Here is a 176,379-nt window from a genome sequence, read left to right as displayed (position 1 = left end):
CCCCCTCAAGATGAGATTTCCCATTACGCAAGTAAGTAAGATCCCTCAAAGATGATGAGGTGGATAGGTCTGGTGTGGAAGCATGGCGACATGTGGAGCTGACAGATACTAATCGATCGAGGACTTAACCTAAAAAGCGGAGACGACCGTTTTGATGCGACAAGCATAAGACGAATCGACGAAGTGGCGTTCTTTGCCACGTAGACGAGTTGACTTATGATCTCGAGCATCAGGGAGTCGGAGCTGGATTGCAGCAAACGCACAAGTTAGAGAAACGCAGGATTGTCTTAAGTTTCAATGTTGGTTTTATCTAGTTTTGAGTGATTAATTAAAAAATCTTTTAAAAAGAAATTGAAATTAACGCTTGCATTTACAACTTGAGTATGGTATAATAATTCTTGTGTTGTGAAAACGTCTGGTGATGATGGCGAAGAGGTCACACCCGTTCCCATACCGAACACGGAAGTTAAGTTCTTCAGCGCCGATGGTAGTAGGGGGCTTCCCCCTGTGAGAGTAGGACGTCGCTAGGCTTTCACTACTAAGTGAAAATCCTTTAATAGTTTATCTATTCCGCAGTAGCTCAGTGGTAGAGCAATCGGCTGTTAACCGATCGGTCGTAGGTTCGAGTCCTACCTGCGGAGCCATAATGGAGAGCTGTCCGAGTGGCCGAAGGAGCACGATTGGAAATCGTGTAGACGGTTAACGCTGTCTCAAGGGTTCAAATCCCTTGCTCTCCGCCAGTTAACTTCTCTATTATAACTAGTATGGCCCCTTGGTCAAGCGGTTAAGACACCGCCCTTTCACGGCGGTAACACGGGTTCGAATCCCGTAGGGGTCACCATTTATATTCTTATGAATAAGATATGCCAGCAACACATAGTATTGTGGAGGATTAGCTCAGCTGGGAGAGCATCTGCCTTACAAGCAGAGGGTCGGCGGTTCGAGCCCGTCATCCTCCACCATTATATCTTAATAATAGTATTATCGCGGGGTGGAGCAGTGGTAGCTCGTCGGGCTCATAACCCGAAGGTCACAGGTTCAAATCCTGTCCCCGCAACCAAATGGTCCCGTGGTGTAGCGGTTAACATGCCTGCCTGTCACGCAGGAGATCGCCGGTTCGATCCCGGTCGGGACCGCCATTTTCTTTAAAATCATATGGCTCAGTAGCTCAGTCGGTAGAGCAAAGGACTGAAAATCCTTGTGTCGGCGGTTCGATTCCGTCCTGAGCCATCTTATATGCCGGTGTAGCTCAATTGGTAGAGCAACTGACTTGTAATCAGTAGGTTGAGGGTTCAATTCCTTTCGCCGGCACCATGAAATTCCCTTTGGTGGGGTAGCGAAGTGGCTAAACGCGGCGGACTGTAAATCCGCTCCCTCCGGGTTCGGCGGTTCGAATCCGTCCCCCACCACCATTTTTACAGGGGCATAGTTTAACGGTAGAATAGAGGTCTCCAAAACCTTTGGTGTGGGTTCGATTCCTACTGCCCCTGCCATTTATCTTACTTGTCTCTTGAAGTGCTACATTCTTATTATGGCGGTTGTGGCGAAGTGGTTAACGCACCGGATTGTGATTCCGGCACTCGGGGGTTCAATTCCCCTCAGCCGCCCCTTTTTATTTTTTGGGGTATAGCCAAGCGGTAAGGCAACGGACTTTGACTCCGTCACTCGTTGGTTCGAATCCAGCTACCCCAGTTATTAGCGGAAGTAGTTCAGTGGTAGAATACGACCTTGCCAAGGTCGGGGTCGCGGGTTCGAATCCCGTCTTCCGCTCCACTTATTCTACGGCGGCATAGCCAAGCGGTAAGGCACGGGTCTGCAACACCCTTACCACCGGTTCGATTCCGGTTGCCGCCTCCATTACTTGGTTTCCGTTTTATTTATTTTTAAAGTTTGCCCGAGTGGTGGAATGGCAGACACGTCGCACTCAAAATGCGATGCCGTAAGGCGTGCCGGTTCAAGTCCGGCCTCGGGTATCTCAGAAAAGGACAACTTCGGTTGTTCTTTTTTTGTTTTTACTATTATTTTATTTGGCCTGATCTTGCATACAAAAAAACCCGCTTTGAGAATATATGACGGGTTTCGATTATCGCATTAATGAAATTGTGATTGCTGTTCAAGAATTAGATTTCTCATGAGGTGTTAAGTCAGTAACCTCGATAGCAGGTGTGTCACGATCTAGAATGCTTGCTGTTGCCTCTCCTCCATTGATGCTGGTAAACATGGTACCACACGCAGTTGCTAACCTTTGTGCTTCTTCTACATCCATGTCAGGTCGAAGGAACAATACGTGAAGTATTTCTGTTGTCTCTTCCGTGATTGCACTCCGAACAGAGTCCACGTAGGGGCTGCCGAATGGACTGTATCCATCCTTCAGAATTAAAATGTTATGTAATGAATTGAATCTACCGTTTAATCCGTCGTAACCATCTTCAGCGTGTCCCGTCGTCACACGGATATCACCAAAAAGTGTTTCACAATTATACATGCCAGATGGAATTCCATATTGTAGACTGAACAAGGTATTCAAGTCGATTGCACTTGAATGGCTTTTCAGATAATCTTGTTTACTGACACGTCGATATAATGCTTCAGCAGAAGGACGATAACGACTAGGATCTGCACCAAGTGCTTTCCAAACCTTGCGCCATTCGCGGATCCCATCAATTTCATTAAACGTGCGTTCCTCAAGTTCAAAGAAGAGTTGTTCTTGAAATAACTGAAGTCTTCCTTTTAGCATTTGAGGGGAATCGGACACAGTTGTCCTGTTATAATGGATGATGGCTACTTTAAACTCAGGAACTTCATCAAATATTGCAGGTTCTATATGAAATTTCATAAAATCACCCTGTTCCTATTTTTTCTCAAGTTTATCATAAGGGAGGTGGCAGATGGTGAATATCGCTCAGTTGAAACAAGACTTGGTTGCCTATGCATCGGAAATAGGTATAGATAAAATAGGATTTACAACAGCAGCTCCGTTTTTAGAATTGAAAAACCGATTGAGACGGCAACAGGAGCTTGGTTATCAATCAGGATTTGAAGAAAGTGATGTTCAAAAAAGAACAGAGCCTACGTTGCTATTAGATCGTGCAGAGAGTATCATTTCCATAGCGGTTGCCTATCCTTCAAAGATGACTGATGCTCCTAAAGGGAAAAAAGGAGAGCGACGTGGGATGTTTTGCCGAGCCTCGTGGGGAACCGACTATCATACTGTCTTACGTGAGAAGTTAGCTTTATTGGAAGCTTTTCTGCATGAGCGATCATCTGAAGTAAAAACGCGTTCGATGGTGGATACGGGAGAACTCGCAGATCGTGCAGTTGCAGAACGTGCAGGTATCGGATGGTCTGCGAAAAATTGTTCTATAATTACTCCAGAGTTTGGCTCGTATGTCTATCTAGGTGAAATGATTACAAATTTACCTTTTGAACCTGATGTGCCGATGGAGGATCAATGTGGGGATTGCACTCTGTGTCTGGATGCATGTCCAACAGGAGCCTTAATACAAGGAGGACAATTGAATGCGCAGCGTTGTATCGCCTTTTTGACACAAACAAAGCAGCCCATTCCTGAAGAATTCCGTAAAGAGGTGGGGAATCGTATCTATGGGTGTGATACGTGCCAAACCGTATGTCCAAAAAATAAGCGGAAATATAATTTAGAGCAAGAATCATTCGTACCTGAGGCAGAGCTCGTAAAGCCTCTTCTTCAACCAATTTTAAAGTTATCTAATCGGCAATTTAAAGAGACTTTTGGTCATATGTCGGGTTCTTGGAGAGGTAAAAATCCTATACAGCGAAATGCGATCTTAGCGTTAGCCCATTTTAAAGAAGAAACAGCAATACCAGAATTAGTGAATCTACTTGAAACAGATCCACGTCCTATGATTCGCAATACGTGCGCATGGGCTATAGGGGAAATAGGGACCGAAACTGGACGCCAAGCACTTGAACAAGTATTGGAAACAGAAACAGATGATTCGGTAATTGAAGAAATTAAAAAAGCAGTCATGAAGATGACTGTAATTGAATAGAAGGAAGTGGAATTATGCCAATACACGTAGCGCTATTTGAACCGCTTATTCCTGCCAACACTGGCAATATCGCAAGAACTTGTGCAGGCACTGGAGCAAAATTACATTTAATAGAACCCCTCGGCTTTTCAACCGATGATAAAATGTTGAAACGGGCAGGTCTGGATTATTGGGAGCATGTTGATATTACGTATCATGGTGGAATTAATCAATTGTTTGAAAAATTCCCTGAAGGAATTTTTTATTTCATCACCAAATTCGGGACACAAACATACTCCGATTTCAATTTTTCAAATGTCGATCAAGATATCTTCTTTGTATTTGGGAAAGAAACTACAGGGTTGCCTTCTGAAGTTACAGAAGCTCATTTAGATACATGTCTTCGCATTCCTATGAATGAACATATACGATCATTGAACCTTTCCAATACTGCAGCGATACTTGTATATGAAGCGTTGCGTCAACAAGGTTACCCAGGATTACACTAAAAAAGGATGCAGCTCCAATGAGCTGCATCCTTTTTGCTGTGTTATTTTTTCACTTTGCCTGGCTTGTCAGCATAACCGCCTGTGAAGATTGCGGAAAGGAATGCGAAGCAGACGCCCATGATTAGAATTAGTCTCATCAGATACCCTCCTGTTGAATCAGTTGTACTAACCATCATTATACCGGAAGAGCGACAAAAAGGAAATGACTCACGTTAAATTATGTGACATGTGCTGACAAATCCTCCAGCGTATTCGTTTTCTGTATTCACAACGAATGGTACTATTGAGATACGAAATAAGAGAAAACGAAGGAGTGGAACTTACATGTCAGCTATCTATACAGAAACGAAACAACTTGCGAACGGAGTACATATGCCAAAGTTTGGATTGGGCGTCTATAAAATGACAGACACCAAGCAAACGGTTGAAGCGATTACTTATGCATTGGAGCACGGATATCGTGCGATAGATACAGCATCGATTTATGAAAATGAGACAGAAACAGGAGAGGCGATCCGTGCTTCAGGAATTTCTCGCGATGAGCTTTTCATTACATCTAAAGTATGGAACACAGACCAAGGGTACGATCAAACCCTACGTGCGTTTGAATCTTCCTTAAAAAAGTTAGAGCTCGACTATTTGGACTTATATTTGACACATTGGCCGGTTAGCGAAACGTTTGTGGATACGTACCATGCAATTGAACGATTGTATGAAGAAAAACTAATTCGAGTACCAGGTGTCTCCAATCACCATATCCACCATCTCGAAAAACTGTCTGTTACTGCGAACATTGCGCCAATGGTTAACCAGGTTGAGTTACATCCTTTGCTAACTCAAGTCCCTTTGCGTACCTACTGTTCTCAACAGAATATTGCAGTCACGTCTTGGTCACCACTTGCACGTGGTAAGCTTTTGGATAACGCTGTTTTAGGCGAAATCGGAAAAAGTCATCATAAGACTGCAGCACAAGTAATCATTCGCTGGCATCTACAAAACGATTTGATCGTCATCCCTAAATCGGTTACACCAGAGCGGATTTTGGAAAATAGCCAAATCGGGGATTTTAGATTGTCGGAGGAAGAAATGAAAATGATTGATCAGCTAAACCGTGACGAACGAACGGGTACAGATCCAGATACAATCGGATAAATAAAAAAGCGGCATGGGGGGAACTCCCTATGCCGCTTTCGCTATTCATTAAACAGTAATCACAACTTTTTGCCCTGTAAATGGATGAATGAAAGAAGTTTCTACAGCGGTTAAACGATACGTACCGTCTGGAAGAGCCGCAGCTTCATACAAGTTATCTCCAACTACTGGATGGCCTAAGTGAGCCATATGAACACGGATTTGGTGTGTACGTCCTGTGTCGAGGGTCGCTTCAATCATCGTCGTGTGTTCTTTTCGCTCAATCACTTTGAAATGAGTTACAGCAGATTGACCAGACATTGAAATCCTGCGACGCGTTGGGTGATGTCGATCACGACCAATCGGCATATTGACGCTGCCTCTCATCCGCTTCAATCTGCCTTCCACTTCAGCATGGTAGAGTCGGGTAATCTCGTTGGAAGCAATCATTCGGTCGAACATGGCTTTGGCCATTGGATGTTTTGCAACAATGACAACTCCAGACGTGCCTTTATCAAGACGTTGAATATGCTCTGCGTACGTACCGCCTGAGGCTTGTACATGGGCAATTACGGCATTCATCATCGTTGCTTCACGGCTAGTCCCATCAGGATGAACGGCAATACCATTAGGTTTGAAAACAGCCATGAAGTGATCATCTTCTGTAAGAACTTTCACACCTGGTACATCTAATGGTGCGTATTCAGAGTGGGCTTCAGGTAACTGAAATGTTAACTCAGTTCCTGCTACTAGCGGCGTGCGCCATACTACAGGAACACCTTCGGAATCCGTTACGGCATTCGCCATCCGCAACTCGTGGATATTTTTCTTACCAGCTTGCCAGTCATCACGCAATAATTGTTCAAGTGTACCGTCAGAGTCTTTCACTGTGTACGTAAATGATGTCATGAATTCTTCCTCTTTTCTGTTGCTTACTTTCCGTAATACTCATTGAAGAATGCATGGATATTTTCTTCTGGCTGCAATCCAACAAGTCGGCCGACTTCTTTTCCATTCTCATACTGGACAAGAGCTGGCCACGCTTCAATACCATATTTCTCTTTTACTTCTTCACCATACTCGAGCATATTGTACTGATTGATTTTCACGCCTTCTTCTTTTGCAATCGGCATGAGAACAGGGGTCATTTCCATACAGTAGTGACATTCGGGGTGGAAATAGTACACAGTAGTTGGTTCACCAGATTCAATTTTCTTAAATGTTGCATCCGGCAGTGTAATGCTGTCGTAGTTTTCGTTGCCAATCAAGTCGATGGTAGACGGGTCTAAATCGTCTGTTCCATAAGGATTGTCAGCTAACTTCGATTTGTTTGAAGCTGTGGTCAATGCGATGATCGCAACAAAAAACACCACGATAATTCCGCCGATTATCAATAATTTCTTCATGGATTATTTCGTCTCCTTCAACTGTTTTAACATGATAACACTTGCAATGAATATGAGAGCAAATGCAACGAATGACATAAATGGGATGGTGATAAAACCTAAATAATTTACGTATTGTGCTGTGCAAGGTACATCTCCACATGTACCTGCATGTTCATGAAAGAAGCTCAGCTTTTGTGTTGAATAATGATAAGCAGACAAGCAAGCTCCGAGGAGGCTGAATGTAGCAGTTGTCAGCGCAATACGTCCATTTTTCTGGATAAGTGCAATACCTGCAATTAGAACTATTGGATACATTAAGATACGCTGGTACCAGCAATATAGGCATGGTGTGTATCCTTTTACTTCTGAATAATATAAGGAGCCCAAAGTTGCGACTAACGCAACGGTCCATATCAGGAGTAACAAATTTTCCAAACGCTTATTCATTTCGTGTTCTCCTCTCAGCGATTTCAATTCCTAATTATAGAGGGAAACCAACTTTTTTGCTAACGTTGGGCATAAACATTAAAAAATAGGGTATTCAAGGTAGAGAGGTGATTTGTGTTGAGTGAAGAATTTGATTTATCATCATTTGGAATAAGTATGGTTGTTCGACAAATGGAAATGTCGGACATCCCTGAAATATTAGCGATGCAGGAAGCCTGTTTCCCGGGTATGGATCCTTGGGAAACGGAACATTTAGAAAGTCATATGACTGTATTTCCAGAAGGGCAGTTTGTGGCGGAACTGGATGGACAAATAATTGGTTCATGCTCTAGTTTGATTGTAAATTTTGCAGAATATGATGATCGCCATACATGGGACGACATTTCTGATAATGGCTACATAACAAACCATAATCCTGAAGGATACAATCTTTATGGAATTGAAGTAATGGTTCATCCGGAATTTAGACGTATGAAGGTCGGCGAACGACTTTATGAGGCACGAAAAGAGCTTGCTCGTGAAATGAATTTGAAGTCCATCATAATCGGTGGGCGAATTCCGAACTACCATAAGCACTCAGATGAGATGTCGCCTAGAGAGTATGTCAATTCGGTTGCAAAACATAGAATCTATGATCCGGTGTTAACGTTTCAGCTGATGAATGACTTCACACTGATGCGTATCAATCCGAACTATTTGCCTGATGACAAGGCATCCAAGCGCTATGCAACGCTTATGGAATGGAATAATATCGATTACAAAGCCCTTTCAAAACGTCATTATAAAACGAGTTATCCCGTGCGTATTTGTGTCGTTCAATACTTGATGCGCAAAATATCTTGCTTTGACGAACTAGCTTCGCAAGTGGAATACTTTGTGAATATCGCTGCAGATGCAAACTCGGATTTTGTGGTGTTTCCAGAGATTTTCACAACTCAGCTCATGTCCTTCTTAGACGAGCGCTCTGCCAGTCAATCTGTGCGTAAAATCTCTGAGTATACAGAGGAATACATTGAACTATTCAATAGCCTGTCGGTTCGTTATAACGTCAATATTATTGGTGGGTCTCACTTTGTAGAGGAAGAGAATGAGGAGATTTACAATATCTCTTATCTCTTTAGAAGAGACGGATCAATCGATAAGCAATACAAAATCCATATTACACCGAACGAAAAGAAATATTGGGGAATCAGTGCAGGAGATTCAGTCCGTGTTTTTGACACAGACTGTGGAAAGATTGCCATTCAAGTTTGCTATGATATTGAATTTCCTGAACTTGCTCGAATCGCCACTGAAAAAGGGGCAAATATCATTTTTACGCCGTTCTGTACAGAAGATCGTCAAGGTTATTTGAGAGTACGTTACTGTGCGCAGGCCCGTGCTGTCGAAAACCAAATTTATACAGTCATTTCGGGTACAGTTGGAAACTTGCCGCAGGCAGTTAACATGGATATTCAATATGCCCAATCTGCAATTTTCGCCCCTTCGGACTTTGAATTTGCTAGAGATGGAATTGTAGGAGAAGCGAACGCAAACTTAGAAACTGTGCTTATCGGAGACGTGGACTTAGAGGTATTGAAGCGACAACGTCAAGATGGTACAGTAAAGCAGTTGAAGGATCGCCGTAGAGATATCTACAAGGTAGAGTACTTCCAAAAAAATGTAGAGCAATAAAAAAGAGACGATTCCTTTAAGGAGTCGTCTCTTTTTATTACACCATTTCTTCTTCCATGTCCGCTTCTTCATCTTCGAGCTTCTCAGCTTCTAGATAGAGGATGTGGTGGCCTTCAACATCTTTAACGGAAAATTCATAGCCTTGTTCTATAATTTTTTCTCCGGGGATGGCTTCAAAGCGTTGAGACATGAACCATCCACCAATCGTATCAATATCCTCTTCATCGAGGTCGATGCCAAGCGTATCATTGACATTGTCCAAGAGCATTTTTGCATCGAGGATGAAATGCCCTTCGCCAACTACCTGAACGTCCGGTAACTCGTCTTGGTCGAATTCATCTTGTATTTCGCCAACGATTTCTTCAAGGATATCTTCAATGGTAACCAATCCGGAAGTTCCACCATATTCATCCATGAGAATCGCCATATGAATACGTTCCCGTTGGATTTTTAACAGCAAGTCTCCAATTGCCATTGTTTCAATGACGCGGATGATAGGCTGCATATAAGCAGTGACTGGTAAGTCCCCGTTTTTCGGGTTCTTAATGTACGCTGTGAGCAAATGCTTCATATTGACGAGACCGATGACATGATCTTTGTCACCATCGATGACAGGGTAACGAGTGAATTGCTCAATCCCAGGCATGTTGAAGATTTCAGCAGAAGTCATTTCCTTTTCAATGGTCATCATTTCCGTTCGAGGAACCATAATTTCTTTTGCAATCCGATCATCGAATTCAAATATTTTGTTCACATATTTGTATTCAGATTGATTGATTTCCCCGCTTTTCAAGCTGTCGGACAAAATCATTCGCAATTCTTCTTCTGTATGGGCTACATCTGCTTCATGGATTGGTCGAAAGCCGAACAATCGGGTCACTAGCCTTGCTGAGCCATTTAAAATCTTAATGAATGGATACATCGTGCGATAAAAGATGATAAGTGGTTTCGCAAGTGCTAGTGTTAACGTTTCTGCTTTCTGAATCGCTACCGTTTTGGGAGCAAGCTCACCAATGACAACATGAAGGAATGTCACGACAATAAGCGCGATAGAAAAAGAAAGGAAGACTGTCATGCTAGTTGATAACTGCAAATAAGCAAACAGAGGCTCAAGCATTAACGCAACGGTCGGTTCTCCAAGCATACCGAGTCCAAGTGCGGTAATCGTAATTCCGAGCTGACAGGCAGACAAGTATTCATCAAGATTATCTACAACTCGTTTAGCATTTATTGCTTTTTTGTTGCCTGCTAAAGCTAGCTGATCGATTCGTGTCATTCTGACTTTCACTATTGCAAACTCAGCTGCAACAAAAAATGCAGTGAGGGCGATCAAGGCAGCAAATGCTGCCAAGCGTATGGGAATATCCAAATGGGTGCTTTGTTTCATGCCAGTGAAGGGGGAAACAAAGCGTACACCTCCTGTGATTTAAAATTAGGTAGTTGATTTTATCATAAATGGTTAATGGGAGAAATACAATGATTTTTCCTTGAGATTCGCTTGTAAGAACCTATTAAATTTTCTAAAGATTTAAAGAAAAGTGTTGACAATGTTGAAAAAAGCATGCTAATCTAAAATTATTCGAAAATCGAAAGGAAAAGGAGGGCTTGACATGAACAAACGTGTAGTGCACAAAATCACTCAACTTCAAGCTTGGCCCTTCGCACCGCGATTATAGTAGATTGAATCTAAAATCGTTAGGTTACAGGGCACCGTTCCCTATTCAGACGCACGTCTCTGAATAAGGAGCGTGTGTCTTTTTATGTTCACTAAAATTAGGTGTTTTCACGCAAAGCGTGTTGCATATACAACTAACTGGAAAGGGGAGCTATAGATGTGATGAACGAAACGATCCAACCTATCAAATTGCTTAAAAAGGAGTCTGCTGAAGGCGGCTAGCCGAAGTTGCTCCAAGAAAGGTCGTAGAAAAGTATGTTTTCGGTTTTAGGAAAATTAAGTTGGTTTTTTAAGGAAAATAAGAAGCGTTATACCATTGCTCTCCTATTATTAATCATGTCAAGTATCTTGGGGATTATCCCGCCGTGGATTATTGGAAAAGCAATCGATGGAATCCACATGAATACCATGAACGCTCAATTGCTCTGGACATATATCGGCATCATGTTACTCATTATCGTGATTGGCTATATTGGTGACTATGTCTGGCAATACCAACTCTTTGGTGGAGCTAATGTCATTGAACGGAAATTACGTGGCAATTTGATGCGTCATTTTTTAAAGATGACGCCCTCATTCTATCAACGGAACAAAACAGGGGACTTAATGGCACGATCGACGAATGATTTGCAGGCTATCTCTGAAACAGCAGGCTTTGGAATCATGACGTTGATCGACTCCACAGTTTACTTATTCACCCTAATTGTCATGATGGGGTTCCTCGTATCGTGGAAGTTGACACTCGCAGCAATTTTACCATTACCAATTTTAGCTTATTTAATGCAAGTGCTTGGAAAACGGATTCACCTGAAATTCGTAACCGCGCAAAAGGCGTTTGGTGATTTAAATGATGACGTTTTGGAAGCTGTGGCGGGCGTTCGAGTAGTACGCGCTTATGTACAGGAACGTGCTGAAGAGCAACGCTTTCAAGAAGCAACAGAGGACGTCTATCGTAAAAATATGGAAGTTGAACGAATTGACGCATTGTTCACTCCTATTTCAAAAATCATGACCTCCCTCTCGTATATGATTGGTCTCGGTTATGGAGCCTATCTAGTTTCAATTGGGGAGATGTCATTAGGCGGGCTAGTCACATTCAACGTCTATCTTGGCATGATTGTTTGGCCGATGTTTGCAATTGGTGAACTCATCAACGTCATGCAACGTGGGAATGCGTCACTCGATCGTGTTCAAGAAACATTGAATGCAGTTGAGGATGTTAGAGATCCATCGATGCCTGTGCAGATGAACCGTCCTGGAGTGATCGGTTTTGAAGACGTCAGTTTTGCATATCCGATGTCGGAACGTAAAAATTTGGATCAAATCCGTGTGAAACTATTAGCAGGTCAAACACTAGGCATTGTTGGGAAAACCGGCAGTGGAAAAACGACGTTTGTCAAGCAGTTATTGCGTGAATATCCTTCAGGAGAAGGAATGCTTTCATTTGACGGGAATCGTTTGGATGATATGACAAAAGAACAAGTTCGTAACTGGATTGGTTATGTGCCGCAGGATCATGTGTTATTTTCACGTTCGGTTCGCGACAATATCTTATTCGGTAAGCCGGATGCAGATGATCATGATATTGCAGAAGCGATTCGTCTTGCGCATTTCGAAAAGGATTTGGAACTATTGCCTGAGGGGTTACAAACCCTTGTTGGCGAAAAGGGAGTCGCTCTTTCTGGAGGACAAAAACAGCGGATTTCTATCGCTCGTGCTATTGTGAAAAATCCAGAGATTCTAGTCTTGGATGACTCATTATCCGCGGTAGATGCTAAAACAGAGACAAGAATCATTGAGAACATCCAAAACGAGCGTAGTGGAAAAACAACAATCATCACGACGCACCGCTTGTCAGCAATTCAGCATGCGGATTGGATTATTGTCCTTGAGGATGGCCATGTGACGGAAGAAGGAAATCATGAAGACTTGCTCTCGATGAACGGCTGGTACAAGGAACAGTATGATCGCCAGCAGATCGGAGGGGGAGAATGATGACGACAGGTAAACGATTAGTAAATTATGCACTGCAATTCAAAGGCTATTTCATTGGCGGCATGGCGCTCCTTGCAATAGCGGTTGGGGCAGATTTACTTGGTCCGATTATTGCAAAACAAATTATCGATAATCACATAGCTGGTGCAACAACAGGTGGGATTGACTTTGAACCAATTGCTAAACTTCTTGCAATCTTTTTCAGCCTAGCAGTTGTCACGGCGATCTTCCGCTATGGCCAGTATTTGCTTTTGCAGGCGACAGCGAATCGCATTGTCCAGAAAATGAGAAATGAACTATATCAACATATTCAGACGTTGCCAATCAGTTATTTTGATAACTTGCCTGCAGGTAAAGTTGTGGCACGGGTAACGAATGATACTGAAGCAATCCGTAATTTGTATGTAACGGTTGTGTCCCAATTTGCAATTAGTGGCATGTACATCATTGGAATCTATATCGCATTATTCAGTTTGGATCCGAAAATGGGAGCGATTTTGCTCTTTGTCTTGCCATTACTTTATATCTGGATGATTCTTTATCGGAAATTTGCTTCCAAAGTCAATCACGTCATACGCGCAAAAGTCAGTGACATGAATGGAATGATCAATGAATCCATTAACGGGATGACGATTATCCAGGCATTTGGACGCGAGAAACAAATGGAAGACGAATTTGAAGAACTGAATACGACGCATTATGACTACCAGACGAAGTTACTGAAAGTGGAAGCGGCAACTTCCCATAACTTAGTCAATGCGATACGTTCGATGACGTTCGTTATTTTCATTTGGTATTTCGCAGGAGCTTCAATTACAACAGAAAGCGCTGTATCCGTAGGTTTGTTGTACGCATTTGTTGACTACATTACACGTCTGTTTAACCCGGTAACAGGTATCGTGAATCAGTTCGCAAGACTCGAGCACTCTTTAGTTGCTGCCGAGCGGGTGTTCCAGCTGATGGATCGGTCTGGAGAACCTGTGAGTGACGAACGAATGGAACGATACGAGGGAAATGTGACATTTGAAAATGTATGGTTTGCATACAAAGAAAAAGAGTACGTTCTTAAGGACATCAAGTTCGAAGCAAAGCGTGGGGAAACTGTCGCACTCGTTGGTCATACAGGCTCAGGGAAAAGTTCCATCATGAACCTACTGTTCCGTTTCTATGATCCGGTTAAAGGCAAGATTTTAATTGATGGTCATGATATTACTTCCTTACCACGCCAGACGATCCGCAATCATATGGGGATCGTACTGCAAGATCCTTATTTGTTCACCGGAACTGTTGAATCGAACATCAGTCTTGGCGATGAACGAATCACCAGGGAAAAAGTGCGTGAATCACTGGAAGCAGTTGGTGGAGAACGAGTTCTCGAGCATTTGCCTAAAGGAATTGAAGAACCTGTAGTTGAAAAAGGAAGCACGCTCTCTAGTGGACAACGACAGCTCATCTCTTTTGCGCGGGCACTCGCATTCGACCCTGCAATTTTAATATTGGATGAAGCCACGTCCAATATTGATACGGAGACGGAGGAAATTATCCAACATGCGATGGACGTATTGAAAAAAGGACGTACGACGTTCATCATTGCCCACAGACTTTCAACCATTAAAAACGCAGACAAGATTCTAGTGTTAGATCGTGGTGAAATCGTTGAATGTGGAACGCATGACGAATTAGTGCAGCTCGATGGTCAATATGCTCAAATGTATAAGTTACAATCCGGGATATCCGTTTCAAGTTAAGAAAGTCGAAGCCACTGAGCTTCGACTTTTTTGATGGGCTTTTGGAAGAGTCTACATAATAGAAGGGAAATGAGCATAATGGGGAGTGAACCGGAAACTTACAAGCGAATCTCGGCAATGGGACGACGGAAATCGGCATTTCCATCCATTGAATCGGGAGTTTGACGGAAAGAATCGGTAGGAATGAAAAATGAACTTTAGCACAACTTTGTGCCATTTGTTTCGTAATTCGAAAAAAGATTGCGGACCTACTCGAAAAACCATATATTTAGAGTATCGAATATTTCGGATAGGAAAGTAGGTCATCTCTTGAACCTAATTCATGATTGGAGAAATACAATTTTATTGTATAATCGAAACGTAAAATTCTTTTTGTTCGCTAATGTCTTTATTCAAATCGGGCTTGGCGCTTTTATGGTTATGTATAACTTGTATATTCGTGAACTTGGCATGCCTGAAACTGTAAATGGAAAAGTGATTTCCATGACTGCACTAGCAACAGCTATCATGCTCGTTCCTGCTGGGTTTTTAAGCGACAAGTTTGGTCGGAAGTGGATGATTACAGGGGGAGCGGCCATTACAGTCGTCACTTTGTTTTGGAGAAGTGCAACAGTAATGGAGGAGCCCATTATATTTGTATCCTCCCTCACAGGAGTTTTCATGGCCTTTGTGCAAGTTTCTGGTATTCCATTCCTTGCTGAAAACTCAGCTCCGTCTGAAAGAGTCAAATTATTCAGCATCCAGTTTGCGCTCACTACTGTGTTTCAGGTGATTGGAAGTCTTGCAGGGGGTTTGTTAGCGGATGGGTTGCAACTGTTCTTCAATATGGGGGCTGTGGATGCAATCCGATGGTCGCTATACATCGGCGCCGGGGTATTTGCGCTAGGGCTTCCACCCTTGTTCGCCTTGAAAGACAAACCTGCCACTCCAGTACAAGTACGTGAAACAACTGCGAAGGAAATTGAAGTAACTTTGAAGGATCCTATGGACACAAGTTTTAAAAAGAACTTCATTCTCATTCTTCACTTTTCGTTCGCAGGATTGTTGATTGGAATCGGTTCCGGCCTCGTTGTTCCATATTTGAACTTGTATTTTGCCAATCGATTCAGTGCTTCCAACTCATATATAGGACTGATCCTATCGCTCGGATCTGCTATGACTGCAGTGGCTGTGCTTATAGGTCCTGTCCTTGTAAAAAAGGTGGGTAAAGTGAAAGCACTTATTCTTTTTCAATTGCTTTCAATCCCATTCTTATTACTTACAGGATTTACAAATTCATTAATGTTAGCGTCTGTTGGGTTTTTACTCCGGCAAGCGCTTATGAACGCGGGGAATCCGATACAAAGTGCTGTTGCGATGGAACTCGTCTCAGATAAGTATAGGGGACTCGCAAACTCGATGAACCAAACCGTTTTCCAACTAGGTTGGGCGTCCATGGCCCCAATTGCAACTGGACTCGTAGTAGCACGCGGTTTTTATTGGGGCTATGCCATCGCATTTAGTATTACAGCAGCGCTCTATGTGATTTCTTCGATTTATTACTATGTAGTGATTGGCAAACAAAAACTATCTGAGGACTAATTATGGTGGACACATTATTTAACATTCGTTAGCTAAAAGATTATCGTTGCTTGTAGTGGAAGGCTCGACTCCTGTGGGTATAGCATGAGCCTTGAGACCCCGCAGGAAGCAAAGCGACCGAGGAGGCTCAAGCCATGCCCGCCGGAAAGCGAGTCCTGTAACGAAAAGCAAAGGTTGAATGGAGTTCCTTTATTAATTCTTCTAAATAAATTTTATAATCCCCCTTGACTCGAGGTAAGAAAGCATCCGCCTGAAACGAAAGTCACCTCCGTTATATGGCTGATTTAATGAGAAAGAGGCTAGTCAAAAAGGTAGCAAATACCTTTTTGACTAACCTCTTACTATAGGTCATTATTAATCAGACCGCTACATGCGCTTAGGTTGTGTTTCCTTCCAAGCGTTTTGTTCATCAGTCATACGGCTTTTATCTTCAAATACATTTTCTGTTTTCTGGTTTTCTACTTGCAGTTGCTGCTTTTCTTTTTCCAACTGCTCAGGTGTTTTTTCCTTCATATACAGTCCCTCCAAAATTCGTTCATACAGAGAGTCTGTGCAAAAAAGAGATCGTTATTCATACACGTGAAAGGTCATAAGTTCGTGTACCATTTTTTTTACGGATTCTTCATCATTCGGTGCGGAGTTTGTCCACTTAATGGTTCCGTCAGGCATATAATCACCTGTAAATCGCTCAGAACCTAGCTGAAATGAAAACGTCCATCCAGGAAGTTGCCCGCCCTCAAACATGGGCCGTACTCGAAAATGCTGCAACATAACAATTCCCCCTTTCATGATTCAATTCACCTCTGCATATAGTTAAAGTAAACTATATAGGAGGGCGAGACGTGTTTGTCTCAAAACTAAAGCAAGCCATAGAAGATGAATACAAAGCCTATTTTTTTTACAAGTCTCTGCATGACCAATTAAAAGAACCGATGTGGAAAGATTTTGTACGCCATGCATATGAAGACGAGAAAAGTCATTACGAAATGTTTCAACAGCTCCATTATATGCTGACGGGTTCGTTTGTGCCTAATCCGAAACGTCCGATACCTTGTTATGATGCCAAACAGTGTGTGCAAAAAGCGCTTGTCGATGAATTGGAAGACATTGAAACGTATAAGGAAATGCTGTTGACCATTCCAATTGAAGAGGCATATAATCCTCTGTTCATCGCACTTCATGATGAAATGGAGCATGCAATCCGAATGTCCACAATCTACAATGCACTCTCTTGAACTGACAAAAACCACCCTTCGAAAAAATGCGGAAGGTGGTTTTTGTATGTATATGATGCTAAATGAATTCCTGAGGCCAATCAGAAATGCAAAGTTTGAGAGACAGCGTACTGTCAAAATGTCATTCGACAGAGTATCGATGGAGAGAGAAAAGTTCGTTACTAAAAGCCCTGTAAGAATTTCAGTTTCCATGATAAAAGTTATGTCGATAGGACAACTATAGCACTAAATTGGAGATGTGTAAATATGTTGCCTTGTAGTAATTAATGGGAAAATTAGAACTAATTTTTATTGTTTATAAAGAGGCTTTACTAAGCCATTCTTTGAAGTAAGACGTCGCTTCAAGCATCCTAGGACCGTACCAAAACATCTCCCCATCTATAGGTAAAATCGTAGCATGGGGCAACATTTCTTGAAATTCAGGAACATGTTTCTCTTTAAAGGGATAGGGTTCAGAAGCTAAAAGTACCAAGTCTGGATTGGCATACTTAAAATCATGAGTCGTAAGTTCTGGGTATCTTCCAGGTAATACACGGATTGGATTGGAAAAACCGAGTGTTTCAAGTAATGAATCGATATAGGTAGTACGGCCAGCTGCCATATAAGGCTTTTTCCAAATGACATACATCGCACTACCTGTGGTTAGCCCTTGTAGAGAATGGAACCCTTTTTGAATTTCAGCTATTAAGCTTTGGGCTTCCTTACGCCGATCGGTTACATCTCCCATGTCCTCAATCATCGTATACGCCTCTTCCACGCATTGTACTTCCGCTACGTAAACTGGGAGGTGGTGTTCAAGCGCTTCAACGATTTCTTTCGTATTTTCTTCTTTCTCGGCGATGATCAGGTCGGGCTTCAATTGTAAAATGGCATCTAGTTTTATATCCTTCGTACCAGCAACGGCCTTTACATCCAATACTGCTGGAGAGGGATGAATGCAAAAGCGGGTTCTTCCCACAATTTCCTCTTGTAAATCTAGTGCAAATAACGTGTCTGTAATGCCAGGACAAAGGGAAATGATTCGTTTCGGTGGATAGGTGTAAGTGACGGATCTTCCGAGTGCGTCGTGTACAGTTCGTTCCATAAAATCATCCTTTCTATCTTAGAAGCGCTTCTCTACTGTTCATCATACTGGATTTTCACATCAAATTCAGCCGATGGTTATACAGGACCGACAGCCTAATTAGTTGGTCAACCATCGTGTTCTGTTATAAGATGAAAGAAATCCAACAGGAAAAGGTGAAGCGATTGGAATTTTTATGGATTCTTTTGTTCATGGGACTCATCGGAGCAGTAATTGGAGGCTTCACGAACCACTTGGCTATCAAGATGTTATTTCGACCTCACGAAGCAAAATATATCGGCAGTTGGCGGGTTCCATTTACTCCCGGACTTATCCCGAAACGACGAGATGAACTTGCCGTACAGTTAGGACGAACTGTAACAAATTATTTACTGACACCAGATACATTTCGTAAGCGGCTATTGACACCTGAAATGGCAGCCAAAGCAGAACAATTCGTTCAAAGTCGATTGGAGAAAGAAGTCTTTAAATCGGATCGAACGATTGCAGAATGGCTTGAACTTGCAGGGGTTTCTGATTTGGATCTTGTTTTAGAGCAAAAAACTACTACGCTTATTGACACTCGTCTTAAGACAGCAAAACATGCAATTTTATCGGGAACTGTAGAAGAAAAGGTTCCAGAAAAATGGCTGTTGGAAGCAGAAACACATATTCCGACAGTGACTTCATATGTGTTGAATAGAGCGGACCAGTTCGTGGATTCGTATGAAGGGAAAGTGATGTTTCAGCGATTAATAGCAGATTTCCTGGAGTCAAAAGGGACACTAGGCGGAATGGTCAATATGTTTTTCGGGGACTCGAACTCGCTCGTTGAAAAGGTCCAACGGGAAGCAAAGAAATTTATCGCTGCACCTGGGACCACACAACTTATTGAGACGATGCTCACAAAAGAATGGGCAAAATTAAAGCAGAGACCTATGGAAGAGTTAGTAGGCGGATTTGACTGGGATGGGCTTAGCATCACGTTGCGGAACTACTTGCTCAAGGAATTGGATGTTTCAAATCGACTTGCGCAGCCGATTCACTATTACTGGTCTACTGGTGCTTCGTGGACTGCCACAAACTTAACACCTAAAGTCATCGAGTTTGCATTCACACAAGCTGAGATTCAATTGGAACAATCCTTAAAAAAGTTGAAGCTAGACCAAATTGTGAAAGAACAAGTAGACACATTCCCGGTTTCTGTACTTGAGGATCTTGTATTAGGGATTTCAAAACGTGAGTTTAAAATGATAACCGTCCTTGGCGCACTATTAGGTGGTATGATTGGAATTGTGCAAGGACTCATTGTATACTTTACAAATCTTACTTAGGGGGAATTTTACATGGCAGTCAATATTTATGATGACATTAATAAGTTGGAAACATCTCTTCGCACGACAGATGAATTTTTAGCGGTTAAAGAGGCGATTGAAAATGTCAAAGCGGACCCTGAAGCACTGGAAATGTTCCGCAATTTCCGTGAAATTCAAGTGACGTTGCAGCAGAAACAAATGGCCGGAGAAGAAATTTTGCCAGACGAACTGGAGCATGCTCAAAAGACTGCTCAACTTTCACAACAAAATCCGAAAATCATGTCCATGTTAGAAGCTGAAATGAGATTGAGCGGAGTCATCGAAGAAATCAACCGGATTTTGATGAAACCTGTTCAAGAATTATACGAGACAATGAATTGACACCAAAACCAGCCCAATGTGGCTGGTTTTTTCTTTTCGTGATTTGCTATACTGAGTATCACAGACAATCGGATCATTTAGATCCATGAGAAAGTTGGGCTAGCTATGCAAACGATCGCACTACATGGCGATTTTAAAGAGGACTGGGTAAGGATGTTCATCCACCTTTCCAATCTGTTTTTCGAAGAAACAAAAATTGTTAAAAAAGATGAAATGGGAGAGCTCAATCTGCACTTCCAAGAGAGGCAAGAAGGAGACAGACTCATTGTAACAGCAGAGCTTACGGTTCAAGGAAAAACTTATCATGCAGAATTCGCAGAAAGCGCTGAAGGCGGGAATGAGAAAGAACAGAACCGACAATGGAAACGGCTCTACTCACATGTCTTATTGGAAGTTCTGGAATCCTTCACAGGCATGGTGCAAGAGTGGGGGATATTGACGGGGATTCGTCCGACGAAGCTGTACCATAAGTATCGACAGGAAGGTCATAACGCGCGTGATGTAAAGCAATTGTTAATGGATAAACACCGTGTGTCCGAACGAAAAGTGAACTTGCTCGAGACCATCACCGACATTCAATTGAAAGCTGTACCGGATCTTTACAAAGTTCAAGAAGAAGTGAGCATCTATATCGGAATTCCGTTTTGTCCGACAAAGTGTGCCTATTGTACGTTTCCTGCATACGCAATCCATCGAAAAAGCGGTCGTGTAGAGACATTTTTAGATGGGCTACATGAAGAAATTCGACAACTTGGAGAATGGCTTACTGAACGGAATGTCAAAGTGACGACAATCTATTTTGGCGGTGGTACCCCAACTTCGATTGAAGCGGAAGAAATGGATGCCCTGTATCAAGTTATGATCGACTCCTTCCCGTTCATGAAACAAGTACGGGAAGTAACGGTGGAAGCAGGACGACCGGATACGATTACTCCTGCTAAAATCGAGGTTCTAAAAAAGTTTGGTATCGACAGGATTAGTGTGAATCCTCAATCGTATACAGACGAAACGTTGAAGGCGATTGGTCGACATCATACAGTACAAGAAACCATCGACAAATTTAAGCTGTCTCGTTCCATGGGGATGAACAACATTAACATGGATCTTATCATCGGTTTACCAAACGAAGGTATTGAAGAGTTCAATCATTCCCTTCAGGAAACCGAAAAGCTTCAGCCTGAATCGTTAACAATCCACACGCTATCGTTTAAACGTGCTTCTGAAATGACACGGAACAAAAAGAAATACGAAGTGGCTGATCGCCCGACGGCTGAGCAAATGATGAAGCTTGGCGAACAGTGGACAGAAGCAAACGGATATGTCCCCTATTATCTATATCGCCAGAAAAACATACTTGGGAATCTGGAGAACGTAGGGTATTCAAAACCAGGCGAAGAAAGCATCTATAATATTATGATCATGGAAGAAGTACAGTCCATTATCGGTATTGGGTGCGGTGCTTCTAGTAAGTTCCGAGATCCTAAAACTGGTCGGATCACTCAATTCCACAACCCAAAAGACCCAGCAGCCTATATTTTGTCATACCAAGAATCGATTGAAAAAAAGTTAGAGTTGCTGGATGAAATCTTTCCACAACCCGTTTCAAAATAAAGGACTTTACCTCTTTACCTCGAATTAGATAATGAATGACTGTTCATTTTTATTGCTAGTCAATTCAAAAAGGGAAAAGGGGAATTATCATGTATCAAACAATAGAACTTGCAAAAGATAACCGGATTGCGACGCTTACACTAAATCGTCCGAGTTCGATGAATGCGATGGACGATGTGATGATGAGGGAATTAGCGGACGCTTTTGAAGAGTTACAGTCTGATCATGGAATACAGGTAGTACTCATCAAAGGAGCAGGTCGAACGTTTTCAGCAGGTGGAGATATTAAAAAAATGATTGATCCCGAGTCACCGATGGATATGGGTGATGTCATGCAGCACATCACACGCCTTGCGAAGACGCTTTACTTGCTGCCACAAATCACAATCGCTGCCATTCACGGTTCTGCTGCTGGACTTGGTTTCAGTCTAGCACTTGGCTGCGACATTCTCGTTGCTGAGGAAGACAGTAAACTGGCAATGAACTTTATCGGAATCGGTCTCGTGCCAGATGGCGGAGGACATTTCTTCTTAAAAGAACGTATTGGTACCACAAATGCGAAGAAAATGATTTGGGGTGGAGAGGTCATCGATGGGAAGACAGCAAAAGCAGCAGGTCTTGTCGATGAACTGATTCCAAAAGGACAAGCGGAAATGGCCGCAACTCAGCTTGCCAATGGCTTGCTCAGATCACCGATTTCTGCAATGATTGCCTCTAAAAGAATTTTGCATGAAAGTAAGCGCACAGAGCTTGAGCAAGTGCTTCAGTTGGAAAGTGAATCTCAAGTGGCGATGCGAAACACGGCAGATCATTTAGAAGGCATTCGTGCATTTGTGGAAAAACGACAACCCGTCTTCTCAGGGAACTAATGAAACAAAACCGGCATCTTACGTAGAAGACTGCCGGTTTTACTTTTGCGTAAAACTCTTGTAAAAGGTTTCAATATGTAGAAATAGGGAACTAATATCAATGTTTGTATATATTTAAGTCAGTGAAGGAGGCAGTAGCATGTCTAATGACCAAGTTAGTCCTAAAGTGAAACAGTTTATGATAGACAATAGGGATAATTTCGAGCGAGAACTTTTAATGCAGGCGGCAACCGTCAATGATAGAATTGAAGAAATTCTTCGTATCGGTAATATTGACTTAATCGAAAATGCTCATAAACTAGTTGCCTTTGTCATTGAAGCAAAGAAAGAGGAACTGGAGTCTTTTGCTAAAGTCGAAGGGGTTGCGTGGGCGAGACATGCTTTAACACTTGCGTTCAAACTGGAATGGGTTTCCGCAATTCGTCGTACGTTATGGGACTTTATACAAGAGTACATACAAGCGAAAACAATAAAGTTTAAATTGAATGAATTCTTTGCGCTTGAAAAGAAGATAAATTCACGATTAGATCATTTTTTAAATGAATTTTTCATTAGCTATTCATCCTACAAAGATCAGGAAATTAAAGCTCAAAAGAATCTTGTGGAAAACTTGTCCGTTCCGATTATCCCCATTACTCCAACAACCAGTATTTTGCCGCTAATTGGAATGCTCGACTATTATAGAACGACAGTCATCCAAGAAAAAGTATTGAATGAAATTAGTATTCATCACATACAAACGCTCATACTCGATTTATCGGGAATATCAGATATGGAACATGAAGTTATAGATAATTTAAGTAAAGTCATTGAAAGCACTAAACTGATGGGCTGTCAGACAGTCATCACGGGACTCCGGCCGGATGTCGTCCGAAAAATGGCGACGCTCGGTATTCGATTAGATGGTGACACCAAAACACTTGGTACACTGCAGCGGGCTATTAAAAACTATCTATGAATTAGCAAAAGACGCTTATCCGCGGTCAAAGCGGGCAAGCGTCTTTTGTTTGTATTTATTTACAGTATCCCGCCATTGAAAGTAGCCTTTTTCAATGGAGCGAATGAGCAGTTCAGCTGTCGCAATGTTCGTTGCAAGTGGAATGCCATATACGTCACAAAGACGTAACAGTGCACTGACATCTGGCTCATGAGGTTGTGCAGTCAATGGATCTCTGAAAAAAAGAATGAGATCTAACTCTCCAGTGGCAATCATTGCCCCAATTTGCTGATCTCCACCAAGTGGTCCAGAATTCATACGATTTACTTGTAGGTTAGTTTCTTCCATAATTCTTTTTCCGGTAGTACCCGTAGCGTAAAGTGTATAGTTTTCAAATATCGATTCATAGGCAATCGTGAAATTTACCATCTCGTCTTTTTTTTCATCGTGGGCAATTAAAGCAATTTTCATGGAATGCGCCTCCTAACTGATTGTTTACAGAATAGCACATTGTATCGAATAACGCTTTAAACATGAAACAACAATAATTTACCTGCAGGTGAAGCGAGACGATGGGTTTGATCGAGCAAGTTTTGCTCTTCCAGTAACGATTGCCCTTTCACTTTCGCTGCTTCATCTGTATCTGCAGTAAAGGTTTCATCTGCAATCATTTTTCCGTTTTTTTCATACGCCGTCAATTTATACGTCCTCACAATCATCCACTCCTATCCTTTTTCTCTAGTATACACGTTTCCTACCATAAATGAATAGTGATTCATTACTGAAGGAATGCCTAGTTCAACGAATAGAGATTAGGTTGCATACTAAAGTGATGGTTAAGACAGTGCGAGTTTAAAGTAATCACTTTTAGATACACACTGTCTTTTCTAACTACCACGCAAATAGAATGTAAATGTTGCTTGACATTCATTAGTTAGTAAAGTACGCTTTACGTAAAGGTACCTTTACTACGGAATGATATCCCTTTTATTACTTATAGATTGGGAAGAGAGGGGACCCCTTGAGTGAAAAACTTGATAAGAGAGATCCGAATGGAAATGGGTCTAACGCAAGATGAACTTTCTGAAAGTTTGGAAGTATCTCGTCAGACGATTATCTCTTTAGAAAAAGGTAGGTACAATCCATCGCTTATCTTAGCGTTTAAGATTTCTAAGTTGTTCAATCGCCCCATAGAAAAGATTTTTAATCCAGATGAAACGGAAGAACAGTAGAAAGGGGGGAGTTGAGTGGATTGGTTTTCAACCGCTTCTGGTTTCATTGTAGGTTTCGGAGTCGTTTCAATTATTGCTTTGATTTATTGGCGAAAAGGTAAAAAAAGTCGATTATTTGATGAACGATATGAAAAAGTTCATGTTAAAGCAAGAACGGTATCATGGATTACTTTCATTGGACTGTCTTATCTCCTCTCAATAGTAGCTTTAATCGTAGAGGGATGGACGCTCGCATCTATGTTATTAGCAAGTTTGTATGCTGTTGGAATCACTACCTATTTTGTAGCAGTTCTTATCTATAACAGAAAACTATAAGATAAGTAGTGAAATAGTCAGAGGGATTGCGAAAAATTGAAACGAATCGGGTTCGTTAATCGTAATCTTTAATATAGAGAAATAAGGGGGAGTATAACCATGGCATTACAAATTGAACACGTGACAAAGCGATTCGGTGATTTCACAGCTGTGAATGACCTTTCGTTAACAGTTGGAGAAGGAGCGATGTATGGTTTTTTAGGGGCGAACGGTGCAGGCAAAACAACGACATTTCGAATGATTCTCGGACTGCTGACACCGAACGAAGGAACTATTACTTGGAATGGAAAACCAATCTCTTATACGACGAGCCCTCATATTGGCTATCTACCTGAGGAGCGCGGACTTTATCCAAAAATGAAAGTCGAAGAACAATTGCTCTTTTTAGCGGAGCTCCGAGGCATGAAACGTTCCGATGCAAAGCGGGAAATTGGCGGTTGGCTCGATCGTTTTGAAGTGCCGCAGTATTTGAACAAAAAAGTAGAGGAACTGTCAAAAGGGAATCAGCAGAAAATCCAAGTGATTGCAGCTCTTTTACATAAGCCGAAACTAATTATTTTGGATGAACCTTTCTCTGGCCTAGACCCGGTAAACGTTGAAATGTTAAAAAAGGCGATTCTGGATATTAGAAATAGCGGAGCAACAATTGTTTTTTCCAGTCATCGGATGGATCATGTTGAAGAATTGTGTGAGCAATTCAGCATAATTGACCACGGAAAGCAAATTGTCAGTGGGACATTGAAAGAAGTGAAACGCTCATTGGGGAAACAAAATGTGCGAATCCGTTCAGATTATAAACTGGATGCACTTGCTGGGCTTCCAGGCGTGAACTCTGTAAAGCCGACGATCGAAGGAGCAGTCTATCAAGTGGATTCTGACGAAACGGCAGAGCTACTTCTGACGGAGGCATTAAAGGCTGGACCTGTCCGTCAATTTGAAATCGAAGAACCGACACTTCAAGATATCTTCATTGCAAAGGTGGGGAAGGAACATGCGTGAATTCTGGATCATATTTAAACAAGCATTTATGACGAAAGCGAAAACGAAGTCATTTGTCATAACAACAGTACTAGTGGTAGCGGGAATCTTTTTACTCTCGAACTTACCAAGAATTCTCGATTCAATTGATGGGATTGGTGGCGACGAGCCCACAACACTGAAAGTGATCGACGCAAGTGGGCAACTTAAGGATCCACTCGCAGCAGTCCTCCAATCGAACGAGTCCGATATTACGGTAGAGGCGACAGAGGAAAGTGAAAAAGAGCTTGAGAAACAAGTACGTTCAGAAGACATTGACTCGTTTTTAACACTCTCTTTGGATGAAACCAACACAATCCAGGCGAAGTATACGACTCTCAGTAGCATAGAAACGAGTCTGCCGGAAACGTTGCGTAATGCACTGCAAACCGTACAGGCAGGAGTCAAAGCGGATGAACTTTCCTTGTCCAGTGAACAAGTAGATTCTCTTTTTACACAAGTAAACTTTGAAAAGAATAATATTTCTGCTTCAGCAAAATCTGAAGATGAGTTGAATCAGGCACGTATCTTAGTGTATGTCCTCATGTTTGTCATCTATTTTGCTGTCATCCTTTACTCAGGAATGATTGCAACCGAAGTCGCAACGGAAAAATCATCCCGCGTGATGGAAATTCTGATCTCCAGTGTATCTCCAGTAAAGCATATGTTTGCTAAAGTACTCGGTATCGGAACACTAGGTATTGTTCAGATCTTGCTTTACGGAATTGCAGGCTTCATCGCTTTTAAAACTTCTCCCTCAGAAGCAACAGAGGGAATCGGCAGCTTCTTTAACGTTACAGACATTAATCCGATGACACTTGTATATGCAGTTGTGTTCTTCTTACTCGGATACTTCTTATACGCAACGCTAGCAGCTCTTTTAGGCTCTCTCGTAAGCCGAACGGAAGACGTCCAGCAAATGATTATGCCGATGACGCTTATGATTGTTGCAGCATTCATATTAGCTGCTTCAGGGTTAGGGAATCCTGAACTCGTTTATTTGAAGTACGCATCATTCTTCCCATTCTTCACACCGCTAGTGATGTTTTTACGCGTAGGCATGCTGGATCTACCGATGTGGGAACCCCTACTTGCGATTGTAATTATGCTTGTGACCATCTTTGTACTGGGATGGTTCGGAGCGCGTGTCTATCGTGGAGGCGTTCTAATGTACGGTCCATCTCGATCATTGAAGGATATTAAGAAAGCCATTCAGTTAGGAAAAGAATAAGACAATATGAATAATTGTATGCTCAAGCAGAGGAAGGTACGAATCCTCTGCTTTTTTGTGAAGTTTTTGCAAACGAAAACTCTTGATTGCTGTCGCGCAGTAACGGAAAATATGGTAAAATTAGAACAAATATTCGTTTTGGGAGGTGTCTACTATTCATGATTAAATTCCTACATACTGCGGACTTACATTTAGACAGTCCATTTAAAGGAATTACGGACATGCCGATATCTCGACTGACGGAACTTCGTGAAAGTACATTTGCAGCCTATGAAAAACTCATCCAGTATGCGGAGAAGACCAAACCGGATTTTGTTCTCATTGTAGGCGATATTTATGACGGTGAAGATCGGAGTTTGCGCGCACAAATGAGATTTGTCAAAGGACTCGAGCGTTTGCAGCAAGCTAGTATTCCGGTATTCATTTCCTATGGAAACCATGATCATCTGGGAGGTAAGTGGACACGATTTCAATTACCGGATAACGTGACAGTATTTGGTCCGGAAGTGGAAACTTCAGAACTTGTTGTCAGGGGGCTAAATATTCGGATCCATGGGTTCAGCTATAAGGAGCGTCACATTAAAGAAGCGATGATCGGACACTACCCGAAAGCGAATCGTGAACCAGGCACAGTTGACATTGGCATGCTTCATGGCAGTATCGCAGGGGAAGAAACGCATGCCGTCTATGCCCCATTTACAAAAGAAGCATTGATAGAAAAAGGCTATCATTATTGGGCGCTTGGACATATTCATAAACGGCAACTTTTACATAATGGACCCCCAATCGTCTATCCGGGAAACTTACAAGGACGACATCGCAACGAACAGGGAGTGAAAGGGTTTTACGAAGTGGAACTTGAGGAGAATGTTTCCTCACTCAACTTCGTTCCGACATCGGTTCTCGTGTTTGATGAAATCGAGATCGATTGTACGGAAATGGGGCTTGCCAATGAGTGGTTGACTGCCTGTCAGAATGCTGCAACTGAAGTCGTTGAGCGGAATGGCGCGAGTATGTTAAGTGTCAGAAACGTTCACATTGGCTCCGAGGCATCACAGCTATTCAGCGGTTCATCAGACGAAGAATGGCTAGAAGTTCTACGTGAATCAGCGGATCGTAATGCCTGGTTCTCTGAGCTCTTCTTTGAGTCGAAGCAAAAGAGTACGCTGTTGCCAGATTCTCCACTCGTTAGATCCGTGAAAGAGCAGATGGACAATTGGGATGAAGACGATTGGAAAACGGTGTTGCAAGACGTTTATCAGCATGCGCGCTCCGGACCCTATTTGTCTCCATTATCCAATGATATGAAAGAGGAATTGAGCAGAGAAGCAGGAAAACTCATTTCAAATGAGCTCTCGACATGGAAATAGAGGTGACGAGTAATGAAAATTGAGCGGTTAACAATCTATGGATTTGGCCGCCACAGCAATGTGACGATCGAGCTAGGGGATGGAGTCACTGTAATATACGGAGAGAATGAAGCAGGAAAAACGACGATCTACCAATTCATCCTGCAAGTATTGTTTGGATTTCCACCTAAAAACAACGCGTTGTTGCGCTATGAACCCAAAACCGGTTCAAGCTATGGTGGGAAAATTGTGATCAACGATAAAAAGTATGGTGTAGTTGAAGTCGAACGGATTCGTGGGAAATCTGCTGGAGACGTAACTGTACGCTTCGAAAATGGTACGACTGGCGGGCAAGCAGAACTTAACGATCTTTTACGTCAGTATGATCGTGCAGCCTTTGAGTCGGTCTTTTCGTTTTCCTTGTTTCAACTACAAGGTTTGGAGCAAATGGATTCCGATGAGCTAAGCCGTACATTACTATCGTCCGGTACAACCGGAATCGATTCGTTGCTTCAATTAGAAAAAAAGCTAGAGAAAGAAAAGGCGGAGCTGTTTAAAAAATCGGGCAAAAATCCTCAGATGAACGTACTTTTAAAGGAACTCCGTGAGTTAGAAGAGACACTGAAAACACAAAGAGCAAAAGTGGATGAATACGAACCCGCCGTGATTCGACTGGAAGAAGTGGAGAGGCAACTAATCGTGGAAAGGAGTAAGATGCAGAACTGCCAAGCAGAGTCAAAAAAGCTTGAGAGCGCTCTCTTACGTATCCCGATTATTGCAAACAGAAATCGGTTGCTTACTGAAATTCAGGAACTCGGTCAGAATGAGTTTCCTCCGAACGGCATACGTGATCAAGAAATGTTGGAAAGTAAAAAACTTGAAGCAGAAGCGATTCACACAAGGGCTTCATTTCAATTTCAAAATGTGAAGGATAAGCTGGAAAAAGAGGGGCAAAAAGATCGGGAAGTAGCAGTTGAAGCATTACTTGCGAAAGAATCGGATTGGCAAGTACTGCAACAGGAGCTTGTAAGCGCTAAGTCAGACATTATCCGGTTAACATCGGAGCGACAGCGACTACTTGGTTTACTCGGTGCATCAGAGTCTTCTGCAGTAGAGGCTCTTGTACAACTAGATAGTTCGTTCACTCAGGAGCAACGCTTTCAGGAATTAGTGGAATATGTAAAACGCGCAGAACGTGCTGTTCAATCCACTCAGTTGGAACTGCAACGTACCGAAGAGCTGAAGCGAAGAACTGTTCAGCAACTGGATAGACTGAACGCTGATGCGCCAACTCCTGAGGAACAAGCACAAGCAGCAAAGTGGCCGTCAGTACGAGCGCGTCTTTCTGAAGCGAAAGCGTACGTGTCTTTTGCTAGAAAAGAACAGGAACCATCATCTAAAGCAATGATATGGATCTTGCTCGCTGCGGCGATAGTAGTGGCTGGCTATGGGGTATTGCAGCAACAGTGGATCATCGCTGTACTAGGCGTAATTATTGCAGCAGTTAGTGGGTATGGGCTAATGCAAAAGCAGCAAGCTCCTTCGCAATCAGATGAACGCATGAAAGAAATGAGTGCACTTGTAAAAGCTTATGAAGGAAAAGAAGTGGCCTTTGAAGAACTGTGCAAGAGGACGAATGATTTTATCCGACAAGCAGAGCAGTTGAACCTGACAATTGATGGTCATGCGATGGACATAGATTCCCTTAGAAACAATTTAGCATCCCAGACTCAAGAAGAAATGAATGCCCGTAGACAGCTTACAGAAGAACTTCTCGTTTGTAGCTTGCCTGCTTCAACGGGAATTGAAGTGATTCCTGAGTTGTTCCGTTTGGTACGTCAGTTGCAAGAAACGGATAGATTCTTAGTGGAGCGATTGAATGATCGTCAGGAAACCTATGAAAAGGTTGAGCAACATCTTGAGTCTGCACGCACAGTGCTGGAGCGTGAAGTTCCAGAAGCAGACCTGTATACTTTAATTAGGCAAGAAGCACGAAAACTGCGTGATGCCTCCCTCTCAGCCGAAAATTATAAGCGTCAAGTGAAGGAACTATCAAGAACGCTGGAAGAGAAACAGCTTGAACTGCAGGCGTATCGAGAACAAGAGCAACAATTATTCGAGCTGGCAGGCGTTTCTGACAAACAATCATTCTACGATGCATATGATCGTTGGCAACATGTTCAAACTTTACAACTAAGTTTAAACGGATTGGATGATCAGTTGAAGACGCTTCATCATGCGGAGGAGTTTGGTGATGATGAAGGATGGATCCAACAACAACTTACCCTATCGGAAGAGCAGTTGTTAGCTGCAGAGCGTGCAATTTCGGAGTTGACAGAAGAACGTGCTGCTTTACTGCATAAAACGAAAGCACTTCTATCTGACGATGCCCATCTGCATACACAACAGCTTTATGAAAACAAAAAAGCGGAATTCAACTCCCTGGCAAAATCTTGGTCCAGTCGGCAAGTAGCGGCTGAAGCGATTCGTCAAACGATGGGAGAGTTGAAAGAGAAGAAGTTACCTGCCGTACTAACGCGTGCCAATGAGATGTATCATCATCTAACAGCTGGACAGTATGCGCAATTAGAGATTCATCCAGACGGACAGTTTCAAGCAATGCGCAAAGATGGTCAATCGTTTGCGATTGCGGAGTTGAGTCAAGCAACGAAAGAACAAGCGTATTTAGCGCTTCGACTATCGCTTGCGAGTGAGTTAGAGAATCAAGCTCCGTTTCCAATTATTATGGATGATCCGTTTGTCCATTTTGATGCAAAACGGCTTTCCTACATGACTGAACTCATAGCGAAATTGGCGTCAAATCATCAATTTATCGTATTTACATGCCATGAGACGCTAGCTCCTCAGTGGCCAGAAGCAAAAATTATTAATGTTTCCGAAATTGGAAACTCACCTAAAGGAGTTGCATTATGAAAAAACTATTAGATCATAAAGTAGGAGAACCGGTAGACTTATTTTTGTTCGTCAAACAATCCACAAAGGGTGTCACTCAGCAAGGTAGTCCATTCATGTCACTTGTACTACAAGACAAAAGTGGGGACCTGGAAGCAAAGCTTTGGGATACGGGAGAAGAGCAAGAGCGATTGTACCCTGCAGCTGCCATCGTACGCGTAGGAGGGGAAGTTCACGAGTATCGTGGGAAAAACCAGCTACGCATTAAGAGCATTCGCCCTGCGAAAGCTGATGAAGGGATTACAATGTCCGATCTCGTGCCTTCTGCTGAAAAAAGTAAAGAGGAATTGATGGATGAGTTAATGCAATTCTTCTTCGAGATGAAGAACCCCCAGATTCAACGGATTACCCGTCATTTGATCAAAAAGCATCAAGAAGCATTCATGATGTATCCTGCGGCAACACGGAATCACCACGATTATGTATCAGGATTACTCGATCATGTGGTTTCCATGTTGAAGCTAGCCAAAGCGGTGGCGGATCTGTATCCAACCTTGAACAAGGACTTATTGTACTCAGGTGTGATTTTGCATGATATCGGGAAAGTCATCGAATTATCCGGACCAGTTGCAGCTCATTACACAGTAGAAGGAAATTTGCTTGGACATATTAGCATCATGGTAACGGAAATTTCGAAAGCTGCTGATGAACTAGATGTATCAGGAGAAGAAGTGATGTTGCTGCAGCACATGGTGCTCTCCCATCACGGAAAAGAAGAGTGGGGCAGCCCGAAACGTCCTATGTTACCGGAAGCAGAAATGCTGCACTACATTGATAATATCGATGCCAAAATGAACATGCTGAACCGAGCGATGAGTAAAACTGAGCCAGGAGAGTTCTCAGAACGCATTTTCCCATTGGAGAACCGTTCATTCTACAAGCCAACATTTGAATGAAAACGATGAAAAGGAGCTTCCGCGGAAGCTCCTTTTTTGTTGTGGGGAAGCGTGTTGATGAATCTTTGAACGATCGGGTAGCCGTGTGGAACGAGCGGGTTGAGCGGAGAAACGGTCGGGTTGAGCCGAGAAAAGGTCGGGTAGCCCGGGAGAACGAGCGGGTAGTCCGTGGAAACGATCGGGTTGAGCCGAGAAACGATCGGGTAGCCCGTGGGAACGAGCGGGTGCAGTGGAGAAACGATCGGGTAGCCCGTGGGAACGATCGGGTTGAGCGGAGAAAAGGTCGGGTAGCCCGTGTGGAACGATCGGGTTGAGCGGAGAAACGATCGGGTAGTCCGTGGGAACGAGCGGGTTGAGCGGAGAAAAGGTCGGGTAGCCGGGGAGAACGATCGGGTGTGGTGGAGAAACGATCGGGTAGTCTGTGGGAACGAGCGGGTTGAGCGGAGAAACGATCGGGTAGCCGTGTGGAACGAGCGGGTTGAGTGGAGAAACGATCGGGTAGCCCGTGGGAACGAGCGGGTGCAGTGGAGAAACGGTCGGGTAGCCGGGGAGAACGATCGGGTTGAGCCGAGAAACGGTCGGGTAGCCGGGGAGAACGATCGGGTGCAGTGGAGAAACGGTCGGGTAGCCGGGGGGAACGAGGCGGTTGAGCGGAGAAACGATCGGGTAGTCCGTGGGAACGAGCGGGTTCAACCGAGAAACGAGCGGGTAGCCGTGCAGAACGATGGGGTTCAGTCGAACAACAATCGGGTTGCCACGGAAATCCTAACTCATCCACTTATCAATCCCTAAATGCGCAGCGAAGCGAAGCATACCAATTAGGTTCGGTTTTGAATGAGGGAAAAGATGGATTGGTCGCGAGCTTGGATACGAATTGGAGAGGAGGCTTGCCGCGGGACGGGAGGGGTCTATCGTGAAACGAGGAAGGCATATCAATCATGAAAAGTGAACTTTACTTACAAAAACTGCTCATTAATCTTGACACCCTCTATCAAAAAAAGCTGCATGACCCGTCAGAACCTCTGACAGGACATGCAGCATATTCAAAATTACTTCTCTTCGCCTTCAGTGTCAGCCGGCTCATCTGCACCGTCTTCTTTAGCTTCAGGCTTGCTTTGGTTAAACATATCCATTGCAGATTTCAAGTCTTTGTCTTTCACTTTTACGTCTGCATCTTTCATGAGCTTCGATACTTTGTCTACGATTGTGCTTGTATCGGCTTTGGCAAGTTTCAACTCTTGCTTCGCCTTTTCTTTGTCTGCTTTAGAAGGTTCTTTGTCATCAGCTTTACGCTTATCTTCTAACTTGATGATGTGGAATCCGTACTCAGATTGAACAGGTTCGCTGATTGTGCCTTTTTCCATTTCTACAGCAGCATCCCAGAATTCTGGAACCATTTTACCTTCACCAAACCATCCAAGCTCGCCACCAGACTCGTCAGCGCCTTCTTCAGTAGAGTATTCTTTAGCTAGTTTCGCGAAATCTTCACCAGCATCAGCTTTCTTCTTCACTTCTTTAGCCTTCTCTTCATCTGCAACCAAGATGTGGCTAGCTTTTAATTCTGTATTTTTTTGCTCTAAATATTTGTTAAGTTCATCGTCGCTTACTTTAATACCATCTGTAAGCGCAGCTTCTTGCAATTTGTTGAGCTTAATCGCTTTTTTGAAACCGTCTGCTGTTTGACCCTGTTGTGCGAGGTACTGATCGAAGTTGTCGCCAAGCTGTTTTTTGACATCATCGTATTCTGCCTGCACATCTTTGTCGGATACATCATATTTTGAATCGAGGACCTTTTCAATAACCATCATTTGCAGTGCTTGCTCACCAACAGAATCTTTCATCTCTTGGTAAAATTCACTCTTTGTTATATTTCCATCTTTGGATGTAACGATTGCTTCATCATCGGAAGCATTCCCTGAGCAAGCCGAGAGTGCAAGAACAGATGCTGCCAACGTGAACGATAGTACTGTTTTTTTCATAGTTTAGATACTCCTCTGTAAAAGTAATTAACAAGTGTCACTATAACATACAAACGAATCGAGTACAAAAAGGTTCCCACTATAATCGCCCAAACATTGAAAAGGGGTTCGCATAAGATACAAAAGAAGAGAGGGGGTGCTTCGATGAGTGGATATGCTGGAGGTACTGGAGCAGGATCTGGATTCGCACTGTTGGTTGTCCTGTTCATTCTATTGATCATTGTAGGCGCGGCTTACCTGTACTAAAACATGAAAAAAGTCCATCCCAATTACGGGGTGGACTTTTCGCTAGTTAGACCTTCAAAAAGACTTCAACGTAAAGCGACAACATTAAAATAGTAATCAGTACATTTACGGTTGCATATATTTTATTTTGCTTTTCTTCAGGAATTTCTCGTGATTCGCAGAGCGCGAACGTCATTTTGTTGATTTGGAACAAGTAGAATAGTGAAAAGAGAACAGTTATTATTAAAATCACGTGCATACCCCCTTTGGACATCTCATTCCATCATAGCAGACTGAGCAGAGATATGGGAATTATTTATCCTCACCAGATACGAGTTTTAATTGACTTGGCGTCGCTGTGAGGTGACCATTTTCTTCTTCAAAAGTCTGGCCAAGACTTTCAAATCCTTTTTCGAAAATTTCCATGAAATCATCTCCATACACATTACGGATGACGGACATGACTTCCAAAAACTCCGGGAACTTTCCATAAAGATTTTTTATCGGAAGTGACCCATCTAAGATTGAATGATCAGTGACAAAGTAATTTTCGGTCATTTCTTTAATTAAGTCTTCGCCTTTCTCTGTGACGAGGACATATGTATTCCGTCGGTCATCTTCCTTTTTGAAAAACTCTAAATACCCTCGTTGCTCCAGTTTTTTGGAAAAGTTGAATGCGGTAGATACATGCATGACTCCGAACTTTGCGATATCTGAGATGGTAGCTCCTTGTAGATGATATGCAATCCAAAGTATGTGATGTTCGTTAATATTCAAATCATAAGGTTTTATCCATTGTTGCCAGTCTTTTTCTACAGCTTTCCACAACGCTTTGGACATCTGCGCAAGACGTTGAGTGTAAATCATTGCTTCCTTAAAGGAATACTCTTGTTCGGACATGCAAGCACCTACTTTCAATTTTCTATAGATGTTTTCATTATAGCAGGAAAGCAACAAATAAAAAAGTTAGAATTGAAAAAATAATTGAAATCGTTTCAAATGCTACAAGACAATAAAAAAAACATCCCCAAAGTGAGGATGCTTTTCGAGTCTTATCAATTATTTTGTTGGGCAGCAACAGACCGTTCAAGTTCTTCAATTGCAGATTGGATTTCTAGAATTTCGCTCTCTAACCGGTTTCGCGATCCTTCATCCGCAGTGCGCCAACCGCCTACAGAATCTTTGACCCCTTCAATCGCAGGTTGAACATTTTCGTTAGCAAAATCAGAAACAGATTCTTTTAACTCGTTGACTCTACCTTTCACGTCTTTCAGCTTTGCCTTGATATCGGCAGATGCTGTTGCGACGGAAGTTCTCATTGCACTTCCGGACTGTGGAGTTGAGTAAAGAACTGTAATGGCAGCGGCAACTGACCCAACAGCCAGTCCTGCTAAAAATGTAGATGTTTTCATTTAAAGCTCACTCCTTCCTAGTTGGTTCATTTCCTTGTGATGATTAGTTAAAACATGATTGAATTTTAAATGGTACGTTACACGTTAGTTTGGAGAGTGTTTTTTATGTCTCCAGCAAGTTGTTGAATCCGTTCACTTGGGAACTCTTCAGTTTTCTGATCCCATGTTGGACGATACCCATCGGTTTCGTCGTATCTTGGGACGAAATGCAGATGGAAGTGGAAAACTGCTTGGCCGGCTGCTGCCCCGTTATTTTGGACAAGGTTCATACCCGCGGGTTTAAACGTATCCTTAATGGCGTTTGCAATTTTAGGAGCAACTGCAAACAGATGAGAAGCCTCATCAGAAGTCAGGTCATACACATTTTCCCTATGATTTTTAGGAATGAGGAGGACATGCCCTTTTGTTACTGGCATAATGTCCATGAAAGCAATTACGTGTTCATCTTCATACAAAATTTCTCCAGGGAGTTCCCCGGCTATGATTTTACAGAAAATACAAGAGGACATTTGTACACTTCCTTTCATGAATGTCATTAGTGTAGCATATTTTCAGATAATCGGCATGAGCTGGACAAGGCATTGTTGTTTCATATTTGGTAAACTAGAAGAAGAATGGAGGATGACGCATGGCAATACTTGACTTGAAAGACGTAACAGGCGGTTATTCAAGGAAACCTGTTCTACATGAAGTATCATTTAACATTCAAAAAGGTGAATTAGTCGGGCTGATTGGACTAAATGGAGCCGGGAAAAGTACAACCATCAAACACATTATTGGGTTGATGAATCCCCAAGGAGGGACCATTGAAATTAATGGTGTCACGTTTGATGAGAATGCTGAAATGTATCGGAAGTCATTTAGTTATATTCCAGAAACACCAATTTTGTATGAAGAACTGACATTACGTGAGCATTTAGAACTTACTGCAATGGCGTACGGAATACCACAAGACATTTTTGAAGCAAGATCAGCGGCGTTACTGAAAGAGTTCCGAATGGAAAAACGTTTAAAATGGTATCCTTCTCACTTTTCGAAAGGAATGCGTCAAAAGGTTATGATTATGTGTGCATTTCTTGCTGAACCTGCACTCTATATTATTGATGAACCCTTTGTGGGACTGGATCCGCTAGGCATTCGCTCATTGCTTGCTCAACTCACACAGAGAACAGAAAATGGAGCATCCGTTTTGATGTCGACGCACGTTTTGTCGACCGCTGAAAAACATTGTGATCGAATCATCCTCTTGCACGAAGGCAGCGTGCGGGCACACGGAACGATGGATGATTTGCGAAAAGCATTCGGACGACCGGATGCATCACTCGATGACTTATACATTGCGATGACAGAGGAAGCTGATTATGAACAGCTTACGTGAAGTATGGGGGGGCCGTTTCGGTAAATATTTGATGGAGTTGCAACGCTATTTGCAATATGTGTTTACAGGACATTTGGCAATCGTGTTGCTGTTTTCGATAGGGGCAGCCGGCTATTCCTATAGTGAATGGTTAAAAGATGTACCGCCTGACTTACCTGCGGCACGATTTATCGCACTATTGCTAGCAGCTGCAACGTTTATAGCGACACCAGTGACGCTTCTGAAACCTGCTGATGCTGTCTATTTACTGCCACTTGAAAAAGAATTACCCACGTATACGAGCCGAGCGCTAAGTTGGACATTCTTTTCAAAATTACCGTTACCTATCATTGTTTTCATCGTCGCGCTTCCGATGCTAAGTGCTTATGAAATAGGAAGTAAACCGATATTTGGCTTATTATTTCTATTAATCATTGCTACTCTATGGGCAAGTGTGCGAACTGAGTTTCTTTATCGGAAAGCTAACGAAGGACAAGGAGTATGGCGGGATCGCTTCATCCGTTTTGTGCTGAACGCACTTATGTTTTATGCAGTGCTCTCTAACCAGTGGATTATCCTGGTTGTAATTGCAATTGCCTATGTGCTCTATGGTACTTTGTGGATGAAAAAAGCGAACGCACAACCATTTCCATATAATCATTTCATAGAACTCGAGCAAAATCGGATGATGAGTTTTTATCGATTTGCCAACTACTTTACTGAAGTCCCTCATTTAAAGGGGTCGGTAAGTAAGCGATCATGGCTCGGTCTATTTATGCCGGATGCAAATGTTGAACGTACAGATGCACAAAGCTTTTTGCTGCGTCGCACATTTATCCGTACGGACGAATCATTTTGGCTTTGGCTACGGCTAACCGTACTATCAATTTTAGGCGTGTTGTTCATTCCATTCCCAGTTGTGGCATTCATCTTCATTGGGGCACTAGCCTTTGCTTCGGCAATTCAGACGTTGCAAACACTTCGTGGTGGCGATGAATTTCGAATGGATTTGTTATTCCCGAACACTGAAGAGGCACGTCCAAAAGAAATTTTCCGATTGACGGAGCGGGTTCAATGGTTGCAAGCGGGACTGATTGTAATTGCAAGTTTACTCATGCATGGTCTGTCAGTAACTCCTTTTGTAATGGGGGCAATTGTGCTAATCATTTCAGAAGCAACGATTCGATTATCAAATAACAAAGAAGAAGAGTAGGAATATTCGAATAAGTACTTGCAAAATAGAGGTTAAATTAGTTACAATAATTAAAAGGGTTCCGAGGTGAGAGAGATGGAGAATAATTATTCATATGCTGAGTTCCTAAAGGCTGTGGGAAAGAATAGTTCCTCAATGCAAGCGGAAAAAATGCTGAATGACATCTACATCGATTTGTTTCTGAATCATATCCACCGTGAACAAACTCGAACACGTTTGTTGGAAGAGATTGATGCGGCCTTGGATCGTAATGATAAACCTACTTTTATGCAACTGACTAATTCGTTACGTAAATTAGACGAAAAAGAGTAATTCTAAACTGTGCGCAATCGCGTACAGTTTTTTTATGAGAAAAAACGTACGTTCGCTTTTTGCTTTGGTATGGAAAGGGAATGTGATAAAATAGACAGTAGAGGAATACTAGGGAGTGACGTTCAGTGACAAATACATTTAGCATACAAGCCCCATATACGCCGCAAGGAGATCAGCCGACTGCCATCAAAGAGTTGGTTGCTGGTATTGAAAACGGTGAAAAGCACCAAACCTTATTAGGGGCAACGGGTACAGGTAAGACATTTACGGTTTCCAACGTCGTAACGGAAGTGAATAAACCGACCTTGGTCATTGCCCATAACAAAACGCTTGCGGGTCAACTTTACAGTGAATTCAAAGAGTTCTTCCCTGATAACGCAGTTGAATACTTTGTAAGTTTTTATGACTACTATCAGCCGGAAGCTTATGTCCCACAAACAGATACGTATATTGAAAAAGACTCCAGTATAAACGATGAAATCGATAAATTACGTCACTCCGCGACAGCATCACTCTTTGAGCGAAGAGATGTCTTAATTGTTGCCTCCGTCTCATGTATTTATGGCCTAGGATCACCAGAAGAATATGGTTCCCATATGATTTCACTACGTCCAGGACTCGAGATTGACAGGAATCAGCTGTTACGTAAATTCGTGGATAACTTATATGAGCGCAATGATGTAAGTTTCACACGCGGTACGTTTCGTGTTCGAGGGGATGTCGTGGAAATCTTCCCTGCATCTCAAGACGAACGATGTATCCGTATTGAATTTTTCGGAGATGAAATCGAACGATTACGTGAAGTGGATGCATTGACAGGCGAAGTGCTAGGTGAACGAGAACACGTAGCGATTTTCCCAAATTCCCACTTCGTCACAGGTGAAGCAAAAATGGTGAAAGCGATTGAACGAATAGAAATAGAATTGGAAGAACAACTGAAAATACTTCGAGAGAATGACAAACTTCTTGAAGCACAGCGTCTTGAACAACGAACACGTTACGATTTAGAAATGATGAGAGAGATGGGCTTCTGTTCTGGAATTGAAAACTATTCTCGTCATCTATCCTTACGTGACGCTGGGGAAACTCCCTATACGTTGCTTGACTACTTCCCACATGATTTCCTCATAGTGGCGGATGAGAGCCACGTAACACTCCCTCAAATCCGTGGTATGTACAACGGGGACCAAGCGAGGAAGAAGGTTCTAGTTGAACACGGATTCCGACTTCCTTCCGCATTGGACAACCGTCCACTTATGTTTGAGGAATTTGAAAAGCACGTTAACCAAGCAATTTATGTTTCTGCAACACCGGGACCTTATGAAATCGAACATACGCCAAAAATGGTTGAACAGATCATTCGTCCGACCGGTTTGCTCGATCCCATTATTGAAATCCGTCCAATTGAAGGGCAAATTGACGATTTACTGGATGAAATCAATGAACGGGCAAAAAGAAACGAACGAGTGCTGGTTACAACGCTCACGAAAAAAATGTCTGAAGACTTGACGGATTACTTGAAAGAAGCTGGCGTGAAAGTAAACTACCTTCACTCCGAAGTCAAAACCTTAGAGCGAATAGAAATCATCCGAGAGTTAAGACTTGGTGTATACGATGTTTTAGTAGGCATTAACTTATTGCGAGAAGGACTCGATATTCCAGAGGTGTCACTCGTGACAATACTGGATGCAGATAAAGAAGGATTCCTACGTTCAGAACGGGCACTCATTCAAACAATTGGACGTGCTGCGCGAAACTCTGAAGGAAGGGTCATTATGTATGCTGACCGCTACACGGATTCCATGAACAAAGCAATCGAAGAAACACAGCGGCGGAGAGAAATACAGATGGCTTATAACGAAGAACACAATATTACGCCGAAAACGATTCAAAAGGGAATTCGTGATGTCATCCGAGCGACACAAGCTTCTGAAGACTCGATCTCATTTGTGGATAAAGTAACTGAAGGTAAGAAGTTAACAAAAGAAGAGAAAACAACTTTACTTGCATCACTAGAAAAAGAAATGAAAGAATCGGCGAAAGCGCTCGACTTTGAACGTGCCGCTGAACTTCGCGATACAATATTGGAATTGAAAGCGGAAAGGTGAGAAGTCATGAAAAATACTGAAATCTATATTCAAGGTGCGCGAGCGCACAACCTGAAAAACATAGACGTAACTATCCCAAGGGATCAGTTAGTCGTCATGACAGGTCTTTCTGGATCTGGGAAATCATCACTCGCTTTTGATACGATTTATGCAGAAGGGCAACGCAGATATGTAGAATCTCTCTCCTCTTATGCTCGGCAATTTCTTGGGCAAATGGACAAACCGGACGTAGATCTGATAGAAGGCCTGTCGCCAGCCATTTCGATAGACCAAAAAACGACGAGTAGAAATCCACGTTCCACAGTTGGTACTGTTACAGAAATATACGACTATTTAAGATTGCTTTACGCACGTGTTGGAAAGCCAATTTGTCCAAATCACGGGATTGAAATCACCTCACAAACAGTTGAGCAAATGACAGACCGTGTCCTTGAATTGGAAGAACGGACACGTATCCAAATATTAGCACCTATCATTTCGGGTCGAAAAGGAACCCACGTGAAGTTACTTGAAGACCTGAAAAAACAAGGGTATGTCCGTGTTCGAGTTGATGGCGAAACATTCGATCTGGATGACAATATCGAGTTGAATAAGAACAAAAAACATAACATAGAAGTCGTTGTTGACCGAGTCGTTATTAAAGAAGGAATTGCTGGCCGACTCAGTGATTCACTTGAAGCAGCTCTTCGTCTTTCGGAAGGAACTGCACTGGTCGATGTAATCGATGGGGAAGAACTACTATTTAGTGAGCACCATGCGTGTCCGATTTGTGGGTTCTCAATAGGGGAACTTGAACCGAGAATGTTCTCGTTCAACAGCCCATTTGGTGCATGCCCCGATTGCGATGGGCTCGGGATGAAATTAGAAGTGGATCCAGATTTAGTCATCCCAGATCCTTCACTATCCTTAAAAGAAGATGCGATAGTTCCTTGGATACCGACAAGTTCACAATACTATCCAGAATTGCTGAAGACAGTTGCGCAACATTACGAAATTTCGATGGACTGTCCTGTTAGCGAATTAGCTTCAGATGATTTGAATAAAATTCTGTACGGTTCGAAAGAAGAAAAAATACGCTTTAAATATACAAACGAGTTCGGTCAGACCCGCGACAATACCATTTACTTTGAAGGGGTTTTGTCTAACATCGAGCGCCGTTTCAAAGAGACTTCTTCGGATTATGTTCGTGAACAGATGGAGAAGTATATGGCGCAACGGCCATGCCCAACTTGCAACGGATATCGATTGAAACAGGAGTCGCTCGCTGTGAAGGTGGCTGATATCCACATTGGTCAAGTGACGGAAAAATCGATTGTCGAAGCTCAGTCGTTTTTCGATAATCTTCAGCTTTCAGAAAAGGATGCGAAAATTGCTGAACTGATTCTTCGGGAAATTAATGAGAGACTCGGTTTTCTTGTTAATGTAGGACTCGACTATTTGACGTTATCTCGCGCAGCGGGAACTCTTTCTGGTGGAGAAGCCCAAAGAATCCGGCTTGCGACTCAAATAGGCTCCCGCCTAACGGGCGTTCTTTACATCTTGGATGAGCCTTCTATTGGCCTTCATCAAAGAGACAATGATAGGCTAATCAGCACATTGAAAAGCATGAGGGATATCGGGAACACCCTAATTGTCGTGGAGCATGATGAAGACACAATGATGGAAGCTGATTACTTAATCGATATCGGTCCAGGAGCAGGTGTGGCGGGAGGCAAAATCGTCTCTGCTGGAACGCCGGAAGAAGTAATGGCAGATCCGAACTCATTGACTGGACAGTATTTGAGTGGGAAGCGATACATCGCTTTGCCGACTGAACGACGGAAATCAGATGGTAGAAAAGTGATCATAAAAGGTGCTTCTGAAAACAATCTAAAAAAAGTGAATGTCGATTTCCCACTTGGTCAGTTCATTGCAGTCACGGGTGTTTCCGGATCAGGGAAGAGTACACTTATCAACAATGTCCTTTATAAAATACTGGCACAAAAATTGAATCGTTCAAAACAACGTCCGGGTGCGTATAAAAGCGTTGAAGGATTGGAAGAATTAGAAAAGGTTATTGAAATCGACCAATCTCCAATTGGACGAACACCTCGTTCGAACCCAGCTACTTATACGGGTGTATTCGACGACGTAAGAGATGTTTTCGCCATGACAAACGAAGCGAAAGTACGTGGCTACAAAAAAGGAAGATTTAGTTTCAATGTAAAGGGTGGACGATGTGAAGCATGTCGAGGAGATGGGATTCTGAAAATCGAGATGCATTTTCTACCGGATGTCTACGTACCTTGTGATGTGTGTCATGGGAAACGATATAACCGTGAAACGCTTGAAGTGACGTATAAAGGGAAAAACATTGCGGATGTCCTAGAAATGACAGCGGAAACTGCCACTGAGTTCTTTGAAAATATCCCTAAAATTCAACGGAAACTCCAAACAATAGTTGACGTTGGCCTTGGGTATGTTCAATTAGGGCAACCTGCGACAACGCTTTCTGGTGGTGAAGCGCAACGTGTAAAACTTGCTTCGGAACTTCACAAACGATCTAATGGGAAGTCCTTCTACATTTTGGATGAACCGACTACGGGACTTCACGTACATGATATCGCGAAACTCCTTAAAGTTTTGGAACGACTTGTTGACTCTGGAAATACGGTGTTAGTCATAGAACATAATCTAGATGTCATAAAGACCGTGGATCATATTATTGACCTTGGACCTGAAGGTGGCGACAAAGGTGGACAAATTATCGCTACTGGTACACCTGAAAAAGTCGCTGAAAATAAGCAATCTTATACTGGCATGTACTTGAAACCTATCTTGGAACGGGATCGAGGACGTATGGAGGAACGACTGGAAAAGGCTGAAAATCCAGTGACATGAAACTTTTTGTGTTGCGAACCGTATAGATAAGCAAATCATATGCACCATCATTCCACTTAGGAGGCGAAAGAAATGCAAAACGAAAGAAAACGCATTTTAACTATGCTTGAAAATGGAACGATTTCAACGGACGAGGCTTTGACACTATTAGAAGCATTATCTCAAAGTGAACCTCCAAAGAAGACAGCTGGTTTTGAACCTGCTAAAACACAAGATCATGCACAGCATGAACCAAACGAAGACCCTTTTTCAACGTCAGGAAAAGAGGAACCGACTAAAGGGAAAGGCCAGTCTTCAAAATCTGGTTGGTCAGGTACTTCTGCCGAGGAATTCATGGAAGACGTTCGAAAGGATTTAACGAATGTCGGTGACCAGTTTATGCAATTCATGCAAAGTGCGGTTCAAAAAGTGAAGCAGTTCGATATGGAAAATCCGTTTGGCTCTTCAACGACGTTTGAACATAAAATGCAAAAAGAAGTAAAAGAGTTGGAAGAACTCATCGTGGATATCGATAACGGTAAGCTATCGATTGTCCCAGGTGAAGGAAACGAAATTTCAGCAGTTTTTTCTGTGAAGACCTTCACGTCAAGTTCCGAAGAAGATGCAAAGAAGGATTTCTTGGAAAAGCTTATTTGTGTAGCTGACGAGCAATCACTTAGAATTTCAAGTAATTCTAAAACGGTACAAGTAAATACAGTCCTCACCGTTCCTAAAAAAACGTATCGTAAGATTTCAGTACGATTGTTGAATGGTGGTTTCGATCTCCGTAATCTTGAAGCCGATGTACTGCGCGTTAAGACAGCTAACGGAAAAGTTAATCTCAGCTACGTCAAAGCGGGCGAAGTGGACATTGAAACCCTGAACGGTGAAATTCGTTTGCTCAGTATTGAAAGTAATCAGCTGGAGACGCAGACATTGAACGGGCTCATTTATATCGATGGGAAAGTAAAAGATACACAAGCTCGTACACTTAACGGATCCATCTCAGTGACAACTTCCCATGAATGTCCTGAAAAAATTGATGTGAAGAGTGTTGGTGGAAATATTGAGTTGTATGTCCCTAGCTCACTATCGTTAGTAGGTAGCATTACGTCAACTATCGGTAGCCTAAACCTAAAACTGCCGGATGTTGAGAATACGTCCAATCAAGATCAGCTTTTACATCGTTCTATGAACTTTAAGAAGGATGTACAAGATTCACCTGCTACGCTCCATTTGTTTGCAGAATCTAAAACAGGTTCTGTGATGGTTTGCTATTCACCTGATAACAAAGAATAATGAATAGAGTTGGCCTTCTCTCTTACTCATCGAGGGAAGGCTTTTTAATTCATGGTTAACAATTTTTTAGACTAGCAGAGTGATTGATGCGAAATACCGTTCAAAATCCTTTGTACAATGGTAGAATGATGCATAGATGACATTTGAAGATGGAGGTGGCGATCAGATGGGTGAAGTCTCGGTTAAAGATATTAAAGAACGGTTTGACTTGGAATTGCTTGCGGGAGCTAGTGGAATCGACAGAACAATTGAGTTAAGTGACATATCCCGTCCAGGACTTGAGATGGCAGGCTATTTTGATTTCTATACACGCACACGCATCCAACTGTTAGGGAAGACGGAAATTTCGTTTTTTGAATTGCTACCTGAAGAACTTCGCGTTGAACGGATGGATATGTTATGCACACCGGATACACCGGCATTCGTTTTGGCACATGGTGTGACATTGCCAGTGGAGCTTGAAATTGCTGCTGAAAGAATGGGGATCTCTGTTCTTGGTGCTGATATACCAACGACCAGACTTTCAGGCATGTTGACAAATTTCATTGCAGGTCGCTTGGCACCGATGAAAACCCTTCACGGTGTTTTAGTGGATGTCTATGGGATTGGTGTGTTAATCACAGGTAAAAGTGGTGTCGGTAAAAGTGAGACAGCTCTTGAACTTGTTAAACGTGGACATCGACTCATTGCTGATGATTCAGTTGAAATCCGTGAAGTGGCTAAAAATATTTTAATTGGAAGTCCGCCCCCTTTGCTTCGGCATATGTTGGAAATCCGAGGAGTGGGTATCATTGATATCATGACCTTATTTGGTGCAAGTTCGGTAAAAGATGATAAGCGGATTGTTCTCGTTATTGACTTGGAACTATGGGATCCAGAGAAAATGTATGATCGTCTAGGTGTCGATGAAGACAAATTGAAGATCATGGATTCTGAAGTGACAAAGCTCGTTGTACCGGTTCGTCCTGGTAGGAATCTATCGGTTATCATCGAAGTGGCTGCAATGGATTATCGACTCAAATCGTTAGGCATTAATGCAGCTGAAGAATTTACAAACAAGCTGGATGCAGTGATTAGTCAAAAGGCCACTGCGGCAGAAGAAAAGGGGATTCATCGGTAAATGAATACATTATTAGCGATCGATCCAGTTGCGTTTTCATTCGGTACTTTTGAAGTGCGTTGGTATGGAATACTAATTGCAACGGGAATTATTTTAGCGTTTTTGCTTGTTCAAAAAGAAATGGTAAAACAAAAGATGCATCCAGACTTCTTGACGGATATGCTCATTTGGGCGGTTCCAATCTCCATTATTTCTGCAAGAATTTACTATGTCATCTTTTCTTGGGAGTTCTATAAAGATCATCCTGGAGATATTATTAAAATTTGGGAAGGTGGCATCGCCATACACGGTGCTCTGATTGGAGCGATTATTACTGCGGCGATCTTCACTAAAAAACGTGGCGTTTCTTTCTGGAAAGTAGCCGATATCACTGCACCTGGTCTACTCATTGGCCAAATAATTGGGCGTTGGGGCAATTTCATGAACCAAGAAGCACATGGCGGTCCTGTGTCTCAGTCATTCCTTGAAAACAACATCATTCCTGATTGGATTATGAATCAGATGACAATTGATGGGATCACCTATCATCCTACATTTTTGTATGAATCCATCTGGAATCTCGTGGGTCTTGCGATTATCCTATTGTTAAGAAGAGTCAACTTAAAACGTGGCGAAATCTTCTTCTTCTATATCATCTGGTATTCAGTGGGACGTTTCTTCATCGAAGGAATGAGAACGGATAGCCTGTATGGAGGGGACCTCCGTGCAGCACAAGTCGTATCTATTTTGGGAGTGCTCATTGCACTTGGGCTACTTATCTACCGCAGGTTCATCATGAAAACGGATGTGAGGTATAATGACAAATAATGATAATACGGCAACGCTCAAGAATGGATTAGGAGCGGGATTAAAAACAACTTGGTCACTGGGGAAAATTATTTTCCCCATCACGATTCTTGTAGTGATTTTACAACATACTCCAATATTGCCTTGGATCGTTAAGCTGATATCTCCATTTATGAATCTTTTTGGATTGAGCGGAGAAGCGGCCATTCCACTAGTCCTCGGGAATGCATTGAACTTGTACGCCGGAATCGCCGGAATCTTATCACTCGACTTGACGGTGAAAGAAGTATTTATCATCGCGATGATGCTCAGTTTTTCACACAACTTGTTCATCGAAACAGGGGTTGCGTTGAAAGTGGGGGTTAAGTTGTGGATTGTCTTGGTCGTCCGTTTCGGTTTAGCGGCAGTTTCCGGCATTGTCATTAACCTCGTTTGGCGAGGCGGTGGTGAAATCGCGAAATATGGGATTGCTCCTGAAACAGCTATCGTTCCGGACGGCTGGTTGGAAATTTTCATATTAGGTCTACAAAAAGCATCTTACGGAGTCTTGCAACTCGCACTCATTGTCATTCCGCTGATGCTCGTTGTCCAATTCTTGAAAGACCGAAATTACTTAGAGAAGTTCTCCTCTAAATTTTCACCGGTCACCAAACTGATTGGTGTACAACCGAATGCTTCGTTAACGTTAGTGGCGGGACTTGTCATAGGTTTAGCATATGGTGCAGGTGTAATGATCCAGGCCGTTCAAGAAGACGGTGTGAGTAAGCGGGATGCTACACTCTCGTTCATATTCCTTGTCGCATGTCACGCTGTCGTCGAAGATACTTTATTGTTCATCCCATTAGGTATCGCGGTCTGGCCATTGCTTCTGATCCGTGTTATCACCGCATTCGTACTGACAATTGCAGTGGCTTTTTTCTGGAGACAAAAGCTGAACGAGAAACTGGAGAAGGAGGCTACTGTTTTCAATGGATAAGCCAATTACAACGATACTGTTCGATTTGGACGGTACGTTACTTGATACGAACGAACTGATTATGCAATCATTTGAACAATTACTCGGCAGACATTATCCGGGGAAATATACTAGGATAGATATTTTGCCTTTTTTAGGTCCTACTTTGACAGAGACATTTAATGGGATGGACCCTTCGAAGACAGAAGGAATGATTCAGGAATATCGTGAATGGAACCTAGCGAACCATGACCGATTGGTGGATGAGTTTGATGGAGTTACGGAAGTATTGACCCAATTAGCAAACAGCGGAATCCGAATGGCAATTGTGTCGACGAAAAGAAATGAAATGGTCCATAAAGGGTTAGATTTAATTGGCATCACGCACTTATTTGAAACTATAGTTGGATTAGACGACGTACAACGCCCCAAACCAGATCCTGAACCGCTTTTACTTGCAATGGACAGATTGAATGTTGTAAAAGAAGAAGTCCTAATGGTGGGCGATAACTTTCACGACATTGAAGGCGGGAAAAATGCAGGGGTCCGCACAGCTGCTGTCGCTTGGTCTGCAAAAGGACCTGAATTTCTTTCGACTTTTAACCCAGACTATATGTTGAACCACATTTCGGATCTCTATGAACTTGTAGGTGTGAAGGGCAAATGAGAAAGACGGAGCGTTTTCGTGTAAAGGGAGAAGGAAACTCACTTTGGAACTTGTACAAATCGGTATCATTTTTTAAAGTCATGAAAAACTTTATTGTCATACAGATTGCTCGCTATACACCGTCATTCAAAGTGAAGAACTGGTTATATCGAACATTTCTGCGGATGGAGGTCGGCCAGCAAACCGCGTTTGCTCTAATGGTCTTTCCGGATGTGATGTTTCCTGAACGCATTCGGGTTGGTAGAAATTCCATTATCGGGTTTAACTCCACTATCCTTGCACATGAATACTTAATAGATGAGTATCGAATTGGGGACGTGGTAATTGGTGACGAAGTTATGATCGGTGCAAACTCCACGATTTTACCAGGCGTTACGATAGGCGATGGAGCTGTAGTTTCTGCCGCATCATTGGTGAATAAAGATATCCCGGCGGGGGCATTTGCTGGAGGGAACCCTGTTCGTATTATTTACACAGCTGATCAGGTTGCAGAACGGAACGAAAACAAACTTAAGGTTTAAGATTGTACAAAAGAGTTATGGTATACTGTAGACATATTGCAAGAAGGAGCGTTTCCCTCGTTCCTTCTTGTTTTTTATCGGAGGAATCTGTTTGGATAAAAACGAGCAAAACAAAAACAATAATATTATTTCATTTGTCCCAGACGGCGATTTTTATTATGAACGAGCCCTTGCGGAAATCCAGAAAGAACAATTTTCGGAAGCCTTGAAATATTTGAAACGAGCGGTAGACCTGAATCCTGATGATCATCAAATTGTTATGCAATATGGAATTATGGTGATGGAAGAAGGACGTTTTGAAGAAGCGCTGGATTTACTAATTCAAGCGTACGAATTGGAACCGACAAATGGCGATGTGATTTTCTATCTTGCAGAAATCCATGCACATCTTGGTCTATTACGCGAAGCGAAGATATTTGCGGAAAAATACATGGACGTGGCGCCTGAAGGGGAACTTTCAGAAGAAGCAAAAGAGATTATCGAGTTTGCAGAGCAAGAAGCCGCGTTTTTATCGGAAGAAGAACCGGGGGACGAAGAAGTTCATTTGTTACAAGAAAAGGCGAGGCGATTAATGGAATCGGGAGAGTTTGACAAAGCAGTCACCGTTCTCGAAGATATTGTCGTGGACTATCCTGAGTCATGGTCTTCTTTTAATAACTTGGCTCTCGCTTATTTTTATAGAGGCGAAACTACCGATGCGAGAGAACTACTGTATGATGTGCTTCGGAAAGACCAAGGAAATGTACACGCATTGTGTAATCTTGCTGTTTTCTACTATTACGAAGGCGATCAGGAGAAACTGCTGCCGCTCGTTGATTTACTCGTGAAAATACGACCTTATCAGTTTGAAAATCGCTACAAATTGGGCGCTACTTTTGCTTTGATTGGGAATCATAAGGAAGCGTACTACTGGTTGCGTAGCATTCAGAAAAAAGGATTTGAAGGAGATGCAGGCTTCTTCTTTTGGCTAGCACATGCTGCATTTTTCTCAGGTCATCGTCATCAGGCTGAAACTGCATTTAGCCGATTGATAGAAATTGACCCTTCAAAAGCTGGACTGGAACCATGGGCAGACGCAAATGCGGAAAAGCAAATTGACACGTCGATCTATACACAGGACAAGCAATTTTTACTCGACAAAATTGGGAATGAGTATGTTAGCGAAAGAATGTTTGGCTTTTTCCTATTAGGTAAGTCAATTCACAAACAAGAAATTATAGCGCACCCGGCTTATATAGATGTTGAAAAGCTGGAGGATCTTGAGAAGCTAGTACTCGCTTCGAGTTTAGATTATCATCTCGTAGAAAAGTCAATCGCAGATCAGGCATTTAATCGTGCGATGCAAGCAAGCGAACTGTTATATGCTAAGCATAACCCGCTTGATGAAGAAGGAACGCATTTATTTCAAATGTGGTTTTCTCTGTTTGAGATTGGGATTACGAAACACTATACATTCAAAAACCCAAAAGCAATCGCTGCAGCCGCAGATTATATGTTCCATTCTTCTCGAAGCAAAGGGGTCACGAAAACAAAACTTGCTGAATCATATAAAATAAGCACACCTACACTTACTAAATATGTGAGTGAGTTGTTCGAGCTCCTTCCTAACTTCTCGTGATCACTTTTAGGAATGAAAACGTATAGCAGGCAGAAAAGTTGATGGTTAGTCAGAAACCTTATACGATTTGAACAGAAGTAGTTAATTAGAGGAGGAACTAGAATGTCAGCTGAAACAATCTATGACGTGATCATCATTGGAGCAGGACCTGCTGGAATGACAGCAGCGGTATATACGGCACGCGCTAATATGTCGACTCTTATGTTGGAACGCGGAGTCCCAGGCGGCCAAATGGCAAGTACGGAAGAAATTGAAAACTATCCGGGCTTCGAGTCCATTCTTGGGCCAGAGCTCTCAACTAAAATGTTCGATCATGCAAAACGCTTTGGTGCGGAGTATGCGTATGGTGATGTAAAAGAAATTATAGATGGAAAAGAATATAAAACAATTGTTGCTGGAGGGAAAGAGTATAAAGCTCGATCCATCATTATTACAACAGGTGCAGAATATCGTAAAATGGGAATCCCTGGTGAAACCGATTTAACAGGCCGCGGAGTTAGTTACTGTGCAGTTTGTGATGGTGCTTTCTTTAAAAACAAAGAAATTATCGTTATTGGTGGCGGAGACTCTGCAGTTGAAGAGGGGACGTACCTTACTCGTTTCGCAAGTAAGGTAACAATTATTCACCGACGCGATGAGTTGCGTGCACAAAAAATTCTTCAGGAACGTGCATTTGCAAATGATAAAATTGACTTCATCTGGAATACAACTGTTAAAGAAGTGCACGGTAAAGATGGAAAAATTGATTCGGTCACGTTAGTGTCTACAGAAGATGGTACTGAACAAAAGCTTGAAACCCAAGGTATGTTTATTTACATTGGTCTAGATCCAATCACTGCTCCATTCAAGAGCCTCGGTATTTTAGATGCGAATGGTTATATTAAAACAAATGAAGTGATGGAAACAGAAATTCCAGGAATCTTTGCTGCAGGAGATGTGCGTGAAAAACTATTACGCCAAGTCGTTACAGCTACAGGAGACGGAAGTGTCGCTGCACAATCATGTCAGAAATACGTGGAAGAATTGACCGAATCTCTTGAGACTCAAGTGTAAGGAGAATTTTTTCCTTAACGCAACTTTAACATTTTCGTAATGTTCCTGAAACACTTATTGGATATACTAAGAGTGTTGATTGACCCCCTATTTTTAAATAAACTTTTACGCTGTCGGAGCGAACTATGCCGGCAGCTTCTTTTTGTGTCGTTTTCCTGCGAAATCGATTATACTTAGTACTATGTGTATAAAAAAAGTGAGGAACGCATATGCAAAGAATTGTAAACCTACTCGTCGTGAAAGACGGGAAAACCTTATTATTGAAAAAGCCGCGTAGAGGGTGGTATGTAGCTCCCGGTGGAAAGATGGATGCAGGCGAGTCCATTTTGGAGACTGCTGTACGTGAATTTACAGAAGAGACTGGGGCAAAACCTGTCGATCCTCATCTTAAAGGTGTGTTCACTATGGTCATACGTAAGGGTGAGGAAGTAGTGAATGAATGGATGCTGTATACGTTTGTTGCGCATGATCTAACAGGCACTCCTCTCACACAGACGATAGAGGGAGAACTAGGATGGCAGCCGGTGGAAGCCTTGAATACACTACCAATGGCAGAAGGCGATCGAACAAATTTGTTATTTGCGAGTTCAAGCCCTGGTATTCAATACGGGACATTCACGTATACGGAAGATTTTGAGCTTCTGGACGAAAAAATTCAAAAGTCTATGGAAGGTGATTGAACCGATGGAGATTGAAGCACATTCTGAAGAACTCGAACTTGTCATTATTACAGGGATGTCGGGTGCGGGTAAGTCCGTAGCGATGCAAAGTTTTGAAGACATGGGCTACTATTGCATCGATAATTTACCCCCGGAACTACTTGTGACCTTCCTCGATCTGATGTTAAAATCTGCGGATAAAAAATCGAAAATCGCTGCTGTCATTGATACTCGTGGCGGTGGACTGTTCAATGCTCTACTCGATGCGATTGATAATTTGACTCGGATGGAAAATGTAACGACTCGAATTCTATTTCTAGAGGCGGATGACGAAACACTAGTAAGTCGCTATAAGGAAACCAGAAGATCGCATCCGCTTGCAAACGGAAGGCAGCCATTAACAGGTATTCAAAAAGAACGCGGTCTCTTAAGTGATGTAAAAGGTCGTGCGCGTTCCATCTTCAATACATCACGCATGAAACCGAAGCAACTTAGAGATAAAATCATTGCAGAGTTCTCAGTGGGGGAAGGTGAAAATTTCACACTGAATTTTATATCATTCGGATTTAAACATGGGATGCCAATCGACGCAGATGTCGTATTTGACGTTCGTTTTTTACCGAATCCTTATTACATTGAATCGATGCGTCCGCAGACGGGGCTCGACAAAGACGTGTATGAGTACGTTCTGAAATGGGAAGATACGCAAACCTTGATCACTAAGTTGTCCGATCTATTTCAGTTTTTAATCCCTCAATATAAGAACGAAGGCAAATCACAAGTTGTGGTTGCGTTTGGCTGTACAGGGGGGCAACACCGATCGGTGACACTAGCGGAATACTTTGGAAATCTGTTTAAAGATGACTATACAACATACGTAACACATCAGCATATCGAGAAAAGAAAGGGTTGACGCTATGACAACTTCCAATAGCCGCAAAAAGGTTGTGGTATTTGGAGGCGGTACAGGTTTGTCGACATTACTTCGAGGGTTAAAGAAGTATCCAGTCGATCTAACTGCGGTTGTTACAGTTGCAGATGATGGTGGAAGTTCAGGGAGGTTGTTGGATCAATATGATATCCCGCCTCCCGGTGATGTCAGAAAGGTGATGGCAGCGCTTTCAGATGTTGAACCACTCATCGAGCAGCTTTTCCAGTACCGTTTTACAACTCAAGATGACCTTCACGGGCATTCCCTTGGGAATTTGATGCTTGCCGCTATGACAGATATTACAGGTGATTTTGCTAGCGCTGTAAAGAAAACTGGCCAGGTGTTGAATATTAAAGGCAAAGTACTTCCAGCTGCTAACCAACGGATTAAGTTGCATGCCGAGCTGGATGACGGAACAATTGTTACGGGAGAATCTAAAATTCCAATGTACGCACGTAAAATTCGTCAAGTCTACTTATCCCCTCAAGATGCCAAGCCTTTACCAGAGACGTTGAAAGCAATTCGTCAGGCAGATTTAATCATCATTGGACCTGGAAGTTTGTATACAAGTATTTTACCGTCTTTGCTTGTACAGGACATCCGCGATGCCGTCCTAAAAAGTGAAGCAAGCAAGGTGTATGTTGGAAACTTAACAACTCAAAAAGGTGAAACCTATCGATATACGGCTTCTGAACATGTCGCTGCGCTTTATGACCATGTCGGAAAACCGTTTTTAGATGCTGTACTACTGAATAAAACGGACATTATGCCGCTTTTAACAGAAGCAGGACAGACCGTCACATCTTGGCCGGTGGAACGGGATCTGGAAGAATTACAAAAACTAGTTCCGGAAATTTGGCAAGAAGACATTGCACTCGCAGAAAATGACAGAGTGTTGCACGATGCAGAAAAAGTAGCAGATTGGTTCGTAAATTACATAACAGACGAATCCAAAACAAAACAGACGTGATCGTCACCGAGAAAGGGGAGAGTTCATGTCTTTCGCATCAGAAACAAAAAAAGAATTGACGCAAATCGAATCAGATGATTGCTGCACAAAGGCAGAAGTGGCTGCATTCATCCGTATGAATGGTGTCCTCTCATTTTCTAATAAGACGATTAGTTTAGACGTTCAAACAGAGAATGCAGCCATTGCCAGAAGACTCTATTCCAACTTGAAAAAGCTCTATAAATTCAAGGTTGAACTACTCGTACGTCGCAAAATGCGATTAAAGAAGAATAACGTTTACATTTGCAGAATCCGAGAAGGCGCACGTCAGTTACTTGATGATTTAGATATACTGACAAATACGTTCCAGTCCAATCAATCCATTTCACCATCGATTATTCCGAATGATTGTTGCAAGCGGGCGTATTTGCGTGGAGCATTTCTGGCAGGGGGATCTGTGAATAATCCCGAGACGTCTTCCTATCATCTGGAAGTCTTTTCGATGTATGCAGAACACTCGGATGCATTAGTGGATCTCATGAACGACTATCAGCTGAATGCAAAATCGATTGAACGGAAAAAAGGATTTGTTGCGTACTTGAAAGAGGCAGAAAAAATTGCGGATTTTTTAAGTATTATAGGTGCACATGTTGCACTCATGAGATTTGAGGATATCCGAATCGTCCGCGATATGCGCAACAGTGTCAATCGGTTAGTGAACTGTGAAACAGCGAATCTTAATAAAACGATTAGTGCGGCTCAGCGCCAAGTCGAGAATATTAAGCTAATCCAATCGACAATCGGCTTAGACCAATTGCCTGAAAGACTGCAAGAAATTGCACATTTACGAGTAGAGTATCAGGATATTACGTTAAAAGAGTTAGGAGAGATGGTTTCAGGGGGCCCTGTGAGTAAATCGGGTGTCAATCACCGTCTACGTAAAATTGATGAGATTGCCGAAAAAGTTCGAGTCGGCGGAATTACTTAAGGTGAAAGGAGTTTAGAAAAATGATTGAGAAAACCGCTGAAGTAAAAATTAAGCCGGGCTTACAAGCACGACAGGCAGCGTTATTCGTACAAGTAGCGAATCGATACACTTCTGACTTATACGTCAAAAGAGATGAGCGCCAAGTGAATGCCAAGAGTATCATGGGCGTTATGAGTTTAGCAATAGCACAAGGAAGCACAGTTACATTGATTGCCGAGGGGATCGATGAAGAACAAGCCGCAGAGTCGCTAGCTGCTTTTGTGCAAGGGCTAAGCTAACTAAAAAACGTCCCGCAAGTTACGGGACGCCTTAGTAAATCTTATAATTATTTTCCTTCAGATTCTCTCATATCGCTACGTGTAATGATGTGGTCAATTAAACCATATTCTTTTGCACGTTCTGCGGTCATGAAGTTATCGCGGTCTGTGTCTTTCTCAATTACTTCAATTGGTTGACCTGTGCGCTCGGCAAGAATCTGATTTAATTTTTCACGGATGAAGAGGATGTGCTTCGCAGCGATTTCAATTTCAGTCGCTTGACCTTGAGCCCCTCCAAGTGGCTGGTGAATCATTACTTCAGCGTTAGGAAGCGCATAGCGTTTTCCTTTGGTACCAGCTGCAAGTAGGAACGAGCCCATTGAAGCTGCCATACCGATACAAATTGTTTGGATGTTCGGCTTAATGTATTGCATCGTATCATAGATCGCCATACCTGCAGTAATACTGCCGCCTGGGCTGTTAATGTAAATGGAGATATCTTTGTCCGGATCTTCTGATTCTAGGAATAGTAATTGAGCGACAATCGAGTTTGCGACGTTGTCGTCAATTGCACTTCCAAGCATGATAATACGGTCTTTTAGCAAGCGGGAGTAAATATCATACGCACGCTCTCCACGATTCGTTTGCTCGATAACTGTAGGAATTAAGTTCATTTCATTTCCTCCCTTTAATTGTTGAATATGTCGTATGTTGAAGCGGTCATCCGCTCAACCATGACTTTATCATACATAGTATGGTCAACTAAGGTCAAATATAACGCTTTATAAATATTTGTTGCTTTTAGATGGGGCAGCAAGTATACTATAACTTGTCCGCTGCAAAGTCAGAAGATGATGTTAAGCCCTCGTGGTGCAATGGATAGCACGCAAGCCTCCGAAGCTTGAAATGTGGGTTCGACTCCCGCCGAGGGCATATAGGTGCTTTAAGATACTCCCCCGATTGTATGATAAACATACGGTCGGAGGAGTTTTTTTGTTTGGAAAGAAACTTTTTCTACTGAAGAGCGTATATAGGATAACTAGCAAGTTTTGAGCTTCCATGTTTCAGGGTAAACTTTTGGGAGTGTAGAAACGAAGATATTATTGAGGAGGCGGGGATTTTGAAGAAGTTATTGGGACCTATAGGTGTTATTGTAGGTATTATTGTGGTGCTAGCATTAATCTTAGTACCAAGTTACAACAAATTTGTAACATCAGAAGAGAACGTAGACCAAGCGTATTCGCAAATTGAAACGCAACTGCAACGTAGAGTGGATCTCATTCCCAACTTAGTGAACACAGTAAAAGGATTTGCGAAACAAGAGAAAGAAGTCATTGGTCAAGTAACAGAGGCGCGCTCGAAATTAGCTGGTGCAAACGGACCTGAAGAACAAGCTGCAGCGGACTCTGAGCTTTCAGGTGCACTTAGTCGATTGTTAGTAGTGGTTGAGAACTATCCAGAACTGAAAAGTAATGAAAACTACAGACAGTTGATGGATGAATTAGCTGGAACTGAAAACAGACTTGCTGTAGCACGGAAAGATTACAATGGCGAGGTCGCTTCGTATAACAAACAAGTGAAGCGTTTCCCGGGCAAACTCATTGCGTCTGTTTTCGGATTTGACGAAAAGGAATATTTCAAAGCGGAAGCGGGTGCAGAAAAAGCACCTGAAGTCGACTTTGGGGCTGATGAGTAATGAGGAAGTTAGCTGTCCGAGCATTTGCCCTGCTTGGCATGCTTCTAGTCTTGTTGACGATGGTTCAACCAGTAGTCCACGCAAAAGTGGATGTAGTGCAAGATGAATCGGGTATTCTGTCCGATAGTCAAATACAAGAACTAAGGGATTATGGAACACGTCTACACAGTGCTACTGGTGCTGAATTTGCAGTATTGATTGTACCGTCAACAGAGGGAAGACCCATTGAAGAATATTCTTTAAATAAGTTACGCGAATTTCAACTTGGTAACAAAGATGATGACAATGGGGCACTTCTAGTCGTAACAACTGAAAAGGACGAATCAGACAAAAGGGAGTTTCGTTTGGAAGTTGGATACGGTCTAGAAGGCGCTTTACCCGATGGAAAGGTCGGTCGAATTATCGATGAAGTTTCGATTCCATATTTGAAAGCAGAACAGCCAGACTTAGCCATCATGGAAGCATACAAAGCATTCTATAACGAAATCGCAAAAGAATACGGGCTAGAAGGATCTGAATTACCAGTCGCAACGTATGATGGAAACAACGACGATGAAGGTGGGTTCCCAATCGTCCCAATCATCGTCATCGGGTTCATCCTCATCCAGATTTTCTTTAACTCTGGAAGAGGTGGTGGTTCCGGTGGTTCTGGCGGATCCGGTGGTAGACGTCGCGGAGGCGGCATGGTCTTCTTCCCAGGATCGTTTGGAGGCGGAGGCGGCTCTGGCGGTTCGGGTGGTGGATTTGGAGGCTTTGGCGGTGGTGGTTCCGGCGGAGGCGGAGGCGCTGGCCGAAGCTGGTAAGCTAAAACCGATCTGCACAACACTTAGTGTTGCGTAGATCGTTTTTTCATTTTACACTGATGTTAAATGGAGGGATTCTTATGCACGTATTATTTTATACCAAGCCTGGCTGTTCTTTGTGTGACGAAGCTGAACAGATGATGGAACTGATCCAAGAAGACTATCCATTGACATGGACAACTGTGAATATTGAAGAAGATGACGCGAAGCACGAACAGTACGTGTTCATGATTCCTGTAATCGAAAAAGATCATGCGGTTCTTTGTTCAGGTGTAATTAGTTATGTCGATCTTGCATTACTTTTTGAATCGGGAGTTTAAATTTGAAATTATCGGGAATAGTATGTATAGTTACATTATTAGTTAATCTATTTTTTTGACTAAAGTGGGACGAAAAACAACCAACGTGGTCAAATGTTGTCCTACTGAGGGAGGAGGAGTCTTTCTGAAATCGGTTATTGTGGAAGCACAGGAAAAGTTAGTACCTGAAATGATGGCAACCCTGCAACAACGTTATCTTGTGCTAAAACTTATCAAAACATCCGGACCCATCGGAAGACGACCTCTGGCGGATACTGCAGGATTGTCTGAGCGTGAAACACGCTCGGTTGTGGAAGCTCTTCGAGATCAGCAACTTATTCGTGTTGCGAAAGAGGGAGCGACCATCACTGCTGACGGAGATAGTGTGTTGGAGCATCTTGGTCCGTTAGTTGAGCTGCAATATGGCAAGAATGTACTTGCAAAGCGCATTAAAAGTTATTTTTCCATTCAAGATGTGCACATTGTAAAAGGGGACAGTTCTGAACCAGGTGGCTCCAACGAATTACTTGGAACTGAAGCTGCATCTGTTTTTGCAAACCGCATTGGAAATGGACGTATCGTGGCCGTGACAGGTGGAAGTACAATGGCAGCTATTCCGAAACACTTGAGTTGTTACCCAGGTGCTGAGGATACCGTATTCATCCCTGCTAGAGGTGGAGTTGGAGATAATATCGGACAGCAAGCGAATGTGATTGCTGCGACATTTGCACATACGTGTAATGCTTCGTATAAGTCATTATATTATCCAGAATCTCTTAGTGAGGAAGCACATGCCATATTCCTAAGAGAACCGACCGCTCAGAAAATGCTTGAGCTCTATGAAACAGCGGATTGTTTGCTGCATGGTATTGGCGATGCGAAAAAAATGGCGGCAATGAGAGATTCCGATGAAGAAGAACAACAGTTACTCGATTCGAGAAGTGCAAAAGGTGAAGCTTTCGGGTATTACTTTAATGACGCCGGTGAAATCGTTCATCACCTTCGAACTGTGGGGATTCAAACCGATCACCTAAAACGCATTCCATTGGTATTAGCAGTAGCAGGAGGTTCTGAAAAAGCAGAAGCGATTCTTTCGTATTTGCGCGGAGCTACAAAACAAACTGTACTCATTACGGATGAAGGCGCTGCAAGAGAAATCGTGAATTTGCTAGCGAACGACTAACACAACTTGTTTACAAACGGTCTGCTTTGGAAAATGTCCAAAGTATGCCATCTCTATATATAACAACTAAAACTTGGAGGGATTTTACATGACTGTAAAAATGGCGATTAACGGATTTGGACGTATTGGACGTATCGTAATGCGAGACACACTGGAACACGAAGAACTTGAAGTGGTAGCAGTAAACGACTTAACGGATGCGCCAATGCTTGCACACTTGTTAAAGTATGATTCAGTTCACGGAATTCTGGATGCAGATATCACATCCGATGAAAACCACATTATTGTGAACGGTAAAAAGATTCGTGTCTATGCTGAAAAAGATCCAGCTAACCTTCCATGGAAAGACCTTGGCGTCGATATCGTTGTTGAAAGTACTGGGGTATTCCGCGATGCTAAAGGCTTACAAAAACACATCGATGCTGGTGCAAAAAAAGTCATCTTGTCCGCGCCTGCTAAAGGCGATGTCAAAACACTTGTTATGGGTGTAAACGAAGAAGAATATGATGCAGCATCCGATCACTACGTATCCAATGCATCCTGTACGACAAACTGTTTAGCACCAGTCGTTAAAGTATTGAACGAAAAGTTCGGCGTTGAACGTGGCATGATGACAACAATTCACTCTTATACAAACGATCAGCGCATTCTTGACCTTCCACACGAAGACTACCGTCGTGCTCGTGCTGCAGCAGAGTCTATGATCCCAACAACTACAGGTGCAGCGTCTGCTGTAACAAAAGTAATTCCTGAATTGAAAGGGAAATTGGATGGAATGGCTGTACGTGTTCCAACACCAAACGTTTCACTTGTTGACTTCGTTGCTGAATTGAAAAAAGACGTTACTGTTGAAGACGTCAACAGTGCATTAAAAGAAGCATCTGAAAACGAACTAAAAGGGTACCTATTCTACAGCGACCTTCCACTCGTTTCAAAAGACTATAACGGCAACCATGCTTCTTCTACAGTGGATGGTCTGTCAACGATGGTACTTGGGGACAACATGGTGAAAGTGATTAGCTGGTACGACAACGAACAAGGATATGCTGCACGTTGTATCGACCTTGCGTTGTTCATGAACGAAAAAGGACTATAAGCGACAACTGTAAACACATATCGGGCACATAAAATCTGGCTTATCAGATTGTGACCGATTATACTTAATAGATGGGCAGGAGGAACGGCATTGCCCGTTTCCTCCTTTTTTATTAAAAACTTTTGTTTGTGAAGGAGTGCTTGTTCGCATGAATGCCAAAATGACGATGAAAGACTTGGATCTAAAAGGGAAACGAGTTTTCTGCAGGGTGGATTTTAACGTACCTATGGAAGATGGGAAAGTTTCAGATGATACTAGAATCCGTGCTGCCATCCCTACAATCGAGTATCTTTCTGAACAGGGGGCAAAAGTAATTCTTGCGAGTCACTTGGGTCGTCCAAAAGGTGAAGTGAAAGAAGATTCACGTTTAACGGAAGCCGGAAAGCGATTGGCTGAATTACTTGGAAAGCCCGTACTGAAATTGGACGAGTCCACGGGGCCCGCGGTTGAGAAACAAGTCTCCGAGTTGGCTGATGGTGAAATTCTTTTACTTGAAAATGTTCGATTCCATGCTGGGGAGGAAAAGAACGATCCTGAACTTGCTAAACAATTTGCTGCACTGGCAGATGTTTTCGTCAATGACGCATTTGGAGCAGCACACCGCGCACATGCAACAACTGCTGGAATTGCGGAGTACCTCCCAAGTGTTCAAGGATTTCTTCTAGAGAAGGAATTGGACGTACTCGGAAAAGCGTTATCCGATCCTGAACGCCCTTTCACTGCAATCATTGGTGGGGCAAAAGTGAAAGACAAAATTGGTGTCATTGATCACTTGCTGGATAAGGTGGATAACCTGTTAATCGGGGGAGGCTTATCGTATACATTTACACGTGCACAAGGTCATGAAACTGGTGACTCCCTTGTTGAAGAAGACAAGATTGAGTTGGCACAGTCATTCATTCAAAAAGCGAAAGAAAAAGGCGTCAACTTGTATTTACCGATTGATGCAAAAGTGGCAGATTCGTTCTCAGAATCAGCAACAACAAAAGTTGTTAGCGTAAGCGACATTGAAAAAGGTTGGATGGGCCTTGATATTGGTCCGAAAACTGCAGAACTTTACGACAGCGTGATCCGGGATTCAAAACTTGTTATTTGGAATGGACCAATGGGTGTATTTGAAATGGCACCATTTGCTGAAGGTACAAAGCGAGTTGCTCAAGCAATGGCTGAAACCGATGCATTTACAATTATCGGTGGTGGCGATTCTGCTGCTGCTGTTGAAAAGTTTGAAGTAGCTGAAAAAATGGACCACATCTCAACAGGTGGAGGTGCGTCATTGGAGTTCATGGAAGGTAAAGAACTACCAGGCGTTGCTGCATTGAAAGATCGTTCATAAGGAGGGACTACTCATGAGAAAACCGATTATCGCAGGAAACTGGAAGATGTACAAAACGCTGGATGAAGCTGTAGCGTTTATAGATTCACTTGCTGGAAAGTTGAAGGAAAGTGACCAGGTGGAAACCGTGATTTGTTCACCTGCGCTTTATCTAACAACACTTGTTGAAAAGACAAAAGACTTGCCGGTTCGTATTGGAGCACAAACGATGCATGAAGAAGTTGAAGGGGCATTCACGGGTGAAATCAGTCCGACCATGCTTTCAAGTGTAGGTGTTGAATTTGTCATCCTTGGACACTCTGAGCGTAGACAATACTATAACGAAACAGACGAATCTGTTAACCGAAAAGTGAAATCGGCTTTTGAACATAAGCTTACACCGATTGTATGTGTAGGTGAGTCACTGGAACAGCGTGAAGACAACGCGACATCAGCGATTGTTTCAGAACAAGTGAAGAAAGCGTTTGCGGGAGTGAATGAAACAGATGCTGCTTCAGCTATCGTTGCCTATGAGCCAATTTGGGCAATTGGTACTGGACGTACAGCAACTGCAGAAGATGCGAATGAAGTCTGTGCACAAATTCGTGCAGTCCTCACAGACCTTTACTCAGAATCAGTGGCACAGGCGATCCGTATTCAATACGGCGGTAGTGTAAAACCTGGAAACATTGAAGAACTCTTGTCGATGAGTGATATCGATGGAGCATTAGTCGGTGGAGCTAGTCTCGATCCGGAATCGTTCACCGCACTCGCGGAGGCTGGCGCAAATGCCTAAAGGTCCTGTTGGCCTTATCATTATGGACGGTTTTGGACTGCGCTCAGAAACTTCCGGAAACGCTGTTGCGCACGCGAAGAAACCAAACTATGAGCGATTATGGAACGCATATCCCCATTCCACGTTAACCGCGTGTGGGGAAGCGGTCGGGTTGCCTGAAGGTCAAATGGGAAACTCAGAGGTCGGTCACTTGAACATTGGAGCTGGACGGATCGTCTATCAAAGTCTTACTCGGGTCAATAAATCGATTCGTGAAAACGACTTTTTCCAAAACGAATCGTTACTTGCGGCTGTACAGCACGCAAAAGCAAATAACGGTGCACTGCATTTGATGGGATTACTATCAGATGGTGGCGTCCATAGTCATTATGAGCATTTGTTTGCGTTGTTGCGACTAGCTGAAATGAATGGCATCCAGAATGTATATGTCCATGCATTTTTAGACGGCAGAGATGTTGGACCTAAAACTGCATTAACATATATTAAACAAACAGAGGACGTCATGAAATCGGTCGGGGTCGGTCAGCTTGCGTCAATTTCGGGTCGCTATTATGCGATGGATCGTGACAAACGCTGGGAACGTATCAAGTTGGCGTATGATGTCATGGTGAATGGAGAAGGACCTGTATACGCATCAGCTGAAGAAGGTGTCCAAGCTTCTTACGACGCAGGTGTGACAGACGAATTCGTTGTGCCATTCATCGTTCAAAAAGAGGGACATGCTCCAATTCAGATTTCTGAAGGAGATTCCGCTGTATTTTTCAATTTCCGACCCGACCGCGCGATTCAATTATCACGCGCGTTTACTCAAAATGGATTTGAAGGTTTTTCAGCTAAGAAATATACAGAATTGAAATTCGTTACCTTTACGGATTACAGTGCTGAAGTTGCTTCTGAAGTTGTATTTGCTAGCCAAGATTTGAAAAATACAATTGGAGAAGTTTTATCTCAGAACAACATTCGTCAGCTTCGAATCGCGGAAACTGAAAAGTATCCTCATGTAACGTTCTTCATGAGTGGTGGACGCGAGGAAGAATTTGAAGGCGAGAAGAGAATTCTAATCCCTTCACCTAAAGTTGCTACGTACGATTTGAAACCTGAAATGAGTGCGTACGAAGTAACCGATGCGCTCATTAAAGAAATTCAAGAGGACCAAATCGATGCGTTCATCCTCAATCTTGCGAATCCTGACATGGTCGGCCATAGTGGAATGCTTGAACCGACAGTAAAAGCGGTTGAGACAACGGATGCATGTGTTGGACGCATCCTAGATGTGTTACTTGCTAAAGGTGGTACAGCAATTATTACAGCAGACCACGGTAATGCAGACGAAGTAATGACAATTGAAGGTGCACCAATGACTGCACATACGACTAATCCAGTACCAGTAATTGTGACGAAAGACGGCGTTACACTAAGAGAAGACGGTATTCTCGCTGATCTTGCGCCAACCATGTTAAAATTGCTAGGTATCAAACAGCCAGTAGAGATGACAGGAACGCCATTATTTTAACTAAAGGGAGAGATTTGCATGCCAATCATTACACTTGTTCAAGCTAGAGAAGTACTCGACTCACGAGGGAACCCAACTGTTGAAGTCGAAGTGTTTACAGAAAGTGGAGCATTTGGACGAGCAATTGTACCATCTGGTGCATCAACAGGTGAATATGAGGCTGTTGAACTTCGCGATGGCGACAAAGATCGTTACCTTGGAAAAGGCGTGCTAAAAGCGGTTGACCACGTCAACGAAATCATTGCTGATGCGCTGGAAGAAAACTATTCAGTTCTCGACCAAGTCGTGATCGACAATGCTTTGATCGAACTGGATGGAACGGATAACAAAGGCAAACTTGGAGCGAACGCAATTCTTGGCGTATCTATGGCAGTAGCTCATGCAGCAGCTGACTATTTAGATATTCCATTGTATCAATATCTTGGCGGCGTCAATGCGAAGCAACTTCCAGTGCCAATGATGAACATTGTCAACGGTGGAGAGCACGCAGACAACAACGTCGACATTCAAGAATTCATGATCATGCCTGTAGGCGCTGAATCATTCCGTCACGCACTTCGTATGGGAGCAGAAATTTTCCACGGATTAAAAGCAGTTCTTCACGATAAAGGATTGAACACTGCAGTAGGTGACGAAGGCGGATTCGCACCGAACCTATCATCTAATGAAGAAGCGCTCTCTACGATTGTAGAAGCGATTGAAAAAGCAGGTTACAAAGCTGGCGAAGATATTATGCTTGCAATGGACGTTGCGGCTTCAGAAATCTTTAACAAAGAAGACAGCAAGTACCATCTAGCAGGTGAAGGTATCGTGAAAACATCTGAAGAAATGGTTGACTGGTACGAAGAGTTAGTCAACAAGTATCCAATCATTTCAATTGAAGATGGTTTGGACGAAAACGACTGGGCAGGTCACAAGCTCTTAACAGACCGCCTTGGCAAGCGCGTACAACTTGTAGGAGACGATCTCTTCGTAACGAATACAGAGAAACTATCTCGTGGTATTCAAGAAGGCGTTGGCAACTCAATTCTTATTAAAGTGAACCAAATCGGAACACTTACAGAGACATTCGATGCGATTGAAATGGCGAAGCGTGCGGGCTATACAGCAGTTATCTCTCATCGTTCAGGTGAAACAGAAGATACGACAATCGCTGATCTTGCAGTCGCAACAAATGCAGGGCAGATTAAGACCGGTGCTCCTTCGCGTACAGATCGCGTTGCGAAGTACAACCAATTGCTACGTATCGATGACCAACTCGATGAAACAGCACAGTACCTTGGCAAACAAACATTTTACAACTTGAAGCAACAATAAGTTGCGGCTAGCGACAACTGCTTGAAACAGCTGTTGTCTCTATTGCTAGAGTTTGGTAAACTGGTAGGGTAGTTGAGTTCTGTTTCAGGAGGTGGAACATTATGCACGCGTTATTATTGACATTGCTCGTGATTGTCTCACTTTCACTAATTGTCGTTGTCTTGCTACAATCGGGGAAAAGTGCAGGCCTATCTGGAGCCATCTCCGGTGGTGCAGAACAGTTATTTGGTAAACAAAAGGCACGCGGTCTAGACTTAGTCTTGCAGCGCGTTACAATTGTACTATCCGTGCTGTTCTTCGTACTGGCGATTGCGATCGTGAAAATATAAAAAGAAGCAATTTTCGCCTGGCCATCTGTACGGCCAGGCTTTTTTATTCAAAAATGGTTTGGTAATGATTGGAGGTTAGGTCGCATGAAAGTTTCTCATGCAAAGCCTTTCTTTTTTGAACATGGAAAGCGAGCAGTGCTGTTACTGCATGGTTTTACAGGAACATCTGCTGACGTACGAATGATCGGGCGTTTTTTAGAGAAAAAGGGATATACATCCCTTGCGCCGCATTATAAAGGGCATGGTGGTCCAGCGGAAGAACTGATTCACACAGGCCCTGAAGACTGGTGGCCAGATGTTAGTGAAGCATATGACCAACTGAAAGAAGCAGGCTATGAACAGATTGCTGTAGCGGGCTTATCATTGGGTGGCGTATTTTCACTGAAATTAGGAGCCGAGTGTCCTGTTCTGGGAATAGTTACGATGAATGCTCCGATGTCGATGCGTTCGTTAGATCAGATGTATGAAGGGGTTCTTCACTACGCCCGCGAATACAAAAAACTAGAAGGTAAAGACGAGGAAACAATCGATGCGGAAGTGGCGGCACTCCGTGAAAAATCGATGCCTTCGCTGAGCGACCTTCAGAAACTGATCGAAAACGTGAGAGCTGAAGTGGATACAATCTATGCGCCGTTATTAGTTGTTCAATCTACTCGTGATGAAGTAATCGATCCGAATTCCGGACAAATTATCTATGACAATGCAGAATCTACAGACAAAAAAATTACACACTACGAGAAGTCGAAACATGTAATTACATTAGGTCCTGAGAAAAATGAACTTCACGACGAAATTTTCGAGTTTCTGGAGTCACTTGATTGGGAAGATTAATGAAACCCAAATCAGGCAATACTATTTAGATAAGGAGGGATAAGAGTTGGATACATTTGAAAAAGAATTAGAACAAAAAATACTGTCAACTATGAAAGATGATTCTTATAAGCCCTTAACCGTTCAAGAGATTCAAGAATTACTCGGAATGGAACAAGCGGCAGAATTTAAAGAGTTAGTGAAAATGCTCGTCCATCTTGAACAAAAAGGACTCATTATTCGCTCACGAACGAATCGTTATGGCGTTCCGGAGCGAATGAATTTAGTTCGTGGTAAATTCATTGGACATGCAAAAGGATTTGGTTTTGTTACACCAGAGACTGAAGGAATGGATGATATTTTCATCCCACCAACTGAAGTCAATGGTGCCATGAACGGCGATATTGTGCTAGTACGTGTAGCGAATAGCTCTTTCGGCGATCGTCGTGAAGGTGCCATCATTCGGATTGCTGAGCGGAAAACGACAAAAGTAGTCGGGACGTATCAAGACAACCGAGGATTCGGGTTTGTCATTCCAGACGATAAAAAACTGCCGATGGATATCTTCATTGCAAAAGGAAACAACTTAGGAGCAATCGAAGGCCATAAAGTGGTTGCGGAAATCACAGAGTTTCCAAGTGATATGAAATCTGCGACAGGAATGGTTGTTCAGATTCTCGGCCACAAAAATGATCCAGGTGTCGACATCCTTTCAATTATCCACAAGCATGGAATTGAAATCGAGTTTCCACCGGAAGTACTTCAGCAAACGGACAAAATCCCTGCAGAAATTCAAGAAACAGATCTGTTCAAACGCAACGACCTGCGAGATGTACTGACAATTACAATCGATGGAGCAGATGCGAAGGATTTAGATGATGCGATTTCACTCGTGAAAAACACGGATGGAACTCATACGTTATCTGTTCACATTTCAGACGTGAGTCACTATGTCGAGGAGAATACACCACTTGATGCGGAAGCCTATGACCGTGGAACGAGTGTCTACTTAACAGACCGCGTTATTCCAATGTTGCCGCATAAGTTGTCAAACGGAATCTGTTCGCTGCACCCGGATGTAGATCGTTTAACACTCACGTGTGAAATGACGATCGATGGGAACGGGAAAGTGATCCATCACGAAATCTATCCGAGTGTCATTAATTCCGATTACCGGATGACGTATCATGACGTCTATCAGATTGTAGATCAATTAGATGAAGAGTTACGCACGAAGTACTCGGAAATCGTTCCGATGTTGACCGATATGGCAGAGCTTGCAAAAATTCTCCGTCAAAAACGTGAGGACCGTGGTGCCATCGACTTCGATTTCAAAGAATCGAAAGTATTAGTGGACGAAAAAGGATGGCCAACGGAAATTAAGCTATTGGAAAGAACCGTTGCAGAACGGATGATTGAAGAATTCATGCTTGCTGCGAACGAAACGGTCGCCGAGCATTTCCACTGGATGCAAGTTCCGTTCATGTACCGAATCCACGAAGATCCAAAACCGGAAAAACTTCAAAGATTGTTCGAGTTCCTGACTAACTTCGGGATCGTGGTAAAGGGTGCTGGCAACAAAGTACATCCACGAGCGCTGCAAGAAATTACAGAGTCCATTTCAGGTCTTCCTGAGGAAACTGTTATTTCTACGATGCTATTACGCTCCATGCAACAGGCGAAGTATTATCAGGAAAGTCTCGGCCACTTTGGTTTATCCGCAGACTTCTATACACACTTCACGTCACCGATTCGTCGTTATCCAGACTTGATCGTCCATCGTCTCATTCGTACGTATTTGTTTGAAAAAGACGTTTCAGGGAAAACAATTGCACATTGGGATGCGGAATTACCGGAAATCGCTCAGCATACATCTGATATGGAGCGCCGTGCAGTCGATGCAGAACGTGATACGGATGCATTGAAAAAAGCGCAATTCATGTTGGACAAAATCGGTGAAGAGTTCGAAGGTGTCATTTCTTCTGTAACGAATTTTGGTTTGTTCGTAGAGCTTGAAAACACGATCGAAGGACTTGTTCACGTCAGCTATATGACAGACGATTATTATCGTTTTGACGACCGTCAAATGATGATGATCGGGGAGCATACCGGCAAGCAATTCCGAATTGGGGATGAAGTCACAGTAAGAGTGACCGCTGTTAAACCTGAAGAATCTTCAATTGACTTCGAAATTGCGGACATGAAGAAGACGTTCCATAGAACACGAAGAGAATCGCCAAAAGTTATTCATGCTAAGAGCAGGAATTCTGGAGATTCAAAAGGTAGTGGCCAGAAAAGCAATGGCCAGAAGAGTGGTTCTGGAAAACGTAATTCATCTGGCAAGTCTACTGGTAAAAGTTCAGGCGGCAGTCAGAAGAAGAAGTTCTATGAAGGTGTCGCAAAGAAAAACAAAAAACAAAAACCTAGAAAAAGAAAGTGAACCGGATCGCCAATTGGCCATTCGGTTTCACGGGAGGGTGAATGACGATGGCAAAAGGCCAAGGGAAAGTACTCGCAGTCAATAAGAAAGCCAATTACGACTTCGCAATAGAAGAAACAATTGAAGCCGGTATTGTTTTGCAAGGTACGGAAATCAAGTCAATTCGTAATGGGAAAGTCCAATTGAGAGACGCTTTCGTGCTCATTCGTAACAATGAAGCCTGGATCTCCAATATGCACATCAGTCCCTACGAGCAAGGGAATCAGTTTAACCATGATCCTGTCCGTTCTCGTAAACTACTCATGCATCGAAAGCAGATTAATACATTGATCGGACAGACGAAAGAAAAAGGGACTGCCATTGTTCCGTTGAAAATGTATATCAAAGACGGTTTTGCAAAAGTGCTAGTTGGAGTCGGTAAAGGGAAGAAGTTATACGACAAACGGCATGACTTGAAAGAGAAAGAAGCAAAACGAGATATGCAGCGCGCGTTCAAAGACAAACAGCAATATTGATATGTGGCGTTCGATGATGTATACTGTTTACAGCAATACAGTTCCGATAGTCTTAGCATCAGTAGGAGGCTACTGATGACTCCAGACGTTTCCCGGACATCCCTTTAACGGGGACGTTACGGATTCGACAGGGGTGGTCTAAGCGTGAGCTGCGCGTCGGAGGCTCGTCTCCGTCAGAAACGGACCTTAATAATAACAGGCAAAACAAACAACAACCTAGCATTCGCAGCGTAAGCTGTTGAATCTGCCTTGCAATACCATCGCCCATGTGGCGTTGTAAGGCTCAACCTATAGTGGGATACGCTGGATGCCGCTTCTCGAGGCTCCCCAGAAGAGATTTCCGAGATAGCGCTCAGGACGCCCTGTTTTCCGGCATAATGCAGCGCGAACTCAAATAGGAAAACTACACGCGTAGACGTTTACGTATTAGAGCCTCTGGACGTGGGTTCGACTCCCACCGTCTCCATAGAAATATGGTCAAACACCATCCCTTGTGGATGGTGTTTTTTTGGTTTGGGCGGAGTTTATAACCTGGTAGGGATGTTTGGCTACAGGCAAGCAGGCGACCGCTCATAAAACAAGAAATGTGATCATAACGGTGTGTTGCACAGGCACCCTTCGCTAAGGGAACTTATGGCACTACACCATTAGGGAGAGTGGGTACTGTATCGTGTAGTACCGACTTACGATGAATGAAAGTAGAAAAGACTAAAGGGCCATTACGAAAGTTGAGGGAGTAGCTGCTTTTTTATTTTCTGTCAGTAATTAGCACGTCGGTTAATGATTTTGTGCAGGGGGAGAATAGGAATAACAATTCGCTGACACTCCGAACATGCAGGCGGTGAGGACCTAGTGAAGTAATTTGCAAGATGGTATACTAACAGGGAGTGGGCTAACCGTAAAAAGTGCTGTTGGATTACAGCTACCAGCCCGATAAACGAAAAAGGTGAGGTACACTACATGGCTGAATTAAATTCAAAATTATTTAGTGCCGCAGACAACTTGCGAAGCAAAATGGACGCATCAGAATACAAAAACTACTTATTAGGATTGATCTTTTACAAGTATTTATCCGATAAGTTACTAGGGAAAGTAGTTGAAATAGCGGATGAATCGCTAGTAGTATACAACACACAAGAAAATCAAACTCAGTTGTACAAGGATCTATTGGCAGATGAAGAGATAAAAGAGGACTTGATAGAAACGCTAGTGGACACATTGGGCTATGATATCGAACCGGCGTATTTGTTCAATGTCCTAACCGCCCAAGCAAAACAAAACACTTTTCAGTTGAATGACTTGAATAAAGCCTTTATCAATTTGTCTACAAAATATGACCAATTCAATGGATTGTTTGATGATGTGGACTTGCAATCAAAAAAACTAGGATCAGATGATCAACAACGAAACATTACCATTACAGAAGTGTTGAAGAAATTAAATGATGTGGATGTACTGGGACATAATGGTGATGTCATTGGGGATGCTTACGAGTTCTTGATTAGCCAATTTGCTTCGGAAGCGGGCAAGAAGGCTGGAGAATTCTATACACCCCATGAAGTATCTGACATGATGGCCCGTATTGCGGCAATTGGTCAAGAAGACAAAAAACTGTTCAGCGTATTTGACCCGACGATGGGATCAGGTTCATTAATGTTAAATATTCGAAACTACATTAACCACCCAGAGAGTGTAAAGTATCACGGGCAGGAACTAAATACAACGACTTATAACCTAGCGAAGATGAACTTAATCTTGCATGGTGTGGATAAAGAAGATATGCGCTTACGCAATGGCGATACGTTAAACAAAGATTGGCCAACAGATGAGCCGTATACGTTTGATTCGGTTCTTATGAATCCCCCGTACTCTGCGAAATGGTCGTCTGATGACACATTTTTAGACGATTCCCGTTTCAATCGTTACGGGAAATTAGCGCCAAAATCAAAAGCAGACTTTGCTTTTCTTTTGCATGGATTTTATCATTTGAAAGATTCGGGCACAATGGCAATTGTTTTACCACATGGCGTGCTGTTCCGCGGGGCGGCAGAAGGTGTGATTCGTAAGAAATTATTAGAGGATGGCAGTATTGACACTGTAATAGGTATGCCAGCCAACTTATTCTTTGGAACTTCCATACCAACAACCGTCATCATCCTAAAGAAAAGTCGCAGTACACGCGATGTGTTATTTATCGATGCGAGCGGCGAGTTTACGAAAGAAAAGAACCAAAATAAACTTTCCAAAGAACACCTTCATAAAATTGTTGAAACGTATACGAAGCGAGAAAATGTAGAGAAATACGCACACGTCGCTACATTTGAGGAAATCAAAGAAAATGACTTTAACCTAAATATCCCAAGATACGTAGATACATTTGAAGGGGAAGTACCCGTTGACATGGCAGCCATTGGAGCCACTATTCAAGACATCCGAAAAGAAAAAGCAGAACTAGAATCTAACCTATATGATATGATTTCTTCCCTACAATTTGATAAAGAAAATGCCGATTGGATCAATGGTGCATTAGAGGTGTTCAATAATGGGAAATAAACAGATGCCGGACATTCGATTCCCGGGATTTACGGATTCTTGGGAACAGCGTAAGTTGGGGGGGATTGCTGAAATAAAGGACAGTGCACGGATTCCAAATACAAAATGGCAAAGTGAAGGTGTACCTTATCTTCGTTCAAGTGACTTATCCTCTGGTCATGTTAACGGCGAACTATTCCTTTGTATTGAGGATTATGAAAGGTATGCGAGTAAAACGGGTGCACCCGAAGAAGGTGATTTACTATTTGCAAGTGGTGGAGATATTGGCTTGGCGATTTATAAGGATAATGATTCACCTGTTTACGTACAAGGTGGGAGTATTCTATATGTCAAAACTTCAAAGTCAGAGAACTTAAGTGGTTTGTTTTTACAATATGCTTTTGAATCACCGAAAGTAAAATCATATATCAAAGGTGCTTCAACAGGTACAAGTTTAAAACATCTCGTACTTAAGCCGGCTAATGCCTTACCTATCTCATTTCCAACCTTGTCTGAGCAGAGGGAAATCGGCACCTTCTTTAAACAACTAGACGAAACCATCACCCTTCATCAGCGTAAGTTGGAACTACTGAAGGATACGAAAAAGAGCCTACTTCAAAAAATGTTTCCGAAAGATGGAGCGAATGTTCCTGAAATTCGATTCCCTGGATTTACGGATGCTTGGGAACAGGGGAAGTTGGGCAGTTCGGTGATGTTTATAAATGGTCGTGCATATAAACAAAAAGAATTGTTGGATAAAGGGAAATATAGAGTATTGCGGGTAGGCAATTTCAATACTAATGATAGCTGGTATTATTCGGATCTTGAGTTAGAAGACAATAAATATGCAAATACAGGTGACTTACTCTATTTGTGGGCTACTAGCTTTGGACCAGCAATCTGGAATCAAGAGCGTGTAATCTATCATTACCATATATGGAAGTTGAAAATTCAAGATGAAAATATAGATAAACAGTACCTGTATACTTGGTTAGTAACTGATAAAGAACGAATCAAGCAAACAACTAATGGGACTACTATGGTTCATGTTACCAAAGGTTCAATAGAAGAAAGAGGATTTCAGTTCCCTGTAGATGTAGTAGAACAACGAAAAATAGGTGAGTTTTTCAAACAACTCGACCACCTCATCACCCTTCATCAGCGTGAATTAGATGCTTTGAAAGAAACGAAAAAAGCTTTCTTACAAAAGATGTTTGTTTAAGCAAATGGAAGGGGGGGAGAACTATGACGAAGATACCGCATAATGATGAAGCTGAGGTGGAACGCCGCCTCATTGAGGTGCTAGGGGAAGGGCATAATCAGTGGAACTATCGCCCGGATTTAAAATCAGAAGAAGACTTATGGAAGAACCTACTCCAAAAGATTACGCAAAATAACCTATCGGAAATTGGGGAACACCCCATTTCTGATAAAGAATTTGACACCATTAAAACGGAGTTACTGTTAAAAACAAAGACACCCTTTGAGGCAGCTAGATGGCTGAAAGGGGAGAATGGAATCTCTCGAATAACGATTGAACGTGAAGAAGTTTCGCTAGGTTCAATGTCGTTAGTGCTGTATTCCAATCAAGACATTGGTGGCGGCATTTCTACATACGAAGTCGTTCATCAGATTGCGAAGAAAAAGACGAACGTGGATGACCGTGATCGTCGATTTGATGTGACGCTCCTAATCAATGGGTTGCCAATTGTTCAAATTGAGTTGAAACAGGTTGGTGCCAAAGACGGTGTATTCCAAGCCTACAATCAAATCAAGAAATACGCTGAAGAAGGGATGTTCAGAAACAATATCTTTTCTACCCTTCAGTTATTTGTCATTTCCAACGAACAAACGACTCGCTACTTCGCTAATGCGATACCAAAAGACATGCATAAGAAATTTGTCTTTAGCTGGCGGACTACAGATAATCGTAGGGTAGAAAACCTTTATGAGTTTGTGAAACAAGTCTTAAATATACCGGATGCACACCGCTTGATTGCCAATTATACGATTGTGAGTGAAGACCAAGACAACAAAGTCTTAATGGTCTTACATCCTTATCAAATTCATGCGATTGAAGCCTTGTTTACATCTGCCATGAAGCATGAATCGGGCTATGTTTGGCATGCGACGGGGTCAGGAAAAACGTTGACCAGTTTTGTGTCTACGAAGTTATTAGCCCGCAAACCTGGTGTGGATCGTACTATTATGCTCATTGACCGAAAAGACTTGGACAATCAAACGACTTCTGAATTCACCAAATTTGCGTCCGAGTTTAATACAGGTATTTCTTCTGGAAATGCCAAGTCGAATAGCTTAATTGTCGGAACTGGAAGTGCGAAAGAGTTAAGTAATACCCTACTATCTGATACCAATTCCAATACCGTCATTATTACTACCCGTCAAAAGTTAGATGCTGCCTTACGCTTTGCGGAAAGACAAGAAGAACAAAAAGGCACCCAGCGGTTTAAGAAGCTACTGGGACAACATATTGTCTTTGTTGTGGATGAATGTCATCGGGCGTTAAGTGCAGAAGGAATGAAGGCAATCAAAGACTTTTTCCCGAATTCCACATGGTTTGGATTCACGGGCACACCGATATTTGAAGAAAACAAGAAACAGGCGAAAGGTCAATTGGCTCGTACCACACATGACCTATATGGGGAAGGCTTGCACACCTATACGATTAAAAATGCTTTAGAAGACGGGTCTGTTTTAGGGTTTCAAGTAGAACACGAAGATACGATTGAATCCACATCGTTAACGAATTCTATTTTCAAACAACTACGTCAACAGGAGAAGTACGCCAGCCTTACGGACGATGAAATCAATCATGTCATCGACCAAATGGATGAAATGGAAAAGGAAGCATACCTTGATACGGATACCTTCGAAAAGGATGAACATATCCAAAAGGTTATTCATAAGATTTTCCGCCCAGATAATGCCTACATCAAATTCGATTTTCAAAATGGTCGCCCGCAAAAGTCCGCCATTTTAACAACAAGTTCCATTGATATGGCGAAGCGTTACTATCAGGCCATCAAGGAAATGACGAAAGATCCTGAGTGGTTGATCAATGAATTTGCAGGACATCCAATTCGAACGGGGCGGACGATTGAAGATCCAGATTTCCCACGGATTGCGATTACTTATTCGATGCAAGAAAACGAAGAGGATTCCAAACAAATTCAAGATGAAATGAAAGCGGTTATACAGGATTACAATGCTTATTATCACACGGCTTGGTCGATTGAAGATATTGATCGATATAATGGCGATATCAACAATCGTTTAGCCCGTAAGAAAGCAGAGTTCAAAGAGTTCGGGAAACACATTGACTTAGTTATTGTTGTAGACCGCCTATTGACTGGATTCGATGCACCAACCATCCAAACGTTATTTGTGGATCGCAATTTGAGCTATGCAAATTTGATACAAGCCTTTTCCCGCACCAATCGTACGTACCCGGGCAAATCAAAAGGGTTGATTGTGACATTTAGGAAACCCTCGACGATGGAAAAACATGTAGAGGATGCTACGAAATTATATTCACAGGAACAAGAGGAATCTAAACTAGTGTATGCGCCTTATGTTGATTCGAAAAAACGCTTTAAAAAGGCTCACAAGGCGCTAACAACAGTCGTTCCAAATCCAAATGATATCAATGAGCATTCACCCCTTGAAACCCGAATTGAATTTGTGAAAGCCTTTCAGGAGTTAAACAATGCCTATGAGGCTTTAGTTACGTATGATGATTACAACGATGATATGGAGAAATCAAAAGCACTTCAAGAGCAAGTGAAGACGCTAGAAGAATATATCGGCGTATACAACACCATTAAGGGGTCACTAGTAGATGAGGACGGCCAGGATGGAACGGTTCCTGATTTCTCGGACATTGAATTCTATGGGGAAAATGCGATTAAGATCTATGATATCGACGCCACCTATATTGACCGATTATTAGGAACGTACTCAGCCAATAATCAGGACATTCGGGAAGAGATTGAAAAAGCACTTCAAAAACTTAATAAACCAACTGTCGTAAAAAATGTATATGATGCTATTTTAAACGATATTGATGCGGGGAAAGTAGACGCAGATGAGGATATTCTTACTGTAAAGAGACGCTATTTTACGCATGCCTATGACAACACGATTGAAAAGCTATCAAAAACTTGGTTTGTGGAAGAAAGTGAACTACATTTGTCCGCAATTCAATATGCTGCTGGATCAGACTCCATTCCGAATATCAGAGGGATTCTCGATAGCAAGCAATTTGATAAGTACAAAGCCGTCAATCCAGATGCAAAGCCATTGAAGTACGGACCGGAAATGAAGCGTGAGTGGTTAAGTGTATTGAATGATGCTATTGTGCCTTATGGAGATGAGTTAAGGTGAAGTTCGGGTACCTGTGCAGCGAACTTTCATGTTTGTTTAAACATTCATGATTGTTTCGTGCACAGGTACCTTTCAATTAATAGACCTGCAATTGTTTGGATTATAGATCAATATCAATTTAAGCATGATAAAATATCTGGTTTAGTTGAGGATCCCAACTCGTATGATGATGAAAAGTATATCTTCTGTTTGTTATTAAAAGTGATAAGCATGTCTATTCAGACTGTAGAATTGATCGAAAGTTTACCTGCTATGGACATTGTAGACTAAAATAATAATATCACTGAATCCAATTATTTAAGAAAGTTTACAGACCCCAAATGCGTTTTGACAACCCTTCTAAAAATGACAAAGTAATCAATAAATAGATATAATTCCGAATAGTATATAGCAATTAAATTAATTAAGTCATAAAAGCTACCAAGTTCTTTACAAGAATTGATTTGTTTCAGAACTTGGTATCTGTCATTGGGAGGTAAAACATAATAATGTGTCTCTTGGTTAAATTTAGACAATCTATTGAGAAGAGTAGGTGGGAAATCAGTTATGGATGAATATGAAATTAGATTAGCCACAAAAGACTTTGTTGTAAATTCCGTAAACGAATATATTGAAGTATATATTTCCACGTACAAAGATAATATTGGTTTTTTATTATATTATCCATTATTTGCAATTGAATACAGGTTTAAAGAAGAAACTCCAAACTTTGAAAGGGCAGAAAATGATAGACATGCGTTGAGTTGGTTTTTAGGAGAATTAATAAAAAATAAAGGGATAAATTTTGAATTGAATTTTATTTTTAGCAGCGATGATTTTGAGTTTTTTGTCTGTAATATCTTGTCAAAAATAAAAAAATTATATTTTGATTTCCTACTTTGTGAACAGATTATGGATATGAATTCAATTGCTAAAAGTCAAATTGAAAAATTAGAAGATGAAAAGTATAAATTCACATTAGCTTTAGTAGAGGGAGGATTCAGAAAGGAGTATTTATATTTTAATGGATTAGCTAATAATGAGAGGTTTAAACAGGAGAACTTCATTAAATCCCAAGCGGCGAATAGAATTGTTACGAAGTATAAAGTTCATAATAAACAGTCTTATATGAGAATTAAGAGATTGTTAATCGATATTGACAAAGAATTGCTTGAATTATGTTATCGATGTGTGAATATAGATTTTAATAATTTAGGTGGTAATGCAAAAAGCGATATAATTAGAAATGTCGATGAAGTGAAATCACTAACTGCCTTTTTTTACTATTGTAGTCTTGTAATAAACTATTATTATAACATTGGAAAAATTATCGGCAGTACAAATTCTTTAGATTTATTATTTTTTCAAGATAGTGAGTGGATTGTACAAAAAATATCCAAGATTACAGGATTGACAAAAAATAGAGTTGAAAAATATCTTGACTATTTTTCATTTAAAGGAGAAGGAAGTTTACTTGAATTTCCTTTGTTGTTCCATAAGGGAAAGATTTTATTCGTGTCGTCTTCATGGATGTTGAATGACTTTCAATTTAGTATTGTCAATGGACATTATTATAAGAAAAAAGTGTTCAATAATCGCGACAAGACTATCTCTCATAGTGTAGTAAATGATATAACAACCAACTTACTAAAATTCTCTAATATTATATTTGGAAAAGAAGTTTATTATGAATTTGAATATAAAGGGAAAATGATAAATAGTGATATTGATGTCGCAATATATGATGAAAAATCTAATACATTCATAATCATAGAGTGCAAATGGAAAGATAATCATTATATGATTGCTGGAGAAGAAAACTATAGGAAAATCCAACAATCATTGAACGAAATTTATAATGAACAAATTTTAAAACACAAGGCTTTTATTGATGAGGATAAAAGGAATTTAAGCTTTATTTTAGAGTATAAACTTCAAGTTGAAGAAATCGCTGATGATCCAGAGATACTTTATATAGCTGTGGATAAAAGAAGTCAACTTTATATTGATGAAAATATATTGATCTCATCTTACGGACTTCAATGGTTATTTTCGTTGCATTCAGAAGGTGATGTACTTCATTTGGACGAGGTAATTAAACATCTTAGAAAACAAAGGACAACAGCTACCTATTTGAACATTGGTGAAATGAAAGAAATAAAAATTAATGATCAAATTACCATTGTAACGGATGAATTTTATTCTTTCTAAATGAAAAACATGTTTTGAAAAATCATTATGGAAAAGTTGTGCCTGTGCACCACGCAAATTAGACGCTATTTGGAATTGTTCTGGAGTTGTATCGTGCACAGGCAGGCTTTCTTGCTGAATGAGGAGATTGTGCCTTATGGGGAGGAATTGAGGTAGAACGTTTCAACAACCTATATTTTTAACAAGAGCCAACCTGCTTGTCGGGTTGGCTCTTTCTATAATTACGTCTACATATTACTATGCATAAAAAAATTGGTTATTGTGAAAACATATGTTTGATGGTAAGATGTGGATGTCGTCAAGAAACGTCATGAAGTTTTGTCGTAAAGTTAAATAGTAGCAACTTAATTAATTGCACAATACACTTTCTTATATTTAGTTAAAACAACTTGAAAAATGATAGTTATAATCGGAGGAATCGATATGAAGTATATTGGTTTTCAAATTAAAAATTTCCGGGCAATTGAATATATAGAAGTTCAAATTTCAAATTCATTAATACCAATAATAGGTATTAATGAGTCAGGAAAAACTTCAGTATTAAAAGCTATTCTTTCATTCGATAAACTGAAAGATAACTACAATAAAGGTGAACATTTGACTTACAAAAATAAATATACATACAAAAATGTTGAATCTACTATAGTCGCGAGCATATTATTTGAGACTGAAGAAGAAGTTGAAAAGATAGCTAAAAAAATGAAATTAAAAGTCGGCGACGAAGTCTATGATGCTTTGAAAAATATTTATCAAAGTAACATACCAATAAACATTGCTAGGAATTTGGAAAGCAAAAAATATTCAGTTGTTGGTTTTCCAATTGAAAATGAAAAAAATGAGGTATTGGCAAATAAAATTTTTGAGGAACTACCAATTATACTTTACTTTGATGATTTTAGTGATAGAGTCCCAGAAACAATTGAATTTCCTCTTAACTATCTTGAAAAGGGCTTACGGAGTAATAATAGTACGAAAGCCGAATGGAGAAATTTGTTAGAAGAAATATTTCTTAGGTCAACCAATGGTGAAAATGAATTAAAGGATTTTTTAAACATGACAGACGAGGATGACAAAGCTGCTTTACTTAGCGATGTAAGTGATCAGTTAAATATTGATATTATAAATGAGTGGAAAAATTTAAAGAGTAAAGGAAGTACTTCGTTAGCTAATGATGAAGACGATCTAGAATTATTAATTAATTATGTACCACCTACTGAGGATAATGAAAGTTATAGATTTCAATTCAAAGTCATAGATAAAACTTTGCAGGGGAAAAGAAGGCAATTCAATGTTGTAGAAAGAAGTAAAGGATTTCAATGGTATTTTAATTTTATTATAAAACTTAAATTCAATGCTAAATATAAAAATAATCCTGCTAACGCTATATATTTGCTTGATGAACCTGGGTCTTACTTACATTCCTCAGCACAAGAGGAATTATTGAGTGAATTAAAAGAGATATCAATCAAAAATACTTTGCTATATTGCACTCATTCGCAATATCTATTAGATCCCGATAGGATAAATGTATCTACCATAAAGATTGCGGTAAAACAAGAAGGTAAAGTTAATTTAATTTCATTTAATTCATACGGCAAGAACAATAGTCAAGGGGCTCTTAGTCCTTTATTAGATGCATTACATTTAAAAACAGGAATGGGAAATATAGATAAGAAATGTTTACTTATCACAGAGGGAATTACAGATTATTACTTAATTAGTATGTTGATTAAGTACAGAGATGATTTTAATCATGATGAATTATGCATAATACCTGGCTCGGGTGCCCAAAATCTTAAAGAGTTGATTTCCTTAAGCATAGCGAGCGCTGATAAGTATCTTGTGTTATTAGATAATGATGATGCTGGACAATTAGCCTATAGAAAATATATGTCATACTTTGATGGCGAAAACGCTAATATAAAATTTTATAATCCATTGGAGAAACCATTTGAGTTAGAAGACTTCATAATACAAGAAGATGCTGAAAGAATAAAACATATAACACAATCTAGTAACTTAAAAACTTCTATTGTAGGCTTATATTTTCTATCTGATGAACAGCTGAAAAGAAGAACGATTAGAAAGTTAAATAATGAAAAGCTCGCAAATCTAGACGAGTTATTGACAAGTCATTTCTAATATTCTTTGTAAGAAACTTATTCTGTGGCGACCTGTATGACACGCAAATTCTTTCATCGCACATATAATACGGAAATAGATTGCAGTTGACTGACCCAAAAAGAAATCACTGAAAACCATTGGAGCGAAATTGGGTGCCCCTCGGAGACTTTTATTACACCACTATATCCCATTATTCATGTGCTTCCTGTCTCGTTCGTTTTGATTTGGCAGTTTACCATAGGTATCAGTGATTACTGTTCGTCATTCTTGTATGTAAAACTAGGTCATGATCGGGCATCTGCACGATACACAATTAAATAGAATGTTGGGCATTGACAATCAAGGAGATGGTATAATTGAGAATACCTAGACATTACAAAAAAGAGCGCCAAGTTACAGTCCTTGACCTATTGGGTATGATATCTCTATATTCTCTTTGGCGTTGGGTGTTTTAGCTTTAGTTACTAGTTTTGGTACTGTTAATATACCCAAGTCTTTGGCTATTTCTTTTAAAAAGTCGTGCCTGTGCACCAAACAATTCAGAAACTATTCGGAATTGTTCTGGAGTTGTATCGTGCACAGGCAGGCTTTCTCCCTTAAATAAAACGACAAAATGACAAAAGGGATGGAAATCAAATCGATTTCCATCCCTTTTGTCTACAGTCTGAGAAGCTTTTCAGCTTCCTTTAGTAATTATTTAAATCGTCTACATCTATTGGTTTGCCAGCGTTGAATCTATCATTGTAAACCATACCAAGAAAGCGTATGCGTTGTGAACTGTCCATGCTATCAAGTAATTTTATCCACTCTTTGAAAGAATCTTCGGCAGACTGTTTTTCATTGAAATAGCTTTCAATCATTGCATCATCTGTAAAGTGATGTTTACGATTCTCTTTAATTTCTATTGTCATATCGTCAAAAATTAATGTATCGCCTTTGTTTGCATATGCAATATAATTTGGTGATATCTTCATTGCTTTTTTGAATGATGGGTGTATCAGTGATGGGTTTGGTTCATCAAAGCTACATACTAAATATTTTCCGTCAGCGTTTACGTGTATATACATTGTTTCTGCACAATCATCATCATCTTCTTCTGTTTCTTCAGTCGGTACCCCATCCAAAACCCCTTCGACTATTTCAGCATCAACCAGCAATAATCTTTCACGATTTGCACCAACTAGTGTTATCGCCTTTTCTGTTTCTTGGTCAATCGTGAATACAGTACCTTCAAATAAAGTAGCTGAAATGAACTCGAAAACTTCTTCTCGCTGCCATTGATTAAATATCATTAGAGAAGTGGCTTTTTCATCTCCATCTTCTAGTTCGGTATATTGCAATAGTTCAATGTTTAGTTTTTCAAAGTCCATTAAAACACCCTTTCCAAGGCATATGGCTGTAACACAGCAACCAACAAACCTACTTTAATTATATCTATAATCACTCAAATTCCATAGAAATAACTTTTATAGATTGTTAAGTTTTTTGTAGAAATTAAGATTCAAGAACGCTGTGAGTCAAGCTTTTATGTTTGTTTAAACATTCATGTTTGTTTCGTGTACAGGTACCTTTCATTCTTTTCCCACCATCTCCCTAGTTCGTGTCACCGCAACCTTTAAAAGGTATATGACGTCAAATAGTAAACAAAAGGAAAGTGAATCTCTGCCATCCGGCTAGGATCTGCTTTCTTTTGTTTTTGGGAAGAAGTCAGTAACGCAAAATACATTAAAATAACAACAATTTTGACGCTTTTGTCTCGTGTAGGTTTGTGTTTTATAAAATTGACAGCGGTGTAAAAGGGGAGTAAAATTCATGTGCAGCGAGAAAAGTGCTGTTATAAAGTAACATTTTTCTGACTTTTACCCTAAGTATTTAAGTAAATATAAAGCAAGAGTTAAATTCAAATAAATAAAAGGAAGGTGCAAAATTGAAAAATCTAATCAGTAAAAAAGATAATCTTTTGAACAACTTTCTAGGGATCTATCTATTAGCTGTTTTGATGTTATGGATTAAAACATATATCACTCAAACATCGCAATTTCAACTAGGTGTGGAAGGACCTCTTCAACAGTTCCTTCTATTATTAAATCCACTAGGTTCAGCATTACTCTTTCTAGGAATTTCGTTTTTATTTAAAGGAACAAGAAAATATACATCACTACTCATCGTGTACACACTTATGTCGATTCTTTTATATGCCAATGTTGTGTACTACCGATTCTTTAGTGATTTCATTACATTACCCACAATTTTCCAAACGCAGAATTTCGGTGATTTAGGTGGAAGTATTCTTACGCTGCTCAAACCTTATGATATCTTGTTCTTTGTGGATGTATTTATCGTGTTTTACTTGCGATTCTCGAGAAAAATACAAAAACAAACAACTCGTATTGGATATAAAAAACCAGTAGCCATTATTACGGTTGCATTAGCTGTGTCGATCATAAATTTAGGACTTGCTGAAGCTAGCCGTCCGCAACTATTGACTCGCGGCTTTGATAGAAACTATATTGTGAAATATCTAGGCATGTACAACTATTCGATCTATGACTCAGTAGAAACGATGAAAGCATCCTCACAGAGAGCGTTGGCGGATAGCAGTGATACGACAGAAGTGGTTAACTATACGCAATCTAACTATGCCGAGCCAAATCCAAACTACTTTGGTGCGGCAAAAGGGATGAACGTTATCTATTTACATTTAGAATCATTCCAAAACTTTATTATCGACTACAAATTGAATGGGGAAGAAGTAACACCATTTTTAAATGCATTATCAAAAGATCAAAACACCCTGTATTTTGATAATTTCTTCCACCAAACAGGTCAAGGTAAAACTTCTGATGCGGAATTCATGTTGGAGAATTCACTGTTCGGTTTACCGCAAGGGTCTGCTTTTATTACAAAAGCACAAAATACGTACCAATCAGCTCCAGGTATCTTAAAAGATTATGGGTATACATCAGCTGTATTCCACGGTAATAAGGGAAGCTTCTGGAATCGAAATGAAGTTTACAAATCATTTGGATACGATCACTTCTATGATGCAAGTTATTATGACACGAGTTCTCCAGAAGACATGGCAGAATACGGTTTGTTGGATAAACCATTCTACGAACAATCAAAGAGCTATTTGAGTTCGTTGCCGCAACCTTTTTATACGAAATTTATTACAGTCGGAAACCACTTTCCATATACTATGAATCAAGACTTAGTAACAATCGATAAAGCCGAAACTGGAGATTCAAGTGTGGATAACTATTTCCAAACGGCGCGATATACAGATGAAGCAATTGAACAAGCCTTCAATCAGTTAAAAGAACAAGGCTTATATGATAATTCGATGATTGTTCTTTATGGTGACCATTATGGCATTTCGCATAACCATAATAAGGCGATGGCACAAGTCATGGGAGAAGAAATAACACCACAAGAAGGTGCTAATTTACAACGAGTCCCATTGTTCATACATGTCCCGGGAATGAAGGGCGAAGCCAACCATACTTATGGCGGCCAAACAGACCTTCTTCCGACATTGTTACACTTACTAGGAATTGATACGAAGGATTATGTTCAATTTGGTTCAGATTTATTGTCAGATGAGCATAATGAAGTTGTTCCATTTAGAAACGGCGATTTTGTCAGCCCTGAAATCGACTCCATTAATGAAAAGTTTTATGACAATAAAACTGGTTTACCACTGGATGAAAGTCGATTAGAGGATGCGAAGGCGCTTAAAAAAGAAGTGGATCATAAGTTGCAGCTTTCTGATAAAGTCGTGAATGGTGACTTATTAAGATTCTATACACCAAAAGGATTTACTCCAGTCGATCCATCTCAATACAATTACAGCAAAGATGCAGATGAAAAATCTAACTAATCGCTATGAAAAGGCACTATCCCTTGTGGATGGTGCTTTTTTTCTGGAATAAACTTTATTGAGCTATGGGTACTTAAAGTGAACGATACAGCCTTCCTATAAAAAGGAGATGTTTAAACATGTGCGAATTCTTCTCTACTATCGACGAAAACTACCTTCATAAAAACCAGAAAGAAGTACACACTGTTTGAAAGGAGGCGAAATATAGTGCAAACCGATAAAAAGTACACAATCGTTGGTACTGATATTGAGGAAGTGAAGCGGCTGAATGCCAACTCCGGACTCACGTACAATGAACTGAACGCGTTAATTGCCAAGACAAATGGTCAGGGATCGGGCCAGTATAGGGACACAGACTCTGCGCAAGTAGAGTGAAAGGGGACTGTGCAAGAATCTTTCTTGTTTACTGAAACAATTATGATTGATCCTCACACAACAGGTTCCTTTTAATAAGTGCAAAAAAAGAGTGGACCAAGCATAATGCTTGGTCCACTCTTTATATAAAACCGTTTAAATCTGAAGAAATTATTGTTGCATTTTACCTGCAGTAAAGCCGCCATCAACCGCAAGTGTAACACCGCTAATTGAGCTTGCAAGGTCTGAACAAAGGAATACGACAGCGTTTGCTTGGTCTTCTGCTGTTGACATTCTTCCAGCTGGAAGTGATTTGAGTACACCTTCGTATTGTTCTGGTGATGTTTTTGCCCAATATTCAATTGCAGGAGTAATGGTAGCACCTGGAGCAATTGAGTTAATCGTAATGCCTTTTTGACCATATTCCAATGCAACTGATTTAGTTAAACCAGCGATTGCGTGTTTAGAAGCCGTATATGGCGCCATGTTTGGTGAACCTTCAATACCTGCACCTGATGCTGTATTGACAATTGCACCGCCGCCAGTTTTCAACATTGCATTGACTTGGTGCTTGATGGAGTAAAAAGTACCATATAGATTTACTTTTAGTGTAATATCCCAGTCTTTAGAATCCATTTCTCCAATTGGTACAAGACCTTTGTTAATACCAGCATTGTTATGTGCAAAGTCAAGCTTGCCGAATGTTTCAACCGTTTTGTTGACAAGTTCGATTACTTGTTCTTCATCACTTACATCACATTTGAAAAAGGCTGCTTCGCCGCCGTTATCTTTGATGATTTGTACAGTTTCTTGTCCCGCTTCTACGTTTACGTCAGAAATCATTACCTTTGCTCCTGCTTTTGCCAATGCAACTGCAGATGCTCTACCGATTCCTGAACCTGATGCTGTAACTAATCCTGCTTTACCTTCCATAATTCCTGTCATGAAAAACACTCCTTTTTAATAAATCTCCCTATTAGTTTACACCAAAGTTTGCATTTCACAATCAAACAGAACTCACTTATGAAATAAAAAAATCATCTGTATTATTTGATATTTTAGCATTAAATCAAAATATCAAAAGTGTTGCTATGTGCGGCGAGATTCATACACAATTCGGAATTGAAAAGTGCATAGTGCACTGACTGAGAGCAAGCCCTTCGCAACACGTCAGTTCACAGCGGAAAGCAACTTTTTACGTTGAATTCAACTGAAAAGAAAAAAGACAGTAGGCACCCCCAAGATTTCTAGAGGCTACCTACAGTTTAAATGCTATCCTTTGTGCATGGTGTTTTTTTATGCGGAATTGTATTCAGCGCATGATTCAAGCGCATTACTACTTTTTTTGATCATCTTGTGTCTTCGGATCTCTTCTCGGAGGCATCTCAATCCCAAGTTCTTTTAGTTGTTTTTGTGCTTCCTCTTCAGTAATCGTTCCTTCTCTTTGTTGGTCCATAATACTTTTTACTTTTGCACTCGTTTCCTCATCTAAATTGGGAAACATCTCTTCCTTATTTCCGTTTCCATGTGGCTCTCCACCTTCGGGCGCTCCCATACCTCCAGGACCTCCCATTCCACCAGGTCCTGAATTTTTTGCAGTGGTGATCCCAGATTCATCAAGCCATGTAACGGTGTCGGAGATTGTGAACTCCACTACTTTCGTGCCGTCTTGGTAGTCACCATCTTCAAAAAGACCATCACTTTCTTTACTAGATGTTGTCCCTCCTGAGTAAAGCGTATAGGAAGCATCTTTCGTTAGTTTTGGCGAGCTAATAACGACCGATTGATAATCTTTTGCGGGTGCAAATGTCACAATCTCATTTCCTTTGCTATCTTCTAGATGCAGCATGGTTCCTGCAGATTGGGTCTCCGGATAACTCATTAGGATCGTGTTCTGTGTGGAGTTGTCTGAAGTAGCCATTGCCATACCAGAACTACCTGCAGCAATGAGGACTCCGCCACTTATTTCAAAGTTTTCGTCATAATCCAATGCGCCATTGCCATTATTCGTTGGTCCATTAACAAGCACTGTCCCGCCTGTCATGGAGATAGAACCATTTGAATCGAGTCCATCACCGGCAGCATCGACATAGACATAGCCTCCATTTAACGAAAGCAAATGCTCTTTAGCTTCTGTTTGTTCAGTAGACGTGGCTGTCTTATCGTCACCACCGCTAATGTTTATGCCATCATCCACAGCTTTTACGTGGATTTTTCCATCTGAAATTGTAATGGTATCACTTTCTATTCCTTCATTACTCTTCGTGATGTCGATAGTTCCATCTTTAATGAGAATGGATGTATCTGCATGCATTCCATCATCACCAGTAGCCAATTTTAAATCTCCGCCAGCTATGGTGATTGAGTTGTTGCTGTGTATCGCATCGTCTAATGAATCCACTGCAAAGCTACCCCCACCAATTGTGATTTCTTCAGTTGCCTTAAGCCCTTTGCTACTAGGTGTATCTGAGCTAGCTTTCGTTGTACTTGCCTCCATTTCTCCAGGGGCAGGTGGTTTCATTTCAGAGTTCGTTATTTTTTCAGGGCTGCCCCCTCCGGATGAAATCTTAAAGTCTCCGTCTGCAATCAGAAGCGAAGTCTCAGCCTGAATGCCGTCCTCTTTCGCCTGGATATCAAAGCTTCCTCCTTCAATGGCGATAATCCCTTTGGCAGCATCTTTGTCATTCGTGGACTTCATCCCGTCACCACTTGCGGAAATACGGATAGTACCCTCTTTAACAGCGAGGAGATCACGTCCCATTAATCCATCATCAGCTGATTGAATTTGGAGTGTTCCTCCAGTAATTTTCAATTGGTCTTTACTCGTGATTCCATTGTTGTAATTGCCATTTACGACTAGTTTCCCACTCCCGTTAATGGTGAGATCATCTTTGCTGAATAACGCTGCATTCGGTTCATCTTCCTCCGAATTCTCATATACATATGTGGTTCCATCGGATAACTGATTTTCAGTTCCTTCTTCTAATGATATAACGGTTTTTTTCGCTTGTTTCACGTAGATTGCCGAACTGGTGGAAGAATTGATCTCCACACCATTCAAAACGAGTCGAACAATTCCATCGTCTTCTGCATCCACGATGATTTGCCCATCATCCAGCTTTCCTTCTATCGTATAGACTCCTGAGGATCTGATGGTGATGTTACTTTTGTCGATGACAACGTCACCATCCCCTTGAAAGCTGGCATCACTTCCATTCAACTGAATAGCCGTTGCCTTATCCCACTCCTCGTAAAAGTCTTCATCAGAATACGTTACCTTCTTGCTAATCAAACTAGCTAGTTCTTGACTGCCAGCCGTGTTTAAGTTCTCTGTAGTTGCATTAGATTCGTTCGTGGCAGTTGGATTTTCTGAATCATTGCTGCAGGCAAATAATAATGCGGTGCAAATAACAGAGGCTGATATCTTCATGTACTTAGAATTTTGTTTTTTCATCATGAGCTCCTTGTTGCAAATGTAATTTCACCTAGTTTTCAGATGATATTTTGCTGTGAACCCTATTATTCAAGATGAACCTTAAACAAACCTTAAAAAAAGAACTGTGAAACTAAAGTTTGCTTTTATGTCAATTGCTCCTATAATCTAACGTAACCGATTAAAACTTTTGAAAAAAGGTAAGAGGGGAGTCGTATATGAAATTACTAATCGTTGAGGATGACAAATACCTCTCTGAATCAATATGTGAAACAACAAAGGAAATGTTCGAAACGGAGCAGGCTTTCGATGGGGAGGAAGGGTTGTTTCTTGCACAGCAAAATATTTTCGATGTCATTATTTTAGATATTATGCTTCCGTATATGAACGGTTATGAGGTATTAGTGAATTTGAGAAAGCAAAACATTCATACACCGGTCATCATGCTGACAGCCAAAGATGGAATTGACGATAAAATTAAAGGATTTAAAGTTGGGGCAGACGACTATTTAGTGAAACCATTCCATCGAGAAGAACTATTAGTGCGACTGGAAGCAATAGTAAGACGATCAGGGGGATTGTTAAAAGAAAATGTCCTTACTTTTAAGGAGCTCCAATTGAATATAAAGAATAAAACAGCGGAAATTAATGGGGAAGTACTTAAGTTGAACGGAAAACAATTCGGGTTACTCGAGTATTTAGTGAACAATAAAAATATCATACTGACCAAGGAACAGATTTTTGATCGGATATGGGGATTTGAGTCGGATACTTCTACTACGGTTGTAGAAGTGTACGCCAGCAATTTACGGAAAAACCTCAAGAAGTTTGGATATGATCACTATATCAAAACCTTTCGTGGGCTAGGCTATATGTTGGAAGACCAAGGTGAAGATCATGTTTAACAAACAGATTTTCAAGAAACAGCAACTAAAATTTATGCTGTTCAACTTACTCGCTTTTACGGTGATTTTTACGATCTTTAGTATCATCATATTGGGACAAGTTCAAAATACTTTATTTACCAAGACAGACCAGGAACTCTTATTATTTAAAGAAATGATGACAGATACGAATTCAAAGATGTTGCGGCTCCCTCGTAAAGATGGAGACTTAAATCAACCTGATGACGAGAGACAAAAAAATAAGCCGAATCCAAGAGTGATTGTTATCCATTGGGATAGCACTGGAAATATACTCAATAAAAATGAAGTGGGAACTACATTTTATGAAAACTATTTAGAAGACTATAAACTGGATAAAACACACATAGACAAGATTACAACGACGAAGATCAGCGAATTGTATCAATTCAGATATATTCTTTTTGAAGACCCTAATGAGCAAAATGAAATTGCTTATACACAGCTAATGATCAACGTGGATGCTGAACAAACAATCATTTCCAACTTCGAGAAACTAATAATTATCTGCTCGATAATCTTCATTGTCCTCTCGATTTCCGCTAGTTACTTACTATCTAGAAAGATGATGAAACCGATTATGCATTCTTGGAATAAGCAAGCGGAGTTTGTTGAAAATGCTTCACATGAACTCAGGACGCCTTTGACAATCATTCAAAACAAACTGGAGCTTCTCCTTACCGCACCTCAAGACAGAATTTCAGATCGATTTGAAAATATAGCGCAGAGCTTGTCCGAAACAAGGAGATTGTCCAAGCTTACTTCCGATTTGTTAACCTTGGCAAGAGCCGATTCAGCGGAAACACAGATTGTGAAGCAGTCTGTTGACGTAGATACGTTTATCCAAAAAGTATGCACACCTTATAAGGAAATTGCCGAGTCGCAAGAGAAGCATTTTTCTCTAGAGTGTAAGAGTCCTTTGACTATAGAAGCAGACGATACTAGGCTTCATCAACTGGTGGTCATTTTGTTGGACAATGCTTTAAAATATACAGGTGAAGACGATAGCATTCGCGTGAAAACATATGTCGAGGACCAAAAAGTCGTTATTGAAGTCAGTGACACGGGAATTGGGATTAAAGAAGAAAGCATCCCTCACATTTTCGATCGCTTTTACCGAGGAGACAAAGCCCGAACTAGAGAAACTGGAGGGATGGGATTAGGATTGTCTATCGCCCAGTGGATTGCAACCATACACAATGGAACGATTCATGTAATAAGTAACCAACAAAAAGGAACCACCTTTAAAGTCAAACTTCCAAAGTAAGAGATCACATCTACGTGATCTCTTTAGACTGTAGACAAAAGGGATGGGAATCGATTTGATTTCCAACCCTTTTGTCTTTTTGCATCGTTGACACTGGAAATGAAGGGTAACAGGCCGTTGATCTCCGTTTCGGACGGGCGCTTTCCGGGGGCTTGCCCTCAGCCTCCTCGTCGCTTCGCTCCTGTGGGGTCTTCGCGCTGCGCTGATCCCCAGGAGTCGCCGTCCTTCACTTCAATCAACTGAATTTCTTATGAGACATTCACATCATTCAATCAAAGAAGTATATGGAAATGAAAAGAGACCGTTGAACGCGTTTTTGCCGATGCCAAGTAGAAGCATGGTATGCGATAGACAACCCTAAGATGATTTAAGGGATTAAATAAATTACATATAATAGAAAACGAAAAGCTCTATGCATGGTCTCCCGAGTAGTGAATATAAATTTACAACCAATTGATAAATGAAAGGAAAATCAATTGCTACTTCTAATTTACGGACCCGATGGTCTAGCGGAACTAACTGTTAGATTGTAACCATCTTCATCTGTTCCCGTTCTTTGATTTGATTCTTCATCATCATTTCCTTTGCCCCATTTGATTGTTGGGAGATGCTGTTGATTGTAGTGGAGAGCGGCGACTCCGGAGGGATCAGCGAAGCTCGAAGACCCTGGACTGAGCAAAGCGAGGGAGATAAGTGCTGCCTTAATTTCAGCCAAGTTCGCTAAAATACGGCAAATCGAACTCTCCGTCGTTCGATTGGCTGAGAGCAAGCCCCTCGGAAAGCGTCCGCTCACAGCGGAAATCAACTTTTTATAGTCAGTTTTATTGTGAAAAAGACTGTACGCATCTCCATGATTTCTGGAGTTTGTCTAAAGTCAGAAGAGATCACATCTACGTGATCTTTTTTTGTTGCTCAATTGTTTAAGGTTCGTTTAAGGTTGGTCTTTTAGTATGTAACTCATGGAGTGATAGCAAAAAGGAGTAGATACAAATGGCGATTGAAATCTTTAGTCGGAAAGAGCAAAAGTACTTGATCACTCACCGACAATACGAAGAAATTGTACAACGGATTGGACCTGAGATGCGTAACGATAAGTACGGTATCGACGGAAAATATTCAGTCACTAGCCTGTACTTCGATAATGCGGAGAAAGGCATTTATTTTGAAACGAAGAACAAGCTTAAGTACCGACAGAAACTGAGGTTACGTGTATACGATGATGCAAATCTAAATAGCACTGCCTTCTTCGAAGTTAAGCAAAAACATAAGAAAGTCGTCAATAAAAGGCGGATGCTTTTGCCGCTAAGGGAAGCGTATCGGTATTTAGAGGAAGATGGACAATCAGGTTTGGATACCTATGAAACGTCCAATTCACAGGTTATGAAGGAAATAGATTATTTTCGTAAATTCTATCGGTTATGTCCTGAAATGGTCGTCTCCTATAGCCGTCATGCCTTACATGGCATCCATGATTCAGAACTGCGCATCACATTCGATTTTGACTTGCGATGTCGCAAAGAAGATCTACATATCGAAAACGGTCCATACGGAGAACATTTCATTGACCCTGATCTCATTGTGCTAGAAGTGAAAGTAGATCATAGTGTACCGCTTTGGCTCGCACGTATTTTGCAGGAACTGCAATGTGAGCAGCGCAGTGCGTCAAAGTTTTGTACGAGTATGGAACTGCTGAGTGGAAATGCACTACCACGAGCTGGATATTGTGAACCGAAAGAATTGGAAAAACCACATACAGGAGGAATAGAAAATGGATCAGATCACGAATTTGTTTACATCTAATGGGTTGGAAGGGGGCGTGCCAAACATGTGGATGAGTATTGCTGCAATGGCTCTTGCGGCTGTCTTAAGTTTAATAATCACGAAAGTGTACCAAATTACATTTACAGGAGAGCGCTATTCTCAAGCGTTTGTCCACACAATTATTATGATGAGTGTGGTTGTGTCAGTCGTTATGAATGTAGTGAGTGGAAATGCCGGAGTCGCATTTGGTCTGTTCGCCGTCTTCTCCCTAATCCGTTTCAGAAGTGCTGTGACGAATGCGAAGGATATCGCATATATCTTTTTCGGTCTCTGTGTCGGGATGACCGCTGGATTGTTTCAGTTTTCTCTAGCAATTGCCTTGACGTTATTCTCCAGCCTCATTTTCTACATTCTATATAAAGTGGACTATGGTAAAGGAAAAGATACACAAATCCTGAAAGTCACTGTACCTGAAAACTTGAATCACGAAAGCTTGTTTGACGATATCTTGAAAGAGAGAACCGAATCCTACCAACTTCGACAAGTGGAAACAACAAACTTAGGAACGATGATTCTCTATACATTTGCGATTCGAAGCAAAACAGATACAAAAGATCAGGACTTGCTAAACGAAATTCGTGTGCGTAACGCGAATTTGAAAGTATCTCTATCCTACCTTAATATACTAGACTGAACTTGGTTAAATCATGGAAAATTGGTTCGAATCCCACGCTCTCTATACAAGAAAAACACCGCCCACGTGGTGGTTTCAGACTGTAGACAAACTCCAGTAATCACGGGGGTTGCCTACAGTCTTTTTCTTTTACAATAGTATTAGCTAGAAAAAGTTGATTTCCGCTGCGAGCGGACGCTTTCCGAGGGGCTTGCTCTCAGCCAATCGAACGACGGAGAGTTCGATTTGCCGTATTTTAGCGAACTTGGCTGAAATTAAGGCAGCACTTATCTCCCTCGCTTTGCTCAGTCCAGGGTCTTCGAGCTTCGCTGATCCCTCCGGAGTCGCCGCTCTCCGCTACAATCAACGGAATCTCCAAACTATCAAATGAGGTGATGGAATTGATGACGAAGAATCAAGTTAATATGGCTATAAAAATATAAAGAATAATGGACTTTATAATTAATAACAAGCGGATTGTATAAACTTATTACCTAGTTATTCAAAAATAAAGTATTGACTAAAGTAACAGAAAGGAGTAATTTAATTTAGAAGTTATGACCTGGATATAGAGAGGACGATAGTGATGGTTGATTATCATATTGAGAGCATTGAAGTGCATCACGGACGCGAAGGAATTTCACTTGCTAAAGACTATGGACAACTCATCGCTAAGTATGCGAACGAAGGATGGCGATTTGTGCAGTTGGTGAATTTTTCAGGGTTATCTCTGAGTGAGCGACGGATCGACCTCATATTTGAAAGGGAAAAAAGAGAAGGAAGTGGCATTATATGAATACGATTGCATTGAGATTATTGAAGACAGCTACATTACTGCTTGCAGGACTTTTTGGATTTTTTGTATTTGCAGGAAACTTGATGGATTATAATTCAAATTATGAATTTGTCCACCACGTACTTTCTATGGACACAACGTTTGAAGGGAACTCATTGATGTGGCGTGCGTTTGAAAGTACGACCGTACACACAATTGCTTACTGGGGATTAATCATTGCTGAAGGAATTTTTAGTGTGCTTGCTTTCATCGGTGTTTATAAAATGTTGATAAATATTAAGGCACCTGGACGGAAATTCAATCAGTCCAAGGCTTTTGGCTACTATGCATTCATTCTAGGATTTGCAATTTGGTTTTTCGGCTTTGTCGTTATCGGAAGCGAATGGTTTGCTATGTGGCAATCGCAAATCTGGAATGGCAAAGAGACCGCAATGGATATCACTTCTGTGTGGATCGGATTCGCTATTTTACTAGCGCTTAAAGACGAAGATTTAGATGCATGATTAGTTTAACTCAGACACTTACGAAGTTCTAAGTGACGGAGTTAAGACTACCCTTCGATCGAGCAATCTATCGAAGGGTTTTTGTATGAAAAGAACGTACTACAAGCCATGAGAGGACAATTGAATTTTATAAATGATGAATGATTAAACATCTAAAGAAACAAACCGATAATACATTTGAACTAATACAATAAGAGGTGAAAAGTACTATGAAAAAAATGGGAATATTTCAGCGGAATCTAATATTGACTTTGGTAATTTCAATCTCTGTTCTTGTCATTGCAATTGTTTCAATTAACTATATTCGAACACAAGAGAATCTAGAGGTTGAAAAAGAGCAATCAGAAAAGCTGATTGAGGAAAATCTGCTTAGTGTTATTGAAAGTTCAGATGTAGCCTATTCAATAATTGAAGAATCACTTTCAGGCAAAATGGAAGCATTTACAAAGATTCTTCAAGAGGAATACCAGAAGAACCCCAATGTTGAATCTTGGGATCTTGAATCATTCAAGAAGCAATTTGATGGATTTGATATCTTTATGATGAATGACCAATTTGTCGTAGAATATGCAACGAGAGAAGCAGATTTAGGTCTTGACTTAAAAGAGTTTGGGTTAAAAGATCTCTTGCAACAGCGAATGGATGAAGGTGTTTTTGTTGCGGATCGTCTGGAAATCAGCGCTGCTACGAAAGAGACGAATAAGTTCAGTTATACACCTACCCCTGATAAGAAATATATGATCCAAATCGCTGCAACAGCGGACCAGTTTTCGGATTTGATTCAATCGATGGATTTAGAAAAAGTGACGACTGATTTGAAAAAGAAACATGAATATGTGAAAGATATCGGTATCTATACGATCGACATCGATGGAGTACCTTCCTATTCCATGAATAAGAAGAACGATAAGGGAGAGGCTGCGCTTCTTCCTAAGTCTTTGATGGAAACAGGTACAAAAGCCATTGGTGACAATAAAGAAAAAGTAATCAAGAACCTGGATGGCGAATCAGGTCTGTCCCATAAATTGATTCCTCAAATCGATTTGGATGCGAGTGAAGAAAATGCATTTCGACAATCACGTTTACTATCTTTAACCTATGATGATAACTATTACAGCAAAAGATTGCAGGCGAATAACATAACTTCAATTGTGATGGTTATTGTTTCAATAATTGTGTCAGTCATATTATCCATCGTAATTGGACGCCGAGTGTCCAAGCCAGTCCACGAGTTCAGTCTCATTATTGATCAGACAGCAAAATTGAATTTTACGAAAAATGAGCATGTCGACAACTTACTTACACGAAAAGATGACTTTGGAGTCTTAGCTGAACAGTATGAAGAGATGCTTGTATCAGTACGTGGGGCTTTTGAAAAAGTCATTGACTCTTCAGACCAATTACTAGCTATGTCGAGCGAGTTCACTGCCAGTGCGGATGAGACGAAAATAGCCTCTGTTCAAATTTCTGAATCAGTCCAAGAAATGGCTTATGAAACAGAAAACCAAACGCAATCTGTCCAACATGCGGTGTCGGATATAGGAACGATTAATCAGGAAGTAGATCGACTTTCTGAGAAAATTAGTAATGTGAATGAGCTGGTACAGCACACCGTTTCGATTTCAACAAACGGAAATGCACGTGTCGAAGAGACTGAAAAGAATATGGAACAAATCAATAACTATACGAGACAGTCTAAAGAAACTGTCATCGAACTTCACGAAAAGTCTTCTAAGATTGAAAAGTTCTCAGACTTCATTACCTCGATTGCTGACCAGACCAATCTGTTGGCACTGAATGCCGCAATTGAATCTGCACGTGCAGGAGAAGCGGGTAAAGGATTTGCAGTCGTTGCGGATGAAGTTCGTAAACTTGCAGTGGAATCGAGTAGTGCAGCTAACCACATCAGTCAGCTTATCAGTGAAATTAAACAGGATATTTCACAAACTGTCGACAGCATGACAGATGGTTATGAAGCAGTGAAAAACGGAACTGCCTTAGTGAGTGAATCGGGAGAAGCCTTTAGAAGTATCTTACTTGCAGTCCAGTCCGTCTCAGAACAGACAACTGAAGCGACATCGATTTCAGCTGAAGTGGAAAATGTAATGGGGAATTTACTGAAGTCCATTGAGCAGATTTCCTCATTGTACGAAAAGTTGGCTAGCCATTCTGGAGAAATTGCAGCAACAACAGAAGAGCAAACTGCGACAGTTGAAGAAGTCGCTGCCGCTGCTAAGAACCTAGCCGACATAGCAGAAGACTTAAAAGGTGAAATTGGAAAGTTCACTGTATAACTCGTGGATGATCACCAAGTACCCTTAGAAAAAAACAATTAAAATGTTAAGAAGGCAGCCGATTGTTAAATGGCTGCCTTCTTTTTACTAGCGTTGATAAAGAGTGATGGAAGTATCAAATTTTAATTTCTTCTTCACTTAGTAGGTTGAAGAAATACTAGAATTTTACCCTCCTGAACGTCTTCAGAATAGCGTTCGGCTTCCTCATCGGGAACTCCGATTTCCATAAGTGCATGCTTCAATCCACCAGCACCTGAGCTGGCACCTACTACTGCTCCGCCAATCGTTGAAATGATAGGACCAGCAGCCAAAACGGCACCAAGTCCGGGAACCGCGATTGCAGAGATTCCTGCAATTACGCCCGCAATTCCAAGTGTTCCACCAGTTAATGCCCCAGCAATGGCCCCATCTTTAGTGGACGGTTTTACTTCCTGAGTAATTTCAGGAAGATTTTTTGTATCTTTTGCTACAACTGAAATTTCCTCAGTTGTGTAGCCTTGCTCTATTAACCGTTCCACAACTTCCACCACTTGTTGTTCGTTTTCATATACGTCAATAACATAATTCTTCATGTTGAATTACCTCCTGTTTGCTTAGACCATGCTTTCTATACCCACTCTTTAGTCTTTCTAGACACATTTCAAAATTAGGTAATACTATTTTAGGATTCCTTTAATAGTTCACCGCTCCTGAAAGAGGAGGGGAAGTTCCTTTTCTATAGAATTCATCCCCTTTATATGTGAGGAAATCCAAGAATTATATAAAAAGATATTCCAATCTTACCTGAAAATAAGTGACTAGGATCTAGTGCTATTTGTTCATGGTGTGGAACCAAAGGTGTGATAGTATTTAAACTATAAAATAACTGAATAGGCAAACCTAAAGAAATTTAGGGACGCAAAGCTATAGGGACTAAGGTGTATCACTATGTCAGCCAGTTGCCGAAGAGTACACACTACTTTTTGTTTAGTAAAGTTAACGAACTGCTACTAGTTTTTTTGACTTTATTTAATTCGAAGCTACTCTTTTTGAGTAGCTTTTTTGTGCGCTCAGTAGGAAATATATTCATGAGGAGGAAAAGCATATGAAGATGATTGCGTTCGCAACAGCAGCTGCATTGGCTCTTAACGTAGTCTGCAGTCCAATTATTGTCTTAGCAAATGAACACCCGCAAGAAGGATTAGTCACACCTACTGATGCCAAAAGTAACCAAAGTTCCGGTATCGCATCGGTTCGAAAATTTGACCTGTACGGAAGTGTGAGTTTGCCAGCTTACGATGAAGTATTCAAAATGCCTATCACGAATATCAAATCGATCACAAATAATGGCGGAAATTACTCAGGTTCTCCTATTAAGCACGCGATTGACGGAGAACTGAAGACACATTGGGAAACAAATAAACCCAATAGTGCTTCATTTACTAACGAAGTTGTCGTGAACCTTAACGAACCGACAACCTTAAATAGAATTGTCTATGCCGCTCGCCAATCCACTGTTAAGGGGAAAGGCTTTGCACAAGAGTTTGAAATCTATGGTTCGCAAACATCAGAAGGTGAGAATTTCTCATTAGTATCTTCAGGAGCTTACAAGGGATCAACAGGTGATGTTGTCGAAATCCAATTTGCCCCGACGAAATTTAAGCGAGTTAAATTTGTATTCACAAAAGCGAACCAAGACTGGGCAAGCGCTTCAGAGTTTCAATTTTACAAAGAAGATCCTGTATCTGACAAAATGGACACCCTCTTTACAGATGAATCGCTAAGTTCAGTTAGCGAACAGTTTAATACGCTGGATGCGCTAACGAGATTGGACGCTGAAGCAAAGGGGCATCCGTTCTATCCTCAATTTAAAGAAGATATCGAGAATGCAAAGGTTCTCATTAATAAAGCAGAAATTGAATCTACTGCAGCAGTAACTAAACCATTCTTGCATTATACAAATGAAGCCTATTCAAAGTTATTTAGAATGGATCGACAAAACATCAAAGGGATTCGCAACAATGGTAGTCATTATGCGAGTGCCGTAATTGAAAACGCAATTGACGGCAACCTGAACACATACTGGGAAACGAACAGAAGTAACACCAATGACTTTTCAAATGAAGTTGAAGTCGAATTTAAAGAGAACGTAACGTTAAATCGCCTTATGTATGGCGCAAGACCCTCTGATCGAAAAGGGTTTGCTGAAGAAGTTGAAATCTATACTTCCAAAACATCTAAAGGTGACACCTACCAGCTTGTAACAACTGGACAACATAATATGGTTGCAGGATTAGTAGAAGTCAAATTTGCACCAACCGAATTTAAGCGCGTAAAATTCAAATTTAAAAAATCAAACCAAAACTGGGCTACGTTATCGGAACTAGCATTTTACCGTGAAGATCCGACAGAAGAGAAAGTCAACAATCTATTCACAAATGGTCTGATGAATGAATTAAAACCGGAGTTTGCTTCTATGAATGCGATTCAACAATTGGAGATCGAAGTTGCCAAGCATCCTTTAAAAGAACAGTTACAACAATACGTAACGATGGCGAAAGACGTCCTTAACCACGTAAATGTATCTAACGAATCAATCGTAATTGCTTCTCAGCGAGGGAACTCAAGTACGGAAGCGAGCAAGCATCAAATTGCCAGAACCTCGTTTTCACTAGATACATTCGGCCGATATGTAGTGCCAGGTGAAACAATTCAAATTACAGTTGAAGCAGACGCAAAAGGCGTCATGCCAAATCTAGTTTTAGGTCAGATAGCGGATGATAAAAACGGATGGGTAAGAAGATATGCGCTCAAACAAGGATTGAACAAAATAACAGTTCCCACATTTGATAACATGAAGCCTGCCGTTGCATATGTGGAAAACAATGCGTTCACAACTGAACAAGCATTTGCTCCTAAAGTAAGACTAGTAGGAGGAACTGCATTTCCTGTCTACTATCATGGAATAACAGATCCCGTAACGTATGAAAAAGAGTTGGAAAAGTATGTGGAGAAAATCAGTGTAGACGATAACGACTTTGCAAACGGAAAACCAGGCGATGTTGTGTATAACGTTTCTGAACTAGTATCCGAAAACAATACAATTTCTACAAGTGCTGCAGGTGCTCTAAAGGGAATTAAAGAATTAAAAGGAACTGGTAAGACCGTATCAGACACGATGAAAGAATGGGAAATGATGTGGACCGAGTACCAAAGAATTAGCGGTGCTGTCGTGGATGATTCAGATCCAAGAAACCAATATTTCAATGCAAAGTTTACATCACGGGTATTCACCAAAGGGCCATATGGTTGGTCTGATTGGGGATATACAGGATTTAACGGAGGGAATTCTCCTAGAAGAGATGATGGATTCTTTAAACAAATTGTGAAGCCGTTTAGTGTACCTGGAAATGATGGATGGGCTTATTTTCATGAATGGGGCCATAACATAAATAACTCCACGATGGAACACACAGAGGTAACGAACAACATTTACTCAGTAATTATGAGAAAGAAATTCAATAACAGCACAGATGACCGTGTAGATTGGAATTCAATGTACAAAAGATTTTCAGGTGAAACGGTTCAACATGGTTTCTGGACTTACTTAGGGGTACTTGAGCAAGTGCAATATTATTACGGGGAAGATAGTTATGGTAAGGCTTCCAGAATTGCTCGGACTAACCCTGACGGTGTGATGAATGGATTAGGAAGTAATTTACAACGATTAGTTGTAGGATTATCGTTAGCAACCGAAACCGACTTAACGGCATTTTTCGAAGACTGGGGTTACGTAACGGCTACCGCTAAGATGAAAGAGAAAGTAGCCCATTTACCAAAGCCAGATGTGAAGTTGGAATACATGCATAGTTTGGGACGAGATTATGCAGGTGCCGGGTTCTCAAAAGATGCAAAAGTAACTGCTCAATCGATTACTGCGAATCCGGACAAAAAAGAAATTAACTTGTCTTATGCTATTGATATAGCAAATAAGGATGCTGCTATGGGATACGAAATTCTCAGAGATGGCAAGGTAGTAGGCTATACAACAGGAACTTCATTCATTGATAAAAACGTAGATACAACTGTTCCTTATACTTATGAAGTCGTCGCATATGACAAGAAGTTAACGCCATTAAAACCCGTGCAAGTTCACTCTCAGCAGCCGAACTTATCTGTAGAAGACTTCTTAACGTTAAAATTACATCAAGCATTTGAACCGATGGATTACGTAAAAGCATCCACATTTACCGGACAAAACATTACAAAAGATGTAGTCATTAAATCGAATACAGTAGATGTAACGAAAAAAGGATCTTATGAACTTGTTTACGAAGTGAAGAATGCGAACTTAACTGAGACCAAGACAACAAAAGTTACGGTAACAAGTGACTATGCCTATATCTCTGATATGAATACTAAATCCGTTCATACAGATTGGAATTCCTTACAAAAAGATCGAGCGATTTCTGGAGGGCTCATCACATTACGAAGACAAGGCAGTGATGCAACGTATCCTAAAGGAATTGCCATCCATGCCAATTCCGAAGTCGTATACGATATTGCTGGAAAAGGATTCAACTTCTTTGAAAGTTATATCGGTATCGACCAATCTGTCAGAGGACAGGGGTCTTCCGCAACGTTTGAAGTGTGGGTAGATGGAGAAAAGGAATTCGATAGTCGGGTATTCAAATCTGGCACGGAGCATGAATTTGTAAAAGTTCCTGTTACAGGAGCAAAAGAAGTAAAACTCATTACAACGGATGCAAAAGATAATGGGATCTCCTCAGACCATACAGTTTGGGCAGATGCAAAGTTCACAAAGGATTCTAGTGAGCCTACACTACATGTGTCTGAAGATCTCACGTTCGTTAAACTCAACAACAAAGACTTTACGATTTTAGATGGTGTAGAGGCGTTTGATAAAGAAGATGGGGACTTAATTGACGCAGTTAAAGTAACGTCTAACAACTTCACTGTTAGTAAAACAGGCACCTACAATGTTGCTTTTTCAGTAACAGATAGTGATGGAAATAAGGTAACGAAGACAAAAGAAATCTATGTTTATAGCGATACCGCATTCGTAAGTGATACGGCATGGAAGTCCGCACAAACAGCTTGGAGCACGGTTAAGAAAGATCAGGCTTCCTCAGGCGGTTCGATAAAAAACCTAGTCAATGGTGCGACTAAGGAATTTACTAAAGGAATTGGGACCCATGCAAATTCAACTATTGTGTATGATCTTGCAGGCAAAAACTACGATTACTTTGAGACCCTTGTTGGCATAGATCGAAACATCGCCGTCAATAACAATTCAAGTGTTACGTTTAAAGTGCTGGCAGACGGCCAAGAAGTCTATACTAGCGGGGTTATGAAATATAACACTGAAGCAAAATTGGTAAGGATACCATTGAAAGACGTTAAGGAATTAACGCTCATTGCCAATGATTCTAGTAATGGAAATACTTCCGACCATGCAAACTTTGCAGATGCTAAGTTTTATATTTCGAATGGCCTGCCCGAACTTACAATACCTGATTCTGTAGCAACTAAGGTTGGTACGCCAATCGATTTAAGCGAAGTTTATTCTGCCGTCGATGCTGAAGATGGTGATTTAACAGATCAGGTAAAAGTGACTGGTAACAATCAGGTGAATTTCAAGCGAGCTGGTAAGTATGAAATAACCTACACTGTGGTAGATAGTGATGGGAATGAAATATCTAAGAAGCGATTTATATCCGTAGTAAATATGGAAGACTTCAACTATCTATCTGATTTCGAATGGAAGTCTACGCAAAATAGCTATAAAACTCCTATAAAAGACAAAGCAATCAGTGGCCAACCATTGCGATTAACAGGGACGGACGGAAGTGTACAAGCCTATGAGAAAGGAATTGGGGCACACTCAAACTCAACAATCGTTTATGACTTAACAGAGAAAGACGCAGATTATTTCACTTCATATGTGGGGGTTGACCGACAGATGTATGGCTCAATCGGATCAGTCACGTTCCAAGTTTTTGTAGATGGCGTGAAACAATTCGATAGCGGAATGTTGCATTCTACAGATCCTCAGAAGTTCATTGAAGTAAAAACAGTTGGTGCAAAAGAGCTGAAATTAGTCGTGACTGATGGCGGAAATGGAAATGGTTCAGACCATGCAACATGGGGAGATGCTAAACTCCATTTCGAGAACGGAGAAAGAGTGTATACGCAAGATCTAGTAGCTGCAGTTGAAGAGGCGAAAGCTATCGATGCGGAGAAATATACAACTAAGAGTATGAGTGTACTCCAGAATAGTATTGCAAAAGCAGAAGAGATTCTTGCTAACACTCAAATGACTCAACTGGAAATCGATCAAGCTCTTGAGGCGCTATTGCAGGCGAAGTCCCAACTAGTGGAACTAGATTTAACTCAAGTTATTACGATACCAGATAAATATCTTAGAAATGTTATTCAGCAAAAACTAGGGATTACAGGGGATCTCACTCTAGGAGATCTGCATGCACTCAAGACTCTTGAAGCACCTAATGCGAGAATCCAAAGTCTTGAAGGCTTACAATATGCAAGAAACTTAGTTTCGCTAGATGTATCAGGAAATGAAATCACAGATTTTTCACCGCTGGAAAATCTGGAGAAACTGAAGACGATTGTGGCACATCCTCAAATAGTGGCGGTGAAAAGCTTAAAAGGCCCTCACCTAACTGTTGAGAACTTAGTGAAAGGGTTGGATGGTCAGTACCTAAATCCTTATCAAATTGTCCTAAGAAATACAAAAAACAATGAGATGGTAAATGTAGATGTGGATCAATTCAAGCCAAACTCGGACCAGTTTACATTAGATTTTTCACAATTAGAGAAAGGCACTTATATGTTGGTTGCGGCTTATAAGTTAAAAGAAGATACAATTATTCAATTAACATATTATGTAGATCTTCGTAATTAATAATAAGTAGGGGCTGTCCCAAAAGGTCATAATTTTGACCTTTCTGGGATAGCCCTTTAAGTTTGGTGACAAGTAGGGGGATAGTTTACGGTGATGATATTTATTGTCAGTCAGAAAGTGCTCAAAAATTTCAGGGGAAGTGCTCATAAAACTCGAAAAGTGATCATAACCCTGGGGAAGTGCTCATAAATCTCCAAAAGTGATCATAACCCTGGGAAAGTGCTCATAAATCTCGAAAAGTGATCATAACCCAAGGGAAAGTGCTCATAAATCGCAAATAGTGATCATAACCCGAGGGAAGTGCTCATAAATCGCAAAAAGTGATCATAACCCGAGGGAAGTGCTCATAAATCGCAAAAAGTGATCATAACCCTGGGAAAGTGCTCATAAATCTCGAAAAGTGATCATAACCCTAGGAAAGTGCTCATAAATCACAAAAAGTGATCATAAATCTGGGGAAGTGCTCTTAAATCTCCAAAAGTGATCATAACCCAAGGGAAGTGCTCATAAATTTCAAAAAGTGATCATAACCCTGGGGAAGTGCTCATAAATCGCAAAAAGTGAACATAACCCAAGGGAAGTGCTCATAAATCTCGAAAAGTGATCATAACCCTGGGAAAGTGATCATAAATTACAAAAAGTGATCATAAATCTGGGGAAGTGCTCATAAATCTCCAAAAGTGATCATACCTCTAGGGAAGTGCTCATAAATCGCAGAAAGTGATCATAACCCGTGGAAAGTGATCATAACCCGTGGAAAGTGATCATAACCCGTGGAAAGTGATCATAACCCAGCCAAGGTGCTCATAAATCTCAAAAAATGCTCCTACCCCAAAAATTTAAACTTCAGCCTCAATCCATTTCATCCCAAACTTCCTACCACAAACAAAAAAAGATCAGCCGCAGCTGATCTTCCTTCGTTCACCCATTCTCATCCCATTAAATACATGTAAATGCATCGATCCGATCTAAGTCAATGCCAGTAAACATCCAACGTCGCCACTGATTATTCCATTGGAATCCTGCGACCGACGTTCTGCCAACGAAGGTTGGGAAGAACCAGAATCCTCTAGTTCGAGATGTCCAGACGTACGTATAGCGGAACAAACATCCGCGAATACCACCTGGGTCCACTCTCAAGAGTTGCTGGTCAGGATACGCGGGTGTTTGGGATGGAGGAGGTGATGTTGGTGCACTTTGTTGATTTCCGCCACCGCCTCCACCAGATCCTGGAAAAGAGGGCTGACTTGGATTCCATCCGCCTTGCCACGGTGCGTTAGGTTGTTGCGGGAAACCAGGCCACCCTGGTTGCTGCGGCGAATTCGGCCACCCCGGAAAACCTGGCCATCTTTGGTTCTGTTGGGATGGAGTCTGCCAATCGTTCCAGCCGTTCACAGCCGTTAGATGAGGATCAATATGTGCTGCGGTTTGATGAGGATCTACATTTACTGCCATTTGATGAGGATTCACATTCATGGCAGTCGCATTCCAATCATCCTGACTACTAGGTTGTTGAATGTATCCTTCAGGAAGCTCGGGAAACCATTGTTCCTCGGTGTAATCATTTGGATTCATACTCTTTATACCCCTTTCAGAATTTCACTATGCTCCTCATCCTATGTCAAACGCTCAGGTTGCTCTAGACGTGTGCCCACATATGTAGTGTCAATACGGAAATGTGGGTGCCAAACTAAAAAGACGTGGTATCATAAAGAGAAGAAATTACTACATTAGCTGAAGAACTAATAAGGAGAGTGAGCACGTGAGTACTGAACGTCCACACATACTGATTATTGATGGAATGGCCCTGTTATTCCGTTCGTTTTTTGCAACAGCTGTTCGAAAACAGTTCCAATATAATGAAGACGGAATCCCTACAAATGGGGTTCAAGGATTTCTAAGACATACATTAACGGCAGCTAACCTTTTCCAGCCGACCCATCTTGCGGTTTGCTGGGATATGGGTTCGGTCACTTTCCGAAACGACATTTATGATGGCTATAAAGCCAATCGCCCTGCTCCGGCGCGGGAATTACTTCCTCAGTTTGATATGGCTCGTCAAGTTTCTGAAGCCATGGGATGGAGAAATTATGGGGTGGAAGGAATGGAAGCGGATGACCTGATCGGATCTCTCGTCAAAACGTGGAAAGAGGATGCGGATTTAACAATTGTTTCGGGGGACAAGGACTTGCTCCAATTACTCGCACCTTCCGTCCAAATCGCCTTAACTAAAAAAGGTCATTCCATCTATGACCTATACACAGAGTCACGTTTTATAGAAGATTACGGAATGACTCCTACTCAATTTATTGACTATAAAGCATTTATAGGTGACACGAGTGATGGCTATCCAGGGGTCAAAGGAATTGGACCAAAGACAGCACTAAAACTCATTCAAACGTATGGGACTGCTGAGGAAGTTGTCAATTCATTGGACAAGTTGACGACTTCAGAGAAAAGCAAAATTCAAGACAACTTGGAGATGCTACGTGTTTCAAAAGAACTGGCAACCATCCACTGTGAAGTAGATTTAGGGAAAACAATAGAGTCTCTTGAAATTCCGAGTTATACTGACCAAACATTAGAACACCTCAGGAAACACGGATTGAACGCAGTACTCAAACAACTGGCGACAGTAGAACTAGTAGCTGCTACAAGGGGGAGTCTTGATGAAAGAATTATTGATCCTTTTAAGTGAAAAGGTAACTGAGAATGCTGAGCAACTTGCAGACATGATAACCAAACAACAGAATGATCACTATCCGATTATGAAAGGGTTAGAAGAAGAACTCTTTCTAGCTCGCGTGGAATTAGTAAAGTTATATGCGAAAGCATTGAAGTTAGAGGAGTCAGAGCGAATTGAGCAATTGCGACAATGGGGGCAGGAAGCAGGGACTCACTTTGCGAAGAAAGAAAGTATTTCTTTAGACATGATGCTTCGTGAGGTTCCTCAATATCGTGCGTATATTGGTACGGTTTTAAAGCATGAAGGACTAACTCGTAACATCAGTTCAGAGGACATGTATGAACTAACGACTGTACTCGATTCGATTGTAAACGATGTCGTTTATTATTTTAGCCTTCCTTTTGTGCATCACGAAAAGGAAATGCTTAAGATTTCCCAAGCTGCGATTGCTGAATTATCCGTTCCGATTGCATCCATTAATGAGACAACTGCTATTCTTCCATTAATCGGTATCATGGATTTCAATAGAGGCGCCGTGTTGCAAGAAAAAGTTCTTCATGAAGCTGTTCGGCTCAATCTCGAGCATTTAATCATCGATCTTTCAGGACTTTTAACGACGGATACATTTGTTGCTCAACAGTTGTTCATCCTCTTTGAATCACTTTCTTTAGTAGGGACTGTTCCAGTCGTTAGTGGGGTAACACCTGCTATCGCACAAACGCTCGTCGGGTTAGGTATAGACTTCGGATCGATCAAGAGCTTTGCAACGTTAAAACAAGCAATCCACTATGTTGCATAACAAAAAGGACACTGAGCGAATCAGTGTCCTTTTTGCTTGGAACGAGGAGCTATTTTTACAAAAGTTAAAATCTCTTGGTTTTTTCGATAAGAGACATAACGCACTGTACTAGGTGAAGATGGGCTTCCATTGTCATGTATTGTGAGAATCACATCATCCACTTTTTTTGCATATCCAATAAGAGGTACCCAGTGATAATCGAATTCGTACTTTCCGCTCCACTTGAAAGTAAACCATTTATCAAATTTTGCTGCAACGGGGCGCCCGTTCTCAAGTTCGCATAACGCTTCTGATAACGAACATTTCCGAACTTCCCAATCGGCACCTAGTAACTTATGGAGCCTCTGAACAAAACGCCACGTGAATAGTCCGATTCGAGTAGTTCCTAATAGCTTGTAAAGCTTATTGACAGAAACTCTGGAAATTGGGACATTCAAATAGTGTAAGATTACAGATGCTGTTACAGGACCGCACGCAGATGACCGTAGATTTTTGTCTATGGAAGATTCGTATTGTGATTTGCCTTGTAGTTGTTTTAAGAACGGCACGACAAAACCCTCCCTTATTTACTCTCTTGAAAAGGAAAGTCCTTTCTCGTCCATAAGCGCTTGTAAAGCAGATTTGAAGTTCGCGTATGACTCCACTTCAGAGGCTACCCCCGTACTTACCATTTGACGAACAAATGGAGGAGTGAAGCCAACCATGATTGGCCGAATCCCCATCAACCGTAGTTCGGATCTCATGAGCTGTAATTCATGAGTCAGCATTTCCAAACCTTCCTCTTCAGCCAAACGGATACTCGAAAAGTCGAATACTGCTGCTTCAGTATTTCTATGGTCTCCCGCATACTCAAGAACTTTCGCGCGGATTCGCTCCATCCTCTCCTTATCTGTATAACCGACAACAGGGAGTAGAATTGTATTATCAATAATTGAGGTAATAATTGGAACAGATGTCTCACTTATGATTTCTTCATACTTGGCAATAGTGGCTTTCAATTGTGCGATTTCTTCTATCTGATTCATGCTACACCTCTTAGTTTTCTTTAACCTCTCCTAAGTATAACTGATTTTCAAAAAAATACATAAAAAAAACCGACTGCAAAGACAGTCGGAGGAATTGCTAGTATCGTTTAGATTGTTAGACCTTCAAGGAAGCTTGTCACTTGCTCAGGAGATTTTGCGTTGGCACTATGAAGGTGCGCTTTTTTCTCTCCATTTTCAAAAATGAGTAAGCTCGGAATCCCCATCACATCATACTTTTCTGCTATTTCAGGAAGAACATCGCGGTCTACGTCATACCAATCGTACTGGTCGTAATCTTCTGTAATAGGTCCGATAAACATGTCCATCACTCGACAGTCTGGGCACCAACCTGCCTGAAATTTAATAACTGAGCGTGATGGTTCGTTAATAATGTCATCGAATTGTTTTGCGGTTGTAATTGAATCCATGTATATTCGACTCCTTTCATATCTTCAGTGTACAATGAAAAGCGCTTTCAGCCCATCAACTTGTTTCAAAAGGAATGTAAAGTTGTTTTTTAGATTTAAATATTGCGAAAACGCAGGAAATAGTCTACAATTAGATTCATAGAAAAGGTTTCTATTTTTTTTACCCACAAAATGAATGAGCATTCATTCAAAAGCAAAGGGAGGATTTTCACGTGGCTTATCAAATTAAGAAAGCAGCTGTAATCGGATCTGGCGTGATGGGGTCTGGAATTGCTGCACACCTCGCCAATATTGGGATTCCTGTTCTTCTTCTGGACATCGTTCCGAACAAATTGACAGAAGACGAAGAGAAAAAAGGACTTACACTGGAGCATCATGCAGTTCGCAACCGAGTTGTATCGGGATCGATACAGAAACTACTAAAACAAAAACCAGCACCACTGACTTCTAAAAAAAACCTGGCTCTTATTGAAGCAGGGAACTTGGAAGACGACTTAGAAAAGTTGAAAGACGTGGACTGGATTATTGAAGTTATCGTTGAAAACTTAGAAGTTAAAAAGAGCTTATATGAAAAAATCGACGCTGTTCGTAAACCCGGAACAATCGTCACTTCAAATACATCAGGAATTAGTATCGATGCTATGGCGGAAGGTCTTTCAGAAGACTTTCAAAAACATTTCCTAGGTACGCATTTCTTCAATCCGCCGCGTTACTTGAAATTGCTGGAAGTGATTCCTGCGAAAACTACATCCCAAGAAGTAGTTGAGTACATGACTGCATTCGGTGAAGACCGCCTAGGTAAAGGAGTCGTAATCGCAAAAGATACACCGAACTTCATCGCCAATCGAATCGGAACTTACGGGCTTCTCGTCACACTTCGTGAAATGGAAAAACGTGGCTATACAGTCGGTGAAGTGGACTCTGTCACTGGAACTCTGATTGGTCGCCCAAAATCTGCGACATTCCGCACGTTGGATGTAGTTGGCCTGGACACATTCATGCATGTGGCGAAAAACGTCTACGACAAGACTGAAGGGGAAGAACAGGCGGTATTCGAACTCCCTGAATTCATGAAGAACATGATCGATAACGGTTGGATCGGTGCAAAAGCGAAGCAAGGATTCTTTGTGAAAAAAGGCAAAGACATTTACGAGATCGATTCGTCGACACTTGAATACGGCCCAGTCAAGAAAATGAAAACGCCTTCAATTGAAATGGCGAAACAGCAAAAAGGACTCGGCAATCGTGTGAAGTCATTAGTATATGCGGATGATCGCACGGGAGAGCTTCTCTGGAGCATCTTGGCGCCGACACTTCTTTACTCAGCTGACATGCATGGCAAAATCGCAGATACTATCGTATCCATAGATAACGCGATGAAATGGGGCTTCGGATGGCAACAGGGACCGTTTGAAGTTTGGGATGCCATTGGTGTCAGTCAATCAGTCGAGCGGATGAAGGAACAGGGAGATACGATTCCAGAATTCGCTCAAAAATTGCTCGATAAAGGATTCGAAACCTTCTATAAAGAGGAAGACAATGAACTCTTCTACTTCGACGGTGAGGGATATTCACCAGTTCCGGTCAATGAAAAAGTAATCGACTTGAAGCGTTATAAGAAAAAGCATGGCGTCATTAAGAAAAACTCAGGAGCAAGTTTGATCGATATGGGAGATGGGATTGCACTTCTTGAGTTCCATTCACAGTCTAATGCGATTGGCCTCGACATTATGCAAATGATTAACTTTGCGGTGGATGAAGTCGAGAAGAACTACAAAGGTCTCGTCATCGGTAACCAAGGAAAAAACTTCTGTGTCGGTGCGAATCTCGGAATGATTTTAATGGAAGCGCAAGATGATAATATCTTCGAACTCGATTTCGTAGTGCGTACGTTCCAAAACGCAATGATGAAAATCAAGTATTCCTCGAAACCAGTTGTTGCAGCACCATTCCAAATGACGCTGGGCGGCGGAGCAGAAGTCTGTTTGCCAGCAGCTCATATTCAAGCTTCCATGGAAACGTATATTGGCCTCGTTGAAGCTGGAGTAGGACTGATTCCTGGTGGTGGAGGAAACGTCGGTCTGTACTTGAAGCACTTAAAAGGATTGCCAAATGGCGTGCAAGTAGACTATCAAAACATCGCGAACAACGTATTCGAGTCAATTGCGATGGCAAAAGTGTCGACATCCGCTGAGGAAGCACGTGAAAACAACTTCCTCGATTTCGCAGATGGCATTAGTGTTAATGCGGATCATCTCTTATACGATGCAAAGCAAGTAGCACTTTCACTCTATGACAATGGCTACCAAGCACCAAAGCATGAGAAATTCCCGGTGGTTGGTGAAACAGGTTATGCAACATTATTACTCGGTGCGGAAGGCATGCGTTTATCTGGGTTCATCAGCGATCACGATATGAAGATCGCAAAGAAACTCGCATACGTATTGGCTGGAGGCAAACTGCCATACGGCACACTAGTCGATGAACAGTACTTACTGGATCTTGAGCGAGAAGCGTTCTTGAGCCTTGTAGCAGAACCGAAGTCACAGGCACGCATGCAACACATGCTTGTGAAAGGCAAACCATTGCGTAACTGATGAATCAGAACTTTAAGAGGAGGAAATACAATGCGTGAAGCAGTAATCGTGGCGGGTTCCCGCACACCGGTCGGAAAAGCAGGTAGAGGATCACTTGCGACAGTCCGTCCCGATGATTTAGGAGCCCTTACTATAAAAGAAACATTAAAACGCGCAGGAGGTTATGATGGTCCGATTGAAGACCTGATCATTGGTTGTGCAATGCCGGAAGCAGAACAAGGCATGAACATGGCACGGAATATCGGTGCGCTAGCCGGATTGCCAGATACGACACCTGCAATTACAATCAACCGTTTTTGTTCATCAGGACTACAGTCCATTGCTTATGCAGCTGAACGAATCATGCTGGGTCACTCTGAAGCCATCCTAGCAGGTGGCGCAGAGTCGATGAGTATGGTTCCAATGATGGGAAATACGGTGCGTCCAAATGCGAAGCTCGCAGAAGAAGCACCTGCGTATTACATGGGAATGGGGCATACTGCAGAGCAAGTTGCCGTAAAATATGGAGTTAGTCGTGAAGATCAGGATGCGTTTGCAGTTGAGTCCCACCGCCGTGCAGCAGCAGCAATTGACGCTGGAAAGTTCGATGACGAAATCGTTCCAGTCGAATTCACAAAAGGCTATGTCGACAGCAACGGTAAATTCGCAGAGAAAAAAGAGACGTTTTCTATGGATGAAGGCGTACGTCGCGGTACGACTACGGAAATCCTAGCAAAATTGCGTCCCGCCTTCTCTATTACAGGATCCGTAACAGCAGGTAACGCTTCACAAACATCTGACGGCGCAGCGTCTGTACTTGTCATGGAACGTGAAAAGGCTGTGGCGGAAGGGCTTACACCAATCGCGAAGTTCCGATCGTTTGCAGTAGCAGGAGTCCCACCTGAAATCATGGGAATTGGTCCAATCGCTGCAATTCCAAAAGCGTTGAAGATCGCTGGACTGTCCATTGAAGATATTGACGTATGGGAATTGAACGAAGCATTCGCATCGCAATCTCTGCAAGTCATTCGTGAACTGAAGTTAGATACAAGCAAAGTGAATGTCAATGGCGGCGCAATCGCCCTTGGTCATCCACTTGGTGCAACCGGAACCATTTTGACAGTGCGTATGATGAGTGAACTGAAACGTCAAGGCAAGCAATTCGGTGTCGTTACAATGTGTATCGGTGGAGGAATGGGCGCAGCTGGCGTGTTTGAGTTACTTTAAAAATTCGTGAACGAAAAATAGAGGAGGAACTAGAAATGACTGAGACTAAGACAAATGAGCTAATTAAAGGCGGGGCGTTTTTAACTGAAGACATTACACCGGATCGTGTGTTCACTCCAGAAGATTTTTCTGACGAGCAGAAGATGATTGCAAAAACTGCGGAAGACTACGTGAAAAACGAAGTGCTTCCAGTTGTGGATAAGTTGGAGAACCACGAGTTTGAACATTCTGTTCGTCTTTTGAAGTCAGCTGGAGACCTCGGTCTACTAGGTGCTGATGTTCCAGAAGAATATGAAGGATTAGGGTTGGATAAAATCTCATCTGCTTTGATTTCTGAAAAATTAGCAGTGGCAGGTGGCTTTTCTATCACTCACGGTGCACATGTTGGAATTGGTACGCTTCCAATCGTATTGTTCGGTAATGAAGAGCAAAAGAAGAAGTACTTACCGAACTCTGTAGCAGGGGACAAAATCTCCGCGTATGCACTAACTGAGCCAGGTTCAGGATCAGATGCTCTTGGAGCTAAAACGACTGCGAAGTTGAACGCAGCGGGTACTCACTACGTTTTGAATGGTGAAAAGCAGTGGATTACAAACGCTGGATTTGCTGACGTATTCGTTGTCTATGCGAAAATTGATGGCGATAAATTCTCAGCATTCATCGTAGAACGTGAATTCCCTGGTGTTTCTGTTGGTGCGGAAGAGAAAAAGATGGGCATCAAGTCTTCATCGACACGTACACTGATCTTATCTGATGCTGAAGTTCCTGTAGAAAACTTGCTTGGAGAAGTTGGCCGTGGTCACATTATCGCATTTAACATCTTGAATATAGGGCGTTATAAGCTTGGAGTCGGTACAGTTGGTGGATCGAAGCGTGCTCTTGAACTTGCGATTTCGTATTCAAACGAACGTAAGCAGTTCAATACGCCGATTTCATCGTTCAACTTAACGAAAGAAAAAATTGCAACGATGGCATCTCAGCTGTATGCGACGGAGAGCTTGATTTACCGTACAGTGGGTTACTTCGAGCAACGTCAAAGCCAAATGACTGCGGAGCAACAAAAAGACGGAAAAGCAATTGCAGCTGCGATTGCTGAGTACGCTATTGAATGTTCTATTAACAAAGTTGTTGGTTCTGAGACACTTGACTATATCGTGGACGAAGCGGTTCAATTACACGGCGGATACGGCTTCATGGCTGAATACGAAGTGGAGCGCGCATACCGTGATTCACGAATCAACCGCATCTTTGAAGGAACAAATGAAATTAACCGTATGATTGTACCAGGCACATTCATGAAGAAGGCATTAAAAGGTGAGTTGCCATTGTTGCAACAAGCGCAAGCGCTTCAAGAAGAGTTGCTTATGATGATGCCTGAAGAAATTGGGGACGCTCCTCTTGAGCAAGAAAGAGTTCTTGTGAAGAATGCGAAGAAAATCGGTTTGCTAGCTGCAGGATTAGCTGCACAACGGTACGGTACGAAACTCGAACAGGAACAAGAAGTTCTTGTGAACATTGCGGATATCGCTAATAACATCTTTGCAATGGAATCTGCGCTCCTTCGTACTGAAAAAGCAGTTGCGAAAAACGGGGCGGAAAAAGAGCAACAAAAAATCTTGTACACAGAAATCTTCTGTCAAGAAGCATTCGCAGCAATTGAAAGGGATGCAAAAGAAACACTTTACGCTGCAGTGGATGGAGACAACCAACGTATGATGGTATCTGCATTGCGTAAATTGACTCGCTCGAATCCATATAACGTGATTGCGAAGAAGCGCGAAGCATCTGTCAAGCTGATCGATGCTGCGAAATATGTAGTTTAATCCCTACACTCCTATCCAGACTGCAATTCTGTAGTCTGGATGTTTTTGTGGTAAAATGGAACTAACGAGGTGATTGAATTGGGACTGCACTATTATGGCTATCCAACATGTACAACATGTAAAAAGGCTGAAAAGTGGCTGAAAGAAAATGATATTTCTTACGAAGCATCCAACATTGCTGAACAGCCACCGAGCGAACAAGCATTGAAAGAAATGATTACTAGTTCTGAATTGCCGTTGAAGAAGTTCTTTAACACGAGTGGCATGAAGTATCGTGAACTCGGGTTAAAGGACAAACTTGCTACTATGAGTGAGGATGAACAAATCCAATTGCTGGCGTCGGACGGCATGCTCATTAAGCGTCCACTTGTGACAGATGGCAAAACAACCACAGTCGGGTTCAATGAGCAAACGTTTTCAGAAACGTGGAAGGCGTAACTTCATTTCTTGTCTTTCAAAGGTACCTGTGGCAAAATAGAATCAGATATAACAATTACTAGTTGGAGGGGAATAGAATGAGCACACCACAAGGTTTGAAGTATTCTGAAGAGCACGAATGGGTTAAAGAAGAAGACGGTAAATACCGAATTGGTATTACACACTTTGCACAATCTGAGCTTGGTGATATCGTGTTCGTTGAATTACCATCTGTTGGTGACGAATTGAAATCGGACGAGCCGTTCGGTAGCGTTGAATCTGTAAAAACGGTTTCAGAACTATATGCACCTATTAGCGGTAAAGTCGTTGAAGTGAACGAAGAGTTAGAGGACAGCCCTGAGCTTGTCAACGAATCTCCTTACGAGGGAGCTTGGATGGTCGTTGTGGAAGCAACGAAGCCAGCTGAACTCGATGAGCTTATGTCCGCTGAAGACTACGACAAAATGACTGTCGGAGAATAATATTAAAAGGCGCCGACCATACGGCGTCTTTTATATTTTTCTATTGAAATAGAGTGTAGGTGATACTTGTGGATGAGTGGACATATAGTGACTGGAAAGATGCGGCTGAACATGAAGAACTGACGGCTTTCTATTTATACACACCGCTCTGTGGGACGTGTGCAGTGGCTAGTAAAATATTGAATGTTGTTACAGAGTTGAAGCCAAGTCTTACAATTGGAAAAGCCAATTTGAACTATGTCGAAGAACTTTCGACAGAATACCAGGTTGAAAGCGTACCGTGTTTGCTCATAAAGCGAAAAGGCGAGCCTGCTGAGAAAGTCTATGCCTTTCAATCGGTACAAAATATTCTCCAAAAGCTTAGTTGACAGTGATAGATCACTATGGTATAACTAAAAGCAACCAATTGAATAACTGACTCTTATAGAGAGAGGTGGAGGGGAGAACCCTATGAAGCCCGGCAACCGTCAATTTACTTGAAATGGTGCCAAGTCACACAAAGCGTATGCTTTGAAAGATGAGAGATCGGATGAACGCCATGAATTTTTACGCGTACGCCTTTCTGTGAATCTGCAGGAAGGCGTTTTTTATTTAATTATATATGTTGAAGTGAAAATCACTATCGGTACAGACATTTTAGTTGTTTGGAACGAGAGTTGTTACGGAGAACAACTTTTGCGAGTAAAAGCGAAGCGTTAGGAGCAGCGGGCTGATGCCTTAATTTCTGCAAAGAGCCCAGAAATACGGCAAATCGAACTCTTCGGGGTTCGATTGGCTGAGATCGAGCCCCTCGGAAAGCGTCCGCCTGGAGAGGAAAACAACGACAAGTGATCGGATTGTTTAATTTAACTTATATAGCGATTAGTCTTGGACAGAATGAAACGCAGTGAGGTGGGTGTCGAATGATTCAATTAGCAAATGTCAACAAACGATTTGGGACCGCAAGCACTGTGATTACTGCAGTTGACGGAGTAAACCTGACGATTGAAGAAGGAAAGATTTACGGCATTATCGGATATAGTGGTGCTGGTAAAAGTACGTTAATCCGATTGCTCAACGGGTTGGAACAACCAACAGACGGGTCCGTCGAAGTGAACGGCCGTAAGATTTCATCAATCGGTGGAAAAGAGCTTCGTCAAGCCCGTCAAAAAATTAGTATGATCTTCCAACATTTTAACTTGCTATGGTCTCGTACCGTAAAAGAGAACATTACCTTCCCTTTAGAAATAGCAGGAGTAAAAAAGGCGGAGCGAGAACGGAAAGCAACGGAATTGATAGAGCTTGTAGGGTTGGCGGGACGTGAAAATGCATATCCCTCCCAATTGTCAGGTGGACAGAAACAGCGTGTCGGAATTGCAAGAGCACTTGCAAATGACCCTGAAGTGCTCCTATGTGACGAGGCAACGTCCGCGCTCGATCCAGAAACGACGGATGCGATTTTAGACTTGTTGACAAGCATTAACGAACGACTTGGGTTAACAATTGTCCTCATTACGCACGAAATGCACGTCATTCGAAAAATCTGTCATGAAGTCGCAGTGATGGAAGCGGGACGTGTGGTAGAAACAGGAGACGTACTCCAACTATTCCAGTCACCAAAAGAACAGATTACAAAGCGATTTGTCTCACAAGTGACTGAACCTGAAGATGCGAAGAAAGTGATGTCACTCATGCGTCAGGATTATCCGGAGGGCACACTTGTCAAGCTAGCGTTTGTAGGGGAACGAACAGAGCAACCTGTTCTCGCTAGTTTGATAAGAGAATATCCAGTGGACGTCAGTATTCTTCAAGGAAATATCTCCCAAACTCGTGGCGGCGCATACGGGACAATGATTTTACAAATAACAGGGGAACCAGAGGCAACTGCAAATGCCATTCAATATTTACATGAACAAGGTGTCCAGACGGAGGTGTTTGAGAAATGATTGAAACCTATCTTCCAAACGTAGACTGGGCAAAAATGTGGGATGCAACAGTTGAAACACTTTATATGACAGCTGTCTCAACCCTATTCACGTTCATCATTGGGCTAGCACTTGGGATCTTGCTTTTCTTAACCGGTCCTGGCCATATATGGGCAAATAAGATTGTGAATATACTCACGGGATCGATTGTTAACATTTTCAGATCAATTCCTTTCATTATATTAATCATCCTTCTTATTCCGTTTACCAAGTTTCTAATCGGAACAATTAGAGGTCCGGAAGCTGCGATGCCGGCGTTGATTATCGGAGCTGCTCCGTTTTACGCAAGAATGGTGCTAATAGCACTGCAGGAAATTGACAAAGGTGTTCTTGAAGCAGCACGCTCGATGGGTGCAAAAACATCAACAATTATTTTCAAAGTATTATTGCCGGAGTCGATGCCCGCTTTAATCTCCGGGATTACGGTGACAGCGATCGCACTTGTTGGCTACACAGCGATGGCAGGAATTATCGGTGCTGGAGGACTTGGAACACTCGCCTTCCTAGACGGATTCCAACGAAGCCGTGAAGACGTCACACTCGTTGCTACAATCTTAATCCTAATTGTGGTCTTCGTCTTACAATTCGCAGGAGACTTCGCCGTCAAAAAACTCGACAAACGATAACAATGGGAAAACCAGGCATGCCTGTCTACTATATAAGTGGTTTGATGAAATAAAAGTGGTGCCTAGCATCTACGTTGATAGGAGTGGAACGCGTCCGCTTGCAACGAAAATCAACACGGCTCGTTATCAAATCTAAAAAAACAGAAAAGGGAAGTGGAATGGATGAAAAAGTTTTTAACAGGAGTTTTACTAGCAGTACTTGTATTAGCACTTGCAGCATGTGGTTCAAAAGACGACAAAGATGGTAACACAAGCGGTTCTGATGAAGACCAAAAAGTCATTAAAGTTGGCGCATCCAACGTTCCACACGCAGAAATTCTGGAAAAAGCAAAGCCACTACTGAAAGAAAAAGGCTATGACTTGGAGATTGAAACGTACCAGGATTATGTTTTACCGAACCAAGATCTTGATTCTGACGATTTGGATGCGAACTACTTCCAAACCATTCCGTACATGGAAACCCAAATTGCCGATCATGGATACGATTTCACGAATGCCGGAAGCATCCATATTGAACCAATCGGCGTCTATTCAAAAAAGTACAAATCATTGGATGAACTGCCTGATGGTGCTACCATCCTCATCAGTAACTCTGTCTCCGATCACGGACGTGTTTTAGGGATTCTTGAAGCGGAAGGTCTCATCACGTTGAAAGATGGCATAAACAAAACAAAAGCTGAATTGAAAGATATTGTGGATAACCCGAAAAACATTAAGTTCGATGCGAATTACGAAGCAGCACTTCTTCCCCAAATGTTTAATAGTGAAGAAGGCGACGCAGTTCTTATTAATTCAAACTATGCAATAGATGCAGGTATCAACCCAATGGAAGATTCCATTGCACTTGAAGAATCTGATTCTCCATACGTGAACGTCATCGCAGTGAAGACTGGCAACGAAGACAAACCAGGCATTAAAGCACTTGTAGAAGTTCTAACTTCAAAAGAGATCCAAGACTTCATCCTTGATGAGTGGGAAGGTTCAGTCGTACCGGTTACTAAATAATATAGAAGAAACCCCTTATCTTGCCTTTACAAAGATGAGGGGTTTTTTGGATAATAAATAGGACTGCTTTTTAAAGCGTTTTCATGTATGATAGAAAGAGTTTTACTAATTCAACGCATGAAAGGGGTTTGGAAAGTGAAATTTAAAATTGGACTGATATGGAGAATTGTCATTGCCATCGGTCTCGCAGTAGGGCTTGGGTATTTGACTCCTATGATTGGTGAAGGATTTGCGAAAGGCTTCACTCGGTTCTTCGCAACATTCAACATGATCTTTGGAGGATTTCTCAACTTCGTGGTTCCTTTGATTATTTTGGGATTCATCGCACCTGGAATTGCAAAACTTGGTAAAGGCTCTGGGAAGTTGCTTGGTCTTGCGACATTATTTGCTTATGCATCTACGATTATCGCAGGGATTCTTGCTTACTTCGCTGCAACGTCATTACTACCAGGATACATAAGTGGGTTAGGAAGCACCTCAATTGAAACTGGGAAAGAAGCAGCAAGCGCTTTCTTCGAACTAGAAATGACACCCCTTATGGGCGTGATGACGGCGTTGCTTCTTGCATTCGTATTAGGAATTGGAATGGCTGCTATCGGCAGTAAAACAATGTTACACATGTTTGAAGAATTGAACACAATCATTGAAAAAGTGATTTCAGTCATTATCATACCGCTTTTACCGATACATATTTTCGGGATTTTCTTGAATATGACATACACAGGTGAAGTGGCTAAAGTGCTTTCGATTTTCATCTTCGTATTCGTTATGATTATTATTCTTCACCTAGTTATGTTGACGTTGCAATACACAGTTGCTGGAGCTGTTTCAAAACGGAATCCGTTCCGTCTGATGAAGATTATGTCGCCTGCTTATTTTACAGCGGTCGGTACACAATCTTCTGCAGCAACCATTCCAGTAACATTGCGACAAGCGAAACAAACGGGTGCGTCTGCAAGGGTGACGGACTTTACCATTCCACTGTTTGCAACCATCCACTTGTCAGGAAGTACGATAACACTCGTTTCGTGTTCAATTGGTGTGATGCTGATGAACGATATGCCAATTAGTTTTGTTGCGTATCTTGGTTTCATCTTCATGCTTGGAATTACAATGATCGCTGCACCTGGAGTACCAGGCGGAGCAGTTGTTGCGGCCACTGGTCTTCTAGCATCCATGTTAGGTTTCGACGAATCCATGGTGGCACTCATGATTGCTCTATACATGGCGCAAGATAGCTTCGGTACTGCAACGAACGTTACAGGTGATGGAGCGCTTGCAATTGTCGTCGACAGCTTTTCAAAAGACGGCACATCTGCCAAACTATCGAAATGATTGACTTATAATCAGCAGCGCGTCTATCTTCTGTTCTATTCGAAGATGGCGCGCTTTTTATTTCTATACGAGTAACAAAGAAATAGTTGAGATAACCTTAGTTTAAGGGGGGAATCCCGAAAAGAAGTTTGTGAACAGTTCGTGATAAATTCTCATTCACAAAACGGCAATTGAAAATGGGAATAGACTGTGAATATCGTAGGAAATGGGGATTTCTTTTATAATTTATAATCATTCTTAATGATTTGCATGTACTACGTATATAGGATAAGATTAGAATGATGATAAATAGAAGATGATAAAAGTTCATCTTAAGCATACTGGAGGTATTGGAATGGCTACTTTGGAAATCAAAGATCTTCATGTTTCAATCGAAGAAAAAGAAATACTTAAAGGTGTCAATTTAACGATCAACACAAATGAAATCCATGCAATCATGGGACCGAACGGAACAGGTAAATCCACGCTCGCGTCTGCAATCATGGGTCATCCAAAATACGAAGTTACATCAGGATCTGTACTTCTTGATGGAGAAGAAGTTCTTGAAATGGAAGTCGACGAACGTGCGAAAGCAGGTTTGTTCCTAGGAATGCAATATCCAAGTGAAATTACAGGCGTAACAAACGCTGACTTCCTTCGTTCAGGTATTAACGCTCGTCGCGAAGAGGGGAACGAAATTTCTCTTATGAAGTTCATCCGTGAACTCGATAGCAAAATGGAACTTCTTGAAATGGACGAAGATATGGCTACTCGCTACTTGAACGAAGGATTCTCAGGTGGAGAGAAGAAGCGTAACGAAATTCTTCAACTTATGATGTTGAAGCCTAAATTTGCAATTTTAGACGAAATTGACTCCGGTCTTGACATCGATGCTCTACGTATCGTTTCTACAGGTATTAACGAAATGCGCGGAGAAGACTTCGGTTGCCTCATCATTACTCACTATCAGCGTCTGTTGAACTACATCACACCTGACCATGTTCACGTAATGATGCAAGGTCGTGTTGTGAAATCAGGTGGCGAAGAACTTGCTCGAAAACTGGAAGAGCAAGGCTACGACTGGATTAAAGAAGAGTTAGGAATTGAAGACGAGACGGTTGAACAAGAAGCGTAAGAGGGAGGACGATTGAACATGACGGTTGAAACTAAATTGGCATTGACCGGAGAAGATGTCCGCTCTTATTCCGCAACTACGGGAGAAGCGAGCTGGTTAACCGATCTCCGCTTGGAAGCGCTGAGCAAAGTAGACTCACTTCCTATGCCGAAACCAGATAAAACTAAGATTGATAAGTGGAACTTCACGGAGTTTCCTGTACACGCTGTCGAAAGCACTGTATATGAGAACCTTAGTGAACTTCCAGACGATGCGAAATCACTTGTAGACGCAGAAAACCAAAAAAATATTTATGTACAACATAACAACACCCCTGCTTTTTTATCACTATCAGATGAATTAAAAGAGCAAGGCGTTATTTTGACAGATATTTTCACAGCTTCTCGGGAACATAGCGATCTTGTGAAGAAGTACTTCATGACGGATGGTGTGAAAGTGGACGAGCATCGTCTCACAGCTTTCCACGCAGCACTCATGAACGGTGGCGTATTTGTTTACGTACCAAAAAACGTAGAAGTCAAACAACCAATTCAAGTATTGTTCTTGCATGACGATGCACAAGCATCTCTTTTCAACCACGTTATTGTAGTGGCTGAAGCAAATAGTGCTGTCACTTACGTTGAGAACTATCTATCTACAGTCCCTCACTCTGCAGGACTTGCGAATATCATTTCAGAAGTATTCACAGGCGATAACGCCGTCGTCACTTATGGCGCAGTGGATGTTCTTGCTGAAGGGTTTACAACTTACGTAAACCGTCGTGGTATTGCTGGCCGTGATAGCCGCATTGATTGGGCACTTGGCTTGATGAACGATAGCAATACGATTTCAGACAACTTAACACATTTAGTTGGCAACGGCTCACGCTGTGATATGAAATCTGTTGTAGTAGGACGCGGAACACAAAAACAAAACTTCACTTCTGAAATTGTCCACTGGGGACTTGATACAGAAGGTCACATTTTAAAGCACGGTGTTATGAAAGAAGCTGCTTCATCTATCTTCAACGGGATTGGTAAAATCGAGAAAGGTGCAACACGTTCAAATGCGGAGCAAGAGTCAAGAGTCCTCATGCTTAGTGAAAAAGCTCGTGGAGATGCCAATCCGATTCTTTTGATTGATGAAGACGATGTAACTGCAGGACACGCCGCTTCTGTTGGACGCGTAGATCCACTTCAATTATTCTACTTGATGAGCCGCGGAATTTCGAAGCAGGAAGCAGAACGCCTTGTCATCCACGGTTTCCTTGCGCCTGTTGTTAGCAAATTGCCAATCGAAGGTGTCAAGAAACAGTTGACGGAGGTCATTGAAAGGAAAGTGCGCTAATGCTGAACAATGACATACGCAAAGATTTCCCTATACTCGACCAAGAAGTAAATGGACATCCTCTCGTATACCTTGACAGTGCGGCAACTTCTCAGAAACCTCGTCAAGTAATCGAGGCGATTGCCAACTACTATCAAAATGATAATGCAAACGTTCACCGAGGTGTCCATACACTTGGTAACAGAGCGACAGAAGGTTATGAAGGCGCACGTGAAACTGTACGTAAGTTCTTGAATGCTTCTTCAACAGAAGAAATCGTCTTCACTCGTGGAACGACAACAGCTTTGAATCTAATTGCTCAAAGTTATGGCCGTGCAAACATTAGTGAAGGGGATGAAATCCTCATCACCTATATGGAACATCACTCGAACATTATTCCTTGGCAGCAACTAGCGAAAGCTACGGGAGCTGTTTTGAAATACATCGATCTTGAGGAAGATGGCACGCTATCACTCGAAAAAGTGAGCGATGCGATGACTGATCAGACGAAGATTGTTTCGATGATGTATGTCTCGAACGTTTTAGGAACGATGAATCCCATTAAACAAATCACAGAGATTGCTCATGCACACAGTGCAATCATGGTGGTGGATGCAGCGCAAGCAGCGCCCCATCTAAAACTGGATGTCCAAGACTTAGACTGTGATTTCCTCGCGTTTTCCGGACATAAGTTGTGTGGACCTACAGGAATCGGTGCACTCTATGGAAAAAAAGCATTATTGAATGAAATGGAGCCTATTGAATTCGGTGGTGAAATGATCGACTTCGTAGGACTTTACGATTCTTCGTGGAAAGAACTGCCTTGGAAATTTGAAGGTGGAACCCCAATCATTGCGGGTGCGATTGGAATGGCTGCAGCTATCGACTATATCGAATCTATTGGACTTGGTACTATTGAGAAGCATGAGCATGAACTTGTCGCCTATGCAATGGAACAAATGAAGACTGTTGAAGGACTTGAAATTTATGGTCCACGGGATTCAAGCAAGCGTGCAGGGATTGTTACCTTCAATTTGGAAGGAGTTCATCCTCACGATTTAGCAACTGTGTTAGATATGAATGGTGTTGCAGTCCGTGCCGGACACCATTGCTGCCAGCCGCTTATGAAATGGCTGGATGTATCTGCAACAGCACGTGCCAGCTTCTATCTCTACAACACGAAAGAAGATGTGGACCGTCTTGTTGAAGGCCTTCGCATGGCAAAGGAGTATTTTCAATAATGGGAAACGAAAAACTGGATCAGCTGTATCGCTCGGTCATAATGGATCATTATAAAACTCCTCGTAACAAAGGAGTTCTTGAAAGCAGCAACGTTACCATCGATATGAATAACCCTACTTGTGGAGATGTGATTCATTTAACTCTCCAAGTAGAAGACGACATCGTTAAGGATGCTAAGTTTGAAGGAGAAGGATGTTCGATTTCAATGGCATCCGCTTCCATGATGACGCAACTAATTAAAGGAAAGAATACTGAGGATGCTGTCACAGCCGCTCACGCCTTTTCAGATATGATGTTGGGGAAAGATATCGATGATTCTATGGATTTTGGTGATATTGAAGCATTGACAGGAGTCGCTAAATTCCCAGCACGTATTAAATGTGCAACGCTTCCGTGGAAAGCCATGGAAAAAGGAATCGCGAGCGACTCTGAATAATTGAACGAAGGAGGACTATCAAATGGCTAAAAAGATGCCTGAAATTGGCGATTACAAATATGGCTTTCATGACAAAGATGTATCTGTATTCCGCTCTGAACGTGGATTGACAAAAGAGATTGTTGAAGAGATCTCACGTATGAAAGAAGAGCCTGAATGGATGCTCAACTATCGTCTGAAGTCTCTGGAGTTGTTCTACAGCAAGCCGATGCCTCAATGGGGCGGAGACTTGAATTCGTTGAACTTCGATGAAATTACGTACTACGTAAAACCATCAGAGGCAACGGAAACTTCATGGGATGAAGTACCAGAAGAAATTAAACGTACGTTTGACAAACTGGGAATTCCTGAAGCAGAACAAAAATACCTTGCAGGTGTTTCTGCACAGTATGAATCAGAAGTGGTTTACCACAACATGAAAGAAGAGTTAACAAACTTGGGGATCGTCTTTAAAGATACAGATTCCGCTCTTCGCGAAAACGAAGAACTGTTCAAGAAACACTTTGGAACAGTTATTCCGAACTCGGATAACAAATTCGCTGCCCTTAACTCAGCGGTTTGGTCTGGTGGATCGTTCATCTATGTACCACCTGGCGTGAAAGTAGATACGCCTCTACAAGCCTATTTCCGTATTAACTCAGAAAACATGGGACAATTCGAGCGTACGCTCATCATCGTAGACGAAGGCGCAAGCGTTCACTACGTAGAGGGCTGTACAGCTCCTGTTTATACAACAAACTCACTTCACAGTGCAGTTGTAGAAATTATCATCAAAAAAGATGCATATTGCCGTTACACAACGATTCAAAACTGGGCGAACAACGTGTATAACCTAGTTACGAAGCGTGCTGTCTGTGATGCAAATGCAACGATGGAATGGATCGATGGTAACATTGGTTCGAAGTTAACGATGAAATACCCTGCAGTTATCCTTAAAGGTGAAGGCGCACGCGGTATGACATTGTCAATTGCCATCGCTGGTAAAGGTCAACACCAAGATGCAGGTGCGAAAATGATGCACTTGGCTCCGAATACATCGTCTACGATTGTTTCGAAGTCCATTTCACAACATGGTGGTAAAGTAACGTATCGCGGTATCGTCCACTTCGGACGTAAAGCGGAAGGCGCTCGCTCCAACATCGAATGTGATACGCTTATCATGGATGACAAATCGACGTCAGATACGATTCCGTACAACGAAATCTTGAACGATAACATTTCACTTGAACACGAAGCAAAAGTTTCCAAAGTCTCTGAAGAGCAGCTCTTCTACTTAATGAGCCGTGGTATTTCTGAACAGGAAGCGACTGAAATGATCGTTATGGGCTTCATCGAGCCATTCACTAAAGAACTTCCAATGGAATATGCAGTTGAGATGAATCGACTCATAAAATTCGAGATGGAAGGTTCTATCGGTTAATAAGAATTTAATGGTATCAACGGTTCATAGTGAGATATTTTCGCTGTGATACCGTTTTGATACCGTTTCAATCAAAAACGCTCATTAGCTCATGCTTGCGCTCTGTATAAAGGTGGCCATAAGTGTTAGCCGTTTGTTTGATATCATCGTGGCGCATGAGCTCCTTGACCAAGTAAATATCTACACTTTTATTTATTAGGTACGAGGCATAGCTGTGACGCAAATCATGTATTCGAAGATCGGTGAAGACTGCCTTGAATTTCTTATGGTAATGACTGTAATGATAAGGCGTAGGACCACCAAACACTTAATACCTATCTTGGAATCCGCAGAATTTATCTGCGGATTCTTTTTTTATTTCTTTTAACATGTCCGCAATGAAAACAGGGAACGGTACATATCCGACACTCCCTTTAGTTTTTGGTGAAGTCGGTATCCTCGTCTTCATATCCAGTGTTTTGCAAAACATGAAGCTGGTTCTTCATTAAATCTATATCCTCCCATGTCAGAGCAAGTCCTTCGCCTACACGTAATCCGGTAAAAAAGAGTAGACGTGTTAACTCCTTATAGTGATGCAGCTCAAACTTCATGACCTTGCTTTCAAACTCTTCCTGTATAATAAAATTGATAGTTGGCCAAATCCATTCAATCAAATTTACAGCTAGTACGGGGGTATTTCGTAACCCATAAAACTTCACAGCATGATTAATTAGCACTTTATAGTTGCTTAAAACGGTTCTAGCACTGTTCAAAGATTTGAAGCGATCTTGTAAATAAGTCTTTAAAGCAATCACTTGTTGCGTATTAATACCTTTGACTTTCAAATGATCAAAACGAGGAGGCATTCTGTTGGATGGGATGCGAAAATTGAGGTTTATGAGGAGGCAGCCGTTTAATGAACTTTGTGCATTCCATCCGTGACTTTGATCAGATCGTTGAAATGAAGAAGTACTTGCGCTCACAGAGTGTAGCCTTGCAGTGATATTCCTCCTTGACTGAACCATCCGTACAGTTATTAACATCATGTGGGTGGTTTTCTTTTCCTGTCATATTGGATATGATTAGGAATAAGGGGGGGCATTATGAGAAAATACTTATTATTACCAACACTTGTTTTACTACTGGCTGCATGCGCTAATGACGAACCAAAAAATGAACCAACAAAAGATAAGCCGGCTTTAGAGAAGTCGTCCGAGAAAGAAAAACCTGCAGCAAAAGAGACTGAACCTACAGAAGAGGTAGTGAGTGATAAAGAAATCAACACTTCTATTTATGAATACGCATCTAAAGTTGATGTTACGGATGCTCGTGAGTTAAATGATCATATTACACTTATGATTGATATGAAGACAGATAACGAAAACTTGGCGTTTCAGCATGTCCTCTATCAAACATATGATTTCTTACAACAGAAAGATATAGAAGGCGCGAAAACAATTGGTGTCAATGTTAGGGTGGCAGGTAAAAAAATAGTAATGTTCACGGTTTACCCAGAGAAATTTGTACCAAACAATAAAGCTCGGATGTCAGATGTTGTACTTGCTGCTTCTGAAATTGAAATGATGTCGAAAAAAGTAGAGAAATACGGAAAGAAAATGGGAACTTGGTAATTATATCTGTTAAAGAAGAACATCCGAATAATCGGGTGTGGCTTTTTCAATCTATCCTGTGGTTTTCTTTTCCTGCTGAATTGGATACACTTTTGAAAAGAACATCGGTGGGGAAATCATGAAACGATTACTTATTTTAGCAATGGTTGCATTACTACTTGCAGCATGTAGCGACACCGAACAAAAGAAGGAAGAAACGCGTAAAGTGGAAACGCAAGGACCATCAAGTGTGGATAAAACCGAAAAATCTGAAGTAGAAAAGAAAGATGATGTCTCTCGCGAATTCAAGAATGCTTTGAAGTCTGCACAGAACTAATTGGATATCATGCCGTCCTCGGAAAAAGGTCTTTATTCACAACTGAGATCAGAAGCCGGAGACAAATATCCTGCAGACACAGCACAGTACGCGATCGATAATTTACCAGAATAAAACTAAGGCATCCGATAACTCGGGTGTCTTTTTCGATTACATAAATGGAAGGTTCTATCGGTTAACCAATATAAATCGACCCGTGCACTTGTTCAAATAAAATGATAGAGCTTTTTAATTTTGTGGCAAATAATCAAAAGTTGAAGTTTTGCATGACACGAGACAAACGACGCAAGAGCGAATTGACGCATTGTAAGCGGTGCAGAACGTGCTATTAAAAGCCTAGTGACTGGACCCAAGAATTAATTATTAAAATCAATGAAAGGTGCATTTATTAATTCAAATCTATATTTCCTGAATTTGTTGCAATTTTCATCTTATGATCACCATTACCTGAAATGCCATGTAAATTCTTTTTTGTCTTTGAATTGTCGTAAAGGGTTAAGTCAATTGATTGTCTACCACTGTTTGTAGTGATATCTAATTCTAGATTAGGTTTTTCTTCATCAAAATCCACTGATACTTTACCACTCGTCGTTGTTATCTTTACATCATTATTCAACTCTATAAAATGAAGTTTAACATTACCGCTACTTGAGGCTATTTCAATGTCATTGTTCATTAATTCCTTTCCAGTAATATTACCAGAAGATCCATCAAGAATAATTTTCTGTTTGAATTGTTTAGGTACTTTAACTTCTAAAGTGGGTTTTTTACTAAGGTTAAATAATCGTGTGATATCATTATCCATTTCAATCGTTAACTGTTTTGTAGATTTTTCTAATATTGCACCCGGACCGTCATCATAAACCGTTAAATTTGCTTCTATTTCATTTGTTTCACTTGGAGAAATCAGAACATCAGTACTTGAAAAATTTATCATAATTTCCTCAATATCTTCTAGGGATTCTTTATTTACGATGACTTCTTCATCCTCCCCTCTTGAACAGCCTGCAAGCATTATTATTAATAAAAACAAACTAATGATTATTCTTTTAATCATTTTTCTCCCTCCTTCAATTCAATCATATTAGATGACGTAAGGTCAGTTTCAAATTTTATACGATAAGATGTTCAAATTGCTTGAAAGTGACCTTGCGTCATCTTTTATAATGGTATTAGAACTTTTAATTTAAGACTAATTTGAAGGGAGAATCCTACTATGAAGAAAGACGATATTATTATTTATGCTTGCGTTATTATTGGAGCAGGAGTGGGTTTATTTTTGGATAATGCTTTTCCTGGGGTACTGATTGGCTTAGGAATTGGTTATTTATTAAAAATCATGCTTTTTAATAATACAAATGAATAAGAAAGTAGGGTATTAACTTGTTTCATATTACTGAGTTTAAAAAACTGAGCGGTGTATCAGTTAGAACCTTTAGATATTATGACAAAATTGGACTTCTGAAACCTGTATCGAAAACTGAAGGAGGTCATCGATTATACTCAAACACTGAGTTGAAGAAACTTCAGCAAATACAATTCTTAAAAACTATAGGATTTCAATTAAGTGAGATAAAAATTATGTTAGAGTCCGAAGAATGGGATTGGTCTAACAGTCTAATGAAACAACTATCTTATGTTATAAATGAAAAGGAACGTCTATCAAAGATAGAAATTAGTTTAAGAGAACTAATAAATGGTATTGCAATTGATGGAGAAGAATTTAAGATTAAAAAAATCATGGATTTATATAATAATAAAAGTTCTAAAGAAGTATTAAATAATAATCAAGATAAATTGAATTTTAAAAATACGGAAGTACTAGAAAAAATACCGAAAATGGGTAGTAGCGATCCAGACTCTTTAGAGTGGATTGCTTTAGTAGGGCAATTAAAGAAATATATGCATTATGGTTATAGTAATACACGAATACAAAATATTATTGAGAGAATGGATGTGAAAAAAAGTGAAGATTACAATGACGAAGAAGCTTTTTTAGATAAACTTTGGGACATTAGAATGTCACCCGAGGAATCCAAAAAATATAATTTATATCCTATTGATCAGGAAACCCTTAACTTTATGGAAAAGGCTTATATATATTATCTCGGTAATCAATCATAGATATTTAAACACAATTATTGATATGGAGGGGAAAATGGGAACAGATATAATAATCTATTTGGGTGGCTTAGCATTGTTAGATACATTAAGCCCTACAATTATTGGTGTCACTTTATTTCTCGTTTTAACATACAATAAGAATTTAACATCAAGTTTAATAGTATATCTATTTACGGTTGTGCTACTGTATTTTTCATTAGGAATCATAATGATGTTAGGCCTAAATTATATTACGGAAGCATTCTCAAACATTTTTCAAAATAAAGTATTTAGCTGGGGAATCTTTATGATAGGGGTTATATTATTTACTGCTAGCTTTTTTATCCCTGCAAATAAAAAAAGTAATATACCAAAGCCTAAGACTCAAAGCATCTACTCAATTATCATTATTGGTGTTACGACTTTTATCATTGAGGCAGGTACAGCTTTACCATATTTTGCAGCTATTGGCTTATTATCGACAATAGATATACCTTTTTATCAATGGCTGTCAATTCTAGTGATATACAATATTATTATGATTCTACCAGCTCTGCTTATAATTTTAGTATATAATTTTTTTGGAAAGTTGATAAAACCTACCTTAGTTAATCTTCGAAATCAAATTTTAAGCAGTTCAAGTTCAGCCTTATCCTGGGTTATGAGTATAGTTGGGATAATATTAATAATTTACACTATAGATTATCTTTAAAAGTCGTATTCATTACTATTCAACATGCGGAATGAAAAAGACGGCTACTCTAATTTTGAGAGGTTGGGTTTTTTGTTTTCTGTATATCTTTTCTTACTAGGAGTCTATATAAATGATGATCCACAAACTAGTAGATGGAAGGAGAATGGAAAATTGTGAAAATTGTCCTTGATGCAGGGCACGGTTTACAAACAGCAGGAAAACAAACCCCTGACGGTGAGAAAGAGTGGACCTTTAACAACACGGTCCTTCTAGCGGCCCAGTCGAAACTGAAATTGTATGAAAAAGTTGAGCTGCTGCGAGTAGATAATTCAACAGGCAGAACAGACATTCCACTGAAAATACGTACACACCATGCGAATAACTGGAAAGCTGATGTCTATCTATCTTTTCATCACAATGCGAATACAGGTGTTTGGGGCGACTGGGGCGGGGTGGAGACATATACGTTTGACGGGAATGGATCGAATTCGAAGGCTGAACAACTTGCAAAACTCATCCAGCCGAGTCTCGTGCGTGCAATGGGTCTGCGAGATCGAGGCGTCCGGAAGAAAAACTTGCATGTTCTGCGCGAAACTAAGATGCCTGCTGTACTTATTGAAGGAGGCTTCATGGATTCCCGGTCAGATATCGAAGCACTCAGAAATCGTCTGAGGTTGAAAGCCCAAGGTGAAGCCATAGCAGATGCAGTGATAGAGTACTATCGGCTCAAAAAGAAACCTAGCTCAGCAACCACTCTGAACACCAGCAGGACATTTCGTTTAGTAACAGGTGTCTTTCTATCCAAAGAAGAAGCAGTCGCATCGGCAGATCGACTAAGGAAGGAACATGGATGGACCGTCTATGTAAAAGAAGAATTCTAACAGATTACATTGCCTACTTAAGTTGAGGTTATGATTTCTATGTTTTCACAGAGGAAGTAGTTGTTTGGAGTGGATAGTGGCGACTCCGAAGGGTTTAGCACGAGCTGAAGACCCTGGTCTGAGCAAAGCGAAGGAATAGAGGGGAATGCTGCTTTAATTTCTGCAGAGAGCGCAGAAACACGGCAAATCGAACATTTTGTGGTTCGATTGGCTGAGGCCGTGCCCCTCGGAAAGCGTCCACATGGAACGGAAAACAACGGCTAGTGGTCTGATTGTTTAATTGAATTTATATAGAATCAAAATTCATTTTTTCATCCATACACAGTCTCAATGGCCAGAAAAACGGATTAATTATGATATGATGAGGGTAACGGATTGGTACACGATTGGAGGGCTGTATATGATTGAAATCGGCTTAACTGGATGGGGCGACCACCCTGATGTGTATGCACCCTCATCCACAGCGAAAGAAAAATTAATGGACTACAGCGCTCATTTCCCTGTCGTCGAACTCGATGCAACGTTCTATGCGATTCAGCCAGAACGGAATATCCGTAAATGGATACGGGAAACGCCGGATCACTTTGGCTTCATTGTCAAAGCTTATCAAGGAATGACGGGACATTTGCGCGGTGAACTGCCATATGAAACAAAGGAAGAAATGTTTGAGCTCTTCCGGCGTTCAATGGAACCCTTACAAGAAGCGGACAAGATTTCGCTCATCTTAGTACAGTTCCCACCCTGGTTCGATTGTGTCAAAGAGAACGTTGAAGAAATACGATACATAAGTAAGCAATTAGAAGGATTCGATATTGGAATCGAATTTCGTCACCAGTCTTGGTATGCAGAAGAGTTACGTGAAAAGACACTTCAATTTCTGAGAGAGAATAATCTCATACATGTGGTTGCAGATGAACCCCAGGCAGGCACGGGAAGTGTTCCATTCATCCCTTCTGCCACTCGAAGTGACAAAGCGGTCATTCGTCTTCACGGTCGCAATGTGGCCGGCTGGCAGAATCCTGGTGGAAGTAGAGAACACTGGCGGAAAGTACGATATTTGTACGATTATAACGATCGAGAGTTACAGGGAATACAAACAGCCGTTGAGAAGTTAGCGCAACAAGCCGAATACGTTGCTGTTATTTTTAATAATAACTCAGGTGGGCATGCAGCAGAGAATGCCAAACGTTTTCAAAAAATGCTTCATCTCTCTTTCGATGACCTGGCTCCTAAACAGCTCGACATCTTTGAGGGGGAATAACGATGGAATATGTTTTGCTGATATTCATTGGAATGCTTTCAGGAGTGGTGGGTTCGCTGGTCGGACTAGGTGGAGGTACAATTTTTGTACCAGTCACGATACTAGTAGGAATTGACTTAGGCTGGATCCCACATGTGACACCACAGACGGTTGTAGGGATGTCAGTGATTATGATGGTGTTCAATGGACTGTCTTCGACTCTTTTTCATATGAAAGCTAAAACCGTGGATTATAAGAGTGGCTTCATCTTTTTCGCTGGTAGTGTCCCAGGAACAATCTTAGGGGCATTTTTTAACAAGAGTTTAAATTTAGGCTCTTTTAACTTATACTTTGGCATTTTACTCATATTTTTAGCGGTTCTATTGCTCGTAAAGAAATATTTGAAACCTATCAACTGGTTTGTGAATCACGGTAAAGAAATTACATTTACAGACCCGCAAGGTGAAACCCATGTGTATGGGTATCCGATTTGGTTTGCCATTCTGCTAACATTTGTGATTGGCTTAATGTCGGGCTTGTTTGGAATTGGTGGGGGCGCAATGATTGTACCCGCTATGCTTTTACTATTTCTATTTCCGCCGCACGTTGCAGTTGGGACATCGATGCTCATGGTATTTTTGTCTGCTCTCGTCAACTCAGGTACGCATATTTATCTGGGGCACGTCCCATGGCTCTATTCACTCGCAGTCATTCCTGGTGCTTATATCGGAGGCACACTTGGATCCATGTTGAACAAGAGAATGAGTTCAGAAACACTGGTTGTAGTGTTACGCGTGCTATTACTATTATTCGGGATTAATTCTATTATTGACGGGATTTGGGGATGACAATGATCACTGGAAAAGCAGAAACCATTCATATTTATCACACAAACGACATTCATAGTCATTTTGACAATTGGCCGGGAATCAGTGAATTTCTGTTGGAGAAACGAAGTGAACATGAACAAGCTGGAGAGTCTTGCTTTGTTTTCGATCTCGGTGATTTCGTGGATCGGTCTCATCCATTTACAGAAGCGACTGAAGGAAAAGGGAATATTGAGCTGTTGAATCGCGCTAAGTATGATGCAGTGACCATAGGGAATAACGAAGGAATTACCTTATCACATGAAGCACTCGAAGAATTGTATGTAGACGCTCAGTTTGAGGTAGTTGTTGCAAATTTAAAGAACAGTGATGGCAGCGAGTTGGAGTGGGCTGTTCCATATTCGTGTTACACGACGAACAGTGGGGCGAAACTTGCTGTAATAGGGGCTACTGCTGTCTACGAGTTATTCTATGACAAGCTTGAGTGGTCGATTCAAGAACCACGTCAACTGTTAGCAGAACTTGCTTCCGAGTTAAGCCGTTCAATGGATTGCATCATTTGTCTCTCTCATCTAGGAGTGAATGAAGATCGTCTTTTAGCTACAGAAACATCTGCGATCGATGTCATCTTAGGTGCACATACTCACCATTTGTTCATGCGAGGTGAGGATGTTGAAGATACATTGTTAGCCGCCACTGGGAAATATGGACAGTATGTTGGGCATGTCACGCTCACACTGGAGAATGGTCAAGTAGTCGATAAAAAGGCAACTGTTATACAAGCAGATGAACTTAAGGTAGAAAAACATGAATTCAAAGCTGTGCAGCAGATGATTACTGAGGGAACGCAATTGTTGGATGAAGAAGTTTTTGCGACGCCTATTAGTCTGGGGCAAAATCTATTTGGGCCAAGCCCGCTATCTGACATTTTTGGTCGAGCATTACTCGCTTATACGAAAGCGGATTGCGGATTGTTTAACTCAGGGATTTTCCTTGGTCGACTTGGTGAAGGAATTGTCACGAAAAGAGATTTACACCGTATTCTTCCCCATCCGATTAATGCATGTGTGATCACTGTAAAGGGTCGTGCTTTAAGGGAGTATTACGAGATCTCATGCCATCCTGATTGGCCACGCACTGAAGTGAGGGGACTTGGATTCAGAGGAACAATGATGGGTGTTATGATCCAAGTCAATCTGAAAATGAAGCAAGATATTCTCTATATAGGGGATGAAATCGTTAAACCTGATAGTGAGTATACGTTAGCAACTCTTGATATGTTTACATTTGGTTTCTTTTATCCAAACATGAAATTAGAGAAAATTGACTATCTCGTTCCGGAACTCATCCGTGATATTTTCGGTTGGTATGGTGCAAAGCATTTTGGAACAACTTTATAACTAGGAATAAGCGACTCCTCCTCTTCATATTGTTGAATAGGGAGGCGTCGCTTTTTGAAATTTTACATGCAAGTCCCTAAGAAACGAAAACCGAAAAGAAGATGGCTTAAACTTATCATCCCAGCGCTTCTTTTAACAATAATCGGAAGTTTTTACTATTTAAATATGAAGTTGAAGCCGGTTTACATGAATTATGCTGAAGTTCAAACACGTAAAATTGCTGCACACGTTATCAGTCAAGCCATCCAATCCAGGTCAACAAGTGTGTTGGATGCGAATGATGTCCTCTTGAATATCCCTAACGATTCTAATGAGACGGTTACACTAAAAGTCGATGCAGAAACCATTAATCAGGTTATGGCCGAAATGCATGAGTTAGTTGAAGAACACTTGGACCGTGCAGAGTCTGGAGACCTTGAAATGTTACCGCAAAGTGATGGGATTCAATTTGATACGGAAGAGATGGAGAAGCATGGAGGCGTCGTCTTTTTTGTTCCCATTGGTCAAGTTGCGGATATTCCGCTGCTCGGAAATCTAGGACCTAAGATTCCGATCAGGTTTCATATTGTTGGAGATGTACATGCTGACGTAGATACAAAATTAACAGAGTATGGCATCAATAATGTCTATATGGAAGTGAATATGGAATTGACGGTAAATGTCCAAATTATTATTCCAATAGCAACTAAACAAAGTACAGTTGTTCAGCAAATCCCGATTGCTATCGGGATCATTCAAGGGGTCGTTCCACAAATCTATACGAAGGGGGGGCAGAGTCCTGCAAATATTGAAGTGCCGATGGAAGATATTAAGAAACCTTAAGTGACCTTGCATGTTCTATCGATTATTGTTATGATTAGAAAGTAATAACGTAATCGATAGGGTAGAGGCTGCACTGTTTAAGAGTACCGCATGCGAGAGAGACATCGTAGACCATGCGTGAAAGGAAGCATTGCCGAAGTCTGATGGAACGTCAATTCCATGAGGCTGGGGTCATTTCGAAAAGGGATGGCACTGTCAAGGACAGCTATATTGTCCATGATGAGCTACAATCGTCAGTGAGATAACGAAAGTGATTATCAAACAAACGACATGTAGACAGCCGGTACCCGGTCCACTTGAAAAGAGTGAAACGGGCGCCGGCTTTTTTGTTTCCCCGGTTACATTAACAAATTGAAGGAGGAGATTGGAATGATTGGAACTTGGTTATCGATCCTGCCACCAGTGATTGCCATTGTGATGGTGCTCACGACAAAGCGGGTGTTGCTTTCACTCGGGGCAGGGATTTTGTCCGCTGCATTACTAGTCGCTTCCTTTGCACCAGTGGAAACATTGACGCAGTTAGGGAAAGCGCTCATCGTCTCATTTTGGGCAGATGGAGAATTGAATACGTATAATATTTTCATTATGTTATTCATACTAATGTTAGGTGTTATTACGGCACTTGTTAGTCTATCAGGAGGAAGCCGCGCCTTTGCGGAATGGGCTGTAACAAGAATCCAAACTCGCCGAAGTGCAAAACTTCTTACGATGGTATTAGGAATTGCGATCTTTGTAGATGACTATTTCAACGCACTTGCGGTCGGTCAAATTGCGAGACCAATTACAGATCGACATAAGATTTCTCGTGCAAAACTCGCGTACTTCATCGACTCGACGTCCGCGCCAATCTGCGTAATTTCACCAGTATCGAGCTGGGGAGCGTTCCTAATCGGACAACTAGCAATCATACTTGCAACTACTGCAACGGTCAATTACTCACCGTTAGCAGCGTTTCTGATGATGGCACCAATGAATTTCTATGTAATTGCTACATTAGCGATGGTATTCTTCTTCGCTTGGACGAATATCGACTTCTTCGCAATGAAAGACCATGAAAAGCGTGCAGAAGAAAAAGGGGAACTATTTGATCCTAACAAAGAGATTCCTGGTCAATTAAAAGATGAGTTCCCTGAGCACAATCATGGACGTGTAAGAGATCTAGTGGCTCCGATTGTGACACTTGTAGCTGTAACATTGGTTTCGATGGTCATTACAGGGTACAGAATTGGTGGAGAGTTGAATCTATGGACCATCTTTGAAAACACAGATGTTCCGTTATCCCTAGTCATTGGCGGCCTTGCAGGAACTGCAATTGCGATCATTCTATATGCTTCTCAATTTAAAGTGAATCAGACCGCATCTGCCGGGTTAATTGGCCAGGCATTTGTCAGCGGTGTAAAAGCGATGATGCCTGCAGTACTAATTCTAATACTAGCTTGGTCATTGACTCATTTAATCGATGTTTTAGAGACTGGACTATTCTTATCTGAAGTAGTTGGAAAGTCAAATATCCCTGTAGCCTTCCTGCCAGTTGTACTGTTTGTGTTAGCAGGATTAATGGCCTTCTCAACAGGAACGTCTTGGGGATCATTCGGAATCTTACTTCCTATTGCAGGTACTATTATGGTTAACGCAGCTCCCGAATTACTATTACCAGCATTATCAGCTGTACTTGCTGGGGCCGTATTCGGTGACCACTGTTCACCAATATCGGATACGACCATCCTTTCGTCTACAGGAGCAGGAAGTAATCACATGGATCATGTCTCAACACAGTTACCTTATGCGCTCATGGCAGCTGGAATTGCGACTGGTGGATACATTGTTCTAGGGTTAACTGGATCGATTTGGATCGGTCTAGTTGCAGTAATTATTATTCTAGCGGCATTGTTTACTGTTTGGAATGTGAAAAATTCAAAAAAAGCGGTTAGCGCAACAGCAGAATAAGCAGAAAAAGGTATTCCTACTTAGTTGTCAGGAATACCTTTTTTGTATGTAATAAATTTTGTTTCACTAGGAAATTAGCAATAGTTCCCTCTATCTAGAGGGTAGAAGTGACGGGAACCGAAACAATTTAACAATCTAGTAATAAGATTTTGAAAATTTGTATAGACTGAATTGGAAGTTTGTTTTAGAATAGGGATACAGAAAGAGAAGAAAGGGTGCGGATGTCTCCACTCGGACTAATGCAATCCTTTCTGTTGTAATTTCAGAATAGTTTAATAAGGGGGAAGAGAAATGAAGTTTAAAAGAGCATGGAGTTTACTAGCAGCAATGACACTTGGCGTTGGACTCCTAGCAGCCTGCGGTCAAGAAGGGAAGGACGGAGCGTCAGGTGGGAAGGACGGCGATGAGATTAAAATCGGGGTTAACCTCGAACTCTCAGGAGCAGTTGCTTCATATGGAACATCCGAAGCGGATGGAATTCAGCTCGCTGTTGATGAAATCAACAAAGATGGTGGAATCGATGGCAAGAAAATTAAGCTCGTTAAAATCGATAATAAGTCAGATCCAGCTGAAGCAACAAATGCAGCGATCAAACTGACGACTCAAGAGAATGTTGTAGCCATTATCGGTGCAGCAACAAGCGGAGCAACAGTTGCACAAGCTCAAATTGCAAATGACAACAAGACGCCACTCATTAGTCCATCTGGAACAAGCCCAACAGTTACAGTCAATGACAAGGGTGAAGTCAATGAGTACGTGTTCCGTACTTCATTCATCGATCCTTTCCAAGGAACGGTAGCAGCGAACTTTGCAGCAAATGATTTAGGCGTTAAAAACGTTGCAATCTTCTCGGATAACGCAAGTGATTATTCAAAAGGTCTTGCGTCTTCGTTCAAAAAGGACTTTGAAAAATCAGGTGGAAAGATTGTTGCAGAAGAATCATATGTTGCCAAAGACTCGGATTTCCGTTCAACATTGACACGCATCAAGTCAGCAAAACCAGAATTCATCTTTATCCCTGGTTACTATGAAGAAGTTGGCTTGATTGTTAAACAAGCACGTGAAATGGGGATCGACGTTCCACTTATGGGTGCTGATGGATGGGATTCTCCGATCTTGATGGATCTTGCAGGTGCAGAAGCGCTTAATAATACATTTACAACCAACCACTATTCATCTGACGATCCAGACGGTGCAGTTAAAGCATTCAATGACAAGTTTAACGACAAATACAGCAAGGCCCCGGATGCGTTCAACGCACTTGGGTACGATACAGTCTACTTGTTGAAAGATGCAATTGAACGTGCTGGCAGTGCAGATTCTACAAAAATTAAAGATGAACTTGCTAAGACAGATGGACTCGATCTTGTAACAGGTAACTATTCGGTGGATGAAAACCACCACCCAATTAAATCTGCAACCATTCTTGAATATAAGGATGGGGAGCAAGTCTTCAATACAAAGGTGAATCCTTAATTTCATGAGGGGTGGGGGGCTCTCTCCCTACCTTCTTTTTTTGGACGAATGTCAGATGTGAAAAAGGAGTGAAGCATCATGGAATGGCTACAGCAACTCATCAACGGTATTTCTTTAGGCAGTATTTATGCGCTCATTGCGCTAGGATATACGATGGTATACGGCATTATTAAGTTAATCAACTTTGCACACGGTGAAGTGTTTATGATTGGTGCGTTCATAGGATACATCTCCATTGCAGGATGGGGTCTAGGCTTTTTTCCAGCACTATTACTTTCAATGACGGTTTGTGCAGTGATTGGTGTCGTCATAGAACGCATCGCTTACAAACGTCTGAGGAATGCAACACGGATAGCTGCGCTAATTACAGCAATCGGGGTATCACTTCTCATTCAAAACGGTGTCATTTACTTAAGGGGGGCACAACCGGCGGCCTATCCTGATGTGTTTGCGAACAAATCATTTAATTTGTTTGGAGCACAAATCAGCACACAGGCAATTCTTATTTTATCAGTATCTGTAGTTCTGATGCTTATTCTGCAGTTTGTTGTACATAAGACAAAGATCGGAAAAGCGATGAGAGCTGTATCGTATGACGCTGAAGCCGCAAAACTAATGGGCATCAACGTAGATAATACAATTTCTGCCACTTTCGCAATCGGGTCTGCACTTGCTGGAGCAGCTGGCGTCATTTTTGGTATCTATTATACAAAAATTGATCCATTGATGGGCGTTATTCCGGGTCTTAAAGCGTTTGTCGCAGCTGTACTTGGTGGAATTGGAATTATTCCAGGAGCGGTTGCAGGCGGACTTGTACTTGGTGTCGTCGAAACGGTTGTAAGCGCCCTTGGATTCTCTCCGTGGCGAGATGCTGCAGCATTCATTATTTTGATCTTAATCTTAATCTTTAAACCTTCTGGCCTCTTCGGGAAAAACACAAGAGAGAAAGTGTAGGTGAATTGAAATGATGAAAAAGTCTAAGCAGTTTTGGGGCTTTACTATATTGGCAATTGCAATCTTTGTTGCCATCCAATTTATGATTAGTGGAGGATTTTTGAATAATTTCTATTCTAATACACTAATCTTTATGGCGATTAATATCATGCTGGCAGTCAGCTTGCACCTGGTCATTGGAATAACGGGACAATTTTCTCTAGGTCATGCTGGTTTTCTAGCAGTCGGTGCCTATGTATCCGCAATTATGACGATGAAACTCGATTTGCCATTCTTTGCGGCTATTCTGATTGCTGGAATCGCTGCAGCACTTGCTGGGTTAGTCGTTGGTATTCCAAGTTTGCGGTTACGTGGAGATTACCTAGCCATTGCGACACTTGGATTTGCTGAAATCATTCGCATCATTTTCATGAATATGGATTATGTGGGTGAAGCAGCCGGAATGCAAGTGACACACTTAACGACATGGACGTATACATTCATTTGCCTCTTCGTAACCATTCTAGTCATCGTGAACTTTACGAATTCGAGGCATGGTCGAGCATGTATTGCAATACGAGAAAACGAAATTGCAGCGGATGCAATGGGCATTAATACAACATACTATAAAGTGCTGGCATTTGCGATTGGTTCGTTCTTTGCAGGCGTAGCCGGTGCGTTGTATGCACACAATTTCTATATTATCCAGCCTTCCAACTTCGGTTTTCTGAAGTCAATCGATATTCTAATCTATGTGGTGCTTGGTGGTCTTGGGAGTTTGTCAGGTGCTATTGTTGCGACAATCCTACTAACTATTGTTTCTACATTCCTACAAGACTATCCTGAAACACGGATGATTATTTACAGCCTTGTCCTGATCATCGTCATGTTATACCGTCCAAAAGGGTTGATGGGCAAAATGGAGTTCACAGATTATCTGAAGATGTGGATGCGTCCAAAAGGGGGAAGCCAGCATGAGCAATAATGTTTTGTTAGATGTGCAAAGCGCAGGCATCCAATTCGGAGGGCTAAAAGCAGTTTCTGGATTCAACATGAAAATCAATAAAGGTGAATTGGTCGGATTGATCGGACCGAATGGAGCAGGGAAAACAACTAGCTTTAACTTGCTGACAGGTGTTTACGTTCCAACAGAGGGTGAAATTTTCTTTGATGGGAAGAAAATTAATGGACTGCCGCCCTTTAAAGTAACTCGTTTAGGAATGAGTCGAACGTTTCAAAACATCAGGTTATTCGACGAACTTTCTGTTTTGGATAATGTGAAGGTTGCCTATCATTCCCTAGCGAATGATTCTGTTATGAGTTCAATTTTCCGTTTGCCCTCTTATTTTAAAAATGAGCATGAGATGGAAAACAAAGCGATGGAGTTCTTGAAGATATTCGAACTTGATAAATATAAAGACGAAACTGCAAAAAATCTCCCATATGGGAAACAACGTAGACTAGAAATTGCTCGAGCACTCGCAGCAAATCCTGATCTGTTACTGTTGGATGAACCTGCAGCTGGGATGAACCCTTTTGAAACGAAAGAACTGATGGAACTAATCGCTTTTATCAGAAAGCAATTTGGATTGACGATTCTTTTGATAGAACATGATATGAACTTGGTGATGGGGATTTGTGAACGGATTTACGTTCTTGACCATGGTGTACTCTTAGCTGAAGGTTCGCCTGAAGAAATCCGGAACAATCCAAAAGTGATTGAAGCGTATTTAGGGGAGGAAATTGTATGAGCATGCTGAGCATCCAAGATTTGAACGTCTATTACGGCAGCATCCATGCATTAAAAGGGGTTTCTTTGGAAGTGAATGAAGGAGAAATCGTCACTCTTATTGGCGCTAACGGTGCAGGGAAGAGTACATTGCTGAAAACGTTATCTGGCTTGTTGAAGCCAAAAGAAGGGAAGATCCATTATCAAGACTCGTTGATAAGTGGTAAACCTGCTCAGTCTATCGTGAAAATGGGGGTTTCTCAAGTACCAGAAGGTAGACGAGTTTTCGCGGATATGACGGTAGAAGAGAATATTGAATTAGGTGCCTACTTGAGGAAAGACAAAGGTGAAATTAACAAAGATCTCAAGAAAGTCTATGGCATTTTCCCTAGATTGTATGAACGCCGCAAACAAACTGCTGGAACGCTTTCAGGAGGGGAGCAGCAAATGCTTGCGATGGGAAGGGCAATCATGGCACGTCCTAAGTTACTTCTATTAGATGAGCCATCTATGGGACTCGCTCCACTGATGGTCAAAACTATTTTTGAAACAGTTAAAGATATTAGTAATGCAGGAACGACGATACTATTGGTGGAACAAAATGCACATATCGCACTTTCGATAGCGGATCGAGGATACGTAATTGAAACGGGGCGTGTGATTTTATCGGGAACTGCAGCTGAATTACAAGCCAGTGAAGAAGTGAAAAACGCCTATTTGGGCGGTCACTAAACAACTAAAGTATCTAAGTAAAAGCGTCCGTTTTTCGGGCGCTTTTCTTGTTACAACCCTTTAGGCATCAAGTTGTTCGCTTTCTGAATATATGTTACATTAATTGAAGTGGGGGAAACAGTAAACGTTTAACTAAATTCAGCAGGAGTCTTCCTCATCTATGAATGCAAACTTTTTTTGTGGAGATAAAACGGACTGAATGAAGTAATAGGAAGGCAACCTAAGTGCGCCACATCCTGTGGCACAGGTTACATGACCGACATCGTGTTGGTCCGCGGATGTCACAGATTTTTTAGGGAGCTTTTCTGGCTCGTTGGAGAAATCTAGACGTAATTCCGCTGAGACTCAATTGATATGGAATGGAGCTGAAAACTTTGTCTTGCAAACCAGGGGTGGACAATAAAAAAGAGCATATCCGTAAACCGGATTGGCTGAAAATCAAGTTGAATACAAACGAAAACTATACCGATTTAAAAAAATTGATGCGTGAAAAAAATCTTCATACAGTTTGTGAGGAAGCACGGTGTCCGAATATTCATGAATGCTGGGGAGAGCGCCGTACAGCTACATTCATGATTCTTGGAGATACGTGTACACGTGCCTGCCGTTTTTGTGCCGTTAAAACAGGATTGCCAACTGAACTCGATTTAGCAGAACCAGAACGTGTGGCTGATTCAGTCGCATTAATGAATTTAAAGCATGTCGTTGTAACTGCAGTTGCACGGGATGACCAAAAAGATGGTGGTTCTGGTGTCTTCGCAGAAACGATTCGTGCAATTCGTAGAAAAAATCCATTTGCAACAGTCGAAGTACTTCCTTCTGATATGGGAGGAGAGTATGATAATATTAAACGGTTAATGGATGCAAAACCGGATATTTTGAATCACAATATTGAAACAGTAAGACGGTTAACACCGAGAGTTAGAGCTCGAGCTAAGTATGATCGCTCGTTAGAATTACTTCGTCGTGCAAAAGAAATGCATCCAGAAATTCCTACAAAATCATCGATTATGCTAGGTGTTGGCGAGACGTGGGAAGAGATTTTAGAAACAATGGATGATTTACGTGCAAACCAAGTGGACATTATGTCTATTGGTCAATACTTACAACCAAGTAAAAAGCATTTAACTGTACAAAAATATTACACGCCAAAGGAATTCAAAGAACTCTTTGAGATTGCGATGAGTAAAGGCTTTTCACATTGCCAATCAGGCCCACTCGTTCGTTCAAGTTATCATGCAGATGAGCAAGTGAATGCAGCGGCGAAAGAGCGTCAACGTAGAGGCGAAGAGATGCTTGAATCCTTGACTGTGAAAGGCTGAGTCGACATGACAGAACGACTAATTACGTTGGATCAGTATGAATTCGAGATTATCGAAAACTATCGTGAAGGTTTTGACAGCGAAGCACTTTTGAGTCGTTACAGTGAAATTCTGTTGAAATATGATTATATTCTCGGAGACTGGGGTTATGGACAACTCCGTCTTAAAGGCTTTTTTGAGGATCGTAACGCGAAAGCCACTTACGAAACGAAAATTAGCACATTGCAAGATTATCTATACGAATACTGCAATTTTGGCTGTGCCCATTTTATAATGAAAAAGGTAGGGAAAGTGAAGAAGGAACAAGCGAATTCTGATGAGAAACAGGAATTACCATTACCTGTTACAGAAGAAATTCCGCAAACGTCATAATCTCTTTCCATTCGGGCGTCTTGGAGAATTCTCTGTGACGTCCGTTTCAGCATGTTCTTTACACGAAGACATTTGAGGAGGAACTATCATGTATTTTATTGACCGGAAAAAAATTAGTGAGACACTCACTTATATGGAAGAACTTCTTGCGCAATTTTCAAGTGAATCTAACTGGCAAGATAGTGCGCTGAAGACGTTGGCACTTGAACGAATCGCACAAAACATCATTGAGTCAATTATTGATGTAGGGAACTCCATGATTGATGGGTTTATCATGCGCGATCCAGGCAGTTACGAAGACATTGTCGATATTATGGAAGACGAAAAAGTAATCGATAAAGAGATGGAGCAACCACTAAAAGAACTAATTAAATTACGAAAAATGCTTGTCCGTGACTTCATGAAAGTCGATTTAGGGGAAGTAGAGAAAACTATTCAGGCGAGCTTCTCTTCACTCGAAAAGTTTCCTAGCTGTGTGTTAACGTATTTGGAAAACGAATTGGGACCGGTCTCTGCATTCCTTCCAGAGGATTCACCACATGGAACGTTATAAAGCGATATGCTTGGACCTGGATGGCACTGTCTATAAAGGGAGCCAAGCAATTCCAGAGTCGATTGCTTTCATCAGAACGTTACAGCAATCAGGAATCGAACCTTATTTCATCACGAATAACTCTTCACGAACAGGGCTGGAACAACAGCAAAAACTGAAGTTGCTCGGTGTTGAAACGACAGAGAAACAGATCATGACTTCTGCGATTGCCAGTGCTAAGTATTGCGCACAACACTATGTAGGGAAGTCAGTTCAAATGATTGGTGAATCGGGATTACGGGAAGCGTTATTAAACGAGGGAATTAGACTTGTCGAAGCTGACGGTGACATTGTAATCATGGGAATTGACCACGAAATTACATACAACAAATTAGCGACGGCTTGTTTGTCTATCCGAAATGGCGCGCACTTTTTAGCAACAAATGGTGATCTTGCGCTGCCTAACGAACTTGGACTGGTACCTGGCAACGGTGCATTCATTGAACTGGTAAAAGCCTCAACTGGCGTTGCACCGATGATACTCGGTAAGCCACAATCGTACATGCTAGAATTCATCCAACAACAAAGTGGAGCAAGCAAACAAGAGATGATTATGATCGGCGACAATTATGAAACGGATATTCTATCAGGCATTCGTTTCGGCATTGATACCATCCATCTCCAAGGCGGCGTCACGGCATTAGATGAAGTGCTAGCCAAACTGGAACATCCGACGTATATGTTTAAAACGCTAGCTGAATGGAATGTTGAAAGTTAAAAGCTTCTTTTATATGGTTTTTAGTAGTATAGGGAAACATGCTCCTAGGTAGTAGAATACAACAAAAGGACTTGCCCAAAAACCGGACAAGTCCTTTCGTATTTTCTTATTTTAAAAGAGAGGATTCTCTTCTATGAACTCGTAAATCTTCTCGGTCAGCTCAGCGGGGGTATCCGCTTCGACTACTTCTCCGTTCACTAGAGCATACAGGGACTCTACACACTTGGTGCAATAACTAAGACACCCATATTCCAAAACATCCAGATTCGGATCCTTCTCAAGTGCTTCCAGTGTCTCTTGAGAACCATTGGCTAAATTACTAATGCAAAACTCAACTATCGGGTTCACACCCATCACCTCACCTTGTACGATCGTACTCTTTTTTTCTTTACTCGTCAAAGTCCTTGCCTTATTGTGAAGAACGTCACATACTGTTATACTCATACGTGAGGAAAAAACGGAAATCTCTCGGACAAAGGAGACTATCATGAAAAAATTGCTATTATTAGGTGCCGGTTACGGTAATATGCGAATTTTACTGCGCGTACTGAATAACTTACCCGCAGATGTAGAAGTGACATTAGTAGACCGCACCTCATTCCACAGTTTAAAAACAGAATTCTATGCACTCGCTTCAGGTACTGTCCCAGATAGCGAAGTGCGTGTTGCACTACCGACACATGAACGCTTGAAAGTAGTTGAAGGAGAGATTGCAGGAATTGAAGTCGGGGAAAAGTGTGTCTTACTTACAGATGGAAGACAGCTAGACTACGACCAACTTGTCATCGGCCTAGGTTGTGAAGATAATTATCACGACGTGCCAGGTGCTGACGAATTTACGTACAGCATTCAAACGATTGGTCAATCCCGTGAAACGTACAAAAAGCTTTTGAATTTAAATGGCGGTGCGACTGTTGGAATTGTCGGTGCGGGTCTAAGTGGCATCGAACTAGCAAGTGAATTGAGAGAAAGTCGCTCAGATTTGAATATCAAACTATTCGATAGAGGTCCGCGTATTTTACGTGACTTCCCGGAGCGTCTGAGTAATTACATCCAAAGTTGGTTTGCCAAAAACGATGTGGATGTCATTGCAAACTCAAATATTACTAAAGTTGAAATGAATCTACTTCATAACCATGAGGACCAAATTGCTGTGGACGCAGTAGTATGGACGGCTGGTATTCAACCGACTAAAGTAGTTCGGGAATTAGATGTAGAAAAAGACAAATCAAACCGTATTGTGTTGAATCAGTACCATCAGATTCCTGGCTATGAAGATGTATATGTCGTAGGGGACATCGCTGCACTTCCTCATGCTCCAAGCGCACAGTTGGCAGAAGGACAAGCAGAGCAGATTGTTACTGTACTCAAACATACGTGGAATGGTGAAACGCTGCCTGAGACAATGCCGGAGATCAAGCTCAAAGGTTTTATGGGGTCTCTTGGTAAAAAACAAGGATTTGCGTACTTGGCAGATCGCACGGTAACAGGAAGAATTGCACGATTGTTGAAATCTGGAGTTCTCTGGATGTACAAATGGCATAATGGTTAAGTAAATTAAACAAAAGCGTGTAAGGCAGAAATATGCTGCCATACACGCTTTTGTTTGTAAAATGGATGAGCCTAAGTTCTCAATTACAAAATAAGTATTATCACTCAACTAGCTGAAATGAAGCCATGTTTTTCAAGTTCATTGAAAATGGGTTTTAATTGAATATAGCCTTCACCAATCACTTCTTCGTTCACAAGTACAAGTGGATAGAAAAACTCCTCTTCTTTTACTTGTTCAGCCAGCTTGCGTTGCCGATCGTTTTCAATAAAGGACTCAATATCGATATAAACAATCTCAAATGGATGATTTGGATATTTTCGTTGAATGGCAGCATCTAGCCATTCATATGTATCTTTTGAAGTCGGCGCGTTCACACAACTTGCACAAACAACCTCTGCACCGTATACTTCTACTGTAACGTGTTTAGCTTTCATAGCTAACGCCTCCTGATTCTCTATTGGATTTTTTTTGCGATCCAGTTTATAATAACTATAAGGAAAGGGGAGTTTAAAACTTATGACAGAAGCAACGATGAACGAATCCGTTCAAGAAGTGTTGAATAAATTACGTCCGTTCCTCTTACGTGATGGTGGTGACTGTGAACTTATCGATGTGGAGGACGGAATTGTAAAGTTACGTCTGCTAGGCGCATGTGGTACGTGCCCAAGCTCCACAATTACATTGAAAGCCGGTATTGAGCGTGCTCTTCTTGAAGAGGTTCCCGGTGTTGTAGAAGTAGAACAAGTTTTCTAAGGGCCATTTGGCTTCGCGGGAACGGGCCAAATGTGTCCGTTCCTGTTTTATTTTTCTTCTCGTATTTCTTGCCATCGCTCTTTTGCCATTTCAATAAGCTGAGGTTCAGTGGAAGTCCTTTGCGCCTCAATTATCTTCGAGAAATATAGAACAGCTTTTTCTCGATCACCCACACGCCATGACAACTCGGCAACCATGTAGAGAACACGCAATTCTGACATTTGGGTGCCAACGTGATCATCTGCTGAATAGGCTTCTTCATACAAATTTCTTGCAAGTGTTAAGAACCGATGCTCTTCTTCCTGATTTTCCAAGATTCGATAGAGCCAAGCGGTTCTCAGCGTAATTCCAGCTGTTGTAAGTGATTTCTCTTTTTTTACTATTGCACTTAAATAGCCTAGCTTGTAAGCCGCGATAGCATCTTCAATAGTGCGCTCGCCACCTAGAGAATGGGGTTTCCATCCAGCAGTAATAACTGTAGCAATTTGTTCTTTCGCTCCTGGTGCAAAATAGGGTGCAAAATCATCGGTGAACGAGAAACCGCAAGAAGGGCATACAGCGATATTATAAAAGAGAGGATTCACATCGCTGTCCACGTAGTTGGGTTTGAAATCACTATCCGTAGAAGCAACCCTTGCAAAGCGTGAACGAACTCGAGTCGTTGTAAAAGATTCTTTACAATTCAAGCAAACTAACTTTTTGTCATAAAATGGGGTAATTTCCATACTGCACCACCCTTTCGTGCTTCCTTACCTATTATAGCAAAACTTTATAGAACAAGTGGGTTTCATTGCATTACAATTTACAACATTGATATGATTAATATTACTTAGGAGGGAAATAGATGACACAACTACTCAACTTATCTGAAGCAGCTGCCTACCGAGTTAAAGAAATGATGGAGCATAATGGGGAACAAGGATCTTTTCTACGTGTTTCTGTCAACGGTGGAGGGTGCAGTGGTCTTACGTACGGAATGGGATTTGATGCAGAACAACATGCGTCAGATCAGCTTTTGGAATTGCACGGAGTAAAGATTGTCGTGTCTTCTGAGGATACGGATATATTAGCAGGTACAGAAATCGACTATAAAGAATCATTGATGGGTGGCGGATTTACCATCGAAAATCCAAATGCCATCGCATCATGTGGGTGTGGGACGTCATTTAGAACAGCGAAGAAAGCAGGAACTCCTGCAAGCTGTGATTAATACGCCCTAGAAAATCGTTTTGTTATACTTACAACTTATGAAAGCTTAAATAAGATCTCTTGAAGGACATGGATTAGAACATGACCTTTCAAGAGATTTTTTTATGATTTCACAGAAATTAGTCTCGTCAACCAATTACTAGGGGGATCGTTCGGTTTGTTGGAATTTTTTTACGAGTTTATGGAGACACTATGACGTTATTTCATTATGTCCGATTATATTCCTAATAAGCTATTGAAATAGCAGGTCAAAAAGGCTACTATGAATGAGGAATATAAATAATAAACGCTGGATTGTAGGAATCACGTGATTTTTACAAACCGGCACATCATACAAGAAAAGGTGGAACCGATTCCCGTGAAAAAAAGACCTACAATCCTCGTTTTAGGTGCTGGTTATGGTGGATTAGCAACTATTGTGAATCTACAGAAATCCCTTGGCGTAGACGATGCTGAAATTATTCTTATTAACAAAAATGATTACCACTATGAATCTACTTGGCTTCATGAAGCGGCAGCAGGTACTTTGAAGCCTGAACAAGTTCGTTATCCGATTAGTCGTGTGATTCAGCAAGACAAAGTGAAATTTGTGAAAGCTGAAGTTGAAGCAATTGACGTTAAAGCTAAAATGGTTACTTCATCAGCTGGACAGCATACATATGATTACTTAGTCATCGGACTCGGATTCGAAGGAGAAACATTTGGAATTCCAGGTCTTGATAAGTATGCACTTTCGATTGCAAACGTAAAGGCAGCGCGTCAAATCCGTGAGCATATTGAATACCAGTTTGCAACTTGGTCTCTTGAAGAAGTGAAGGCAGACAGTCGTCTAACGATTATTGTCGGAGGCGCTGGATTTACAGGCATTGAATTCCTTGGTGAACTCGGAGATCGTATTCCGGAACTTTGTGAAGAGTTCGATGTACCTGCTGACAAAGTAAAGGTACTTTGTGTAGAAGCAGCTCCTATGGTCCTTCCAGGATTTGACCCTGAATTGGTTGATTACGCAGTTCGTCAATTGAAATCTAAAGGAATCGAATTCTCAATTGGTACGCCAGTTGTTGAAGCGACTCCCGAAGGTGTTAAACTGAAAAAAGGCGACGACGAATTTGAATTCATCGAAGCTGGTACAGTTGTATGGGCAGCAGGTGTCCGCGGTAACCGTTTGATTGAAGAGACAGGCATTGAAAACATGCGTGCTCGTGTTAAAGTAGAAAAAGATCTGCGTGCTCCAGGATTCGATGATGTCTTCATCGTAGGTGACTGTGCTTTGATGATCAACGAAGAAATCAACCGTCCATACCCTCCAACTGCTCAAATCGCGATGCAGCAAGGGGACATGTGTGCGAATAACTTGATCGCTCTTATGAAAGGTCAACCGACTCAAGCATTCGTTCCGGATTTGAAAGGAAGCATAGCTTCACTTGGTTCTAACGATGCCATTGGAGTGGCTTTCGGTAAGAAGATGACGGGGAAGAAAGCATCCTTTATGAAGAAAATGGTCGACAACCGTGCACTTTACTTAATCGGTGGTGCTGGTCTTACATTTAAAAAAGGAAAGTTTGACCTCCTTTAATACAAAACTGAAAAACACTCGTCTCCTTTTAGAGGACGAGTGTTTTTTTACTTTTCAACAACTTCATGACACTTGCGTAAGCTGTTGAAAGAAGTGCCACAATCCGGTAAAATGAACTAAGGAAAATGGAGGTCATCATTTTGGGAACAATTTCACTTACAGAGATTATTCTGTCAGTCCTCATCTTTATAGTCATGTTTTTCGGGATTGGCTTTTTGCTTAACATGTTACTGCGCATGTCGTGGGTCATGGCAATTGTCTATCCGATTGTCGTCATTTTTATTATTGATGAAGTGAAGGCTTATGAATATATTACGAAATCAGGTCATGCGTTCAGTATGCTCGGAGATAAGTTGATGGCGTTACATACAGTCGACATCGTGATTCTTTCAAGCGGTCTAGTTGGAGCGATCCTTTCAGGGATTGTGAGTAAGATTTTACGCAAACAAGGTTATCAGATGTTTTAAAAAACGCTCGGGCACAAAAGTAGCCCAAGCGTTTTTTTATACTATAAATGAATACGTAATAACAGAAATCAGGATGCCGGTTACTGCGCCTGCAAAAACTTCGCTTGGCTTGTGTCCGAGCAGGGTCTTCAGTTCTACAATCTTTTGTTCTTCGTCTTTTTTAATCCAACCTTTTGTTCCACTGACGAATGTTTGAAAATCTGCGCGGATTTGGTTGATGATCAAGGCCTGCTGACCTGCTTGGTAACGAACACCGCTTGCGTCAAACATGACGATCACTGCAAAAATTGCTGAAATTGCAAACAGGGAAGAATCCAGTCCATGTTCGAAAGCAATCGCAGTAGTAAGTGCAGTTACTGCAGCGGAGTGAGAACTTGGCATGCCTCCTGTTGAGGTCATTAGCTTCCAATCGAGCTCACGAGTGAGTAAAAAATGAATCGGAATCTTTATGAATTGTGCGAAAAAAATTCCGAATAGTGCAACCAACAGTGGCACATTGCTCAAAATTGTCATGTAGGCACTCCTCGTTAAAAATAATTATGAAAAATAGTCCGGCAACCGAAGAAATTTTTCGTTTCCTCTTCAATTGGTATATAATTAAGAATGTATGAAAATGAGGAGGTAGTCAAATGAAAACTATCATTACAAACAAACAGATTACGGAGACCAATCTTGAAGTGGTTGTGATCGGTGTTCCTGAACATCCAGAAAACAATTCGAATTGGAACGTCATAAACGATGCATTCAATGGGAAGTTAACAGATTGGGTTAAAACGGGTGATGTAAAGACGGAATTGAATGCAGTCACTAAGCTACCATCACTGGGTGACAGCACGTTCAAGCGCGTTGTTTTCATCGGACTTGGAGCCTCTAAAAAGTTAACTGACCAAGGACTGCTTGAAGTGTTTTCTAAGGTTGGTAATGAACTTCGATCGATGAAATCAGAAAGCGTTTCCATTTGGGCAGATTCATTCACAACTGAAGAATTAGAAGCGGATGATGTAGCGTTTGCTTCTCTACAAGGTCTTGTGTTAGGTAGTTATCAATTTGCGGATTATAAAACAACTTCAAACGAAAAAGACTTTGAATTCAATACAATTGAACTACTTAGCACAGCAGATGAGGATGAACTTAAAGCTGCAGTAGAAGTAGGACAAGTACATGCAGAAGCTGTCAATTCGGCACGTACACTCGTCAATACACCTCCAAATATTTTAACTGCAGTTAAGATGGCGGAGCATGGTGAAATGCTCGCTGAAAAATACGGATTTGAAATCGAAGTTCTCGGTAAAAACGAAATGGAAGAACTCGGTATGGGAGCGATTCTTGCTGTCAACAAAGGGTCAGTAGAGGAGCCACGTCTGATTGTTCTTAAATACGCTGGAGGCAACGAGGACTGGACGGATGTAGTTGGTCTCGTAGGTAAGGGAATTACGTACGATACAGGCGGATACTCATTGAAGCCACGCGAGGGCATGGTCGGCATGAAAGGGGACATGGGGGGGGCTGCAGCTGTATTCGGTGCAATGCAAATCATCGGTGAACTGCGCCCTGCCAAAAACGTAATCGCTGTCATTGCTTCTACTGATAATATGGTCTCAGGCGATGCATTTAAACCTGACGATGTCATTACTTCACTGTCAGGTAAAACGATTGAAGTCTTGAACACTGATGCTGAAGGACGCCTCGTATTGGCAGATGCTGTGACCTATGCAAAACAATCGGGTGCAACGCATCTAATTGACATTGCAACACTCACTGGTGGAGTAATTGTTGCTCTTGGTAAAGACAAGACTGGGGCATTGACGAACAACGAAGCATTCTTCGAAGAGTTTATGGAAGCTTCTGTAGAAACAGGAGAATTCGTTTGGCGTTTGCCATTAACTGAAAGTGATAAAAAGCGTCTTCGTAAGAGCGAAGTAGCTGACCTTAATAACTCACCAGGTCGTGATGGACATATGATCTTTGGAGGTGGTTTCGTGGGAGAATTCGTAGGAGATACCCCTTGGATCCACTTGGATATTGCAGGGACGTCTGAAGCGGATGCACCTCACGCACTTGGACCTAAAGGGGCAACAGGCGCCATGACAAGAACATTAGCTACGTTTATTGAGCGTTTAGCTGAAGACTCCTCTGAAGCATAATAGGTGTCAGCCTACCCCTACCTTTGCCCAATGAATAAGATAAGTGGGAAAGGGGGAGTAACATGTCACGATATAGAGGAAATAACTATGGTGGAAGAGGTTATGGAGGAGGTAGAGGTTTCGGCTTCGGCGGATTTGGAAACAGCTTTGGAGGCGGCTTCGGCGGACCTTTTCTAGGTGGATTATTCGGTAGCTTTCTCGGTAGTGCAATTTCACCTTACGGGTACGGAGGAGGCTACGGTGGCGGAGGGTATTATCCATACGGTGGATATCCCCCATATGGAGGAGGCTACTATCCATACTACCCACCTTATTACAGCCCCTATGGATATTGGTAAACAAAAAAGACGCAGCGCCCGATTGGGACACTGCGTCTTTTTGTTTACTCTTTTTCATGAGACTTTTGTTCACCGATTGCTTCTTGTAGATCATCTCCAACTGTAAGTTCGGTCGGCTTAACGCCAGACATATAAGCAGCGCGGCTCATTAGGTGTCCACCTACAGGCGAAGTAATGAATAAGAAGACACTACCAAGCAACAGTTGTACACTGAAATGCCCTTTAATCCACCAAAAGTGAAGGAACACGCCAATCAGGATTCCTAGAACACCGAGGGTCGCACTTTTTGATGCCGCATGCGCACGTGTGTAAACATCAGGTAATCGGAGAACACCGACTACCGTAACAACAGTAAAGAAGACGCCTACTATTATGAACAAAGCAATAATGATATTAGCGATGAGTATCACGGTCTATAATCGCCCCTTTCTCGATGAATTTCGAGAACGATACTGTCCCGATAAAGGACATAATCGCAATGAGCAAAATCACATCAATGAAAAATATCGTGTCAAAGACTATCGATAGAAGTGCGATGATTGAAATCAGCATCACTCCGATTCCATCTAACGCGATAAGGCGGTCTGGAGTAGAAGGTCCTTTGAATACTCGAATGAGTGTACCGAGCATGGACAAGAAAATGATGATCAAACAGACCCAAATGAAAATGTTCATGTCCGGCTCACCTCCAAGATTGCTTTTTCAAATGATTGTTTGATGGAGTTGATGGCTTCTTCAACATCATCCACATCGATTGCATGAACGTAAAGTGTCCGTTGATCATCTGAAACATGAACGACAATTGTTCCAGGTGTTAGTGTAATTAAACTGGAAAGTAACGTAATTTCCCAGTCTTTTTCAAGAACAGTGGGCATTGCAAAAATCATCGGTTGTATTTGTAATTTTGGTTTTAAGACGAGTATGGCAACCGAAATATTAGACAGGACCAATTCCTTAAAGAAGATGAACGTCAATTTCAAGCAAGCCCATACCCGCCCTAAATATAAGCGATCTTTGTAAAAACGTCTTGTCAATATGAGCAGTAGTAAGCCAATTATATAACCGATAATAAATGTGGAAGGGGTGAACGAAGCCGTGATGAGCACCCACGTAATTGCGATGAAAAAGTTTAGCAATATTTGAAATGCCACGTGATCTACTCCTTTAACACGGCGTTTATATAACTCGACGGATCGAGCAACACATGAGCTGCATCAGATACGTACGGGAAAATCCACTCAGTTCCGACTCCGTATAAAACGGACAGAGCTACTAGAATTACGGCAGGGAACATCATATGTTTATAGGTTTTACGGTTCGTTGGCTGTAATGGAACCGGTTCTCCCCAAAACGCATAAATGAAAATTCGAATGACCGACAATAAGACAACCAGACTGGAAGCGAGAATGACAATCGTTCCGAATATCTGACCGTGTTCAAAACCACCTTGTACAATCAGTAATTTCCCGACAAAGCCACTTAGCGGTGGGATACCAGCAAGTCCAAAAGCAGCAATCAGAAATAGCCAACCAAGAGATGCATGGGTTTTAATAAGTCCACCCATTTCTCGCAAGTTAGAAGTACCAGTTACATAAATCATAATCCCGATAATAAGGAACAACGCGCCTTTAATAAGCATATCGTGAATCAGATAAAAGACGGCACCTTGCATACCAGCTTCGTTCATTTGAGAAACGCCAAATAGAATGACGCCAATTGCAATTAAGATGTTGTAGATAATAATCTGTTTTAAATCGAAATAAGCGAGTGCTCCTATACAACCTGCAACAATTGTAAGCAGCGCAAGTACCATTAAAATAGTATGTGTAAACGCAAGGTCATGGACAAAGAACAGTGTATAGGTCCGTGTAATGGCGTACACCCCGACTTTTGTAAGCAATGCGCCGAACAGTGCCAGTATCGGAACTGGGGGAGCAGCATAGGATCCAGGCATCCAGAAGTAGAGTGGGAAGATTCCCGCTTTGATCCCAAATACCAGAAGCATGAGAATCCCGATGACCGAAATAATTCCAGGCTGTCCGATGTCTGCGATTTTCTGTCCGATATCCGCCATGTTAAGAGTCCCGACGATAGAGTACAAGTATGCAACTGTAATGACAAAGAAAGCAGAAGAAATGACATTGACAAGTATGTACTTTATGGACTCACGTAACTGTCTCTTCTCTCCACCAAGAACAATCAGTAAGTAAGAAGCGATCAGCAATACTTCGAAAAATACAAACATGTTGAAAATATCACCAGTTGTAAATGCACCATTCACCCCAGTAATCATGAAGAGAATGGCAGGATAATAGAAAAACCGCTCCCGTTCTTCACCAATTGAGCTGAAGCTGTAGATGACCACGAATAATGTAATGACTAATGTGGACGTTACGAGTAACACAGAAAACATATCCGAGACCATCGTTATGCCGAATGGAGCGGGCCAACTTCCAAGTGTCAGTGTTTGGATCCCATCCTGTTTCACTTTCATAATGAGTGTACATGCAAAAGCAATACTTGCACTTAGACCAATAACAGTGAGGATTCGCTGGATTCGTACTTGCTCTTTAAAAAACAGAAGTACAATCGCAAAGAAAAACGGGATGATGATCGGAAACAATAGAAGGTTAATCATGCTCATCATTTCCTTTCATCGAATTCAAATCATCAGTTTTGTGAACAGCATAGGTTCTGTAGGCGAGTACCAAGATGAACGCGGTAACCCCAAAACTAATAACAATAGCGGTCAAGATTAAAGCTTGTGGAAGTGGATCTACAAATTCAGTCACTCCGTCCAGAAGAACTGGAGGTGCACTTCCACCTAATCCCCCCATCGTTAAGATGAATAAGTGGGCACCGTGACTTAACAAGCCTGTTCCAAGGATCACTTTAATCAGACTTCTGGATAGAATTAAGTAAATTGCGGCAGTGAATAGAATGCCTGCTACAATCGCCATGAGCAATTCCATTACTCATCCCCTCCAATCGACTGAATGATTGTGATTGCGGCGCCAACGACGACGAGATATACGCCAGAGTCAAAGATCATAGCTGTATGGAGTTCAGTGTCGCCGAATAGTGGTAACTCGAAATGTGCAAATGCATGGGTGAAAAATGGAACATTAAATAATATGGAGCCTGCCGCTGTTCCTAGTGACAAGAGTAAACCGACACCAATAACTACTGTGAAATTAAATGGCAATGTTGCTTTAACAGTCTCCAAATCAAATGCAAGTAACAGCAATACGATTGCCCCTGTAGTTAGTAGACCCCCTACGAATCCTCCACCGGGAGCGAAATGACCCGCAAAGAAAATATGGATCGAGAACAAAAAAATGATGAAGAATGTGACTTTTGCAGTCGTCTGTAAAATGACATTATTCTTTTTCATCATCAGACCCCTTTCTCGACAAGCGAAGACGGATCATGCCGAGAACAGCGATTCCAGCAATTGATAGGACGGCGATTTCAAACAATGTATCGAAACCACGGTAATCGACAAGAATGACGTTCACGATATTTCCTCCGCCAGCTTCTGTATGGACGGTATCTTTATAGTACTGAGAAATACTTGCGACAAGCTTATTGGAATGTGCGGACAACGCAACGAGAGTTACGGAAAGACCAACTCCGATTGCAATAATACCGTTCACCAGTTTGTTCTGTTTGGTTTCTCCATGCGTTTTTAAAGCAGGGAGGTGACGGAAAGCTAATAAGAAGAGTGCGACTGAAATTGTCTCGATTACGAGTTGGGTTAAGGCTAAGTCTGGTGCTTTAAAGAGCACGAAGAACAATGCAACAGAGTACCCAACTGCACCTAGAGCAATAATAGCGGAGATTCTGTTCTTAGACATAATCACCATGCCAGTCCCTAATATAGCCACAATCGCATTCATTACAGCGAACAACGTAATTGGCGACAAACTGCTCATATCCAATTTAAAAGCACCTTTAGCGAACAATACAACAATTGTCATCACGGAGAAGAACGCAAACATATACAGTAAATACGTTCGGATTAACCCGTTCATATAGAAACGGGATAGCTTGTTCATTCCTTTTTCTGAAAATGTCATTACGCCATCATAAAGTGCGTTCAATGATAATTTCTCTGGCTGCAAGCCATAAACCGGCTGCCATTTTTTAATCGAAGTAAATAGCAATGCTCCAATTGCAATAACGCCAACTGTCAGCCACATTGGAATATACTCGAACCCATGCCAGGCTTGTACATGAACAGCTGCCTCTGACGGTAAACTATACAGCTGTGGTTGTGCAGCCATGACAGCTGGCGCAACAATCCACTTCCCAACAACGTTAGGGATGAAGAATAGTGCAATGACACTGATTGCTAAAATGATAGGAGAAATCAGCATGCCTATTGGTGCTTCGTGTGGCTTAAGCGGAAGCTTGTCAAACTTCTTCTCACCTGTGAATGTCTTGAAGACAAAGTAGAAGCTATAGACAAATGTGAATACGCTTGCAATCCATGCAATGACAGGGAATAGAATGCCCCACGTATCAAAGTTGAACAGTTCAAAGTGTTTCAAAGCGACCATAGAGTCTAAGAACAATTCTTTACTCAAGAATCCACCAAATGGAGGAATACCTGCCATTGAGAGACCGCCAATGAATGCAACGGTGAAACTGATTGGCATGACACTCATCAGGCCACCAAGTTTACGAATATCACGTGTTCCAGTTTCATGGTCGACAATACCTGCAATCATGAACAGACTACCTTTAAAGACTGCGTGGTTCACTAAGTGGAAGATGGCTGCAAACATTGCAAATCGGAATAGCGTATCGTCAGAATGATAAGCAATTGCGCCTGCACCAAGTAAAGACATTATCAGCCCCAACTGACTCACTGTCGAGAATGCGAGAATACCTTTTAAATCGGTTTGTTTCACAGCAAAGAACGAGCCCCACATTAATGTGAGCAATCCAATACCGGAAACGAGCCAGATCCAAACAGAAGACTCTGCGAAAATAGGAGTAAAGCGTGCAACGAGATATAATCCCGCTTTGACCATTGTCGCGGAGTGTAAGTAGGCACTGACAGGAGTCGGCGCTTCCATGGCATCCGGAAGCCAAATATAAAACGGGAATTGAGCAGACTTTGTAAATGCTCCGAATAACAATAGCACCGCTGCAAGTGTAAATAACGGATCTCCAGAGTAATTAGATAACCCGGAAATCAATTCACGTATCGAGTATGTATCTCCTAAAATCCCGAGTATTACAAAGCCCCCGAGCATCATTAATCCGCCACCAACGGTTATCATCATGGACTTTAAGGCACCGAATCGGGAGCCATCCCTTGTGTACCAATAACCGATTAGTAGAAAAGAAGAAATAGAAGTTAACTCCCAAAACAGATAGAGTGAAATGATATTATCTGACTGGACAACACCAAGCATTGCCGTCATGAAAAGCAGTAAGTATACATAGAAATTACCGAGCTTTTCTTTGTGCCTATCTAGATAGAAAATCGAATACAGAACAACCAACGCACCGATCCCTGTAATGAGAAGTGTGAATAGAAGACTGAGACCATCTAGGTAGGAGACAAACGAGATTCCTAGTGAAGGGATCCAATCAAATGAAGAGATTGCGTGTTCTCCGCTTGCTGTCAGTGGTAAGTACGTACTGTAGTAAGCAAACAGGACAATAGGGATAATCAAAACAAACCAACCTGTATGTATGCCAGTAACGCGCTTGAACAACGTCGGGATGAAAAGAGCTGCTAACGCTGGCAAGAAAATGAACCAAACAAATTCCACTAAAAATCCTCCTTCCTTGAACTAAAATGATGTAGACATTGCTTTAAAGTATAACGTAAACAAGCGCATTTTGCACTGTGTGCACTTGAAAGGGATTGCGGTAAATCAATCTCTTCCTATATTATAGAGACATGGAAAAATCCATATAAATAACCATAATAGGTGAAAGAAAGAGCATGCTTAAAAGCACCGTAGTTCTTCGCTCCAGTCGGACGCTTTCCGAGAAGGATTCTCAGCGCTTCCATCGCTTGGCTCAGTCATGGGTCTTCGAATTTTTCTTAACACAGCGGAAACGACCTTTTGCGATACAAATTACTACAGTGTAGGTTTGCATGGAAACTTTTGTTTAGCCTGTATAATCAGTCTGAGGTGCAGTATGAAAAATCCGTATTTATTCAGTTATTTGCCATTTTTTACAATTATGTTGTTCAGCTTAACGTTTGGAGTGTATACAGTCGGTTTTTCATTGAGCTTGTTTCGTGAAATCGGTTTATATAATGGTCTTTTGGAATTTCTTACAGAGACCCAGCTCAGATTGTTCTTGCTAACAGTCTATGCGCTCTTTTATTTCATGATATTCAGTGCACTCAAACTGATTGCAGCTACGATTCATGAAACGGCTATGCTGTTCTTTTACAAAGCGACCCCTACAACAGATTCTCCCGTCCATCATGGGGTAGACGATCGAGGTGGGAAACTCATTTACTTCATCGGCGCACTTGCTTCGGCATTTGCCATCCAATCGATTTACTGGTTGCTCTTTGTATTTTTGACAGTCACTTTCATTTACTTTGTCTACAGTACGTATATGTTGCATCATCAGCTACCTTTTTCGGCGATAATTGGAATTATCTTCTTTGAAATCATCGTTTGGGCAGTATTAGTTTCTGCCGTCGTTTACATTTTACTGAGACTTTATAACGGAATTGCTGCAAGTATCCCTGGAGTTGAAAAAGACCAGCTGCCATTAGGCAGCTAGTCGGAAAGTGCGGCTGAAAAAACCTTGAGATGTAATTTTTGTTCGCTTTCTTGTTGGAGTGACTGCGGTCGATCATATCCGATCCAAGTAGCTGCGGTATAATTGTCGTTTATCCCAGCAACCCATAAGTCTTTAAAGTGACTAGTTGTTCCTGTTTTTGCTCCTGTGTACTCTGTTGTGGGACGAAGACCATGAGCTGTTCCTGTTCTCACAGTCTCTTCTAGCATGGATCGGATGTTTTCCGTTGTTTTTTGAGACCATACCTCTTTACGTTCATCTTCCCATTGGTATAACACGTTCCCTTGACGATCTTTTACAGAACGGATAGCTCTGACTGGTTTAAACGTACCATCTATGAAGCTTGTATAGGCATTTGCCATTTCATAAGGCGTCATGCCATTTTCAAATCCGCCAAGAGCCGCAGTATACTGATGATCTTTTTCGGTGACATACTTGAATCCAAAAGGAGCTAGGTGAGCAAACGACTCTTCAATCCCAACACGTTGGAAGACCCGGACTGCTGTTGTATTGTAACTTCGACTAAACGCTTTTTTTACCGTTGAAACACCATACGAATACCTTCCAAAATTCTCAGGGCAGAAATTCCCGATACAAATTCCACTACCATCGATAAGAGAGTTCTCAGTATACGGTCCACTTTCTAAATACGGGGCATATACGAGCAAAGGTTTAATTATAGACCCGGGCTGTCGAACTGCTTGAAACGAGCGATTGAAATCGGTTTTTCGATAGCCAAATCCACCATACACACTAATGAGTTCACGCGATTTGTTATCCACAACAGCTGCACCGGATTGGATACCACGGCCGTCAAGTGCGTTTGAAATGCCGCTTTCGACATTACTTTGCTTAACAGGATCAAGGGAAGTATCGATACGGACTCCTGAACTGATCACTTCAGAGATGCGCTCGGATAGTAATTGTTGAATTTTTTTTCGTGCTTTCTCATTATTTGCTGATTTTAATTGAGCGAAAAAACCTTCTTTTTCACTGATCAACTGTTTTAGCTCGTCAACTACGTAGGTATGATAGGCAGGGAATTGACTGTTCTTTTGTTTAAGGTGTAGCTCGACTGGAGCGCTCTGTGCGATTTTTCCTTCTTCGATGGAAAGCACTTCATTGTTCACCAAAACTTGAAGAAGTCGTTCTTGACGCTTTTTTGTACGGTCAAAATGCTTCAATGGATCATACAGCGAAGGGTTATTCGGAATAGCTGCCAAAAACGCAGTTTCCGCTTCGTTTAAATTAGCTAATGGTTTACTAAAGTAATAGGTAGCAGCAGCACCAATTCCATAAACTTGGTTGCCGAAGTACATCTCATTCATGTACATTTCCAAGATTTCATCTTTTGTCGATTGTTTTTCTAGTTCTGCAGCATATAGAATTTCTTTGAATTTCCGTTCATAGGTTTTTTCTGGAGAGAGAAAACGCATTCTTACGACTTGTTGAGTGATGGTGGAAGCACCTTGGCTTAATCCATCCGAATTCACATTTACCGCAAATGCTCGAGCAATCGCAGCGACATCGTACCCTCTATGTTCGTAAAATCCTTTGTCTTCACTTTCAAGAAATAGCTGTTTTGCAAACAATGGGATTTCGGATAACGGAAGCGGATCCCGCCACTCCGCATATTCTTCTGCAAATAATTGTCCGTTACGATCGTAGAGTGCCATCGGAATTGTTACTTTAGGTTCTGAGAATTCGATGGTTTCTTCTACTTGTTCTTTATACGCATTCGCCTCATGCCATTCCGCTGCGACTTCTTGTTGAAGCCAGAAAAGTAGCGGGAGACTTAACAAAGCGACAGCAAATCCTGCAAGCTGTCTCACAACTGGTCCCTCCGTTCTTACAAGTACCTATACAAAATATAGCACACTCCAGTATTGGGAGTGTGCTATATTTTTAGGAGTTTTTTTGTTGTGAATCTGCCAGAAAATCTTCGAAATCTTGTGTCGGTTTACGCTGTGCATAGAAAAGGAAAGCGAAGCCAAGCAAGAACAATAAGCCGGTTATGATAAACACAGAAGAAATACCGAGGAATCCGCTAATAATTCCTCCAATCATAGGGCCAATAATGTTGCCTAAGAATCGGAAACTTGTATTGTAACCCATCACTTCGCCCTGGATATCGAGCGGTGCTTCACGGCGAACAAGAGCTGTAGTAATTGGAATCATACCACCCATGGATATACCGAATAGTAGACGCCAAATTACAAGCTGCCAAAGACTGCCTACGAAAGCTTGTGGGATGATGAAGATGAAAGAGAGGAGTAGTAAAAATCCTAGAACTTTCTCGTATCCAATGTCATCGCCAAGTTTTCCCCATTTTCGAGCGAACAATAAGTTCCCAACACCCGCTGCACTAAACGTGATTCCCGCTAAAAAGGCAACATCATTCGTGTCAGTCAAGTGGGAGACGTAAAGAGAGAGTAATGGCTGAATACTGAAGTTCCCGATCTGAATAAGCGCAGTTACAACCATGACATTCAACATGAGGCGGTGATGCAACAAACTACTTAATATCATTTTTCGGGAATAAACATTGCCACGACCACTTTTTACTTTTCGCTGTTCTTTTATCCCGAATATGATGATGAGAGCAGCAATGATAACGGAGATTGACGTAATAACAAACGTATATTTAAAACCGAAAGCGTCGGCAAGGAGTCCACCTAATACAGGACCAAACAACGTACCTGTCACACTTCCCATTTGAAGTGTGCCTAATCGTTTACCAGCTTCTTCACGTTTTGTGTTCGCGGAAATGAATGCAAGAGAAGTAGGGATGAAGCCTGTTACCACACCGTTAAGAAGACGGAGTATGAAGAACGCTTCAACAGAGTGGATGAATCCCATTAAGAATACCGAAATCGCAATTCCGAATCCGTTAATAATTAGTATGGGCTTAAATCCGTATTTATCAGCGATTCTTCCCCAAATTGGAGACATAATGAGAGCGGAGATGAATGTCGCACCGAAAACTAGACCCGACCATTTTTGAACGTATGCATCTGAGTAATCGCCAAACGTTTCAATATATAATGACAAGAATGGCATAATCATTGTCATTGTACCGGCAACTAGAAAGTTTGACACCCAGATAATGATGAAATTTCTTTTTTGAATATCCATAGGTGACCTTCCCTCTATAAAAACTGTATTTAAGTAGTATAAAACAATTCGTTTCCCGAAGGAAGTCAAGTGCTCGTAGTTCGGTTTCACTGAATCATGTGGTAAACTAATTTAGGGTGAGAGAATTGCATAAAAAACTTTATATGCTCATGCTTTCTTTAGCATTGATCCTTGTAGTTTCCGCGTGTGGAAAACAAGAAGCTAAAGAGAAAGAGTCTACACCTGAAAAAGGTGAAACGACTCAAACAGAAGAACCAGAAAAAACGATTCCTAAGGAGGACTCTCAGATGTATCCGCAATTATCTAATGAAGTAGCAGCTGGAGAAAAAGTTATTACAATGAATACCACGCTTGGTCCGATTAAAATCAAGCTATTTGAAGAAAAAGCACCAAAAACTGTTAAGAATTTTTTGACTCATGCAAAAGATGGCTATTATGACGGACTTATTTTCCACCGAGTTATTAAAGACTTCATGATCCAAGGTGGAGACCCGACTGGTACAGGCATGGGCGGAGAAAGCATCTATGGAGATTCTTTTGAAGACGAATTCACGATGGATCTATTCAACTTGAATGGTGCATTGTCAATGGCGAATGCTGGCCCGAACACAAACGGCAGCCAGTTCTTCATCGTCCAAGCTTCTAACTTAGCTGGCGCTAATGCGGACCAGTTGAAAAAAGGTGGATGGCCAGAAGAAATCGCTGATGCTTATGCTGAGCGAGGCGGCACACCGCACCTTGACCAGAAGCACACTGTTTTTGGACAAGTAATTGAAGGAATGGACGTTGTTAACAAGATTGCAACGGTTAAAACAGGTGCACAAGATAAGCCTGTTGAAGATGTGAAAATCGAGTCTATCGACATTCAAGGCGAGTAATTTCCACTAAATTTATGGTTAGGAAGTGATATCAATGGTGACAGTTCTAATGCCTTTCCTGTACTTTCCGGAAGACAAATCAGAATATATCCCAGCGGCCATTTCCTTTGCTTTTTTCATGGTGCTACTTGTGCTCACATTTATGTGGATTCAGCGTCACTCTAAAAAGCAAGAATTGGAAACGAAAGAATTAGAAGAGCGCATATTGCGAGAACGCAGAAATATACGCGAACAACAAAAAGAGCATCCTCATTTATGAGGATGCTCTTTTCTTAGTTTTCCATGCCTTTTATAAAACGTTCGACACCATCTTGAACTGTGGAAAAACAAGTAGCAACATTCATTCGTAAGAATCCGTGACCAGCTTCTCCATATTTGGTACCAGGTTCAAGGGCTAATTTTCCTTTGTTAAGTAACTTGTCCATAATTTCAACTTCAGAAAGCCCTGTCTCTCGGTAGTCTATCCAAAGTAAGTATGTTCCTTGAGGTTTAGAAATTTTCACACCTGGGATTCGAGCCGATAACGTTTCAATCACGTAATCCATATTAGAGGACACTGTTTTGAGTAACTGTTCTAGCCAAGGTTCACCATGGCGATAAGCCGCTTTCAGCGCAACGTTTGCAAGAGCATTCAACTCCATTTGGCCATGTGCCATTCCATTATCACGCAATTTCTCACGTAGTTTTTCATCTGGAATGATCATCATAGCAGCTTGAATTCCTGCTAAGTTGAAGGTTTTGGTAGGTGCTACGCAAGTGATAATACGATTTCCTTCGTCTCCTGCAATTGTATGTAGAGGAGTGTGCGTGTAAGGTGCGAACACTAGATCTGCATGAATTTCATCAGATAAAATTAGTACATCATATTTAGCGCAAAGCCGAACAATTTCTTGCAAGACCTCTTTCGACCATACAATTCCGCCTGGGTTATGGGGGTTGCAAAAAATGAATAATCTGACATCTCTTTTCAAAGAAGCCTCAAATTTAGCGAAGTCAATTTCATAGGTTCCATTTTTCTCGACAAGTGTACACTCTTCTAGAGTACGGTTCTGTAAAGTCGGGATACCGGAAAACGGCGGATAAACAGGTGGAGTGATTAAAACAACATCACCTTCATTTGTCAACGTTTCGACTACAGAAGCAATTGCTGGTACGACACCATGATGAGATAACATCCAATCGTTTTCAGTCTGCCATCCGTGTTTGTTGAACATCCATTCTCGAATTGCGTCTTTACAGTCCTCGCAAACGTAAGAATAGCCAAACACACCGTGATCCAAGCGTTCTTTCATAGCATCGATGACAGGTTGAGGTGCAGAAAAGTCCATATCTGCGATCCACATTGGTAGAATCTCTTCCGGGTTTTCTATTCCATAGATGCGATCCATGCGATCCCATTTCATGGACGACGTATTCCGTCGGTTTATTGTTGTAGTGAATTCTTTCATACATTATCCCCCTAAGTCTGTTTTCTTTTTCATACCTATGCTATCATAAATAAAACGAAAAAATCAGGTGACTTGACGTGGAAACTGTAGAAATGAATAAAAAAGCGATTCATTTACTAGAAGAATGGGATCCTTTCCTTGCTGGAACAGATGCATACAAGCTAGAAATAGCTGATGTGGTAGCAGATCTCCATCGATTGGATCATCCAACAGATCTAGCAAAACGAATTCGCGAAATTTATGAACACTCGTATGCAATGTGGATTCCTTTAGAAGATTGCATGCAGATTTCGTATAAGTTATTGGCGGTTAAATTCGAAGCTAAATGTATCATTTCATAAATTTCGTGTTCTAATGGCTCACATCCCGTCTAAATGACTATATTTTGCCCCACTAGAGTTCAAATGGTATACTGATAATGGCCGCAATGGCAATTTCAGATACTCAAAACAGAATTGGGAGCTGTTACACATGACAGGTAAATACGAAGCGGGTGAAGAACTGTCAGGTACAGTTACAGGCATTCAGCCTTATGGTGCGTTTGTAGCTCTAGATGAATCCACTCAAGGACTCGTCCACATTTCTGAAATCACTTACGGATTTGTGAAGGATATCAACGAGCATTTATCGGTTGGTCAGCAAGTAACTGTAAAAGTGTTGGAAGTGGATGAGACGGATAATAAAATCAGTTTGTCCATCCGTTCGTTACAAGACCCCCCAACACCCACGAAGAAATTCAGTCGTCCCCGTAAATCATTACAAGAACGGGTAGACGAACAAGATGAAAAAGGATTCAACTCTTTGAAAGACAAGCTTAGAGACTGGATCGACAAATCAGGTTATTAAAAAGGAGAAGAGGCGATTATCCCTCTTCTCCTTTTTTGTTTTTCCGAAGACGATACTGCAAATTTTGTCGGCTCATTGACAAGGCATTTGCTGTCCTAGTGATGTTACCGTCATGAATGGTTAACGCTTTTTGTAAATAATAGGATTCTGCCTCTCTTAAAAACTTATCAAGAGGAAGCATGTCTTTTTCGCTGGGGAAGATGAAAGAGGGTAAAGGAAGGGTTCCCTCTTCCAGAACGGAGCTTTTACTTCTAAAGTGTTGAGGAAGCATTTCATACGTAATTGTTGTTTCAGCTGAAGCAACGGAGGCCACTTCGTTAAGCAACATTTCAAGTTCACGAATATTGCCTGGCCATGTGTAAGAGAGGAATAGTTCCTCGACTTCTCCTGTAATGTCTTCCAATGCAGTGCCTAAACTTTCTTTACGCCTAGCTAAATATCTATTGACGAAAGGAAGAATGTCTTCTTTCCTCTCGCGTAAAGGTGGGAAGCGAATCGTAAAGGAAGCGAAAAAGTAATACAACTCCTTAAGCAGACTTCCTGATGCGATAAGTTCGACGGGGTCTTCACCAATACTTGCAATGAATTGTCGTTTATGATGGTCCGAACTTTCTAAAATTCTGAGAAGCTTGCGCTGTAGTTCGATGGATAAAAAGTCGATTCGTTCGCAAAATAGGGTGAATGGCGCATCGGTTTTTAATTCAGTTGCCAGACGATCAATTGATTGGTCATCAGACCGATTGCAGTAAAGTGTATAAAATGACGAATCAGCAACAGGAACTTCATGATGGATTCCTTGGGCTACAAGGTCTTTTCCAGTGCCTGCTTCTCCTACAAGGAGGACAGGAAGTTTTGCACGTACCGCTTTTTTTGCTGTAGCAATAATTTTCTTCATAGACACGGATTCGGCTACGATGTTATTCAGCAAAACTGGTTCTCGATCTTTGGTTAACGGCTGCAGTACAAACTTTTCAAGTGCTGTTACGTCATGTGAGAGTTCCACTGCACCAATGAGCACTCCGTCCTTCACAATAGGATAGGTATTATTAATTGTAGTAATCTCAGTTTCGTTTTGGTTCCAATACGTTTGTTTAATGTTTAATTGTTCTTGACCACTTTGTAACACTTCCATCAACGTACTCGGTTGTTGACGGAAATTGAATAATTCCATGATGGACAAATCTCGGATATCATCGAGGTCTAGTCCTTCGATTTCTTTCATCTTGTCGTTGTAAATAATGGTCCTGCCCTCACTGTTAACGGCATGGATTCCAACCCCTGCACGCTTTACAGCAAATTCATAAAAGGGAAAGAGTGACTCTTCAAAAGCACTCATAGAGTGACACCGCCTAACTTTTTTCTTCAGGTAAACATTAATACTTGCAATGTGCAATAATATCTTGCATTATTATAAGTGGAATTGACATTGAAGTGCAAATATTATTTGCATGACCCATCTAAAGGAGGACTATCATGATCCCGTACAAACATGAACCATTCACAGATTTTACAATCGAAGAAAATAAAAAAGCATTCCAAGAAGGTCTTAAGACAGTGGAAGCTTACCTTGGTAAAGATTATCCCCTAATCGTAGGTGGAGAGCGCATCATGACTGATGATAAGCTCGTATCTTTCAATCCTGCTAACAAAGAAGAAATTATCGGAAGCGTTTCTAAAGCAAGTAAAGATATTGCAGAAAAAGCTATGAAAGTTGCAGACGAAACTTTCAATACTTGGAGAAAGACAGATCCAGCAATGCGTGCAGATATTCTATTCAAAGCAGCAGCGATTGTTCGTCGCCGCAAAATGGAATTCTCAGCACTATTGACAAAAGAAGCTGGTAAGCCATGGAACGAAGCGGATGCAGATACTGCTGAAGCAATCGACTTCCTAGAGTACTACGGCCGTCAAATGTTGCGCTTGAAAGACGGAATGCCAGTGGAAAGTCGCCCAGGCGAGTTCAACCGTTTTGACTACATTCCTTTAGGAGTTGGCGTTGTTATCTCTCCTTGGAACTTTGCATTTGCAATCATGGCGGGTACGACAGTAGCTGCACTTGTAACAGGTAACACAGTACTATTGAAGCCAGCTTCAACTACTCCAGTTGTTGCGTATAAATTCATGGAAGTACTTGAAGAAGCAGGAATGCCTGCAGGCGTAGTCAACTATGTACCAGGTTCTGGTTCTGAAATCGGTGACTACTTAGTAGATCACGCACGTACTCGTTTCGTATCGTTCACAGGTTCACGCGAAGTTGGAACACGTATTTATGAACGTGCTTCTAAAGTGAACGAAGGACAAATTTGGTTGAAGCGTGTGATTGCTGAAATGGGTGGTAAGGATACAATCGTTGTTGACAACGAAGCGGATCTTGAACTTGCTGCACAATCTATCGTTAAATCAGCATTCGGTTTCAGTGGACAAAAATGTTCAGCATGTTCACGTGCGATCATTCACGAAGATGTATATGACACAGTTGTTGCTCGCGTAGAAGAACTTACTAAAGAGTTGACATACGGTGACCCAACTGACCAATCTAACTTCGCTGGACCAGTTATCGACCAAGCTGCGTTCGATAAGATCATGAGCTATGTTGAAATTGGTAAAGAAGAAGGTCGTCTTGTTGCAGGTGGGGAAGGCGATAGCTCTAAAGGATTCTTCATTGCTCCGACTGTTTTCGCAGACGTTGCACCAGAAGCTCGTATTATGAAAGAAGAAGTATTCGGTCCATTCGTAGCACTTGCAAAAGCGAAAAACTTCACAGAAGCAATCGACATGGCAAACGACACAGATTACGGTTTGACAGGCGCGGTTATCACCAATAACCGTGAGCACATCGAGCAAGCTCGTGAAGATTTCCACTGTGGTAACTTGTACTTCAACCGTGGTTGCACAGGCGCTATCGTTGGATACCAGCCATTTGGCGGATTCAACATGTCCGGAACAGATTCAAAAGCAGGTGGCCCAGACTACTTGCAACTTCACATGCAAGGTAAAACAACTTCAGAAATGCTATAAGCCTAGATTCAAACAGTCGCCTGTCAGAAGACAGGCGCTGTATCTACATACTTAACCGAGGAGGGAATTTGAATGTCAGTATCTCAACAAGTGATTGAACAAACTAATAAGTATGGTGCACCAAACTATCATCCACTACCGATTGTTATCTCAGAAGCAGAAGGTGTATGGGTAAAAGATCCAGAAGGTAACAAATACATGGATATGCTTTCTGCATACTCAGCAGTGAACCAAGGGCACCGTCATCCTAAAATTATTCAAGCACTTAAAGACCAGGCAGACAAAGTTACTCTTACTTCACGTGCGTTCCATAGCGATCAGTTAGGTCCTTGGTATGAAAAAATTACTGAACTATCTGGTAAAGAAATGGCGTTGCCAATGAACACTGGTGCTGAAGCTGTTGAGACAGCAATTAAAGCAGCTCGTCGTTGGGCGTATGATGTTAAAGGCGTTGAAGAAAACAAAGCTGAAATTATCGGTTGTGAAGGAAACTTCCACGGACGTACGATGGGCGCAGTATCCCTTTCTTCAGATCCAGAATACAAGCGTGGTTTTGGACCAATGCTTCCAGGTATCAAATTAGTTCCATATGGCGATTTTGATGCACTGGAAAAAGCAATTACACCAAATACTGCGGCATTCATCATCGAGCCAATTCAAGGGGAAGCTGGAATCATCATTCCTACAGAAGGCTACTTGAAAAAAGCACGCGATCTATGTAAAGAAAACAATGTTCTTTTCATTGCAGACGAAATCCAAGCCGGCCTATGCCGCACTGGTAAAATGTTTGCATGTGAATGGGAAGACGTGAACCCGGATATGTATATCCTTGGTAAAGCACTAGGTGGTGGAGTATTCCCGATTTCTTGTGTAGTAGCTGACAAAGAAGTACTTGAAGTATTTAACCCAGGTTCACACGGGTCTACATTTGGCGGAAACCCAATGGCGTGTGCAGTTTCAATTGCATCTTTAGATGTGCTTGAAAGCGAAAAACTTGCTGACAAGTCACTTGAACTCGGAAACTATTTTAAAGAAGAACTTCAAAAGATCGAAAATGACGTTATTACAGAAGTACGTGGACGCGGTTTGTTCATCGGAATGCAGTTGACTGTAGAGGCACGTCCATACTGTGAAAAGCTCAAAGAACTAGGATTGCTCTGTAAAGAAACACACGATACAGTAATCCGCTTTGCGCCACCACTAGTTATTACTAAAGAAGAACTTGATTGGGCACTTGAAAAAATCAAAAGCGTATTTGCTAACTAAAAATTCTTTCCAATTACGTTGTTCGATATGATACTATGAATAAGGAAAAAACATTATGAAACAAAGAGGCGAGCCATTACAATGACTGAAAACCTGAATCTGTTCACATCTACACAAGTTGTTATTAAAGAAGCACTTGACAAGCTGGGCTACGATGAAGGAATGTATGAACTTCTGAAAGAACCGATGCGCATGACAGAAGTACGTATCCCTATTAAAATGGACGATGGAAAAGTAAAAGTCTTCACTGGATACCGCGGCCAGCATAACGACGCTGTCGGACCAACAAAAGGCGGAGTACGCTTCCATCCGGATGTTACTTTAGATGAAGTGCGTGCACTTTCCATGTGGATGACACTTAAAGCTGGTATCGTAGACCTTCCATATGGCGGCGGTAAAGGCGGCATCGTTTGTGATCCGCGTGAAATGTCTATGGATGAATTGGAGCGTCTAAGCCGTGGCTACGTACGTGCGTTGTCTCAAGTTATGGGGCCAACAAAAGATATTCCAGCACCTGACGTTTTCACAAACTCACAAATTATGGCGTGGATGATGGATGAATACAGCAGAATTGATGAGTTCAACTCACCAGGCTTCATTACAGGAAAACCTATCGTTCTCGGTGGTTCACAAGGTCGTGACCGTGCGACTGCTGAAGGTGTAACGATTATTATTAATGAAGCAGCTAAACGTCGTGGTATCGATATGAAAGGCGCTCGTATTGTTATCCAAGGTTTTGGTAACGCAGGTAGCTTCCTTTCTAAATTCCTCCACGACGCAGGAGCTAAAGTAATTGGGATTTCTGATGCTTATGGAGCATTACACGACCCAGATGGTTTGGATATCGATTATTTACTTGACCGTCGTGATAGTTTTGGAACAGTAACTACTTTGTTCGAAAACACATTGACGAACCAAGAGTTGTTGGAATTGGATTGTGATATCCTAGTTCCTGCAGCAATTGAGAACCAAATTACAGAACACAATGCTGATAAAATCAAGGCTTCGATTGTTGTGGAAGCAGCAAACGGTCCAACAACAAGTGAAGCAACAAAAATATTATCAGAACGAGGCATTTTACTAGTTCCCGATGTGCTTGCTAGTGCCGGCGGTGTAACAGTTTCGTACTTTGAATGGGTTCAGAACAACATGGGCTACTACTGGTCTGAAGAAGAAGTTCGTGAAAAGATGACTGAGAAAATGGTCACAGCGTTCGAAAATGTATATTCTGTTTCAACTACGCGAGGCATTGACATGCGTCTTGCAGCGTACATGATTGGTATACGTAAAACAGCGGAAGCTTCACGTTTCCGTGGCTGGGCATAAGTAACATGAAAGAGCGCTCCTCTTATAGGGGTGCTCTTTTTAGTTCGTTGCGTACGGGCAGAACAGTTGCATCACTAACACTCCTAAAACATAATAGATATATTCTGAGGAGGCGATGAGTTTTGGATAACTTCATATTTCAAAATCCTGTAAAATTATTGTTCGGCAAAGGGCAAGTTTCAAATTTAGCTGATGAGCTTAAAAAATATGGAAACAGCGTTCTTGTTGTATACGGTGGGGGAAGTATTAAGAAGAATGGTGTCTACGATGATGTGATGTCCGTATTGAAAGAAGGGGAGTTGTCTGTCCACGAATTTGGTGGAGTGGAACCGAATCCTCGACTTTCAACTGCGATCGCGGCAGCGGAGCTTTGTAAAAGAGAGAATATTGACGTAATCGTTGCTGTCGGTGGAGGATCTGTCATTGACTGTACGAAGCTTATCGCTTGTGCTGCGAAATATGATGGCAACCCGTGGGACTTTGTTGTACGTAAAGCGGTACCTCAAGATGCATTACCGTTTGGTACAGTATTAACACTATCTGCAACAAGTTCTGAAATGAATGCAGGCTCTGTTATTACGAATGAAGAAACTCAAGAGAAGTATGGATGGGGAACACCGTTTAACTTCCCTAAATTTTCAATTCTAGATCCGACATATACAATGTCAGTTCCTAAGGATCAAACAGTCAACGGAATTGTAGATACGATGTCTCATATCTTTGAAGAATACTTCAATGAATCATCAAATACTCCTTTCCAAGATGAAATGTGTGAAAGTGCACTCCGTACTTTAATCACAACAGGTGCAGAAGTGGTAAATCATCCAGATGACTACGAGCTTAGAGCTACTATGATGCTAGCAGGTGTTTGGGGATTAAATGGTTTCTTGCGCATGGGATACATAGGTGACTGGGGAACTCATGACATAGAGCATGCGGTTTCAGCAGTCTATGACATTCCGCATGCTGGGGGACTGTCTATCCTATTCCCAGAGTGGATGCGTTATACAATGCATTTGAATCCGAAACGCTATGCACAGTTAGCTGTAAAAGCATTTGGTGTAGATCCGTCAGGTAAGACAGATGAAGAGACGGCATTAGAAGGCATTTCTAAATTAGAAGAATTCTGGGCATCAATCGGAGCGCCACGTAAACTTGCAGACTTCAATATTGATGATTCGAAAATTGAACTAATGGCTGAAAAAGCTGCAGCAAGAGGACCGCTTGGTAATTATGCAAAGCTTGCTAAAGAGGACGTCGTTCAGATTTTGACGAATTCATTGTAATAAGAAAATCGCGAGCCGACTGACTTGGATCAGTTGGGACTCGCGCTTTTTTATGATTCAGGAAGCTTATTTCGATTTTCTATAAGGTTTGAACTGTTCGAGCCTGTTCCGGTCCACGATTCAACTCCGTCATCGCCAACTAATGAAATGATGACGTCTTGAATGCCTTTCTGATTCAAAATTGTTGCTAATAACCGATCTTTAACCTTTAAAACATACTCAACTGTATTCGACGTCGCAACCTCGGCAATGATTTCTACATGAAGAAATTCTCCTTCTTTAACAACCTCAACACGTTGGATATCCGTGATGTCAGGGTCTTCTACGAGTAGATGGGCAATGTGCGCGAGCATTTCTTCATCAGTTTCACCAATAGCCCCTCGAGCATTTTCTAGGAACACTTTACCCACTACATAAAACATCATCACTCCGATAATGATTGAAGCAACACCTTCGGCTGCGAACAAGCCGAAGAAATGAGCGAGTAGAACGGCAATAAATGCTATTAGACCTCCGCTAGTCGCTACTAAGTCCTCCATAAAGACTAGCTTAGTTGGAGGTTTTGCCTTTTTGAGATATACAAAGCTTTTAGGGAATGATGACAATCCGGCATGTTCAACTCCTGCATCGTGAAAGACTTCTTTTGATGCTTTATAGAGAACGAAAGATTCTAGCGCAATTCCGATTCCAAGGACGCCTAGGTTTATCCATAAGCCTCCACTTTCTGCAGGGTGTAGGATATGATGTATCCCTCCAACAATGGTTTCGTAAGAAAGGATCGCTACAATCAAAACGGCACCAAGACAGACGAGGTTAACAATCCTACCAAAACCATTTGGATATTTAGGAGTTGGTGCTTTTTTAGAAAGTGCAGAACCAATATAAACGAACAGTTGGTTTGCAGCATCTCCGATAGAGTGCATCATTTCAGCGAACATGGCAACATTGCCTGTTAGAAAGAAAGCACCCGCTTTTAATGCGGCGATAATAACATTAACGATGGCTGCTAAAAGAGCAGGCTTGTTGCCATTTTTTAAAAGTTGAATCCAATTGGTCATGAATGTTTGCTCCTCTGCAACAAAAATGGTGGTGCGTTTAATATCGCTGTGATACTATAGCCTCCGCCCTAAATAATAGGGGATTCTGAATGCCGAATTTTTAGAACAACCTTGTCTGATATACTATATGCTATATCCATAAATAAACTATTGTAACCCTCAATAGAAGGAAAGTGATGTGTTTTTATGAACAAACCAGCTATACATCCAGCAATCCCTATCATTATAGGGGTTATCTCAGTTGCTTTATCTGCGATTTTTGTGAAATTAGTATCCGCTGAGGCGGGGGTTACTGCATTTTACAGGATGTTTTTCTCGGTCCTCTTGATGTTACCGATTTTCTTACTGAAATACAGAAAAGAAATAACGGTGCTGAAAAAACGGGATTGGATTTTTTCAACTTTTGCAGGTGTGTTTTTAGCGTTCCATTTCATCTTTTGGTTTGAATCGCTTAATTATACATCTGTTGCGAGTTCTACAGTATTAGTGACACTACAACCTATTTTTGCATTTGCGGGTACATACTTTTTCTTTAAAGAACGATTGTCGGTTAAAACGATTTTATCTGCAGTTATTGCAATATCGGGGAGTGTCATTATCAGTTTTGGTGATTTTCAACTTGGAGGAACTGCGTTTTATGGTGATATTCTTGCGCTTATCGGCTGTGCACTAATTACAGCTTACTTACTGTTTGGCCAAGATGTCCGTCAAAGATTGTCGTTAATAACGTATACGTTTGTAGTATACTCCATTAGCTCAATTACTCTTTTCTTCTATGTATTAATAAAAGGGGAGTCATTCGGTCCGCATTCACAATCAGATTGGATGTGGTTCGTGTTATTAGCGCTAATTCCGAACCTACTTGGTCATACTTTATTTAATTGGGCGATCCGGTGGGTGAGTACGAATGCGATTTCTATTGCGATATTATTTGAACCTGTTGGTGCCTCGATTCTAGCGTATTACATCTTCAAAGAGAGTTTGTCGACAGCACAAATCATAGGTGGAATCGTTGTATTACTGGGGATTTTGTTGTTTGTTGTAGATGGTCGAAAAAAAACCTCAGCATAATTTTAAAAAAAGCTTGCAAACTATATACTATCTGTTGTATATTATTACTTGTCCTTCGGAACACGCTTTATTGGTTTCAAAGGCAAGTAATAATTTTTTAAAAAAGTTGTTGACACGATGATTACACCATGTTATGATGTAAGAGTTGCTGAAACAACAGCGAACAACTAAAATTAACACTATGAACCTTGAAAACTGAACAGCAAAATGTCAACGAATTATTGTTTGGGAATCCGGTTTTGCCGGTGAAACAAACACAAACAGATCTTAGTTGATCTGATAGACATCTTAAATGATGCCAGTACGAATTGAGCAATCAATTCTCTCTGGTTGCTGAGATGTAGTGCAGTGCTAGGAAGCGAAGGTGTGAATGAGGGAGCGTACTTAGGTACGTGACCGAATGAACAACTGAAGCTGACGACGCAATGTGCTGCATATCAGCTACCAGATTTATGGAGAGTTTGATCCTGGCTCAGGACGAACGCTGGCGGCATGCCTAATACATGCAAGTCGAGCGAATCAATAGGAGCTTGCTCCTTGAGATTAGCGGCGGACGGGTGAGTAACACGTGGGCAA

At 41.5% G+C, this 176,379-nt stretch carries 167 protein-coding genes, 16 tRNA genes, 3 rRNA genes, 1 other RNA gene, 1 pseudogene and 3 riboswitches; of the genes and pseudogenes, 145 read left to right on the top strand and 43 right to left on the bottom strand.

Annotation, left to right across the window (positions count from 1 at the left end; all coding sequences use genetic code 11):
- From M3197_RS15210 to M3197_RS15130, 17 genes are all read left to right on the top strand, one after another.
- Nucleotides 1-132, top strand: a 23S ribosomal RNA gene (locus M3197_RS15210); the annotation flags it as partial.
- Between the two features lie 282 nt (nt 133-414).
- Nucleotides 415-530: ribosomal RNA gene (rrf, locus tag M3197_RS15205) — 5S ribosomal RNA — on the top strand.
- Between the two features lie 39 nt (nt 531-569).
- A tRNA-Asn gene (locus M3197_RS15200) sits at nt 570-644 on the top strand.
- A 4-nt stretch (nt 645-648) separates the two neighbouring features.
- Nucleotides 649-740 (top strand) — tRNA-Ser (locus M3197_RS15195).
- A 26-nt stretch (nt 741-766) separates the two neighbouring features.
- Nucleotides 767-841 (top strand) — tRNA-Glu (locus tag M3197_RS15190).
- A gap of 45 nt (nt 842-886) precedes the next feature.
- Nucleotides 887-962, top strand: a tRNA-Val gene (locus M3197_RS15185).
- 23 nt (nt 963-985) lie between these two features.
- Nucleotides 986-1,060 (top strand) — tRNA-Met (locus M3197_RS15180).
- 3 nt (nt 1,061-1,063) lie between these two features.
- A tRNA-Asp gene (locus tag M3197_RS15175) sits at nt 1,064-1,139 on the top strand.
- 18 nt (nt 1,140-1,157) lie between these two features.
- A tRNA-Phe gene (locus M3197_RS15170) sits at nt 1,158-1,230 on the top strand.
- 8 nt (nt 1,231-1,238) lie between these two features.
- A tRNA-Thr gene (locus M3197_RS15165) sits at nt 1,239-1,314 on the top strand.
- 13 nt (nt 1,315-1,327) lie between these two features.
- Nucleotides 1,328-1,412: transfer RNA gene (locus M3197_RS15160), tRNA-Tyr, on the top strand.
- 7 nt (nt 1,413-1,419) lie between these two features.
- Nucleotides 1,420-1,493 (top strand) — tRNA-Trp (locus M3197_RS15155).
- A gap of 41 nt (nt 1,494-1,534) precedes the next feature.
- Nucleotides 1,535-1,607, top strand: a tRNA-His gene (locus M3197_RS15150).
- Nucleotides 1,608-1,620: 13 nt separating this feature from the next.
- Nucleotides 1,621-1,692, top strand: a tRNA-Gln gene (locus M3197_RS15145).
- A 6-nt stretch (nt 1,693-1,698) separates the two neighbouring features.
- Nucleotides 1,699-1,773, top strand: a tRNA-Gly gene (locus M3197_RS15140).
- A 10-nt stretch (nt 1,774-1,783) separates the two neighbouring features.
- A tRNA-Cys gene (locus tag M3197_RS15135) sits at nt 1,784-1,857 on the top strand.
- Nucleotides 1,858-1,892: 35 nt separating this feature from the next.
- A tRNA-Leu gene (locus M3197_RS15130) sits at nt 1,893-1,973 on the top strand.
- 140 nt (nt 1,974-2,113) lie between these two features.
- On the opposite strand, the gene M3197_RS15125 is transcribed toward M3197_RS15130, so the two are convergent.
- Nucleotides 2,114-2,836 carry a B3/B4 domain-containing protein gene (locus M3197_RS15125; RefSeq protein ID WP_251662435.1) on the bottom strand — a complete coding sequence of 241 codons (723 nt, stop codon included), beginning with the start codon at nt 2,834-2,836 and terminating at the stop codon, nt 2,114-2,116.
- A 55-nt stretch (nt 2,837-2,891) separates the two neighbouring features.
- On the opposite strand from M3197_RS15125, the gene queG reads away from it, so the two are divergent.
- The 3 genes from queG to M3197_RS15110 all read left to right on the top strand — a co-directional run bounded on the left by queG (nt 2,892) and on the right by M3197_RS15110 (nt 5,671).
- Nucleotides 2,892-4,031: a tRNA epoxyqueuosine(34) reductase QueG gene (gene queG / locus M3197_RS15120; RefSeq protein ID WP_251662458.1), complete on the top strand. Its 1,140-nt coding sequence runs from the start codon at nt 2,892-2,894 to the stop codon at nt 4,029-4,031.
- A 14-nt stretch (nt 4,032-4,045) separates the two neighbouring features.
- Nucleotides 4,046-4,519, top strand: a complete 474-nt coding sequence (gene trmL / locus M3197_RS15115) for a tRNA (uridine(34)/cytosine(34)/5-carboxymethylaminomethyluridine(34)-2'-O)-methyltransferase TrmL (protein WP_251662433.1) — start codon at nt 4,046-4,048, stop codon at nt 4,517-4,519.
- A 324-nt stretch (nt 4,520-4,843) separates the two neighbouring features.
- Nucleotides 4,844-5,671, top strand: coding sequence for an aldo/keto reductase (locus M3197_RS15110; protein ID WP_251662431.1), 828 nt, complete (start codon nt 4,844-4,846; stop codon nt 5,669-5,671).
- 48 nt (nt 5,672-5,719) lie between these two features.
- Here M3197_RS15110 and M3197_RS15105 read toward each other — a convergent pair whose 3' ends face one another.
- Genes M3197_RS15105 through M3197_RS15095 form a run of 3 tightly spaced genes read right to left on the bottom strand, consistent with a single transcriptional unit; the run spans nt 5,720 to nt 7,485 of the window.
- Nucleotides 5,720-6,559 (bottom strand): RluA family pseudouridine synthase, encoded by an 840-nt coding sequence (locus M3197_RS15105; RefSeq protein WP_251662429.1) that lies wholly within the window; start codon nt 6,557-6,559, stop codon nt 5,720-5,722.
- Between the two features lie 23 nt (nt 6,560-6,582).
- The gene (locus M3197_RS15100; protein ID WP_251662427.1) at nt 6,583-7,056 is read right to left on the bottom strand and encodes a thioredoxin family protein; all 474 of its coding nucleotides are present in this window, start codon (nt 7,054-7,056) and stop codon (nt 6,583-6,585) included.
- 3 nt (nt 7,057-7,059) lie between these two features.
- Nucleotides 7,060-7,485, bottom strand: a complete 426-nt coding sequence (locus tag M3197_RS15095) for a disulfide oxidoreductase (protein ID WP_251662425.1) — start codon at nt 7,483-7,485, stop codon at nt 7,060-7,062.
- A 117-nt stretch (nt 7,486-7,602) separates the two neighbouring features.
- On the opposite strand from M3197_RS15095, the gene M3197_RS15090 reads away from it, so the two are divergent.
- Entirely contained in the window at nt 7,603-9,159 is a 1,557-nt protein-coding gene (locus tag M3197_RS15090; RefSeq protein WP_251662423.1) for a bifunctional GNAT family N-acetyltransferase/carbon-nitrogen hydrolase family protein, read from the top strand.
- 37 nt (nt 9,160-9,196) lie between these two features.
- On the opposite strand, the gene M3197_RS15085 is transcribed toward M3197_RS15090, so the two are convergent.
- On the bottom strand, nt 9,197-10,546 hold the full coding sequence (locus tag M3197_RS15085) for a hemolysin family protein (RefSeq protein WP_251662421.1): 1,350 nt from the start codon (nt 10,544-10,546) through the stop codon (nt 9,197-9,199).
- A gap of 543 nt (nt 10,547-11,089) precedes the next feature.
- Between M3197_RS15085 and M3197_RS15080 the strand changes: the two genes are divergently transcribed.
- The 3 genes from M3197_RS15080 (at nt 11,090) to M3197_RS15070 (ending at nt 16,158) form a co-directional block, all read left to right on the top strand.
- On the top strand, nt 11,090-12,829 hold the full coding sequence (locus M3197_RS15080; RefSeq protein WP_251662419.1) for an ABC transporter ATP-binding protein: 1,740 nt from the start codon (nt 11,090-11,092) through the stop codon (nt 12,827-12,829).
- Nucleotides 12,829-14,577, top strand: a complete 1,749-nt coding sequence (locus tag M3197_RS15075; RefSeq protein ID WP_251662417.1) for an ABC transporter ATP-binding protein — start codon at nt 12,829-12,831, stop codon at nt 14,575-14,577. Before M3197_RS15080 ends, M3197_RS15075 begins: the two co-directional genes overlap by 1 nt.
- A 309-nt stretch (nt 14,578-14,886) precedes the next feature.
- Nucleotides 14,887-16,158, top strand: a complete 1,272-nt coding sequence (locus tag M3197_RS15070; RefSeq protein ID WP_251662415.1) for an MFS transporter — start codon at nt 14,887-14,889, stop codon at nt 16,156-16,158.
- Between the two features lie 366 nt (nt 16,159-16,524).
- Here M3197_RS15070 and M3197_RS15065 read toward each other — a convergent pair whose 3' ends face one another.
- Both M3197_RS15065 and M3197_RS15060 read right to left on the bottom strand, forming a co-directional pair.
- Nucleotides 16,525-16,671, bottom strand: coding sequence for a hypothetical protein (locus tag M3197_RS15065; protein ID WP_251662412.1), 147 nt, complete (start codon nt 16,669-16,671; stop codon nt 16,525-16,527).
- A 54-nt stretch (nt 16,672-16,725) separates the two neighbouring features.
- Nucleotides 16,726-16,929: a YheE family protein gene (locus M3197_RS15060; protein WP_251662410.1), complete on the bottom strand. Its 204-nt coding sequence runs from the start codon at nt 16,927-16,929 to the stop codon at nt 16,726-16,728.
- Between the two features lie 71 nt (nt 16,930-17,000).
- Here M3197_RS15060 and M3197_RS15055 point away from each other — a divergent pair, with 71 nt between their 5' ends.
- Complete coding sequence (locus tag M3197_RS15055; protein WP_251662408.1) at nt 17,001-17,393, top strand: ferritin-like domain-containing protein; 393 nt, start codon at nt 17,001-17,003, stop codon at nt 17,391-17,393.
- Nucleotides 17,394-17,688: 295 nt separating this feature from the next.
- Here M3197_RS15055 and M3197_RS15050 read toward each other — a convergent pair whose 3' ends face one another.
- Nucleotides 17,689-18,477 carry an ABC transporter substrate-binding protein gene (locus M3197_RS15050; RefSeq protein ID WP_251662406.1) on the bottom strand — a complete coding sequence of 263 codons (789 nt, stop codon included), beginning with the start codon at nt 18,475-18,477 and terminating at the stop codon, nt 17,689-17,691.
- A gap of 131 nt (nt 18,478-18,608) precedes the next feature.
- On the opposite strand from M3197_RS15050, the gene M3197_RS15045 reads away from it, so the two are divergent.
- The 5 genes from M3197_RS15045 to M3197_RS15025 all read left to right on the top strand — a co-directional run bounded on the left by M3197_RS15045 (nt 18,609) and on the right by M3197_RS15025 (nt 23,591).
- Nucleotides 18,609-19,790, top strand: a complete 1,182-nt coding sequence (locus tag M3197_RS15045; RefSeq protein ID WP_251662404.1) for a DUF445 domain-containing protein — start codon at nt 18,609-18,611, stop codon at nt 19,788-19,790.
- A gap of 12 nt (nt 19,791-19,802) precedes the next feature.
- Entirely contained in the window at nt 19,803-20,153 is a 351-nt protein-coding gene (locus tag M3197_RS15040) for a YlbF/YmcA family competence regulator (RefSeq protein WP_025783116.1), read from the top strand.
- A gap of 105 nt (nt 20,154-20,258) precedes the next feature.
- Nucleotides 20,259-21,764, top strand: coding sequence for a coproporphyrinogen III oxidase (locus tag M3197_RS15035; protein WP_251662402.1), 1,506 nt, complete (start codon nt 20,259-20,261; stop codon nt 21,762-21,764).
- 89 nt (nt 21,765-21,853) lie between these two features.
- Nucleotides 21,854-22,633 (top strand): enoyl-CoA hydratase, encoded by a 780-nt coding sequence (locus tag M3197_RS15030; RefSeq protein ID WP_251662400.1) that lies wholly within the window; start codon nt 21,854-21,856, stop codon nt 22,631-22,633.
- 139 nt (nt 22,634-22,772) lie between these two features.
- Nucleotides 22,773-23,591 (top strand): STAS domain-containing protein, encoded by an 819-nt coding sequence (locus tag M3197_RS15025; protein ID WP_251662398.1) that lies wholly within the window; start codon nt 22,773-22,775, stop codon nt 23,589-23,591.
- Nucleotides 23,592-23,606: 15 nt separating this feature from the next.
- Here M3197_RS15025 and mgsA read toward each other — a convergent pair whose 3' ends face one another.
- A complete protein-coding gene (mgsA, locus tag M3197_RS15020; protein WP_125102915.1) occupies nt 23,607-24,041 on the bottom strand; it encodes a methylglyoxal synthase in 435 nt (144 codons plus the stop codon).
- A gap of 56 nt (nt 24,042-24,097) precedes the next feature.
- Nucleotides 24,098-24,289 carry a YhzD family protein gene (locus tag M3197_RS15015; protein WP_285851406.1) on the bottom strand — a complete coding sequence of 64 codons (192 nt, stop codon included), beginning with the start codon at nt 24,287-24,289 and terminating at the stop codon, nt 24,098-24,100.
- A 306-nt stretch (nt 24,290-24,595) separates the two neighbouring features.
- Between M3197_RS15015 and M3197_RS15010 the strand changes: the two genes are divergently transcribed.
- The 9 genes from M3197_RS15010 to M3197_RS14970 all read left to right on the top strand — a co-directional run bounded on the left by M3197_RS15010 (nt 24,596) and on the right by M3197_RS14970 (nt 33,375).
- Nucleotides 24,596-24,802 (top strand): helix-turn-helix transcriptional regulator, encoded by a 207-nt coding sequence (locus tag M3197_RS15010; RefSeq protein WP_251662394.1) that lies wholly within the window; start codon nt 24,596-24,598, stop codon nt 24,800-24,802.
- A 15-nt stretch (nt 24,803-24,817) separates the two neighbouring features.
- Entirely contained in the window at nt 24,818-25,117 is a 300-nt protein-coding gene (locus tag M3197_RS15005; RefSeq protein ID WP_251662391.1) for a DUF2178 domain-containing protein, read from the top strand.
- 99 nt (nt 25,118-25,216) lie between these two features.
- Nucleotides 25,217-26,116, top strand: a complete 900-nt coding sequence (locus M3197_RS15000; RefSeq protein WP_251662389.1) for an ABC transporter ATP-binding protein — start codon at nt 25,217-25,219, stop codon at nt 26,114-26,116.
- The gene (locus tag M3197_RS14995; protein ID WP_251662387.1) at nt 26,109-27,365 is read left to right on the top strand and encodes an ABC transporter permease; all 1,257 of its coding nucleotides are present in this window, start codon (nt 26,109-26,111) and stop codon (nt 27,363-27,365) included. Before M3197_RS15000 ends, M3197_RS14995 begins: the two co-directional genes overlap by 8 nt.
- Nucleotides 27,366-27,523: 158 nt before the next feature.
- Nucleotides 27,524-28,735, top strand: coding sequence for a metallophosphoesterase family protein (locus M3197_RS14990; RefSeq protein ID WP_251662386.1), 1,212 nt, complete (start codon nt 27,524-27,526; stop codon nt 28,733-28,735).
- 12 nt (nt 28,736-28,747) lie between these two features.
- Nucleotides 28,748-31,648, top strand: coding sequence for an ATP-binding protein (locus tag M3197_RS14985; protein ID WP_251662384.1), 2,901 nt, complete (start codon nt 28,748-28,750; stop codon nt 31,646-31,648).
- Nucleotides 31,645-32,583, top strand: a complete 939-nt coding sequence (yhaM, locus tag M3197_RS14980; RefSeq protein ID WP_039042565.1) for a 3'-5' exoribonuclease YhaM — start codon at nt 31,645-31,647, stop codon at nt 32,581-32,583. Before M3197_RS14985 ends, yhaM begins: the two co-directional genes overlap by 4 nt.
- A 5-nt stretch (nt 32,584-32,588) precedes the next feature.
- Nucleotides 32,589-32,897, top strand: a complete 309-nt coding sequence (locus M3197_RS14975) for a hypothetical protein (RefSeq protein ID WP_251662382.1) — start codon at nt 32,589-32,591, stop codon at nt 32,895-32,897.
- Nucleotides 32,878-33,375 (top strand): hypothetical protein, encoded by a 498-nt coding sequence (locus M3197_RS14970; protein ID WP_251662380.1) that lies wholly within the window; start codon nt 32,878-32,880, stop codon nt 33,373-33,375. The genes M3197_RS14975 and M3197_RS14970 overlap by 20 nt, the downstream gene beginning before the upstream one ends.
- A gap of 257 nt (nt 33,376-33,632) precedes the next feature.
- On the opposite strand, the gene M3197_RS14965 is transcribed toward M3197_RS14970, so the two are convergent.
- On the bottom strand, nt 33,633-34,562 hold the full coding sequence (locus tag M3197_RS14965; protein WP_251662378.1) for a peptidylprolyl isomerase: 930 nt from the start codon (nt 34,560-34,562) through the stop codon (nt 33,633-33,635).
- Nucleotides 34,563-34,706: 144 nt separating this feature from the next.
- Between M3197_RS14965 and M3197_RS14960 the strand changes: the two genes are divergently transcribed.
- The gene (locus M3197_RS14960; protein ID WP_082003340.1) at nt 34,707-34,808 is read left to right on the top strand and encodes a YjcZ family sporulation protein; all 102 of its coding nucleotides are present in this window, start codon (nt 34,707-34,709) and stop codon (nt 34,806-34,808) included.
- A 46-nt stretch (nt 34,809-34,854) separates the two neighbouring features.
- Here the strand turns inward: M3197_RS14960 and M3197_RS14955 are convergent, their stop codons facing one another.
- The 4 genes from M3197_RS14955 to M3197_RS14940 form a co-directional block, all read right to left on the bottom strand.
- Nucleotides 34,855-35,046, bottom strand: a complete 192-nt coding sequence (locus M3197_RS14955; RefSeq protein WP_225217795.1) for a hypothetical protein — start codon at nt 35,044-35,046, stop codon at nt 34,855-34,857.
- A gap of 53 nt (nt 35,047-35,099) precedes the next feature.
- Nucleotides 35,100-35,687 carry an HTH-type transcriptional regulator Hpr gene (locus tag M3197_RS14950; protein WP_251662376.1) on the bottom strand — a complete coding sequence of 196 codons (588 nt, stop codon included), beginning with the start codon at nt 35,685-35,687 and terminating at the stop codon, nt 35,100-35,102.
- A 155-nt stretch (nt 35,688-35,842) separates the two neighbouring features.
- The gene (locus M3197_RS14945; protein WP_251662375.1) at nt 35,843-36,199 is read right to left on the bottom strand and encodes a YtxH domain-containing protein; all 357 of its coding nucleotides are present in this window, start codon (nt 36,197-36,199) and stop codon (nt 35,843-35,845) included.
- Nucleotides 36,200-36,276: 77 nt separating this feature from the next.
- Nucleotides 36,277-36,708 (bottom strand): HIT family protein, encoded by a 432-nt coding sequence (locus tag M3197_RS14940; RefSeq protein ID WP_251662456.1) that lies wholly within the window; start codon nt 36,706-36,708, stop codon nt 36,277-36,279.
- A gap of 119 nt (nt 36,709-36,827) precedes the next feature.
- Here M3197_RS14940 and M3197_RS14935 point away from each other — a divergent pair, with 119 nt between their 5' ends.
- The 18 genes from M3197_RS14935 to M3197_RS14850 all read left to right on the top strand — a co-directional run bounded on the left by M3197_RS14935 (nt 36,828) and on the right by M3197_RS14850 (nt 55,872).
- Nucleotides 36,828-37,577, top strand: a complete 750-nt coding sequence (locus M3197_RS14935; protein WP_251662372.1) for an ABC transporter ATP-binding protein — start codon at nt 36,828-36,830, stop codon at nt 37,575-37,577.
- Nucleotides 37,561-38,769 carry an ABC transporter permease gene (locus M3197_RS14930; RefSeq protein ID WP_251662370.1) on the top strand — a complete coding sequence of 403 codons (1,209 nt, stop codon included), beginning with the start codon at nt 37,561-37,563 and terminating at the stop codon, nt 38,767-38,769. The genes M3197_RS14935 and M3197_RS14930 overlap by 17 nt, the downstream gene beginning before the upstream one ends.
- Nucleotides 38,770-38,904: 135 nt before the next feature.
- The gene (locus tag M3197_RS14925) at nt 38,905-39,081 is read left to right on the top strand and encodes an IDEAL domain-containing protein (RefSeq protein WP_251662368.1); all 177 of its coding nucleotides are present in this window, start codon (nt 38,905-38,907) and stop codon (nt 39,079-39,081) included.
- Between the two features lie 125 nt (nt 39,082-39,206).
- Entirely contained in the window at nt 39,207-41,189 is a 1,983-nt protein-coding gene (gene uvrB, locus M3197_RS14920) for an excinuclease ABC subunit UvrB (RefSeq protein ID WP_251662367.1), read from the top strand.
- 6 nt (nt 41,190-41,195) lie between these two features.
- Nucleotides 41,196-44,069: an excinuclease ABC subunit UvrA gene (gene uvrA / locus M3197_RS14915; protein WP_251662366.1), complete on the top strand. Its 2,874-nt coding sequence runs from the start codon at nt 41,196-41,198 to the stop codon at nt 44,067-44,069.
- Between the two features lie 72 nt (nt 44,070-44,141).
- The gene (locus M3197_RS14910; protein ID WP_251662365.1) at nt 44,142-45,347 is read left to right on the top strand and encodes a DUF4097 family beta strand repeat-containing protein; all 1,206 of its coding nucleotides are present in this window, start codon (nt 44,142-44,144) and stop codon (nt 45,345-45,347) included.
- Between the two features lie 166 nt (nt 45,348-45,513).
- Nucleotides 45,514-46,467: an HPr(Ser) kinase/phosphatase gene (hprK, locus tag M3197_RS14905; RefSeq protein WP_251662454.1), complete on the top strand. Its 954-nt coding sequence runs from the start codon at nt 45,514-45,516 to the stop codon at nt 46,465-46,467.
- On the top strand, nt 46,468-47,274 hold the full coding sequence (gene lgt / locus M3197_RS14900; protein WP_251662364.1) for a prolipoprotein diacylglyceryl transferase: 807 nt from the start codon (nt 46,468-46,470) through the stop codon (nt 47,272-47,274).
- A complete protein-coding gene (locus M3197_RS14895) occupies nt 47,264-48,229 on the top strand; it encodes a nucleoside recognition domain-containing protein (protein ID WP_251662363.1) in 966 nt (321 codons plus the stop codon). The genes lgt and M3197_RS14895 overlap by 11 nt, the downstream gene beginning before the upstream one ends.
- On the top strand, nt 48,222-48,875 hold the full coding sequence (gene ppaX / locus M3197_RS14890) for a pyrophosphatase PpaX (RefSeq protein ID WP_251662362.1): 654 nt from the start codon (nt 48,222-48,224) through the stop codon (nt 48,873-48,875). The genes M3197_RS14895 and ppaX overlap by 8 nt, the downstream gene beginning before the upstream one ends.
- Nucleotides 48,872-49,396 (top strand): acyltransferase, encoded by a 525-nt coding sequence (locus M3197_RS14885; RefSeq protein WP_251662361.1) that lies wholly within the window; start codon nt 48,872-48,874, stop codon nt 49,394-49,396. Before ppaX ends, M3197_RS14885 begins: the two co-directional genes overlap by 4 nt.
- A 91-nt stretch (nt 49,397-49,487) precedes the next feature.
- Nucleotides 49,488-51,014: a tetratricopeptide repeat protein gene (locus tag M3197_RS14880; RefSeq protein ID WP_251662360.1), complete on the top strand. Its 1,527-nt coding sequence runs from the start codon at nt 49,488-49,490 to the stop codon at nt 51,012-51,014.
- Between the two features lie 102 nt (nt 51,015-51,116).
- On the top strand, nt 51,117-52,067 hold the full coding sequence (gene trxB / locus M3197_RS14875; protein ID WP_251662359.1) for a thioredoxin-disulfide reductase: 951 nt from the start codon (nt 51,117-51,119) through the stop codon (nt 52,065-52,067).
- A gap of 209 nt (nt 52,068-52,276) precedes the next feature.
- Nucleotides 52,277-52,747, top strand: a complete 471-nt coding sequence (locus M3197_RS14870; protein WP_251662358.1) for an NUDIX domain-containing protein — start codon at nt 52,277-52,279, stop codon at nt 52,745-52,747.
- Between the two features lie 4 nt (nt 52,748-52,751).
- Nucleotides 52,752-53,639 carry an RNase adapter RapZ gene (gene rapZ, locus M3197_RS14865; protein WP_251662357.1) on the top strand — a complete coding sequence of 296 codons (888 nt, stop codon included), beginning with the start codon at nt 52,752-52,754 and terminating at the stop codon, nt 53,637-53,639.
- 4 nt (nt 53,640-53,643) lie between these two features.
- Nucleotides 53,644-54,627, top strand: coding sequence for a gluconeogenesis factor YvcK family protein (locus M3197_RS14860; RefSeq protein ID WP_251662356.1), 984 nt, complete (start codon nt 53,644-53,646; stop codon nt 54,625-54,627).
- A gap of 25 nt (nt 54,628-54,652) precedes the next feature.
- Nucleotides 54,653-55,594 (top strand): DNA-binding protein WhiA, encoded by a 942-nt coding sequence (whiA, locus tag M3197_RS14855; RefSeq protein ID WP_251662355.1) that lies wholly within the window; start codon nt 54,653-54,655, stop codon nt 55,592-55,594.
- A 20-nt stretch (nt 55,595-55,614) separates the two neighbouring features.
- Nucleotides 55,615-55,872, top strand: a complete 258-nt coding sequence (locus tag M3197_RS14850) for an HPr family phosphocarrier protein (protein WP_251662354.1) — start codon at nt 55,615-55,617, stop codon at nt 55,870-55,872.
- Nucleotides 55,873-55,919: 47 nt separating this feature from the next.
- Here M3197_RS14850 and clpP read toward each other — a convergent pair whose 3' ends face one another.
- On the bottom strand, nt 55,920-56,525 hold the full coding sequence (gene clpP, locus M3197_RS14845; protein WP_025783081.1) for an ATP-dependent Clp endopeptidase proteolytic subunit ClpP: 606 nt from the start codon (nt 56,523-56,525) through the stop codon (nt 55,920-55,922).
- 187 nt (nt 56,526-56,712) lie between these two features.
- On the opposite strand from clpP, the gene M3197_RS14840 reads away from it, so the two are divergent.
- The 20 genes from M3197_RS14840 (at nt 56,713) to M3197_RS14745 (ending at nt 81,231) form a co-directional block, all read left to right on the top strand.
- Nucleotides 56,713-56,784: transfer RNA gene (locus M3197_RS14840), tRNA-Arg, on the top strand.
- A gap of 187 nt (nt 56,785-56,971) precedes the next feature.
- Nucleotides 56,972-57,547, top strand: a complete 576-nt coding sequence (locus tag M3197_RS14835) for a LemA family protein (protein ID WP_251662353.1) — start codon at nt 56,972-56,974, stop codon at nt 57,545-57,547.
- Complete coding sequence (locus M3197_RS14830; protein ID WP_251662352.1) at nt 57,547-58,350, top strand: TPM domain-containing protein; 804 nt, start codon at nt 57,547-57,549, stop codon at nt 58,348-58,350. The genes M3197_RS14835 and M3197_RS14830 overlap by 1 nt, the downstream gene beginning before the upstream one ends.
- An 80-nt stretch (nt 58,351-58,430) precedes the next feature.
- Complete coding sequence (locus tag M3197_RS14825; RefSeq protein WP_251662351.1) at nt 58,431-58,670, top strand: glutaredoxin family protein; 240 nt, start codon at nt 58,431-58,433, stop codon at nt 58,668-58,670.
- A 64-nt stretch (nt 58,671-58,734) separates the two neighbouring features.
- The gene (locus tag M3197_RS14820; protein ID WP_251662350.1) at nt 58,735-59,832 is read left to right on the top strand and encodes a sugar-binding transcriptional regulator; all 1,098 of its coding nucleotides are present in this window, start codon (nt 58,735-58,737) and stop codon (nt 59,830-59,832) included.
- 88 nt (nt 59,833-59,920) lie between these two features.
- On the top strand, nt 59,921-60,928 hold the full coding sequence (gene gap, locus M3197_RS14815; RefSeq protein WP_251662349.1) for a type I glyceraldehyde-3-phosphate dehydrogenase: 1,008 nt from the start codon (nt 59,921-59,923) through the stop codon (nt 60,926-60,928).
- 148 nt (nt 60,929-61,076) lie between these two features.
- Entirely contained in the window at nt 61,077-62,264 is a 1,188-nt protein-coding gene (locus tag M3197_RS14810) for a phosphoglycerate kinase (RefSeq protein WP_251662348.1), read from the top strand.
- A 13-nt stretch (nt 62,265-62,277) separates the two neighbouring features.
- The gene (gene tpiA, locus M3197_RS14805) at nt 62,278-63,039 is read left to right on the top strand and encodes a triose-phosphate isomerase (RefSeq protein WP_251662347.1); all 762 of its coding nucleotides are present in this window, start codon (nt 62,278-62,280) and stop codon (nt 63,037-63,039) included.
- Nucleotides 63,032-64,552 (top strand): 2,3-bisphosphoglycerate-independent phosphoglycerate mutase, encoded by a 1,521-nt coding sequence (gene gpmI, locus M3197_RS14800; protein ID WP_251662346.1) that lies wholly within the window; start codon nt 63,032-63,034, stop codon nt 64,550-64,552. The genes tpiA and gpmI overlap by 8 nt, the downstream gene beginning before the upstream one ends.
- 18 nt (nt 64,553-64,570) lie before the next feature.
- The gene (eno, locus tag M3197_RS14795) at nt 64,571-65,869 is read left to right on the top strand and encodes a phosphopyruvate hydratase (RefSeq protein WP_251662345.1); all 1,299 of its coding nucleotides are present in this window, start codon (nt 64,571-64,573) and stop codon (nt 65,867-65,869) included.
- A 101-nt stretch (nt 65,870-65,970) separates the two neighbouring features.
- Nucleotides 65,971-66,198 carry a preprotein translocase subunit SecG gene (secG, locus tag M3197_RS14790; protein ID WP_025783047.1) on the top strand — a complete coding sequence of 76 codons (228 nt, stop codon included), beginning with the start codon at nt 65,971-65,973 and terminating at the stop codon, nt 66,196-66,198.
- 84 nt (nt 66,199-66,282) lie between these two features.
- On the top strand, nt 66,283-67,029 hold the full coding sequence (locus M3197_RS14785) for an alpha/beta hydrolase (protein ID WP_251662344.1): 747 nt from the start codon (nt 66,283-66,285) through the stop codon (nt 67,027-67,029).
- 46 nt (nt 67,030-67,075) lie between these two features.
- Nucleotides 67,076-69,448, top strand: a complete 2,373-nt coding sequence (gene rnr, locus M3197_RS14780; RefSeq protein ID WP_432814006.1) for a ribonuclease R — start codon at nt 67,076-67,078, stop codon at nt 69,446-69,448.
- A gap of 47 nt (nt 69,449-69,495) precedes the next feature.
- Nucleotides 69,496-69,963 carry an SsrA-binding protein SmpB gene (gene smpB, locus M3197_RS14775; RefSeq protein WP_251662343.1) on the top strand — a complete coding sequence of 156 codons (468 nt, stop codon included), beginning with the start codon at nt 69,496-69,498 and terminating at the stop codon, nt 69,961-69,963.
- A gap of 109 nt (nt 69,964-70,072) precedes the next feature.
- Nucleotides 70,073-70,432: a transfer-messenger RNA gene (ssrA, locus tag M3197_RS14770) on the top strand.
- Nucleotides 70,433-70,923: 491 nt separating this feature from the next.
- Nucleotides 70,924-72,516, top strand: a complete 1,593-nt coding sequence (locus M3197_RS14765) for a type I restriction-modification system subunit M (protein WP_251662342.1) — start codon at nt 70,924-70,926, stop codon at nt 72,514-72,516.
- Nucleotides 72,506-73,717 (top strand): restriction endonuclease subunit S, encoded by a 1,212-nt coding sequence (locus M3197_RS14760; protein ID WP_251662341.1) that lies wholly within the window; start codon nt 72,506-72,508, stop codon nt 73,715-73,717. Before M3197_RS14765 ends, M3197_RS14760 begins: the two co-directional genes overlap by 11 nt.
- Before the next feature lie 23 nt (nt 73,718-73,740).
- On the top strand, nt 73,741-76,899 hold the full coding sequence (locus M3197_RS14755; protein WP_251662340.1) for a type I restriction endonuclease subunit R: 3,159 nt from the start codon (nt 73,741-73,743) through the stop codon (nt 76,897-76,899).
- A gap of 546 nt (nt 76,900-77,445) precedes the next feature.
- Nucleotides 77,446-79,089, top strand: a complete 1,644-nt coding sequence (locus tag M3197_RS14750) for a hypothetical protein (RefSeq protein WP_251662339.1) — start codon at nt 77,446-77,448, stop codon at nt 79,087-79,089.
- Between the two features lie 423 nt (nt 79,090-79,512).
- Nucleotides 79,513-81,231: an ATP-dependent nuclease gene (locus M3197_RS14745; RefSeq protein ID WP_251662338.1), complete on the top strand. Its 1,719-nt coding sequence runs from the start codon at nt 79,513-79,515 to the stop codon at nt 81,229-81,231.
- Between the two features lie 668 nt (nt 81,232-81,899).
- Here the strand turns inward: M3197_RS14745 and M3197_RS14740 are convergent.
- On the bottom strand, nt 81,900-82,583 hold the full coding sequence (locus M3197_RS14740) for a hypothetical protein (RefSeq protein ID WP_251662337.1): 684 nt from the start codon (nt 82,581-82,583) through the stop codon (nt 81,900-81,902).
- Nucleotides 82,584-83,140: 557 nt separating this feature from the next.
- Here M3197_RS14740 and ltaS point away from each other — a divergent pair.
- A complete protein-coding gene (gene ltaS, locus M3197_RS14735; RefSeq protein ID WP_285851404.1) occupies nt 83,141-85,093 on the top strand; it encodes a lipoteichoic acid synthase in 1,953 nt (650 codons plus the stop codon).
- A 207-nt stretch (nt 85,094-85,300) separates the two neighbouring features.
- Entirely contained in the window at nt 85,301-85,468 is a 168-nt protein-coding gene (locus M3197_RS14730; protein WP_251662336.1) for a hypothetical protein, read from the top strand.
- 150 nt (nt 85,469-85,618) lie between these two features.
- Here the strand turns inward: M3197_RS14730 and M3197_RS14725 are convergent, their stop codons facing one another.
- Complete coding sequence (locus M3197_RS14725; protein ID WP_251662335.1) at nt 85,619-86,392, bottom strand: SDR family NAD(P)-dependent oxidoreductase; 774 nt, start codon at nt 86,390-86,392, stop codon at nt 85,619-85,621.
- Between the two features lie 391 nt (nt 86,393-86,783).
- Complete coding sequence (locus M3197_RS14720; protein ID WP_251662334.1) at nt 86,784-88,901, bottom strand: carbohydrate-binding domain-containing protein; 2,118 nt, start codon at nt 88,899-88,901, stop codon at nt 86,784-86,786.
- Nucleotides 88,902-89,098: 197 nt separating this feature from the next.
- Here M3197_RS14720 and M3197_RS14715 point away from each other — a divergent pair, with 197 nt between their 5' ends.
- The 7 genes from M3197_RS14715 (at nt 89,099) to M3197_RS14680 (ending at nt 97,097) form a co-directional block, all read left to right on the top strand.
- Nucleotides 89,099-89,785 (top strand): response regulator transcription factor, encoded by a 687-nt coding sequence (locus M3197_RS14715; RefSeq protein ID WP_251662333.1) that lies wholly within the window; start codon nt 89,099-89,101, stop codon nt 89,783-89,785.
- Nucleotides 89,778-91,070 carry a sensor histidine kinase gene (locus M3197_RS14710; protein ID WP_251662446.1) on the top strand — a complete coding sequence of 431 codons (1,293 nt, stop codon included), beginning with the start codon at nt 89,778-89,780 and terminating at the stop codon, nt 91,068-91,070. Before M3197_RS14715 ends, M3197_RS14710 begins: the two co-directional genes overlap by 8 nt.
- 990 nt (nt 91,071-92,060) lie before the next feature.
- On the top strand, nt 92,061-92,870 hold the full coding sequence (locus M3197_RS14700; RefSeq protein ID WP_251662332.1) for a polyphosphate polymerase domain-containing protein: 810 nt from the start codon (nt 92,061-92,063) through the stop codon (nt 92,868-92,870).
- Nucleotides 92,839-93,525 carry a DUF4956 domain-containing protein gene (locus M3197_RS14695; RefSeq protein WP_251662331.1) on the top strand — a complete coding sequence of 229 codons (687 nt, stop codon included), beginning with the start codon at nt 92,839-92,841 and terminating at the stop codon, nt 93,523-93,525. The genes M3197_RS14700 and M3197_RS14695 overlap by 32 nt, the downstream gene beginning before the upstream one ends.
- Before the next feature lie 565 nt (nt 93,526-94,090).
- A complete protein-coding gene (locus tag M3197_RS14690; RefSeq protein ID WP_251662330.1) occupies nt 94,091-94,300 on the top strand; it encodes a DUF4177 domain-containing protein in 210 nt (69 codons plus the stop codon).
- Nucleotides 94,297-94,803, top strand: a complete 507-nt coding sequence (locus tag M3197_RS14685; RefSeq protein WP_251662329.1) for a DUF2165 family protein — start codon at nt 94,297-94,299, stop codon at nt 94,801-94,803. The genes M3197_RS14690 and M3197_RS14685 overlap by 4 nt, the downstream gene beginning before the upstream one ends.
- 209 nt (nt 94,804-95,012) lie before the next feature.
- The gene (locus tag M3197_RS14680) at nt 95,013-97,097 is read left to right on the top strand and encodes a methyl-accepting chemotaxis protein (protein WP_251662328.1); all 2,085 of its coding nucleotides are present in this window, start codon (nt 95,013-95,015) and stop codon (nt 97,095-97,097) included.
- Nucleotides 97,098-97,231: 134 nt separating this feature from the next.
- Here M3197_RS14680 and M3197_RS14675 read toward each other — a convergent pair whose 3' ends face one another.
- Nucleotides 97,232-97,669, bottom strand: coding sequence for a YflT domain-containing protein (locus M3197_RS14675; RefSeq protein ID WP_251662327.1), 438 nt, complete (start codon nt 97,667-97,669; stop codon nt 97,232-97,234).
- 290 nt (nt 97,670-97,959) lie between these two features.
- Nucleotides 97,960-98,043: riboswitch (cyclic di-GMP riboswitch) on the top strand.
- A gap of 138 nt (nt 98,044-98,181) precedes the next feature.
- Between M3197_RS14675 and M3197_RS14670 the strand changes: the two genes are divergently transcribed.
- Complete coding sequence (locus M3197_RS14670; protein WP_251662326.1) at nt 98,182-104,022, top strand: NPCBM/NEW2 domain-containing protein; 5,841 nt, start codon at nt 98,182-98,184, stop codon at nt 104,020-104,022.
- Nucleotides 104,023-104,961: 939 nt separating this feature from the next.
- Here the strand turns inward: M3197_RS14670 and M3197_RS14665 are convergent.
- Nucleotides 104,962-105,597 (bottom strand): hypothetical protein, encoded by a 636-nt coding sequence (locus tag M3197_RS14665; RefSeq protein WP_251662325.1) that lies wholly within the window; start codon nt 105,595-105,597, stop codon nt 104,962-104,964.
- 226 nt (nt 105,598-105,823) lie between these two features.
- Between M3197_RS14665 and M3197_RS14660 the strand changes: the two genes are divergently transcribed.
- Nucleotides 105,824-106,720: a 5'-3' exonuclease gene (locus M3197_RS14660; protein WP_432814007.1), complete on the top strand. Its 897-nt coding sequence runs from the start codon at nt 105,824-105,826 to the stop codon at nt 106,718-106,720.
- Complete coding sequence (locus tag M3197_RS14655; protein ID WP_251662323.1) at nt 106,692-107,507, top strand: STAS domain-containing protein; 816 nt, start codon at nt 106,692-106,694, stop codon at nt 107,505-107,507. The genes M3197_RS14660 and M3197_RS14655 overlap by 29 nt, the downstream gene beginning before the upstream one ends.
- 20 nt (nt 107,508-107,527) lie before the next feature.
- Here M3197_RS14655 and M3197_RS14650 read toward each other — a convergent pair whose 3' ends face one another.
- From M3197_RS14650 to M3197_RS14640, 3 genes are all read right to left on the bottom strand, one after another.
- Nucleotides 107,528-108,055 (bottom strand): C39 family peptidase, encoded by a 528-nt coding sequence (locus M3197_RS14650; protein ID WP_251662322.1) that lies wholly within the window; start codon nt 108,053-108,055, stop codon nt 107,528-107,530.
- Nucleotides 108,056-108,073: 18 nt separating this feature from the next.
- Complete coding sequence (locus tag M3197_RS14645; protein WP_251662321.1) at nt 108,074-108,532, bottom strand: STAS domain-containing protein; 459 nt, start codon at nt 108,530-108,532, stop codon at nt 108,074-108,076.
- A 107-nt stretch (nt 108,533-108,639) separates the two neighbouring features.
- Nucleotides 108,640-108,960: a thioredoxin family protein gene (locus M3197_RS14640; protein WP_039043423.1), complete on the bottom strand. Its 321-nt coding sequence runs from the start codon at nt 108,958-108,960 to the stop codon at nt 108,640-108,642.
- Between the two features lie 212 nt (nt 108,961-109,172).
- Here M3197_RS14640 and M3197_RS14635 point away from each other — a divergent pair, with 212 nt between their 5' ends.
- The 16 genes from M3197_RS14635 (at nt 109,173) to sufB (ending at nt 125,932) form a co-directional block, all read left to right on the top strand.
- Nucleotides 109,173-111,557, top strand: coding sequence for a 3-hydroxyacyl-CoA dehydrogenase/enoyl-CoA hydratase family protein (locus M3197_RS14635; protein WP_251662320.1), 2,385 nt, complete (start codon nt 109,173-109,175; stop codon nt 111,555-111,557).
- A 30-nt stretch (nt 111,558-111,587) separates the two neighbouring features.
- Nucleotides 111,588-112,763: an acetyl-CoA C-acetyltransferase gene (locus M3197_RS14630; protein WP_251662319.1), complete on the top strand. Its 1,176-nt coding sequence runs from the start codon at nt 111,588-111,590 to the stop codon at nt 112,761-112,763.
- Nucleotides 112,764-112,798: 35 nt separating this feature from the next.
- On the top strand, nt 112,799-114,586 hold the full coding sequence (locus M3197_RS14625; protein WP_251662318.1) for an acyl-CoA dehydrogenase FadE: 1,788 nt from the start codon (nt 112,799-112,801) through the stop codon (nt 114,584-114,586).
- Nucleotides 114,587-114,664: 78 nt separating this feature from the next.
- A complete protein-coding gene (locus tag M3197_RS14620) occupies nt 114,665-115,024 on the top strand; it encodes an arsenate reductase family protein (protein ID WP_251662317.1) in 360 nt (119 codons plus the stop codon).
- Between the two features lie 77 nt (nt 115,025-115,101).
- Nucleotides 115,102-115,485: a glycine cleavage system protein GcvH gene (gene gcvH, locus M3197_RS14615; protein ID WP_251662316.1), complete on the top strand. Its 384-nt coding sequence runs from the start codon at nt 115,102-115,104 to the stop codon at nt 115,483-115,485.
- A 68-nt stretch (nt 115,486-115,553) separates the two neighbouring features.
- Complete coding sequence (locus M3197_RS14610; RefSeq protein ID WP_251662315.1) at nt 115,554-115,853, top strand: thioredoxin family protein; 300 nt, start codon at nt 115,554-115,556, stop codon at nt 115,851-115,853.
- Between the two features lie 50 nt (nt 115,854-115,903).
- Nucleotides 115,904-116,009: riboswitch (SAM riboswitch) on the top strand.
- The gene (locus M3197_RS14605) at nt 115,996-116,184 is read left to right on the top strand and encodes a hypothetical protein (RefSeq protein WP_251662314.1); all 189 of its coding nucleotides are present in this window, start codon (nt 115,996-115,998) and stop codon (nt 116,182-116,184) included. Its footprint overlaps the riboswitch before it by 14 nt.
- A 203-nt stretch (nt 116,185-116,387) precedes the next feature.
- Nucleotides 116,388-117,410 carry a methionine ABC transporter ATP-binding protein gene (locus M3197_RS14600; RefSeq protein WP_251662313.1) on the top strand — a complete coding sequence of 341 codons (1,023 nt, stop codon included), beginning with the start codon at nt 116,388-116,390 and terminating at the stop codon, nt 117,408-117,410.
- A complete protein-coding gene (locus tag M3197_RS14595; RefSeq protein ID WP_251662312.1) occupies nt 117,407-118,075 on the top strand; it encodes a methionine ABC transporter permease in 669 nt (222 codons plus the stop codon). Before M3197_RS14600 ends, M3197_RS14595 begins: the two co-directional genes overlap by 4 nt.
- A gap of 162 nt (nt 118,076-118,237) precedes the next feature.
- On the top strand, nt 118,238-119,080 hold the full coding sequence (locus tag M3197_RS14590) for a MetQ/NlpA family ABC transporter substrate-binding protein (protein WP_251662311.1): 843 nt from the start codon (nt 118,238-118,240) through the stop codon (nt 119,078-119,080).
- 135 nt (nt 119,081-119,215) lie between these two features.
- Complete coding sequence (locus M3197_RS14585; protein WP_251662310.1) at nt 119,216-120,415, top strand: dicarboxylate/amino acid:cation symporter; 1,200 nt, start codon at nt 119,216-119,218, stop codon at nt 120,413-120,415.
- A gap of 334 nt (nt 120,416-120,749) precedes the next feature.
- Nucleotides 120,750-121,529: a Fe-S cluster assembly ATPase SufC gene (sufC, locus tag M3197_RS14580; RefSeq protein ID WP_251662309.1), complete on the top strand. Its 780-nt coding sequence runs from the start codon at nt 120,750-120,752 to the stop codon at nt 121,527-121,529.
- A gap of 18 nt (nt 121,530-121,547) precedes the next feature.
- Nucleotides 121,548-122,855 (top strand): Fe-S cluster assembly protein SufD, encoded by a 1,308-nt coding sequence (gene sufD / locus M3197_RS14575; protein ID WP_251662308.1) that lies wholly within the window; start codon nt 121,548-121,550, stop codon nt 122,853-122,855.
- Nucleotides 122,855-124,075: a cysteine desulfurase gene (locus M3197_RS14570; protein WP_251662307.1), complete on the top strand. Its 1,221-nt coding sequence runs from the start codon at nt 122,855-122,857 to the stop codon at nt 124,073-124,075. The genes sufD and M3197_RS14570 overlap by 1 nt, the downstream gene beginning before the upstream one ends.
- Entirely contained in the window at nt 124,075-124,512 is a 438-nt protein-coding gene (gene sufU, locus M3197_RS14565) for a Fe-S cluster assembly sulfur transfer protein SufU (RefSeq protein WP_025782993.1), read from the top strand. The genes M3197_RS14570 and sufU overlap by 1 nt, the downstream gene beginning before the upstream one ends.
- A gap of 22 nt (nt 124,513-124,534) precedes the next feature.
- On the top strand, nt 124,535-125,932 hold the full coding sequence (gene sufB, locus M3197_RS14560) for a Fe-S cluster assembly protein SufB (protein WP_025782992.1): 1,398 nt from the start codon (nt 124,535-124,537) through the stop codon (nt 125,930-125,932).
- Nucleotides 125,933-125,999: 67 nt separating this feature from the next.
- On the opposite strand, the gene M3197_RS17415 is transcribed toward sufB, so the two are convergent.
- Both M3197_RS17415 and M3197_RS14555 read right to left on the bottom strand, forming a co-directional pair.
- Nucleotides 126,000-126,239 (bottom strand): tyrosine-type recombinase/integrase, encoded by a 240-nt coding sequence (locus M3197_RS17415; RefSeq protein ID WP_349774141.1) that lies wholly within the window; start codon nt 126,237-126,239, stop codon nt 126,000-126,002.
- Between the two features lie 106 nt (nt 126,240-126,345).
- The gene (locus tag M3197_RS14555; RefSeq protein ID WP_251662306.1) at nt 126,346-126,756 is read right to left on the bottom strand and encodes a site-specific integrase; all 411 of its coding nucleotides are present in this window, start codon (nt 126,754-126,756) and stop codon (nt 126,346-126,348) included.
- 258 nt (nt 126,757-127,014) lie between these two features.
- On the opposite strand from M3197_RS14555, the gene M3197_RS14550 reads away from it, so the two are divergent.
- The 3 genes from M3197_RS14550 (at nt 127,015) to M3197_RS17490 (ending at nt 127,972) form a co-directional block, all read left to right on the top strand.
- Nucleotides 127,015-127,542, top strand: coding sequence for a hypothetical protein (locus M3197_RS14550; protein WP_251662305.1), 528 nt, complete (start codon nt 127,015-127,017; stop codon nt 127,540-127,542).
- 118 nt (nt 127,543-127,660) lie between these two features.
- The gene (locus M3197_RS14545) at nt 127,661-127,858 is read left to right on the top strand and encodes a hypothetical protein (protein ID WP_251662304.1); all 198 of its coding nucleotides are present in this window, start codon (nt 127,661-127,663) and stop codon (nt 127,856-127,858) included.
- A gap of 9 nt (nt 127,859-127,867) precedes the next feature.
- Nucleotides 127,868-127,972 carry an Ltp family lipoprotein gene (locus M3197_RS17490; protein WP_432814005.1) on the top strand — a complete coding sequence of 35 codons (105 nt, stop codon included), beginning with the start codon at nt 127,868-127,870 and terminating at the stop codon, nt 127,970-127,972.
- A 274-nt stretch (nt 127,973-128,246) separates the two neighbouring features.
- Here the strand turns inward: M3197_RS17490 and M3197_RS14540 are convergent, their stop codons facing one another.
- Complete coding sequence (locus M3197_RS14540) at nt 128,247-128,915, bottom strand: DUF4097 family beta strand repeat-containing protein (RefSeq protein ID WP_251662303.1); 669 nt, start codon at nt 128,913-128,915, stop codon at nt 128,247-128,249.
- Between the two features lie 159 nt (nt 128,916-129,074).
- Between M3197_RS14540 and M3197_RS14535 the strand changes: the two genes are divergently transcribed.
- The 18 genes from M3197_RS14535 (at nt 129,075) to M3197_RS14450 (ending at nt 145,646) form a co-directional block, all read left to right on the top strand.
- Nucleotides 129,075-129,224: a hypothetical protein gene (locus tag M3197_RS14535; RefSeq protein ID WP_251662302.1), complete on the top strand. Its 150-nt coding sequence runs from the start codon at nt 129,075-129,077 to the stop codon at nt 129,222-129,224.
- A 17-nt stretch (nt 129,225-129,241) separates the two neighbouring features.
- On the top strand, nt 129,242-129,982 hold the full coding sequence (locus M3197_RS14530; protein ID WP_251662301.1) for a MerR family transcriptional regulator: 741 nt from the start codon (nt 129,242-129,244) through the stop codon (nt 129,980-129,982).
- Between the two features lie 34 nt (nt 129,983-130,016).
- A complete protein-coding gene (locus tag M3197_RS14525; protein WP_251662300.1) occupies nt 130,017-130,673 on the top strand; it encodes a GAP family protein in 657 nt (218 codons plus the stop codon).
- Nucleotides 130,674-130,828: 155 nt separating this feature from the next.
- Nucleotides 130,829-131,536, top strand: coding sequence for an N-acetylmuramoyl-L-alanine amidase family protein (locus tag M3197_RS14520; RefSeq protein WP_251662299.1), 708 nt, complete (start codon nt 130,829-130,831; stop codon nt 131,534-131,536).
- Between the two features lie 400 nt (nt 131,537-131,936).
- Nucleotides 131,937-132,797, top strand: a complete 861-nt coding sequence (locus M3197_RS14515) for a DUF72 domain-containing protein (protein WP_251662444.1) — start codon at nt 131,937-131,939, stop codon at nt 132,795-132,797.
- Nucleotides 132,798-132,799: 2 nt separating this feature from the next.
- A complete protein-coding gene (locus tag M3197_RS14510) occupies nt 132,800-133,624 on the top strand; it encodes a sulfite exporter TauE/SafE family protein (RefSeq protein WP_251662298.1) in 825 nt (274 codons plus the stop codon).
- Nucleotides 133,621-135,003, top strand: coding sequence for a bifunctional metallophosphatase/5'-nucleotidase (locus tag M3197_RS14505; protein ID WP_251662297.1), 1,383 nt, complete (start codon nt 133,621-133,623; stop codon nt 135,001-135,003). The genes M3197_RS14510 and M3197_RS14505 overlap by 4 nt, the downstream gene beginning before the upstream one ends.
- 54 nt (nt 135,004-135,057) lie before the next feature.
- Nucleotides 135,058-135,825, top strand: a complete 768-nt coding sequence (gene yunB / locus M3197_RS14500) for a sporulation protein YunB (RefSeq protein WP_251662296.1) — start codon at nt 135,058-135,060, stop codon at nt 135,823-135,825.
- 54 nt (nt 135,826-135,879) lie between these two features.
- Nucleotides 135,880-136,060: riboswitch (Lysine riboswitch) on the top strand.
- A 134-nt stretch (nt 136,061-136,194) separates the two neighbouring features.
- Nucleotides 136,195-137,772 (top strand): Na+/H+ antiporter NhaC family protein, encoded by a 1,578-nt coding sequence (locus M3197_RS14495; RefSeq protein WP_251662295.1) that lies wholly within the window; start codon nt 136,195-136,197, stop codon nt 137,770-137,772.
- A gap of 291 nt (nt 137,773-138,063) precedes the next feature.
- The gene (locus M3197_RS14490) at nt 138,064-139,248 is read left to right on the top strand and encodes an ABC transporter substrate-binding protein (RefSeq protein WP_251662294.1); all 1,185 of its coding nucleotides are present in this window, start codon (nt 138,064-138,066) and stop codon (nt 139,246-139,248) included.
- Nucleotides 139,249-139,326: 78 nt separating this feature from the next.
- Nucleotides 139,327-140,202, top strand: coding sequence for a branched-chain amino acid ABC transporter permease (locus tag M3197_RS14485; protein ID WP_251662293.1), 876 nt, complete (start codon nt 139,327-139,329; stop codon nt 140,200-140,202).
- A gap of 13 nt (nt 140,203-140,215) precedes the next feature.
- Nucleotides 140,216-141,166, top strand: a complete 951-nt coding sequence (locus M3197_RS14480; RefSeq protein ID WP_251662292.1) for a branched-chain amino acid ABC transporter permease — start codon at nt 140,216-140,218, stop codon at nt 141,164-141,166.
- Complete coding sequence (locus tag M3197_RS14475) at nt 141,156-141,932, top strand: ABC transporter ATP-binding protein (protein WP_251662291.1); 777 nt, start codon at nt 141,156-141,158, stop codon at nt 141,930-141,932. Before M3197_RS14480 ends, M3197_RS14475 begins: the two co-directional genes overlap by 11 nt.
- Before the next feature lie 2 nt (nt 141,933-141,934).
- Nucleotides 141,935-142,642, top strand: a complete 708-nt coding sequence (locus M3197_RS14470; protein WP_251662442.1) for an ABC transporter ATP-binding protein — start codon at nt 141,935-141,937, stop codon at nt 142,640-142,642.
- Nucleotides 142,643-143,034: 392 nt separating this feature from the next.
- Nucleotides 143,035-143,964: a lipoyl synthase gene (lipA, locus tag M3197_RS14465; protein WP_251662440.1), complete on the top strand. Its 930-nt coding sequence runs from the start codon at nt 143,035-143,037 to the stop codon at nt 143,962-143,964.
- Nucleotides 143,965-143,970: 6 nt separating this feature from the next.
- The gene (locus M3197_RS14460) at nt 143,971-144,336 is read left to right on the top strand and encodes a YutD family protein (RefSeq protein ID WP_251662290.1); all 366 of its coding nucleotides are present in this window, start codon (nt 143,971-143,973) and stop codon (nt 144,334-144,336) included.
- A gap of 88 nt (nt 144,337-144,424) precedes the next feature.
- On the top strand, nt 144,425-144,889 hold the full coding sequence (locus M3197_RS14455; RefSeq protein WP_251662289.1) for a DUF86 domain-containing protein: 465 nt from the start codon (nt 144,425-144,427) through the stop codon (nt 144,887-144,889).
- A complete protein-coding gene (locus tag M3197_RS14450) occupies nt 144,876-145,646 on the top strand; it encodes a TIGR01457 family HAD-type hydrolase (RefSeq protein ID WP_251662288.1) in 771 nt (256 codons plus the stop codon). The genes M3197_RS14455 and M3197_RS14450 overlap by 14 nt, the downstream gene beginning before the upstream one ends.
- Nucleotides 145,647-145,757: 111 nt before the next feature.
- On the opposite strand, the gene M3197_RS14445 is transcribed toward M3197_RS14450, so the two are convergent.
- Nucleotides 145,758-145,994: a YuzB family protein gene (locus M3197_RS14445; RefSeq protein ID WP_025782975.1), complete on the bottom strand. Its 237-nt coding sequence runs from the start codon at nt 145,992-145,994 to the stop codon at nt 145,758-145,760.
- 139 nt (nt 145,995-146,133) lie between these two features.
- Here M3197_RS14445 and M3197_RS14440 point away from each other — a divergent pair, with 139 nt between their 5' ends.
- Nucleotides 146,134-147,198: an NAD(P)/FAD-dependent oxidoreductase gene (locus tag M3197_RS14440; protein WP_251662287.1), complete on the top strand. Its 1,065-nt coding sequence runs from the start codon at nt 146,134-146,136 to the stop codon at nt 147,196-147,198.
- Between the two features lie 104 nt (nt 147,199-147,302).
- Here the strand turns inward: M3197_RS14440 and M3197_RS14435 are convergent, their stop codons facing one another.
- Complete coding sequence (locus M3197_RS14435) at nt 147,303-147,632, bottom strand: YuzD family protein (RefSeq protein ID WP_251662286.1); 330 nt, start codon at nt 147,630-147,632, stop codon at nt 147,303-147,305.
- 23 nt (nt 147,633-147,655) lie between these two features.
- Here M3197_RS14435 and M3197_RS14430 point away from each other — a divergent pair.
- Nucleotides 147,656-147,951, top strand: a pseudogene (locus M3197_RS14430) (NifU family protein).
- A 47-nt stretch (nt 147,952-147,998) separates the two neighbouring features.
- On the opposite strand, the gene M3197_RS14425 reads toward M3197_RS14430, so the two are convergent.
- On the bottom strand, nt 147,999-148,676 hold the full coding sequence (locus tag M3197_RS14425; protein ID WP_251662285.1) for a DUF2225 domain-containing protein: 678 nt from the start codon (nt 148,674-148,676) through the stop codon (nt 147,999-148,001).
- 119 nt (nt 148,677-148,795) lie between these two features.
- Between M3197_RS14425 and M3197_RS14420 the strand changes: the two genes are divergently transcribed.
- The 3 genes from M3197_RS14420 to M3197_RS14410 all read left to right on the top strand — a co-directional run bounded on the left by M3197_RS14420 (nt 148,796) and on the right by M3197_RS14410 (nt 151,203).
- Nucleotides 148,796-149,161, top strand: a complete 366-nt coding sequence (locus M3197_RS14420) for a HesB/IscA family protein (protein ID WP_251662284.1) — start codon at nt 148,796-148,798, stop codon at nt 149,159-149,161.
- A 357-nt stretch (nt 149,162-149,518) separates the two neighbouring features.
- The gene (locus tag M3197_RS14415; RefSeq protein ID WP_251662438.1) at nt 149,519-150,736 is read left to right on the top strand and encodes an NAD(P)/FAD-dependent oxidoreductase; all 1,218 of its coding nucleotides are present in this window, start codon (nt 149,519-149,521) and stop codon (nt 150,734-150,736) included.
- Between the two features lie 125 nt (nt 150,737-150,861).
- Nucleotides 150,862-151,203 (top strand): YuiB family protein, encoded by a 342-nt coding sequence (locus M3197_RS14410; RefSeq protein WP_251662283.1) that lies wholly within the window; start codon nt 150,862-150,864, stop codon nt 151,201-151,203.
- Between the two features lie 36 nt (nt 151,204-151,239).
- Here the strand turns inward: M3197_RS14410 and M3197_RS14405 are convergent, their stop codons facing one another.
- Entirely contained in the window at nt 151,240-151,716 is a 477-nt protein-coding gene (locus M3197_RS14405; RefSeq protein ID WP_251662282.1) for a divergent PAP2 family protein, read from the bottom strand.
- Nucleotides 151,717-151,832: 116 nt separating this feature from the next.
- Here M3197_RS14405 and M3197_RS14400 point away from each other — a divergent pair, with 116 nt between their 5' ends.
- Together M3197_RS14400 and M3197_RS14395 are read left to right on the top strand one after the other, a co-directional pair.
- Nucleotides 151,833-153,347 carry a leucyl aminopeptidase gene (locus M3197_RS14400; protein WP_251662281.1) on the top strand — a complete coding sequence of 505 codons (1,515 nt, stop codon included), beginning with the start codon at nt 151,833-151,835 and terminating at the stop codon, nt 153,345-153,347.
- Nucleotides 153,348-153,409: 62 nt separating this feature from the next.
- The gene (locus M3197_RS14395) at nt 153,410-153,685 is read left to right on the top strand and encodes a hypothetical protein (protein WP_251662280.1); all 276 of its coding nucleotides are present in this window, start codon (nt 153,410-153,412) and stop codon (nt 153,683-153,685) included.
- A gap of 44 nt (nt 153,686-153,729) precedes the next feature.
- Here the strand turns inward: M3197_RS14395 and mnhG are convergent, their stop codons facing one another.
- From mnhG to M3197_RS14360, 7 genes are read right to left on the bottom strand one after another with little or no spacing between them, the layout of a single operon-like run.
- Entirely contained in the window at nt 153,730-154,095 is a 366-nt protein-coding gene (gene mnhG / locus M3197_RS14390) for a monovalent cation/H(+) antiporter subunit G (RefSeq protein WP_251662279.1), read from the bottom strand.
- Nucleotides 154,079-154,360, bottom strand: coding sequence for a Na(+)/H(+) antiporter subunit F1 (locus tag M3197_RS14385; RefSeq protein ID WP_251662278.1), 282 nt, complete (start codon nt 154,358-154,360; stop codon nt 154,079-154,081). The genes mnhG and M3197_RS14385 overlap by 17 nt, the downstream gene beginning before the upstream one ends.
- Complete coding sequence (locus M3197_RS14380; RefSeq protein ID WP_251662277.1) at nt 154,357-154,836, bottom strand: Na+/H+ antiporter subunit E; 480 nt, start codon at nt 154,834-154,836, stop codon at nt 154,357-154,359. Before M3197_RS14380 ends, M3197_RS14385 begins: the two co-directional genes overlap by 4 nt.
- Before the next feature lie 5 nt (nt 154,837-154,841).
- Complete coding sequence (locus M3197_RS14375) at nt 154,842-156,323, bottom strand: Na+/H+ antiporter subunit D (RefSeq protein ID WP_285851415.1); 1,482 nt, start codon at nt 156,321-156,323, stop codon at nt 154,842-154,844.
- The gene (locus M3197_RS14370) at nt 156,316-156,657 is read right to left on the bottom strand and encodes a Na(+)/H(+) antiporter subunit C (RefSeq protein ID WP_251662275.1); all 342 of its coding nucleotides are present in this window, start codon (nt 156,655-156,657) and stop codon (nt 156,316-156,318) included. The genes M3197_RS14375 and M3197_RS14370 overlap by 8 nt, the downstream gene beginning before the upstream one ends.
- Entirely contained in the window at nt 156,657-157,079 is a 423-nt protein-coding gene (locus M3197_RS14365) for a Na(+)/H(+) antiporter subunit B (protein WP_251662274.1), read from the bottom strand. Before M3197_RS14365 ends, M3197_RS14370 begins: the two co-directional genes overlap by 1 nt.
- Nucleotides 157,066-159,474: a Na+/H+ antiporter subunit A gene (locus M3197_RS14360; RefSeq protein ID WP_251662273.1), complete on the bottom strand. Its 2,409-nt coding sequence runs from the start codon at nt 159,472-159,474 to the stop codon at nt 157,066-157,068. The genes M3197_RS14365 and M3197_RS14360 overlap by 14 nt, the downstream gene beginning before the upstream one ends.
- Nucleotides 159,475-159,850: 376 nt before the next feature.
- Between M3197_RS14360 and M3197_RS14355 the strand changes: the two genes are divergently transcribed.
- A complete protein-coding gene (locus tag M3197_RS14355) occupies nt 159,851-160,453 on the top strand; it encodes a DUF5366 family protein (protein ID WP_251662272.1) in 603 nt (200 codons plus the stop codon).
- Here the strand turns inward: M3197_RS14355 and M3197_RS14350 are convergent.
- Both M3197_RS14350 and M3197_RS14345 read right to left on the bottom strand, forming a co-directional pair.
- Entirely contained in the window at nt 160,450-162,303 is a 1,854-nt protein-coding gene (locus M3197_RS14350) for a transglycosylase domain-containing protein (protein WP_251662271.1), read from the bottom strand. The two genes, M3197_RS14355 and M3197_RS14350, sit on opposite strands and share 4 nt — an antisense overlap.
- Nucleotides 162,304-162,376: 73 nt before the next feature.
- Nucleotides 162,377-163,606: an MFS transporter gene (locus M3197_RS14345; RefSeq protein ID WP_251662270.1), complete on the bottom strand. Its 1,230-nt coding sequence runs from the start codon at nt 163,604-163,606 to the stop codon at nt 162,377-162,379.
- A gap of 125 nt (nt 163,607-163,731) precedes the next feature.
- Here M3197_RS14345 and M3197_RS14340 point away from each other — a divergent pair, with 125 nt between their 5' ends.
- Nucleotides 163,732-164,484, top strand: a complete 753-nt coding sequence (locus tag M3197_RS14340; protein WP_251662269.1) for a peptidylprolyl isomerase — start codon at nt 163,732-163,734, stop codon at nt 164,482-164,484.
- Nucleotides 164,485-164,518: 34 nt separating this feature from the next.
- Complete coding sequence (locus M3197_RS14335) at nt 164,519-164,743, top strand: hypothetical protein (protein ID WP_251662268.1); 225 nt, start codon at nt 164,519-164,521, stop codon at nt 164,741-164,743.
- Between the two features lie 13 nt (nt 164,744-164,756).
- On the opposite strand, the gene M3197_RS14330 is transcribed toward M3197_RS14335, so the two are convergent.
- Nucleotides 164,757-165,932 (bottom strand): MalY/PatB family protein, encoded by a 1,176-nt coding sequence (locus M3197_RS14330; RefSeq protein ID WP_251662267.1) that lies wholly within the window; start codon nt 165,930-165,932, stop codon nt 164,757-164,759.
- 77 nt (nt 165,933-166,009) lie between these two features.
- Here M3197_RS14330 and M3197_RS14325 point away from each other — a divergent pair, with 77 nt between their 5' ends.
- Nucleotides 166,010-166,273 carry a DUF1871 family protein gene (locus tag M3197_RS14325; protein WP_251662266.1) on the top strand — a complete coding sequence of 88 codons (264 nt, stop codon included), beginning with the start codon at nt 166,010-166,012 and terminating at the stop codon, nt 166,271-166,273.
- 130 nt (nt 166,274-166,403) lie between these two features.
- A complete protein-coding gene (gene yugI / locus M3197_RS14320) occupies nt 166,404-166,778 on the top strand; it encodes a S1 domain-containing post-transcriptional regulator GSP13 (RefSeq protein WP_251662265.1) in 375 nt (124 codons plus the stop codon).
- A gap of 16 nt (nt 166,779-166,794) precedes the next feature.
- On the opposite strand, the gene M3197_RS14315 is transcribed toward yugI, so the two are convergent.
- The gene (locus M3197_RS14315; protein WP_251662264.1) at nt 166,795-168,114 is read right to left on the bottom strand and encodes an AAA-type ATPase lid domain-containing protein; all 1,320 of its coding nucleotides are present in this window, start codon (nt 168,112-168,114) and stop codon (nt 166,795-166,797) included.
- A gap of 134 nt (nt 168,115-168,248) precedes the next feature.
- Here M3197_RS14315 and pruA point away from each other — a divergent pair, with 134 nt between their 5' ends.
- The 4 genes from pruA to M3197_RS14295 all read left to right on the top strand — a co-directional run bounded on the left by pruA (nt 168,249) and on the right by M3197_RS14295 (nt 173,674).
- The gene (pruA, locus tag M3197_RS14310; RefSeq protein ID WP_251662436.1) at nt 168,249-169,796 is read left to right on the top strand and encodes an L-glutamate gamma-semialdehyde dehydrogenase; all 1,548 of its coding nucleotides are present in this window, start codon (nt 168,249-168,251) and stop codon (nt 169,794-169,796) included.
- A gap of 72 nt (nt 169,797-169,868) precedes the next feature.
- On the top strand, nt 169,869-171,062 hold the full coding sequence (locus tag M3197_RS14305) for an ornithine--oxo-acid transaminase (RefSeq protein WP_251662263.1): 1,194 nt from the start codon (nt 169,869-169,871) through the stop codon (nt 171,060-171,062).
- Between the two features lie 81 nt (nt 171,063-171,143).
- Nucleotides 171,144-172,388, top strand: a complete 1,245-nt coding sequence (locus tag M3197_RS14300) for a Glu/Leu/Phe/Val family dehydrogenase (RefSeq protein ID WP_251662262.1) — start codon at nt 171,144-171,146, stop codon at nt 172,386-172,388.
- 122 nt (nt 172,389-172,510) lie between these two features.
- On the top strand, nt 172,511-173,674 hold the full coding sequence (locus M3197_RS14295) for an iron-containing alcohol dehydrogenase (protein ID WP_251662261.1): 1,164 nt from the start codon (nt 172,511-172,513) through the stop codon (nt 173,672-173,674).
- Between the two features lie 50 nt (nt 173,675-173,724).
- On the opposite strand, the gene M3197_RS14290 is transcribed toward M3197_RS14295, so the two are convergent.
- The gene (locus M3197_RS14290) at nt 173,725-174,732 is read right to left on the bottom strand and encodes a cation diffusion facilitator family transporter (protein WP_251662260.1); all 1,008 of its coding nucleotides are present in this window, start codon (nt 174,730-174,732) and stop codon (nt 173,725-173,727) included.
- Nucleotides 174,733-174,918: 186 nt separating this feature from the next.
- Here M3197_RS14290 and M3197_RS14285 point away from each other — a divergent pair, with 186 nt between their 5' ends.
- Entirely contained in the window at nt 174,919-175,803 is an 885-nt protein-coding gene (locus M3197_RS14285; RefSeq protein ID WP_251662259.1) for a DMT family transporter, read from the top strand.
- Nucleotides 175,804-176,252: 449 nt separating this feature from the next.
- Nucleotides 176,253-176,379 (top strand): 16S ribosomal RNA (locus M3197_RS14280); the annotation flags it as partial.

Origin of the sequence: Sporosarcina aquimarina, from assembly GCF_023715615.1 — a bacterium.
In the GTDB taxonomy this organism is placed as follows: domain Bacteria; phylum Bacillota; class Bacilli; order Bacillales_A; family Planococcaceae; genus Sporosarcina; species Sporosarcina aquimarina_A.
The sequence above is the reverse complement of the archived record's forward strand: the minus strand, read 5'-3'. Positions and strand labels throughout refer to the sequence as shown.

Excerpts from the sequence above, each read along its gene's own strand:
- M3197_RS15125 (WP_251662435.1), bottom strand. The coding sequence starts at position 2,836 with ATGAAATTTCATATAGAACCTGCAATATTTGATGAAGTTCCTGAGTTT.
- trmL (WP_251662433.1), top strand. The coding sequence starts at position 4,046 with ATGCCAATACACGTAGCGCTATTTGAACCGCTTATTCCTGCCAACACT.
- M3197_RS15110 (WP_251662431.1), top strand. The coding sequence starts at position 4,844 with ATGTCAGCTATCTATACAGAAACGAAACAACTTGCGAACGGAGTACAT.
- M3197_RS15105 (WP_251662429.1), bottom strand. The coding sequence starts at position 6,559 with ATGACATCATTTACGTACACAGTGAAAGACTCTGACGGTACACTTGAA.
- M3197_RS15100 (WP_251662427.1), bottom strand. The coding sequence starts at position 7,056 with ATGAAGAAATTATTGATAATCGGCGGAATTATCGTGGTGTTTTTTGTT.
- M3197_RS15095 (WP_251662425.1), bottom strand. The coding sequence starts at position 7,485 with ATGAATAAGCGTTTGGAAAATTTGTTACTCCTGATATGGACCGTTGCG.
- M3197_RS15085 (WP_251662421.1), bottom strand. The coding sequence starts at position 10,546 with ATGAAACAAAGCACCCATTTGGATATTCCCATACGCTTGGCAGCATTT.
- M3197_RS15080 (WP_251662419.1), top strand. The coding sequence starts at position 11,090 with ATGTTTTCGGTTTTAGGAAAATTAAGTTGGTTTTTTAAGGAAAATAAG.
- M3197_RS15075 (WP_251662417.1), top strand. The coding sequence starts at position 12,829 with ATGACGACAGGTAAACGATTAGTAAATTATGCACTGCAATTCAAAGGC.
- M3197_RS15065 (WP_251662412.1), bottom strand. The coding sequence starts at position 16,671 with ATGAAGGAAAAAACACCTGAGCAGTTGGAAAAAGAAAAGCAGCAACTG.
- M3197_RS15060 (WP_251662410.1), bottom strand. The coding sequence starts at position 16,929 with ATGTTGCAGCATTTTCGAGTACGGCCCATGTTTGAGGGCGGGCAACTT.
- M3197_RS15050 (WP_251662406.1), bottom strand. The coding sequence starts at position 18,477 with ATGGAACGAACTGTACACGACGCACTCGGAAGATCCGTCACTTACACC.
- M3197_RS15045 (WP_251662404.1), top strand. The coding sequence starts at position 18,609 with ATGAAAGAAATCCAACAGGAAAAGGTGAAGCGATTGGAATTTTTATGG.
- M3197_RS15040 (WP_025783116.1), top strand. The coding sequence starts at position 19,803 with ATGGCAGTCAATATTTATGATGACATTAATAAGTTGGAAACATCTCTT.
- M3197_RS15035 (WP_251662402.1), top strand. The coding sequence starts at position 20,259 with ATGCAAACGATCGCACTACATGGCGATTTTAAAGAGGACTGGGTAAGG.
- M3197_RS15030 (WP_251662400.1), top strand. The coding sequence starts at position 21,854 with ATGTATCAAACAATAGAACTTGCAAAAGATAACCGGATTGCGACGCTT.
- M3197_RS15025 (WP_251662398.1), top strand. The coding sequence starts at position 22,773 with ATGTCTAATGACCAAGTTAGTCCTAAAGTGAAACAGTTTATGATAGAC.
- mgsA (WP_125102915.1), bottom strand. The coding sequence starts at position 24,041 with ATGAAAATTGCTTTAATTGCCCACGATGAAAAAAAAGACGAGATGGTA.
- M3197_RS15015 (WP_285851406.1), bottom strand. The coding sequence starts at position 24,289 with ATGATTGTGAGGACGTATAAATTGACGGCGTATGAAAAAAACGGAAAA.
- M3197_RS15000 (WP_251662389.1), top strand. The coding sequence starts at position 25,217 with ATGGCATTACAAATTGAACACGTGACAAAGCGATTCGGTGATTTCACA.
- M3197_RS14995 (WP_251662387.1), top strand. The coding sequence starts at position 26,109 with ATGCGTGAATTCTGGATCATATTTAAACAAGCATTTATGACGAAAGCG.
- M3197_RS14990 (WP_251662386.1), top strand. The coding sequence starts at position 27,524 with ATGATTAAATTCCTACATACTGCGGACTTACATTTAGACAGTCCATTT.
- M3197_RS14985 (WP_251662384.1), top strand. The coding sequence starts at position 28,748 with ATGAAAATTGAGCGGTTAACAATCTATGGATTTGGCCGCCACAGCAAT.
- yhaM (WP_039042565.1), top strand. The coding sequence starts at position 31,645 with ATGAAAAAACTATTAGATCATAAAGTAGGAGAACCGGTAGACTTATTT.
- M3197_RS14975 (WP_251662382.1), top strand. The coding sequence starts at position 32,589 with ATGAAAAGGAGCTTCCGCGGAAGCTCCTTTTTTGTTGTGGGGAAGCGT.
- M3197_RS14965 (WP_251662378.1), bottom strand. The coding sequence starts at position 34,562 with ATGAAAAAAACAGTACTATCGTTCACGTTGGCAGCATCTGTTCTTGCA.
- M3197_RS14960 (WP_082003340.1), top strand. The coding sequence starts at position 34,707 with ATGAGTGGATATGCTGGAGGTACTGGAGCAGGATCTGGATTCGCACTG.
- M3197_RS14955 (WP_225217795.1), bottom strand. The coding sequence starts at position 35,046 with ATGCACGTGATTTTAATAATAACTGTTCTCTTTTCACTATTCTACTTG.
- M3197_RS14950 (WP_251662376.1), bottom strand. The coding sequence starts at position 35,687 with ATGTCCGAACAAGAGTATTCCTTTAAGGAAGCAATGATTTACACTCAA.
- M3197_RS14945 (WP_251662375.1), bottom strand. The coding sequence starts at position 36,199 with ATGAAAACATCTACATTTTTAGCAGGACTGGCTGTTGGGTCAGTTGCC.
- M3197_RS14940 (WP_251662456.1), bottom strand. The coding sequence starts at position 36,708 with ATGTCCTCTTGTATTTTCTGTAAAATCATAGCCGGGGAACTCCCTGGA.
- M3197_RS14935 (WP_251662372.1), top strand. The coding sequence starts at position 36,828 with ATGGCAATACTTGACTTGAAAGACGTAACAGGCGGTTATTCAAGGAAA.
- M3197_RS14930 (WP_251662370.1), top strand. The coding sequence starts at position 37,561 with ATGAACAGCTTACGTGAAGTATGGGGGGGCCGTTTCGGTAAATATTTG.
- M3197_RS14925 (WP_251662368.1), top strand. The coding sequence starts at position 38,905 with ATGCAAGCGGAAAAAATGCTGAATGACATCTACATCGATTTGTTTCTG.
- uvrA (WP_251662366.1), top strand. The coding sequence starts at position 41,196 with ATGAAAAATACTGAAATCTATATTCAAGGTGCGCGAGCGCACAACCTG.
- M3197_RS14910 (WP_251662365.1), top strand. The coding sequence starts at position 44,142 with ATGCAAAACGAAAGAAAACGCATTTTAACTATGCTTGAAAATGGAACG.
- hprK (WP_251662454.1), top strand. The coding sequence starts at position 45,514 with ATGGGTGAAGTCTCGGTTAAAGATATTAAAGAACGGTTTGACTTGGAA.
- lgt (WP_251662364.1), top strand. The coding sequence starts at position 46,468 with ATGAATACATTATTAGCGATCGATCCAGTTGCGTTTTCATTCGGTACT.
- M3197_RS14895 (WP_251662363.1), top strand. The coding sequence starts at position 47,264 with ATGACAAATAATGATAATACGGCAACGCTCAAGAATGGATTAGGAGCG.
- ppaX (WP_251662362.1), top strand. The coding sequence starts at position 48,222 with ATGGATAAGCCAATTACAACGATACTGTTCGATTTGGACGGTACGTTA.
- M3197_RS14885 (WP_251662361.1), top strand. The coding sequence starts at position 48,872 with ATGAGAAAGACGGAGCGTTTTCGTGTAAAGGGAGAAGGAAACTCACTT.
- trxB (WP_251662359.1), top strand. The coding sequence starts at position 51,117 with ATGTCAGCTGAAACAATCTATGACGTGATCATCATTGGAGCAGGACCT.
- M3197_RS14870 (WP_251662358.1), top strand. The coding sequence starts at position 52,277 with ATGCAAAGAATTGTAAACCTACTCGTCGTGAAAGACGGGAAAACCTTA.
- rapZ (WP_251662357.1), top strand. The coding sequence starts at position 52,752 with ATGGAGATTGAAGCACATTCTGAAGAACTCGAACTTGTCATTATTACA.
- M3197_RS14860 (WP_251662356.1), top strand. The coding sequence starts at position 53,644 with ATGACAACTTCCAATAGCCGCAAAAAGGTTGTGGTATTTGGAGGCGGT.
- whiA (WP_251662355.1), top strand. The coding sequence starts at position 54,653 with ATGTCTTTCGCATCAGAAACAAAAAAAGAATTGACGCAAATCGAATCA.
- M3197_RS14850 (WP_251662354.1), top strand. The coding sequence starts at position 55,615 with ATGATTGAGAAAACCGCTGAAGTAAAAATTAAGCCGGGCTTACAAGCA.
- clpP (WP_025783081.1), bottom strand. The coding sequence starts at position 56,525 with ATGAACTTAATTCCTACAGTTATCGAGCAAACGAATCGTGGAGAGCGT.
- M3197_RS14830 (WP_251662352.1), top strand. The coding sequence starts at position 57,547 with ATGAGGAAGTTAGCTGTCCGAGCATTTGCCCTGCTTGGCATGCTTCTA.
- M3197_RS14825 (WP_251662351.1), top strand. The coding sequence starts at position 58,431 with ATGCACGTATTATTTTATACCAAGCCTGGCTGTTCTTTGTGTGACGAA.
- gap (WP_251662349.1), top strand. The coding sequence starts at position 59,921 with ATGACTGTAAAAATGGCGATTAACGGATTTGGACGTATTGGACGTATC.
- M3197_RS14810 (WP_251662348.1), top strand. The coding sequence starts at position 61,077 with ATGAATGCCAAAATGACGATGAAAGACTTGGATCTAAAAGGGAAACGA.
- tpiA (WP_251662347.1), top strand. The coding sequence starts at position 62,278 with ATGAGAAAACCGATTATCGCAGGAAACTGGAAGATGTACAAAACGCTG.
- gpmI (WP_251662346.1), top strand. The coding sequence starts at position 63,032 with ATGCCTAAAGGTCCTGTTGGCCTTATCATTATGGACGGTTTTGGACTG.
- eno (WP_251662345.1), top strand. The coding sequence starts at position 64,571 with ATGCCAATCATTACACTTGTTCAAGCTAGAGAAGTACTCGACTCACGA.
- secG (WP_025783047.1), top strand. The coding sequence starts at position 65,971 with ATGCACGCGTTATTATTGACATTGCTCGTGATTGTCTCACTTTCACTA.
- M3197_RS14785 (WP_251662344.1), top strand. The coding sequence starts at position 66,283 with ATGAAAGTTTCTCATGCAAAGCCTTTCTTTTTTGAACATGGAAAGCGA.
- smpB (WP_251662343.1), top strand. The coding sequence starts at position 69,496 with ATGGCAAAAGGCCAAGGGAAAGTACTCGCAGTCAATAAGAAAGCCAAT.
- M3197_RS14765 (WP_251662342.1), top strand. The coding sequence starts at position 70,924 with ATGGCTGAATTAAATTCAAAATTATTTAGTGCCGCAGACAACTTGCGA.
- M3197_RS14760 (WP_251662341.1), top strand. The coding sequence starts at position 72,506 with ATGGGAAATAAACAGATGCCGGACATTCGATTCCCGGGATTTACGGAT.
- M3197_RS14755 (WP_251662340.1), top strand. The coding sequence starts at position 73,741 with ATGACGAAGATACCGCATAATGATGAAGCTGAGGTGGAACGCCGCCTC.
- M3197_RS14750 (WP_251662339.1), top strand. The coding sequence starts at position 77,446 with ATGGATGAATATGAAATTAGATTAGCCACAAAAGACTTTGTTGTAAAT.
- M3197_RS14745 (WP_251662338.1), top strand. The coding sequence starts at position 79,513 with ATGAAGTATATTGGTTTTCAAATTAAAAATTTCCGGGCAATTGAATAT.
- M3197_RS14740 (WP_251662337.1), bottom strand. The coding sequence starts at position 82,583 with ATGGACTTTGAAAAACTAAACATTGAACTATTGCAATATACCGAACTA.
- M3197_RS14725 (WP_251662335.1), bottom strand. The coding sequence starts at position 86,392 with ATGACAGGAATTATGGAAGGTAAAGCAGGATTAGTTACAGCATCAGGT.
- M3197_RS14720 (WP_251662334.1), bottom strand. The coding sequence starts at position 88,901 with ATGAAAAAACAAAATTCTAAGTACATGAAGATATCAGCCTCTGTTATT.
- M3197_RS14715 (WP_251662333.1), top strand. The coding sequence starts at position 89,099 with ATGAAATTACTAATCGTTGAGGATGACAAATACCTCTCTGAATCAATA.
- M3197_RS14710 (WP_251662446.1), top strand. The coding sequence starts at position 89,778 with ATGTTTAACAAACAGATTTTCAAGAAACAGCAACTAAAATTTATGCTG.
- M3197_RS14700 (WP_251662332.1), top strand. The coding sequence starts at position 92,061 with ATGGCGATTGAAATCTTTAGTCGGAAAGAGCAAAAGTACTTGATCACT.
- M3197_RS14695 (WP_251662331.1), top strand. The coding sequence starts at position 92,839 with ATGGATCAGATCACGAATTTGTTTACATCTAATGGGTTGGAAGGGGGC.
- M3197_RS14690 (WP_251662330.1), top strand. The coding sequence starts at position 94,091 with ATGGTTGATTATCATATTGAGAGCATTGAAGTGCATCACGGACGCGAA.
- M3197_RS14685 (WP_251662329.1), top strand. The coding sequence starts at position 94,297 with ATGAATACGATTGCATTGAGATTATTGAAGACAGCTACATTACTGCTT.
- M3197_RS14680 (WP_251662328.1), top strand. The coding sequence starts at position 95,013 with ATGAAAAAAATGGGAATATTTCAGCGGAATCTAATATTGACTTTGGTA.
- M3197_RS14675 (WP_251662327.1), bottom strand. The coding sequence starts at position 97,669 with ATGAAGAATTATGTTATTGACGTATATGAAAACGAACAACAAGTGGTG.
- M3197_RS14670 (WP_251662326.1), top strand. The coding sequence starts at position 98,182 with ATGAAGATGATTGCGTTCGCAACAGCAGCTGCATTGGCTCTTAACGTA.
- M3197_RS14665 (WP_251662325.1), bottom strand. The coding sequence starts at position 105,597 with ATGAATCCAAATGATTACACCGAGGAACAATGGTTTCCCGAGCTTCCT.
- M3197_RS14660 (WP_432814007.1), top strand. The coding sequence starts at position 105,824 with ATGGCCCTGTTATTCCGTTCGTTTTTTGCAACAGCTGTTCGAAAACAG.
- M3197_RS14655 (WP_251662323.1), top strand. The coding sequence starts at position 106,692 with ATGAAAGAATTATTGATCCTTTTAAGTGAAAAGGTAACTGAGAATGCT.
- M3197_RS14645 (WP_251662321.1), bottom strand. The coding sequence starts at position 108,532 with ATGAATCAGATAGAAGAAATCGCACAATTGAAAGCCACTATTGCCAAG.
- M3197_RS14640 (WP_039043423.1), bottom strand. The coding sequence starts at position 108,960 with ATGGATTCAATTACAACCGCAAAACAATTCGATGACATTATTAACGAA.
- M3197_RS14630 (WP_251662319.1), top strand. The coding sequence starts at position 111,588 with ATGCGTGAAGCAGTAATCGTGGCGGGTTCCCGCACACCGGTCGGAAAA.
- M3197_RS14625 (WP_251662318.1), top strand. The coding sequence starts at position 112,799 with ATGACTGAGACTAAGACAAATGAGCTAATTAAAGGCGGGGCGTTTTTA.
- gcvH (WP_251662316.1), top strand. The coding sequence starts at position 115,102 with ATGAGCACACCACAAGGTTTGAAGTATTCTGAAGAGCACGAATGGGTT.
- M3197_RS14600 (WP_251662313.1), top strand. The coding sequence starts at position 116,388 with ATGATTCAATTAGCAAATGTCAACAAACGATTTGGGACCGCAAGCACT.
- M3197_RS14595 (WP_251662312.1), top strand. The coding sequence starts at position 117,407 with ATGATTGAAACCTATCTTCCAAACGTAGACTGGGCAAAAATGTGGGAT.
- M3197_RS14590 (WP_251662311.1), top strand. The coding sequence starts at position 118,238 with ATGAAAAAGTTTTTAACAGGAGTTTTACTAGCAGTACTTGTATTAGCA.
- sufC (WP_251662309.1), top strand. The coding sequence starts at position 120,750 with ATGGCTACTTTGGAAATCAAAGATCTTCATGTTTCAATCGAAGAAAAA.
- sufD (WP_251662308.1), top strand. The coding sequence starts at position 121,548 with ATGACGGTTGAAACTAAATTGGCATTGACCGGAGAAGATGTCCGCTCT.
- M3197_RS14570 (WP_251662307.1), top strand. The coding sequence starts at position 122,855 with ATGCTGAACAATGACATACGCAAAGATTTCCCTATACTCGACCAAGAA.
- sufU (WP_025782993.1), top strand. The coding sequence starts at position 124,075 with ATGGGAAACGAAAAACTGGATCAGCTGTATCGCTCGGTCATAATGGAT.
- sufB (WP_025782992.1), top strand. The coding sequence starts at position 124,535 with ATGGCTAAAAAGATGCCTGAAATTGGCGATTACAAATATGGCTTTCAT.
- M3197_RS14550 (WP_251662305.1), top strand. The coding sequence starts at position 127,015 with ATGAGAAAATACTTATTATTACCAACACTTGTTTTACTACTGGCTGCA.
- M3197_RS14545 (WP_251662304.1), top strand. The coding sequence starts at position 127,661 with ATGAAACGATTACTTATTTTAGCAATGGTTGCATTACTACTTGCAGCA.
- M3197_RS17490 (WP_432814005.1), top strand. The coding sequence starts at position 127,868 with ATGCCGTCCTCGGAAAAAGGTCTTTATTCACAACTGAGATCAGAAGCC.
- M3197_RS14540 (WP_251662303.1), bottom strand. The coding sequence starts at position 128,915 with ATGATTAAAAGAATAATCATTAGTTTGTTTTTATTAATAATAATGCTT.
- M3197_RS14535 (WP_251662302.1), top strand. The coding sequence starts at position 129,075 with ATGAAGAAAGACGATATTATTATTTATGCTTGCGTTATTATTGGAGCA.
- M3197_RS14525 (WP_251662300.1), top strand. The coding sequence starts at position 130,017 with ATGGGAACAGATATAATAATCTATTTGGGTGGCTTAGCATTGTTAGAT.
- M3197_RS14515 (WP_251662444.1), top strand. The coding sequence starts at position 131,937 with ATGATTGAAATCGGCTTAACTGGATGGGGCGACCACCCTGATGTGTAT.
- M3197_RS14510 (WP_251662298.1), top strand. The coding sequence starts at position 132,800 with ATGGAATATGTTTTGCTGATATTCATTGGAATGCTTTCAGGAGTGGTG.
- M3197_RS14505 (WP_251662297.1), top strand. The coding sequence starts at position 133,621 with ATGACAATGATCACTGGAAAAGCAGAAACCATTCATATTTATCACACA.
- M3197_RS14495 (WP_251662295.1), top strand. The coding sequence starts at position 136,195 with ATGATTGGAACTTGGTTATCGATCCTGCCACCAGTGATTGCCATTGTG.
- M3197_RS14490 (WP_251662294.1), top strand. The coding sequence starts at position 138,064 with ATGAAGTTTAAAAGAGCATGGAGTTTACTAGCAGCAATGACACTTGGC.
- M3197_RS14485 (WP_251662293.1), top strand. The coding sequence starts at position 139,327 with ATGGAATGGCTACAGCAACTCATCAACGGTATTTCTTTAGGCAGTATT.
- M3197_RS14480 (WP_251662292.1), top strand. The coding sequence starts at position 140,216 with ATGAAAAAGTCTAAGCAGTTTTGGGGCTTTACTATATTGGCAATTGCA.
- M3197_RS14475 (WP_251662291.1), top strand. The coding sequence starts at position 141,156 with ATGAGCAATAATGTTTTGTTAGATGTGCAAAGCGCAGGCATCCAATTC.
- M3197_RS14470 (WP_251662442.1), top strand. The coding sequence starts at position 141,935 with ATGCTGAGCATCCAAGATTTGAACGTCTATTACGGCAGCATCCATGCA.
- M3197_RS14460 (WP_251662290.1), top strand. The coding sequence starts at position 143,971 with ATGACAGAACGACTAATTACGTTGGATCAGTATGAATTCGAGATTATC.
- M3197_RS14455 (WP_251662289.1), top strand. The coding sequence starts at position 144,425 with ATGTATTTTATTGACCGGAAAAAAATTAGTGAGACACTCACTTATATG.
- M3197_RS14450 (WP_251662288.1), top strand. The coding sequence starts at position 144,876 with ATGGAACGTTATAAAGCGATATGCTTGGACCTGGATGGCACTGTCTAT.
- M3197_RS14440 (WP_251662287.1), top strand. The coding sequence starts at position 146,134 with ATGAAAAAATTGCTATTATTAGGTGCCGGTTACGGTAATATGCGAATT.
- M3197_RS14435 (WP_251662286.1), bottom strand. The coding sequence starts at position 147,632 with ATGAAAGCTAAACACGTTACAGTAGAAGTATACGGTGCAGAGGTTGTT.
- M3197_RS14425 (WP_251662285.1), bottom strand. The coding sequence starts at position 148,676 with ATGGAAATTACCCCATTTTATGACAAAAAGTTAGTTTGCTTGAATTGT.
- M3197_RS14420 (WP_251662284.1), top strand. The coding sequence starts at position 148,796 with ATGACACAACTACTCAACTTATCTGAAGCAGCTGCCTACCGAGTTAAA.
- M3197_RS14410 (WP_251662283.1), top strand. The coding sequence starts at position 150,862 with ATGGAGGTCATCATTTTGGGAACAATTTCACTTACAGAGATTATTCTG.
- M3197_RS14405 (WP_251662282.1), bottom strand. The coding sequence starts at position 151,716 with ATGACAATTTTGAGCAATGTGCCACTGTTGGTTGCACTATTCGGAATT.
- M3197_RS14400 (WP_251662281.1), top strand. The coding sequence starts at position 151,833 with ATGAAAACTATCATTACAAACAAACAGATTACGGAGACCAATCTTGAA.
- M3197_RS14395 (WP_251662280.1), top strand. The coding sequence starts at position 153,410 with ATGTCACGATATAGAGGAAATAACTATGGTGGAAGAGGTTATGGAGGA.
- M3197_RS14385 (WP_251662278.1), bottom strand. The coding sequence starts at position 154,360 with ATGAACATTTTCATTTGGGTCTGTTTGATCATCATTTTCTTGTCCATG.
- M3197_RS14375 (WP_285851415.1), bottom strand. The coding sequence starts at position 156,323 with ATGATTAACCTTCTATTGTTTCCGATCATCATCCCGTTTTTCTTTGCG.
- M3197_RS14370 (WP_251662275.1), bottom strand. The coding sequence starts at position 156,657 with ATGGAATTGCTCATGGCGATTGTAGCAGGCATTCTATTCACTGCCGCA.
- M3197_RS14365 (WP_251662274.1), bottom strand. The coding sequence starts at position 157,079 with ATGAAAAAGAATAATGTCATTTTACAGACGACTGCAAAAGTCACATTC.
- M3197_RS14355 (WP_251662272.1), top strand. The coding sequence starts at position 159,851 with ATGAAAAATCCGTATTTATTCAGTTATTTGCCATTTTTTACAATTATG.
- M3197_RS14345 (WP_251662270.1), bottom strand. The coding sequence starts at position 163,606 with ATGGATATTCAAAAAAGAAATTTCATCATTATCTGGGTGTCAAACTTT.
- M3197_RS14335 (WP_251662268.1), top strand. The coding sequence starts at position 164,519 with ATGGTGACAGTTCTAATGCCTTTCCTGTACTTTCCGGAAGACAAATCA.
- M3197_RS14330 (WP_251662267.1), bottom strand. The coding sequence starts at position 165,932 with ATGAAAGAATTCACTACAACAATAAACCGACGGAATACGTCGTCCATG.
- yugI (WP_251662265.1), top strand. The coding sequence starts at position 166,404 with ATGACAGGTAAATACGAAGCGGGTGAAGAACTGTCAGGTACAGTTACA.
- M3197_RS14315 (WP_251662264.1), bottom strand. The coding sequence starts at position 168,114 with ATGAGTGCTTTTGAAGAGTCACTCTTTCCCTTTTATGAATTTGCTGTA.
- M3197_RS14305 (WP_251662263.1), top strand. The coding sequence starts at position 169,869 with ATGTCAGTATCTCAACAAGTGATTGAACAAACTAATAAGTATGGTGCA.
- M3197_RS14300 (WP_251662262.1), top strand. The coding sequence starts at position 171,144 with ATGACTGAAAACCTGAATCTGTTCACATCTACACAAGTTGTTATTAAA.
- M3197_RS14290 (WP_251662260.1), bottom strand. The coding sequence starts at position 174,732 with ATGACCAATTGGATTCAACTTTTAAAAAATGGCAACAAGCCTGCTCTT.
- M3197_RS14285 (WP_251662259.1), top strand. The coding sequence starts at position 174,919 with ATGAACAAACCAGCTATACATCCAGCAATCCCTATCATTATAGGGGTT.